Origin of the sequence: Burkholderia sp. MSMB2157WGS (genome assembly GCF_001532755.1) — a bacterium.
Taxonomy (GTDB): domain Bacteria; phylum Pseudomonadota; class Gammaproteobacteria; order Burkholderiales; family Burkholderiaceae; genus Burkholderia.
The window spans coordinates 171,402-395,714 of the sequence record NZ_LPJG01000011.1 but is presented as its reverse complement, the minus strand read 5'-3'; the positions used below and the strand labels follow the sequence as shown (position 1 = coordinate 395,714).

214 protein-coding genes, 12 tRNA genes, 1 other RNA gene, 2 pseudogenes and 1 riboswitch (2 of these 230 running past the window's edge) are annotated in these 224,313 nt (G+C 67.1%); of the genes and pseudogenes, 134 read left to right on the top strand and 95 right to left on the bottom strand.

Going from position 1 to position 224,313, the window contains the following annotated elements:
• Positions 1–161 carry the start of a thioredoxin-disulfide reductase gene (trxB, locus tag WT53_RS06525; RefSeq protein WP_034206657.1) on the bottom strand. The gene continues 802 nt to the left of window position 1, outside the view, so 161 of the gene's 963 nt are visible here — the first part of the coding sequence; it begins with the start codon at positions 159–161; the stop codon falls past the left edge of the window.
• Positions 162–583: 422 nt separating this feature from the next.
• Between trxB and WT53_RS06520 the strand changes: the two genes are divergently transcribed.
• The 3 genes from WT53_RS06520 to WT53_RS06510 all read left to right on the top strand — a co-directional run bounded on the left by WT53_RS06520 (position 584) and on the right by WT53_RS06510 (position 5,163).
• Entirely contained in the window at positions 584–2,893 is a 2,310-nt protein-coding gene (locus WT53_RS06520; protein WP_034206658.1) for a DNA translocase FtsK, read from the top strand.
• A gap of 37 nt (positions 2,894–2,930) precedes the next feature.
• Entirely contained in the window at positions 2,931–3,620 is a 690-nt protein-coding gene (gene lolA / locus WT53_RS06515) for an outer membrane lipoprotein chaperone LolA (protein WP_034206659.1), read from the top strand.
• Between the two features lie 232 nt (positions 3,621–3,852).
• Positions 3,853–5,163, top strand: coding sequence for a replication-associated recombination protein A (locus WT53_RS06510; RefSeq protein ID WP_060258878.1), 1,311 nt, complete (start codon positions 3,853–3,855; stop codon positions 5,161–5,163).
• 43 nt (positions 5,164–5,206) lie between these two features.
• Here WT53_RS06510 and WT53_RS06505 read toward each other — a convergent pair whose 3' ends face one another.
• Positions 5,207–5,479, bottom strand: coding sequence for a DUF2164 domain-containing protein (locus WT53_RS06505; protein WP_059499917.1), 273 nt, complete (start codon positions 5,477–5,479; stop codon positions 5,207–5,209).
• A 248-nt stretch (positions 5,480–5,727) separates the two neighbouring features.
• On the opposite strand from WT53_RS06505, the gene serS reads away from it, so the two are divergent.
• The 3 genes from serS to WT53_RS06490 all read left to right on the top strand — a co-directional run bounded on the left by serS (position 5,728) and on the right by WT53_RS06490 (position 9,060).
• Positions 5,728–7,029: a serine--tRNA ligase gene (gene serS, locus WT53_RS06500; protein ID WP_034206662.1), complete on the top strand. Its 1,302-nt coding sequence runs from the start codon at positions 5,728–5,730 to the stop codon at positions 7,027–7,029.
• Between the two features lie 117 nt (positions 7,030–7,146).
• Positions 7,147–7,237: transfer RNA gene (locus WT53_RS06495), tRNA-Ser, on the top strand.
• A 287-nt stretch (positions 7,238–7,524) separates the two neighbouring features.
• On the top strand, positions 7,525–9,060 hold the full coding sequence (locus WT53_RS06490; RefSeq protein WP_060258875.1) for a methyl-accepting chemotaxis protein: 1,536 nt from the start codon (positions 7,525–7,527) through the stop codon (positions 9,058–9,060).
• Positions 9,061–9,126: 66 nt separating this feature from the next.
• Here the strand turns inward: WT53_RS06490 and WT53_RS06485 are convergent, their stop codons facing one another.
• A complete protein-coding gene (locus tag WT53_RS06485) occupies positions 9,127–10,287 on the bottom strand; it encodes an alkane 1-monooxygenase (protein ID WP_060258872.1) in 1,161 nt (386 codons plus the stop codon).
• A gap of 545 nt (positions 10,288–10,832) precedes the next feature.
• Here WT53_RS06485 and WT53_RS06480 point away from each other — a divergent pair.
• The 5 genes from WT53_RS06480 to WT53_RS06460 all read left to right on the top strand — a co-directional run bounded on the left by WT53_RS06480 (position 10,833) and on the right by WT53_RS06460 (position 14,115).
• The gene (locus tag WT53_RS06480; protein WP_257127820.1) at positions 10,833–11,456 is read left to right on the top strand and encodes a GNAT family N-acetyltransferase; all 624 of its coding nucleotides are present in this window, start codon (positions 10,833–10,835) and stop codon (positions 11,454–11,456) included.
• A 169-nt stretch (positions 11,457–11,625) separates the two neighbouring features.
• On the top strand, positions 11,626–12,411 hold the full coding sequence (gene minC, locus WT53_RS06475; RefSeq protein WP_059499921.1) for a septum site-determining protein MinC: 786 nt from the start codon (positions 11,626–11,628) through the stop codon (positions 12,409–12,411).
• A gap of 59 nt (positions 12,412–12,470) precedes the next feature.
• On the top strand, positions 12,471–13,286 hold the full coding sequence (gene minD, locus WT53_RS06470) for a septum site-determining protein MinD (protein ID WP_006476635.1): 816 nt from the start codon (positions 12,471–12,473) through the stop codon (positions 13,284–13,286).
• 12 nt (positions 13,287–13,298) lie between these two features.
• Positions 13,299–13,553 carry a cell division topological specificity factor MinE gene (gene minE, locus WT53_RS06465; RefSeq protein WP_006476634.1) on the top strand — a complete coding sequence of 85 codons (255 nt, stop codon included), beginning with the start codon at positions 13,299–13,301 and terminating at the stop codon, positions 13,551–13,553.
• Positions 13,554–13,713: 160 nt separating this feature from the next.
• The gene (locus WT53_RS06460; protein ID WP_034206667.1) at positions 13,714–14,115 is read left to right on the top strand and encodes a YXWGXW repeat-containing protein; all 402 of its coding nucleotides are present in this window, start codon (positions 13,714–13,716) and stop codon (positions 14,113–14,115) included.
• Positions 14,116–14,231: 116 nt separating this feature from the next.
• On the opposite strand, the gene WT53_RS06455 is transcribed toward WT53_RS06460, so the two are convergent.
• The gene (locus tag WT53_RS06455; RefSeq protein WP_034206668.1) at positions 14,232–15,788 is read right to left on the bottom strand and encodes a chloride channel protein; all 1,557 of its coding nucleotides are present in this window, start codon (positions 15,786–15,788) and stop codon (positions 14,232–14,234) included.
• A 191-nt stretch (positions 15,789–15,979) separates the two neighbouring features.
• On the opposite strand from WT53_RS06455, the gene waaC reads away from it, so the two are divergent.
• Positions 15,980–16,978 carry a lipopolysaccharide heptosyltransferase I gene (gene waaC / locus WT53_RS06450; protein WP_059779805.1) on the top strand — a complete coding sequence of 333 codons (999 nt, stop codon included), beginning with the start codon at positions 15,980–15,982 and terminating at the stop codon, positions 16,976–16,978.
• A 19-nt stretch (positions 16,979–16,997) separates the two neighbouring features.
• Here the strand turns inward: waaC and WT53_RS06445 are convergent, their stop codons facing one another.
• From WT53_RS06445 to rph, 9 genes are all read right to left on the bottom strand, one after another.
• Complete coding sequence (locus tag WT53_RS06445) at positions 16,998–17,177, bottom strand: hypothetical protein (protein ID WP_034206669.1); 180 nt, start codon at positions 17,175–17,177, stop codon at positions 16,998–17,000.
• A 103-nt stretch (positions 17,178–17,280) separates the two neighbouring features.
• Positions 17,281–18,591 carry an MFS transporter gene (locus WT53_RS06440; protein ID WP_060258870.1) on the bottom strand — a complete coding sequence of 437 codons (1,311 nt, stop codon included), beginning with the start codon at positions 18,589–18,591 and terminating at the stop codon, positions 17,281–17,283.
• 302 nt (positions 18,592–18,893) lie between these two features.
• Complete coding sequence (locus tag WT53_RS06435) at positions 18,894–19,385, bottom strand: energy transducer TonB (protein WP_034206671.1); 492 nt, start codon at positions 19,383–19,385, stop codon at positions 18,894–18,896.
• A 299-nt stretch (positions 19,386–19,684) separates the two neighbouring features.
• Positions 19,685–19,978 carry a hypothetical protein gene (locus WT53_RS06430; protein ID WP_059779808.1) on the bottom strand — a complete coding sequence of 98 codons (294 nt, stop codon included), beginning with the start codon at positions 19,976–19,978 and terminating at the stop codon, positions 19,685–19,687.
• Between the two features lie 346 nt (positions 19,979–20,324).
• The gene (locus tag WT53_RS06425) at positions 20,325–20,717 is read right to left on the bottom strand and encodes a hypothetical protein (RefSeq protein ID WP_060258867.1); all 393 of its coding nucleotides are present in this window, start codon (positions 20,715–20,717) and stop codon (positions 20,325–20,327) included.
• A gap of 141 nt (positions 20,718–20,858) precedes the next feature.
• A tRNA-Ser gene (locus WT53_RS06420) sits at positions 20,859–20,946 on the bottom strand.
• Between the two features lie 44 nt (positions 20,947–20,990).
• The gene (hemW, locus tag WT53_RS06415; RefSeq protein WP_034206674.1) at positions 20,991–22,205 is read right to left on the bottom strand and encodes a radical SAM family heme chaperone HemW; all 1,215 of its coding nucleotides are present in this window, start codon (positions 22,203–22,205) and stop codon (positions 20,991–20,993) included.
• 34 nt (positions 22,206–22,239) lie between these two features.
• Positions 22,240–22,866 carry an RdgB/HAM1 family non-canonical purine NTP pyrophosphatase gene (gene rdgB / locus WT53_RS06410; RefSeq protein ID WP_034206675.1) on the bottom strand — a complete coding sequence of 209 codons (627 nt, stop codon included), beginning with the start codon at positions 22,864–22,866 and terminating at the stop codon, positions 22,240–22,242.
• The gene (gene rph, locus WT53_RS06405) at positions 22,859–23,599 is read right to left on the bottom strand and encodes a ribonuclease PH (protein ID WP_034206676.1); all 741 of its coding nucleotides are present in this window, start codon (positions 23,597–23,599) and stop codon (positions 22,859–22,861) included. Before rph ends, rdgB begins: the two co-directional genes overlap by 8 nt.
• Before the next feature lie 171 nt (positions 23,600–23,770).
• On the opposite strand from rph, the gene WT53_RS06400 reads away from it, so the two are divergent.
• The 4 genes from WT53_RS06400 to WT53_RS06385 all read left to right on the top strand — a co-directional run bounded on the left by WT53_RS06400 (position 23,771) and on the right by WT53_RS06385 (position 28,077).
• Positions 23,771–24,694, top strand: coding sequence for a YicC/YloC family endoribonuclease (locus tag WT53_RS06400; protein ID WP_034206677.1), 924 nt, complete (start codon positions 23,771–23,773; stop codon positions 24,692–24,694).
• Between the two features lie 7 nt (positions 24,695–24,701).
• Positions 24,702–25,385, top strand: coding sequence for a guanylate kinase (gmk, locus tag WT53_RS06395; RefSeq protein ID WP_034206678.1), 684 nt, complete (start codon positions 24,702–24,704; stop codon positions 25,383–25,385).
• Positions 25,386–25,443: 58 nt separating this feature from the next.
• Entirely contained in the window at positions 25,444–25,647 is a 204-nt protein-coding gene (gene rpoZ / locus WT53_RS06390; protein ID WP_006025620.1) for a DNA-directed RNA polymerase subunit omega, read from the top strand.
• A 63-nt stretch (positions 25,648–25,710) separates the two neighbouring features.
• On the top strand, positions 25,711–28,077 hold the full coding sequence (locus tag WT53_RS06385; protein WP_034206679.1) for a bifunctional (p)ppGpp synthetase/guanosine-3',5'-bis(diphosphate) 3'-pyrophosphohydrolase: 2,367 nt from the start codon (positions 25,711–25,713) through the stop codon (positions 28,075–28,077).
• A gap of 185 nt (positions 28,078–28,262) precedes the next feature.
• Here the strand turns inward: WT53_RS06385 and WT53_RS06380 are convergent.
• The 3 genes from WT53_RS06380 to WT53_RS06370 form a co-directional block, all read right to left on the bottom strand.
• Positions 28,263–28,339 (bottom strand) — tRNA-Arg (locus WT53_RS06380).
• Between the two features lie 61 nt (positions 28,340–28,400).
• Positions 28,401–28,477 (bottom strand) — tRNA-Arg (locus tag WT53_RS06375).
• A 66-nt stretch (positions 28,478–28,543) separates the two neighbouring features.
• A tRNA-Arg gene (locus WT53_RS06370) sits at positions 28,544–28,620 on the bottom strand.
• Between the two features lie 129 nt (positions 28,621–28,749).
• Between WT53_RS06370 and greB the strand changes: the two genes are divergently transcribed.
• Positions 28,750–29,316, top strand: a complete 567-nt coding sequence (gene greB, locus WT53_RS06365) for a transcription elongation factor GreB (RefSeq protein WP_034206680.1) — start codon at positions 28,750–28,752, stop codon at positions 29,314–29,316.
• A gap of 103 nt (positions 29,317–29,419) precedes the next feature.
• On the opposite strand, the gene WT53_RS06360 is transcribed toward greB, so the two are convergent.
• Entirely contained in the window at positions 29,420–30,571 is a 1,152-nt protein-coding gene (locus WT53_RS06360; RefSeq protein WP_034206681.1) for a porin, read from the bottom strand.
• 500 nt (positions 30,572–31,071) lie between these two features.
• Complete coding sequence (locus tag WT53_RS06355; RefSeq protein WP_034206682.1) at positions 31,072–31,338, bottom strand: hypothetical protein; 267 nt, start codon at positions 31,336–31,338, stop codon at positions 31,072–31,074.
• A gap of 393 nt (positions 31,339–31,731) precedes the next feature.
• On the opposite strand from WT53_RS06355, the gene WT53_RS06350 reads away from it, so the two are divergent.
• Together WT53_RS06350 and WT53_RS06345 are read left to right on the top strand one after the other, a co-directional pair.
• The gene (locus WT53_RS06350; protein ID WP_027783827.1) at positions 31,732–31,935 is read left to right on the top strand and encodes a cold-shock protein; all 204 of its coding nucleotides are present in this window, start codon (positions 31,732–31,734) and stop codon (positions 31,933–31,935) included.
• Between the two features lie 140 nt (positions 31,936–32,075).
• Complete coding sequence (locus tag WT53_RS06345; RefSeq protein ID WP_034206683.1) at positions 32,076–33,203, top strand: exonuclease domain-containing protein; 1,128 nt, start codon at positions 32,076–32,078, stop codon at positions 33,201–33,203.
• 101 nt (positions 33,204–33,304) lie between these two features.
• Here WT53_RS06345 and WT53_RS06340 read toward each other — a convergent pair whose 3' ends face one another.
• Complete coding sequence (locus WT53_RS06340) at positions 33,305–33,898, bottom strand: chorismate mutase (RefSeq protein ID WP_034206684.1); 594 nt, start codon at positions 33,896–33,898, stop codon at positions 33,305–33,307.
• A gap of 223 nt (positions 33,899–34,121) precedes the next feature.
• Entirely contained in the window at positions 34,122–34,226 is a 105-nt protein-coding gene (locus tag WT53_RS33800; RefSeq protein ID WP_162499609.1) for a chorismate mutase, read from the bottom strand.
• A 240-nt stretch (positions 34,227–34,466) separates the two neighbouring features.
• Here WT53_RS33800 and WT53_RS06335 point away from each other — a divergent pair, with 240 nt between their 5' ends.
• The 4 genes and pseudogenes from WT53_RS06335 to WT53_RS34395 all read left to right on the top strand — a co-directional run.
• Complete coding sequence (locus WT53_RS06335; protein WP_034206685.1) at positions 34,467–34,856, top strand: DUF2946 domain-containing protein; 390 nt, start codon at positions 34,467–34,469, stop codon at positions 34,854–34,856.
• Positions 34,857–34,984: 128 nt separating this feature from the next.
• Positions 34,985–37,348, top strand: a complete 2,364-nt coding sequence (locus tag WT53_RS06330) for a TonB-dependent receptor (RefSeq protein ID WP_034206686.1) — start codon at positions 34,985–34,987, stop codon at positions 37,346–37,348.
• A pseudogene (locus WT53_RS34045) lies at positions 37,336–37,730 on the top strand (exo-alpha-sialidase); the annotation flags it as partial. The gene WT53_RS06330 and the pseudogene WT53_RS34045, both read left to right, overlap by 13 nt.
• Positions 37,713–37,840 (top strand): annotated as a pseudogene (locus WT53_RS34395) (TlpA family protein disulfide reductase); the annotation flags it as partial. The pseudogenes WT53_RS34045 and WT53_RS34395, both read left to right, overlap by 18 nt.
• A 79-nt stretch (positions 37,841–37,919) precedes the next feature.
• On the opposite strand, the gene WT53_RS06320 reads toward WT53_RS34395, so the two are convergent.
• Positions 37,920–38,174, bottom strand: a complete 255-nt coding sequence (locus tag WT53_RS06320) for a GlsB/YeaQ/YmgE family stress response membrane protein (RefSeq protein WP_006476609.1) — start codon at positions 38,172–38,174, stop codon at positions 37,920–37,922.
• Between the two features lie 452 nt (positions 38,175–38,626).
• Between WT53_RS06320 and WT53_RS06315 the strand changes: the two genes are divergently transcribed.
• Positions 38,627–38,878: a hypothetical protein gene (locus tag WT53_RS06315; RefSeq protein ID WP_034206688.1), complete on the top strand. Its 252-nt coding sequence runs from the start codon at positions 38,627–38,629 to the stop codon at positions 38,876–38,878.
• Between the two features lie 148 nt (positions 38,879–39,026).
• Here the strand turns inward: WT53_RS06315 and WT53_RS06310 are convergent.
• The 3 genes from WT53_RS06310 to pepN all read right to left on the bottom strand — a co-directional run bounded on the left by WT53_RS06310 (position 39,027) and on the right by pepN (position 43,299).
• Positions 39,027–39,102, bottom strand: a tRNA-Thr gene (locus WT53_RS06310).
• A gap of 206 nt (positions 39,103–39,308) precedes the next feature.
• Complete coding sequence (locus tag WT53_RS06305) at positions 39,309–40,322, bottom strand: class 1 fructose-bisphosphatase (RefSeq protein WP_006485729.1); 1,014 nt, start codon at positions 40,320–40,322, stop codon at positions 39,309–39,311.
• Between the two features lie 283 nt (positions 40,323–40,605).
• A complete protein-coding gene (gene pepN / locus WT53_RS06300) occupies positions 40,606–43,299 on the bottom strand; it encodes an aminopeptidase N (protein WP_034206689.1) in 2,694 nt (897 codons plus the stop codon).
• A gap of 185 nt (positions 43,300–43,484) precedes the next feature.
• On the opposite strand from pepN, the gene WT53_RS06295 reads away from it, so the two are divergent.
• The gene (locus tag WT53_RS06295; RefSeq protein WP_034206690.1) at positions 43,485–44,192 is read left to right on the top strand and encodes a DUF4136 domain-containing protein; all 708 of its coding nucleotides are present in this window, start codon (positions 43,485–43,487) and stop codon (positions 44,190–44,192) included.
• 54 nt (positions 44,193–44,246) lie between these two features.
• Here WT53_RS06295 and WT53_RS06290 read toward each other — a convergent pair whose 3' ends face one another.
• The 8 genes from WT53_RS06290 to WT53_RS06255 form a co-directional block, all read right to left on the bottom strand.
• Positions 44,247–44,819: a TMEM165/GDT1 family protein gene (locus WT53_RS06290; protein WP_034206691.1), complete on the bottom strand. Its 573-nt coding sequence runs from the start codon at positions 44,817–44,819 to the stop codon at positions 44,247–44,249.
• 78 nt (positions 44,820–44,897) lie between these two features.
• A riboswitch (yybP-ykoY riboswitch) is annotated at positions 44,898–45,035 on the bottom strand.
• 113 nt (positions 45,036–45,148) lie between these two features.
• A complete protein-coding gene (guaD, locus tag WT53_RS06285) occupies positions 45,149–46,468 on the bottom strand; it encodes a guanine deaminase (RefSeq protein WP_034206692.1) in 1,320 nt (439 codons plus the stop codon).
• Entirely contained in the window at positions 46,465–46,827 is a 363-nt protein-coding gene (locus WT53_RS06280) for a hypothetical protein (protein WP_034206693.1), read from the bottom strand. Before WT53_RS06280 ends, guaD begins: the two co-directional genes overlap by 4 nt.
• Before the next feature lie 26 nt (positions 46,828–46,853).
• Positions 46,854–47,879 (bottom strand): adenosine deaminase, encoded by a 1,026-nt coding sequence (locus WT53_RS06275; protein ID WP_034206694.1) that lies wholly within the window; start codon positions 47,877–47,879, stop codon positions 46,854–46,856.
• 18 nt (positions 47,880–47,897) lie between these two features.
• Positions 47,898–48,902, bottom strand: a complete 1,005-nt coding sequence (gene xdhC, locus WT53_RS06270; protein ID WP_034206695.1) for a xanthine dehydrogenase accessory protein XdhC — start codon at positions 48,900–48,902, stop codon at positions 47,898–47,900.
• Positions 48,903–49,527: 625 nt separating this feature from the next.
• Complete coding sequence (locus tag WT53_RS06265; RefSeq protein ID WP_034206696.1) at positions 49,528–50,040, bottom strand: disulfide bond formation protein B; 513 nt, start codon at positions 50,038–50,040, stop codon at positions 49,528–49,530.
• Between the two features lie 158 nt (positions 50,041–50,198).
• Entirely contained in the window at positions 50,199–51,575 is a 1,377-nt protein-coding gene (locus WT53_RS06260) for an amidase (protein WP_034206697.1), read from the bottom strand.
• Positions 51,576–51,581: 6 nt separating this feature from the next.
• Positions 51,582–52,262, bottom strand: a complete 681-nt coding sequence (locus WT53_RS06255) for a GntR family transcriptional regulator (protein ID WP_034206698.1) — start codon at positions 52,260–52,262, stop codon at positions 51,582–51,584.
• A gap of 271 nt (positions 52,263–52,533) precedes the next feature.
• Between WT53_RS06255 and WT53_RS06250 the strand changes: the two genes are divergently transcribed.
• On the top strand, positions 52,534–53,724 hold the full coding sequence (locus WT53_RS06250; RefSeq protein ID WP_034206699.1) for a gamma-glutamyl-gamma-aminobutyrate hydrolase family protein: 1,191 nt from the start codon (positions 52,534–52,536) through the stop codon (positions 53,722–53,724).
• A 115-nt stretch (positions 53,725–53,839) separates the two neighbouring features.
• Complete coding sequence (locus WT53_RS06245) at positions 53,840–54,538, top strand: DUF2968 domain-containing protein (RefSeq protein ID WP_034206700.1); 699 nt, start codon at positions 53,840–53,842, stop codon at positions 54,536–54,538.
• Positions 54,539–54,616: 78 nt separating this feature from the next.
• Here WT53_RS06245 and WT53_RS06240 read toward each other — a convergent pair whose 3' ends face one another.
• Positions 54,617–55,561, bottom strand: coding sequence for a hypothetical protein (locus tag WT53_RS06240; protein ID WP_179948994.1), 945 nt, complete (start codon positions 55,559–55,561; stop codon positions 54,617–54,619).
• A gap of 352 nt (positions 55,562–55,913) precedes the next feature.
• On the opposite strand from WT53_RS06240, the gene WT53_RS06235 reads away from it, so the two are divergent.
• Positions 55,914–57,209: an MFS transporter gene (locus WT53_RS06235; protein ID WP_034206702.1), complete on the top strand. Its 1,296-nt coding sequence runs from the start codon at positions 55,914–55,916 to the stop codon at positions 57,207–57,209.
• 97 nt (positions 57,210–57,306) lie between these two features.
• Here the strand turns inward: WT53_RS06235 and WT53_RS06230 are convergent, their stop codons facing one another.
• The gene (locus tag WT53_RS06230; RefSeq protein WP_034206703.1) at positions 57,307–59,214 is read right to left on the bottom strand and encodes a tetratricopeptide repeat protein; all 1,908 of its coding nucleotides are present in this window, start codon (positions 59,212–59,214) and stop codon (positions 57,307–57,309) included.
• Between the two features lie 58 nt (positions 59,215–59,272).
• Between WT53_RS06230 and WT53_RS06225 the strand changes: the two genes are divergently transcribed.
• Entirely contained in the window at positions 59,273–60,919 is a 1,647-nt protein-coding gene (locus WT53_RS06225) for an FAD-dependent monooxygenase (RefSeq protein ID WP_034206704.1), read from the top strand.
• Positions 60,920–60,927: 8 nt separating this feature from the next.
• On the opposite strand, the gene WT53_RS06220 is transcribed toward WT53_RS06225, so the two are convergent.
• The 4 genes from WT53_RS06220 to WT53_RS06205 are packed head-to-tail and all read right to left on the bottom strand — an operon-like array spanning position 60,928 to position 66,230.
• Positions 60,928–61,179: a formate dehydrogenase subunit delta gene (locus WT53_RS06220; protein ID WP_034206705.1), complete on the bottom strand. Its 252-nt coding sequence runs from the start codon at positions 61,177–61,179 to the stop codon at positions 60,928–60,930.
• A gap of 7 nt (positions 61,180–61,186) precedes the next feature.
• Positions 61,187–64,138, bottom strand: coding sequence for a formate dehydrogenase subunit alpha (gene fdhF, locus WT53_RS06215; RefSeq protein ID WP_034206706.1), 2,952 nt, complete (start codon positions 64,136–64,138; stop codon positions 61,187–61,189).
• A gap of 17 nt (positions 64,139–64,155) precedes the next feature.
• Positions 64,156–65,733 carry an NADH-quinone oxidoreductase subunit NuoF gene (locus WT53_RS06210; RefSeq protein ID WP_034206707.1) on the bottom strand — a complete coding sequence of 526 codons (1,578 nt, stop codon included), beginning with the start codon at positions 65,731–65,733 and terminating at the stop codon, positions 64,156–64,158.
• Complete coding sequence (locus WT53_RS06205) at positions 65,730–66,230, bottom strand: NAD(P)H-dependent oxidoreductase subunit E (RefSeq protein WP_034206708.1); 501 nt, start codon at positions 66,228–66,230, stop codon at positions 65,730–65,732. Before WT53_RS06205 ends, WT53_RS06210 begins: the two co-directional genes overlap by 4 nt.
• A 130-nt stretch (positions 66,231–66,360) precedes the next feature.
• Here WT53_RS06205 and WT53_RS06200 point away from each other — a divergent pair, with 130 nt between their 5' ends.
• From WT53_RS06200 to WT53_RS06190, 3 genes are all read left to right on the top strand, one after another.
• Positions 66,361–67,467 carry a substrate-binding domain-containing protein gene (locus tag WT53_RS06200; RefSeq protein WP_034206709.1) on the top strand — a complete coding sequence of 369 codons (1,107 nt, stop codon included), beginning with the start codon at positions 66,361–66,363 and terminating at the stop codon, positions 67,465–67,467.
• 101 nt (positions 67,468–67,568) lie between these two features.
• On the top strand, positions 67,569–67,838 hold the full coding sequence (locus WT53_RS06195) for a hypothetical protein (RefSeq protein WP_034206710.1): 270 nt from the start codon (positions 67,569–67,571) through the stop codon (positions 67,836–67,838).
• Positions 67,839–68,199: 361 nt separating this feature from the next.
• Entirely contained in the window at positions 68,200–68,553 is a 354-nt protein-coding gene (locus tag WT53_RS06190; protein WP_034206711.1) for a DUF4148 domain-containing protein, read from the top strand.
• 273 nt (positions 68,554–68,826) lie between these two features.
• On the opposite strand, the gene ssrA is transcribed toward WT53_RS06190, so the two are convergent.
• The 4 genes from ssrA to ompA form a co-directional block, all read right to left on the bottom strand.
• Positions 68,827–69,196: a transfer-messenger RNA gene (ssrA, locus tag WT53_RS06185) on the bottom strand.
• A gap of 17 nt (positions 69,197–69,213) precedes the next feature.
• Positions 69,214–69,927: a phosphoglycolate phosphatase gene (gene gph / locus WT53_RS06180; protein ID WP_034206712.1), complete on the bottom strand. Its 714-nt coding sequence runs from the start codon at positions 69,925–69,927 to the stop codon at positions 69,214–69,216.
• 13 nt (positions 69,928–69,940) lie between these two features.
• Entirely contained in the window at positions 69,941–70,639 is a 699-nt protein-coding gene (gene ubiG / locus WT53_RS06175; RefSeq protein ID WP_059501696.1) for a bifunctional 2-polyprenyl-6-hydroxyphenol methylase/3-demethylubiquinol 3-O-methyltransferase UbiG, read from the bottom strand.
• A gap of 152 nt (positions 70,640–70,791) precedes the next feature.
• Positions 70,792–71,460, bottom strand: a complete 669-nt coding sequence (gene ompA / locus WT53_RS06170) for an outer membrane protein OmpA (protein ID WP_006400736.1) — start codon at positions 71,458–71,460, stop codon at positions 70,792–70,794.
• 544 nt (positions 71,461–72,004) lie between these two features.
• Between ompA and gyrA the strand changes: the two genes are divergently transcribed.
• The 16 genes from gyrA to cysM all read left to right on the top strand — a co-directional run bounded on the left by gyrA (position 72,005) and on the right by cysM (position 89,730).
• A complete protein-coding gene (gene gyrA / locus WT53_RS06165; RefSeq protein ID WP_034206713.1) occupies positions 72,005–74,608 on the top strand; it encodes a DNA gyrase subunit A in 2,604 nt (867 codons plus the stop codon).
• Between the two features lie 83 nt (positions 74,609–74,691).
• Positions 74,692–75,291 (top strand): DUF2059 domain-containing protein, encoded by a 600-nt coding sequence (locus WT53_RS06160; RefSeq protein WP_006486966.1) that lies wholly within the window; start codon positions 74,692–74,694, stop codon positions 75,289–75,291.
• A 155-nt stretch (positions 75,292–75,446) separates the two neighbouring features.
• Positions 75,447–76,529, top strand: a complete 1,083-nt coding sequence (gene serC / locus WT53_RS06155) for a 3-phosphoserine/phosphohydroxythreonine transaminase (RefSeq protein ID WP_034206714.1) — start codon at positions 75,447–75,449, stop codon at positions 76,527–76,529.
• A gap of 33 nt (positions 76,530–76,562) precedes the next feature.
• A complete protein-coding gene (pheA, locus tag WT53_RS06150; RefSeq protein ID WP_034206715.1) occupies positions 76,563–77,645 on the top strand; it encodes a prephenate dehydratase in 1,083 nt (360 codons plus the stop codon).
• Between the two features lie 176 nt (positions 77,646–77,821).
• Positions 77,822–78,748 (top strand): prephenate dehydrogenase/arogenate dehydrogenase family protein, encoded by a 927-nt coding sequence (locus tag WT53_RS06145; RefSeq protein WP_034206716.1) that lies wholly within the window; start codon positions 77,822–77,824, stop codon positions 78,746–78,748.
• Positions 78,749–78,761: 13 nt separating this feature from the next.
• Positions 78,762–80,066 carry a 3-phosphoshikimate 1-carboxyvinyltransferase gene (gene aroA / locus WT53_RS06140; RefSeq protein WP_034206717.1) on the top strand — a complete coding sequence of 435 codons (1,305 nt, stop codon included), beginning with the start codon at positions 78,762–78,764 and terminating at the stop codon, positions 80,064–80,066.
• A gap of 13 nt (positions 80,067–80,079) precedes the next feature.
• Positions 80,080–80,766: a (d)CMP kinase gene (cmk, locus tag WT53_RS06135; RefSeq protein WP_006476573.1), complete on the top strand. Its 687-nt coding sequence runs from the start codon at positions 80,080–80,082 to the stop codon at positions 80,764–80,766.
• A 142-nt stretch (positions 80,767–80,908) separates the two neighbouring features.
• Positions 80,909–82,621, top strand: a complete 1,713-nt coding sequence (rpsA, locus tag WT53_RS06130) for a 30S ribosomal protein S1 (RefSeq protein WP_011544885.1) — start codon at positions 80,909–80,911, stop codon at positions 82,619–82,621.
• A 22-nt stretch (positions 82,622–82,643) separates the two neighbouring features.
• On the top strand, positions 82,644–82,967 hold the full coding sequence (locus WT53_RS06125) for an integration host factor subunit beta (protein ID WP_006486894.1): 324 nt from the start codon (positions 82,644–82,646) through the stop codon (positions 82,965–82,967).
• Between the two features lie 206 nt (positions 82,968–83,173).
• Entirely contained in the window at positions 83,174–83,467 is a 294-nt protein-coding gene (locus WT53_RS06120; protein ID WP_012328123.1) for a lipopolysaccharide assembly protein LapA domain-containing protein, read from the top strand.
• A gap of 53 nt (positions 83,468–83,520) precedes the next feature.
• The gene (gene lapB, locus WT53_RS06115) at positions 83,521–84,693 is read left to right on the top strand and encodes a lipopolysaccharide assembly protein LapB (protein ID WP_034206718.1); all 1,173 of its coding nucleotides are present in this window, start codon (positions 83,521–83,523) and stop codon (positions 84,691–84,693) included.
• 90 nt (positions 84,694–84,783) lie between these two features.
• A complete protein-coding gene (locus WT53_RS06110) occupies positions 84,784–86,184 on the top strand; it encodes a UDP-glucose/GDP-mannose dehydrogenase family protein (protein WP_034206719.1) in 1,401 nt (466 codons plus the stop codon).
• A gap of 7 nt (positions 86,185–86,191) precedes the next feature.
• Positions 86,192–87,142: a D-glycero-beta-D-manno-heptose-7-phosphate kinase gene (rfaE1, locus tag WT53_RS06105; protein ID WP_052100257.1), complete on the top strand. Its 951-nt coding sequence runs from the start codon at positions 86,192–86,194 to the stop codon at positions 87,140–87,142.
• Between the two features lie 63 nt (positions 87,143–87,205).
• Complete coding sequence (gene rfaD, locus WT53_RS06100) at positions 87,206–88,198, top strand: ADP-glyceromanno-heptose 6-epimerase (RefSeq protein WP_006496538.1); 993 nt, start codon at positions 87,206–87,208, stop codon at positions 88,196–88,198.
• 74 nt (positions 88,199–88,272) lie between these two features.
• Positions 88,273–88,614, top strand: coding sequence for a helix-hairpin-helix domain-containing protein (locus tag WT53_RS06095; protein ID WP_059824240.1), 342 nt, complete (start codon positions 88,273–88,275; stop codon positions 88,612–88,614).
• A gap of 213 nt (positions 88,615–88,827) precedes the next feature.
• Complete coding sequence (gene cysM / locus WT53_RS06090; protein WP_034206721.1) at positions 88,828–89,730, top strand: cysteine synthase CysM; 903 nt, start codon at positions 88,828–88,830, stop codon at positions 89,728–89,730.
• Between the two features lie 74 nt (positions 89,731–89,804).
• Here the strand turns inward: cysM and mltB are convergent, their stop codons facing one another.
• On the bottom strand, positions 89,805–91,022 hold the full coding sequence (gene mltB / locus WT53_RS06085; RefSeq protein ID WP_060258864.1) for a lytic murein transglycosylase B: 1,218 nt from the start codon (positions 91,020–91,022) through the stop codon (positions 89,805–89,807).
• A gap of 169 nt (positions 91,023–91,191) precedes the next feature.
• On the opposite strand from mltB, the gene WT53_RS06080 reads away from it, so the two are divergent.
• Positions 91,192–92,115 carry a histone deacetylase family protein gene (locus tag WT53_RS06080; RefSeq protein ID WP_034206723.1) on the top strand — a complete coding sequence of 308 codons (924 nt, stop codon included), beginning with the start codon at positions 91,192–91,194 and terminating at the stop codon, positions 92,113–92,115.
• Between the two features lie 30 nt (positions 92,116–92,145).
• Here the strand turns inward: WT53_RS06080 and WT53_RS06075 are convergent, their stop codons facing one another.
• The gene (locus WT53_RS06075; RefSeq protein ID WP_034206724.1) at positions 92,146–93,066 is read right to left on the bottom strand and encodes an alpha/beta hydrolase; all 921 of its coding nucleotides are present in this window, start codon (positions 93,064–93,066) and stop codon (positions 92,146–92,148) included.
• 218 nt (positions 93,067–93,284) lie between these two features.
• On the opposite strand from WT53_RS06075, the gene WT53_RS06070 reads away from it, so the two are divergent.
• The 5 genes from WT53_RS06070 (at position 93,285) to WT53_RS06050 (ending at position 97,714) form a co-directional block, all read left to right on the top strand.
• A complete protein-coding gene (locus tag WT53_RS06070) occupies positions 93,285–94,319 on the top strand; it encodes a methionine ABC transporter ATP-binding protein (protein WP_034206725.1) in 1,035 nt (344 codons plus the stop codon).
• Entirely contained in the window at positions 94,309–94,962 is a 654-nt protein-coding gene (locus WT53_RS06065) for a methionine ABC transporter permease (protein ID WP_006486982.1), read from the top strand. The genes WT53_RS06070 and WT53_RS06065 overlap by 11 nt, the downstream gene beginning before the upstream one ends.
• 29 nt (positions 94,963–94,991) lie before the next feature.
• The gene (locus WT53_RS06060; RefSeq protein WP_034206726.1) at positions 94,992–95,786 is read left to right on the top strand and encodes a MetQ/NlpA family ABC transporter substrate-binding protein; all 795 of its coding nucleotides are present in this window, start codon (positions 94,992–94,994) and stop codon (positions 95,784–95,786) included.
• 227 nt (positions 95,787–96,013) lie between these two features.
• Positions 96,014–96,763: an electron transfer flavoprotein subunit beta/FixA family protein gene (locus tag WT53_RS06055; protein ID WP_034206727.1), complete on the top strand. Its 750-nt coding sequence runs from the start codon at positions 96,014–96,016 to the stop codon at positions 96,761–96,763.
• Positions 96,764–96,778: 15 nt separating this feature from the next.
• The gene (locus tag WT53_RS06050; protein WP_060258860.1) at positions 96,779–97,714 is read left to right on the top strand and encodes an electron transfer flavoprotein subunit alpha/FixB family protein; all 936 of its coding nucleotides are present in this window, start codon (positions 96,779–96,781) and stop codon (positions 97,712–97,714) included.
• Positions 97,715–98,045: 331 nt separating this feature from the next.
• Here the strand turns inward: WT53_RS06050 and WT53_RS06045 are convergent, their stop codons facing one another.
• Positions 98,046–99,332 carry a D-amino acid dehydrogenase gene (locus WT53_RS06045; RefSeq protein WP_034206729.1) on the bottom strand — a complete coding sequence of 429 codons (1,287 nt, stop codon included), beginning with the start codon at positions 99,330–99,332 and terminating at the stop codon, positions 98,046–98,048.
• 145 nt (positions 99,333–99,477) lie between these two features.
• Here WT53_RS06045 and WT53_RS06040 point away from each other — a divergent pair, with 145 nt between their 5' ends.
• Both WT53_RS06040 and WT53_RS06035 read left to right on the top strand, forming a co-directional pair.
• A complete protein-coding gene (locus WT53_RS06040) occupies positions 99,478–99,966 on the top strand; it encodes an Lrp/AsnC ligand binding domain-containing protein (RefSeq protein ID WP_012492860.1) in 489 nt (162 codons plus the stop codon).
• A 90-nt stretch (positions 99,967–100,056) separates the two neighbouring features.
• A complete protein-coding gene (locus WT53_RS06035; protein ID WP_060258856.1) occupies positions 100,057–101,235 on the top strand; it encodes a PA0069 family radical SAM protein in 1,179 nt (392 codons plus the stop codon).
• Between the two features lie 51 nt (positions 101,236–101,286).
• On the opposite strand, the gene WT53_RS06030 is transcribed toward WT53_RS06035, so the two are convergent.
• Both WT53_RS06030 and WT53_RS06025 read right to left on the bottom strand, forming a co-directional pair.
• Positions 101,287–101,754 (bottom strand): NINE protein, encoded by a 468-nt coding sequence (locus WT53_RS06030; RefSeq protein ID WP_060258851.1) that lies wholly within the window; start codon positions 101,752–101,754, stop codon positions 101,287–101,289.
• A 111-nt stretch (positions 101,755–101,865) separates the two neighbouring features.
• Positions 101,866–103,002: a sorbosone dehydrogenase family protein gene (locus tag WT53_RS06025; RefSeq protein ID WP_060259188.1), complete on the bottom strand. Its 1,137-nt coding sequence runs from the start codon at positions 103,000–103,002 to the stop codon at positions 101,866–101,868.
• A gap of 152 nt (positions 103,003–103,154) precedes the next feature.
• Between WT53_RS06025 and rpsP the strand changes: the two genes are divergently transcribed.
• The 6 genes from rpsP (at position 103,155) to WT53_RS05995 (ending at position 107,284) form a co-directional block, all read left to right on the top strand.
• Positions 103,155–103,409 carry a 30S ribosomal protein S16 gene (gene rpsP, locus WT53_RS06020; protein ID WP_006476550.1) on the top strand — a complete coding sequence of 85 codons (255 nt, stop codon included), beginning with the start codon at positions 103,155–103,157 and terminating at the stop codon, positions 103,407–103,409.
• Between the two features lie 42 nt (positions 103,410–103,451).
• Complete coding sequence (rimM, locus tag WT53_RS06015; RefSeq protein WP_060258847.1) at positions 103,452–104,129, top strand: ribosome maturation factor RimM; 678 nt, start codon at positions 103,452–103,454, stop codon at positions 104,127–104,129.
• Position 104,130: 1 nt separating this feature from the next.
• Entirely contained in the window at positions 104,131–104,925 is a 795-nt protein-coding gene (gene trmD, locus WT53_RS06010; protein ID WP_060258843.1) for a tRNA (guanosine(37)-N1)-methyltransferase TrmD, read from the top strand.
• 132 nt (positions 104,926–105,057) lie between these two features.
• Positions 105,058–105,450, top strand: a complete 393-nt coding sequence (gene rplS, locus WT53_RS06005) for a 50S ribosomal protein L19 (RefSeq protein WP_006486838.1) — start codon at positions 105,058–105,060, stop codon at positions 105,448–105,450.
• Between the two features lie 87 nt (positions 105,451–105,537).
• Entirely contained in the window at positions 105,538–106,224 is a 687-nt protein-coding gene (locus tag WT53_RS06000) for a CoA pyrophosphatase (RefSeq protein ID WP_034206734.1), read from the top strand.
• 121 nt (positions 106,225–106,345) lie between these two features.
• The gene (locus tag WT53_RS05995; RefSeq protein ID WP_034206735.1) at positions 106,346–107,284 is read left to right on the top strand and encodes a CobD/CbiB family protein; all 939 of its coding nucleotides are present in this window, start codon (positions 106,346–106,348) and stop codon (positions 107,282–107,284) included.
• Positions 107,285–107,361: 77 nt separating this feature from the next.
• Here WT53_RS05995 and WT53_RS05990 read toward each other — a convergent pair whose 3' ends face one another.
• From WT53_RS05990 to WT53_RS05980, 3 genes are all read right to left on the bottom strand, one after another.
• Positions 107,362–107,679 carry a hypothetical protein gene (locus WT53_RS05990; protein WP_060258840.1) on the bottom strand — a complete coding sequence of 106 codons (318 nt, stop codon included), beginning with the start codon at positions 107,677–107,679 and terminating at the stop codon, positions 107,362–107,364.
• 64 nt (positions 107,680–107,743) lie between these two features.
• Positions 107,744–108,685, bottom strand: a complete 942-nt coding sequence (rsgA, locus tag WT53_RS05985; protein ID WP_034206736.1) for a ribosome small subunit-dependent GTPase A — start codon at positions 108,683–108,685, stop codon at positions 107,744–107,746.
• The gene (locus WT53_RS05980) at positions 108,682–109,941 is read right to left on the bottom strand and encodes a M48 family metallopeptidase (RefSeq protein WP_059836756.1); all 1,260 of its coding nucleotides are present in this window, start codon (positions 109,939–109,941) and stop codon (positions 108,682–108,684) included. Before WT53_RS05980 ends, rsgA begins: the two co-directional genes overlap by 4 nt.
• 125 nt (positions 109,942–110,066) lie before the next feature.
• On the opposite strand from WT53_RS05980, the gene orn reads away from it, so the two are divergent.
• The gene (orn, locus tag WT53_RS05975; RefSeq protein ID WP_059501648.1) at positions 110,067–110,687 is read left to right on the top strand and encodes an oligoribonuclease; all 621 of its coding nucleotides are present in this window, start codon (positions 110,067–110,069) and stop codon (positions 110,685–110,687) included.
• A gap of 34 nt (positions 110,688–110,721) precedes the next feature.
• On the opposite strand, the gene mog is transcribed toward orn, so the two are convergent.
• Positions 110,722–111,330: a molybdopterin adenylyltransferase gene (mog, locus tag WT53_RS05970; RefSeq protein ID WP_080747797.1), complete on the bottom strand. Its 609-nt coding sequence runs from the start codon at positions 111,328–111,330 to the stop codon at positions 110,722–110,724.
• Positions 111,314–111,916 carry a ribosome biogenesis factor YjgA gene (gene yjgA / locus WT53_RS05965; protein ID WP_306453922.1) on the bottom strand — a complete coding sequence of 201 codons (603 nt, stop codon included), beginning with the start codon at positions 111,914–111,916 and terminating at the stop codon, positions 111,314–111,316. The genes mog and yjgA overlap by 17 nt, the downstream gene beginning before the upstream one ends.
• Before the next feature lie 127 nt (positions 111,917–112,043).
• Between yjgA and pmbA the strand changes: the two genes are divergently transcribed.
• On the top strand, positions 112,044–113,414 hold the full coding sequence (pmbA, locus tag WT53_RS05960; protein WP_034206740.1) for a metalloprotease PmbA: 1,371 nt from the start codon (positions 112,044–112,046) through the stop codon (positions 113,412–113,414).
• Between the two features lie 85 nt (positions 113,415–113,499).
• Here pmbA and WT53_RS05955 read toward each other — a convergent pair whose 3' ends face one another.
• Entirely contained in the window at positions 113,500–114,000 is a 501-nt protein-coding gene (locus tag WT53_RS05955) for a dihydrofolate reductase (RefSeq protein ID WP_034206741.1), read from the bottom strand.
• Between the two features lie 262 nt (positions 114,001–114,262).
• Complete coding sequence (locus WT53_RS05950) at positions 114,263–114,481, bottom strand: hypothetical protein (RefSeq protein WP_373557155.1); 219 nt, start codon at positions 114,479–114,481, stop codon at positions 114,263–114,265.
• A gap of 609 nt (positions 114,482–115,090) precedes the next feature.
• Between WT53_RS05950 and WT53_RS05945 the strand changes: the two genes are divergently transcribed.
• Complete coding sequence (locus WT53_RS05945) at positions 115,091–116,488, top strand: sigma-54 dependent transcriptional regulator (protein WP_034206743.1); 1,398 nt, start codon at positions 115,091–115,093, stop codon at positions 116,486–116,488.
• Between the two features lie 42 nt (positions 116,489–116,530).
• A complete protein-coding gene (locus WT53_RS05940) occupies positions 116,531–117,502 on the top strand; it encodes a thymidylate synthase (protein WP_034206744.1) in 972 nt (323 codons plus the stop codon).
• Positions 117,503–117,601: 99 nt separating this feature from the next.
• Here WT53_RS05940 and WT53_RS05935 read toward each other — a convergent pair whose 3' ends face one another.
• A complete protein-coding gene (locus tag WT53_RS05935) occupies positions 117,602–120,124 on the bottom strand; it encodes a DUF6600 domain-containing protein (RefSeq protein WP_034207857.1) in 2,523 nt (840 codons plus the stop codon).
• Between the two features lie 162 nt (positions 120,125–120,286).
• Positions 120,287–120,994 carry a helix-turn-helix transcriptional regulator gene (locus WT53_RS05930; RefSeq protein WP_034206745.1) on the bottom strand — a complete coding sequence of 236 codons (708 nt, stop codon included), beginning with the start codon at positions 120,992–120,994 and terminating at the stop codon, positions 120,287–120,289.
• 187 nt (positions 120,995–121,181) lie between these two features.
• On the opposite strand from WT53_RS05930, the gene WT53_RS33795 reads away from it, so the two are divergent.
• Together WT53_RS33795 and WT53_RS05925 are read left to right on the top strand one after the other, a co-directional pair.
• On the top strand, positions 121,182–121,322 hold the full coding sequence (locus WT53_RS33795; protein WP_179948993.1) for a hypothetical protein: 141 nt from the start codon (positions 121,182–121,184) through the stop codon (positions 121,320–121,322).
• 129 nt (positions 121,323–121,451) lie between these two features.
• Positions 121,452–121,964 (top strand): acyl-CoA thioesterase, encoded by a 513-nt coding sequence (locus WT53_RS05925; protein WP_023475851.1) that lies wholly within the window; start codon positions 121,452–121,454, stop codon positions 121,962–121,964.
• Between the two features lie 46 nt (positions 121,965–122,010).
• Here WT53_RS05925 and fumC read toward each other — a convergent pair whose 3' ends face one another.
• The 3 genes from fumC to WT53_RS05910 form a co-directional block, all read right to left on the bottom strand.
• Complete coding sequence (gene fumC / locus WT53_RS05920) at positions 122,011–123,405, bottom strand: class II fumarate hydratase (RefSeq protein ID WP_034206746.1); 1,395 nt, start codon at positions 123,403–123,405, stop codon at positions 122,011–122,013.
• Between the two features lie 152 nt (positions 123,406–123,557).
• On the bottom strand, positions 123,558–124,946 hold the full coding sequence (norM, locus tag WT53_RS05915; protein WP_034206747.1) for a multidrug efflux MATE transporter NorM: 1,389 nt from the start codon (positions 124,944–124,946) through the stop codon (positions 123,558–123,560).
• Between the two features lie 136 nt (positions 124,947–125,082).
• Complete coding sequence (locus WT53_RS05910) at positions 125,083–125,301, bottom strand: RNA-binding S4 domain-containing protein (RefSeq protein ID WP_027783904.1); 219 nt, start codon at positions 125,299–125,301, stop codon at positions 125,083–125,085.
• Between the two features lie 266 nt (positions 125,302–125,567).
• On the opposite strand from WT53_RS05910, the gene WT53_RS05905 reads away from it, so the two are divergent.
• Positions 125,568–125,969: a hypothetical protein gene (locus WT53_RS05905; protein WP_034206748.1), complete on the top strand. Its 402-nt coding sequence runs from the start codon at positions 125,568–125,570 to the stop codon at positions 125,967–125,969.
• Positions 125,970–126,096: 127 nt separating this feature from the next.
• On the opposite strand, the gene WT53_RS05900 is transcribed toward WT53_RS05905, so the two are convergent.
• The 8 genes from WT53_RS05900 to fdxA form a co-directional block, all read right to left on the bottom strand.
• The gene (locus WT53_RS05900; protein ID WP_034206749.1) at positions 126,097–126,873 is read right to left on the bottom strand and encodes a DUF4088 family protein; all 777 of its coding nucleotides are present in this window, start codon (positions 126,871–126,873) and stop codon (positions 126,097–126,099) included.
• Positions 126,874–127,035: 162 nt separating this feature from the next.
• A complete protein-coding gene (locus tag WT53_RS05895) occupies positions 127,036–127,374 on the bottom strand; it encodes an AzlD domain-containing protein (protein ID WP_034206750.1) in 339 nt (112 codons plus the stop codon).
• Complete coding sequence (locus WT53_RS05890) at positions 127,371–128,138, bottom strand: AzlC family ABC transporter permease (protein WP_034206751.1); 768 nt, start codon at positions 128,136–128,138, stop codon at positions 127,371–127,373. The genes WT53_RS05895 and WT53_RS05890 overlap by 4 nt, the downstream gene beginning before the upstream one ends.
• Before the next feature lie 126 nt (positions 128,139–128,264).
• Positions 128,265–129,194 (bottom strand): AraC family transcriptional regulator, encoded by a 930-nt coding sequence (locus WT53_RS05885; RefSeq protein ID WP_034206752.1) that lies wholly within the window; start codon positions 129,192–129,194, stop codon positions 128,265–128,267.
• Between the two features lie 61 nt (positions 129,195–129,255).
• Positions 129,256–129,741 carry a CreA family protein gene (locus WT53_RS05880; protein WP_034206753.1) on the bottom strand — a complete coding sequence of 162 codons (486 nt, stop codon included), beginning with the start codon at positions 129,739–129,741 and terminating at the stop codon, positions 129,256–129,258.
• Between the two features lie 127 nt (positions 129,742–129,868).
• Positions 129,869–129,944: transfer RNA gene (locus WT53_RS05875), tRNA-Asn, on the bottom strand.
• Between the two features lie 71 nt (positions 129,945–130,015).
• Positions 130,016–130,091, bottom strand: a tRNA-Asn gene (locus WT53_RS05870).
• 104 nt (positions 130,092–130,195) lie between these two features.
• On the bottom strand, positions 130,196–130,519 hold the full coding sequence (gene fdxA / locus WT53_RS05865; RefSeq protein WP_009688972.1) for a ferredoxin FdxA: 324 nt from the start codon (positions 130,517–130,519) through the stop codon (positions 130,196–130,198).
• Between the two features lie 290 nt (positions 130,520–130,809).
• Here fdxA and pncB point away from each other — a divergent pair, with 290 nt between their 5' ends.
• From pncB to rmuC, 5 genes are all read left to right on the top strand, one after another.
• Positions 130,810–132,009: a nicotinate phosphoribosyltransferase gene (pncB, locus tag WT53_RS05860; RefSeq protein ID WP_034206754.1), complete on the top strand. Its 1,200-nt coding sequence runs from the start codon at positions 130,810–130,812 to the stop codon at positions 132,007–132,009.
• A gap of 86 nt (positions 132,010–132,095) precedes the next feature.
• A complete protein-coding gene (locus WT53_RS05855) occupies positions 132,096–132,758 on the top strand; it encodes a lactate utilization protein C (protein ID WP_034206755.1) in 663 nt (220 codons plus the stop codon).
• A 44-nt stretch (positions 132,759–132,802) separates the two neighbouring features.
• Positions 132,803–134,233 carry a sodium:proton antiporter gene (locus WT53_RS05850; protein ID WP_034206756.1) on the top strand — a complete coding sequence of 477 codons (1,431 nt, stop codon included), beginning with the start codon at positions 132,803–132,805 and terminating at the stop codon, positions 134,231–134,233.
• Between the two features lie 79 nt (positions 134,234–134,312).
• Positions 134,313–135,302 (top strand): D-glycerate dehydrogenase, encoded by a 990-nt coding sequence (locus WT53_RS05845; protein ID WP_034207858.1) that lies wholly within the window; start codon positions 134,313–134,315, stop codon positions 135,300–135,302.
• Positions 135,299–136,777 (top strand): DNA recombination protein RmuC, encoded by a 1,479-nt coding sequence (gene rmuC / locus WT53_RS05840; protein WP_034206757.1) that lies wholly within the window; start codon positions 135,299–135,301, stop codon positions 136,775–136,777. Before WT53_RS05845 ends, rmuC begins: the two co-directional genes overlap by 4 nt.
• Before the next feature lie 90 nt (positions 136,778–136,867).
• On the opposite strand, the gene WT53_RS05835 is transcribed toward rmuC, so the two are convergent.
• The 6 genes from WT53_RS05835 to WT53_RS05810 all read right to left on the bottom strand — a co-directional run bounded on the left by WT53_RS05835 (position 136,868) and on the right by WT53_RS05810 (position 144,107).
• Positions 136,868–137,353 carry a GNAT family N-acetyltransferase gene (locus WT53_RS05835; RefSeq protein WP_034206758.1) on the bottom strand — a complete coding sequence of 162 codons (486 nt, stop codon included), beginning with the start codon at positions 137,351–137,353 and terminating at the stop codon, positions 136,868–136,870.
• Positions 137,350–137,625 (bottom strand): hypothetical protein, encoded by a 276-nt coding sequence (locus WT53_RS05830; RefSeq protein WP_006476519.1) that lies wholly within the window; start codon positions 137,623–137,625, stop codon positions 137,350–137,352. The genes WT53_RS05835 and WT53_RS05830 overlap by 4 nt, the downstream gene beginning before the upstream one ends.
• Positions 137,626–137,662: 37 nt before the next feature.
• Positions 137,663–138,961, bottom strand: coding sequence for a gephyrin-like molybdotransferase Glp (glp, locus tag WT53_RS05825; RefSeq protein WP_034206759.1), 1,299 nt, complete (start codon positions 138,959–138,961; stop codon positions 137,663–137,665).
• A gap of 110 nt (positions 138,962–139,071) precedes the next feature.
• The gene (gene mobA, locus WT53_RS05820; RefSeq protein ID WP_034206760.1) at positions 139,072–139,692 is read right to left on the bottom strand and encodes a molybdenum cofactor guanylyltransferase MobA; all 621 of its coding nucleotides are present in this window, start codon (positions 139,690–139,692) and stop codon (positions 139,072–139,074) included.
• Positions 139,693–139,720: 28 nt separating this feature from the next.
• Positions 139,721–140,833: a GTP 3',8-cyclase MoaA gene (gene moaA, locus WT53_RS05815; RefSeq protein ID WP_034206761.1), complete on the bottom strand. Its 1,113-nt coding sequence runs from the start codon at positions 140,831–140,833 to the stop codon at positions 139,721–139,723.
• A 130-nt stretch (positions 140,834–140,963) separates the two neighbouring features.
• Positions 140,964–144,107, bottom strand: a complete 3,144-nt coding sequence (locus WT53_RS05810) for an Rne/Rng family ribonuclease (RefSeq protein WP_034206762.1) — start codon at positions 144,105–144,107, stop codon at positions 140,964–140,966.
• 720 nt (positions 144,108–144,827) lie between these two features.
• On the opposite strand from WT53_RS05810, the gene WT53_RS05805 reads away from it, so the two are divergent.
• Genes WT53_RS05805 through WT53_RS05790 form a run of 4 tightly spaced genes read left to right on the top strand, consistent with a single transcriptional unit; the run spans position 144,828 to position 147,900 of the window.
• A complete protein-coding gene (locus tag WT53_RS05805; RefSeq protein WP_034206763.1) occupies positions 144,828–145,832 on the top strand; it encodes an RluA family pseudouridine synthase in 1,005 nt (334 codons plus the stop codon).
• A gap of 5 nt (positions 145,833–145,837) precedes the next feature.
• Positions 145,838–146,497 carry an HAD-IA family hydrolase gene (locus WT53_RS05800; RefSeq protein ID WP_034206764.1) on the top strand — a complete coding sequence of 220 codons (660 nt, stop codon included), beginning with the start codon at positions 145,838–145,840 and terminating at the stop codon, positions 146,495–146,497.
• On the top strand, positions 146,494–146,895 hold the full coding sequence (locus WT53_RS05795) for a Rieske 2Fe-2S domain-containing protein (RefSeq protein ID WP_034206765.1): 402 nt from the start codon (positions 146,494–146,496) through the stop codon (positions 146,893–146,895). Before WT53_RS05800 ends, WT53_RS05795 begins: the two co-directional genes overlap by 4 nt.
• A gap of 12 nt (positions 146,896–146,907) precedes the next feature.
• Positions 146,908–147,900 carry a S49 family peptidase gene (locus tag WT53_RS05790; protein ID WP_059779750.1) on the top strand — a complete coding sequence of 331 codons (993 nt, stop codon included), beginning with the start codon at positions 146,908–146,910 and terminating at the stop codon, positions 147,898–147,900.
• A gap of 90 nt (positions 147,901–147,990) precedes the next feature.
• On the opposite strand, the gene WT53_RS05785 is transcribed toward WT53_RS05790, so the two are convergent.
• Positions 147,991–148,713 (bottom strand): SAM-dependent methyltransferase, encoded by a 723-nt coding sequence (locus WT53_RS05785; protein ID WP_034206767.1) that lies wholly within the window; start codon positions 148,711–148,713, stop codon positions 147,991–147,993.
• Positions 148,710–149,342 (bottom strand): Maf-like protein, encoded by a 633-nt coding sequence (locus tag WT53_RS05780; protein ID WP_034206768.1) that lies wholly within the window; start codon positions 149,340–149,342, stop codon positions 148,710–148,712. The genes WT53_RS05785 and WT53_RS05780 overlap by 4 nt, the downstream gene beginning before the upstream one ends.
• Positions 149,343–149,574: 232 nt before the next feature.
• On the opposite strand from WT53_RS05780, the gene WT53_RS05775 reads away from it, so the two are divergent.
• The 22 genes from WT53_RS05775 to nagZ all read left to right on the top strand — a co-directional run bounded on the left by WT53_RS05775 (position 149,575) and on the right by nagZ (position 169,370).
• Entirely contained in the window at positions 149,575–150,210 is a 636-nt protein-coding gene (locus WT53_RS05775; protein ID WP_034206769.1) for a DUF177 domain-containing protein, read from the top strand.
• A 97-nt stretch (positions 150,211–150,307) separates the two neighbouring features.
• Positions 150,308–150,487, top strand: coding sequence for a 50S ribosomal protein L32 (gene rpmF, locus WT53_RS05770; RefSeq protein ID WP_006051932.1), 180 nt, complete (start codon positions 150,308–150,310; stop codon positions 150,485–150,487).
• A gap of 129 nt (positions 150,488–150,616) precedes the next feature.
• The gene (plsX, locus tag WT53_RS05765) at positions 150,617–151,723 is read left to right on the top strand and encodes a phosphate acyltransferase PlsX (RefSeq protein WP_034206770.1); all 1,107 of its coding nucleotides are present in this window, start codon (positions 150,617–150,619) and stop codon (positions 151,721–151,723) included.
• Positions 151,724–152,713 (top strand): beta-ketoacyl-ACP synthase III, encoded by a 990-nt coding sequence (locus WT53_RS05760; protein ID WP_034206771.1) that lies wholly within the window; start codon positions 151,724–151,726, stop codon positions 152,711–152,713.
• A gap of 82 nt (positions 152,714–152,795) precedes the next feature.
• Complete coding sequence (gene fabD, locus WT53_RS05755; protein ID WP_034206772.1) at positions 152,796–153,728, top strand: ACP S-malonyltransferase; 933 nt, start codon at positions 152,796–152,798, stop codon at positions 153,726–153,728.
• 36 nt (positions 153,729–153,764) lie between these two features.
• Entirely contained in the window at positions 153,765–154,514 is a 750-nt protein-coding gene (fabG, locus tag WT53_RS05750) for a 3-oxoacyl-ACP reductase FabG (RefSeq protein ID WP_034206773.1), read from the top strand.
• A 144-nt stretch (positions 154,515–154,658) separates the two neighbouring features.
• The gene (gene acpP, locus WT53_RS05745; RefSeq protein WP_004197638.1) at positions 154,659–154,898 is read left to right on the top strand and encodes an acyl carrier protein; all 240 of its coding nucleotides are present in this window, start codon (positions 154,659–154,661) and stop codon (positions 154,896–154,898) included.
• Positions 154,899–155,062: 164 nt separating this feature from the next.
• Positions 155,063–156,295 carry a beta-ketoacyl-ACP synthase II gene (gene fabF, locus WT53_RS05740; RefSeq protein ID WP_034206774.1) on the top strand — a complete coding sequence of 411 codons (1,233 nt, stop codon included), beginning with the start codon at positions 155,063–155,065 and terminating at the stop codon, positions 156,293–156,295.
• Positions 156,296–156,305: 10 nt separating this feature from the next.
• On the top strand, positions 156,306–156,770 hold the full coding sequence (locus WT53_RS05735; RefSeq protein WP_034206775.1) for a protein YgfX: 465 nt from the start codon (positions 156,306–156,308) through the stop codon (positions 156,768–156,770).
• A gap of 91 nt (positions 156,771–156,861) precedes the next feature.
• Positions 156,862–157,461, top strand: coding sequence for an RNA polymerase sigma factor RpoE (gene rpoE / locus WT53_RS05730; RefSeq protein ID WP_006490873.1), 600 nt, complete (start codon positions 156,862–156,864; stop codon positions 157,459–157,461).
• Positions 157,462–157,547: 86 nt separating this feature from the next.
• The gene (locus WT53_RS05725) at positions 157,548–158,165 is read left to right on the top strand and encodes a sigma-E factor negative regulatory protein (protein WP_034206776.1); all 618 of its coding nucleotides are present in this window, start codon (positions 157,548–157,550) and stop codon (positions 158,163–158,165) included.
• Between the two features lie 5 nt (positions 158,166–158,170).
• Positions 158,171–159,223 (top strand): MucB/RseB C-terminal domain-containing protein, encoded by a 1,053-nt coding sequence (locus tag WT53_RS05720; RefSeq protein WP_034206777.1) that lies wholly within the window; start codon positions 158,171–158,173, stop codon positions 159,221–159,223.
• Between the two features lie 16 nt (positions 159,224–159,239).
• On the top strand, positions 159,240–160,736 hold the full coding sequence (locus tag WT53_RS05715; RefSeq protein WP_034206778.1) for a DegQ family serine endoprotease: 1,497 nt from the start codon (positions 159,240–159,242) through the stop codon (positions 160,734–160,736).
• Between the two features lie 7 nt (positions 160,737–160,743).
• Positions 160,744–160,980 carry a glutaredoxin family protein gene (locus tag WT53_RS05710; protein ID WP_011544941.1) on the top strand — a complete coding sequence of 79 codons (237 nt, stop codon included), beginning with the start codon at positions 160,744–160,746 and terminating at the stop codon, positions 160,978–160,980.
• A 196-nt stretch (positions 160,981–161,176) separates the two neighbouring features.
• Positions 161,177–162,970: a translation elongation factor 4 gene (lepA, locus tag WT53_RS05705; RefSeq protein ID WP_059501585.1), complete on the top strand. Its 1,794-nt coding sequence runs from the start codon at positions 161,177–161,179 to the stop codon at positions 162,968–162,970.
• A gap of 15 nt (positions 162,971–162,985) precedes the next feature.
• Positions 162,986–163,879 (top strand): signal peptidase I, encoded by an 894-nt coding sequence (gene lepB / locus WT53_RS05700; protein ID WP_034206780.1) that lies wholly within the window; start codon positions 162,986–162,988, stop codon positions 163,877–163,879.
• Between the two features lie 154 nt (positions 163,880–164,033).
• Positions 164,034–165,254: a ribonuclease III gene (gene rnc / locus WT53_RS05695; RefSeq protein ID WP_060258835.1), complete on the top strand. Its 1,221-nt coding sequence runs from the start codon at positions 164,034–164,036 to the stop codon at positions 165,252–165,254.
• Between the two features lie 60 nt (positions 165,255–165,314).
• Complete coding sequence (gene era, locus WT53_RS05690) at positions 165,315–166,214, top strand: GTPase Era (protein WP_034206782.1); 900 nt, start codon at positions 165,315–165,317, stop codon at positions 166,212–166,214.
• Entirely contained in the window at positions 166,201–167,037 is an 837-nt protein-coding gene (gene recO, locus WT53_RS05685) for a DNA repair protein RecO (protein ID WP_060258832.1), read from the top strand. Before era ends, recO begins: the two co-directional genes overlap by 14 nt.
• Positions 167,034–167,810: a pyridoxine 5'-phosphate synthase gene (gene pdxJ, locus WT53_RS05680; RefSeq protein ID WP_034206784.1), complete on the top strand. Its 777-nt coding sequence runs from the start codon at positions 167,034–167,036 to the stop codon at positions 167,808–167,810. The genes recO and pdxJ overlap by 4 nt, the downstream gene beginning before the upstream one ends.
• A gap of 80 nt (positions 167,811–167,890) precedes the next feature.
• On the top strand, positions 167,891–168,325 hold the full coding sequence (gene acpS, locus WT53_RS05675; RefSeq protein ID WP_034206785.1) for a holo-ACP synthase: 435 nt from the start codon (positions 167,891–167,893) through the stop codon (positions 168,323–168,325).
• 16 nt (positions 168,326–168,341) lie between these two features.
• Positions 168,342–169,370 (top strand): beta-N-acetylhexosaminidase, encoded by a 1,029-nt coding sequence (nagZ, locus tag WT53_RS05670; protein ID WP_034206786.1) that lies wholly within the window; start codon positions 168,342–168,344, stop codon positions 169,368–169,370.
• Positions 169,371–169,547: 177 nt separating this feature from the next.
• Here the strand turns inward: nagZ and WT53_RS05665 are convergent, their stop codons facing one another.
• From WT53_RS05665 to earP, 3 genes are all read right to left on the bottom strand, one after another.
• Positions 169,548–170,933, bottom strand: coding sequence for a sigma-54 dependent transcriptional regulator (locus tag WT53_RS05665; RefSeq protein ID WP_034206787.1), 1,386 nt, complete (start codon positions 170,931–170,933; stop codon positions 169,548–169,550).
• Between the two features lie 267 nt (positions 170,934–171,200).
• Positions 171,201–171,758: an elongation factor P gene (gene efp, locus WT53_RS05660; RefSeq protein ID WP_034206788.1), complete on the bottom strand. Its 558-nt coding sequence runs from the start codon at positions 171,756–171,758 to the stop codon at positions 171,201–171,203.
• Positions 171,759–171,894: 136 nt separating this feature from the next.
• The gene (earP, locus tag WT53_RS05655; RefSeq protein WP_060258829.1) at positions 171,895–173,091 is read right to left on the bottom strand and encodes an elongation factor P maturation arginine rhamnosyltransferase EarP; all 1,197 of its coding nucleotides are present in this window, start codon (positions 173,089–173,091) and stop codon (positions 171,895–171,897) included.
• Positions 173,092–173,167: 76 nt separating this feature from the next.
• Between earP and uvrC the strand changes: the two genes are divergently transcribed.
• The 6 genes from uvrC (at position 173,168) to WT53_RS05625 (ending at position 176,524) form a co-directional block, all read left to right on the top strand.
• The gene (gene uvrC, locus WT53_RS05650) at positions 173,168–175,201 is read left to right on the top strand and encodes an excinuclease ABC subunit UvrC (protein WP_060258825.1); all 2,034 of its coding nucleotides are present in this window, start codon (positions 173,168–173,170) and stop codon (positions 175,199–175,201) included.
• A gap of 91 nt (positions 175,202–175,292) precedes the next feature.
• Complete coding sequence (pgsA, locus tag WT53_RS05645; RefSeq protein WP_060258822.1) at positions 175,293–175,880, top strand: CDP-diacylglycerol--glycerol-3-phosphate 3-phosphatidyltransferase; 588 nt, start codon at positions 175,293–175,295, stop codon at positions 175,878–175,880.
• Positions 175,881–176,019: 139 nt separating this feature from the next.
• Positions 176,020–176,095, top strand: a tRNA-Gly gene (locus tag WT53_RS05640).
• Between the two features lie 53 nt (positions 176,096–176,148).
• Positions 176,149–176,224, top strand: a tRNA-Gly gene (locus WT53_RS05635).
• A 51-nt stretch (positions 176,225–176,275) separates the two neighbouring features.
• Positions 176,276–176,351, top strand: a tRNA-Gly gene (locus WT53_RS05630).
• Positions 176,352–176,450: 99 nt separating this feature from the next.
• Positions 176,451–176,524: transfer RNA gene (locus tag WT53_RS05625), tRNA-Cys, on the top strand.
• 50 nt (positions 176,525–176,574) lie between these two features.
• On the opposite strand, the gene WT53_RS31915 is transcribed toward WT53_RS05625, so the two are convergent.
• The gene (locus WT53_RS31915; protein WP_082727466.1) at positions 176,575–177,195 is read right to left on the bottom strand and encodes an NADPH-dependent F420 reductase; all 621 of its coding nucleotides are present in this window, start codon (positions 177,193–177,195) and stop codon (positions 176,575–176,577) included.
• A gap of 112 nt (positions 177,196–177,307) precedes the next feature.
• Between WT53_RS31915 and WT53_RS05615 the strand changes: the two genes are divergently transcribed.
• Positions 177,308–178,234 carry a LysR family transcriptional regulator gene (locus WT53_RS05615; protein WP_060258816.1) on the top strand — a complete coding sequence of 309 codons (927 nt, stop codon included), beginning with the start codon at positions 177,308–177,310 and terminating at the stop codon, positions 178,232–178,234.
• Positions 178,235–178,480: 246 nt separating this feature from the next.
• Here the strand turns inward: WT53_RS05615 and WT53_RS05610 are convergent, their stop codons facing one another.
• Both WT53_RS05610 and WT53_RS05605 read right to left on the bottom strand, forming a co-directional pair.
• Entirely contained in the window at positions 178,481–179,029 is a 549-nt protein-coding gene (locus WT53_RS05610; protein WP_034206794.1) for a GNAT family N-acetyltransferase, read from the bottom strand.
• Positions 179,030–179,079: 50 nt separating this feature from the next.
• Positions 179,080–179,697, bottom strand: a complete 618-nt coding sequence (locus tag WT53_RS05605; protein ID WP_034206795.1) for a helix-turn-helix domain-containing protein — start codon at positions 179,695–179,697, stop codon at positions 179,080–179,082.
• Between the two features lie 148 nt (positions 179,698–179,845).
• Between WT53_RS05605 and WT53_RS05600 the strand changes: the two genes are divergently transcribed.
• Both WT53_RS05600 and map read left to right on the top strand, forming a co-directional pair.
• Entirely contained in the window at positions 179,846–180,082 is a 237-nt protein-coding gene (locus tag WT53_RS05600; RefSeq protein WP_034206796.1) for a ParD-like family protein, read from the top strand.
• Positions 180,082–180,888 (top strand): type I methionyl aminopeptidase, encoded by an 807-nt coding sequence (gene map, locus WT53_RS05595; protein ID WP_059782121.1) that lies wholly within the window; start codon positions 180,082–180,084, stop codon positions 180,886–180,888. Before WT53_RS05600 ends, map begins: the two co-directional genes overlap by 1 nt.
• 103 nt (positions 180,889–180,991) lie before the next feature.
• On the opposite strand, the gene WT53_RS05590 is transcribed toward map, so the two are convergent.
• Positions 180,992–181,495, bottom strand: coding sequence for a GAF domain-containing protein (locus WT53_RS05590; RefSeq protein ID WP_034206798.1), 504 nt, complete (start codon positions 181,493–181,495; stop codon positions 180,992–180,994).
• Between the two features lie 103 nt (positions 181,496–181,598).
• Positions 181,599–182,516 carry a LysR family transcriptional regulator gene (locus WT53_RS05585; RefSeq protein WP_034206799.1) on the bottom strand — a complete coding sequence of 306 codons (918 nt, stop codon included), beginning with the start codon at positions 182,514–182,516 and terminating at the stop codon, positions 181,599–181,601.
• Positions 182,517–182,627: 111 nt separating this feature from the next.
• Here WT53_RS05585 and WT53_RS05580 point away from each other — a divergent pair, with 111 nt between their 5' ends.
• Complete coding sequence (locus WT53_RS05580; protein ID WP_059824191.1) at positions 182,628–183,494, top strand: pirin family protein; 867 nt, start codon at positions 182,628–182,630, stop codon at positions 183,492–183,494.
• Positions 183,495–183,629: 135 nt separating this feature from the next.
• Positions 183,630–184,121, top strand: a complete 492-nt coding sequence (locus tag WT53_RS05575; protein WP_060258813.1) for a GNAT family N-acetyltransferase — start codon at positions 183,630–183,632, stop codon at positions 184,119–184,121.
• A gap of 22 nt (positions 184,122–184,143) precedes the next feature.
• Here the strand turns inward: WT53_RS05575 and WT53_RS05570 are convergent, their stop codons facing one another.
• From WT53_RS05570 to WT53_RS05560, 3 genes are read right to left on the bottom strand one after another with little or no spacing between them, the layout of a single operon-like run.
• Positions 184,144–185,013 carry a cytochrome c oxidase assembly protein gene (locus WT53_RS05570; RefSeq protein ID WP_060258809.1) on the bottom strand — a complete coding sequence of 290 codons (870 nt, stop codon included), beginning with the start codon at positions 185,011–185,013 and terminating at the stop codon, positions 184,144–184,146.
• Between the two features lie 10 nt (positions 185,014–185,023).
• Positions 185,024–185,470 (bottom strand): copper chaperone PCu(A)C, encoded by a 447-nt coding sequence (locus tag WT53_RS05565; RefSeq protein WP_059824185.1) that lies wholly within the window; start codon positions 185,468–185,470, stop codon positions 185,024–185,026.
• A gap of 8 nt (positions 185,471–185,478) precedes the next feature.
• Complete coding sequence (locus WT53_RS05560; protein WP_059824183.1) at positions 185,479–186,114, bottom strand: SCO family protein; 636 nt, start codon at positions 186,112–186,114, stop codon at positions 185,479–185,481.
• 465 nt (positions 186,115–186,579) lie between these two features.
• Between WT53_RS05560 and otsB the strand changes: the two genes are divergently transcribed.
• Together otsB and otsA are read left to right on the top strand one after the other, a co-directional pair.
• A complete protein-coding gene (otsB, locus tag WT53_RS05555) occupies positions 186,580–187,332 on the top strand; it encodes a trehalose-phosphatase (protein WP_034206805.1) in 753 nt (250 codons plus the stop codon).
• Complete coding sequence (gene otsA, locus WT53_RS05550; protein ID WP_034206806.1) at positions 187,329–188,714, top strand: alpha,alpha-trehalose-phosphate synthase (UDP-forming); 1,386 nt, start codon at positions 187,329–187,331, stop codon at positions 188,712–188,714. Before otsB ends, otsA begins: the two co-directional genes overlap by 4 nt.
• Positions 188,715–188,798: 84 nt before the next feature.
• Here the strand turns inward: otsA and WT53_RS05545 are convergent, their stop codons facing one another.
• Complete coding sequence (locus tag WT53_RS05545) at positions 188,799–190,631, bottom strand: ABC transporter ATP-binding protein (RefSeq protein WP_034206807.1); 1,833 nt, start codon at positions 190,629–190,631, stop codon at positions 188,799–188,801.
• Between the two features lie 567 nt (positions 190,632–191,198).
• Here WT53_RS05545 and WT53_RS05540 point away from each other — a divergent pair.
• The 3 genes from WT53_RS05540 (at position 191,199) to WT53_RS05530 (ending at position 193,793) form a co-directional block, all read left to right on the top strand.
• Complete coding sequence (locus WT53_RS05540) at positions 191,199–192,263, top strand: glycosyltransferase family 4 protein (RefSeq protein WP_034186533.1); 1,065 nt, start codon at positions 191,199–191,201, stop codon at positions 192,261–192,263.
• A gap of 225 nt (positions 192,264–192,488) precedes the next feature.
• Positions 192,489–193,289, top strand: coding sequence for a hypothetical protein (locus tag WT53_RS05535; RefSeq protein ID WP_059782136.1), 801 nt, complete (start codon positions 192,489–192,491; stop codon positions 193,287–193,289).
• Between the two features lie 39 nt (positions 193,290–193,328).
• Positions 193,329–193,793, top strand: coding sequence for a DUF2214 family protein (locus WT53_RS05530; protein ID WP_060258806.1), 465 nt, complete (start codon positions 193,329–193,331; stop codon positions 193,791–193,793).
• Positions 193,794–194,016: 223 nt separating this feature from the next.
• On the opposite strand, the gene gudD is transcribed toward WT53_RS05530, so the two are convergent.
• Complete coding sequence (gudD, locus tag WT53_RS05525) at positions 194,017–195,369, bottom strand: glucarate dehydratase (protein ID WP_034206810.1); 1,353 nt, start codon at positions 195,367–195,369, stop codon at positions 194,017–194,019.
• Between the two features lie 355 nt (positions 195,370–195,724).
• Here gudD and WT53_RS05520 point away from each other — a divergent pair, with 355 nt between their 5' ends.
• A complete protein-coding gene (locus WT53_RS05520; RefSeq protein WP_034206811.1) occupies positions 195,725–196,474 on the top strand; it encodes a FadR/GntR family transcriptional regulator in 750 nt (249 codons plus the stop codon).
• 136 nt (positions 196,475–196,610) lie between these two features.
• Here WT53_RS05520 and WT53_RS05515 read toward each other — a convergent pair whose 3' ends face one another.
• The 3 genes from WT53_RS05515 to pdxY all read right to left on the bottom strand — a co-directional run bounded on the left by WT53_RS05515 (position 196,611) and on the right by pdxY (position 201,490).
• Positions 196,611–197,759 (bottom strand): branched-chain amino acid ABC transporter substrate-binding protein, encoded by a 1,149-nt coding sequence (locus WT53_RS05515; RefSeq protein WP_034206812.1) that lies wholly within the window; start codon positions 197,757–197,759, stop codon positions 196,611–196,613.
• A 370-nt stretch (positions 197,760–198,129) separates the two neighbouring features.
• On the bottom strand, positions 198,130–200,274 hold the full coding sequence (locus WT53_RS05510; protein WP_060258801.1) for a phosphocholine-specific phospholipase C: 2,145 nt from the start codon (positions 200,272–200,274) through the stop codon (positions 198,130–198,132).
• Between the two features lie 355 nt (positions 200,275–200,629).
• On the bottom strand, positions 200,630–201,490 hold the full coding sequence (gene pdxY, locus WT53_RS05505) for a pyridoxal kinase PdxY (RefSeq protein WP_034206814.1): 861 nt from the start codon (positions 201,488–201,490) through the stop codon (positions 200,630–200,632).
• A gap of 183 nt (positions 201,491–201,673) precedes the next feature.
• Here pdxY and WT53_RS05500 point away from each other — a divergent pair, with 183 nt between their 5' ends.
• Positions 201,674–202,735, top strand: a complete 1,062-nt coding sequence (locus WT53_RS05500; protein WP_060258797.1) for an alpha/beta fold hydrolase — start codon at positions 201,674–201,676, stop codon at positions 202,733–202,735.
• Between the two features lie 36 nt (positions 202,736–202,771).
• On the opposite strand, the gene WT53_RS05495 is transcribed toward WT53_RS05500, so the two are convergent.
• Positions 202,772–203,770 carry an LLM class flavin-dependent oxidoreductase gene (locus tag WT53_RS05495; protein ID WP_034206816.1) on the bottom strand — a complete coding sequence of 333 codons (999 nt, stop codon included), beginning with the start codon at positions 203,768–203,770 and terminating at the stop codon, positions 202,772–202,774.
• Between the two features lie 636 nt (positions 203,771–204,406).
• Between WT53_RS05495 and hpnI the strand changes: the two genes are divergently transcribed.
• From hpnI to WT53_RS05470, 5 genes are all read left to right on the top strand, one after another.
• Entirely contained in the window at positions 204,407–205,582 is a 1,176-nt protein-coding gene (gene hpnI / locus WT53_RS05490) for a bacteriohopanetetrol glucosamine biosynthesis glycosyltransferase HpnI (RefSeq protein ID WP_034206817.1), read from the top strand.
• Between the two features lie 132 nt (positions 205,583–205,714).
• Entirely contained in the window at positions 205,715–207,157 is a 1,443-nt protein-coding gene (gene hpnJ / locus WT53_RS05485; protein WP_306453921.1) for a hopanoid biosynthesis associated radical SAM protein HpnJ, read from the top strand.
• A gap of 3 nt (positions 207,158–207,160) precedes the next feature.
• Complete coding sequence (gene hpnK / locus WT53_RS05480) at positions 207,161–208,045, top strand: hopanoid biosynthesis-associated protein HpnK (protein ID WP_060258794.1); 885 nt, start codon at positions 207,161–207,163, stop codon at positions 208,043–208,045.
• Entirely contained in the window at positions 208,042–209,091 is a 1,050-nt protein-coding gene (locus tag WT53_RS05475) for a lysylphosphatidylglycerol synthase domain-containing protein (RefSeq protein ID WP_034206820.1), read from the top strand. Before hpnK ends, WT53_RS05475 begins: the two co-directional genes overlap by 4 nt.
• A gap of 88 nt (positions 209,092–209,179) precedes the next feature.
• Positions 209,180–209,734 carry a hypothetical protein gene (locus WT53_RS05470; RefSeq protein WP_006488732.1) on the top strand — a complete coding sequence of 185 codons (555 nt, stop codon included), beginning with the start codon at positions 209,180–209,182 and terminating at the stop codon, positions 209,732–209,734.
• A 3-nt stretch (positions 209,735–209,737) separates the two neighbouring features.
• Here WT53_RS05470 and WT53_RS05465 read toward each other — a convergent pair whose 3' ends face one another.
• Together WT53_RS05465 and WT53_RS34040 are read right to left on the bottom strand one after the other, a co-directional pair.
• The gene (locus WT53_RS05465) at positions 209,738–210,034 is read right to left on the bottom strand and encodes a BrnA antitoxin family protein (protein ID WP_059782517.1); all 297 of its coding nucleotides are present in this window, start codon (positions 210,032–210,034) and stop codon (positions 209,738–209,740) included.
• The gene (locus WT53_RS34040) at positions 210,018–210,629 is read right to left on the bottom strand and encodes a BrnT family toxin (protein ID WP_257127817.1); all 612 of its coding nucleotides are present in this window, start codon (positions 210,627–210,629) and stop codon (positions 210,018–210,020) included. The genes WT53_RS05465 and WT53_RS34040 overlap by 17 nt, the downstream gene beginning before the upstream one ends.
• Before the next feature lie 82 nt (positions 210,630–210,711).
• Between WT53_RS34040 and WT53_RS05460 the strand changes: the two genes are divergently transcribed.
• The 11 genes from WT53_RS05460 (at position 210,712) to WT53_RS05410 (ending at position 223,368) form a co-directional block, all read left to right on the top strand.
• Complete coding sequence (locus WT53_RS05460; RefSeq protein WP_006488734.1) at positions 210,712–211,401, top strand: ABC transporter permease; 690 nt, start codon at positions 210,712–210,714, stop codon at positions 211,399–211,401.
• Complete coding sequence (locus WT53_RS05455; protein ID WP_034206823.1) at positions 211,398–212,111, top strand: ABC transporter permease; 714 nt, start codon at positions 211,398–211,400, stop codon at positions 212,109–212,111. The genes WT53_RS05460 and WT53_RS05455 overlap by 4 nt, the downstream gene beginning before the upstream one ends.
• Positions 212,112–212,131: 20 nt before the next feature.
• Positions 212,132–212,932, top strand: coding sequence for an ABC transporter ATP-binding protein (locus tag WT53_RS05450; protein ID WP_034206824.1), 801 nt, complete (start codon positions 212,132–212,134; stop codon positions 212,930–212,932).
• A 22-nt stretch (positions 212,933–212,954) separates the two neighbouring features.
• The gene (locus WT53_RS05445; RefSeq protein WP_059782519.1) at positions 212,955–213,995 is read left to right on the top strand and encodes a GlxA family transcriptional regulator; all 1,041 of its coding nucleotides are present in this window, start codon (positions 212,955–212,957) and stop codon (positions 213,993–213,995) included.
• A 1,004-nt stretch (positions 213,996–214,999) separates the two neighbouring features.
• On the top strand, positions 215,000–216,232 hold the full coding sequence (locus WT53_RS05440) for an aspartate aminotransferase family protein (protein ID WP_060258791.1): 1,233 nt from the start codon (positions 215,000–215,002) through the stop codon (positions 216,230–216,232).
• A 30-nt stretch (positions 216,233–216,262) separates the two neighbouring features.
• Positions 216,263–217,315, top strand: a complete 1,053-nt coding sequence (aruF, locus tag WT53_RS05435) for an arginine/ornithine succinyltransferase subunit alpha (protein WP_034206826.1) — start codon at positions 216,263–216,265, stop codon at positions 217,313–217,315.
• A complete protein-coding gene (astA, locus tag WT53_RS05430) occupies positions 217,312–218,343 on the top strand; it encodes an arginine N-succinyltransferase (protein ID WP_034206827.1) in 1,032 nt (343 codons plus the stop codon). Before aruF ends, astA begins: the two co-directional genes overlap by 4 nt.
• A 7-nt stretch (positions 218,344–218,350) precedes the next feature.
• Entirely contained in the window at positions 218,351–219,814 is a 1,464-nt protein-coding gene (gene astD / locus WT53_RS05425; protein WP_034206828.1) for a succinylglutamate-semialdehyde dehydrogenase, read from the top strand.
• 14 nt (positions 219,815–219,828) lie between these two features.
• Positions 219,829–221,169 (top strand): N-succinylarginine dihydrolase, encoded by a 1,341-nt coding sequence (astB, locus tag WT53_RS05420; RefSeq protein ID WP_060258788.1) that lies wholly within the window; start codon positions 219,829–219,831, stop codon positions 221,167–221,169.
• Between the two features lie 7 nt (positions 221,170–221,176).
• Positions 221,177–222,220: a succinylglutamate desuccinylase gene (gene astE / locus WT53_RS05415; protein ID WP_060258785.1), complete on the top strand. Its 1,044-nt coding sequence runs from the start codon at positions 221,177–221,179 to the stop codon at positions 222,218–222,220.
• Positions 222,221–222,573: 353 nt separating this feature from the next.
• Positions 222,574–223,368: an ABC transporter substrate-binding protein gene (locus WT53_RS05410; RefSeq protein WP_006490898.1), complete on the top strand. Its 795-nt coding sequence runs from the start codon at positions 222,574–222,576 to the stop codon at positions 223,366–223,368.
• Between the two features lie 90 nt (positions 223,369–223,458).
• On the opposite strand, the gene WT53_RS05405 is transcribed toward WT53_RS05410, so the two are convergent.
• Positions 223,459–224,313: the 3' portion of an HDOD domain-containing protein gene (locus WT53_RS05405; protein WP_059782528.1), read on the bottom strand. Its footprint extends 672 nt past the window's final position; only the last 855 of its 1,527 coding nucleotides appear in the window; the start codon falls outside the window, past its right edge — the gene reads right to left on this strand; its stop codon occupies positions 223,459–223,461.

Genomic DNA, 224,313 nt, shown 5'->3' with positions numbered 1-224,313 from the left:
GGCCAGTTTTCGACGTCGGTCGTGGTCATCAGCTGACCGCCCTGCGCGATGCCGGTGATCAGCACCGGCGACAGGTTGGCGCGTGCCGCGTAGACGGCGGCCGTGTAGCCGGCGGGGCCGGAACCGAGAATCAGGACTTTGGCGTGTTTGGGCGTGGACATGTGCGAATCCGTAAAAGGCGGCCGCGGCGGGCGGGGTAGGGCTCGCCGGACGGTCTGGGTTGACCGGGATGCCGTCATAGATGGGTATCAGACGCGCATTATAAAGGCCCCGTTGCTGCGCTGCCGAACGAGAGTTTCAATCGCGACGATAGTGTCTCGCGGGCGGCCGGCGGCGCGGCAAGCAGGTGGGGCGTCAGCGACGACCGGCACCGCCGCATCGGGCGGTGCATTGTCGCAGTCGAGCGCGAGTGACTGGGCGGCTCATGTCGCGCTCGCCCGCGCGGTGTCCCGGTATCCGCTCGATGCGTGATCCCGGCCCTCTTATGTAACCGTCATTTACACTTGGCGGCGCGGTGCAGCGTTTACAATAAGCGCGATCGAACGACAGGCGGGCGCACGGCCCGTCCTCTTTATACGGATTCATGGCAAAAGCTCCTTATTCCGCCCAGGCACAGGCGTTGCCGCACCGGATGTCGAAGCTCCTCACGGAGATCCGCTGGATTCTCCAGGTCGCGCTCTGCGCCTTTCTGGTGATGGCCCTGCTGAGCTACAGCCGGCGCGATCCAAGCTGGACGCACGCCGCCCAGGTCGATCACATCTCGAACTGGGCCGGCCGCGTCGGCGCGTGGACGGCCGACATCATCCTGCTGCTGTTCGGCCTGTCGGCCTACTGGCTGATCGTGCCGCTCGGGCGGCGCATCGCCGTCAACTACCGCCGCATCACGCGCCACGACGCGATTCCCGACGAACCGGAGCGGCCGATCGGCTGGCTGACCGAAATCTTTGCGTTCGTGCTGGTCGTGCTCGCCTGCGACGGCATCGAGGCGCTGCGCATGTGGTCGCTGAAGGTGCAGTTGCCGCGTGCGCCGGGCGGCGTCGTCGGCGAGGCCGTCGCGGGTGCGATGTCGCATGCGTTCGGCTTCACGGGCGGCACGCTGTTGCTGCTGATCGCGCTCGCGATCGGCCTGTCGCTGTATTTCCGCTTCTCGTGGCTGTCGGTCGCCGAGCGGGTCGGCGGCGCGATCCTGTCCGCGGTCAACGTCGCGAAGCTGCGCCGCGAGGCCGAGCGCGACCGCAAGCTCGGCGAGGCCGCGGCGGTGCGGCGCGAAGGCAAGGTCGAGGAGGAGCGCGTGCGCATCGAGGATCACGAGCCCGTGACGATCGTGCCGCCGGTCGTCACGCCCGCGAAGTCCGAGCGCGTCGAGCGCGAGCGCCAGGTGCCGCTGTTCACCGACCTGCCGGGCGATTCGACGCTGCCGCCGGTGTCGCTGCTCGATCCCGCGCCGAAGACGCAGGAAGCGATTTCCGCCGATACGCTCGAGTTCACGTCGCGCCTGATCGAGAAGAAGCTGAAGGACTTCGGCGTCGAGGCGAGCGTCGTCGCCGCGTATCCGGGCCCGGTCGTCACGCGCTACGAGATCGAACCGGCCACCGGCGTGAAGGGCAGCCAGATCGTCAACCTCGCGAAGGATCTCGCGCGTTCGCTGTCGCTCGTGTCGATCCGCGTGGTCGAGACGATCCCCGGCAAGAACTACATGGCGCTCGAGCTGCCGAATCAGCGCCGCCAGACGGTGCACCTGTCCGAGATCATCGGCTCCGAGGTGTATGCGGCCGCGGCGTCGGCGCTGACGCTGAGCCTCGGCAAGGACATCGGCGGCAAGCCGGTGTGCGCGGATCTCGCGAAGATGCCGCATCTGCTGGTGGCCGGTACGACCGGTTCGGGCAAGTCGGTCGGGATCAACGCGATGATCCTGTCGCTGCTGTACAAGGCCACCGCCGAGCAGGTGCGCCTGATCCTGATCGATCCGAAGATGCTCGAAATGAGCGTCTACGAAGGCATTCCGCACCTGCTGTGTCCGGTCGTCACCGACATGCGCCAGGCCGGCCATGCGCTGAACTGGACGGTCGCGGAGATGGAGCGCCGCTACAAGCTGATGAGCAAGCTCGGCGTGCGCAACCTCGCCGGCTACAACAACAAGATCGACGACGCGGCGAAGCGCGAGGAGAAGATCCCGAACCCGTTCAGCCTGACGCCGGACGATCCCGAGCCGCTCGGCCGGCTGCCGAACATCGTCGTCGTGATCGACGAGCTGGCCGACCTGATGATGGTCGTCGGAAAGAAGGTCGAGGAGCTGATCGCGCGGATCGCGCAGAAGGCGCGTGCGGCCGGCATCCACCTGATCCTCGCGACGCAGCGGCCGTCGGTCGACGTGATCACCGGCCTGATCAAGGCGAACGTGCCGACGCGGATCGCGTTCCAGGTGTCGTCGAAGATCGACTCGCGCACGATTCTCGACCAGATGGGCGCCGAATCGCTGCTCGGGATGGGCGACATGCTGTACCTGCCGCCCGGTACCGGGCTGCCCGTGCGCGTGCACGGCGCGTTCGTCGCCGACGACGAAGTGCACCGCGTCGTCGAGAAGCTCAAGGAGCAGGGCGAGCCGAACTACGTCGAGGGTCTGCTCGAAGGCGGCACCGCCGACGGCGACGAGGGCTCGGCCGGCGCGGGAACCGGCGAAGGCGGCGGCGAGTCTGATCCGCTGTACGACCAGGCGGTCGAGATCGTCATCAAGAACCGCCGCGCGTCGATCTCGCTCGTGCAGCGTCATCTGCGGATCGGCTACAACCGCGCGGCGCGGTTGCTCGAGCAGATGGAACAGTCGGGGCTCGTGTCGGCGATGTCGTCGAGCGGCAACCGCGAAATTCTTGTGCCGGCGCGCGATGCGGAATGAGTCCGCGGCGCCGGCCACCCAGGGAGAAAACCGCAATATGCAGCAACATTCGTTCGCCATGTCTCTTCGTTCGACGCGGCGCTGGCTCGGTGCGGCGCTCGCCGGCGCCTCGCTGATGCTCGCGGCGACGCACGCGTTCGCGGGCGGCACCGAGCAACTGAAGGCCTTCGTGTCGCAGGTGCGTTCGGCCAAGGGCGATTTCACGCAGCAGATCGTCAAGGCGCCGGCCAAGGGCGCGAGCGCCGCGCAGGCCGCGCCGAAGCCCACCGACAATTCGAGCGGCACGTTCGTGTTCTCGCGTCCGGGCAAATTCATCTGGACGTATCAGAAGCCGTACCAGCAGGTGCTGCAGGCCGACGGCGACAAGCTGTACGTGTACGACCGCGACCTGAACCAGGTCACCGAGCGCAAGCTGAACGGCGCGCTGGGCGCGAGCCCGGCCGCGATCCTGTTCGGCAGCAACGATCTCGACAAGAACTACACGCTGCGCGACGCCGGCGAGAAGGGCGGCATCGAGTGGCTCGAGATGCTGCCGAAGGCGCAGGACACGCAGTTCCAGCGGATCGGCATCGGCTTCCGCAACGGCACGCTCGCCGCGATGGAGTTGCACGACGTGTTCGGCAACGTGACGCTGCTGACCTTCACGAACATCCAGACGAACCCGCCGCTGAAGGGCGATACATTCAAGTTCGTCGTGCCGAAGGGCGCGGACGTGATCAACGGCTGACGTTCGTTGCGTCGTTTTCCCGACACGGGCCTGCCGGCGACGGCAGGCCCGTGTTGTTTTCAGGCGCGGTTACCGGGCGCGGCGCATGGCGTCCGTACTCTGTGCGGGTACGGAGTACCGGCGCCAGGCGCCATCACTGCCCACCACGCGCGGCGGCATGGTCGCGCGGCTGTCATAATGTCAGGTCCGGCGGCCGGTTCGGCCGCCATCGTTTGATCTGGAGCGAGGGTTCATGTCCGACCTGTTTCAAGTCGAGCCGCGCCGGCCGCTCGCCGAGGCGCTGCGGCCGAAAACGCTCGCCGAGGTGATCGGCCAGACGCATTTGCTGGGCGAAGGCAAGCCGCTGCGGCTCGCGTTCGAATCGGGCAAGCCGCATTCGATGATCCTGTGGGGGCCGCCCGGCGTCGGCAAGACGACGCTCGCGCGGCTCACCGCGCTCGCGTTCGACTGCGAGTTCATCGCGCTGTCCGCGGTGCTCGGCGGCGTGAAGGACATCCGCGAGTCGATGGAGCAGGCGAAGGACACGCTGAACCGCACCGGGCGCCACACGATCCTGTTCGTCGACGAGATCCACCGTTTCAACAAGGGGCAGCAGGATGCGCTGCTGCCGTTCGTCGAGTCGGGCCTCGTGACCTTCATCGGCGCGACGACCGAAAACCCGAGTTTCGAGGTCAATTCGGCGTTGCTGTCGCGTGCGCAGGTGTACGTGCTGAAGTCGCTGAACGACGACGAGATGCGCCAGTTGCTGAAGCGGGCGCAGGACATCGCGCTCGACGGCCTCGCGTTCGACGACAAGGCGATCGATACGCTGGTCGGCTACGCGGACGGCGACGCGCGCCGCTTCCTGAACCTGCTCGAACAGGCGCAGACGGCGGCGGCGTCGGCCGGGGTGGCGACGATCGATGCGGATTTCGTCGGCAGCGCGATGACGCTGAACGCACGGCGCTTCGACAAGGGCGGCGACAACTTCTACGACCAGATTTCGGCGCTGCACAAGTCGGTGCGCGGCTCGAGCCCGGACGGCGCGCTGTACTGGTTCTGCCGGATGCTCGACGGCGGCGCGGATCCGAAGTATCTCGCGCGGCGCATCGTGCGGATGGCATGGGAAGACATCGGCCTGGCCGATCCGCGTGCGTTGCAGGTGGCGAACGACGCCGCCGAAACCTACGAGCGGCTCGGCTCGCCGGAAGGCGAGCTCGCGCTCGGGCAGGCCGTGATCTATCTCGCGTGCGCGGCGAAGAGCAACGCCGGCTACAACGCGTTCAACCAGGCGATGGCGTTCGTGAAGCAGGACAAGTCGCGCGAGGTGCCCGTGCACCTGCGCAACGCGCCGACCAAGCTGATGAAGGAGCTCGGCTACGGTCACGCGTATCGTTACGCGCACGATGAGCCGAACGCGTATGCGGCCGGCGAAAGCTATCTGCCGGAAGGGATGCGCGAGCCGCGCTGGTATCAACCGGTGCCGCGCGGGCTCGAATCGAAGATCGCCGACAAGCTTGCATGGCTGCGCGAGCTCGATCGCGAGGCCGGCAAGAAGGACTGACGGCGCCGCGCGGGCCGCTCCGGCCTGCGCCGCCGCGGAGGCGTCAGCGCTTGTTGCGGCCCGGCGGCTGTTTCTTCCAGTATTCGAACGGCTCTTCGTGGCATTCGATGTCGAGTTCGGCGACCCGCGCATGCAGGCGTTCCTGCGCGTCGGCGATCGCGAGGTTGTAGATCGCCGGCGCGATTTCCTGGACGAAGAAATGCAGCAGCGCGCCGGCCTGGATGTTGCCGATCGGCTCGTCCATGTTTTCTGTGAAATAACGTTGCAGCGACGCGATCGCGCGGTCGCGTAAATCCTTGTCGAGTTCGATGGTCATCGGATTCCTTGGGGCTGTGACGCGGAGCCGGTGCTTCGCCTGATTCGGTTGCCATGCGCCGGCGCGGGCGTGTCGCGATCCGTCATCGCGAGGCGCGCGGCCATTCGCCGGCCGCCGGTGCGGCGGACCGCCAATGCGATACTGCCATGGCCGTCCATTTTGCGGCATCGTCCGTCCGGCCAATGCCGTGGCGGCCGCGGGGTGCGTTAGAATTCCCGTCTTACACAACGATTTTTCCAAGTCCTCCCATGCTCGACATCCAGTTGCTGCGCAAAGACCTCGACGGCGTCGCCAAGCGCCTCGCCGATCGCGGCTACACCCTCGACGTCGCCGCGTTCTCTGCCCTCGAGGCGGAACGCCGCGCGATCCAGACCCACACCGAAGAGCTTCAGGCGCGCCGCAACAGCCTGTCGAAGCAGATCGGCGCGATGAAGGGGAAGGGCGAGGACACGTCGGCCGTGATGGCCGAGGTCGGCGGGATCGGCGACGACATGAAGGCGTCGGAAGCCAAGCTCGGCGAGATCCAGGCGCGCCTGTCCGACCTGATGCTCGGCATGCCGAACGTCGCGCACGAAAGCGTGCCGGTCGGCAAGGACGAAGCCGACAACGTCGAGGTGCGCCGCTGGGGTACGCCGCGCCAGTTCGACTTCGAGGTGAAGGATCACGTCGACGTCGGCACGCCGCTCGGTCTCGATTTCGAGACCGGCGCGAAGCTCGCCGGCGCGCGCTTCACGATGCTGCGCGGCCCGATCGCGCGCCTGCACCGCGCGCTCGCGCAGTTCATGATCGACACGCACACGCAGCAGCACGGCTATACCGAAACGTATACGCCGTACATCGTGAATCCCGAGATCCTGTACGGCACGGGCCAGTTGCCGAAGTTCGCGGACGACATGTTCCGCGTCGAGAAGGGCGGCGCGGAAAACACGGTCACGCAATACCTGATCTCCACGTCCGAGATTTCGCTGACGAACACCGTGCGCGAGTCGATCGTCGACGCATCCGCGCTGCCGATCAAGCTCACCGCGCATTCCCCGTGCTTCCGCTCGGAAGCCGGTTCGTACGGCCGCGACACGCGCGGGATGATCCGTCAGCACCAGTTCGACAAGGTCGAGATGGTGCAGGTCGTCGCGCCGGAAACGTCGTACGCGGCGCTCGACGAGATGGTCGGCCACGCGGAAGCGATCCTGCAGAAGCTCGGCCTGCCGTACCGCGTGATCACGCTGTGCACGGGCGACATGGGCTTTTCGGCCGCGAAGACGTTCGACCTCGAGGTGTGGCTGCCCGCGCAGAACACCTATCGCGAGATCTCGAGCTGCTCGAATACCGAGGCGTTCCAGGCGCGCCGGATGCAGGCGCGGTTCCGCAACGCGCAAGGCAAGCCGGAGCTCGTGCACACGCTGAACGGTTCGGGCCTGGCGGTCGGCCGCACGCTCGTCGCGGTGCTGGAGAACTACCAGAACGCGGACGGCTCGGTCACGGTGCCGGAAGTGCTGCGTCCGTACATGGGCGGTATGGAGCGCATCGACGCGCCGGCACAGGCGTCGTAACGCGGGCCTTCCGAAGCCCCGCAAAAAAATTTGCAGAAGGGGCTTGTCAGCCAAGAAAAGATCGTTTTATAATCTTTTCTTTCGCGGAAACGACCAACCGCGAAATGCAGTAAGGAAGGAGAGGTGGCAGAGTGGTCGAATGTACCTGACTCGAAATCAGGCGTACGGTTTCCCCGTACCGTGGGTTCGAATCCCACCCTCTCCGCCAAAATACGAAGCCCCTTGATCCGGAAGGATCAAGGGGTTTTTCGTTTTTGGTCTCCGGTGCAATGTGTAGCTCGTCATCGTGCGCCGCTGGATGACGCCGCGGGACAGTCGCGCCACGGCATCGTACGCGCCACGGCATCGTACGCGCCGTTCGAGCTGACCGGCCCGCGCGGTACCCGACCTTCACCGCTTTCCTCAGCTTTAAACCTTCGATGTCCGCGCCGTTAACACGGTACCGCGGCCGGCACCCATGCCGCCCGCCATCGTTCCACGTCGACTCAAGGTTCCATGAAGCTGAGCTACAAGATTCCTCTCGCATTTGCGGTCGCGCTGTCACTGATGTTCTGTGGCGCGCTATATGGCATCCACATCCTCAACCGGTCGATCGATACGTTTGCCGAAGACGTGCAGACGAACGTCGGCAACGAACGGCTCGTGTCGGCCTCGCTCGTGCAGTTCAAGCTGCAGGTGCAGGAATGGAAGGACACGCTGTTGCGCGGCAAGCAGCCCGAGAAGCTCGATCGCTACTGGCAGGCATTCCAGACGCGCGAACGCGCGGTCGATTCGCTCGCCGCACAGCTCGTCCGGCGGTTGCCGGCCGGCGAGAGCCGCTCGCTCGTCGAGCAGTTCATGCGCGAGCACGCGACGATGGGTGACGGCTACCGGCGTGGCTTCGACGCGTTCAAGGCTGCCGGTTTCGAGCCGTCGGCCGGTGATGCCGCCGTCGCGGGCGTCGACCGTGAGCCCGCTGCGCTGCTGGAGCGGGCGGCACAGACGATCGCCGCGGAGAGTGCCGCCGTGTCGGCGAAGGCGAGCCGCGACGCGCAGCGGGCGACCGCCGTGAGCCTCGTGCTGATGCTGATTGTGCTCGGCGTCGCGATGGTCGGGGCGTTCCTGTTCAGTCGCGCGATCCTGCGCCCGCTCGATCGCGCAGTGGCGTGTGCCCAGGCCGTCGCCGGCGGCGACCTGACCCGCGACGTCGACGCGAGCGGCCGAGACGAGATCGCCCATCTGCTGCGGGCATTGCAGACGATGCAGACCAGCCTGTCTCGCGTCGTGCTCGAAGTGCGCACGCATGCCGAGGCCGTCGCAACCGCGAGCGCGCAGATCGCCTCCGGCAATCACGACCTGTCGTCGCGGACCGAATCGCAGGCCGCGTCGCTCGAGGAGACAGCCGCGAGCATGGCGCAGTTGACCGGCATCGTGCGTCAGTCGGCCGAGCACGCGCAACATGCGGCGCAACTGGCGCACGATGCATCGAACATCGCGTCGACCGGCGGCGGCGTGATGACGGACGCCGTCCACACGATGAACGGCATTGCCGATAGCGCGACGAAAGTCGGTGAAATCATCGCGGTGATCGACGGCATCGCCTTCCAGACCAACATCCTTGCGCTGAACGCCGCGGTCGAAGCCGCGCGCGCCGGCGAGCAGGGGCGCGGCTTCGCCGTCGTCGCGGCGGAGGTGCGCACGCTCGCGCAGCGTAGCGCGTCGGCCGCGAAGGAGATCAAGGGGCTCATCGAACAATCGACTCGGCGGGTCGACGAGGGTGCCGTGCTGATCGGCCGTGCGGGAGAATCGATTCACGAGATCGTGGACGCAGTGCAGCGCGTCACGACGATCGTCGGAGAAATCTCGTCCGCGTCGCAAGAGCAGAGCGGCGGCATCGATCAGGTGAACGTCGCGGTCACGCAGATGGACGAGGCGACCCAGCGCAACGCGGCGCTCGTCGAGCAGGCCGCGGCCGCGACTCACGCACTGGCCGAGCAGGCGAGCGCACTGCGGCACGCGGTGGCCGTGTTCAGGCTGCCGGAGATGGCGTGACGGCAGGGCGCTCGCGCCGGCCGCGGCGCGCCATGCGCGCCGCCTTTCGCCGGCCCTCGCCGAGCATCACGCCGCCGCCGGATACTGCGCCAGCACCCTGTCGCGGATCGACGGCTTGATGTTCGAGTGCGCCATGTCGCCGCGATAGTGCGCGACCACGCGCGGGTTCATCACGCGATACCAGAGCGGCGGTACGTACGCGAGCAGGATCATCGTCGCGTAGCCGGCCGGCAACTGCGGCGCATCGTCGAAGTGGCGCAGCGCCTGGTACGAGCGCGTCGGATTCGCGTGATGGTCGGCGTGTCGCTGCAACTGGTACAGGAACAGGTTCGTGACGACGTGATTGCTGTTCCACGAATGCTGCGGCGTGCAGCGTTCGTAGCGGCCGCTCGGCAGTTTGCGACGACCGAGCCCGTAGTGTTCGACGTAGTTCACGACTTCGAGCAGCGACGCGCCGTAGACGGCCTGGATCACGAGGAACGGGATCGCGATCTTGCCGGCCATCGCGATCGCGATGCCCCACACGACCGCGGTCATCGCCCACGCGTGCAGCACTTCGTTGCGCCAGGTCCACGGCGAATGCCCGAGCCGTTCGAGGCGGGCCTTTTCGAGCCGCCACGCGGAGCGGATGCTGCCGGTCACCGTGCGCGGCAGGAATGCCCAGAACGACTCGCCGTAGCGCGCGCTCGCCGGATCCTCGGCCGTCGCGACGCGCACGTGATGGCCGCGATTGTGCTCGACGTAGAAGTGGCCGTAAGCAACCGGCGCGAGCGTGATCTTCGCGAGCCAGCGTTCGAAGCGGTCGGTCTTGTGTCCGAGCTCGTGCGCGGTATTGATCGAGATGCCCGTCGCGGCGCCGAGCGACAGCGCGAAGCCGACGTAGTCGTACCACGCGAGCGCATGCGTGCCGACGATCCGCACGCACATGAAGAACGCGACGTATTCGACGAAAGTCGCGAGATAGACGATGTACCGGTAATAGCGCTCGCGTTCGAGATGGGGCACGACGACTTCGGGCGGATTGTCGCGATCGTCGCCGATCAGCGTGTCGAGGATCGGGATCACGCCGAACGCGAACAGCGGGCCGAACCACCAGAACACATGAAGGCCCGTCGACAGCGCGAGCTGCGCGGCGAGGATCGGCAGCGTGATCGTCAACGCGCCGAGCAGCCACAGGTAACGCTTGCCATCCGACCAGCCCGAAGCCGGTCCGTCGGTCATTGCCATTGTCTCCCTCCAGTCGGCCGGCCCGCGGGCGGCCGCAACATCGTTCGAATCCTCGTGGGCCGCGACGCGCGCGGCAGCCGCCGGATCGCCGTCCGGTTCTGCCTGTTATACGACCGGTGCGCGCGCTTGCCAAACTCCGACGCTAGGCGTGTCGCTCCAAACGACGGGGTGCGTGCGACGTGCGCCGGGGAGGGCCCGACGCGCGCTGATTGAAACATGCCGACGACGGCGGATCGGCCCGCGGCGGCGATGTGTTCGTCGGATGAATGACTCCGCGGGCGGCACGCACCGGCCGGTACGACGCGGTTACAACAAATGTTGCGTTGCAATACGGAAGTCGGCGAAGGAGGGGCGCAGCGGGCTTTTCGTTCGCTTATATTACGTAGCATTACGGTCGCGGCAATGCGACCCAACGCGGCTCGCAACCGGACGACCGCGCGTCGCAAGGAGAACGACGCGAAGCGTCGGATCGCGAGATCGCACGCGCCATCGGCCGGCTTGCGCCGATGCTGCACCTGCACACCGAGCGGCGCATATTGCCGCGGATGACGTCTGCCGCCTTTCGATCCGCGCCGCCATTTGAAAATTACGATTTGACTCATGCCCCGCTTTCGGTTGAAGCTACTAGCTTGCTGTCCGAAGGGGGCTGTGCCTGCATGAGTTCGACCTTGACCGTTCGTCGTATCGCTGCCGATCAGGGCGGTGTGTATCGCGAACTCCGCGCCGCGTCGCTGCGTGAGCCCTACGCACCCGGCGAAGCGCCGGAGGCCGAATTGCTGACCGTCGAAACGGACGAGGCGTCGGCGATTGCCGCGCAGCGCGCCGTGTCCGACGAGTCGACGACTTTCCTGCTGTACACCGAAGGCCATCCGGCCGGCATGATCGGCGCGTATTTCGACAACACCCCCGAGCGGCGCGCGTTCGTCAGCGAATTGTGGGTCGCGCATGCGGTGCGTCACCTGCGCGGCGGCGTGCTGCTGCTGGAGACGGCCACCGCATGGCTCGCCGAGCGCGGCGCCACCGACGTCTACGCGTGGATCGCCGATGCGAACCGCAACGCGATCCGCTTCTACGAGCGTGCCGGCTTCGGCAACACCGGCGAACACGCGCCGATCGCACGGATGCCCGGCGCGATGAAATCGCTGTTCGTGTCGCAGGTGAAGCACTGACGCGACCTCAAAAAGGCCACCGCGTGGCGCGATGACAGCCCGGTCGCCCACCGGCCCGCCCGCTGGCCGGTGGCGCGTCCGCCCGGCTCGCCGCCACGCCTCGTCCCAAAAATAATGGCCGCACGCGTGGACGCCTGTAAAATACGCAAAAAATTTTTGCAGAGTGTCCATGTCGCTTAAAAAATCGCCATTCTTCGAGCTGCGCAGCGGATCGGTCGATACGTTGCTGTTCACCGTGAAGACGACCGATCTCGATGCGTTGCGTACCGAACTGGTCAAGCGCTTCGAAGCGACTCCCGAGTTTTTCGCCGACGATGTCGTCGCGATCGACGTCCGCCGCCTGGCTGACGGCGAACGCGTCGCGCTCGCGGACATCCGGCAGATGCTGAACGACGTGCGGATGCGTCCGGTGGGCGTCGTCGCACTGGCAACGCAGGGCTGGGCGGGGGAAGCCGGCCTGCCGTTGCTGGAGGCGCGCGATCGCCGCGCGCCGGCCGCGAAACCTGCCGACGAAGCGGAACCGGCGGCCGTGCCAGCCGCCGAGACCGCCGCCGCTGCGGCAACCGCAGCGGCGCCCGAACAGTCGTCGGAGCCCGCGCCGACGCTCTCGCAGGCCGGCGGCCAGACGCTGGTGATCGACCGGCCGCTGCGTTCGGGGCAGCAGATTTACGCGAAAGGAGACCTCGTGGTGCTCGCGCCGGTCAGTCACGGCGCGGAAATCATCGCGGAAGGCAATATCCACATCTACGCGCCGTTGCGCGGCCGCGCGCTCGCGGGCGTGCACGGCAATCACGACGCGCGCATTTTCTGCACGTGTCTCGAACCGGAACTGATTTCGATCGCGGGTATCTATCGAACGACCGAGAACCCGCTGCCCGCCGACGTACTGGGCAAATCGGTGCAGATCCGGCTCGAAGAGGAAAAATTGATGATCGAACCGCTGCGCCTGACGTGATTCACGCGGTGCGCTCCGGATCGATCGGCTCTCATTGACGAACACAGGGTATTGGGTAAATGGCAAAAATCATCGTGGTGACCTCGGGCAAGGGCGGCGTGGGCAAGACGACGACGAGCGCGAGCTTCGCGTCGGGCCTCGCGCTGCGCGGCCACAAGACGGCCGTGATCGACTTCGACGTCGGCCTGCGCAACCTCGATCTCATCATGGGCTGCGAGCGTCGCGTCGTGTACGACCTCGTGAACGTGATCCAGGGCGAAGCGAACCTGAACCAGGCGCTGATCAAGGACAAGAAGTGCGAGAACCTGTTCATCCTGCCGGCGTCGCAGACGCGCGACAAGGATGCGCTGACGCGCGACGGCGTCGAGAAGGTGCTGAACGACCTCGTCGCGATGGACTTCGAATACATCGTCTGCGATTCGCCGGCCGGTATCGAGGCGGGCGCGCTGCACGCGATGTACTTCGCGGACGAAGCGCTGATCGTCACGAACCCGGAAGTGTCGTCGGTACGCGACTCGGATCGCATTCTCGGCATCCTGTCGTCGAAGACGAAGCGCGCGACCGAAGGCAAGGAGCCGATCAAGGAGCACCTGCTGATCACGCGTTACAGCCCGAAGCGCGTGAGCGAGGGCGAGATGCTGTCGCTCGAGGACATCAGCGAGATCCTGCGCATCAAGCTGATCGGCGTGGTGCCCGAGTCGGAGGCCGTGCTGCACGCATCGAACCAGGGTCTGCCGGCCGTGCACATCGACGGCACCGACGTCGCGGAAGCGTACAAGGACGTCGTCGCGCGCTTTCTCGGCGAGGACAAGCCGCTGCGCTTCACCGATTACCAGAAGCCGGGCCTGCTGCAGCGCCTCTTCGGCAGCAAGTAACGGAGGCCGCCCATGTCCATCCTTTCGTTTCTCCTCGGCGAGAAGAAGAAGTCCGCATCGGTCGCGAAGGAGCGCCTGCAGCTCATCATCGCGCACGAGCGGGTCGGCGGCCGGCCGCCGGCCGATTACCTGCCGGCGCTGCAGAAAGAGCTCGTCGCGGTCATCTCGAAGTACGTTCATATTTCCGACGATGACATTCGCGTGAGCCTCGAGCGCCAGGACGATCTCGAAGTCCTCGAAGTGAAGATCGAGATCCCGCAAGCCTGACGCTTGCGCGTGTCCTTCCGCACGGCGGCGCCCGCCGCCGTGCGCGTCTTACGCCCTGTTGCACTTTCGGGCACGCCGTAACACGGCGCCTGTCGGCCGCAATCGACCCTCCCGCATTGAACGAATACGCTCGCGTCACTTGTTCAACCCGGAGGTTGTGATGGCCGTTTCTACCGTTTCACGTCGTATCGTTTCGCTCGCGCTGTTCGCCGCGGGCCTGTCAGCCGTCGTCGCACCGCTTGCCGCGCATGCGGACGAGATTCTCGTCGGTGCGCCCGTGCTCGCGCCGCAGGGGCGCATGGTCATCGCGGAGCCGGTCGCCGTGCGCACCGAGGAAGTCGTCGTCGTCGCGCCGAATGCGCCGCCGCCCGTGCGCTACGAGGTCGTACCGGCCACGCGCGTGGGCTACGTGTGGGAGCGCGGGCACTGGCACTGGGATCATGGCCGCTACGTATGGATCGGCGGCCACTGGGAAGCCGAGCGCGTGGGCATGCAATGGGTGCCGGGGCATTGGGACCAGCGCGGCCCGAACTGGTTCTGGACGCGCGGCCACTGGGCTTGACGGAGGCGCTCGATGAAAAGAACCGCAATCGCCATCGTGCTCGTCGCGATCACGCTGGCCGGATGCATCGTCGTGCCGGCGCGGCCGGTCTACTACCGGCCGGCGCCCGTCGTGATCTACTGAGCGTCGCGCGGGCCGTGCCGCTGCGCCGAACCGTTTGCGTCGGTCGCAGCCGGCCCGTCATCGTGCGGCGCCGGTGCATGCGCAGCCCTGTCGGCTGCTGCTGCGGTGGCCGGCTCGTTGCCGCCTTCGTCGCGCAGCGTGTCGAGCGGATCGGCGGGGGCGGCGTTTGCGTCCTGGGGTTCGGTCACGTCGGTCACGTTGCTCGCAGCGGCCGCTGCAGTTGCCGCAGCCGGCGCGGCTGCCGCGACCGGCGGCGCGAGATAGCGCTGCGCGAGCGTTTCGTAGAGCGGCGGCGCGAAAAAGCGCGAGACCCGGCTCGATACCAGTGCGGTCGCCATCAGCGAAATCACCAGCGCATGACCGTTGATCATTTCCATCACGATCACGAACGACGTGATCGGCGACTGCGTGACGGCGGCCAGATAGCCGACCATCGCGAGCGCGATCAGCATCGGCAGGCTCATGTGGGTGAACACGGCATGCAGCAGATTGCCGAAGCCGGCGCCGATCGACAGCGACGGCGCGAAGATCCCGCCCGGAATGCCCGGCAGGTACGACGCGACCATCGACACCATCTTCAGGAACGGATAGAACACCGACAGCTGCTGGCTGCCGTCGAGCAGGCCGCGCGCCTCGGCGTAGCCGCTGCCGAACGTCGTGCCGCCCGATACGAGGCCCACGACGGCGATCGCGAAGCCGCACAGTGCGGCGAACGCGACCGGCCGCTCGCGATACAGGCTCAGCAGTTGCGCGGGCAGCCAGCGCCCCGTATTGAGCAGCAGCCAGCAGAACAGCCCGCCCGCGATGCCCGTCACGATCGCGGTGACCAGCACCGCGACCGCCAGCAGCTTCGGGAAATGGAGACCGGTGTCGATCGTGCCGAAATACGTGTAGTTGCCGTTCAGGCCGAGCGCGACGACGCCGGCGAGGATGATCGCGGTGATCAGTACGCCGCTGGCGCGCGCGGAGAAGCTGCGGGTCAGCTCCTCGATCGCGAACACGATCCCGGCGAGCGGCGTATTGAACGCGGCCGACAGCCCGGCCGCCGCGCCGGCCAGCACCAGCTGGCGTTCGATCTGCGCGTTCGAGCGCGGGTAGAAGCGCCGCAGGTTGAACATCAGCGCCGCGCCGACCTGCACCGTCGGCCCTTCGCGGCCGATCGTGAAGCCGCCGAGGATGCCGAGGAGCGAGATCAGCACCTTGCCGAACAGGATGCGCAGCGTCAGCAGCCGGGCGCCGAATGCGCTCGGGCGCGCATGCAGCGTCGCGATCACCTGCGGGATGCCGCTGCCCTCGGCGCCGCGGAAGAAACGGCGCGTGATCCATACCGACATCGCGGCGATCGCCGGCGTCAGCAGCAGCGGCAGCCAGACGGCGTGATCGCGCATCGTGCGGAAAGTCTCGTAGCCCCAGTCGATCAACCGGGCGTACAGTACGGCGGCGAGGCCGACGACGATCGCGCCGAGCCAGAAAACACCGTATTGACGCCAGATTCGCAGCGAGCGGCGGGTGAGGGCGGGGAACAGCGAGGGAAGGGCGGGGCGCGGCATTGGCTCGGGCCGGGGGCAAAGAGTGAATTATAAAAAGAACCCGATGCCAGCGGGGGCGACAAACGCCTGCGAGGCGCGACAAAAATTCACAAAGGAGATGCAATTTGTTGCAAATGTAATGCGGGCGTAATGTTTGCGCACAGAAACCGTCGTTAGCATGCCGAATGGCCAGTCAGGAATTCCCGTACATCGTGAAACGCATCCTCATCGTGAAAGTGACGTCGCTCGGTGACGTCGTCCAGACGCTGCCCGTCGTCGCCGACCTGCATCGCGCCTTCCCCGGCGTGACGGTCGACTGGGCCGTGGACGAATCGTGCGCGGAGGTCGTGCGTTGGCATCCGGGCGTGAGCGCCGTGCTGTGCGCGCCGCTGCGCCGCTTCAAGAAAATGCGCAACGTCGCCGACCTGAAGGCGATCTCCGCTTCGATCGGTGCGTTGCGTGCGCATCGGTACGACGCCGCCATCGATCTGCACGGCGTCTACAAGAGCGCGATCATTTCGTCGCTGGCGCGTGCCGCGCGCCGCGTCGGCTACCAGACGCAGGATCTCGGCGAAACGGGCGCGCGCTTCGCGTATTCGCACCGTTTCGGTCCGCGGCCGGACTGCGATGCATGGCACGGGATGCGCGTGAGTGCCGGCGAAGCGCTCGGCTATGTGCCCGAAGGGCCTGCCACGTACGGCATCGTCGCACCGCAGGATGCGAGCCTGCCGGCCGCCGTGACCGACGGCGGGCCGTTCATGTTGCTGTTCCATGCAACGTCCAATCCCGACAAGAAATGGCCGGCCGAGCATTGGGCCGCCCTTGCCGCGCAGATGATGGCGCGCGGCGTGCGCGTGCTGTTGCCGTGGGGATCGGCGGCCGAGCACGACGATGCGCGGGATATCGCCGCCCGTGCGCCGGGTGCGATCGTGTTACCGGCGATGACGGTGCGCGAGCTCGGCGCGGCGCTTGGCCGGGCTGCGCTCGTGGTGGGGGTCGATACGGGGTTCGTGCACATGGCGCATGCCCTGCAGCGGCCGACCGTGATGATTTTCGTCGCGACGTCGCGTCACCATTGCGGCATCGGCGGCGCGCCGAATGCGCTGTCGATCGGCGAGCCGGGCGCGATGCCGACCGTCGGCGAGGCGCTGGACGCGATCGATACGGTGTGCCCGGCCTACGGCGCGTTGCGCGCGCGGCTGTCCGCCTGACGCGGCGCGGCGGCCGCGATCAGGCCAGCAACATCTCGACCGTGACGACGGCGGCAATGGCTGCCAGATTCGCCAGCAGCGCCTCGAACACGAGGCCGCGCCAGGTCTTCGGCCGGAACCTCAGCGCGAGCAGCAGCGCGCCACCCAGCGCGAGTGCGAGGATCAGGATCAGATCGGCATTGGCGAGGCGGATGTTCATGGCGGCGGCTCCTGTCGGGGCGGGATCACCGGGCGCGTAACGCCGCGCCCAGGATCGAGTATAGAGCGCGCTCGCCGCCTACAACCCGGGTCGCCCCGGAGGGTCAGACGAGCGACGCGTCTCGCGTTTCGCGCATCAGCAGTACGCCGATCAGGCTGATCGCCGCCGCCACCGACACGTAACCGCCGACCCACGACAGCCCGCCATGCGCAGCCAGCAGTTGCGCGATATACGGTGCGATCGACGCACCGAGAATCCCGCCGAGGTTGTACGCGACGCCCGCGCCCGTATAGCGGACGTTGGTCGGGAACAATTCCGGCAGCAGCGCGCCCATCGGGGCGAACGTCACGCCCATCAGGAACAGCTCGATCGTCAGGAACAGCGCGACGAGCGGCATCGAGCCGCTGCCGAGCAGCGGCGCCATCGCGAATCCCGACAGCAGCGCCGCGATCGCGCCGACGACCAGCACCGGCTTGCGCCCGAACCGGTCCGACGCCCATGCGGACAGCGGCGTCGCGAGGCCCATGAAGACGACCGCGAAGCAGAGCAGGCCGAGGAAGCTCTGGCGCGGAATGTGCAGCGTCGACACGCCGTACGACAGCGAGAACACCGTCGAGATGTAGAACAGCGTGTAGCAGACGACCATCGCGAGCGCGCCGAGCAGCGTCGGCTGCCAGTGCTGCGTGACGAGCGTCGCGACCGGCACGCGCACCCGCTCGTTGCGGTCGAGTGCGGCCTGGAACGCGGGCGTTTCGGCGATCTTGAGTCGCACGTACAGGCCGAGCGCGACGAGCACCGCGCTGACGAGGAACGGGATGCGCCAGCCCCAACTGCGGAACTGCGCGTCGGACAACGACAGCGCGAGCGCGAAGAACAGCCCGTTCGACATCAGGAAGCCGACCGACGGCCCCAGTTGCGGGAACATCCCGAACCAGCCGCGCTTGCCCTGCGGCGCGTGCTCGGTCGCGAGCAGCGCCGCGCCGCCCCATTCGCCGCCGAGGCCGATCCCCTGGCCGAAGCGCAGTACGCACAGCAGTATCGGCGCGAGCGCGCCGATCGCGTCGTAGCCGGGCACGAAGCCGATCGCGGTGGTGGACACGCCCATCACGAGCAGCGATGCGACGAGCGTCGACTTGCGGCCGATGCGGTCGCCGAAGTGCCCGAACAGGAACGAGCCGATCGGGCGCGCGATGAACGCGATGCCGAACGTGACGAACGCGGACAGCGCCTGGGCGGTCGCCGAACCGTGCGGGAAGAAGACGGGGCCGATGACGAGCGCGGCGGCCGTCGCGTACACGTAGAAATCGTAGAACTCGATCGCGGTGCCGATGAAGCTCGCGAACACGATACGCCGGTGGCTGACGGCGCCGGCCGAACCGGTTGCGTGTGCAACGGCCGGGGGGGATGCGGACATGGATGTCTCCGTTTTGTCGTTGGGGCGGTCGGCCGGGCATGCACTCGGGCAGGCGACTGCCTGCCGGGAGCAGCCGGGCAGAGGATGATGCGGATGACGCGGTGGCGGCGTGGACGCGCGCCGTGGCGCGGACGTCACCCGCCGGTCGACGATGGAGACGGGTACGTCGCCGCCCGGTGCCGGCGTGGTCGGCTCGCTTGCCGGGTGGGGCGCGCGAACGCACGCGCGGCGTGATGGCCGCGCGAGTGCGGAAAATTATAGCCAGCGCCGCCGCTCACCCGCAATCGGGTCGCGGCGGCGCGTCAATCGATCGATTGCGCCTGCGCGGACGCGGTGCTTTGCAGCTGGAAGTGACCGTCGTCGTTGAAGAGCCAGCCTTCCATCAGTTCGAGCCGGCCGTTGCCGTCGAGCAGCCGCGACGGCGGCGCCGGCAGCGGCGCCGCGCGGCGCAGCGACGCGAGCGCGAGCGCTTCCGCTTCGCTGTCGCCGTTGCTGCGATAGACGGATGCATTGACGACGCGGCCGCTGCCGTCGACGGTGAAGGCCACGACGACGAGCGAACGCAGCATGGCTTGCGGTGTGCCGTGCAGCATCCCGGACGGATTGCGTTCGGCGACACGATGGGCGACTTCGACGCGATACTGGTCGAGGCTGCCGCTGCGTGTGACCGACGGAATCGTCAGGACCGAGCGTAGCGACGAAGGCGGCGTGATCGTGCACGCGGCAAGCAGGGCGACGGCGGCCAGCGCGGCAACACGCAGCCGGGCGACGCGCGGACGGAGAAGGGGGCGCATGAGGTGATGGCCAGGAGGGACGATAAAAAAATGATAGGCGCACCGACGCGAGGCGATATGGGGAGAAACGCATAGCGCGCGGGAGCGGGCGCGGCGATCGCTGATGATGGCGGCCGGGCGCCGCGTCGTGCAGCGTGTGTCCCGATGTGACGCGACATGTGACAGCGTCCGTGGGGGGCGCACGTTGCGAGGTCGCAAGCCGCGGCATGCCGCGATCGTCCGGCCGGGCGGCGCGATTGACCTATGCGGCAACCTCGGCCGTCCGTCCGCGCGATCGCAGGCGATGCGGGCCGGCCGCGTCAGAAGCCGTGCGTCACGAGCGACAGTACCGACAGGTCGGGGTGCGTGCCGTCGATGATGCTCTTGCCGACGTGCACGGCTTCGTGGGCGGCCTCGTCGAGGCTCGCGAAGCTTTCCTCGCCGTCCGCGTGGAACGGCACCGCATGGCCGGGCAGCGCGGGATTCGCGCCCGGATGACACACGTAGCCGGTGTAGGTATAGCGCGTGTCGCTACCGGGCATCGCGGCCGGCACGACATGGATCTCGAAGCCTTCGTAATCGACGTGGTCCGTCGCGGTCGACAGGTCGGTCATGGCGATCTCCGTGTGCCGCACGCAAGGGTGGCGCGTGCGGCATCGAATACGCGGCGGCGTTCGTGTCGCCGTGTTGAACGAATTCTAGGCGATGGCGGGGCGGGTCGGGAGGCGTGCGGCGGTGTGCGGCGCGCTCCGGCCGGGCACACATACCACGCCGATTCGGCGCCGACGATCGGGCGCCGATTCCATTGGCGAGCGACGGAAACGGGGATTGTCGTATTGATCGCGTGCGGCGCGTTCGTGTCCGGCGCCGCCGCCCCGGCTTGCCAGCCAGGTGCCGCGCAGGGCGCGGCACAAACGCGCGTTCCGACTCGATCGACAGGCGTGTCGCACCGCGACATCGCTACTTGCAGCGCGCGTCCTTGCGTTGCACGACGACGATCACCGGATACTTCTGGCCGTGATCGAGCTCCACGCGCGCGACGACGGTCAGCGTCGCGGGATCGGAATCGTCGTACACGCTGACCTGTTCGTTGCGGAGGTAGGTCACGCCGGTGCAGTTCGACGTGCGTCCGTCGTCGCCCACCTTGCACTGAAGCTCGTTGTCTTTCAGGTAGTTGTACGGCGACGGGCTGGCGAGATATTCGCTCAGGCCGCGCGGCGAACCGCCGACGCCGGTTACGTACGCCATCGCGCACGACGCCTGCGCGTCGCTGCCGGCGGCGGTGTCGGCCGCCGCATGCGTGCTGACGGTGGCCAGCACCGCGACGAGCGACGAGACGAGGAAGGGCTTCATGACGTGGATTTCCCGTTTCGCGAATCGGAGCGCGGGATTGTAACGGCATCCGGCGGGACGCGTCGAAACGTGCGGCGCGCACGTGTGCGGCCAAACAAAAACCCCGTCATTCCGGGAATGGACGGGGTTGGGCGAACTTCCTGGCGGAAGCGGTGAGATTCGAACTCACGGACAGTTTCCCGTCGCTGGTTTTCAAGACCAGTGCCTTAAACCGCTCGGCCACGCTTCCACACGAGGCGGCATTGTAACCGAAATGCCGCCGCGTTCATTCGATCAGTCGTCGCGCAGGAACAATTCCTGCAGGTCGTTGAGGAAACGCTGGCCGAGCGGCGTCGGCGCGATCCGGGTGAAATCGCGCGTGATCAGTCCGCGCCGCTCCGCTTCCTTCAGCGCCGGCTCGATCGTGCTCATCGGTAGGCCCGTGCGTTCCGCGAAGCTGTGCACGGGGAAGCCCTCGACGAGCCGCAACGTGTTCAGCATGAATTCGAACGGTAGATCGCGCGCGCCGACTTCACGCTCTTCCTGCACGGCCGTGCCGGCCTTCGCCTGCTCGATGAAGGTCGCCGGATGCTTGTAGCGCGCCTGCCGCAGGATCCGGTTCGGGAACGACAGCTTCGTATGGGCGCCCGCACCGATCCCGAGATAGTCGCCGAAGCGCCAGTAATTCAGGTTGTGCTTGCACTGATGATTCGGCTTCGCGTACGCGGACACTTCGTAGCGTCCGTAGCCGGCTTCGGCCGTGCGCGCATGAATCCATTCCTGCATGTCGGCCGACGCGTCGTCGTCGGGGACGACCGGCGGGAACTTCGCGAACAGCGTATTCGGCTCGAGCGTCAGGTGATACAGCGACAGGTGCGGCGGCGCGAACGACAGCGCGGTCTCGATGTCGGTGCGGCATTCGTCGAGCGTCTGGTTCGGCAGCGCGAACATCAGGTCGAGGTTGAAGTTGTCGAAGTTCTGCGCGGCGATCTCGACGGCCGCGCGTGCCTGCGCGGTGTCGTGAATCCGGCCGAGCGCCTTCAGGTGTGCCTCGTTGAAGCTCTGGATGCCGACTGACAGGCGGTTCACGCCGCTTGCGCGGAACTGCGCGAACTTCGCGGCTTCGAACGTGCCCGGATTCGCCTCGAGCGTGATCTCGGCATCGGCGTCGAGCGGCAGCAGCGCACGCACGTCGGACAGCATCCGGTCGAGGCCGGCCGCCGACAGCAGGCTCGGCGTGCCGCCGCCGATGAACACGGTATGCACCTGCCGCCCCCACACGAGCGGCAGCGCCTGCTCGAGGTCGGCACGCAGTGCGTCGAGATAGTCGGCTTCCGGAAACCGCTCGCCTTTCCATTCGTGCGAGTTGAAATCGCAGTACGGGCACTTGCGCACGCACCACGGGAAATGCACGTACAGCGCGAGCGGCGGCAGCGACGTGAGGCGCACCTGGCCGGGCGACGTGAAGGTCGCGACGACGCGTGCGCCGGTTTGCGCGGCCTGGCTCATGCCACCTCCCGCGGCGAAGCGATATCGGGTACGGTCATGCTTCCTCCGCGAGCCGCGCGAGCAGTGCCTTCAGCGCCAGCGCGCGATGGCTGTGCGTGTTCTTCACGGCCGGCTCGAGTTCGGCGGCCGTCGCGCCGAGCGACGGCAGGTAGAAATACGGGTCGTAGCCGAATCCGTGTTCGCCGCGCGGCGTATCGACGATCTCGCCGGCCCAGCGCCCTTCGGCGAACAGCGGTTCCGGATCGTCCGCATGGCGCACGAGCGCGAGCACGCAGCAGTAGTAGGCGCGCCGGTCGTCGACGCCGCGCAACTGCTCGACGAGATACGCATTGTTCGCCGCGTCGCCCTTGGCGCGGCCCGCGCGCTGCGCGTAGCGCGCCGAATAGACGCCCGGCGCGCCGCGCAGCACGCGCACGCACAGGCCGGAATCGTCGGCTATCGCCGGCAGCCCGGTGAGCCGCGATGCGTGGCGCGCCTTGGTCAGCGCGTTCTCGATGAACGTGCCGAACGGCTCTTCCGCCTCCGGCACCGCGAGGTCGCCCTGCGGGACGATCTCGATGCCGACCGTCGCGAACAGCGCGGTGAATTCGCGCAGCTTGCCCGGGTTGTTCGATGCGAGCACGATGCGCGACAGCGGCGCGAGGGTGAGGTCGTCAGGCATGGCTCACGCCCAGGACATCTTTCTGCAGCCGTACGAGCTCGGCGATCCCGCCCTGAGCGAGGTCCAGCAGCGCGTTCATCTCGGCGCGCGAGAACGGCACGCCTTCGGCCGTGCCCTGCACTTCGACGAAGCCGCCCGCGCCCGTCATCACGACGTTCATGTCGGTGTCGCAGCGCGAATCCTCTGCGTAGTCGAGATCGAGCACGGGCGCACCTTCGTACACGCCGACCGAGATCGCGGCGACATGGTCGGTGAGCGGTGAGCGCGCGAGCTTGCCGGCCGCGATCAGCGTCGACACGGCGTCGTGCGCGGCGACGAACGCGCCGGTGATGCTGGCCGTGCGCGTGCCGCCGTCGGCCTGGATCACGTCGCAGTCGATGTGGATCGTGCGCGGGCCGAGCGCCTCGAGATCGAACACCGCGCGCAGCGCGCGGCCGATCAGGCGCTGAATTTCCTGCGTCCGGCCCGTCTGCTTGCCGCGGGCGGCTTCGCGGTCGCTGCGCGTGTGGGTCGCGCGCGGCAGCATCCCGTATTCGGCGGTCAGCCAGCCTTGCCCGCGCTCGCGCAGGAACTCGGGCACGCGCTCGGCGACGCTTGCGGTGCAGAGCACCTTGGTGTCGCCGAATTCGACCAGCACGGAGCCTTCGGCGTGTTTCGTGTAGTGGCGCGTGAGGGCGACCTTGCGCAGTTCGTCGGCGCGGCGGCCGCTCGGGCGGGAAACGGAAGACGTCATGGGAAATCGCGGAAGGGGAGGAAACCCCGATTTTAGCGCCGAACGGCGGGCGTGCCCGGCGGGATGGTCCGCAAAAATGGGATAATGCGCGCTTCCCGCCCCGCGCCTTGCGATGCGCCGGGCGCCTCGATGTATCCCCGCCCGCGAGGGCATCAGACGGCGAGACGAACCATGATCTACAGCATGACGGGCTACGCGAGCGCGACGCGCGAACTCGCGACGGCCACCGGCAACGGCGGCACCAGCGTGTCGGTCGAACTGCGCACCGTGAACTCGCGCTTCCTCGATCTCAATTTCCGGATGCCGGACGACGTGCGCGCGTGCGAACCCGCGCTGCGCGAAATGCTGATGAACAAGCTGTCGCGCGGCAAGGTCGACGTGCGCATCAACCTGCAGCGCGGCGAGCAGGGCATTGGCGCGGGCGCGCTGAATCAGTCGGCGCTCGGCCAGCTTGCCGAGCTCGAGCGCGCGGTGCTCGATTCGTTCCCGGGCGTCGGCCGCCTGCGCGCGGGCGAAATCCTGCGCTGGCCCGGCGTGCTCGCCGAGAGCGGGGTGTCGGCCGACGCGATCCGCGACGCGGTGCTCGCATGCGGCAAGGAGGCGATCGGCGAGCTCGTCGTCGTGCGTTCGCGCGAAGGCGCGCAACTGGCGACGATGCTGCTGTCGAACGTTACCGAGATGGAGGCGATCGTCGCGCGCATCACGCCGCTCGTGCCGGAGCTGATCGCGAAGCACCAGCAGAAGATCGTCGAGCGGCTGCAGGAAGCGCTTGGCCTCGCGGCGCCCGAAGGCGGCTCGACGGTCGTCACGCGCGAGGAAGCCGCGGAGCGCATCCGTCAGGAAGTGACGATGTACGGGATCCGGATCGACATCGCGGAAGAGCTGTCGCGGCTCACCGCGCACCTGAACGAAACGCGTCACGTGATCGAGAAGGGCGGCCGGGTCGGCAAGCGTCTCGACTTCATGATGCAGGAACTGAATCGTGAAGCGAACACGCTCGGCTCGAAGGCGGCGGCGAAGGAACTCGCCGACGCGTCGATGGCGCTGAAGCTGCTGATCGAGCAGATGCGCGAGCAAGTGCAAAACCTGGAGTAAAAGCAACATGACCGAATCCCATCGCGACGGCCACGCGTCGCATTCGCTGCACGGCGGCGTCTATCCCGGTAACCTGTTCATGGTGGTCGCACCGTCGGGCGCCGGCAAGTCGACGCTCGTGAATGCGCTGCTGTCGAAGGACAGCGAAATCTGCCTGTCGATCTCGTACACCACGCGCAAGCCGCGCCCGGGCGAGCAGGACGGCCAGCACTACCACTTCACGACCGTCGAGGACTTCCGCGCGCGTCACGCGGCGCACGAATTCCTCGAGAGCGCGGAAGTGCACGGCAACTACTACGGCACGTCGCGCGTCTGGATCGAAGAGCAGATGAGGAACGGCCACGACGTGCTGCTCGAAATCGACTGGCAGGGTGCGTTGCAGGTGAAGAAGCAGTTCCGCAACGCGGTCGGCATCTTCATCCTGCCGCCGTCGCTCGATGCCCTCGAGGAGCGCCTGAAGAAGCGCGGCCAGGACGAACCGAACGTGATCACGCGACGGCTGCTGGCCGCCGGCAGCGAGATCGCGCACGCGTCGGAAGCGGAATACGTGGTGATCAACGAGAATTTCGAGCGTGCGCTTGCGGAACTCGAATGCATCGTCGCGGCGACGCGCCTGCGTTTTGCTTCGCAGTACGCGCGACACGCGGAGCTGTTCATCGAGCTCGGCATCCATCTGCCCCACGCGGAATGACGCGGGGCACGAGGGACATAAGGTAGAATAAGGACTATATTCAGAAGGAATTACCAACATGGCTCGCATTACCGTCGAAGACTGCCTGAAGCAAATCCCGAATCGCTTCGAACTGGCGCTCGCCGCCACCTATCGCGCGCGGCAGCTCGCGCAAGGCCATACGCCGAAAATCGAAAGCCGCGACAAGCCGACCGTCGTCGCGCTGCGCGAAATCGCCGCCGGCCAGGTCGGCGTCGAGATGCTGAAGAAGGTGCCGGTGTAACGCGCATCCGGCCCGTTCCAGCCATGTAGTCCCCGCGCGCAACGACTCGACCTGGAGGCGAATATGAGCACCACCCCATCGTCCGCCTCCGCGGATCCGACCACCGAAGCCCCGGCCCAGTCGCCTGCGCGCCAGTACATCGACGCGGTCCTCGAACAGTCCTTCCGGCATCTGTTCGGGCCGACCGCCACACCGGAGCAGCCGCGCAAGCACGGCGTCGTTTCGATCGCGAAACTGACGGCCATGCTTGCCGAATATCTCGCTCCGGACGAAATCAAAGAGGTCAAGGCGGCGTTCCACTTCAGCGACGAAGCCCACCTCGGTCAATATCGCCAGAGCGGCGAGCCCTATATCACCCATCCCGTCGCCGTCGCGGAAATCTGCGCCGGCTGGAAGCTCGACGCGCAGGCCGTGATGGCCGCGTTGCTGCACGACGTGATGGAAGACCAGGGCGTGACCAAGAACGAGCTGGCCGAGCGGTTCGGCCCGAAGGTCGCCGAACTGGTCGACGGCCTGTCGAAGCTCGACAAGATGGAATTCCGCAGCCGCGAGGAAGCGCAGGCGGAAAACTTCCGCAAGATGCTGCTCGCGATGGCGCGCGACGTGCGCGTCATTCTCGTCAAGCTCGCCGATCGCCTGCACAACATGCGCACGCTCGGCGCGGTGCCGATGGAAAAGCGCCGTCGCGTTGCGCGCGAAACGCTCGATATCTACGCGCCGATCGCGCACCGGCTCGGGTTGAACAACACGTATCGCGAGCTGCAGGACATGAGCTTCGCGAACTTCAACCCGCATCGCTACGCGACGCTCGAGAAGGCCGTGAAGGCCGCGCGCGGCAACCGCCGCGAAGTGATCAGCAAGATCCTCGAGGCCGCGCAGCGCGCGATGGCCGACGCGAAGATCGACGCCGAGATCACCGGCCGCGAGAAGACCATCTACAGCGTCTACCGCAAGATGCGCGACAAGCAGCTGTCGTTCTCGCAGGTGCTCGACGTGTACGGCTTCCGGGTCGTCGTCGACAGCCCGCTCGACTGCTACACGTGTATCGGCGCGCTGCACGCGCTGTACAAGCCCGTGCCCGGCAAGTTCAAGGATTACATCGCGATCCCGAAGATCAACGGCTATCAGTCGCTGCACACGACGCTCGTCGGCCCGTTCGGCGCGCCGATCGAGTTCCAGGTGCGCACGCGCAAGATGCACGAGATCGCCGAGGCGGGGGTCGCTGCGCACTGGCTGTACAAGAACGGCAGCGCGGATCTCAGTGATGTCCAGAAGCGCGCGCATCAGTGGCTGAAGTCGCTGCTCGACATCCAGAGCGAAGCCGGCGATTCGAGCGAATTCCTCGAGCACGTGAAGATCGACCTGTTCCCCGACGCGGTCTACGTGTTCACGCCGAAGTCGAAGATCATGGCGCTGCCGCGCGGCGCGACGGCGCTCGATTTCGCGTATTCGATCCACAGCGATCTCGGCAACCAGTGCGTGGCCGTGAAGATCAACAATGAACTGCTGCCGCTGCGCACCGAATTGAAGAGCGGCGACATCGTCGAGGTGATCACCGCGCCGTATTCGAAGCCGAACCCCGCGTGGCTCGGCTTCGTGCGTACCGGCAAGGCGCGCTCGGCGATTCGCCACTACCTGAAGACGATGCGCCTGAACGAGTCCGTGCAACTGGGCGAGCGGCTCGTCGACCAGAGCCTGAAGGTCTATGGTCTCGCGCTGGCCGACGTCGAGCCGGAAGTGTGGGAGAAGCTCGTGCAGTGGACGGGCAACAAGAGTCGCCAGGAAATCTTCGCGGACATCGGCCTCGGCCGTCGCGTCGCCGCGGTGATGGCCAAGCGCATCGAGGTGCTGATGAGCGGCCGCGACGCGGACGACGATCTCCCGAAGTCCGAGCGGCATCCCGCGCATCACGCGCCGCCGGTCGTGATCACCGGCACCGAAGGGATGTCCGTGCAGTTGTCCGCCTGCTGCCGGCCGATCCCCGGCGACGCGATCATGGGTTACATCGGCATCGGTCTGGGCATGGCGATTCATACGACGGATTGCCGTGTCGCGCAGCGCATCCATCGCCGCGATCCGGGGCGCTGGATCGACGTCGAATGGGCGCCGCAGCCGGGCCGCCTGTTCGATGTCGCGGTGAAGGCGCTCGTGAAGAACACGAAGGGCATCTTCGCGCGCGTCGCGGCGGATATCACGTCGGCCGACGCGAACATCGTCCATATCGCGATGGACGAGGATCTGACGCACGAATCGACGGTGCTGCGCTTCGTGATCCAGGTCAGCGACCGCGTGCATCTCGCGAACGTGATGCGGCGCGTGAGAACCAATCCGGACGTGATGCGGATCATGCGCGAGCGTTCGACCGACGACGGCGCGCACGCGCGCCATGACGGCGGCATGCGCATCGAGCGCGAGCGGCAGGATTACTGACGCAGGCGCCCCCTGGTGGCGGGCGAATTCGACGATCGACGGACGGCGGCCTATGGCCGCCGTTTTCATTGGAGCTTGCTGAAACGCGGCCGACGTTGCCGGTGGCGTCCGGACTGATGGCGCGAGCGAGGGGGAGGTGGGCGCAAAAAGAAAAAGGGCTTTCCCGGAGGAAAGCCCTTTTAAGGTGGCGCGGCTGGCAGGATTCGAACCCACGACCCCTTGGTTCGTAGCCAAGTACTCTATCCAACTGAGCTACAGCCGCACGCAAAACGGTACTGCTTCAACTGTCGGAGCCTTCTGCGATGGGAAGGCCCCCAAAAAAGTGGCGCGGCTGGCAGGATTCGAACCCACGACCCCTTGGTTCGTAGCCAAGTACTCTATCCAACTGAGCTACAGCCGCACGCAAAAACAAACTTCTACTGCTTCGAACTGAAAGGGCCTTCGGTTCGGAAGGCCCTCGAAAAAGTGGCGCGGCTGGCAGGATTCGAACCCACGACCCCTTGGTTCGTAGCCAAGTACTCTATCCAACTGAGCTACAGCCGCACGCAGAAGCGGAAGTATAGCAGAGTCATATAAAAAGGGAAGCCTTATTCGCGAATAAGGTGGCATGGCCTTGGTCGACCGCCCTTCGTGTACCCTTGGGGGATCAGTCATCCACGTTGAATCTGCATCATGAACAAGGCGTTTGTCAAAGAATCGGACGGTGACGACGACGATCTCGACCAGGCTCAACCCGCGATTCCGGCGGGCGCGAAGAACTACATCACGCCGGCCGGCCACAAGCGGCTGCGCGACGAGCTGCTGAACCTGATCGACGTCGAGCGTCCCGAGGTCGTGCGGCTCGTATCGTGGGCCGCGTCGAACGGCGACCGGTCGGAAAACGGCGACTACATCTACGGCAAGCGGCGGCTTCGCGAGATCGACCGCCGGATCCGCTTCCTGACGAAGCGGCTCGATCTCGCCGAAGTCGTCGACGCGAGCCGGCAGGAGAACGTCGATCAGGTGTTCTTCGGCGCGACGGTCGATTACGAGACGCCGGACGGCGAGGATCACACGGTGACGATCGTCGGGATCGACGAGGTCGATCTCGATCGCGGCTGCGTCAGCTGGATTTCGCCGGTCGCACGCGCGCTGATCAAGGCGAGGATCGGCGATACCGTCACGCTGATGACGCCGGCCGGCCCGCAGCCGATCGATATCCTCGATGTGCGTTACCCGGCCGCGGACAGCGGGACGTGAACCCCGTGGCCGGCCCTTCGCCGGGCAGTCCGGCCATCGGCGAGACCTCTTCGCGAAAAAAAAGCGCCTCGCGAGGCGCTTTTTTGTGCCGAAGCCGCTCCGGTCAGAAACGGTGACGCAGGCCGGCAGTCACCGCGATCTGCTTGTTGGTCGACGAAGCGCCGCCGAGACCATTGACATAGGCGCCGAGGCCCAGGCCGTCCGTGCTGACTCGCTGATACACGCCTTGCACATACACGTCGGTTCGCTTGGACAGCGCATAGTCGGTCTGCAGGTTGAATTGATTCCAGCCCGGATGGCGGCCGTCCAGGAAGCCGGCGGTGTACGTGTACGACCCGGCCAGCGACAAGGCCGGCGTGAGCGCGTAGCGGGCGTTGACTTCGTAGTTGTTGAAGCGGGCGAACGTGCCGTCGAGGGCCAGACCGTTCGACACGCCCGACGCACCCGCCGAGATGCCGAGCGCCCGGTTCACGCGCGATTGCGTGAATACGAAGCCGGCCGTGGCCGGGCCGAACGTGTAGTTCAGGCCGCCGCCGAACACGCGCTGACGCTTGCCGACGAACGTGTTGTCGCCTGCCACCGCGCCGGCGCTGTTGGTGACCGCAGCCGACGTGAGGCCCGAGATGTCGTTGTTCAGCTGCAGGTAGCCGGCGCCGATATTGAAGCCGGCGTAGGAATACGACACGCCCGCGCTGTATGCGCGATTGTTCGAGAACTGGCTGCTGTTCGAGAAGCCGTACAACGCGCCGAACTTCAAGCCGCCGAAATTGACGCTCGTATATTTGACCGAGTTATTGATCCGGAACGAATTGTTCAGGTTGTCGTTATCGAACGGGTGGGCAAACTGGGTGCCGCCGAATTGCGTGCCGGTCAGCGACAGCGGCCCGATGTAGTCGACGACGCTATCGTACTGGCGACCGAGGGTGACGGAGCCGAACTGGTCTTGCGACAGGCCGACGAACGCCTGGCGGCCGAATTCGCGGCCATTCTGGCCGAGCGTGCCGTTGGCGATGTTGAAGCCGTTTTCCAGCACGAAGATCGCTTTCAGGCCTCCGCCGAGATCTTCCGTGCCGCGCAGGCCCCAGCGGCTGCCGTTGATCTGGCCGCTGCGTTCCGACCATGAGCTGTGCCCGCCCTGATTGTTCGTGTAGGTGATGCCAGCATCGATCAGGCCGTACAGCGTCACGCTGCTTTGAGCATGGGCTGCGGTAACGAACACGCCCGACAACGCGGTGACGATCAGGGTTTTTTTCATGGATATGTCTCCAAACACGATGATGTCGATCGAACCTGCGGTGGACTGGCGGTGGTTTGCTTGACGCTGTAGCCGGTCCGGCAGAACGGCGGTGCGCTTATCAGAAAGCCGTCTGCAGTGTACGGAGTGTGCGGAGCAGGGGTGTCTTACGCTTTAAGAAATAATATATTTTGGAATACGCAAAAATCGGAAAAACCGCGCAAACGGTTGCCCAGCAAGGGTTTGTGGCGGTGCAGCGAAGAGAAATAACGATCAGGACTGCCGAGGGGGCGTTGCGTGATTGCGACAGATGGGCAGTGGAGGGCGGGGGCCGCTATAGCGCGATTATTGACACATCGGCAATAGAGGTTTGTGTGGAGCATGGATAATGAAAGGTAGTTCTCTCGCTATACTGCGATCTCTGCTTTCCGAAGCAGACTTTTTCGTTGACGGAAAAGATCTCCAAACCTTTGTCGGCGCGACTTCCCAGTCGCGCTTTTTTTTGCCCGCTGCCCGGCGCGCTACGGCGTGTACGAGCGGCGCTTGCGCTTGCCCGCAGGCGCGGCGTCTTCTGCCTCGATCGGCGGCGGCGTGTAGGTCCAGTCTTCCATCACGTAGTGACGGGCATCCAGAGGCGATGCGAGCAGGTTCTGCCAGTGATCGCCGTGCCACGTCGTATCGAATTCGGTATCGCACGGCGCTTCGCGCGCGGACTCGGCCAGGGCGCGGGACTTGCGACGTACGCGCCCGAGCCGGCTCGCGAAGCGCATGATTCCGTCCAACCACATGACCCTCTCCTTCCTTTCGGCGTTGATTCAGGATCGCAACGTCACCGGATTTCCGCAACCCGGAAAAAACCCGAGGATTTTACCGAATCGATTTGTCCCCGGTAGGAATTTCACGCTCCGGATTAATGACGATCCGGTCCCGGTAATATTGACAGGTTCTTGATGCGCATCAATTAATTAAAGGCGATGGTGTACCGATTCCAGTGGTATTAGCGTCTTTTGGAGAAAGCGTTCGCTAAAAATTTTCTTGACGCGCCCGGATCGTCCAATTTATAAAGTCAGCACTCCGTCCTCGGGCGGAGCGCTGGTACGGGTGCTGGCGCGATGTTTCGGGATTTCGGGAAACGGCTATAAAAATAGCTTTTTTGATCTTATCGAGTGGGGAACGAAGACATGGATACCGGTATCGTGAAATGGTTTAACGATGCTAAAGGTTTTGGCTTTATTACGTCGGACAATGGCGGTGAAGATTTGTTTGCGCACTTTTCCGAAATCCGGATGGACGGCTTCAAGACGCTGAAGGAAAACCAGCGTGTTTCGTTCGAGGTCAAAGTCGGGCCGAAAGGCAAGCAGGCGGCGAATATCCAGGCGGTCTGACGCGCCTCGCATTGCCGATCACGTCCGGCCCCCGCATCGCGGGGGCTTTTTGTTTTCCGGGGACGGAACGAGCCGTCCGGGCTGGCCGCGAGTACGCATGCCGGTGCATACTCATGGAAGCATCGTTTCCCTGCCTTTTCATGTCCGATTCCCGTCCGTCCGATCCCGCCAGCGAGCAGCCGCTCGTCTTCGTCGACCTTGAAACCACCGGCGGTTCGCCCGCCGACCACCGGATCACCGAAGTCGGCGTGGTCGAAATCGGACCGCTCGGCGTGTCGACGTGGACGAGCCTCGTCAATCCGGGGCAGGCGATTCCGCCCTTCATCCAGCAACTGACGGGCATCTCGGACGCGATGGTGCGCGATGCGCCGACGTTCGCGTCGCTCGCGCCGGCGCTGTTCGAGCGGCTCGACGGCAAGCTGTTCGTCGCGCACAACGCGAGCTTCGACCGCGGTTTCCTGCGCGCCGAGTTCGAGCGTGCCGGCCTGGCGTTCAATCCCGATGTGCTGTGCACGGTTCGGCTGTCGCGCGCGCTGTTTCCGCGCGAATCGCGGCACGGGCTCGATGCGTTGATCGAGCGGCATGGGCTCGTTCCGGCCGCGCGCCACCGGGCGCTGGCCGATGCCGACCTGCTCTGGCAGTTCTGGCGCCAACTGCACGACATCGTGCCGCTCGAGCGGCTGCGCGACCAGATCGCGCGGACGACACGCCACTTCCGTCTGGGCGGCGACCTGACCGAGGCCTGGCTGGATACCGCGCCGGCAGGGTGCGGCGCGTATGCGCTCTTCGGCGAGCGTGACGAAGCGCTGTATGTCGGCCGCAGTGTGCGCGTACGGCAGCGGCTGCGCGCGCTGTTGACCGGCGAGCGCCGCTCGTCGAAGGAAATGCGGCTGGCGCAGCAGGTGCGCCGCGTCGAATGGCGCGAGACCGGCAACGAGCTGGGGGCGATGCTTGCCGAAGCGCAATGGATCGCCCGCTTGCGTCCGTCGTACAACCGGCGCCCGGCGGCCGACGGCGCTCGCGGGGGCGGTGCGCCCTGGCCGTTCGAAGGCGCGGTCGCGTTCGAGGCGAGCGGCGAGCGCCGCCTGTTTCATGTGATCGACGGCTGGTGCTATCTCGGTTCGGCGGAATCGCTCGATGCAGCCGCACGGCTTGTGGCCGACGCGGCGGGCGGCGCGTTCGAACCCTTCACCCATCGCCTGCTGCAGACGCATCTCGCGCGCGGCCTGCAAATGATTCCGCTCATGGCGCTGACGCCGGCGGACTGAGTGCCCGACAGCTGCACGGTCTAGTCTGGCTACGTTCAGACTTTACCGCGCTGGTCGGGCTTGAACATACAAGCGCCACGGCGCGATCCGCGCCCGCCGCGTCAGCCGATCGCGCTGGCTCCGCCGGCAGCGCAGACATGCGACAGCGCGGTATCGAGTGCCTGCGTCTGCGTGGAATCGTAGCGCGTGAGCGTCTTCCAGTTTGCGATGCTGCGCGCGAGCCGCGCCTGGCAGTCGGGCGCATCGCGCAGCGGGGCGACCTGCGCGAGACCGGCGAGCATTTTCTGCGTCAGCCGATCGAGTGCCGGGCGCGTGCTGGTCGCGAGATCGGGCGGCGTGCCTTCCGGCGGCCGCGTCGTGCGCCAGGTCGCGAACAGTGCGTTCTGCACGTCCTTGCTTGCGGCGATCTGATCCTCGAAGAACGTGCGGGCGAATGCGGGATCGACGCCGGCCTGTACGGCGCGTTTTTCGACTGCGGTGAGCAATGCCGCTTCGCGCGGCCCGTCCTCGATGGCCTTGTGATTCGCCCATTTCCATCGCGCGACCGGTTCGGCGAGCGCGAGGCGCTGCGACGCGAGCGCCACGACGTTGGTGAGGGCGGTGTCGTCGCCGTCGGCGTGAGCGATGTGAGGAGACGAAAAGAGGGCGACGCCGAGCACGGCGACAGCGAGGCTGGCACGAATGGCTTGCTTCATCGGAGCGATCGGGAGGGCCGGGCGGGCCGGACGTGGAAAACCAGAAGGATAGACGAAGACAGTCGCGCGGCGCAGCGTCGCGACAGCAGAATCAGCGGGCGAGCCGATCCGGCACCGTCAGGCTGTTGCGGCCCGGGTGCGAGGCGAATTGCGCGCGAAGCGCACGAATGAACCGCACGATAGCGATGATCGACACGTGGCGGTTACAGAACCGAACTGACGTTCACTTCGGCGCGTACAGCTTGTGCTGCTCGTCGAAGAACGCCCGAACGTGCTCGGGCAATTCGGCGAGAAATTCCACGCCGACGGGTTCCGGATCCGGGCTCATCACTTGCTCGGGCGGTGGCATGCGAGTTGGTCTTTCGTCCATGATCGTTTCTCCAGCAGGTGCAATGATTATCAACCTCGCGCTCGGATTTATGCCAGCGGCGAATCGTTAGATTTTGTCTCTGTTGTATTAACGGCACATGCGTTCCGGCGCGCGCTGCGATCCCCGGTATTGCACGCTGCACGATCGGCAACAATCGGGCTGCTTGTTATACTTGCGCGCACTTTTTCCTGGACCGCGATGAGACGAACGACGCGATGGATCGGCCTCGTATGGCTGGCGCTGGTACTGAACGTACTGTCGCCCGTCGTCGGCTACGCGCGTCTCGCGTCGAGCGGCTCCGGCGCGCTCACGCTCGAGTTGTGCAGTGCAGCGGGCGCGCGTCAGGTCGTGCTCGCGCAAGCGGGCGACGACCGCGACACGGCGTCGTTCGACCATGCCGGCGTCCCGCATTGCGTGTACTGCCCCGGCTTCGCGGCGAACGTCGCGCTGGGTACGAGCCTGCCCGCGATGCCGGGCTTCGTGCGCACGTTCGCGTATCGGGTAGCCGCGCCGATCGTTCCCGATGTGCCCCGCAAGGGCATCCGTCTCGCGCAGCCGCGCGCCCCGCCTGAAAACGTTCCGGTCTGATTGATGTCGTCCGCGCGCCCCGGTGGCGCGCGAGCCGCCCGCGACCCTGGTCCGCGTGTCGCGCCGTTCGTGCGCGGCTCGCGCGCTCGTATCCGGCGGCGTCCGATCACGTTTTCAGGAACTCACTCATGTCGTCTACTCTTGCCGCGCGGCCGTCGCGCGGCCGGCTCGCGCTTGCATGCGCGGCCGCTTTCGCATGGCCGGCCGCTCACGCGGCTTCGATGGATGATGGACGCGCCGAGGCCGCCCGCAGCGGTGGCGTCGGTCGCCCCGCCGCCGCCGCACCGGTTGCCTCGGGCGTCGCTGCGTCGGCTGCACCGGCCGGCGATACGCTGACCGCCGTCAGCGTGACCGCGCAACGCCAACCGGTCGACCCGGATACGCCGGCCGTCGTCACGTCGATCACGCGCGAGCAGGTCGATGCGCACACCAACGTCACCACCGAGGACGCGCTGAAGTACGCACCGAACCTGATGGTCCGCAAGCGCTACATCGGCGACCGCAACAGCGTATTCGCAGGCCGGGACTTCAACGAATTGCAGAGCGCGCGCGGGCTCGTCTATGCCGACGGCGTGCTGCTGTCGAACCTGCTCGGGTCGAGCTATGCGTACCCGCCGCGCTGGTCGCTGATTCCGCCCGACGACATCGCGCGCGTCGACGTGCTCTATGGCCCTTTTTCCGCGCTGTATCCGGGCAATGCGATCGGCTCGACCGTGCTGCTCACCACGCGCCGCCCGGAACGGCTCGAGGCGTCGCTGTCGACGCAGTTCTTTACGCAGCGCTACCACGACGGCTACGGGTTCGCGGACAGCTTCGGCGGCAATCACCAGACCGCGCGAATCGCGAACCGCGTCGGCCGGTTCTGGTTCGCGCTGTCGCTCGACCGGCTGGAGAACGACGGCCAGCCGATGCAGTATGCGAGCCCCAATTCGGCCTACAACCCGAAACTCGGCGCCGCCGTGCCCGTGACGGGCGCCGTGACCGACATCGGACCCAACGGCAAGCCGCGGGCGATCGTCGGCGCACAGACGATCGAGCGGACCGAGCAGCTCAACGAGACGGTCCGGATGGGCTATGCGTTCACCGATCATGTCGATGCGACGCTGACGCTCGGGCATTGGGAGAACCATTACCGGCAGCACGGCGAGACCTTCCTGCGCGATGCGGCCGGCAATCCGGTCTACGGCGGCAACGTGTCGATCGGCGGCCGGAACATGACCGTCGCGCCGAACGCTTTCGCGCCGCAGCGCGGCGACCAGGAGAACTGGCTGTATGCGCTCGGGCTGAACGGCCGGCTCGATTCCGGCTGGCGGCTGTCGGGCGTCGTGTCCGCGTACGACGTCTCGCGCGACGTACTGCGCGCGGCGTCGACCGTGCAGGGCGGCGCGGGTACGCTATTCCAGGGCGACGGCACCGGCTGGCGCACGCTCGACCTGAAGGCGGAGGCGCCCGAAGTGAAGGGGCATGCGTTCACGTTCGGCTATCACTACGACAACTACTTCCTGCGCAACGTCACGTACAACACGGCCGACTGGCTGGCCGGACCGACCACGTCGCTCGCGAGCGTCTATCGCGGCGACACGCGCGCGCAGGCGCTGTTCGGGCAGGACGCGTGGCGCTTCGCGCCGGGCTGGCTGGCGACGCTCGGGCTGCGCTACGAGCGCTGGGATGCATACGGCGGCGCGCTCGGCAATGCGAGCGGCACGCTCGGCTATGCGGACCGCAGCGCGAATGCGCTGTCGCCGAAAGTCGCGCTGCAGTGGGACGCGACCGAGGCCTGGCGCTTCCGGCTGTCGTTCGCGACGGGCACGCGATTCCCGACGGTCGGCGAACTGTTCCAGGGCACGATTTCGAACAACGCGATCGTCAACAACAACCCGAACCTGCGGCCGGAAAAGGCGATCGACTGGGATTTCACCGCCGAGCGCGACGTGGGCGTCGGCGTCGTGCGCGCCAGCGTGTTCCAGAGCGACCTGCGCGATTCGATCTACAGCCAGACGACGGTGTCGGGCGCCACGACCGTCACGAACATCTCCAACGTCGACCGCGTACGCGTACGCGGTGTCGAACTCGCGTTCAGCGGCGAGAACGTCGGGCTGCGCGGATTCAACGTCGATGCGAACGTGTCGGCGAGCAACGCGCAAATTCTCGCCGATGCCGCGAACCCGGCCTACGTCGGTTCGCGTTTCCCGCGCATTCCGCGCATGCGCGCGAATCTGCTCGCGTCGTATCGCTTCGACGAGCACTGGCTCGCGAGCGTCGGCGTGCGCTATTCGGGCCGCCAGTTCAACACGCTCGACAACAGCGACGTGAATCCGGACGTCTACGGCGGTACGAGTTCGTTCACCGTCGTCGATCTGAAGGCGCGCTACCGCTTGGATCGTCACTGGAGCGCGTCGGCCGGCATCGACAACCTGACGGACCGCCGCTACTACACGTTCCACCCGTATCCGGGCCGCACTTTCTATGGAGAACTGAAATGGTCGCTGTGAAATCGTTCGCGGCAGACCGTGCGCCGCGGTTCGCGGACCTGTCGTCGCCCGCCGGCGCGCACGATGCGCGCGGTGGGCCGAGGCCGCCGAGACGCTCGTCGCGCATATGAGCATCGGGCTGCGTCCGCGCCGGAAGCAGTCGCTCGCGACCGGCGCCGCGTTCGACGCGCGGCGCCCGCTGTGGGTTGCTTGGGTCGGCGGCGCGCATGTCGTCGACCCTGGCGACGATGCGGGCCGCACGCTGTCCGTGCCCGTCACCGTCTACGCGGTGCCGGAGCGGATCTGCACGCGCGTCGACAATCGCCCGAGGCTCGCGACGAGCCCGGCCGGGCGCGCGGTATGCGTGTCGTGGTCGATGCCGTTCGATGCGGGATGGAGAGGGGAGATGTCACGCACCGTATGGATCGGGCGCGAAGGCGTACGCGCGAAGCGCGCAGCGGATGGCTGATGGCTGACGTGCTCGACGGCTGGTTGCCGTACGCGAAGCGCCGACCAAGCCGGCGGCGCGCGGCGAACCGGCCGCGCGCCGGCCCGATGCGAAAACGCGCCCGAAGGCGCGTGGAGAGAAACGTCAGGCCGCTCGCCTGAATAGCCGGATCACGAACAGCAGGATCACCGCGCCGATGACCGCGACGATCACCGAGCCGATGAAGCCGCTGCCGATGCTGATGCCGAGCAGTCCGGCAAGCCAGCCGCCGATCACCGCGCCGACGATGCCGACGATGATGTCGACGATCAGCCCGAAGCCGCCGCCCTTCACGAGCAAACCGGCAAGCCAGCCGGCGATCGCGCCGATGATGAGCCACATAATCAAGCCATGAGTCATGGTGGTCCTCTCCTTGGAGTTGAGTCGAAATGACCGCGCGTCGGCTGCCGCACGCCGAAAAGCCGATTGAAAGCGACTGCGACCGCCGCGCCGCCCACGCAATGTAACGCGATAGACGGGTCAGGATCGTTAAGTAATGTTATGCACCCTTAAGCAGATTTGCCAGGGGATTTGTCTGCGTACGGCACGATCCGTGCGCGCCCCAGGTTTGACGAAATGAATTTGTAAGAATTGGCCACCGCTGGTGTCTATCGGCTGCGTCGGCGATCAGTGCGTGACGGTCGCGCGTCGTCGATCGCCTCGATCGAAAGCAGTGCAAAACGGGTGAGGCAGCACGGTGCGTCGCATCGCCGATCCAGGGCGTCGTGTGGCGCGGATCGGTGTAGGGCGGCCGTATCCGATGTCCGTCATCGTTCGGTATCCTGAAGGACAGGCTTCGGTCACGGTATGCGATGGAGCGGGAGATCGACCGTGGCGACCATGTCGTCGGTGCGTGCGTCGTGCCAGCGGCCGAGCCCGGGATGGACGGCGCCGGCGCGTGCGCCGTGGAGGTCGTCGATCTGGCCATCGTCGCCATGCAGGCCGTGCGCTGCGCACCGCGTGCGATGCGATCGCGGGTAGCCGTCGCGTGCGTGGAAACGTCGTGCCGATGTGTCGGCGAGGTTGCGCGGAGAACGGCTGGTGCGACGATCGGCGACGAGTGAAGCAACGTGCGCGGCGGTTGCCGAACGCGCATGCGATCGCGTGCGGCGCGATCGGCGATCGGGCGGTGCGTCGTCGAACGGCTTCGGGATTTCGGCGCCGGAAAAGAGAAAAGGCCTGACAAGCGATGCTTGTCAGGCCTTTATGTCTTGGTGCCGGAGATAGGAGTCGAACCTACGACCTTCGCATTACGAATGCGCTGCTCTACCAACTGAGCTACACCGGCAGCAGAGAAATGAAATTATATGGTGAAATCCGCGATCTTGGCAATAGGTTTTGCGAAATTTTTTCAGCTTGCTGCGGCTGCTTCGCGAAACCCTCGATCCGGCGGACTTTCCGCTTTCACTTCACTGCGACGCGACCCGTTAGGGCCACATCGCGAAGGCGCGATTGTACTGATGTCTCGCGCCTCCGTCCAGTGCTGCAGTGCAATTATTTTGCTTCGTCGTGATAGCCGGTCACGCGCTCGACTTCGTTCTTCGAGCCCAGGAACACGGGCACGCGCTGGTGCAGGCCGGTCGGTTGCACTTCCATGATGCGCTGCGTGCCGGTCGTCGCGGCGCCGCCCGCCTGTTCGACGATGAACGACATCGGGTTCGCTTCGTACATCAGGCGCAGCTTGCCCGGACGATCGGGCGTGCGCTTGTCGGCCGGATACATGAAGATGCCGCCGCGATTCAGGATCCGGTGCACGTCGGCCACCATCGACGCGATCCAGCGCATGTTGAAGTTGTCGCCGCGCGGGCCGTCCTTGCCGGCGTTCAGTTCGTCGACGTAGCGCTTGACCGGGTCGTACCAGTGGCGGGCGTTCGATGCGTTGATCGCGTATTCGCGCGTGTCGGCCGGGATCTGCATGTTGCTCTGCGTGAGCACCCACGAGCCGACTTCGCGATCGAGCGTGAAGCAGTTCACGCCGTTGCCGGTCGTCAGCACGAACACCGTCTGCGGGCCGTAGACGGCGTAGCCGGCCGCGACCTGCTGCGTGCCGGGCTGCAGGAACGATTCTTCGGTCGCCTGCTTGCCGTCCGGGCAGCGCAGCACCGAGAAGATCGTGCCGATCGACACGTTCACGTCGATGTTCGACGAGCCGTCGAGCGGATCGAACACGAGCAGGTATTCGCCGCGCGGGTAGTTCGCCGGGATCGGGAAGAACGTTTCCATTTCTTCCGACGCCATCGCGGCGAGGTTGCCGCCCCATTCGTTCGCGTCGAGCAGGATTTCGTTCGACAGGATGTCGAGCTTCTTCTGCACTTCGCCCTGGACGTTCTCGCTGCCGGCGGTGCCGAGCGCCTCGCCGAGCGCGCCCTTCGACACGTTGTAGCTGATCGCCTTGCACGCGCGGGCGACGACTTCGATCAGCAGGCGCAGGTCGGCGGGGAGGTTGTTGGTCTCACGTTGCTGTTCGATCAGGAACTTCGACAGCGTGGTGCGGCGGGCAATGGACATGACAGACTCCGAAAGGCCAAAGAATCCTTGAATGGCCGCAATTTTACCCGTCGCGCCTCCGGTGCCGCCGGCTTTTTTCGTCCGGTTACATGGCCGGCCGCCGGGTCGGGGCGGAGTCGGGCGGCGGTGACGGGCGGGGCGCGCATCGCGACGCAGGTGCGCCGCGCGGTCCGACCCCGCGCGTGCGGGTGATTTCAGGACGGGTCACGCGCAATAAAAAAGCCGGCGCCGCGTCAGCGGGCGCCGGCTCGATCGCTCGGACGCGACAGGGCGATCGCGCGACTTATGCGAGCGCTTTCTCGACGATCTCGCGCACGTCACGCGATTTCGCGCCGGCGGCGACCTGTTCGAGCGCTTCGCGCATCCGGTCGCGCAGCGTCGGCGTGAAGCGGCGCCACAGTTCGAGCGAGCGCGCGAGGCGCGCCGCGACCTGCGGGTTGATCGCATCGAGCGCGAGCACCTGTTCGGCCCAGAACGCGTAGCCCGAACCGTCCGCCGCATGGAATTGCGCGGGGTTGGCCGCGCAGAAGCTGAAGATCAGCGAACGCGCGCGGTTCGGATTCTTCAGGTTGAACGCGGGGTGCGCGAGCAGCTTGCGCACCTTCGCGAGCGTCGGCTGCGCGGGCGTGCCGCGTTGCGCCGCCTGCATCGCGAACCACTTGTCGATCACGAGCGCTTCCTTCTCGAAGCGACGGTAAAAGTCGTCGAGCGCGTGCTCGGCCGGCTCGTTCGCGCCCGCGGCGGCCGCGGACAGCAACGCGCCGAGCGCAGCCGCGCGATCGGTCATGTTGTTCGCCGCGTCGTACTGGGCCGTGGCGAGGCGCACGGCATCGGCCGGATCGTCGAGTTCGGCGAGATACGCGAGCGCGAGGTTCTTCAGTGCGCGGCGGCCCGAGGCTTCCGGCGTCGGCTCGTAGGCGCCAGGCGTCTGGTGCCGTTCGTACGCGGCGAGCCAGTCGGCGCGCAGCGCGCTCGCGAGCTGGCGGCGCACGAACTGGCGCGCGCGATGCACGGCGGCCGGGTCGGCCTCGGCCATCTGGTCCGCGAGATAGGTTTCCGACGGCAGCGTCAGCGCGAGTTCGCGGAACGCCGGCGACAGGCTTTCATCGGTCAGCACGCGGCGGAACGCGGCGACGAAGTTCTCGCTGAGCGCGAGCGGCGCATCGGCGGCGGCACGCGCGGCGAGCGTCAGCAGCGCGCGCGTCGCGAGGCGCTGGCCGGCCTCCCAGCGGTTGAACGGATCGCTGTCGTGCGCGAGCAGGAACGCGAGATCGTCGTCGCTGTAGTCGTACTCGACGATCACCGGCGACGAGAAGTTGCGCAGCAGCGACGGCAGCGGCGCTTCCGGCACGTCGATGAACGTGAAGGTCTGCTCGGTATCTGTGAATTCGAGCACGCGCGTCGTGCCCGACGCGGCGGCTTCACCGTCCAGACGCAGCGGCAGGTCGCGGCCGTCGCGGCCGATCAGCCCGACGGCGAACGGGATCAGCAGCGGCCCCTGCTGCGTTTCGCGCGCGGCCGGCGACGCGTCGCCGTAGCCTTGCGCGAGGGTGATCGTATAGCGGCGCGCGGCCGCGTCGTACGCGGTGCGCACCGACACGCGCGGCGTGCCGGCCTGGCTGTACCAGCGCTCGAATTGCGCGAGGTCGCGCCCGTTCGCGTCGGCCATCGCGAGGCGGAAGTCGTCGCAGGTCACCGCGTGGCCGTCGTGGCGCTTGAAGTAGAGATCCATCCCCTTGCGGAAGCCGTCGCGGCCGAACAGCGTCTGGTACATCCGCACGACTTCCGAGCCTTTCTCGTAGACCGTCATCGTGTAGAAGTTGTTGATCTCGACGTAGCTTTCCGGGCGCACCGGGTGCGCCATCGGGCCGGCATCCTCGGCGAACTGGAGTTGACGCAGCACGCGTACGTCCTCGATGCGCTTCACCGCGCGGGCCGCCGATTCGACGTCGTCGCCCGCGGCCATGTCGGCCGAGAACTCCTGGTCGCGGAACACCGTCAGGCCTTCCTTCAGGCTCAACTGGAACCAGTCGCGGCAGGTCACGCGGTTGCCGGTCCAGTTGTGGAAATACTCGTGGCCGACCACCGACTCGATGTTCGCGAAATCGGTGTCGGTCGCGGTCTCGGGGTTCGCCAGTACGTACTTCGTGTTGAAGATGTTGAGCCCCTTGTTTTCCATCGCGCCCATGTTGAAATCGCCGACCGCGACGATCATGAAGCGGTCGAGATCGAGCTCGAGGCCGAAGCGCTTTTCGTCCCAGCGGATCGAGTGGATCAGCGAGTCCATCGCGTGACGCGTCTTGTCGAGATCGGCCGGTTCGACCCATACCTGCAGCAGCTTTTCCTTGCCGGAGCCGGTCGTGATCGTTTCCTCGATCGCGACGAGCTTGCCCGCGACCAGCGCGAACAGGTAGCTCGGCTTGCGGAACGGGTCTTCCCATTTCGCGAAGTGGCGGCCGTCGGGCAGGTCGCCCGAATCGACGAGGTTGCCGTTCGACAGCAGCACCGGGTACGCGGCCTTGTCGGCACGCAGCGTGACGGTGTACGACGCCATCACGTCGGGGCGGTCGAGGAAGTAGGTGATGCGGCGAAAGCCTTCGGCTTCGCACTGCGTGAAGAAGTTGCCGCTCGACACGTAAAGGCCCGACAGCGTCGTATTCTGATCGGGGGCGCACGCGCTTTCGAGCGTCAGCTCGAACGCGTCGGGCACGTTCTCGACGGTCAGGCCGTGTTCGTGCGCGCGCACCGCGCCGTGCGGTGCGCCATCCAGCCGCGCGCCGAGGAATTCGAGCGCCTCGCCCATCAGTTCCAGGTGGGGCGCGGGCGCGGCGTCCGGATTGCGGCGCACGCGCATCGTGTTCCTGACGATCGTGCGGGCCGGCGCGAGATCGAACTCGAGTGCAACGGAATCGATGAGGAAGGCCGGCGGCGTGTAGTCGGCGCGGCGGATCACGGTGGAGGAGGCGTTGTCGGACATGGTCGTCGAGATCGGTGGAGTGGGGGGCGGCCCGTCGCGCGGGCCAGGCGAACCGGGCCATTGTACAAAGGCTGGCGGCTGCGTGTCGGGCGAACTTTTTACCGATCCCGGGAGTCCGCGTATTATCGGCATCCCGTACGCTTCGCGCGGTGCGACGAACGGGTGACGGATCGACGAGGATCATCATGAAACGCGAATGGATTTTCCGCAGTGCGGGCTGGGCGGCGGCGCTGTGCGTCGCACTGCTGACCGGCTGCACCAGCTACGTGACCACCCAGGTCACGGCCTTCTCCGATTGGAGCGGCAGCGACGCGACGCGCACCTATGCGTTCACGCGCACGGACGCGCAGAAGAACAGCATCGAGCAGTCGACCTACGAGCCGATCGTCGCGAACGAGCTGTCCGCGTATGCGTTCCGGCAGGTGCCGCAGTCGCAGGCGCGCTATCTCGTCGGGCTGACCTATGCGGTCGGCAGCGATCTCGTGACGGTGCCGCAGCCGGTCTACTACGACCCGTGGTTCGCGCCCGGGCCGTACTGGCGGCGCGGGCCGTGGAATCCTTGGGGCCCGTGGGGTCCCTGGGGGCCAATGCCGGCCGGTTACGTCGCGCAGACGTACCAGGTGTTCGACTACGTGCTCGGCATCCGCATCACCGAGCGCGCGACGGGCAAGGAGGTCTACAACGTGTCCGCACGCACGACCGGCGACAACGGCACGCTGCTGTACGCGATGCCGTTCCTTGCGCGCAGTGCGCTCGCCGATTTCCCGTTGTCGAACGGGGCGGTACGCTCGGTCCGGCTGCCGGTCGACAAGCGCGGCGGGCCGGCGGCACCGGCTGCCAACGAGCGCGCGGTGCCGGCCGCGCCGCCGGCGGGCGCGACCGTCGCGAAGTAACCCCGCATCCATCGTGGCGCGGCCGGCCGGCCGCGCCGGCTACCTGCCTTTCCGTCAGATCCCGATACCCAGCAGCGCCAGCGCGCCGAGCACGACGAACAGCACGGCCGCGATGCCGTGCACGAGCTTCGTCGGCAGACGGTGCGCGAAGCGGTCGCCGAGCAGGATCGCCGGCACGTTCGCGAGCATCATCCCGAACGTCGTGCCGGCCACGACGCCGATGTAATCCTGGAAGCGCGCGGCCAGCGCAACGGTCGCGATCTGCGTCTTGTCGCCCATTTCCGCGAGGAAGAACGCGACGAGCGTCGCGCCGAACACGCCGAGCCGCGAGCGGGTCGCATTGGCTTCGTTCTCGTCGAGCTTGTCCGGCACGAGAATCCACAGCCCCATCGCGATGAACGAGAACGCGAGCGCCCAACGCATGATCGACGGCGTGACGAGTACGCCCAGCCATTCGCCGAGCGCGCCGGCGAACCCGTGATTCACGAGCGTCGCGACGAGCACGCCGAGAATGATCGGTATCGGCTTGCGATAGCGCGCGGCCAGAACGAGGGAAAGTAGTTGGGTCTTGTCGCCGATTTCAGCGAGGGCGACGGCGCCGGTGGAGATCAGGAAGGCTTGAGACACGAATGGGGTTCCACGGGCCGTTGTTGTGCGTGCGAGCGACGATCCACCGCGCGCCGGGCCCTGATGCGGCGCACTGTGAACCATCGGTCTCGCCAGGCCAACGTGGCTGCGCCCGCCATGGCCGAACGGCCAAGTCTGTTGACGGACGCCTCCGTCACGATGCGCGCCGGTGGCGCGGGACATCGAGCGGAGCGGCTACTCCCCAATGAGCGGCGAATTCTAGCACGGCGCATTGCACGCGGGAAAGCGGGCCGGCCGCCGTGCATTCGATTGCCGGCATGCACGGCGGCGAAGCGGCCGCGCTGCCGGCACGGCGTGCCCGCCGGGCGTTACGCGGCGGCGGGGCGACGAGCGGCACCGCGCTCGTGCACGAGTTCGCCGGCCGCATAAGTGCGGTATACCGCGCGGTCGTCGCCGAGCAGCGCGAACGCGAACAGCAGTTCCTCGAGCGACTCCGCGCGCTTCGTGCGGCGCGCGAGCAGCGGCGTCGCCTGCGGGTCGAGCACGACGAAGTCGGCTTCGGTGCGCGGTGCGAGCGTGCCGACCGTGTCCGCGAGGTCGAGCGCCTGTGCGGCGCCGGCCGTCGCGAGCCAGAACATCCGCGTGGCGGTCAGGTGATGGCCCGACAACCGCGCGACCTTGTGCGCCTCGTTCATCGTCTGCAGCATCGAGAACGACGTGCCGCCGCCGACGTCGGTCGCGAGCGTGACGGGCACGTCGTATTCGCCGGCCTTGTCGAAATCGAACAGCCCGCTGCCGAGGAAGAAGTTCGACGTCGGACAGTGCGCGACGACGGTGCGCGTCTCGGCCATCCGGCGGCGATCCTCGTCGTCGAGGTGGATGCAATGGCCGTACACCGCGCGCGGACGCAGCAGCCCGTAGCGGTCGTAGATGTCGAGATAGCTGCGGTGGCCGGGGAACAGCTCGGCCGCCCATTTCACCTCGTCGACGTTTTCCGCGACGTGGCTTTGCACGAACACGTCCGGATGGCGGCGCGCGAGTTCGCCGCACGCCTCGAGCTGCGCCTCGGTCGACGTCGGCGCGAAGCGCGGCGTGAGCGCGTACATCTGGCGGCCCTTGCCGTGCCAGCGGCCGATCAGCTCGGCGCTGTCGTCATAGCCGGATTGCGCGGTGTCGCGCAGGAATTCGGGGCAGTTGCGGTCCATCAGCACCTTGCCCGCGATCATCCGCAGGTCGCGTGCGTCGCTCGCCGCGAACAGCGCATCGGCCGACTGCTTGTGCACCGTGCAGTAGACGAGCGCGCTCGTCGTGCCGCACGCGAGCAGTTCGTCGACGAAGAAGTCGGCGACTTCGCGTGCATGCTCGGGGTCGCCGAACTGGCGCTCGGTCGGGAACGTGTACTGGTCGAGCCACGGCAACAGGCCCGGGGCCGGCGACGCGATCATGTCCGTCTGCGGATAGTGGATGTGCGTGTCGATGAAGCCGGGCACGATCAGCTTGTCGCGCAGGTCGTGGACCACCGCGTCGCGCGCGAGCGTCGCGGCGAGCCGTGCATACGGGCCGGCCGCGACGACCTTGCCGGCGTCGACGATCAGGAGCCCGTCGGTCTCGTAATTCGCGGCCTGGCTCGATTGCGCCGGGTCGCCGTTGAAGGTCAGCAGTTGAGAACGGAAAGCGGTTTGCGTCATGACGAAGGGTCCTGCATCAAGGTAAGGCGAACAGAAGAAAGCGATCGACGCCACATGGCGGCGGGACGGTGCTTCGCGAGCGGCGGCGGCGCGCGACGTGCGGCACGGCCGGCGGCGACGGCGTGGGCGGACGTGGCGGCCGAAGCCGCCAGCGAGTGGTTGCCCGCACACCTCGCGGCCGTTGCGTCCGCAACCGGTGCGCCCGCAACCGGTACGACGGCGAACGGCACGGCAAGCCGCGACGGCCGGTGCGTGCGGGCGACGACGCGCCGCGCGGTCGCTCCGCATGCACGCAGCCAGTCGGCGCGGCGCCAGGCCGAACCGGTGATCGCGAAGCCGATGCCGTTGTCGTGTTTCATCCGTCAGCGTTCCTCGATGCGGGTCGTCACGCGGCGTTCCAGTAAGCGTCGAGGCGCGCGTACAGTGCGTCGCGCTGCGCCGGCTCGATGAACGACGCCTCGAAGCCGTTGCGGATCACCGCATGGACTTCGGCATCCGTGAGTTGCAGCCCTTCGGCCGTCGCGAAGTAGTTTTCATTGACGTAGCCGCCGAAATAGGCCGGATCGTCGGAATTGATCGTCACCGCCACGCCACGGTCGAGCAAGGCCTTCAGCGTGTGCTTCGCCATGTCGTCGAACACGCACAGCTTCAGGTTCGACAGCGGGCAGACGGTGAGCGCCGTGCGCGTCTTCGCGAGCCGTTCGACGAGCGCCGCATCCTCGATGCTGCGCACGCCGTGGTCGATCCGGTCGACCTTCAGCACGTCGAGCGCTTCGTAGATATACGCGGGCGGACCTTCCTCGCCGGCGTGCGCGACCAGCTTCAGCCCGAGCGCACGCGCCTTCTCGAACACGCGTGCGAACTTCGTCGGCGGATGGCCGAGCTCCGACGAATCGAGGCCCACGCCGATCAGGCGATGACGATAGCGTTCGAACAGCGGCAATGCGGATTCGAACGTCGCGAGCGCATCTTCTTCGGACAGGTGGCGCAGGAAGCACAGGATCAGTTTGCTCGACAGCCCGCGTCGTTCGGCATCGGCGAGTGCGCGCTCGATGCCCGCGACGACCGTCTCGATCGGCACGCCACGCTCGGTGTGCGTCTGCGGGTCGAAGAACAGTTCGGTGTGGACGACGTTGTCGGCGAGCGCGCGTTCGCAGTACGCGGCCGTCATGTCGTAGAAATCCTGCTCGGTGAGCAGCACGCTCGCGCCGGCGTAGTAGATGTCGAGGAACGATTGCAGGTCGGTGAACGCGTACGCGGCGCGCAGCGCATCGATCGAATCGTAGGCGAGCTTCACGCCGTTGCGCTGCGCGAGCGCGAAGATCAGCTCGGGCTCGAGCGAGCCTTCGATATGGATGTGCAGCTCCGCTTTCGGTGCGCGGGCAATCTTGTCCTTGAATGTCGGGGTCATGGCGTCGTTCTTGGTCGGTCAGTAGGATGGGGAAGCCTGCGCGGACGCATTCGCCTCGACGGCCTGCAGCAATTGCGCGGCCACCGAGATCGCGATCACTTCGGGCGCCTTGTCGACGATGCCTTCGACGCCGATCGGGCAGTGCATCCGCGCGAGCTGGGCGGGGTCGATGCCGATCGCGGCGAGGCGATGATCGAACTGCACGCGTTTCGTGTGCGAGCCGGTCATCCCGAAGTATGCATAGTCGCCGCGTCGCAGGATGCGCTCGGCCAGCGCGAAATCGAGTGCGTGGTCGTGCGTCATCACGACGAAGTAGGACTGCGGCGGCGCTGCGTCGACCGCGTCCGCCGGGGAAGCGGCCGCATCGATCGCGAGGTTGCCGATGCCGGCGAGCGCGTCGGCCGGCGGGAATGCCGCATCGGGCCGGTCGATCCAGCGCACGTGGCACGGCAGCGTCGCCAGCACCTTCACGAGCGCGCTGCCGATGTGCCCCGCGCCGAACAGCATGACGGGGAACGCGTACGGGGCGATCGTTTCGGTCATCAGCGATACGCCGCCGGTTTCCCACAGCAGGCAGTCGGCGCGCGCGGCTTCCGATTCGGGCTCGCTCAACAGCGGCGCGCCCGGCGAGGGGCCGAATGATACGCTACGGACGGTCGCGGCGCCGGCCGCGACACGCTTCGCGAGCGACATGATCCAGCCGAGATCGCCGACGTCGAGCCGCTCGAACGCGAGCACCACGGCGCCGCCGCAGCACTGGCCGAGGCTCGGGCCGAGCGCGAGCCGCTCGAGCCGGCGGGCGTGCGGCACGTGCGCGCCGTCCTTCAGCAGGTGCCGCGCGATCTCGATCGCCTTCCATTCCAGATGACCGCCGCCGATCGTATGGCGTGCCGTGTCGCGCGTGACGAGCATCTTGGTGCCGGCCTCGCGCGGCGCGGAGCCGTCGGTGTGCGCGACCGTCACGAGCACGGCCGCTTCGCCGTGCGCGAGCAGTTGCTGCAGATCGCCGAGCCAGGCTTCCATCAGCACGCTCCGTTCGGGACGACGCGGCACGACACGCGGCGCCGGCTGGCGGGCGCGGCGGCAACGAGGACGGACGGGAGCGGGGCGGGCCGGCTGCACGGCCGATGCGGCGCGGCGGCCGGGGACCGACGGCGTGCGCGAACGGCGCCGCCGGACGCGCGGACGCCATGAGGGTGACGGATGCGGATGGTTTGCGTTGTCATGATGAATCCAGTCGACATTGCGGATCGGGCGCGCGTTACGCAGGCAGCGGTGAGACCGCCTGGCCTCGCGCACGTAGATCGCCATCCAGTCCCGAAGATAGCACCGCCACGCGCCGGGAACATGGGCGGGCGGTGATCCGGGCTATCAGGCGGCGATCATGTCGATCATAGGCGCGCTGCGCGGGATCGGGGCGCCGACGCATGCGCATCGGGCGGAAACGCCCGCGCGGCGGGCGGGAGCGCGGCGATCGCGCGACGCACGCCGGCCCGGCGATCCGGGCGGCGGCGGGGTAGGTGTTTACACGCGCCGACCGGGCAGGGCCGGCGCAGGCGCTCGCCGCGACCGGGTGGCGGCTCGTCGGCGCCGCGCGGCCCATTCGGCCGGGCCGCGCCGGCCATGGGCCGGCAAAACGGCCGGCCGGTCAGCTCGCGAGCTTGCGGCGATGGCGCCAGAGGCTCGCGACGACCGCGATCAGGATCGCGGCGAAGCCGATCAGCGCCCAGCCGGGCAGCAGGATGCCGAAGATCGGCGGGTAGACGGTCTCGCACAGCCCGGCGACCTTGAACATGCCGGGGAACCACTGCGCGGGCGGCAGGCTGTCGACGATCGGCTGCAGCGTGTCGAAGCCGCAGCTGAAGCCCGGATTCATCTGGATCGACAGGTGCCGCGCGGCCGTGGCGACGCCGCCGGCCGCGGCGATCGCGATCAGCAGTTCGAGCACCCAGACGCCGCGCCAGTTGCGGATTCCCGCAGCCAGGAACGCGAAGATCCCGATTGCGCAGAAGAAGTAGCGCTGGATGATGCACAGCGGGCACGGGTCTTCGTTCTTCACGTACTGCAGGTACAGCGCGCCGGCCAACAGGGCGATGCACACCCATCCGAGCAGCATCAGCAGGCGGCGTTCGCGGCGTAGTGCAAGCGTGTAGTCGTTCATGTCGGCGGGGTTCCTCGTCGGTCGGTCCGGAAAACAATCGCGCGATTTTAGCGCGAACGGTCTGGCACGAAACTGACGGCGCGCGTGCGGCACCCTGCCGCACTGCGCGCGGGCCGCCGGCGATCGGCTCGCCATCGGCTGGCCACCGGCCGGCGCGGTCAGCGGATCGTGTTCAGCACGGCCTCGACCGACTGGCCGATCGCGAGCAGCGCGTCGTCGCGATGCGGCGCCGCCGCGAGCATCAGGCCGACCGGCGCGGCGTCGCGCGGATGGCACGGCAGCGACAGCCCGCACGCATCGAGGAAGTTGAATGCGCTGGGGTTGCGCAGGATCAGCGCGTTGGTGCGGGTGAACGCGTCGTCGTCCGTTTCGAGTTCGGCGATGCGCGGCGGCACGACCGGCACCGTCGGCGCGACGAGCGCATCGAAGCGCGACCAGACCGTGTGCGCGGCTTCGTCGAGCATCGCGGCGCGCGCGGCGAGCAGGTCCAGATAGTCGGCGGCCGTCGCGGGCTCGCCCTTCAGGATTCGCGTCAGCACGCGCGGGTCGTACCGGTCGCGATGGGTGGCGAGCAGCGGGCGATGCCATGCGTACGCTTCGATCGGCGAGAAGCCGAAACGGTTGATCTCCGGCAACCGGTCGAGCGCGGGGAAGCGCACTTCGGCGACGATCGCGCCGGCGGCTTCGAGATGCTTGAGCGCGGTGTCGAGCGCGGCCGCGACATCGGCATCGACGCCGTCCGTCACGTAGTTCGTCAGCACGCCGAGCCGCACGCCCTCGAGCGGCCGGGCCGCCGGCACGTGCGGCTCGAGCCCCGCGAGCATCCGGTCGACGAGTGCGCAGCACGCGACCGTCAGGCCGATCGGGCCGAACGAGTCGAGCGTCGTCGACAGCGGCACGCCGCCTTGCGTCGGGATCCGGCTCGCGGTCGGCTTGAAGCCCGTCAGCCCGCACAGCGCGGCCGGAATGCGGATCGAGCCGCCGGTGTCGGTGCCGAGCGCGACCGCAGCCATCCCGTCGGCGACCGATGCGGCCGCACCGGACGACGAGCCGCCCGAAATCCGTGCATCGCCCGGCACGTCGCGGCGGTACGGCGAGCGCGGGGTGCCGAAGTGCGGATTCAGCCCGAGCCCCGAGAACGCGAACTCGCTCATGTTGGTGCGGCCGACCAGCACCGCGCCCGCACGCTTGAGCCGCGCGACGGCGACCGCGTCGGTGCGCGCGGCCGGCGCGCCGTCGAGTACGCGCGAACCCGCGCGCGTGACCTGGCCCGCGACGTCGAACAGATCCTTGACCGACACGGGAATGCCCGCGAGCGGCGACAGCACGGTACCCGCGGCGCGCAGCCGGTCGTGTGCGTCGGCGGCCGCGCGGGCGTTGTCCGCGTCGACTTCGGTGAAGACGACGGCGCCCTGGCCCGACGGATCGGCGATCCGGTCGAGCGCGGTGTCGACGAGCGCGCGGCTCGTGGTCCGGCCGGCGGCGAGGTCGGCGGCGAGCTGGGCGAGCGGGGGGAAGGGCGTGAAAGTGGTCATGGCGGCTCAGGGGCGAAGATGTTGAAGAAGCGTGGAGCGAAACGAATCGATATGGCTTTCGACGGCCGCGCGTGCGCCGGCGGCGTCGCGCGCGGACAGCCGATCGAACAGCGCGCGGTGCTCGTGCTGGACGTCGGCGAGATGGTGCGGTTCGGACAGCGTGACGAACCAGAAGCGCAGCGAACGATCGTGCAGCGCGCGCAGGATTTCGGCGAGCACCGCGTTGCGCGCGGCCGTGGCGATCGTCTGATGAAACGCGCGGTCGAGCGCCATCATGCCCTCGACGTCGTGGGTGTCGACGCAGGCCTGCCCGTCGTCGAGCAACGCGGCCAGGCGCGCGAGATCGTCGGGCGTCGCATGGCGCGCGGCGAGTTCGGCGCAGTGCGCTTCGTTGATGCGCCGCACGTCGATCACCGCGACGATGTCGTCGAGCGACAGCGGCTGCACCATCAAGCCCTTGCGCGGCATCACGGACAGCAACCCTTCGAGCACGAGCCGATGCACGGCCTGGTGCACCGGTGTGCGGCCGATCCCCGTGCGGGCGACGAGGTCGGCTTCGTTGAGCGCGGCGCCCGGCTTCAGGCGCATCGTGATGATGTCCCGCTGAATCAGCGCGTACGCGCGCTCGGCGAGGCTGGCCGGCGACGCGGCGGCGCGGTCGCGGGCGACGTCGGTGAGGGTGCTCATACGGGGTGCGGCGCCAGGGCCGGAAGGGGCGCGATCATGGCGCGGATGGCTCGGGAAGCATGGACGATCTCTGGATATTATTGTGATATATCAGTGATGTCCAGCATGGTCGATACGAGGCGGGCGCGTGACCGAGCCGTTCTGCCGCGCGACTTGCCGACGACTTGCAACAATATCGACAGGATGTTGCAGGTTTGCCGCGCGATCGTGCACTGAAGCATAATGAATCCTCGTCTATCCCTACGCGCGAGCGACGCATCAGACCATCGTCATGAGCGAAAACACGCCTTCTCCGGCCGGTCTGCCCGGCACCTCTTCCGCTTCTTCCGATTCCCCCCGTCCCGATCCGGCGAAAACGCCCGCTGCGCCGGCCACGCAGGCCGCCGCGGAGAACGTCGCCGACGACGGCGCGTCGCCCGTCACGGCCGCCTCCGAGCCGGGTGCGCCCGGCGCGGCGGGCGCACCCGGTGATGGCGCCGCCACGGCCGCGCCGCCGAGGCCCGGCTCGCCGCCGCCCGGATTCGGCGCCCCGCCCGATTTCGACACGCCTCGGCCGCCGCCCGCGAACGCGCAGAATGCGCCGCCGGCCTACCTGAAGCAGAGCGACACGCCGTGGTCGGTGTTCGGCCGGATCGTCGCGGCCCGCGCGCGACGGCTGTTCGACCGCGCCGGTCAGCGCATCACGCAGCGCACGCTGCGCATCGGCGTGTCGGCGCGGATCTTCCATCCGGAGCCCGGCGCGAAGGGGTTGCGCGGCAAGACGCTGCAGTATCTCGAGGAATCGATCGCCCACTGGGTGATGTCGCGCGACGTGCTCGTGTTCATGATTCCGACCGTCGGCCATCAAGGCATGATCCATCCGAGCAACATCCGCCTGCGCGATTACGCGAAGCATCTCGACGGCCTGCTGCTGCAAGGCGGCGCCGACGTGTCGCCGCAGACCTACGCGGCGTCGGATGCGCGCCCCGAATGGCCGGGCGATCGCGTGCGCGACATGTACGAGCTCGAACTGCTGCACGAATTCGTCGAATCCGGCAAACCCGTGCTCGGCGTGTGTCGCGGCTGCCAGCTCATCAACGTCGCGTTCGGCGGCTCGCTGTACCAGGACATCGCCACCGACGTGCCGACCGCGAACGCGCACGTGAGCGAGCATTACGACCAGCATCGTCACGCGATCCGCTTCCCCGACTCGTCGACGCTCGCGAGCATGTTCCCGGGGCGCAGCGAAGCGATCGTCAACTCGATACACCACCAGGCGATCCGCGATCTCGGCCGCGACCTGAACATCGAGGCCGTGTCGGCCGGCGACGGGATCATCGAAGGCATTCGCCATCGGCGTTCGCCGTTCGTCGTCGGCGTGCAGTGGCATCCGGAGTTCCATCGCGCGGGCGGCTCGGAACTGCTCGACTGCACGCCGCTGCTCGATGCGTTCCTGCGCGCGGCGCGCGAAACGCGTCTGTAGTACGCGGTATTTTTCGTGTCGCACGACGGCCGGCCGCATTCCGATAAATTCGAGATGCGGCCGTTTGGTTTTGAACGATAATCGCGAGTTCCGATTCGTTCGCCGGAGTCCGACGTTGGCTTTCCGAAACTTCTCCCCAGCACGATGCGCGACGTGGATCGTTGCGCTGATTGCCTGCGCACAAGCGGGCACGGCCTGGTCCGCCGATGCGACCGCACCCGTCGCCGGTACGCGTCCGGCGGTCACGAGCCTGAGCGGCGGCGCGCAGCCGTCGGCATCGGCCGCGGCCGCGACGGACGCCGCTGCGCAAGGCAACGTCGCCGAACTGACGCAGATGCTGCACGACGGCCGGATCGTCGAGATGCGCACGACGTACAACGGCAGCTACGGCGCGAGCCTGATGTTCGATCCGCGCGAGATGACGTACTACGTCGCGCTGTTCCAGGACAAGAACCTGTGGCGCGTGATCCGTTCGCAGGAAAAGAATCGCGCGGAGATGGTGTACGCGAACTTCGTCCAGCAGACGGTGCAGCTCGCCGATATCGAGATCCGCCGGACCGAGCTGCAGGCGCAGAAGGCCTTTCTCGAACGCGTGATCGCGCTGCAGGCGAATCGTGCGCAACAGTTGCAGGCCGACTTGAGCGTCGCACGCAGCCAGCAGGCCGAAGTCGCGCAGCGGCAGAAGTCGGCGCAGGAGCAGGCACAAGCGCTGCAGGTCGAGAAGCGGGCTGCGCAACTGCAGTTGCGCGATCTGCAGGAGCAGGTGCGGCAACTCGAGAAGCAGACCGAGACGGGGCTGCCCGCGCACAAGTAACGATTCGTCGAACGGACGGAGCGAGACGAGCAAAAACCCGGCGAAGCGATCTTCGCCGGGTTTTTTATTGCGCGGGCGTCAGTGCGCGAACACGTCCGGCGCGTCGGTCACGCGACGGTGCGACCGTTGCGCCGTCCAGTCGAAACCGGCCGCGGGCGGCGGCGCCGGGCGCGCCGGCTGCGTGGCGCGCAGCGCGTTCGTCATGGCGATCAACGTGACCGGATCGTCGAGCGAGTCGCGGGTATCGGGTGTGCCTGCCAGGTGCGGCGGCGGAGCGAGCCGATCGCGTGTGCCGGTGTGGGTCGCGCTGCGCTGGATCGACGGATGTGCGGCGAGCCGCGGCACGACCGGTGTGCGGGGCGGGGCTTCCGTTGCGTGTTGGCGGGTTGCCCGACGTGGTGAGGCGGGGCGGACGTGCCGCGCGTCGGCCGTCGCTTGCGGATGAAGCGGCGCCGGGCGAAGTGCGATGCGATGCGTGGCTGGCGGCGATCCGATCATGTTCGCGACAGGCGTTGCCACGTTGCGCTGCGGCAGCACATGCGTCGACGTACCCGGTTGCGCCGCAGCGGCGTGAATCGTGCCGGCCGATGTCGCGACGAGATCGGCCGGACTGCCGGCTGCTTGCGTCGCGTACGCAGGACCGACCCTCGCAGGTGCGTCGTACGCACCGATCAGCCAAGCGATGATGCCGAGTGCGCCGATGCTCCAGCAGACGGCGTACATCGCGCGCCGGTCGTGAGGGGGGCGCATGCGGCGAGCGGTTGCCGCGGCCGGCGTGACGTTCTCCCCGACCGGAGCCGGCAGCGACACCACCGCGGGCAGCGGTTGCCATTGGCACGCGCGGTGTGGCCGGTCGACATCGATGCAGGACGTCGTCAGTGTCGCGAGGCAGGTGCTGCCGGGCCGTGTGCCGGGCGCGCCGGAGAATCGCCATTCGCGGCCGAACGGCGGGGCGTGATCGAGCGGGGTGGCGCGCGGGCGGGCGAGCGCGCCTTCGACCGGGACGAGAGGCGATGGGGTCATGACGGGAGCACGCCGTGCGACACGGGCGAGCGTGCCGGCGCGGCGCGGAAATGTCGTCGCAAATCCTGACATTGTGGTCGGCAGGCGAATGCAGATCGATCGGATCGATCTGATTCTCGTGCCCGTTTGGGGGCGACGTGTACGAGATGGATACCGCGACGGTCATGACAGGGCGCCACAAGGCAAATGTCGGCTTGGCGTGGCATGATTCACGAATCATGCCGGCGGCGCGCCGTTACGCGCCGCGCCGCCGGCGGGCAGCGATGCCCGTGCGCGCCGGCCCGGCCCGGCGCGTCGTGCATCGTCGGATTCATGCGGTGCGGTATGCGCCGTCCGAGCTGAGCGAGAAAACATGTCCACTGCATCCCCTGCCATCGCGCAGGAATCCAAAGTCCGCACCGTCTTCCGGGTCGTCAGCGGCAACTTCCTGGAAATGTACGACTTCATGGTCTACGGGTATTACGCGTCGGCCATCGCGAAAACGTACTTTCCGAGCGGCAACGCCTTCGCGTCGCTGATGCTGTCGCTGTCGGTATTCGGCGCGGGCTTCCTGATGCGGCCGGTCGGTGCGATCGTGCTCGGCGCGTATATCGACCATCACGGCCGCCGCAAGGGGCTGATCCTGACGCTCGGGCTGATGGCGATCGGCACGCTCACGGTGGCCGCGATACCGGGATACGCGACGATCGGCGTGCTGGCGCCGGTGCTCGTGCTGTTCGGCCGGTTGTTGCAAGGTTTCTCGGCGGGCGTCGAACTCGGCGGCGTGTCGGTCTACCTGTCGGAGATCGCGACGAAGGGCCACAAAGGGTTCTACACGTCGTGGCAGTCGGGTAGCCAGCAGGTGGCCGTGGTGTTCGCCGCGTTCGTCGGCGTCGTGCTGAACCGCGCGCTGCCGGTCGAGGAAATGACCGCGTGGGGCTGGCGCATTCCGTTCCTCATCGGCTGCCTGATCGTGCCGTTCCTGTTCCTGATCCGCCGTTCGCTGAAGGAGACCGACGAATTTCTTGCAAAGCGTCACCGCCCGACGATGGGCGAGATCATGCGCTCGATGCTCGACAACTGGGGTGTCGTGGTGGCCGGCATGGGGATGGTGATCATGACGACGGTGTCGTTCTACATGATTACCGCCTACACGCCGACCTTCGGCAAGGAAGTGCTGCACCTGTCGTCGCTCGACGCGCTCGTCGTGACCGTCTGCGTCGGGATCTCGAACCTCGTGTGGCTGCCGCTGTCCGGGGCGCTGTCCGACCGCATCGGCCGCCGCCCCGTGCTGATCGCGTTCACCGTGCTGACGCTGCTGTCGGCTTACCCGGCCGTGCTGTGGCTCGTCGGCGATCCGTCGTTCCTGCGGCTGCTCGCGGTCGAGCTGTGGCTGTCGTTCCTGTACGCGTCGTACAACGGGGCGATGGTCGTCGCGCTGACCGAAGTAATGCCGGCCGACGTGCGTACGGCCGGCTTCTCGCTCGCGTACAGCCTGGCAACGACGATCGGCGGCTTCACGCCGGCGATCTCGACGCTGCTGATCCACCAGACGGGCAACAAAGCGGCGCCGGGGCTGTGGTTGAGCGTGGCCGCGATCTGCGGCTTGATCGCGACGCTCGTGCTCTATCGCACCGCCGATGCGCGCAACCAGTACAAGTCGGCCTGACGGCGGCCGGTCCATCGCGTGGCGTCGGCCGCGCATCGCATCGCATCGCATCGCATCGAAAAAAGGGAGCGCCATGCGCTCCCTTTCTCGTTGGCGGTCATGCCTCGCGCAGCATGTCGGCCACCGTGGCCGCCACGTCGAGCCATGCGCCCGGCGCAGGCTGGCGGGCGATCCTGGCCTGCGGATACCACGGGCAGTCGTTTCCGGTGAACCAGCGCCAGTCGGGCGCGAACGGCAGCATGACCCACAGCGGCTTGCCGAGCGCGCCCGCGAGGTGCGCAACGGCCGTGTCGATCGTGACGACGCCGTCGAGCCGCTCGATCAGCGCGGCCGTATCGGCAAAGTCGTTCAGCCGGCCGTCGAGGCGATGCACGCGCGGATGCGCGTCGACGCGCACCCGTTCGTCGTCGTCCAGCGCGGGCTGCAGCACGATCCAGTCGATGTCCGGCAGCGCGAGCAACGGCGCGAGTGCGTCGAACGGCATCGAGCGGTTTTCCTGCGCCTGCCGGCGCCCCGACCATGCCAGGCCGAACTTGCGCTTCGACTGCCCGCCGAGCGACCCGCGAAAGCGCCGCCGGGCACCGTCGGGCGCATCGAGATAGCGCGAGCCGACGATGTCTTCCGGCTGAAGCCCGAGCAGGAACGGCAGGCTCATCAGCGTGCAGCCGACGTCCGCGGCAGGCGGCTTCGCGGCGCCTTGCGCGACGAGCGTCACGCGCCAGCGCGACGCGGCCGGCGTCAGTAGCGCGACGAGTTCCGGCTGGACTTCGAGCACGACGCGCGCGCAGCGTGCGCGGGCCAGCGGCACGAAGCGGACGAACTGCAGCGTGTCGCCGAACCCCTGTTCCGCGCGGATCAGCAACGTGCGCGACGCAATCGGCTCGCCCTGCCAGCGCGGCAGCGCGCCGAGCGACGTCGCGCCGGGCGTCTCGTGGCGCGCTTCGTAGGCGGGCAGGCCGCGCGTGAAGTCGCGAAGCGTCAGCAGCGTGACCGCGCGATGCAGCCGCGCGAGCGTGAGATCGGGCGCGACGCGCAGCGCCTGGTCGAACGCGCGCAGCGCCATCTCGTGCGCGCCGAGCGCGTGATGCGCGTTGCCGAGATTCAGCCATGCGAGCCCGAACGACGGATCGAGCCCGACGGCGCGTTCGTAGTAGGGCAGCGCGTCGCGGTGGCGCGCCTGCGCGCAGAGTGCGTTCGCGAGCCCGAACAGCGCGAGCGGAAACGGCGGGTGCAGCGCGAGCGCGGCTTCGAAGGCCGCCGCCGCCTCGGCATGCCGGCCCACCGCGTCGAGTGTGTTGCCGAGATTGAAATGCGCGGCGACGAACCGCGGCTGCGCGGCGATCGCGGCCTGGAAGTGCGCGATCGCCTCGTCGGCGCGCCCCATCGCGCTCAGTGCCATCCCGAGGTTGTTGTGCGCGCCTGCATGCCCGGGCCGGAGCTCGAGCGCGCGACCGAACGCGGCGAGCGCGTCGTCGTGGCGGCCGAGCGCGTTCAGCGCGTTGCCGAGATTGTTGTGGATCGATGCGTCGTCGGGCGTGAGCTGCAGCGCGCGGCCGAAGGCGTCGATCGCATCGTCGTGACGCTGCACCGCCGCATAGGCGTTGCCGAGGTTGTAGTGCGCGAGCGGAAACTCGGGCGCGAGCGTCAGCGCGTTGCGAAAGCGGTCGATCGCTTCGTCGAGCCGGCCGAGCGCTTTCAGCGCGTTGCCGAGATTGAGCTGCAGCGCGGCATCGTCCGGACGCAGCGCGACGGCGCGGCCGACGAGATCGGCGGCCTCGGCGTGCTGGCCCTGCTGGTGCCGCAGCACGCCGAACAGGTGCAGCGCGTCGGCGTCGGCGGGGTTGGAGGCGAGCGCGTTGCGATAGCCGTGCTCGGCCTCGGCGAGGCGACCCGCGCGGTGCGCGGCGTACGCCCGGTCGAATGCGGAATCCATGACGCGAAAACTGGCGGAAAGCGCGTATTTTCCCACACCGCGCGGCGGGGGCGCGTATCGGCCGGTCGGCATATGGCCCCGTGACGCGGAGCGGCGTAGACTTGCAGAGTCGCGTGTCATCGAGGGTCTCATGGCTGACACACTGTCCGATATCCCGCCCGTGCTGATCGTCGGCGCGGGGCCGACCGGCCTTGCCGCGGCGATGAGCCTCGCGCGGGCCCGCGTGCCGGTGCGCATCATCGATCGTCTCGTCGCGCCGGCGCCGTTTTCGCGTGCGATCGGCATCCAGGCGCGCACGCTCGAGCTGCTGGAGCAGCATCGTGCGGTCGAACCGTTTCTCGCGCTCGGCCATCGCGCGCATGCGGCCGAGCTGCATGCCGACGGCCGCGTGATCGCACGGCTCGATTTCGATCCGCTGCAAACGCGCTATCCGTATCTGATGTTTCTCGACCAGAGCATCACCGAGCGGCTGCTCGCCGAACACCTGGCCACGATGGGCGTGACCGTCGAACGCGGGACGACGCTGACCGCATGCGACGCGGGCGGCACGTCGCTCGACGTGACGCTGCGCCGCGCCGACGGCCGCGACGAGTCGTTCACCCCGTCATACCTGATTGCCGCCGACGGCGCGCACAGCACGGTCAGGCATCTCCTCGGCCTCGGCTTTGCCGGGCATGCGTTCGAGCAGACTTTCCTGCTTGCCGATTTCGCGGCGATACCCGACTGGCCGGACGAGGAGATCCATCTGTTCACGACGCCCGCAGGCATCGCGGGCCTGTTTCCGATGGGAGGCGGCCGTTACCGGCTCGTGGCGGACCGACCGCCCGGCGGCGGTGCGTCGCCCGACGCACCGGCTCCGTCGCTCGCGGAATGCGACGCGATCATCCGCGCGCGCGTCGGCGCGTCGATCTCGCCAAGCGATCTCGCGTGGTCGTCCTATTTCCACCTGCACAGCCGGATGGTCGACCGGCTGCGTCATGGCCGCGTGTTCTTCGCGGGCGACGCCGCGCACGTCCACAGCCCGGCCGGCGCGCAGGGCATGAACACCGGCATCCAGGAGGCGTTCAACCTCGGCTGGAAGCTCGCGCGCGTCCTCGGCGCAGGCGCGCCCGAGCGGTTGCTCGACACGTATCACGCGGAGCGCCATCCGATCGAGCGCGACGTGTTGCGGCAGACCGGTTTCGTCACCCAGGTGGTCGAAGCCGAGCGCGGGGCGATGAAGCTGCTGCGCGATCATGTCGTGCCGCTGCTGGCGTCGTTCGGGCCGATGCGCGACGCGCTCAGGCGCACGGTGAGCGAGCTCGGCGTGCAGTACCGGAAGAGTCCGCTCACGCTCGAGCGGGTGCTCGACGGCGGTCCGCGCGCGGGCGAGCGCGCGCCCGATGCGCTCGTGCACGTGCTGGACGGGCCGCTCGGTCGGGCGCCCGGCACGGCGCGGCTATACGATCTTCACGATCCGGCGAGTTTCACGCTGTTGCTGCTCGAAGAGCCGGTGAATACCGACGCTGGCGAAGTGCCGCCGATCCCGGCCGATGCGCAGGTGCTCGTGCAGGGGCTCGCGCGGATCATGCCGGAAGCGGTGCGTGTGTGGCGCGTCGCCGATGCCGAAGGCGACGGCACGGCGGGGCTCGCGCAGGAATACGGCCGCTCGCGGCCGTCGTTCTATCTGCTGCGGCCCGACGGCTATGTCGCCGCGCGGGGGCGCACGGCGACCGACGCCAACGCGTTGCTGCGCCACTGCGAGAGCTGGTTCGCGGGCCTGTCGGTGTCCGCGTAGCCGGGCGGTCAGGCGGGTGCCGCGGCAGGGACGAGCGACGCGCGATGCGCGGCGACCGCATCGCGCACGATCGGCATCGCGCGTTGCCCGGCTTCGTTCGACGGATCGTCCAGCGCGGCGAGCAACGCGCGTCGCATCCGCGGCTCCCAGAAGCGCCGGATATGCTCGGCGATCCCGGTCAGCGCTTCGTCGCGATCGGGCATCGATTCGAAGAACGCGCCGATCTGGTTGGCCATGTCGATCAGGTGGTCGTTGTCCATTGCGGCCTCACTTGCCCGTCGTCACGGCGGCTGGTGCGGCGGCGCGGCGCTCGAGCAGGTCGAGCTGCTCCGAGTTGAAGCGCGCATACGCGCGCTGCCAGTCGGACGGCTGCGCCACCGGCATCACCTGCACGGCAGTCACCTTGTATTCGGGGCAGTTCGTCGCCCAGTCGGAGCTGTCCGTCGTGATCACGTTCGCGCCCGATTCGGGGAAGTGGAACGTGGTGTACACGACGCCCGGCTGCATGCGCTCCGTCACGAGCGCGCGCAGCACCGTCTGCCCCGCGCGCGATTCGATGCCGACCCAGTCGCCGGTGCGGATCCCGCGATCCTCCGCGTCGTGCGGATGGATCTCGAGGCGATCCTCTTCGTGCCACCGCACGTTTTCGGTCCGGCGCGTCTGCGCGCCGACGTTGTATTGCGACAGGATGCGGCCCGTCGTCAGGATCAGCGGATAGCGCTGCGTGACCTTCTCCGGCGTCGGAATGAACTTGGTGATCACGAACCGGCCCTTGCCGCGCACGAACGTGTCGATGTGCATGGTCGGCGTGCCTTCCGGCGCGTGTTCGTTGCACGGCCACTGGATGCTGCCGAGCGCGTCGAGCTTGTCGTACGACACGCCCGAGAAGGTCGGCGTGAGCCGTGCGATCTCGTCCATGATTTCCGACGGATGCGTGTAGTGCATGTCGTAGCCGAGCGCCTGCGACAGCAGCAGCGTGACTTCCCAGTCCGCGTAGCCCGCGAGCGGCGGCATCACCTTGCGCACGCGCGAGATCCGGCGTTCCGCGTTCGTGAACGTGCCGTCCTTCTCGAGGAACGTCGAGCCCGGCAGCAGCACGTGCGCGTATTTCGCGGTTTCGTTCAGGAAGATGTCCTGCACGACGATGCATTCCATCGCCGACAGCGCGGCCGCGACATGCTGCGTGTTCGGGTCCGACTGGACGATGTCCTCGCCCTGGCAGTAAAGCCCCTTGAAGCTGCCGTCGAGTGCCGCATCGAACATGTTCGGGATGCGCAATCCGGGCTCCGGCTGCAGCGTGGCTGCCCACGCCTGCTCGAACTGCGTGCGCACGACTGCGTCGCCGATGTGGCGGTAGCCGGGCAGTTCGTGCGGGAACGAGCCCATGTCGCACGAACCCTGCACGTTGTTCTGGCCGCGAAGCGGATTGACGCCGACGCCTTCGCGGCCGACGTTGCCGGTCGCCATCGCGAGGTTCGCGATGCCCATCACCGTCGTCGAGCCCTGCGCGTGTTCGGTCACGCCCAGCCCGTAATAGATCGCGGCGTTGCCGCCCGTTGCGTACAGGCGCGCGGCCGCGCGTACCAGCTCGGCCGGCACGCCCGTCACGTCCGCTGTCGCCTCGGGCGAATTGTCGGCCTGCGCGACGAAGTCGCGCCATTGCTCGAACGCGCGCGTCTCGCAGCGCTCGGCGACGAACGCGTCGGCCACCAGCCCTTCGGTGACGATCACGTGCGCCAGTGCATTGACGATCGCGACGTTGGTGCCCGGACGCAACTGCAGGTGATGCGTGGCCTTCACGTGCGGGCCGTCGACCACGTCGATGCGGCGCGGGTCGATCACGATCAGCTTCGCGCCTTCGCGCACGCGCCGCTTCAGCCGCGAGCCGAACACCGGGTGGCCGTCGGTCGGGTTCGCGCCCATCACGACGATCACATCGGCCTGGCCGACCGATGCGAACGTCTGCGTGCCGGCCGATTCGCCGAGCGTCGCCTTGAGGCCATAGCCGGTCGGCGAGTGGCACACGCGTGCGCAGGTATCGACGTTGTTGTTGCCGAATGCGGCGCGCACGAGCTTCTGCACGAGATAGGTTTCCTCGTTCGTGCAGCGCGACGACGTGATGCCGCCGATCGAATCGCGGCCGTACTTCTGCTGCAGCTTGCGGAATTGCGTCGCCGCGTAGGTGAGGGCTTCGTCCCAGCTCACTTCGCGCCACGGGTCGGTGATCTTCTCGCGGATCATCGGCTTCGTGATGCGGTCCTTGTGCGTCGCATAGCCCCACGCGAAGCGTCCCTTCACGCATGCGTGGCCTTCGTTCGCGAGACCGTTCTTGTGCGGCGTCATGCGCACGACCTGCGTGCCTTTCATCTCGGCCTTGAACGAGCAGCCGACGCCGCAGTACGCGCAGGTCGTGATCACCGAGTGCTCGGCCTGCCCGAGCAGCACGACGGATTTTTCCTGCAGCGTGGCCGTCGGGCAGGCGGCCACGCACGCGCCGCACGACACGCATTCCGACGCCATGAACGATTCGCTTTCGCCCGCGGCGACGCGCGATTCGAAGCCGCGCGCGGCGATCGTCAGCGCGAACGTGCCCTGCGTTTCCTCGCACGCGCGCACGCAGCGATTGCAGACGATGCATTTCGACGGATCGTACGTGAAGTACGGGTTCGATTCGTCCTTCGCGTCCTTCAGGTGATTCGCGCCGTCGAAGCCGTAGCGCACTTCGCGCAGGCCGACCACGCCCGCCATGTCCTGCAGCTCGCAGTCGCCGTTGGCCGGGCAGGTGAGGCAGTCGAGCGGGTGGTCGGAAATGTACAGCTCCATCACGTTGCGGCGCAGCGACTGCAGCCGGTCCGACTGCGTGCGCACCTTCATGCCGGCTTCGGCGGGCGTCGTGCACGACGCCGGATAGCCGCGCCGGCCCTCGATCTCGACGAGGCACAGCCGGCACGAGCCGAACGGCTCGAGCGAATCGGTCGCGCAGAGCTTCGGGACGTTGATGCCGGCTTCGATCGCCGCGCGCATCACCGACGTGCCGGCCGGCACCGTGACCGGCTGGCCATCGATTTCGAGCGTGACGTCGGTGTCGGCATGCCGTTGCGGCGTGCCGTAGTCGGTATCGTCCAACGGATCGCGGGCGCGCGCCTGTGCGGCGCTCTTGCACGCGCATTGGCCCGAGCCGCAGCCGCCTTGGCGGACGTTGTTCGTGTCGAGGGACATGCAGGGCTCCTTCTGGGTCAGGCCGCAGCCTTGACCGGGCCCGACGCGGCATCCTTGCCGGCAGCGAGCCCGAAATCTTCGGGGAAATGGTCGAGCGCGGACAGCACCGGGTACGGCGTCATGCCGCCCATCGCGCACAGCGAGCCGGCGAGCATCGTGTCGCACAGGTCGCGCAACAGCGTGACCTGCCGCTCCGACGTATCGCCGTCGCGAATCCGCGCGATCGTCTCGACGCCGCGCGTCGAGCCGATCCGGCACGGCGTGCACTTGCCGCATGATTCGATCGCGCAGAATTTCATCGCGTATTCGGCCAGCTCGGCGAGATTCGACGTGTCGTCGTGCAGCACGATGCCGCCGTGGCCGACCACCGCGCCGATCGCCGTGTACGCCTCGTAGTCGAGCGGCACGTCCCACTGGTGGTCGGGCAGGTAGGTGCCGAGCGGGCCGCCGACCTGTGCGGCGCGTGCCGGCCGGCCGCTGGCCGTGCCGCCGCCGAAGTCGAACAGCAGTTCGCGCAGCGTGACGCCGAAGGCGAGCTCGACGAGGCCGCCGTGACGGATGTTGCCTGCCAGCTGGAACGGCAGCGTGCCGCGCGAGCGGCCCATCCCGTAGTCGCGATAGAACGCGGCGCCGCGCGCGAAGATCACCGGCGCCGACGCGAGCGTGATCACGTTGTTGATCACGGTCGGCTGGCCGAACAGGCCCGCGAGCGCGGGCAGCGGCGGCTTCGCGCGCACGACGCCGCGCTTGCCCTCGAGCGATTCGAGCAGTGCCGTTTCCTCGCCGCATACGTACGAGCCCGCGCCTTTCGCGACGTGCAGCTCGAACGCGTGCGCGGAGCCGAGCACGTGCTCGCCGAGCCAGCCGGCTTCGCGCGCGCGGACGATCGCGGCTTCGAGCGTGGCGATCGCGTGCGGGTATTCGCTGCGCACGTAGATGTAGCCGACCGTCGCGCCGGTGGCGACGCCCGCGATGATCATCCCTTCGATCAGGCAGTACGGATCGCATTCCATCAGCAGGCGGTCGGAGAACGTGCCCGAATCGCCTTCGTCCGCGTTGCAGACGATGTATTTCTGCGTGGCGCGTGCTTGCCGCACGGTACGCCACTTGATGCCGGCCGGGAACGCCGCGCCGCCGCGGCCGCGCAGCCCCGACTCGATCAGCGTGTCGCATGCGGCGTCGCCGTCGAGCGCCAGTGCGTTCTTCAGGCCGGCGAGGCCGTCGTGTTGCAGGTAGTCGTCGATCGACAGCGGATCGGTCAGACCGATGCGCGCGAACGTGAGCCGCTGCTGGCGCGCCAGATAGGGCAGCGCGTCGACGAGGCCGACGCCGCTCGGATGCGTGCCGCCGTCGAGCCAGTCGGCGTCGAACAGGGCCGGCACGTCGGCGGCCGACAGGTTCGCATAGCCGACGCGGCCCGCGGCCGTCCCGACTTCGACGAGCGGTTCGAGCCACAGCAGCCCGCGCGAACCGTTGCGGATCACCTCGATCGCGACGCCGCGCCGTTCGGCTTCGGCCACGATCGCGGCGGCGAGCGCGTCGGCGCCGAGTGCCAGCGCGGACGAATCGCGCGGAACGTAGATGCGGGTCGTCATGCGGCCTCCGGCGTGCGGGCGACCGCGTCGGCCAGCAGCGCGTCGAACTTCTCCGGCGTGACCTTGGCGTGGAGCACCCCGTTGATCGTCATCGATGGCGATTGCGCGCACAGCCCGAGGCAGTAGACCGATTCGAGCGCGACGTCGTCACGCGTGTGCGCTGCGGCGGCATCGCCGTGCGCGGCATCGAACCGGCAGCCGGTGCGGGCTTCCGCATGGGCGGCGAGCGTTTCGCAGCCCATGCTGCGGCACGCTTCGGCGCGGCACATCTGGATCGTCACGCGGGCGGGCGGCGTGGTGCGGAAGTGGTGGTAGTAGGTCAGGACGCCGTGTACTTCCGCGCGCGACAGGTTCAGCGCCTTGGCGAGCGGCGCGACGCAGCCCGGCGGCACGTAGCCCGCGTCGTCCTGGATCGCGTGCAGGATCGCGACGAGCGAACGGCCGGCGCGCGCATGGCGCTCGACGAGCGCGTCGGGCGCAGGGGAATTCGGGGACATCGTTATGCTCCTCCAAAGTCTCATATGCGCTCGCAATTCATATATGGCGCAGCGGGACTTCGTTCTGATTGATTTTGACCAACGATAAGCGGAAGATTTCGCGGTCGCAATAGGAAATCGGAGTGCATAATTGATTCGGATCGAATGCGACGCGTATCTGACCGTACGCGACACGGAAGGCCGTTCGGCCAGTCTGTCCGACGTCGCTCCGTTGCTGGAACTCGTGGCCGAGACGGGCAGCATCGCGCAGGCCGCGCAAGCCAAGGGGCTGTCGTACCGGCACGCGTGGGGCATGCTGCGCGCGCTGGAATCGTGCATCGGCGGGGAATTGATCGAAACCGCGCGCGGCAAGGGTTCGACGTTGTCGGCGCTCGGGCAGGCGGTCGTCGATGCGCAGCGTCTGGCGCGCAGCCGCCTCGACGGGAACCTGCGCACGCTGGCGGCCGAGGTGGCCAGCGACCTGAACCGGCGGCTCGCGCAGCGTGACGGCGCCGTGCGCATTCATGCGTCGCACGGTTACGCGGTCGCGACGCTCGTTTCCGCGCTCGTCGAGGCGCAGGCGGCCGTCGACATCAAATATCGCGAAAGCGTCGAGGCCGTGCAGGCGCTCGCGCGCGGCGAATGCGACCTCGCGGGCTTCCATTTGCCGCGCGGCGCGTTTCGCGCGCAGTGCGCGCAAATCTACCGGCCCTGGCTCGACGACACGCGCCACGTGCTGATCCATCTGACGCGCCGACAGCAAGGGCTGTTCGTCCCGCGCGGCAACCCGAAGCAGGTGCGCGGGCTCGCGGATCTGGCACGCGACGACATCCGCTTCGTCAACCGCCAGCCGGGATCGGGCACGCGCATGTTGCTGGATCTCGCGTTGCGCGCGATCGGCATCGATCCGGAGCGCATCGACGGCTATGCGTCGGCCGAACTCACGCATTCTGCGATCGCGGCGTTCGTCGCGAGCGGAATGGCCGATCTCGGGTTCGGCGTCGAGCCGGCCGCCCGTCATTTCGGGCTCGACTTCATCCCGGTCGTCGACGAGGACTATTACTTCGCATGCGAACGCGCACGGCTCGATGGGCGGCCGCTCGCCGATGTGCTGGCACTGCTGCGTGACGCACGCTTCGTCGAGCGCGTCGCGCATCTGGACGGCTACGATCCGGCCGCGTGCGGCGCGCTGGAGCGCATCGCGACCGGGTTGGCCGGCCGCGACGACGCGAGCGGCCCGGACGGCAATGCCCGGTAACGAAGACGCGATCGAGCCGCGCTGCAGCAGTGGGGGAATTGCGCTACGCTTGCCGCTTGATCAACGTTCCAACAAGCACGCCGTTCAGGCGTCATCCCGCCATGAAATTTTCCGTTCCCCTTGCCGCGGCAGCGTTGACCGCGGGGCTGCTGGTCGTCGCTTCGCCGTTTGCGTTCGCGCAGAATTCCCCGGGGGTGCCCGGCGGCATCCTGAGCGATCAGTTCCGCCTGAACGAGCATCCGCAGATGCCGTTCGCCGCGTCGGCGCCGTCGCAGAAATACCAGACCGGCAAGAAGTCGGCATTGCGCCGCAAGGGTGACCTGGGCGACCCGAACGGCTGCAACCTGAAGTGCCCGATGGATACCCGGTAACGAGCAGCCGGCGTGTCTGCGCCCGAGCGGGCGCGCCTGTCTTCTGTGCAGCAGTTCGCTCGCTCGACCGACAGACGGCGGCAGAGGTTCCGCCCGATTCCGCTCTTCCATTCGAGCCCCGCGAAGCCTGCCGCTTCGCGGGGCTCGCGCTTTTGCGGTCCTTCATGCAATGCGGGGCGGACGAAATGGCCGTTCGCCCGCATTGCGGTTCCGACAGGAATCTAGGGTTAACCCGTAAATCAGGAAGGGTGTCTTCCTGAAACCTGCCTTATTCTTAAGCATCCACCTACATAAACTTCGGTTTGTCGGCGCTGATCAAGGTGTTCACCGCCGAATCAGACAAATCTGGAGGTAGGTCATCATGAAGTCGCTCGTTCAAGCCGTTGTCGTTGCTGCTGCTCTCGTTGCTCCGGTCGCTTCGTTCGCCCAGTCGGGTTCGACGATCACCCGGGCGCAGGTGCGCGCCGAACTGGTTCAACTCCAGCAGGCCGGTTACAACTCAGCCCGCGGCGAAGATCCGCACTATCCGGAAGCGATCCAGGCCGCCACGGCCCGTATCGCGGAGCAGCAGCGCAGCGCGCTCGCACAAGCTCGAGGTGCCGACGCCAGCGGCTACGGTGCGCAGGCACAGGGCGCATCGGCGTCGGGTTCGCGCGCAATGGGCGTGCGCCCGGCCAGCGCGGAAGAAATGAAGTCGCTGTATCGCGGCAGTTAAGCCGTGTATCGCCCGGTAGGGGTGGTTACGGGCGGGTACCGGCGCGGCGTCGCGCCCGACGCCGATCATCGGGCCGGTCATCGCCCGGCGCAGCCGATGATGGGGCACGCGCGGCAGAACATCCGTCACCTCCTGCCGCCGGACATCGGCGGCATTCCGCCCGGCCCATCGGGGGCTGGGCGCTTTTTCGGAAGGCGTCGGACGTGCGTTTCGCCGGCAACAAAAAACCCCGCAGACTTGCGTCATGCGGGGTCGTGCGACGAGCGCGGAATTTGGTGGAGGCGGCGGGAATCGAACCCGCGTCCAGAAGCGCTCCACGACTAGTTCTACATGTTTAGTCCAGTCTTTTGATTTAACCGTAGCGACGCGGACGAACACGCTGCACTACGGCGATTCGCTAGGTTTTCGACCCTGGCGTCGCGACGCCGACAGGGCTTAACTGACGTAAATGACCTCTGGCGGTATTGCTACCGGTCTTGCGACACTAGCCCGTCAGTGAACTAGGCAGAGGACGGCGGCCCTTAGGCTGCCAGTGCGAACGTATCGTCGTTTGCAGTTACGATTTTCCCATTGATTAACGAGGTGACGGGTCCTCGACATGCCCTAGCCGCTTCACAACCCCTGTCGAAACCAGGTCGCCCCCGCGGATAAGATCGAACATTATAGCCCAACATCGCGCAGCAGGTCCCGCAGTTCCTGCGTCGTGTCGACGAGGTGCCGGGCCTGCCAGTCGACCGGTGCGACGCCGTCGCCGCAATAGCCGTACGCGGCTGCCACGGTGGCCATGCCGGCGGCGCTGCCGGCCTGAATGTCGCGCAGGTCGTCGCCGACGTAGACGATGCGCGCAGGCGCGAGCGCCAACTGGTCGGCCGCATGCAGCAACGGGGCCGGATGCGGCTTCGAGTGCGGCGTTGTGTCGCCCCCGACGACGCACGCGGCGCGCGGCGCGAGACCGAGCAGCTCGACGAGCGGTGCCGTAAGCCGCATCGCCTTGTTCGTGACGATGCCCCAGCGCACGCCGCGCGCATCGAGTTCGTCGAGCACGTCGCCGATGCCGGGGAACAGCGTCGTATGCACGCAGAGATCGGCCGCGTAGTTGGCCAGGAACTCGTCGCGCATCGCTTCGTAGCCGGGCGTGTGCGGATCGATGCCGAACGCGCCGCCGAGCAGGCCGCGCGCGCCGGCCGAGGCCAGCGGCCGCAGCACGTCGAGCGACGTTTCGGGCAGGCCGCGCTCGCGTTGCATCTTGTTGACGGCTGCCGCGAGATCGGGCGCCGTGTCGGCGAGCGTGCCGTCCAGATCGAACAGGACTGCATCGCAGTGCAGCAGGCGCGGTTCGTCTGCGATCCGCGCGGTCGAAAGGGGAGTCGTCATGCCGGTCAAAAGATCATGCGCCGCGTCGGCATGCGACGAGGTAGTTGATGTCGGTGTCGTTCGACAGCGCGAAGCGCTTGCCGATCGGGTGATACGTGATGCCCTTGATCTCGACGATGTGCAGATCCGTCGCGCGCACGAAGCCGGCCAGTTCCGACGGGCGGATGAAGCGCGCGTAATCGTGCGTGCCCTTCGGCAGCATTTGTGCGATGTATTCCGCGCCGATCACCGCGAACAGGTAAGACTTCAGATTGCGGTTCAGCGTCGAGAAGAACACCCAGCCGCCCGGTTTCACGAGCGTCGCGCACGCGGCCACGATATCGCCGGGTGACGGCACGTGCTCGAGCATCTCCATGCACGTGACGACGTCGTAGGTGCCCGGTTCGCGCGCGGCGATCGCTTCGGCTGCGATCGCCTCGTAATCGACCGAAATGCCGCTTTCGAGGCTGTGCAGGTCGGCAACGCCGAGCGCTTCGGTCGACAGGTCGATGCCTTTCACCTGGGCGCCGAGCCCGGCCATCGATTCGGACAGGATGCCGCCGCCGCAGCCAATGTCGAGCGCGCGCTTGCCGGCCAGATGCGCATGCGCGTCGATCCAGCCGAGCCGCACCGGGTTCAGGTCGTGCAACGGCTTGAATTCGGCATTCGGATCCCACCATCGGTGAGCGAGGTCGCTGAATTTCTGGAGTTCGTGCGGATCGGCGTTGGTCATGTCGGCAAACGGGCTACGAGAGGAGGGCGATGCTTCGGTGCGTCAGCCCCGAGTATATAAGCGGGCGGACGACGAGGCCAGCGAGCGTCTGGACGGGCGTCAATGAAAAAGCCCCGCCGGAGCGGGGCTTTGAAGCAGTCGAAAACCGCGGCTTACTGCGCCGGAACGGTCGTCTTCTGCACTTCTTGCGTACCGACCACTTCGACTTCCACGCGGCGGTCCGGTGCAAGGCAGGCGATGAGTTGCTTGCGGTTCTTCTGGTTGCAGCCGGTCGTGACCGGGTTGCGCTTGCCCTTGCCTTCCGTGTAGATCTTGTTGGCCGGCACACCCTTGCTGACCAGGTACGACTTCACGGCTTGCGCACGGCGCAGCGACAGACGGTCGTTGTACTTGTCCGAACCGATGCGGTCCGTGTAGCCCGTTGCGACGACCACTTCCGTGTTCATGCCCTGGATCTTCGATGCCAGTTCGTCCAGCTTCTGCTTGCCCAGCGGCTTGAGCGTTGCCTTGTCGAAGTCGAACAGTGCGTCAGCTTGATACGTGATCTTCTGGCTCGTGATGGCCGGAGCGACCGGAGCGACCGGCGGCTGCGGTGCCTGGGCGACCAGTGCGCCGTCGCACTTCGCGTTGGCGGTGGCCGGCGTCCAGAACGCATCGCGCCAGCAGAGCTCGTTCGTGCCGTTCATCCACACCCATTCGCCCGTGCCGTTCACCCAGTTGTCATTGACGGCTTGACGCGACGCCGGCACCGACTGTGCCGAAGCGGATGCAGCCATAACTGCGGTAGCTGCAATGAACGCGAGCTTTGAAAGTTTATTCATATTTCTCCTCTCGAAATTGAGATTACCGCAGGTTTACTGCGAGCCTGTTGACGGTGACAAGTCATACATTGCTCGAAGTATAACATTGGTGCGGCACAAAAAACGCGGCACCGCTCTGTGTAGACTTCGAGCAGCGTCTAACTTTCAGTGCGTTGGCATTTTGCCATATCGTTCCCTTCCTACGAAAAAAAATCCTCCCCACCCCAAGATCGCTTCAACTTTGTGGTGCATGCGCAACACCGGCCTGCCGTAACTTTTAGAGATTGTCAAGAGCGTGGCCGGGAAATCGCACGAATGCATGCCGTCGTTTACTCGCGCGCGTGAAACACGGCGGATGCGATCGCGTGCGGCGTCTCGAGCGTCGCGCGCGATGTCGGCCGATCGATTTCGGCCGATTCGCCGTCGCCGCGATTTTTGCTGTTTACATATAGAGGGGAAGCGGATTGGCGGCTGATGGGCGCATGTTAGAATCTCGCGTTGCGTTGCGCATGCAGCGCCCACGCGAAAGGCGTTCGCCGTCTTCGCTCCGAAACGATACGGATACATGGATCAATTCGCCAAAGAGACCCTGCCCACCTCCCTCGAGGAGGAAATGCGCCGTTCGTATCTCGATTACGCGATGAGCGTGATCGTCGGACGTGCCCTTCCGGATGTCCGCGATGGCCTGAAGCCCGTGCACCGGCGCGTATTGTTCGCGATGCACGAACTGAACAACGACTGGAACCGCGCGTACAAGAAATCGGCGCGTATCGTCGGTGACGTGATCGGTAAATATCACCCTCACGGCGATACCGCGGTCTACGACACGATCGTGCGGATGGCGCAGGACTTCTCGCTGCGCTACATGCTGATCGACGGGCAGGGCAACTTCGGCTCGATCGACGGCGACAATGCCGCGGCGATGCGTTACACCGAAATTCGCATGGCGAAGATCGGTCACGAGCTGCTCGCCGACATCGACAAGGAAACGGTCGATTTCGAGCCGAACTACGACGGCAACGAAACGCAGCCGTCGGTCCTGCCGTCGCGCATCCCGAACCTGCTGATCAACGGCTCGTCGGGCATCGCGGTCGGCATGGCGACCAACATTCCGCCGCACAACCTGAACGAAGTCGTCGACGCGTGCCAGCATCTGCTCGGCAACCCGGAGGCGACGATCGACGAGCTGATCGAGATCATCCCGGCGCCGGATTTCCCGACGGCCGGCATCATCTACGGCGTCGCCGGCGTGCGCGACGGCTACCGCACCGGGCGCGGCCGCGTCGTGATGCGCGCGGCCACGCACTTCGAGGAGATCGACCGCGGCCAGCGGATGGCGATCATCGTCGACGAGCTGCCGTACCAGGTGAACAAGCGCTCGCTGCTCGAGCGGATCGCCGAGCTCGTCAATGAGAAGAAGCTCGAGGGCATTTCCGACATCCGCGACGAGTCCGACAAGAGCGGCATGCGCGTCGTGATCGAGCTCAAGCGCGGCGAAGTGCCGGAAGTGGTGCTGAACAACCTGTACAAGGCGACGCAGCTTCAGGACACGTTCGGCATGAACATGGTCGCGCTCGTCGACGGCCAGCCGAAGCTGCTGAACCTGAAGGAAATCCTGCAGTGCTTCCTGTCGCATCGACGCGAAGTGCTGACGCGCCGCACGATCTACGAACTGCGCAAGGCCCGCGAGCGCGGCCACGTGCTCGAAGGTCTCGCGGTCGCGCTCGCGAACATCGACGAGTTCATCGCGATCATCAAGGCCGCGCCGACGCCGCCGATCGCGAAGCAGGAACTGATGGCGAAACCGTGGGATTCGTCGCTCGTGCGCGAGATGCTGACGCGCGCCGAGAGAGAGAACGCGGCGGCCGGCGGCCGTTCCGCGTATCGTCCGGAAGGCCTGAACCCGGCGTTCGGGATGCAGGCCGACGGGCTGTACCGTCTGTCCGACACGCAGGCGCAGGAAATCCTGCAGATGCGTCTGCAGCGCCTGACCGGCCTCGAGCAGGACAAGATCATCGGCGAGTACCGCGAAGTGATGGCGCAGATCGCCGACCTGCTGGACATCCTCGCGCGCCCCGAGCGGATCACGACGATGATCGGCGAGGAGCTGACCTCGGTGAAGGCCGAATTCGGCGACGCGCGCCGCTCGAAGATCGAGCTGAACGCGACCGAGCTGAACACCGAGGATCTGATCACGCCGCAGGACATGGTCGTCACGATGTCGCATGCGGGCTACGTGAAGTCGCAGCCGCTGTCCGAGTACCGCGCGCAGAAGCGCGGCGGTCGCGGCAAGCAGGCGACGCAGATGAAGGAAGACGACTGGATCGAGACGCTTTTCATCGCGAACACGCACGACTACATCCTGTGCTTCTCGAACCGCGGCCGCGTGTACTGGGTCAAGGTCTATGAAGTGCCGCAGGGCTCGCGCAACTCGCGCGGCCGCCCGATCGTCAACATGTTCCCGCTGCAGGAAGGCGAGAAGATCAACGTCGTGCTGCCGGTCAAGGAATTCTCGGCCGACAAGTTCATCTTCATGGCGACGTCGCTCGGCACCGTGAAGAAGACGCCGCTCGAAGCATTCAGCCGCCCGATGAAGAAGGGCATCATCGCGGTCGGCCTCGACGATGGCGACTACCTGATCGGTGCGTCGATCACCGACGGCGCGCACGACGTGATGCTGTTCTCGGATTCCGGCAAGGCAGTGCGTTTCGACGAGAACGACGTGCGTCCGATGGGGCGCGAGGCGCGCGGCGTGCGCGGCATGCAGCTCGAGGACGGGCAGCAGGTCATCGCGATGCTGGTCGCGGGCAGCGAGGAGCAGACGGTGCTCACCGCAACCGAAAACGGCTACGGCAAGCGCACGCCGATCACCGAGTACACGCGTCACGGTCGCGGCACGAAGGGCATGATCGCGATCCAGACGTCCGAGCGCAACGGCAAGGTCGTGGCCGCCACGCTCGTCGACGCCGAGGATCAGATCATGCTGATCACGACGGCCGGCGTGTTGATTCGCACCCGTGTTTCCGAGATACGCGAGATGGGACGCGCCACGCAAGGTGTTACACTCATCAGTCTCGATGAGGGTACCAAGCTCTCTGGCCTGCAGCAGATCGCGGAGGCCGAAGAGGGAGAGGGCGAGGCCGACGAGGCGTCGGACGGCGAAGCCTGAAGAACGGATGAGACTCTGGCCGCCGCGGGCGAAATGCGCCGCGGCCGGCGAGCAACCATTCATATTTCCAAAAGGGAGTGATGATGCAAAAGCAATTCAAGCAACTGGTTCTGCTGGCTGCACTGGTGCCGACGTTCGCGATGGCGCAGGCGCTGTCGAATTCCGCACCGGCTGCTCCGGCGGCAGCTGCGCCGATCGACGCCGACAAGAAGGCAGCGATCAAGGATCTGCTCGACGCGATCGACGCGCCGAAGCTCGTGTCGGCAATCGGCAACAGCGCCGAAATGCAGGCCAAGCAACTCGTGCCGGCGATCCTGTCGGACGCGCTGTCGGAAAACAAGACGCTGAACGACAAGCAGAAGCAGGCTGCCGTTCCGACGCTGCAGAAGAACGCGGTGCCGAAGCTGGTCGACGGCGCAGGCAAGGTGTTCGGCACGCAACAGTTCCAGAGCGACGCGATGTCGGCTCAGTACGACGCGTACGCGAAGTACTACAGCACGTCGGAGATCAAGGATCTGACGACGTTCTACAAGAGCCCGACGGGCCGCAAGTTCATCCAGGTTCAGGATCAGGTCGGTCGCGACGTGGTCAACGGCCTGATGCAGAAGTACATGCCGCAAGCGATCCAGGCAACGCGTACGCAGGCTGACAAGGAAGTCGCAGCAGTCAAGCCGGGCAAGTAAGCTGTCCGGGCACGCCCCCGGCCGTTCGGCCGGGTTTGGCGGGAGCCTGACGACAGTGCGATAATGGCCGTTTGCGCGCGAGCGCAAGCGGCCATTTCTTTTCTGGCGCGTTCTGCCGGCGGCAAGCCGGTCGCGTCCCTCCCGAGGTTTTCACGATGCGCGTCTTTAATTTCTCCGCCGGCCCCGCAGCGATGCCCGAGGAAGTACTGCGGCAGGCCGCCGACGAAATGCTCGACTGGCACGGCAGCGGCATGAGCGTGATGGAGATGAGCCATCGCGGCAAGGAGTTCATGTCGATCCACGAGGCCGCGCTGCGCGACCTGCGCGACCTGCTCGGCGTGCCGGCGAGCCACCGGATCCTGTTCCTGCAGGGCGGCGGCATCGCGGAAAACGCGATCGTGCCGATGAACCTGCTCGGCTCGCGCAAGACGGCCGACTTCGTCGTGACGGGTTCGTGGTCGCAGAAATCGTTCGGCGAGGCGAAGAAGTTCTGCACGCCGCATCTGGCTGCGACCGGCAAGACGGAGGGCGGTTTCACGCGTGCGCCCGCGCGCGCCGAATGGCAGCTGTCGGACGATCCCGCCTACGTGCATCTGTGCACCAACGAGACGATCGACGGCGTCGAGACGTTCGAGATCCCCGATCTCGGCGACGTGCCGCTGGTCGCGGATGTCTCGTCGCACATCCTGTCTCGCCCGATGGACGTCGCGAAGTACGGCGTGCTGTTCGGCGGGGCGCAGAAGAACATCGGGATGGCCGGCGTGACGGTCGTGATCGTGCGCGAGGATCTGCTCGATCGCGCGCTGTCTATCTGCCCGTCCGCATTCGAATGGAAGACCATCGCCGCGAACAACTCGCTGTACAACACGCCGCCCACCTACGCGATCTACATCGCGGGCCTCGTGTTCCAGTGGCTGAAGCGGCAGGGCGGGCTCGAAGCGATCGAGGCCCGCAATATCGAAAAATCGAAGCTGCTCTACGACACGATCGACGCGAGCAGTTTCTATCTGAACAAGGTCGAGCCGGCAGCACGTTCGCGGATGAACGTGCCATTTTTCCTGGCCGACGAAACGCGCAACGAAGACTTCCTCGCCGGCGCAAAGGCGCGCGGGCTGCTGCAGCTGAAGGGCCACAAGTCCGTCGGCGGCATGCGGGCGTCGATCTACAACGCGGTGCCGCTCGAGGGCGTGAAGGCGCTCGTCGAGTACATGAAGGACTTCGAGCAGCGCGGCGCCTGACGGCGGCGCTGTTCAAACAGCACGGCAAAACGCATGGACGACGAACTGAATTCCCGCCTGAAACCGCTGCGCGACCGCATCGACGCGATCGACGCGCAGCTGATCGCGCTCCTGAACCAGCGCGCCGCGGTGGCGCTGGAGGTGGGCGAGGTCAAGAAGCATTTCAACGCGCCGGTGTTCCGGCCGGAGCGCGAGCTGCAGGTGATCGCGCGGCTGCAGGACATGAGTGCCGGGCCGCTCGCGAGCGAGCACATCAGCGCCATCTGGCGCGAGATCATGGCGGCGAGCCGCGCGCTCGAGCAGACGATCCACGTCGCGTTCCTCGGGCCGGTCGGCACGTACAGCGAGCAGGCGATGCTCGAGTATTTCGGCCAGTCGATCGAAGGGCTGCCGTGCCCGTCGATCGACGAGGTGTTCCGCTCGGTCGAGGCCGGGGCGTCCGCGTTCGGCATCGCACCGGTCGAGAATTCGACCGAAGGCGCGGTATCGCGCACGCTCGACCTGCTGTTGCAGACCCAACTGGTGATCAGCGGCGAGCTCGCGCTGCCGATCCATCACAACCTGCTCACGCAGAGCGGCACGCTCGACGGCGTGAAGCGTGTCTGCGCGCATGCGCAGGCGCTCGCGCAATGCCAGCAGTGGCTCGCGGCGAATGCGCCGCAGCTCGAGCGGCAGGCCGTGGCGAGCAACGCGGAGGCCGCGCGTCTCGCCGCGGCCGATCCGACCGTCGCCGCGATCGCGGGCGATCGTGCGGCCGCGCATTACGGCCTGCAGATCGCGTTCTCGCTGATCCAGGACGATCCGCACAACCGCACGCGTTTTGTGATCGTCGGCAAGCAGCCGGCCGGCCAGAGCGGTCACGACCAGACGTCGCTGATCGTGTCGGTGAAGAACGAGCCGGGCGCCGTGTTCAAGCTGCTCGAGCCGCTCGCGCGGCACGGCGTGTCGATGACGCGCTTCGAGTCGCGTCCGGCGCGCGTGGGCACGTGGGAGTACTACTTCTACATCGACATCGAAGGGCATCGCGACGATGCGGCGGTGGCGGCCGCGCTGGCGGAACTCGGCCAAAAGGCCGCGTTCCTGAAGATACTCGGTTCGTATCCGCGCGCACGCTGACGCGGCGGCGCGTCGCCTGCGGTGCGCGAAGAAGCGGGCAGGGCAGGCCGATCGGCGCTGCCGAAGGCGGGAGCGGGCGGTATCCGGCGCAGGTTGCGCCGGGTGCGGGCCCGTTGCCCGGAATCTGGAATTCCGCGTGCGGGGCGTCGTCCCGCATGCGTAACTTGGCTCTTGTCGTGTCAGGCTTTGCATTCAACAAACTGGTCATCTTCGGCGTCGGCCTGATCGGCGGATCGCTGGCTCGCGCGCTGCGCGAGCGCGCGCCGGGCGGTGCGGGCGAGATCGTCGGCGTGGGCCGTTCGCGTGCGTCGGTCGAGCGCGCGCTGTCGCTCGGCGTGATCGACCGCGCGGCGGCGCTCGACGACGACGCGCAGGTGCGCGACGCCCTTGCCGGCGCCGATCTCGTCCTGCTGGCCGCGCCCGTCGCACAGACGGGCCCGTTGCTCGCGCGCATTGCGCCGTGGCTCGACGGCGCGACGATCGTCACCGATGCGGGCAGCACCAAGTCCGATGTCGTTGCGGCTGCGCGCGACGCGCTCGGCGTGCGGATCGTGCAGTTCGTGCCGGGGCATCCGATCGCCGGGCGCGAGTCGAGCGGCGTCGAGGCTGCGTTGCCGGACCTCTACGTCGGCCGCAACGTCGTACTGTGCCCGCTGCCGGAGAACGCGCCCGAAGCGGTGGCCCGGATCGACGCGATGTGGCGCGCGACCGGCGCCGACGTGCGCACGATGACCACCGAACAGCACGATCGCGTATTCGCGTCGATCAGCCATCTGCCGCACGTGCTGTCGTTCGCGCTCGTCGAGCAGATTCTCGGCGAGGCCGACGCGGAACTGAAATTCTCGTACGCGGCCGGCGGTTTTCGAGATTTCACGCGCATCGCGGCGTCGAACCCGGAAATGTGGCGCGACGTGTGCGTCGCGAACCGCGCGGCGCTGCTCGACGAACTCGACGGCTACACGCGCGTGCTCACGCGGTTGCGCGCGGCGATCGACGCCGGCGACGGCGCGGCGCTCGAAGCCGTATTCACGCGCTCGCGCGCCGCGCGCAAGGCATGGCAGGAACGCGGCGGCGCGCCCGCTGCCGAACCGGTCAAGAAATAACAGGACGATTCCCATGGACTACCTCGATCTCGGCCCGTACTCCAGTGCATCGGGCACCGTGCGCCTGCCCGGCTCGAAGAGCATTTCGAACCGCGTGTTGCTGCTCGCGGCGCTCGCCGAAGGCGAAACGACGATCACCAACCTGCTCGACTCCGACGACACGCGCGTGATGCTCGACGCACTCGGCAAGCTCGGCGTGAAGCTCGCGCGCGACGGCGACACCTGTGTCGTCGCCGGCACGCGCGGCGCGTTTACCGCGAAGACGGCCGACCTGTTCCTCGGCAACGCGGGCACGGCCGTGCGGCCGCTGACCGCCGCGCTCGCGGTGAACGGCGGCGACTACCGGGTGCACGGCGTGCCCCGCATGCACGAGCGGCCGATCGGCGATCTCGTCGACGGCTTGCGCCAGATCGGCGCGCAGATCGACTACGAGCTGAACGAAGGCTACCCGCCGCTGCGGATCAAGCCCGCGACGATCTCGGTCGATGCGCCGATCCGCGTGCGCGGCGACGTGTCGAGCCAGTTCCTCACCGCGCTCCTGATGACGCTGCCGCTCGTGAAGGCGAAGGACGGCCGGACCGTCGTCGAAGTCGACGGCGAGCTGATCTCGAAGCCGTACATCGACATCACGATCCGGCTGATGGCGCGCTTCGGCGTGAGCGTCGAGCGCGACGGCTGGCAGCGCTTCGTCGTGCCGGCCGGCGTGCGCTACCGCTCGCCGGGGCGGATCATGGTCGAGGGCGACGCGTCGTCCGCGTCGTACTTCCTCGCGGCCGGCGCGCTGGGCGGTGGCCCGCTGCGGGTCGAGGGCGTGGGGCGGGCAAGCATCCAGGGCGACGTCGGCTTCGCGAATGCGCTGATGCAGATGGGCGCGAACGTGACGATGGGCGACGACTGGATCGACGTGCGCGGCATCGGCCACGATCACGGCAAGCTCGAGCCGATCGACATGGACTTCAACCTGATTCCCGACGCGGCGATGACCATCGCGATCGCGGCGCTGTTCGCGAACGGCACGAGCACGCTGCGCAACATCGCGAGCTGGCGCGTGAAGGAGACCGACCGCATCGCCGCGATGGCGACCGAGCTGCGCAAGGTCGGCGCGATCGTCGAGGAAGGCCTCGACTATCTCGTCGTCACGCCGCCGGAAAAGCTCACGCCGAACGCGGCGATCGATACGTACGACGATCACCGGATGGCGATGTGCTTCTCGCTCGTCAGCCTGGGCGGCGTGCCCGTGCGGATCAACGATCCGAAGTGCGTCGGCAAGACGTTCCCCGACTATTTCGACCGCTTCGCCGCGCTCGCCAAAGCCTGATCCGACTGTTCCGATGAAATCGACCCGACCCTTTCACCCGACTCCCGTCATCACGATCGACGGCCCGACCGCCTCCGGCAAGGGCACCGTCGCGGCGCTCGTCGCCGCGCACCTCGGCTTCCACCTGCTCGACAGCGGCGCGCTGTACCGGCTGGCGGCGCTCGCGAGCGTGCGCTACGGAATCGCAGCGGAAGACATCGACGCGCTGGTGAAGCTGATCGACGATCTGCACATCACGTTCCGTGAAGGTTGCGCGCAGCTCGACGGCGTCGACGTGTCGAACGACATCCGTGCCGAAGCGGTCGGCAACCGCGCGTCGGCCATTGCCGTGCACGGCCCCGTGCGCACCGCGCTCGTCGCGCGCCAGCGGGCGTTTCGCAAGACGCCGGGCCTCGTGGCGGACGGGCGCGACATGGGCACGGTGATCTTCCCCGACGCCGTGCTGAAGGTGTTCCTGACGGCCAGCGCCGAGGCGCGCGCGACCAGACGGCATAAGCAATTGATGCAAAAAGGTTTTTCTGCTAACATAGATGACTTGCTCCGGGATCTTCGTGAACGTGACGCGCGCGACAGCAATCGCGCGGCCGCGCCGCTGAAGCCTGCGGCAGATGCCAAGTTGCTCGATACGTCGGCACTTTCGGTCGATGAAGCCGTCGATCAGGTGCTGCAGTGGTACCGGGCGCTCGGCCAGCCAGCCTGAGAAGGCTGGGCGGCAGTAGGTGCTCCGCGCGTGAGTGCGGAGCGTGTTTCGAACCCTTAACCCCGTGTGGTCTTCGATCTGGCCCTTTCAGCCTGCCATTCCGGCCGGCGTGGCACAGCGAGCCATGCACAATCAGATTTTTATGTCCGACCTGCAAACCTCCACCCCGAATACCGAATCCTTTGCGGCTCTGTTCGAAGAGTCGCTGACCCGCCAAGACATGCGCGCCGGCGAAGTGATTTCCGCCGAAGTCGTGCGCGTCGACCACAACTTCGTGGTCGTCAATGCAGGCCTGAAGTCCGAGGCTTACATTCCGATCGAGGAATTCCTGAACGATCAGGGCGAGGTTGAGGTGCAGTCGGGCGATTTCGTGTCCGTCGCGATCGACGCACTCGAAAACGGCTACGGCGACACGATCCTGTCGCGCGACAAGGCGAAGCGCCTCGCATCGTGGCTGTCGCTGGAAAAGGCCCTCGACAACAACGAACTCGTCACCGGCACGATCACCGGCAAGGTGAAGGGCGGCATGACCGTGATGGTCAACGGCATCCGCGCGTTCCTGCCGGGTTCGCTGGTCGACACGCGTCCGGTCAAGGACACGACCCCGTACGAAGGCAAGACGCTCGAGTTCCGCGTGATCAAGCTCGATCGCAAGCGCAACAACGTCGTGCTGTCGCGTCGTGCAGTGATCGAAGCAACGCAAGGCGAAGAGCGCGCGAAGCTGCTCGAGACGCTGAAGGAAGGCGCGATCGTCAACGGCGTGGTCAAGAACATCACCGATTACGGCGCGTTCGTCGACCTCGGCGGCATCGACGGCCTGCTGCACATCACCGACATCGCATGGCGTCGTGTGCGTCACCCGAGCGAAGTCCTGTCGGTTGGCCAGGAAGTCACCGCGAAGATCCTCAAGTTCGACCAAGAGAAGAACCGCGTCTCGCTGGGCATCAAGCAACTGGGCGACGATCCGTGGGAAGGCATCTCGCGCCGTTACCCGTCGGGCACGCGTCTGTTCGGCAAGGTCACGAACATCACCGACTACGGCGCATTCGTCGAAGTGGAATCGGGCATCGAAGGCCTCGTCCACGTGTCGGAAATGGACTGGACCAACAAGAACGTTGCGCCGTCGAAGGTTGTCCAGCTGGGCGACGAAGTCGAAGTCATGGTCCTCGAGATCGACGAAGACCGTCGTCGTATCAGCCTCGGCATGAAGCAGTGCAAGCCGAATCCGTGGGACGACTTCAGCCGCAACTTCAAGAAGGGCGACAAGATCACGGGCGCAATCAAGTCGATCACCGACTTCGGCGTGTTCATCGGTCTGCCGGGCGGCATCGACGGCCTGGTCCACCTGTCGGACCTGTCGTGGAGCGAAGCCGGCGAAGAAGCCGTTCGCAAGTACAAGAAGGGCGACGAAGTCGAAGCGATCGTGCTCGGCATCGACGTCGAGAAGGAGCGCATTTCGCTCGGCATCAAGCAGCTCGAAGGCGATCCGTTCAGCAACTACGTTGCAATGAACGACAAGGGCTCGATCGTCGACGGCGTCGTGAAGACGGTCGATGCGAAGGGTGCGGTCGTCACGCTGACGGGCGACATCGAAGGCTACCTGCGTGCGTCGGAAATCTCGCAGGATCGCGTCGAAGACGCACGCAACGTGCTGAAGGAAGGCGACAAGGTCAACGCGATGGTGATCAACATCGATCGCAAGTCGCGCGGCATCAACCTGTCGATCAAGGCGAAGGATTCGGCCGAACAACAGGAAGCGATCCGCGGCCTGCAGTCGGACTCCAGCGCTGCTGCGACCGGTACGACCAACCTCGGCGCGCTGCTGAAGGCGAAGCTCGACGGCCAAAACCAGTAAGCCTTACGAGGTCTGCTGAAGTATGACCAAATCCGAGTTGGTCGCGCAGCTGGCATCGCGATTTCCGCAACTTGTCCTCAAGGATGCGGATTTCGCGGTGAAAACGATGCTCGATGCGATGTCCGACGCCCTGGCGAAAGGGCATCGCATTGAAATTCGGGGTTTCGGCAGCTTTGGCCTCAATCGTCGCCCGGCGCGCGTCGGACGCAACCCGAAGTCGGGGGAGAAAGTGCAGGTGCCCGAGAAGTTCGTGCCGCACTTCAAGCCTGGCAAGGAATTGCGTGAACGCGTCGACGGCCGCGCCGGTGAACCGCTGAAGGCTGACGATCCGGACGACGAGCGTTGAACGTCGTTCGGTGTGCCCGGAACCTGTCCGGCGAAGGCTGAAAAGAAAGCGCCCCTTGGGGGCGCTTTTTTCATTTCCGGCCCCGCGCGCAACGCCGCGCACAGGATGTGCGCAGCCGCGGAAACGCTTCCTTTACAATACGGGTCGATTCGGTGCGACGAAGGGGAGTCGCGCGCCGCGGCAAACCTCAACAAAGAGAGGGCTTCATGAAGTTTATCGTCTGGCTGATCCGGGTATTGGTGTTCGTCCTGCTGCTGGTGCTTGCGCTGGCCAATACGCAAACCGCGACGCTGAATTTCGTTGCCGGCTACGCATGGCAAGCGCCGCTGATCCTGATCGGCCTGGCATTCTTCGCCGTGGGGCTGCTGGCCGGCCTGCTGTCCGCGCTGCCTTCGATCTTCCGCCTGCGTCTCGAGAACGGGCGTTTGAAGCGCGATCTGCGTGCGGCGCGCGAAACGCCTGCCGTCATCGACCAGCCGCCGATGCCGCCCGTCATTTAACACGGACGCCGCGCGATCATCGCGCGGTTTTCGTCTCTGCTTCGATATTTCGCATGGATCTGGATTTCTGGTGGTTGCTCGCGATTCCGGTCGCGTTCGCGCTCGGTTGGGCGGCGTCACGCTATGACCTGAAGAATCTCCTGTCGGAGAGCGCCAACCTGCCGCGTTCGTATTTTCGCGGCCTGAATTTTCTGTTGAACGAACAACCCGACAAGGCGATCGATGCGTTCATCGAGGTTGCCAAGCTCGATCCCGAAACGGTCGAGCTGCACTTCGCGCTCGGCAACCTGTTTCGCCGTCGCGGCGAGACCGACCGCGCGATCCGCGTGCACCAGAACCTGCTGAGCCGCACCGACCTGCCGGTCAACGAACGTGACCACGCGCTGTACGAACTGGGCCAGGATTTCCTGAAGGCCGGCCTGCTGGATCGCGCGGAAGAGGCGTTCCACAAGCTCGCCGACGGCGACTACGCGCTCGGCGCGCAGCGGGCGCTGCTGACGATCTACGAGATCGAGAAGGACTGGAACAAGTCGATCGATACGGCGAAACGCATCGAGTCGATGAGCGACAAGCCGCTCGGCGTCGAAATCGCGCAGTTTCACTGCGAACTCGCGCAGGACGCGCTGCAGCGCAAGAATGCCGCCGCGGCGGCCGAACAGTTGCGCCTTGCGCTGAGCGTGAATCCGCAGAACGTGCGTGCGACGGTCCTGTCCGGCGACGCGGCGGAAGCGGCGGGCGATCACGCGGGCGCGATCGAGCACTGGAAGCGCGTCGAAGCGCAGAACCCTGCGTATCTGCCGCTCGTGGCCGACAAGCTGATGAAGGCATACGTCGCGCTCGGCAAGAACGCCGAAGGCGCCGAGTTGCTGATGGGGTACGTCGATCGTTATCCGTCGAACGACCTGCTCGACATCGCCTATCAGCATATCGCCGGGCTGCGCGGCCAGGATGCGGCACACACGCTTGCGCGGACGCAGATGGAAAAGTCGCCGAACCTGTCGGGGATGCTGCACCTGCTCGATGCGCAGATCGCGGCGGCCGAGGAGCCGCGTCGTAAGGAACTTGAAATGATGCGTGCGCTGATCAAGCAGCGCACGAAAAATCTGCCACGGTATACGTGCCAGAATTGCGGTTTCCGGGCGCGGCTCTTCTATTGGCAGTGCCCCGGATGCAGCGGCTGGGAAACCTATGCGCCGCGCCGCGTCGAACCTGCGATGCCGGGCTGATCCCGGCACGCGGAGCCAACGCGCTGCGGTTGCCGCCGGGCTCGCCCCGGCGGCCAAGTTAGTCAATTACCGGGAAGTACCGGAACATCTATGAAAATCACCATCATCGGCACCGGCTATGTCGGCCTCGTCACGGGCGCCTGCCTCGCGGAGATCGGTCACGACGTTTTCTGTCTCGACGTCGATCCGCGCAAGATCGATATCCTGAACAACGGCGGGATGCCGATTCACGAACCGGGGCTGCTGGACATCATCGCGCGCAACCGCACGGCGGGGCGTTTGCGCTTCTCGACCGACATCGAGGCGAGCGTCGCGCATGGCGAGATCCAGTTCATCGCGGTCGGCACGCCGCCCGACGAGGACGGCTCGGCCGACCTGCAATACGTGCTCGAGGCCGCGCGCAACATCGGCCGCCACATGACGGGCTTCAAGGTGATCGTCGACAAGTCGACGGTGCCGGTCGGCACCGCGCGGCGCGTGCGCGGGGTGGTCGACGAGGCGTTGGCCGCACGCGGGCTCGCGGGCAGCGTCGCGCATCGCTTCTCGGTCGTGTCGAACCCGGAATTCCTGAAGGAAGGCGCCGCGGTCGAAGACTTCATGCGCCCGGACCGGATCATCATCGGCGTCGACGACGACGACACCGGCACGATCGCGCGCGAGAAGATGAAGAAGCTCTACGCGCCGTTCAACCGCAATCACGAGCGCACGATCTACATGGACGTGCGTTCGGCCGAATTCGCGAAGTATGCGGCGAACGCGATGCTTGCGACGCGCATCTCGTTCATGAACGAGATGTCGAATCTCGCCGACAAGGTCGGCGCCGACATCGAGGCCGTGCGCCGCGGGATCGGCTCCGATCCGCGCATCGGCTATCACTTCCTGTACGCGGGCGTCGGCTACGGCGGCTCGTGCTTTCCGAAGGACGTGCAGGCGCTGATCCGCACCGCCGGCGAGAACGGCCAGCCGCTGCGCATCCTGGAGGCCGTCGAGGCCGCCAACCATGCACAGAAGGACGTGCTGATCGGCAAGATCGAGCAGCGCTTCGGCGCCGACCTGGCGGGGCGCGAATTCGCGGTCTGGGGTCTGGCGTTCAAACCGAACACCGACGACATGCGCGAGGCGCCGAGCCGCCGCCTGATCGCCGCGCTGCTCGAACGCGGTGCGACCGTGCGCGCCTACGATCCGGTCGCCGTCGACGAAGCGCGGCGCGTGTTCGCGCTGGATTTCGGCGACGATGCGCACATGCTGGCGCGACTGCATCTCGTCGACACGCAGGATGCCGCGGTCACGGGCGCGGACGCACTCGTGATCGTGACCGAATGGAAGGAATTCCGCAGCCCCGATTTCACGCGCCTGAAGGCCGAACTGAAGGCGCCGGTGATCTTCGACGGGCGCAACCTGTACGAGCCGGACGCGATGGCCGAACTGGGCATCGATTACTACGCGATCGGCCGGCCGTATGTCGATCCCCAGTCGTTCCCCCGTGGCTGAACGTACGATGAATACTCTTCGCGAAGTCGTTCCGGTGCCGCGCGAGCAACTCGCGCGCTCGCGTGTGCTCGTCGTCGGCGACGTGATGCTCGACCGTTACTGGTTCGGCAACGTCGATCGCATTTCGCCCGAAGCGCCGGTGCCGGTGGTGCACGTGCAGCGTCAGGAGGAGCGGCTCGGCGGTGCGGCCAACGTTGCGCGCAATGCCGTGACGCTCGGCGGCCAGGCCGGGCTGTTGTGCGTCGTCGGTTGCGACGAGCCCGGCGAGCGGATCGTCGAGCTGCTCGGCAGCAGCGGCGTGACGCCGCATCTCGAGCGCGATCCGGCCTTGCCGACCACGATCAAGCTGCGCGTGCTCGCGCGTCAGCAGCAGTTGCTGCGCGTCGACTTCGAGGCGATGCCGACGCACGAGGTGCTGCTCGCGGGGCTCGCGCGCTTCGATGCGCTGTTGCCGCAGCACGACGTCGTGCTGATGTCGGATTACGCGAAAGGCGGCCTGACGCACGTCACGACGATGATCGAGAAGGCGCGTGCGGCCGGCAAGGCGGTTCTGGTCGACCCGAAGGGCGACGACTGGGAACGCTATCGCGGCGCATCGCTGATCACGCCGAATCGCGCGGAACTGCGCGAGGTGGTCGGGCAGTGGAAATCGGAAGACGACCTGCGCGCGCGCGTCGCGAATCTGCGTGCGGCGCTCGGCATCGACGCGTTGTTGCTCACGCGCTCGGAAGAGGGCATGACGCTCTTTTCCGCGGGCGGCGAACTGCATGCGCCGGCGCTCGCGCGTGAAGTGTTCGACGTGTCGGGCGCGGGCGACACCGTGATCGCGACGGTCGCGACGATGCTCGGCGCCGGTGTGCCGCTCGTCGACGCCGTGGTGCTCGCGAATCGCGCGGCCGGCATCGTGGTCGGCAAGCTCGGCACGGCCACGGTGGACTACGACGAACTGTTTCACTGAGTGCATTCGGCGGCGCGACGAGCGCGCCGCACGAGTGGCTCGCACTTTTCAGGCAGGACGATCATGACCCTCATCGTTACCGGCGCAGCCGGTTTCATCGGCGCGAACATCGTCAAGGCGCTCAACGAGCGCGGCGAGACGCGCATCATCGCGGTCGACAACCTGACGCGCGCGGACAAGTTCCGCAATCTCGTCGACTGCGAGATCGACGACTATCTCGACAAGACCGAATTCGTCGAACGCTTCGCGCGCGGCGATTTCGGCAAGGTGCGCGCGGTATTTCATGAAGGTGCCTGTTCGGACACGATGGAAACCGACGGCCGCTACATGATGGACAACAACTTCCGCTACAGCCGCGCGGTGCTCGATACCTGCCTCGCGCAGGGCACGCAGTTCCTGTATGCATCGTCGGCCGCGATTTACGGCGGCTCGACGCGTTTCGTCGAGGAACGCGACGTCGAGGCGCCGTTGAACGTATACGGCTATTCGAAGTTCCTGTTCGACCAGGTGATCCGTCGCGTGCTGCCGAGCGCGAAGAGCCAGATCGCGGGCTTCCGCTATTTCAACGTGTACGGCCCGCGCGAGACGCACAAGGGGCGCATGGCGTCGGTCGCGTTCCACAACTTCAACCAGTTCCGCGCGGAAGGCAAGGTGAAGTTGTTCGGCGAGTACAACGGTTATGCGCCGGGCGAGCAGACGCGCGATTTCGTGTCCGTCGAGGACGTAACCAAGGTGAACCTGTTCTTCTTCGATCATCCGGAGAAGTCGGGCATCTTCAATCTCGGCACCGGCCGCGCGCAACCGTTCAACGATATCGCGTCGACGGTCGTGAACACGCTGCGCGCACTCGACAACCAGCCGCCGCTCACGCTCGCGCAGCAGGTCGAGCAGGGCTTGATCGAATACGTGCCGTTCCCCGATGCGCTGCGCGGCAAGTACCAGTGCTTCACGCAGGCCGACCAGACGAAGCTGCGCGCGGCCGGCTACGACGCACCGTTCCTGACCGTGCAGGAAGGCGTCGACCGCTACGTCCGTTGGCTATCCGGCCAGGTTTAAACCGACGCGTTGCGTCGATAGACTGGGTCTCACGGTCGGCAGCCGCCGGCCGTTTTTCTTCGGAGATCCAGCACATGATCAGGAAATGGTTTGCCGCGGCGGTCATGCTCGGCGCAGTGGCGTCGGCCTGGGCGGCCGTCGACGTCAACACCGCGAACGAGGATGCGCTCGTCGGTATCAAGGGCATCGGTCCGGCGCGGGCGAAGGCGATTCTCGACGAGCGCGGCGCACGCGGCCCGTTCAGGAATGCAGACGATCTCGCCGCGCGCGTGAAGGGCATGGGCGGGCATACCGTCGAGCGGCTTCAGCAGGAAGGGTTGACGATCGGTGCGGCGGCGGGCGCGGCGCCGTCAGCCGCAGGCAAGCCGGCGGCGGCGAAACCTGCCGCTGCACCGGCTCGCACCGCGCAGAAATAACGGGTCGCACCTACCCGACCAAGGGCTCCTTCAGTCGCCGTCGTTGCGACGGCTTCCCGCGGCATGCCGCGGGTTTTTTTGCATGGAGCGGCATGCGCGGCGATCGCGACCGCGCGGCGTGCGTATTCCATCGTCGCAATGGGGTTGCCGACGCGCGTGCCGGCGCTGGTTTACAATCGATCGGTTGATCGGCCTCGCACTCACGGTATATCCATGGCTTACAAAACTATCGAAGACACGATCGGCAATACGCCGCTCGTGCAACTGGTCCGCCTGCCGGACGACGAGATTCGCGCCCGCAACAACGTGGTGCTCGCGAAGCTCGAGGGCAACAATCCGGCCGGTTCCGTGAAGGATCGTCCGGCGCTGTCGATGATCGGCAAGGCCGAGGCGCGCGGGCGCATCAAGCCGGGCGATACGCTGATCGAGGCGACGAGCGGCAACACGGGCATCGCGCTCGCGATGGCCGCGGCGATCCGCGGCTACAAGATGGTGCTGATCATGCCGGAGGATCTGTCGGTCGAGCGCCGCCAGAGCATGGCGGCTTATGGCGCCGAAATCATCCTGACGCCGGTGAAGGGCGGGATGGAACTGGCGCGCGACCTCGCGGAGCAGATGCAGCGCGAAGGCAAGGGCGTGATCCTCGACCAGTTCGGCAACCCCGACAATCCCGTCGCGCACTACGAAGGCACGGGGCCGGAGATCTGGCGCGATACCGAGGGGCGCATCACGCACTTCGTGTCCGCCATGGGCACGACGGGCACGATCATGGGCACGTCGCGCTACCTGAAGGAACAGAATCCGGCGATCGAGATCATCGGTGCGCAGCCGGAAGACGGCTCGCGTATTCCGGGTATTCGCAAGTGGCCGGAAGCGTACATGCCGACCATTTTCGATCGCAGCCGCGTCGACCGCGTCGAGAGCGTGAGTCAGGCTGCGTCGGAAACGATGACGCGCCGGCTCGCGGCGGTCGAAGGTATCTTCGCGGGCATTTCGTCGGGCGGCGCATGCGAAGTCGCGTTGCGCATCGCGCGCCAGGTCGAGAACGCGACGATCGTGTTCATCGTCTGCGATCGTGGCGACCGCTACCTGTCCACGGGCGTGTTTCCCGCCTGAGCGAGAGGGGGCGCGGCCCGCGCATCGATAAAAAACGCCGCTTCTGCGGCGTTTTTTCTTTGGGCGACCGGTGCTTACTGCGACTGCGTCGCGGCAGCGGCGGGTTGCAGCGCGCCGCTCGCTTCCATCTGCGCTTTCACGGCCTCGCCGAGCTGGTACACGGTGAGCGCGTAGAAGAAACTCCGGTTGTAGCGCGTCAGCACATAGAAGTTCTTCAGGCCGAGCATGTATTCGGTCGCGCGACCCGGCGTCGGCAAGTCGACCACGGTGACCGGCGTGCCGGCTTCGGTCGTGATGTTGACCGTCGGCTCGTTCAACGTCATGCCCGCGCGCAGCAGTTGCGACAGCGCCCAGTGCGGTTCGGGCTGGCCGTCGGCGGCGGCCTGGGCGATGCCCAGGCTGCCTGTATCGGGCGTGATCTGCCAGACCACCGGACGGTCCGTTTCCCAGCCGTGCTGCTTCAGGTAGTTCGCGACGCTGCCGATCGCATCGACAGGACTGCTGCGCAGATCGACGTGACCCGTGCCGTCGAAGTCGACCGCATATTCGCGGATGCTGCTCGGCAGGAACTGCGGAATCCCGATCGCGCCGGTGTACGAGCCGAGCACGGTGGTGGGGTCGAGCTGGTTGTCGCGGGTCCAGACCAGGAAGTCTTCGAGGTTCTTGCGGAACGTGGCCTGGCGGCTGTCGCGGTTCGGCGTGTCCGGGTAGTCGAACGTGAGCGTCGTCAGCGCGTCGAGCACGCGGAAATTGCCCATGTAGCGGCCATAGATGGTCTCGACGCCGATGATGCCGACGATCACCTCGGGCGGCACGCCGAACTGCTCGGACGCGCGCTGAAGCGTGGCCTGGTTCGCTTTCCAGAACTTCACGCCCGCGTTGATGCGGATCGGCTCGATGAAGCGCGAGCGATAGACGCGCCAGTTCTTGACCGTCGGCGACGGGGCCGGCTTCACGAGCTTGACGGCCGTCGCCGAGTAGCTGATGCGCGAAAACAGCGCATGCAGGCTTGCCGAATCGAAACCGTTGCGGCTCACCATCTCGTCGATGAACGCGTCGACCTTCGCATTGTTCGCGTAACGCTGTGGAACGATTTCCTCTTCGAAGGTCTGGCCTTGCGGCGTCTCCTGCTGCGGCTGGGCTTGGGCGACGAGCGTGCCGGCGGGCTTCGCCGGCTGCGTCTGCGCGACGGCAGACGCGGTGCCGAGGGCCGCGGCGAGGGCAGCGGCGACGAGCGGAACGCGAACCCGGAACAGCGCGGAAAGAAGGGCGGCAGGCTTGCTGGAATTCATGTCGAAGCGGGCGGACAGGGCGATTGTGTTCGGCGCAGTATACCCGACGCATCCGGCGCACCGGGCCGAAGCTGGCCCCCGTTGTGGTAAGTTAGCGGCGAATTCGCGGCAGACGATGGACATCATTGATGGAGACCTGCGACGCACCGTGCGCCGCGGATGACAGCTTATGGCAACCGCTTTCTATACGCACCCCGACTGCATGCTGCACGAGATGGGGGAATGGCATCCGGAATGTCCGGCCCGCCTGTCGGCGATCCAGGATCAACTGATTGCGAGCCGCATCGACGACCTGATCGTGCACGAAACCGCGCCGTTCGCGAGCGAGGTCGCGCTGGGCCGGGTGCATACGCAGGCGCACATCGACTACATCCGGAGCATGACGCCGGTCGACGGTTACGTCGAGATCGATCCCGACACGCTGATGAATCGCGACACGTGGCGCGCGGCACTGCGCGCGGCCGGCGCCGCGATCGCGGCGACCGACGCGGTGATCGAAGGCCGCTATGCGAATGCGTTCTGCGGCGTCCGCCCGCCCGGCCACCATGCGGAGCCCGCGCGCGCGATGGGCTTCTGCTTCTTCAACAACGTCGCGATCGCCGCACGGCACGCACTCGACGTACACGGCATCGAGCGCGTCGCGATCGTCGATTTCGACGTGCATCACGGCAACGGAACCGAGGCGGCGTTCGCGAACGACGAGCGCGTGCTGATGTGCAGTTTCTTCCAGCATCCGCTGTATCCGTTCTCGGGCGTCGATCATCAGGCGCCGAACATGGTCAACCTGCCGATGCCCGCACGCAGCAACGGGATGGCGATCCGCGAAGCCGTCGACATGTTCTGGCTGCCGCGCCTCGACGCGTTCAAGCCGCAGATGCTGTTCGTGTCGGCCGGCTTCGATGCGCATCGCGAGGACGATATCGGCAATCTCGGCCTCGTCGAAGCCGACTTCGAATGGCTGACCGCGCGGATCGTCGACGTGGCGCGCCGGCATGCGCAGGGCCGTATCGTCAGTTGCCTCGAGGGCGGCTACAACCTGTCCGCGCTCGGGCGCAGTGTCGTCGCGCACCTGCGCGTGCTGGCCGGGATCTGATTCGCGATTGACTGGCCGGGCCGGGCGCGTTCAGCGCGCCGGCACGCGCGCATGAATCCACGCGATCAGCGCGTCGATCACGCGGTCGCGTTCGAGATCGTTCATCGTTTCGTGGAAGCCGCCTTCGTACAGCGTCAGCGTACGATCGGGCGAACCGACGTGCGCGCCGAACGCCCGGCTGCCGTCGGGCTCGGTCAGCTTGTCCTCCGTGCCGTGATAGACGAGCACCGGCACGCGCAGCGCGCCGCGGCCGCGCTCGATGCGCGCCATCGCATCGAGGATCTCCGCGCCGGTGCGGGCGGGCACGGCGCCGTGATGCACGAGCGGGTCGGCGCGATTGGCGGCGACGACGGCCGGATCGCGCGACAGCAGGGCCGCATCGATCCTGATCGCGGGGAAAGTAGGCCATGCACGGCTGATGAGGCGGCTGAGCGCAAGCATCCAGCGCGGCACGTCGCGCCCCGGCGCAAGCGCCGGACTCGACAGCACGAGGCCGGCCACCGCGTGGCCGCGAGCCGGTGCACGTTCGATCGCGTAGAGCGCCGCGATCGCGCCGCCCATGCTGTGCCCCATCAGGAACAGCGGCGCATCGCCGCGCGCGGCTTCGGCGACCAGCGCATCCGCGTCGTTCAGGTAGCCGTCGAAACGCTCGACCCACACGCGTTTGCCGGGCGACTGGCCATGCCCGCGCAGATCGATCGCAAGCACGTCGATGCCGGCTGCGTTCAGCCGGCCGGCGAGCGCGGCATAGCGGCCCGCGTGTTCGGCGAGGCCGTGCACGAGCGCGATCGTCGCGCGCGGCGGCCCGCTGCCGTCGCCGGCCGGCCAGCGGTACGACGCCAGTTCGAACCCGTCCGCGGTACGCAGCCGGCCCATGTGCGGCGCGGGCGCCGAAGGCGCCGATCCGGCAATGGCGGCGGGTGCGGCGGCCGGCGTGGTGGTGGCGCTCATCTGGCGTGTCTCCGGTTCGTTGGCGAGTGAGTTCCCGATCATAGTCGCGGCCTCCCGGCGTGGGCGAAGCAGCGCTCCTCTAATTTCGTCTGGTTATGAAAAGATCGAAATCGATTATTAAGGGGAATGAGGGGTTTGCGGTAAAATCGCCGGCTATTCCCGATGCATCGGCGGCCGACTGGCGGGCCAACTCGCCGGCCGGCCGCCGTTTTGTTTACATGATCGAATTACGCAATCTTTCGCAGCGTTTCCCCGGCCCGGGCGGCTGGGTCGAAGCGTTGCGCAACGTCAACCTGACGATCCCGCAAGGCGAGGTGTTCGGCATCATCGGCCGAAGCGGCGCCGGCAAGAGCACGCTCGTGCGCACCATCAACCTGCTCACGCGGCCGACCGAAGGCAATGTCGTCGTCGGCGGGCGCGACCTGATGCTGCTGTCGGCCAGCGCGCTGCGCGAGGCGCGCCGCGAGATCGGCATGATCTTCCAGCACTTCAACCTGCTGTCGTCGCGCACGGTGTTCGACAACGTTGCGCTGCCGCTCGAACTGGCCGGCGCGAGCCGTGCCGACATCGAGGCCGCCGTATTGCCGCTGCTCGACCTGGTCGGGCTGTCCGCGCAGAAGGATCGCTATCCGGCGCAGATCAGCGGCGGCCAGAAGCAGCGCGTCGGCATCGCCCGCGCGCTGGCGAGCCAGCCGAAGGTGCTGCTGTCGGACGAGGCGACGTCCGCGCTCGATCCCGAAACCACGCGTTCGATCCTCGATCTGCTGAAGCGCATCAACCGCGAACTCGGGCTGACGATCGTGCTGATCACGCACCAGATGGAAGTGATCAAGCAGGTCTGCGATCGCGTCGCGGTGCTCGACGCGGGGCGCGTGGTCGAAGAGGGCCGCGTGATCGACGTGTTCCTGCAGCCGCATCACGAAGTCACGCGCGCGCTGATCGGCGACGTGATCGCGCAGGAACTGCCGCCCGCGCTGAAGGCGCGCGTGGCCGAGCGGCTGAAGACGGGCAGCGGCCATCTGCTGCGGCTCGCGTTCACGGGCTCGGGTGTCGACCAGCCGATCCTGTCGGAGACGATCCGCCGGTACGAACTCGATTTCAACATCCTGCACGGCCAGATCGACGAGATCCAGGGGCAGGCATTCGGTTCGCTCGCGGTGCTCGCCGGCGGCGAGCCGGGCAAGGTCGGGCAGGCGCTCGCGTTCCTGCGCGAACAAGGTGTGGTGGTAGAGGAGCTTTCGTATGTTGAGTGAGATGTTCGATATGTTCGTGCAGTCGTTCTGGGAGACGCTGATCATGGTCGGCATCTCCGGGGCGGTTGGCGCGCTCGTCGGCCTGCCGCTCGGCGTGCTGCTCTACCTGACCGATCGCCAGGGCGTGTTGCAGAACCTCGCGGTGAATCGCGTGCTCGGCGGCATCGTGAACGCGGTCCGCTCGACGCCGTTCATCATTCTGCTGGTCGCGGTGATTCCGTTCACGCGGCTCGTCACCGGTTCGTCGATCGGCACGGCCGCGGCGGTCGTGCCGCTGACGCTCGCGGCCGCGCCGTTCATCGCGCGTCTCGTCGAAACGGCGCTGCGCGAGGTCGATCGCGGGTTGATCGAGGCCGCGCAGTCGATGGGCGCGACCACGTCGCAGATCGTATTCAAGGTGCTGTTGCCCGAATCGCTGCCGGGCGTCGTCGCGGGCCTGACGATCACGTTCGTGTCGCTCGTCGGCTATTCGGCGATGGCGGGTGCGATCGGCGGCGGCGGGCTCGGCGATCTCGGGATCCGCTACGGGTACCAGCGCTATCTGCCGGAAGTGATGTGGACGGTCGTCGCGATCCTGATCGTGTTCGTGCAGATCGTGCAATCGTTCGGCGACTGGCTGGTGCGCCGGCTGAGCCACAAATAAGACCAAACCGATCCGACAGGAAAGACACGATGCAACGACGCTTCATGCTGAAATTCGCGGCGGCGCTGGGCGCGGCCGCGCTGTTCGCGGGCGCGCATGCGCAGGCCGAAACCATCAAGGTGGGGGTGACGGGCGGTCCGCACGCGCAGATCATGGAAGTGGTGAAGAAGGTCGCGGCGAAGGACGGCCTGGAGATCCGCATCGTCGAGTTCTCCGATTACGTGCAGCCGAACGCGGCGCTCGCGTCGGGCGACCTCGACGCGAACAGCTACCAGCACGATCCGTATCTGCAGGCGCAGGTGAAGGATCGCGGCTACAAGCTGCTCAAGGTCGCGGACACCGTCACGTTCCCGATGGGCATCTATTCGAAGCGCGTGAAGTCGCTGGCCGAACTGAAGCCGGGCGCGCGCGTCGCGGTTCCGAACGATCCGACCAACGGCGGCCGCGCGCTGCTGTTGCTGCAGAAGCAGGGGCTGTTGAAGCTGCGCGCGGATGCAGGGCTGAAGGCGACGCCGCTCGATATCGTCGACAATCCGCGCAAGCTGAAGATCGTCGAGCTCGACGCGGCGCAGATTCCGCGCTCGCTCGGCGACGTCGACGCGGCCGCGATCAATACCAACTACGCGATGGAAGCGGGGTTGAAACCGAAGCAGGACGCGATCGCGATCGAGGGCCCGAACGGCCCGTACGCGAACATTCTCGCGATCCGCGAGGCGGACCGGAACAAGCCGTGGGTCGCCAAGCTGATTGCGGCGTACCACTCGGCCGACGTGAAGCAGTTCATCGAAGGCAAGTTCGGCGGCGCGGTCGTTGCCGCCTGGTAACCGATGGAGCGCGGACGCCCGGCGGGATTAGAGTCGATGATCGAAAACCCGGGCTTTGCGTCCGGGTTTTTTCTCTTTTAAAATAGAACGACCGTTCGCTATCATTGGCGCGTCGCCAAGAAGCGGTATCCTCGACAACCATGATGGTTGGGTCCGCCTGGCCGCGCAGTCATGAGGTCGCGCTATAAAATGGCCTCTGGTCGTATTCGTAACTTTGGAGCGTGTGCATGAAAATCCTGGTGCCAGTGAAAAGAGTGGTCGACTACAACGTGAAGGTCCGCGTGAAGTCGGACAACACGGGTGTCGACATCGCGAACGTGAAGATGTCGATGAACCCGTTCGACGAAATCGCCGTTGAAGAAGCCGTGCGCCTGAAGGAAGCGGGCGTCGCGACCGAAGTGATCGCGGTGTCGGTGGGCGTCGCGCAAGCGCAGGAAACGCTGCGCACGGCGCTGGCGATCGGCGCGGATCGCGCGATCCTCGTCGAGTCGAACGACAGCGTCGAGCCGTTGGCCGTTGCGAAGATCCTCAAGGCGCTGGTCGACAAGGAACAGCCGCAACTGGTGATCCTCGGCAAGCAGGCGATCGACGACGATTCGAACCAGACCGGCCAGATGCTGGCCGCGCTGGCAGGTCTGCCGCAAGCGACGTTCGCATCGAAGGTGACGATCGCCGACGGCAAGGCAACCGTTGCGCGTGAAGTCGACGGCGGCGCGGAAACGCTGTCGCTGACGCTGCCGGCGGTCGTGACGACCGACCTGCGCCTGAACGAGCCGCGCTACGTGACGCTGCCGAACATCATGAAGGCGAAGAAGAAGCCGCTCGAAACGGTGAAACCGGAAGACCTCGGCGTGGACGTCGCGCCGCGTCTGAAGACGCTGAAGGTGGTCGAGCCGCCGAAGCGCGCGGCCGGCGTGAAGGTGCCGGACGTGAAGACGCTGGTCGAGAAGCTGAAGACCGAAGCCAAGGTGCTGTAAAGGGAGCGGAAAGAAATGACGATTCTGGTAATTGCAGAACACGACAACGCGTCGATCAAGGCCGCGACGCTGAACACGGTGGCGGCGGCGGCAAAGATCGGCGGCGACATTCACGTGCTGGTCGCGGGTCACAACGCGCAAGCGGCTGCCGACGCGGCCGCGAAGATCGCGGGTGTGTCGAAGGTGCTGCTGGCCGACGCGCCGCAACTGGCCGAAGGCCTGGCGGAAAACGTCGAGACGACCGCGCTGAACATCGCGAAGGACTACTCGCACATCCTCGCGCCGGCGACGGCCTACGGCAAGAACGTCGCGCCGCGTATCGCCGCGAAGCTCGACGTCGCGCAGATCTCGGACATCACGGCAGTCGATTCGGCCGACACGTTCGAGCGCCCGATCTACGCCGGTAACGCGATCGCGACGGTGCAATCGAGCGACCCGATCAAGGTCATCACGGTGCGTGCGACCGGTTTCGATCCGGTTGCAGCGGAAGGCGGCAGCGCAGCGGTCGAGAAGATCGAAGCGGCAGCCGGCGCCGGCAAGTCGCAATTCGTCAGCCGTGAAGTGACGAAGCTGGACCGTCCGGAGCTGACCAGCGCGAGCATCATCGTGTCGGGCGGCCGCGGTCTGGGCAGCGGCGAGAACTACACGAAGGTGCTGGAGCCGCTGGCGGACAAGCTGTCGGCCGCACTCGGCGCATCGCGCGCGGCAGTCGACGCCGGCTACGTGCCGAACGACTACCAGGTCGGCCAGACCGGCAAGATCGTCGCGCCGCAGCTGTACATCGCGGTCGGCATCTCGGGCGCGATCCAGCATCTGGCCGGGATGAAGGATTCGAAGGTGATCGTCGCGATCAACAAGGATCCCGAAGCGCCGATCTTCAGCGTGGCCGACTACGGCCTCGTTGGCGACCTGTTCGCGCTCGTGCCGGAACTCGTGAGCGAGCTCGGCTGACGCGGCGTGACGCTTCAGCGGTAAGCACACGGGAAGAGGGGCGCGACGAGCGCCCCTTTTTTGTTGTGTCGTCGTGGAAGAGGCGCGAGCGTCGCTCGGCGGGAAGAATCCGGATCGTACCGTGTCGTGCGGAACGTATCCTCGCGCACGCACGACGGGTAGCGTCGATTCGAGCGCCGTGCGACGGCGGCATGCGCAGGTCGATTGAAGCGTCGTGCCGAATCGACACTCGCGGTCGCGGTTGCGCTCGCAGCCGCCGAAACGAGAAAGGCGCCCTCGGGCGCCTTTCTCGCTGATGCAACGGGCCCGCATCGCTGTGGGCCGTTCCGATTTACGCGTATGCCGGGCGCGTCTGGCCGGGCACGTCCTTCAGGTAACGATGCACCGACAGGTCGTCGGCCTGGATCGCGGGCATCTTGCCGGAGATCAGGTCCGCGAGCAGTTGGCCCGAGCCGCACGACATCGTCCAGCCGAGCGTGCCGTGGCCGGTGTTCAGGAACAGGTTCGACACCGGCGTGCGGCCGACGATCGGCGTGCCGTCCGGCGTCATCGGGCGCAGGCCCGTCCAGAACGTGGCCTTCGACGTGTCGCCGCCACCCGGGAACAGGTCGTTCACGCACATCTCGAGCGTTTCGCGACGTGCCGCGCGCAGCGTCTTGTCGAAGCCGACGATTTCCGCCATGCCGCCGACGCGGATGCGCTGGTCGAAGCGCGTGATCGCGATCTTGTAGGTCTCGTCGAGCACGGTCGACACGGGCGCGGCGGCTTCGTTGACGATCGGCGCGGTGATCGAATAGCCCTTGAGCGGATAGACGGGAATCTTCATCAGGTTCGAGATGAAGCGCGTCGAATACGAGCCGAGCGCGACGACGTACGCGTCGGCACGCACCGTCTCGCTGCCGCACTGCACGCCGGCGATCTTGCCGCCCGCGATCGCGAGCGCATCGATCGGCGTGTTGTAGCGGAACTTGACGCCGAGCGATTCGGCGAGCGCGGCGAGGCGCGTCGTGAACAGCTGGCAATCGCCCGTTTCGTCGCCCGGCAGGCGCAGGCCGCCCGTCAGCTTGTGCGAGACGGCGGCGAGCGCCGGTTCGGCTTTTTTCAGTTCGGCCGGCGACAGCAGTTCGAACGGCACGTTCGCTTCCTGCAGCACGGCGATGTCCTTCGCCGCGCCGTCGAGCTGCTGCTGCGTGCGGAACAGTTGCAGCGTGCCGCCCGTGCGGCCTTCGTACTGGATGCCGGTGTCGGCCCGCAGCGCCTGCAGGCAGTCGCGGCTGTATTCGGCGAGACGGACCATGCGCCCCTTGTTGACCGCATAGCGCTCGGCCGTGCAGTTGCGCAGCATCTGATACATCCACTGGAGCTGGAAGCGCGTGCCGTCGAGGCGGATCGCGAGCGGCGCGTGCTTTTCGAACATCCACTTGACGGCCTTCAGCGGCACGCCGGGCGCGGCCCACGGCGCGGCATAGCCGGGCGAGATCTGGCCTGCGTTCGCGAAGCTCGTCTCCAGCGCCGGGCCGGCTTCCCGGTCGATCACAGTGACTTCATGGCCGGCGCGCGCAAGGTAATACGCGCTTGCCACGCCCACTACACCGCTGCCCAGAATGACGACTCGCATAGCTGCTCCAGATGGAAGGGACCAGATTGAGGCCGGGCGCACCTGCGGCTCCGTGTAACCTCTAGCTGATCTAGTTTTTTGAGCTATGGTATTGTCGAATGCGCAGTTTTTGTTATCGTATTTTTTCGGTTTTCAGCATAAACAAATGAGAACGCAACGTCAGCCCGTACGCTCGCTCGACAAGCTCGACCGGCGCATTCTGAAACTGCTCCAGGACGACGGCCGGATGGCGATGAAAGATCTCGCGGAACAGGTCGGACTGACCGTCACGCCGTGCATCGAGCGCGTGCGACGCATGGAGCGCGACGGCGTGATCACCGGTTATCACGCGCGGGTCGACCCGGGTCAGCTGGGCGCCGCGCTGCTGGTGTTCGTCGAGATCACGCTCGGCCACAAGGGCGGCAACATGTTCGAGCAATTCCGCCGGGAAGTGATGAAGATCGACGAGGTGCTCGAATGCCATCTCGTTTCCGGCGATTTCGACTACCTGATCAAGGCGCGGATCGGCGAGATGGCCGACTACCGGAAACTGCTCGGCGACATCCTGCTGCAGTTGCCCGGCGCCGTGCAGTCGAAGAGCTACGTCGTGATGGAAGAAATCAAGGAAACGCTGACGATCGCCGTCGGCGAGTGACGCGCCGACGGCCCGTTGTCGGGCCCTTTATCCCGTCCTTGGCATGCTGCGCCCAATACTGTATAAATGTACAGTATTGGGCGCAGGCAAATGGGTGGGCACATGGACGATCGGTCCGACAACGAATTTCCGGTAGCGCCGCCCGTGCCCCGCAAGGGGCGCGGTGCGGTCGACAACCTCCAGGGGCGGTACGAAATCGCGCAGCGCGAAGCGGTGGACGACGGCTGGACGCACGAGTCCGACGACGCCGATTTCCCCGCGCCGCTGCGCACGCAGGTATTCGAGGAGCGGGCGAAGAGCATCCTGACGCACAATCAGTCGCCCGATATTCCGTTCAGCGTGTCGCTCAATCCGTATCGCGGCTGTGAGCACGGTTGTATCTACTGCTTCGCGCGGCCAACGCACAGCTACCTCGGGCTGTCGCCGGGGCTCGATTTCGAAAGCCGCATCTACGCGAAGGTGAACGCGGCCGAACTGCTCGAGCGCGAGATTTCGCGCAAGCGCTACGTGCCGGAGCCGATCGCGCTCGGCGTCAACACCGACGCGTACCAGCCCGTCGAGCGCGACCTGCGCATTACGCGCAGCGTGATCCAGGTGATGCACGATCGCGGGCTGCCGTTCGCGGCGATCACGAAATCGTCGCTGATCGAGCGCGATCTCGACCTGCTCGCACCGATGGCCGAACGCGGGCAGGTGATGGCGGCGGTCACGATCACGACGCTCGATGCCGAGCTCGCGCGCACGCTGGAGCCGCGTGCGGCCACGCCGGCGCGGCGGCTGCGCACGATTCGCGCGCTGCGAGATGCGGGCGTGCCGGTCGGCGTGAGCATTGCCCCGGTGATTCCGTTCGTGACCGAGCCCGACATGGAGCGCGTGCTGGAGGCCTGCGCGGAAGCCGGCGCGACGCATGCGAGCTACATCATCCTGAGGTTGCCGTGGGAGGTTGCGCCGTTGTTCAAGCAATGGCTTGCCGCGCATTTTCCCGATCGTGCGGAGCGCGTGATGAACCGCGTGCGCGACATGCGCGGCGGCAAGGATTACGACTCGGATTTCTCGAAACGGATGAAGGGCGAGGGGATCTGGGCCGACCTGTTGCGGCAGCGCTTCCGCCAGGCCGTCAAGCGGCTCGGGTTGAACGAACGCACGAACGGTATCCTCGATCTGTCGCGGTTCAGCGGTGCACCTGCCGCCGTGGTGCCGGCGCCGCGTGTCGCGGTGCGCGCAGCCGGCGCGAAGCCGCGCGACGACATGCAGTTGAACCTGTTCTGACCGGCGAGCCATGCAGTCGCCGGTGTGCCGTATCGACCGTATCGGTCGTGCTTACTGCGAAATCTGCTTGGCTGCTTCGACCTGCGATTCGAAGTAGGTCTGGAACGACAGCGCGAGCGCGGTCATCAACAGGAACGCGCCGATCAGCAGCGAGAAGATCACGACGAAGATCACGGTCCAGCCCGACCGGCTGTGCTTGCCGGTGTCCGCGTTGAATTGCGCATCCCATTTTTCGTCGGGGCGCAGCCCGTAGACGAGTGCGGCAAGAAACGCCGCCAGCAGCGAGATTGCGCCGGGTGCCGCGAGCCACCAGCCGAGGCCGGCGCTTCGCTGCGTTGCTGCGAGCAGGAGGAAACCCGGGACGCCGACGATCGTCGCGAGCAGGTGAGCCCAGCCGTACACATCGCGAAAGCCGTACAGATAGAAGCGGTGCGCGCCGAGCGAGCCGAGCAGGAACGCGAGGGCGGCGGTGAGCGTCTTGGAGCGGAAGCGGCGGGGCGAAGCGGTGCTGCTGGACATGGATGGCGGCGTATTGTCGTTGGCATGGGCGGGGCCGGCAGGCCGGCGCGGACGCGCGGCCCGGCACGCATTCTACGATGCCCGGTCGGGCCCGGTCACGCGTCGCCTGCGTCAAGGTGCCGCATAGGTCACGCGGTAGATCGCGCCGGCGTAATCGTCGCTGACGAGCAGCGAGCCGTCCGGTAGCGGCAATACATCGGCCGGGCGTCCCCATACGGTGCCGTCAGGCCGCAGCCAGCCCGTGATGAACGGTGTCTGGCGCGCGTGGCTGCCGTCCGCCGATGCGACCACGCGCATCACGCGGTAGCCGACCTTCGTGCTGCGGTTCCATGAGCCGTGCTCGGCAATGAAAACATTATTTCGATACGACGCCGGAAACATCGCCCCGGTATAGAAGCGCATCCCGAGCGCCGCGACGTGCGCGCCGAGTTTCAGGACGGGCGGCACATAACGGCGGCAGACGTCGACGCCGCCGAATTCGGGGTCGGGCGTATCGCCGCCGTGACAGTATGGAAAGCCGAAGTCGAGGCCGGTGCGCGGCGCACGGTTCAGCTTGTCGTCGGGTACGTCGTCGCCCATCATGTCGCGCCCGTTGTCGGTGAACCACAGCTCGCCCGAGTCAGGGTGCCATGCAAAGCCGACCGTATTGCGTATGCCGCGAGCCACCACTTCACGCCCGCTGCCGTCGGCGTTCATCCGCGCGATGATCGCGTAGCGGTCGTGATCGGCGAGGCAGACGTTGCACGGCGCGCCGACGGGCACGTACAGCTTGCCGTCGGGGCCGAACGCGATGAATTTCCAGCCGTGATGATGGTCGCTCGGCAGCGCGTCGGTCACGACGACGGGCGCGGGCGGTCGGGCGAGCCGGTCGTCGATACGATCGAGGCGCAGGATGCGCGAGACGGCGGATATATAGAGGGCGCCGTCGCGATAGGCGACGCCGACGGGCAGGTCGAGCCCGGACGCGATGACGTAGTGTGCGCTGATCCGGCCCTCGTGCATCGCGAACGCATGGACGTGGCCGTCTCGCGTGCCGACATACAGAATGCCGCGCGGCGACCACGCCATTTCGCGCGCGGCCGGTACGGCGTCGGTCAGCACGCTCACATGGAAGCCGGGCGGCACGACGAGTTCGTTCACCGGCAGCGCGGCAAACGCCGGTGCGGACGCGACGCAGGCAAGGCCGGCAAGCAGCGCCGCCAATTGGCGCTGCACGCGGCGCATCGGGGTGGCGCGAAGGGGCGGCATGACGGTCGGGAGCATCCTCGATACGACGATTGTAGGCCCGGCTGGCGGGCCGTCCGCGGATTTTTACGCGTAAGTGTTTGTTGTACCTCTGGTTTCCGGCTATAATCGCGTGTTTCAGTAGTTTCGAACCCGGTTTTCCCGAAGGACATCATATGGTTATCATCCGTCTGGCTCGTGGCGGCTCGAAGAAGCGCCCGTTCTACAACATCGTCGCTACCGATTCGCGCAACCGTCGTGACGGCCGCTTCATCGAGCGCGTCGGCTTCTACAACCCGGTCGCCACGAAGGGCGAATCGCTGCGTATCGCTCAGGATCGCCTGACGTACTGGCAAGGCGTTGGCGCGCAACTGTCGCCGACCGTCCAGCGTCTCGTGAAGGAAGCGCAAAAGGCGCAACCGGCTGCCTAACGTGGCACGGTGTGCCGGTCGTGCCGGCTGTGAGGTGCATTGATGGCGGGTCACGATTCCGGTAATGCAAGGCGCGGGCGTGCGTCATTCGGCGCATTCGTCCGCAAGCCGGTCGAGCGCGACACGGTCGCGAACGCCGGTCAGGCTGCCGAACAGGGCGGCCCCGAAGCGACGCAAGCCTGGCCCGACGATGCCGTCGAGGTCGGGGCGGTAGTCGACGCCTACGGCCTGAAGGGCTGGGTCAAGGTGGCGACGCATGCCGATGCCGGTCGCGGTGGCGACGCGCTGCTCAGCGCGCGTCGCTGGTGGCTGGAACGCGGTGCGGAGCGGCTTTCCGTCCGCATCATGCAGTCGAAGACGCACAGCGACACTGTCGTTGCGCAACCCGCGGGTGTCGGCGACCGCGATGCTGCGCTGTCCATGCGCGGCTTTCGCGTGTTCGTGCGCCGGGAAGATTTCCCGGCACTGGCCGCGGACGAATTCTATTGGGTCGACCTGATCGGCCTCGATGTCGTCAACGAGCAATCGGTGGCGCTCGGGAAGGTGAGCGGGATGATCGACAACGGCGTGCATTCGATCATGCGCGTCGAGTATCCGGCAACCGGCAAAGACGGTCGGCCGACCACCGACGAGCGGTTGATTCCGTTCGTCGGCGTCTACGTCAAAACGGTGGATCAGGCGGCGCGTCGCATCGTCGTCGACTGGGAAGCCGATTACTGAAATGAACCAGGTTACCGAGAGCGCGGTGCAGTTCGACGTCGTCACGCTCTTTCCCGAGATGTTCCGCGCACTGACCGACTGGGGAATCACCAGCCGGGCCGTCAAGCAGGGGCGCTTCGGGCTGCGCACCTGGAACCCGCGTGATTTCACGACGGACAACTACCGCACGGTCGACGATCGTCCGTACGGCGGCGGTCCGGGCATGGTGATGCTGGCCAGGCCGCTCGAAGCCGCGATCGACGCCGCGAAAGCGGCGCAGGCGGCGCAGGGCATCGCGAGCACGCGTGTCGTGATGATGTCGCCGCAAGGCGCGCCGCTCACGCATGATCGTGCGGTGCGGATGGCGCAGGAGCCCGGCGTCGTCGTGCTGTGCGGTCGCTACGAAGCGATCGATCAGCGCCTGCTCGACCGTTGCGTCGACGAGGAAATCAGCCTCGGCGATTTCGTGCTGTCGGGCGGCGAACTGCCGGCGATGGCGATGATGGATGCGGTCGTGCGGCTGCTGCCCGGCGTGCTGAACGATTCGCTGTCGGCCGTACAGGACAGCTTCGCCGACGGTCTGCTCGATTGCCCGCACTACACGCGCCCCGAGGAATACGCCGGCGTGCGCGTGCCGGACGTGCTGCTCGGCGGGCATCATGCCGAGATCGAGCGGTGGCGGCGCCAGGAAGCATTGAGGAATACGTTGCGGAAGCGGCCGGACCTGATCGTCCGGGCGCGCCGCGAGAAGTTGTTGAGCCGCGCCGACGAGGCATGGCTCGCGAACCTCGCACGCGAAGCGAAGGACGCCTCCTGAGGCGGCTGCGCGAGCGGGAATTGGCGGTGCCGTACATGCGTGTGCGGCGCCTGATGTGAATCCATCCTCTATCGGGGCCAAGCCTGGAAGCAGGCGGGTTGAACGCCGACACGATGGCATAAGGAGTCAGTAATGAATCTGATCGCAAAACTTGAGCAGGAAGAAATCGAGCGCGCGCTCGCCGGCAAGACGATCCCCGATTTCGCCCCGGGCGACACGGTGATCGTGAACGTGAACGTGGTTGAAGGTAACCGCAAGCGCGTTCAGGCTTACGAAGGCGTCGTGATCGCGATTCGCAATCGTGGTCTGAACTCGAACTTCATCGTCCGCAAGATCTCGTCGGGCGAAGGCGTCGAGCGTACGTTCCAGACGTACTCGCCGCTGCTGGCAAGCATCGTCGTGAAGCGTCGCGGCGATGTGCGTCGTGCGAAGCTGTACTACCTGCGCGAGCGTTCGGGCAAGTCGGCTCGTATCAAGGAAAAGCTGGTGTCGAAGGATCGCGCCGCAGCAGCTTCCCAAGAGTAAGAGCTGTAAGGAAAAAGCACCCAACCGGGTGCTTTTTTCATTCTGGCGCGACAATATGCTCGATACGACACGAACCCGAGAGCCCCATTGAATCGCCGCCCCATCATCGATCCCGAAGTATTGCCGGTCGAAGGCACCGGCGCCGGCCTGCCTGTCATCGATTCCAGGCTGATGACGCCGCCCGGCCTGCGCGAACGGTTCGCGCGCACGCTCGAATGGAGCGTCGAACCCGGCGAGGCGAGGCTGCAGGAAGGCGTCGATCCGCGTAGCGCGGCCGTCCTCATGCCGCTCGTCGTCCGCGAGTCGGGCCTCACCGTACTGCTGACGCAGCGCGCCGATCACCTGAACGACCACGCCGGACAGATCAGCTTTCCCGGCGGCCGTCGCGAGCCGTTCGACCGCGACGCGACCGCCACCGCGTTGCGCGAGGCGAAGGAGGAGATCGGGCTGGCCGCCGAACGCGTCGAGATTCTCGGTGCGCTGCCCGACTACCTGACCGGCACGGGGTTCTGCGTGACGCCGGTGGTCGGCCTCGTGCATCCGCCGTTCACCGTGCAGGCCGACACGTTCGAAGTTGCCGAGATTTTCGAGGTGCCGCTCGCGTTCGTGATGAACCCCGCGAACCATCAGGTGCGCGTGTTCCGATGGGAGGGCGGCGAGCGTCGTTTTTTTGCCATGCCCTATCCGAATGGCAAACCGGACGGCCATTACTTCATCTGGGGTGCAACTGCCGCCATGTTTCGCAATTTGTATCGCTTCTTGGCCGCCGGATAGGCGGGCGCGCCGGCCGGCGCGCGCGACCGGCTGCCCGGCGACCGCGCCGCGCAGCCATGCGCGACTGACGCTGTGCTATCGTTATGCAAAAAATGACATAACTCCGAAGACGGCGCCACGCATGACTTTCTTTTCGGTTCTCCTCGCCCTCATCATCGAACAGGTCCGCGCGTTGTCGCCGAGCAATCCGGTGTTCGCGCTGTTCCAGTTTCATGCGGAAACCGTCGCGCATGGCCTCGACGCCGGCAAGCAGAAGCACGGAATCCTCGCCTGGCTCGCGGTCGTGCTGCCGTGGGTACTGGTCGTCGCGCTGATCTATTTCCTGCTGTACAAGGTGAGCTTCGTGCTCGCGTTTCTGTGGAACGTCGCCGTCGTGTATTTCACGCTCGGCTTCCGCCAGTTCAGCCACTACTTCACCGATATCCATCTCGCGCTCAACAACGACGACGTGCCGCGCGCGCGAGAAATCCTGCACGAGTGGACGGGTATCGACACGGTCGACATGCCGGTCGGCGAAATCGTCCGTCATACGCTGATCCACGCGGTCGTCGCGTCGCATCGCCACGTCTTCGGCGTGTTCTTCTGGTACGTGCTGCCGCTCGGTCCGGCAGGCGCCGTGCTGTACCGGATTTCCGAATACCTCGCGCGCAGCTGGTCGACGCCGGGCGACGACCGCACGGCTGCCTTCTCGACGTTCGCGCAGCGCGCGTTCTTCGTGATCGACTGGATTCCGTCCCGGCTGACGGCGCTCGGCTTCGCGATCGTCGGCAATTTCGAGGATGCGATCTACGCGTGGCGCAACCATACGCGCCAGTGGCCCGACCCGAACGACGGCGTGCTGCTGGCCGCCGGCAGCGGGGCGCTCGGCGCGCGTCTCGCCGGGCCGCTCGCGGAGCCGTCGAGCCTCGATGCGCTGGCGGTCGGCGACAGCGGTCCGTTGACGGTCGGTGACGATTGCACGCCGCGCACGCTGCAGTCGGCGGTCGGCCTCGTGTGGCGCGCGGTGATCCTGTGGATGATCCTGTTGCTGATGCTGACGCTGGCGGTCTGGGTATCGTGACGCGCTAGCCCGGCGCCCGACGAAATGAACAGGCCGGCTTGATGCCGGCCTTTTCGCTGTGGGTCGGCGCAGTGCGTTCAGTCGTCGCGCGGATCGCGCACGGCGCCGCATTGCCAGCACGCGGTGAATTGCGCTTCGAGCGCTTCGCCGCACTGCCGGCAGCGCCAGGGTGCGGCACCGGCCGACGGGCCGTGCGATGCGGCATCGAGGAGCCGGCGGGCGAGCGCGTCGTCGCGTTCGTCGTCGAGCCACAGTTCGGGCGTGCACGCATCGGCGGGCAGGCCGCCGAGCGCGCCGGTCGCGTAGCAGTTGTGCAGTTCGCAACCGATGCCGACCACCTGGAGCACGTTGGCCCAATGCTGCGCGGTCGCGAGGTCGGGTGCCTTGAAACGCATCGCCGCTCCTGTCGATGAAGGCCGGCCCGTCTGGCGCCGGCCGGCCGTCGCACACGTCGCGCGATCAGCGGACGATCTGGCTCGCCTCGTGCACGAGCTGCGCGTACAGCGCATGCCGGGACGGCGCGATGCGGCCGTCGGCGACGGCTTCGAGGATCGCGCAGCCCGGCTCGTGCAGATGATGACAATTATAGAAACGGCAGTCCGCGAGCAGCGGCCGGAATTCCGGAAACGCACGCTCGAGGCGGCCTTCGGTCAGGTGGTAGAGGCCGAATTCCTGGAAGCCCGGCGAATCGATCAGCGCACCGCCGCCTTCCAGCGGGTACAGGCGCGTGAACGTCGTCGTGTGACGGCCGCTGTTGAGCGCGGCCGAAATCTCGCGGGTCGCGGCTTCGGCGTCGGGCACGAGCAGGTTCACGAGCGTCGACTTGCCCATCCCCGACTGGCCGAGCAGGATCGTCGAATGGCCGGCGAGGTGCGGCATCAGTTGCGCGCGCGCGTCGTCCGGCGCGCCTTTCACCGACAGCTCGAGCACGTCGTAGCCGAGCGCGCGGTACGGCGCGAGGCGTTCGCGCGCGACCGGCAGCGCGGCCTCCACGTCGATCTTGTTCAGCACGACGAGCGGCTTCAACTCGTTCGCTTCGGCGGCGATCAGCGCGCGGCCGAGCAGATCCTCGCTGAAATAGGGCTCGGTCGCGAGCACGATCAGCAGTTGGTCGAGGTTCGCCGCGAACAGCTTCGACTTGAACTGGTCGGAGCGGTACAGCAGGTTACGCCGTTCGCCGATCTCCACGATCACGCCCTGGTCGGCCGACGCGAGTTCGTACGCGACGCGGTCGCCGACCGCGACGTCGCTCTTCTTGCCGCGCGGGAAGCATTGCAGCATCGGGCCGCCGTCGTCGGGGGCGACGATGTAGTGGCGGCCGTGCGCCGCGATCACGCGGCCTTCGGCCCGTTGCGCGCCCGATGCGCGCGGGGCCGGCTTGCGGGAGGTCGGCCGGCTCATGCGTGCTGCAGCAGGCGGTCGATCCGCTGCGACGCAGGCGGATGCGAGTAGTAGAAGGCCGTGTAGACGGGGTCGGGCGTCAGCGTCGACGCGTTGTCTTCATAGAGTTTCACGAGCGCGCTGACGAGATCCTGCGCGTCGGTCTGGCTGGCCGCGAACGCGTCGGCCTCGAATTCGTGCTTGCGCGACGTGAGGCTGCTGAACGGCGTCGCGAAGAACAGGAAGACCGGAATCGCGAGGAAGAACAGGACGAGCGCGGCGCCCGCGTTGCTGGTGTCGAGCGACGGCGTGACGCCGAGCCCCGTATAGAACCACGTGCGTTGGGCGAGCCAGCCGAGCAGCGCGAGCAGCACGAGGCTCAGCACGAACGACACGAGCATCCGCTTCATCACGTGGCGGCGCTTGAAGTGGCCGAGCTCGTGCGCGAGCACGGCTTCGATCTCCTGGCCGGACAGGCGCGCGAGCAGCGTATCGAAGAACACGATCCGCTTGGATGCGCCGAAGCCCGTGAAATACGCGTTACCGTGTGCGGAGCGGCGGCTGCCGTCCATGACGAACAGGCCCTTCGCCGCGAAGCCGCAGCGCTTCATCAGCGACTCGATGCGCGCGCGCAGCGCGTCGTCCTTCAGCGGTTCGAACTTGTTGAAGAGCGGTGCGATGAAGGTCGGGTAGATCAGCAGCACGAGCATCTGGAACGCGACCCACACGATCCAGGTCCACAGCCACCACAGGCTGCCGGCCTGGTTCATCAGCCACAGCACGACGAACAGCAGCGGCAGGCCGAGCACGGCGCCGAGCAGCGAATTCTTCAGCATGTCGGTGAAGAACAGCCGCTTCGTCATCCGGTTGAAGCCGAAACGCTGCTCGATCCCGAACTGGCGGTAATACTCGAACGGGACGTCGATCACGCTCATGATCACGAGCACCGCGGCGACCAGCGCGACCTGCTGCCCGTAGCCGCGGCCGAGCCAGCCGGTCAGCAGCGTGTCGAGCGCGCCGACGCCGCCGAGCAGCGTGAGGCCGACCAGCACGGCCGCGCTGACGACGATCTCGAGCATCGTGAGCCGGGTGCGCTCGACCGTGTAGTCGGCCGCGCGCTGGTGGGCGGTCAGCGGGATGGTGGCGCTGAATTGCGCGGGCACGCCGTTGCGGTGCGCGGCGACGAAGCGGATCTGCCGCGACGCGAGCCACAGCTTGGTGACGACCATCGCGAGTACGGCGATCGCGAACAGCAGGGTGAACGAAAAGGGTGACATCGAAGGCGCCAAAGGGTTCTATGCGAGAATTATATGTTCTTGCGGACCGGCCCCGCTGATGCGATGCCGCCCGCCCGGGCGGCGCCGCGTCGGCGCGCCCGGTCCGCCATTTTCCAGGATGAATCATGACCGATACCGCCGCTTCCGCCAGCCAGCCCGCGCTCGTGCGCAACGAGTTGAACCTCGTCTGGCTCGACATGGAGATGACGGGCCTCGACCCGGAAAACGACCGCATCATCGAGATCGCGGTCGTCGTGACCAATTCCACGCTCGACGTTGCCGTCGAGGGCCCGGTGTTCGCGATTCACCAGAGCGACGAGACGCTCGCGAAGATGGACGACTGGAACAAGTCGACGCATGGCCGTTCGGGGCTGATCGACCGCGTGCGCGCATCGACCGTGACCGAGGCGGAAGCCGCCGCGCAACTGCAGGCGTTCCTCGCGCAGTACGTGTCGCCGGGCAAGTCGCCGATGTGCGGCAACTCGATTTGCCAGGACCGCCGCTTCATGGCGCGCTGGATGCCGGAATTCGAGCGGTTCTTCCACTACCGCAACCTCGACGTCAGCACGCTCAAGGAGCTGTGCCGCCGCTGGCAGCCGGCCATCTACAAGGGTTTCCAGAAGCGGGCGATGCACACCGCGCTCGCCGACATCCACGAGTCGATCGACGAGCTGAAGTACTATCGCGAGCATTTCCTGATTCCGGCCGCATCGGCGCCGGCAGGCGATTCCGTGCCGGCCGCCTGAGCGGGCCGGCACGCGCGCGGCGCTCGAGCCACGTTCAGCGCCGCGCGCTTTTCGGCCGGAACGCCGCGACCACCGCGGCGTCGGTCTCGATATACGGGCCGCCGATCAGGTCGATGCAGTAGGGCACCGCGGCGAAGATGCCGGGCACGGTCGATTTGCCGTCGGCATCGCGCAGCCCTTCCAGCGTCTCGCGGATCGACTTCGGCTGGCCGGGCAGGTTGATGATCAGCGCCGCATGGTCGGCCGTTTCGCGGATCACCGCGACCTGCCGCGACAGGATCGCGGTCGGCACGAAATTCAGGCTGATCTGCCGCATCTGTTCGCCGAATCCCGGCATTTCCTTCGTCGCCACGGCCAGCGTGGCTTCCGGCGTCACGTCGCGGCGCGCGGGACCGGTGCCGCCCGTCGTCAGCACGAGGTCGCAGCCGGCGACGTCGACCAGTTCGGTCAGCGTGGCCGAGATCGTCGGCGCGTCGTCCTGGATCAGGCGTGTTTGCGCGCGCCACGGCGAGACGAGCGCACCGGCGAGCCATTCCTGCAGCGCCGGAATGCCCTTGTCCTCGTAGACGCCCGTACTCGCGCGGTCGCTGATCGACACGAGGCCGACCACGAGCTCGTCCGGATGGTTACGCGTCGTCGTCATGGTCGTCTCCGGCGTCGTCGCCCGCTTCGTCATCGCCGCCGGGCGTCCCGCTCGCGGTCTTGATCCATTGGAACAGCTCGCGGAAATAGCGCGGCGGCTTGCCTTGCTGGGCTTCCTTGCGCGCGTTGCGGATCAGCGTGCGGCCTTCCTGGATGTCGGCGTCGGGGTGCTGGCGCAGGAATTCGGTCAGCGCGTCGTCGCTCGCGAGCAGTTGCTCGCGCGTGCGCTCGATCCAGTGCAGGCGGGCCGTCGCGGCCTTGTTCACGCCGCGTTGCGCGTCGAGCGCGGTGCGCAGCGCGGCCGTTTCGTCGTCGGTCAGCGAGCGCATCACGCGGCCGACGTACTGGAGCTGGCGGCGCTTGCCTTCGTGATCGGTGATCCGGCGGGCCTCGCGCACGGCGTCCGCGAGATCTTCGGGCATCGGCATGCGCTTGAGCGCGTCCTTCGGCAGGTCGACGAGTGCCTGGCCGAGTTCCTGCAGCGCGTGCATTTCGCGCTTCAACTGGGATTTGCTGGGGCGATCGTAGCCATTGTCGTCGTCCTCGACGGCATGTTCGATCGGCTGGATTCGGGTTTTGCGTGTCATGGGCCGCATTGTATCGCGGCGCGGATACCCCAAGCTTGTCTGTGTCCGGCCCCGGACCTTGCTATGATCGCGGGATACGCAACATTTTGACCATGCGGGCGCCCGCCCGCCACCGGATACCAAGACGATGGCAGCCAATCTCGACGTACAAGCGCGCTATTTCCCGCACACGCAGGACCAGCTCAAGGAAATCGCATCGGACATCCTTCGCCATGCGAAGGCGCTCGGCGCGACGGACGCCGCGACCGAAATCTCCGAGGGCGACGGCCTGTCGGTGTCGGTGCGCCGCGGCGAGGTCGAAACGATCGAGCACAACCGCGACAAGATGGTCGGCGTCACCGTGTTCATCGGCAAGAAACGCGGCAACGCGAGCACGTCGGACTTCTCGCCGGCCGCGATCAAGGATACCGTCGCCGCCGCCTACAACATCGCGCGCTTCACGGCCGAGGACGAAGCGGCCGGTCTCGCCGAAGCCGAGCTGCTCGAAACCGACCCGCAGGACCTCGATCTGTACCACCCGTGGGCGCTGACGGCCGACGACGCGGTCGAGCTTGCCCGCCGCGCGGAAGACGCCGCGTTTGCGGTCAGCCCGCAAATTCGCAATTCTGAAGGCGCGAGCGTGTCGGCGCAGCATTCTCAGTTCGTGCTTGCGACGTCGCGCGGCTTTCTCGCCGGCTATCCGTACTCGCGCCACTACATCGCATGCGCGCCGATCGCGGGCAGCGGCCGCCACATGCAGCGCGACGACTGGTATTCGTCGAAGCGCAGCGCGATCGATCTCGCCGCGCCCGAGGCGGTGGGCCGTTACGCGGCCGAGCGTGCGCTCGCGCGGATGGGCGCGCGCCGTCTGGACACGCGCAAGGTGCCCGTGCTGTTCGAAGCGCCGCTCGCGGCCGGCCTGCTCGGCGCATTCGTACAGGCAGTGAGCGGCGGCGCGCTGTATCGCAAGACGTCGTTCCTCGTCGACAGCCTCGGCAAGCCGGTGTTCGCACCGCACATCCAGATCGTCGAGGATCCGCACGTGCCGCGCGCGATGGGCAGCGCGCCGTTCGACGAGGAAGGCGTGCGCACGCGTGCGCGCAGCGTCGTGAAGGACGGTGTCGTCGAAGGCTATTTCCTGTCGACCTATTCGGCACGCAAGCTCGGCACGCAAACCACCGGCAACGCGGGCGGCTCGCACAATCTCGCGCTGCGCAGCACGAACACGCAGGCGGGCGACGACTTCGACGCGATGCTGAAGAAGCTCGGCACGGGGCTGCTGCTGACCGAGTTGATGGGGCAGGGCGTGAACTACGTGACGGGCGACTATTCGCGCGGCGCGGCGGGTTTCTGGGTGGAGAACGGCGTGATCCAGTATCCGGTCGAGGAAATCACCGTTGCCAGCACGCTGCAGGAGATGTTCCGTCATATCGTCGCGATCGGTGCGGATTCGATCGTGCGCGGGACGAAGGAAACCGGCTCGGTGCTGATCGAGCAGATGACGATCGCAGGGCAGTAAGCCGCACGCGGCGCAGGCCGCCGGAAAACGAAAGCCCGACCGGCGCGAAGCCGGTCGGGCTTTTTTCATCGTGCGGAAGAATACGTCAGCCGCGCTTGCGTTCGTAGACGACGAACGCATAGCCGAACGTGTTCGGCGCGGCAGCCTGATGCGCGTCGCGCGAGATTTCCTGCCAGTGCGCGGCGTCGGGCGCCGGGAACGACGCGTCGCCGTCGAAGTCGGCGTCGATCTCGGTGACGACCAGTCTGTCGGCGAGCGTGAGACCTTCCGCGTAGAGTTGCGCACCGCCGATCAGGAAGACCTCCGACGCGCCGTCGCGCGCGGCGAGCGCCAGTGCGTCGGCGAGCGACGTGACCGTATCGCAGCCGTCGAAACGGCGCGTGGCGTCGCGCGTGACGACGATATTGCGGCGGCCGGGCAGCGGCCGGCCGATCGATTCGTGGGTCTTGCGGCCCATCACGATCGGCGCGCCCATCGTCGTGCGCTTGAAGAACGCGAGATCCTCGGGAAGTTTCCAGGGCAACTGGTTGTCGCGGCCGATGATGCCGTTGCGGGCACGCGCGACGATCAGGGTCAACGTCGTCATGAAGGTCGGAAAAGAGGGGAACGGGGCCGATTTTACCGGAACGACGGCGTGCGCCGGATTCCGCACGCCCGCACGGCGACCGGCGTTTCCGGCGCCGTCCGTCGCGACGGCCCGTCCGAATAAAAAGAGTGCCCGCCGGGGGACGGAGCACCAAAACGTTTTACGTCGCGAGATCGGCGAGGCCGGGTCCGCTCGACGGCATCCCGTTCGACCGGCTCGTCGGTTAAATACGTTATCCTGATTAATTGAAGGGGCGCATGCATCAGGGATGCGTATTGCCCCGCGCATTGCCTTCCATCGCATGCCGGACGTCGCCCGGTTGCGGCGCCGGCAGCGGCATCGGCAACAGGGGCGGCGGCGGGATCTCGTCCCACAGCGTCACGGCGGCGTTGGCGGCCGGCAGCGGTTGCGGGGCCGACACGGTCAGGATGCCGAACCCGTTGCCGTGCTGCGTGCTCGGCGTGTTCCCGGCAAGCTGCATGGCGCGATCCGGTTGCATGCCTTCGTCCGCGCATGCCGGAGCAGAGGGCCCGGCGGCCGAGAGCGCGAGCGCCATCGACACGAAAGAAAGTAAAAAAGTTTTTCGCATGGCGGATGTCTCCGATCGTGTACGTATTCAGCGAAATACATGCCACCGTACCGGGGCCATTGCCGCCATTGCGACTCGCGCTCGAGCGTTGCGAATGGTGGCCGAAAACGCCTGAAAATGTTTCAGGCGTGAAACGATGGGGCTCGGGAATACTGCTGATTCAATCGACACGCTTCAAGGATGAAAATCGGCGCGTGTGTCGATGACGAAACCCTTGCTGCACATGTGCTATGTGCAGATGATTGATCTGCATCGACCGCTGAGCGATTCGGCCGTGTCGCCATCGGCACCGAAACGGATTTGTCGTATTCGGTGCCTATAACCAGATCGTCTTGATCAAAAAAATACTGGACGCGAGACAAGCGCCATCATGCGAGGCTGTGTCGTTGCCACGCATCGGCATGGCGAATCGAGCCACCTCTGGCTGACCCGATTCGATCCTTTTGCACGCAATCCGACGTGTGCGGCAATCGTTGGACGGTTGATGAACGGGGTGAGCATATGGGAGCCGATCAGCGGCACGTGGTCTACTATTCGCGCGAACCGAACGACGCGTTGCGCGGCCATTTCGACGAATGCGGCTGGCGCGTCGACCTGGCCGAGACCGTGCGCGATGTGCGGCGCGTCGTGCAGCACGGCGTGGCAACCGCCGGCCTGCTCGATTTCTCGCCGGGCTTCAAGCCGTCGGACCTGCGCGAACTCGAATCCTGCCTGAGCATCCAGCATATCGGCTGGATCGCGGCGACGCGGCGCGGCCAGTTGCAGGACGCGACGCTGCGCCATCTCATTCGCGACTATTGCTTCGACTACGTGACGATGCCGTACGAAACGGCGCGGATCGTCGAGACCGTCGGTCATGCGCACGGCATGGTCGCACTGACCGATCCCGTTTCGCCGCCCGTCGGCGCAGGACGCAGCGAAGGCGAGATGGTCGGCACCTGCGATGCGATGCTCGGGCTCTTCAGGACGATCCGCCGCGTCGCGGCGACCGACGCGCCGGTGTTCATCTCCGGCGAGTCGGGCACGGGCAAGGAGCTGACGGCGGTCGCGATTCACGAGCGTTCGTCGCGCGCCCAGGCGCCGTTCATCGCGATCAATTGCGGTGCGATACCGTCGACGCTGCTGCAGGCCGAACTGTTCGGCTATGAGCGCGGCGCGTTCACCGGCGCGAACCAGCGCAAGATCGGCCGCGTCGAGGCCGCCAACGGCGGCACGCTGTTTCTCGACGAGATCGGCGATCTGCCGCTCGAAAGCCAGGCGAGCCTGTTGCGCTTCCTGCAGGAAGGCAAGATCGAGCGGCTCGGCGCGCACGTGTCGATGCCGGTCGACGTGCGCGTGATCTGCGCGACGCACGTGAACATGGAAGCGGCGCTGCGCGAAGGGCGCTTTCGCGAGGACCTGTTTCACCGGCTGTGCGTGCTGAAGATCGAGGAGCCGCCGCTGCGCGCGCGCGGCAAGGACATCGAGGTGCTCGCGCGCCACATGCTCGAGCGCTTCAAGGGCGATGCGCATCGCCGCCTGCGCGGCTTTTCCCCGGATGCGGTCGCGTCGCTGTACGGCTATTCGTGGCCCGGCAACGTGCGCGAGCTGATCAATCGCGTGCGCCGCGCGATCGTGATGTCCGAAGGCCGGATGATCACCGCCGCCGATCTCGAGCTGAACGACTATGCGACGCTCGCGCCGGTGTCGCTGCTGGAGGCGCGCGAGGCGGCCGAACGGCAGGCGATCGAGCAGGCGCTGCTGCGCCATCGCGGCCGTTTTGCGGATGCCGCGCGCGAGCTCGGCGTGTCGCGCGTCACGCTCTACCGGCTGATGTGCGCGCACGGCATGCGCGATCGCGGCGACACGCTGGCAGGGTTTTCGGCGCCGTTGCCGGAGCTTCCGCGCCACGCTTGCTAAAATCGGCGGGTACGGCCGCCTCTCGCGGCCGAAGGAACCCGCATGAAACAGTATCTCGATCTCGTTCGTACCATTCTCGATACCGGCACCTGGCAGGAGAACCGCACGGGGATCCGCACCATCAGCATGCCGGGCGCGATGCTGCGCTTCGATCTGCAGCAAGGCTTTCCGGCCGTGACGACCAAGAAGCTCGCGTTCAAGTCGGCGATCGGCGAGCTGGTCGGCTTCCTGCGTGCGTCGCGCAGCGCGGCCGATTTCCGCGCGCTCGGCTGCAAGGTGTGGGATGCGAACGCGAACGAGAACGCGCAGTGGCTCGCGAACCCGTATCGCCAGGGCGTCGACGATCTCGGCGACGTATACGGCGTGCAATGGCGCCAGTGGCCTGGCTACAAGGTGCTCGATGCGGGCGCCGACGCGCAGATCGCCGACGCGACGCGCCGCGGCTTCCGGATCGTCACGCGTTTCGACGAGGATGGCGCGCCGAAGGTGCTGCTGTACAAGGCGATCGACCAGTTGCGTCAATGCCTGGACACGATCATGGAGAATCCGTCCGATCGTCGCATCCTGTTTCACGCGTGGAATCCGGCCGTGCTCGACCAGATCGCGCTGCCCGCGTGCCATCTGCTGTACCAGTTCCTGCCGAACGCGACGAAGCGCGAGATCTCGCTGTGCCTGTACATCCGCAGCAACGACGTCGGTCTCGGCACGCCGTTCAACCTGACGGAAGGGGCCGCGCTGCTGTCGCTCGTGGGCCGGCTGACGGGCTACACGCCGCGCTGGTTCACGTATTTCATCGGCGACGCCCACATCTACGAGAACCAGCTCGACATGCTGCAGCAGCAGCTCACGCGCGAGCCGTACGAAAGCCCGCGGCTCGAGATTGCCGAGCGCGTGCCCGAGTACGCGAAAACGGGCGTGTATGCGCCCGAATGGCTGGAGCAGGTCGAGCCGTCCGATTTCTCGCTCGTCGGCTATCGCCACCACGAGCCGCTGACCGCGCCGATGGCGGTCTGATCGCGCGGGCGAGGCCGCACGGTTTCGTCGATCCGTACCTTGCAAAAAAGGCTCGACCGGTATTGGCCGGTCGAGCCTTTTGTTTCATCTTTGCTGCCCTTACTGGCGATGCCGCTCCTCGTGGCCGCCCTGCGGCGGCGGATTGGCCGCATGCGGCGCCTCGACGTGCGGCGCCGGCTGCGGCCGCGGTTCCATCCGGGGAGCGGGCATCGACGGGCGCGGTTCCATGCGGGGCGCCGGCTGCGGACGCGGCATGTCGTGCACCGCGGGCGCCGGCGGACGGTACTCGTTCACGCGCGGCGGCGCGACCTCGCGATGCGGCGCCGGTTGAGCGAAGTCCGGGCGTGGTTGCGGCGCGGGGGCGGCCCGTTCCGGTTGCGGCTGAGGTTGTGCATGCCGGGCCGGCGTCTGGAAGTCGGGGTGCGGACGCGGTTGCTGAATTTGCGCGGTATTGTCGACCCGCGGTTGCGGCAGCGCGCGCGGCGCTTCGTTGCGGCCGCCGGGCTGTACGCCTTGCGGCGTCGGCACGCCGTCCGGATGCGGCACCGCTGCGCTGCGCACGGGCGGCAGCGCATTCTGTCCTGCCGCGTGCAGTGCGGTCGGCGAGTCGGGACGTTGACGCGCCATCGGCGTGTGCGGCTGCATCCACACGGGCGACGGCGCGTTGGCCGCGTGTGCGTTGCCGGTCGCGGCCGGAACGTCGTTCGCGCCCGGCGGATGCGGGACGCCGTTGCCGGGCGCGAACGCCTGATGCGGCGTCGGGTTGCCGGGTGCCGGCGGCGTGCCGCCGTTGGCGAAACGCGGTGCGTTGGGGCTTTCGCCGTTCGGCGGCCGCGCGACATTCGACATGCCCGGCGTCGGCGCGCCTGGCCGCGCGGCCTGCTCGCCGGCCGGCTGGCCTTCGCGCGACGCGTGGGCCGGCTGCACGACGGGTCCGTGCGGATTCACGAGCTGCACGTTGCGCATCGCCCATGCGCCGCCGCCCGGCGACTGGCCCGGAACGCGGACCGGCCGAGCCGTATAGTCGGCCGGCACGTTCGTCTTCACGACGGGCGCGCCGGCGCCCGGTACGCGCCCGCCTTGCTGCGCGAGGTGGGCGGCGGCCTGGTCGCGATAGGCGGCGGGCACGGCCGGATTGCGTGTCGCGACGTACGGGTGCTGCGCGATCGCCGCCGGCGGGCGGTAGCTGGCATTGCGCAGCCCGCCGGTGAAGCTCTGGCGCACCGGCGCGATGCCGGGCGTGCCCGGCGTGACGTGCGCGTTGCGCCATTGCTGCGGATCGACGTGCTGCGAGAAGTGCGCGACCGGCTGGCCGTGGACGAACGCGGTGGCCGGCACGGCCGTGATCGCGTGCGGCGCACGGAAGTTCACATACGTCTTGTTGATGTTGGTGATATTGGTGATGTTCGTCACGTTCACGGTCTTGTTCACGTTGACGTTGTTCACCACGATGTTGCGGTTGACGCGGTCGTAGTAGTGCGGGCTCCAGCCGCCCCAGCCCGGATGCCACGGTTCGCCGGGGCCGAGCGCGAACCATGCGCAGCCGGCCGCGGCGACGCCGCCGACCGTCAGCGCGACGCTCCAGTCGGAACCGCCGCCCCCGCCGCCCACGAACGCGACGAGCGCCGGCGCATAGACGGGCGGCTGGTCGACGACCATCGGGCCGGGCACCCATGCCCAGCTGTCGTCCACGTACGCCCAGCGGCCGTAGTGATACGGCGCGAAGCCCCACGGCGCGTCGTCGACCCAGGTCCAGCCCCACGGCGCCTGCCAGATCCAATGGCCGTCGTGATACGGCGCCCAATCGGCCGGCGTGTCGTTCGGCACCCATACCGCGCCGTAATTCGGGGTTTCGCGCCACGTGCCGTTCGCGTCGAGATCCTGGTAGCCGGGGATGTCGCGGGACACGTAGCGGGCCGACACCGAGCGCGCTTCGGCCGCGTCGCGGCTGGCAGCCCACTGGTCGAGCGCGTCGGGGGCCGGCGCGGCCGATTGCTGCGCGACCTGCAGATCGGTGCCAGTGAACACCACCTGCTGCCCCGGCGACAGCGGATACTGGCCGTTGCTGCCGTAGACGGTCGCGCTCCCGCTGCGTACCGTCACCGTCGTGCTCGAGCCGTTCGGCGCGACATCGACACGATAGTCGCCGGGGCCGGCGATGCCGAGCGCGAGGTTCGGCGTGTCGATTTCGTACGATCCGCCGGCCGGCAAATCGCGCACGTGCGTCGACACGGTGCCGAGCCCCACCTTCAATTGCGTCGTCGTGTCGTCGAGGTTCAGCACCGACAGGCTCGTCGATTGGCCGAGCCGCACCGCGGTCGAGCCGATGTGCAGCTCCGAGCGCGCGCCGGCATCGTTCCAGAGCTGATCGCCGGTCGTCAGCGGCCGGTTCACCGCCGCATACGACCACGTATCGGTGCCGGCCGGTTCGGTCGTCACGGCGCCCGACAGGTAATTGAGCCGCGCGACGCGGCCGGGCGGATCGCCGCCCGGTTGCCGTGCCGCGGCCAGGTTCGGCGGCGCATCGGCCGATTGGGCGAAGGCGGGCGGCAGCGCCGCCAGCGCGACGAACGCGAGCAGCGTGTAGCGGGCGGTGCGCTTGAGCGTGAAGAGGGAGGCCATGGTGAGCGTCATCGTTGTGATCGCGGCGCGTCGATTCGTGCCGTCCAGTTCACAATATCCGCTCGGCCTGTTTCAAGGCACGGTGTTTTGTAAGTCGAATGGCACGCGATGTAACAAAACCTGTCCATCGCGCGCCGTTGTCGTGCAGCTGCAATGCCGGCGTCAAGCGGACGTAAGCCACGCGTCGAAAACCTGCTGTCCGGGCACCGTGACGCGCAGCACGCGCGGTCGGTCGGCGCGCTCGATCCAGCCGTGCGCGCAGAAGCTTTCGAGCAGCGCCGCGCCGAGTGCGCCGCCGAGATGCGAACGCCGCTCGCTCCAGTCGAGGCAGCCGCACGCGAAGCGGCGCCGGCGCGTGCGTTGCTGCGCGACGTCGATGCCCCATTGCGCGAGCGCCTGCGTGCCGAGTTCGGTGGCCTCGATCGCGTCGCCGTTCGCGAGCAGCCAGCGGCGCGCGGTGAGGCCGTCGAAGATGCGTACCGCGAGCTCGCCGGCCATGTGGTCGTAGCAGGTGCGTGCGTAGCGCAGTTCGGCCGGGACCGTGCGCGACGGCGGCGGAACCGGGCGATGCGGCGCGGCCGCGCGGGCGACGTTCGCCAGCGCTTCGAGCGAGGCCGCGATGTCGGCCGACGCAATGCGGTAGTAACGATGCCGGCCGCGCACGTCGAGGGCCAGCAGGCCGCCCTCGGTCAGGCGCGCGAGGTGCGCGCTGGCCGCGGACGGCGACAGCCCCGCGATCATCGTCAGTTCGCCGGCAGGGCGCGCGCTGCCGTCCATCAGCACCCATAGCATCGCGGCGCGGCCGGGATCGGCGATCAGCGCGCCGATGCGGCTCAGGCCCGGAAAATGGTGGTCGTCTTGATCGGTCATCGTCGTGTCTCGTCGAGCGGGATGAGGGCAGTGTAGTCCGGATGCGCATTCGATGTTTCGCTCTCGGATGAAATGTCGGATACAGCGCGCCGCCCCCTGCGCGGACCGAACCGCAGCCCGTTGCAGGGCACGCGTAGAATGGCCGGACGCGGCGGCAGCGGGCCGCCGCCTGAGACGCGATGCAACGATGAAGACGATTTTCTGTGTGTTGGCGGCGGCGCTCGTGTGCGCCGCCTGTGCACCCGGCGGCGCGGGCGCGACCGGCGAGCGCGGCGGCAGTATCGAGATGTACGGAACGATCGACCAGGGCGTCACGGTACGCCGTTGAGCGGCGCCGGTCCGGCGCGAGCCGGCATGGCCGCCGCAGCCCCGCCACGCGGGGCTTGCCGCGCCGTATTGCCGCAGTGCAACGTATAATGGCCCGATGACGGCGCCCCTGCCGCCTGGAGCCAGAACAATGCCTCAACCGTCCCCCGTGCCGGCTGCCCTCGACCGCACCGAAACCGTATTCCGCTTCCTTGCCGAGCCTTCGTCCGTGAACTTCGGCGGCAAGGTGCACGGCGGCGCGCTGATGAAGTGGATCGACGAGGTCGCGTATGCGTGCGCGGCCGTCTGGTCGAGCCGCTATTGCGTGACGGTCAGCGTCGGCAACATCCGTTTCCAGCGTCCGATCCTGGTCGGCAATCTGGTCGAGCTGAAGGCGCGCGTCGTCGCGACGGGCCGTACCAGCATGCACATTCATGTGTCGGTGCACGCCGGCGATCCGAAGGGCGGCGTGCTGCGTCAGACGACCGATTGCCTCGTCGTGTTCGTCGCGGTCGACGAGAACGGCAACCCGGTGCCGGTGCCGCCGTTCGTGCCCGAAACCGACGAGCAACGGGTGCTGGCGAAATACGCGGCCGACGTGCGGGCCGCGCTCGACAAGATCGTCGAGATGAAGCCGGAAGAAGTCGCGAAGGGCACCGTCTGAGTGCCGCGGGCGCCGCGCGTCGTGCGCCGCGCCCGCCGTCCTGCCGTTACCGCGTGCCGATCATCTGCTCGGGGCGCACCCACGCATCGAATTCCGCCTCGGTCAGGTAGCCGAGCGCGAGCGCGGCCGCCTTCAGCGTCGTGCCTTCCTTGTGCGCCTTCTTCGCGATCTGCGCGGACTTGTCGTAGCCGATGTGCGGATTGAGTGCCGTCACGAGCATCAGCGATTCGTTCAGCAACAGATCGATCCGCGCGCGGTTCGGCTCGATGCCTACCGCACAGTGATCGTTGAAGCTCTGCGCGCCGTCGGCGAGGAGGCGCACCGACTGCAGTACATTGTGCGCGATCATCGGCCGGAACACGTTCAATTCGAAATTGCCGCTCGCGCCGCCGACGTTGACTGCGACGTCGTTGCCGAACACCTGGCAGCACAGCATCGTCACGGCTTCCGACTGCGTCGGGTTCACCTTGCCCGGCATGATCGAGCTGCCCGGCTCGTTTTCCGGAATCGACAGCTCGCCGAGCCCGCAGCGCGGCCCGCTCGCGAGCCAGCGCACGTCGTTCGCGATCTTCATCAGGCTGGCCGCCACCGTCTTCAGCGCGCCGTGCGCGAAGACCAGCGCGTCGGCGGCGGCCATCACCTCGAACTTGCTCGGCGCGGTCACGAACGGCAGCTTCGTCAGCCGGCCGATCTCGTCCGCCACGCGCACCGCGAACTCCGGATGCGCGTTCAGCCCCGTGCCGACCGCGGTGCCGCCGAGCGCGAGCTCGTACAGGTGCGGCAACGCCGATTCGACGTGACGGATGCCGTGGTCGAGCTGCGCGACATAGCCGGAGAACTCCTGGCCGAGCGTGAGCGGCGTGGCGTCCTGCAGGTGCGTGCGGCCGATCTTCACGATGTCGGCGAACGCCTTCGACTTCGCGTCGAGCGTCGCGCGCAGCGTGCGCAGTGCCGGCAGCAGGTGATTGACGATCGCATACGCGGCCGCGACGTGCATCGCGGTCGGGAACACGTCGTTCGACGACTGGCCGCGGTTCACGTCGTCGTTCGGATGCACCTTGCGCGCTTCGCCGCGCTCGCCGCCCATCAGCTCGCTCGCGCGGTTCGCGATCACCTCGTTGAGGTTCATGTTGGTCTGCGTGCCGGAGCCCGTCTGCCACACCGCGAGCGGGAACTCGCGCGGATGCTTGCCGGCGATGATCTCGTCGGCGGCTTCGATGATCGCGCGCGCCTTGTCGTCGGCGAGCACGCCGAGCGACTGGTTGACGGCCGCCGCGGCGCGCTTGACGATCGCGAGCGCGTGGATCAGCTCGGGCGACTGCTTCTCCGTCGAGATCCGGAAATTCTGCAGCGAGCGCTCGGTCTGCGCGCCCCAGAGCCGGTCGGCCGGCACGGCGATCTCGCCGAACGTGTCGCGTTCCATCCGAACTGCTTCGTTCATGATGCACTCCTCCAGGAAAGGGGAAAGGCCGCGCGCCGTCGCGCGGCGTCAGACGTAATCGGACGTATCGTGAGGCAGACGCGCCGCTCGTGCGGCGTCTCGATGGCTATCGACAAGCATAGCGCCGGCCGCGATTTCGCGTCGTGTCGCGCCTAGCGCACCGTCGCGATGAGCGAGGTGGTCTTGCGGTGAAAGCGCCATGCCATCAGCGCGGCGACACTCGCGAGCCCGGCCGCGAGCCCCCACCACAGGCCGCGCGCGCCCAGGCCCGCGTGGAATGCGAACCAGTAGCCGGTCGGGAAGCCGATGCCCCAGTAGCCGAAGGTCGCGGCGAGCATCGGGATGCGCGTGTCCTTCAGGCCGCGCAGCGCACCCGACGCGACGGTCTGCATGCCGTCGACGATCTGGAACACCGCGGCGATGCCGAGCAGCGACGCGGCGAGCGACACCGTGGCCGCGTTGGCCGGGTCGTCGAGGTGCAGGTACAGGCCGACGATCGTATGCGGCGCGACGATCATCACGAGGCCCGACAGCGACATGAAGCCGACGCCGAGCGCGAGCGCGACGAAGCCCGCGTGCCGCGCGGCGACGGGCGAGCCCGCGCCGATCCAGTAGCCGACGCGAACATTGGCCGCCTGGCCGATCGCGAGCGGCACCATGAACGACACCGATGCGACGTTCAGCGCGATCTGGTGCGCGGCGAGCGACGTCGCGCCCAGCACGCCGACCGTGAGGCCGGTGGCGAGGAACAGCGTCGATTCGACCCCGTACGTGATCGCGACCGGCCAGCCGATGCCGATCAACTCGCCCATCACGGGCAGCTTCGGGCGCGCCGCGGTCACGAAATGGCGGAAGCGCTGCCGGCCGTGCAGCAGCCAGATCAGCGCGAGCGCGGTGAGCCAGATCGTGATCGTCGTCGCGACGGCCGAACCGAGAAAGCCGAGGCGCGGCAGCCCGAATGCGCCGTGGATCAGCCCGTAGTTCAGCACGCCGTTGACGCCGACGCCGCCGATCGACACCCACAGGAGCCGCCGCGCGGCGCCGATCGCCGGCAGGAACGCGCGCATCAGCCCGACGCCGATCAGGCTGCCGAGCGCCGCGAAGCGCAGGATGCCCGTGTATTCGCCGACGTGATGCGCGAGCAGCGGCGGCTCGTGGAACATCAGCAGGATCGGTTCGGCAAGCGACAGCGCGACGATGGCCGGAATCGCGAGCAGCACGGACAGCGCGAAGCCCGTCCAGTAGATGTGCGGCACGCGATCCTCGGCCTGGGCGCCGCGCGCATGCGCGACGCTCACGCTGACCGACGACAGCACGCCTTGCAGGATCGTCACGATGACGAAGAAGAAGTTCGCGCCGAGCCCGCCCGCCGCGAGCGAATCGGGGCCGAGCGAACCGAGCAGCACCGTGTCGGTGACGCTCATCGCCATCTGGGAAAGTTGCGCGATCGCGAGCGGCGCGGCGAGGCGCGCGGTATCGGCGGCATGACTGGACAGGGACGGCGGCGCGGCGGCCGTCCTCGTAAGACCGGAATGCGACATGGAATGGGCGCTCGCGCGGGTGCGGGCCCGCGCTATATGTATTTATTTTGAGAGACGGCTAGCTTACGGCTTTATTCGTACCGTGTCGAACGCGCGCGCCGATGGCCATGTCGCGGGCAGGGGAACCCCGCGAGCGCTAGGCCTCGCGTACCGCGATGCGCGTGTCGCCGAGCAGCACGACCTGGCCCGCGCGGATCTTGCAGGTCTTGCGAAGCTCGATCGCGCCGTCCACTTTCACGGCGCCGGACGCGACGATCAGCTTCGCGGTGCCGCCGCTGTCCGCGAGACCGGTGATCTTGAGAAGGTTGTGCAGCTCGACGTATTCGCCGGTCAGCGTGAAATCCAGATTGGGCATGACGAGGAAGGGGCGCGACGCGCGGGAGGAAACGCTCCGCATCATACGGCACCGCGCGCCCGCACGCGAGCGCGGGCGGCCGCCGGCGGATGTAAAGGACTGTGAGCGATTCGTCAGCAAATGAAACGGTGGGTAACAGTCTGAGAGATTCGCGAACCGGCCGTGCGGGCGGCCGGTCTTCTGTCGTACCTGCTGCGTGTTGCGGCGGGGACGCGACGGACCGCATCGCTGCGGTCCGGACGCACAACTTCTTGAGGAGAATTGCCATGTCCAAGATTCGTACGATGCTGATCGGTGCCGCGCTGACGGCGTTCGCCACTTCGGCCGCATTCGCCCAGACGGGCACGACGGCGCAAGGCGCAGCCGGCGCCGGCGTGCAGGCGCAGACGCCGGCGGCTGGTGTCGGTGCGGGCGCGCAGGGCGGCGCCGGCGCGAACGTGTCGGGCAATGCGACGGGCGGTGCGACCGATGCGGTCGGCGCGGCGGCCGATGGCGCGAAGGATACGACGTCGTCGGCCGTTCATTCGGCCAAGAAGCACACGAAGCATGCGGCGAAGTCGGCCAAGGGCCATGCGGGCTCGGCCAAGGCGAAGGCCGACGAGGCGACCGAAGGCGGCGCATCGGTCGGCGCGCAGGGCGGTGCATCGGCGCAGGGCGCCACGCAGTAAGCGTGTCCGACGCCGTCGCGACGCGCGCCTGGAAGGCGCGTCGCGACGGCAATCGTCAGGCGGCCCGGTTCGCTTCGCGCGACCGGGCCGTTTTCGTGGGGGGATGCGTTGCGCGGGACGAGCGCGGTCAGGGCCGGCGCTGGCCTTGCCCCTGTCCCTGGGCCGGCCGTGCGACGGCCGGCGTGAACACGCTGCGAAGCCAGGCGGCCAGGCGCGCGAAGACGTCGTACGGTTCCTCGACGAAGATCTCCGGCTTCAGCAGCCGCAGGTATTCCATGATCTGCTGCGCTTCCTGCTTCTGGAACGAGCCGTGCGCGAGCCCGAGCCGCAGCAGCCCGCGCAGTTCGCCGAGCTTGTCGCGCGCGGTGCTGCCGACGCTCATCTCGCACGCGAGCTTGGCCTCGTAGATCCGCTGCCGCAGCGATTCCGCGAGCCGCCACGCAGGTGTCTGCATGTTTTCCTCGAGCGTCTGGATGTCCTGCGCCGCGCTCTTGATCTGCGACGCGAGCGGGTCGATCAGCGACGCGTCGCCCTGCGCTTCGGCGACGATCGCCTTCGCCCAGTCGCGGCATGCCTTCGCGAGTTCGTCGGGGGTCCATTCGGAGCGTGACGCGAAGCCGAAGCCGAATTCGCTTGCCTGCCGCATCAGGATCGCGACGACGTCCGGAAATTCCTTGTCGAGCGTGCGCTTGGCCCACGCGTACTGGCCGCCCTGCAGCATCCGCTGCACGGCGTGCTCGGTCAGCGGCACCATGTTGTCGAGCAGCTTGGCGCGCAGGAAATCCTCGAACGACGGCGTCGCGAATTGCGGGTCGAGTTTCAGCGACACGCGGACGAACGCATCGTAGTCCTTGCGCAGGGACTCGAGCGTGTCGTCCTTGAGGGAAAGGGTGATCTGGCCCATGAATCGTCTCGATGGCGGCCCGCGCAAGCCGGCGCCGGCGCGGCGCACCGGGAACGGGGCACGGCGTCGATCGACCGATGCGCGCCGGGGCCGGTGGCGGGTCTTCCTCTCCTATATCGGCGCACCGGGCGGAAACTTGAGCGCGCGCGACGCAGCCCGCGCTCAGGCGGGCGGCCAGTGCGGCAGTACGACCCCTTGCCACAGGAAGAACACCGCGAGCCCGGCGGCGATCGTCACGAGCGGGCGGCGGGTCGCGGCCGATACGAGCACGGCCGCGAGCGCGCCGACGAGCTGCGGGTTTCGCCAGGTCAGCTCGGCCGTGCCGCCGTGCGGCGAGACGGTCATCGGGACGATGATCGCGGTCAGCACGGTGACCGGCACGAAGCCGAGCGCGGTCCGCACGAGCGGCGGGAACGCCAGCCGCTCGCCGAACAGGAACAGCGTCGAGCGGATCGCATACGTGATGACGGCCATCCCGAGGATCAGCAGCGCGTAACTCACGATGCCGCCTCCGGGCGGGAGCCGGCGCGCGTGCGATCGTGCAGCAGCGTGAGCGCGACGCCGACTGCGACGCCGGCGGCGACCGCGCCGAGCAGCCCGAGCTTGTACGGCCAGCCCTGCCAGAAGTACGCGAGCGTGCCGGCCGTGGCGGCCGCCGAGAAGTAGCGCAGCGTGCCGAGCTGCGGGACGACGATCGCGATGAAGGTCGCCGCCATCGCGAAATCGAGGCCGAGCGACTGCAGGCCCGGGAATGCGGTGCCGAAGCCGATGCCCGCGAGCGTCCAGACCTGCCAGTTCAGGTACATCGCGAGCCCGGAGCCGAAAAAGTAGTGGGGGCCGATCGTACCGGGCGGGTAGTGCCGGTAGTGTCCGTAGGCGACCGCGAACACCTCGTCGGTCATCAACGCGCCGAGCGTCGCGCGCCAGCGCAGCGGCAGGTGGGCGACATAGGGCGCGAGCGTCGCGCTGTACAGCAGGTGGCGCAGGTTCACGATCAGCGTCGTGGCGAGCACGACGGCGAAACTCGCGCTGCCGGCGATCAGGCCGAGCGCGATGAACTGCGCGGAGCCCGCGAACACCGCGAGCGACATCAGCGCGCCGTGCCAGGCGGCGAGCGGGCCGCCGCCGACGAGCGTGCCGAAAATCACGCCGAACGGTGCTGCGCCGATCATCATCGGAATCGTGTCGCGTGCGCCGTCGAGCCATTCGTTGAGCGGGCGGCGCGGGGGCGATGCGGGTGTCTCGTTCAAGTAGCGCTCCTCCATGAGGGGGAGGATAGCGGGCCGGTGGCGAGCCGGCTTGTATGTTCTTGCGCCCGCCGAAGCGGCGCCGGTTCGCGTGTCGGCCGGCGCGGGGCGCGGGCGCGGCCGACGACTGCGGGAAGCCGCGCGTCAGCTTGCCTGCCAGCGCCCGGGCGGCACGCCGAACATCCGTTTGAAATGCCGCGTGAAGTGGCTCTGGTCGACGAAGCCGCTGGCCGCCGCGACATCGGCGACGGGGATGCCCGCGCGCAGCGGCGCCAGCGCACGCTGCAGCCGCAACTGGTTGCGCCATGCATGCGGCGGCATGCCGACCGTGCGGGTGAACAGGCGCGCCGCGTGAAACGGCGACAGGCCGGCCGCCTGCGCGACATCGTCGAGCGTCACCGCGCCCGTCAGATCAGCGGCGAGCCGCTCGCGCATCGCGTCGACGCGCGGTTCGTCGGCCGCGAGCGGCGCCGGCTGCGGCCGCACGTCGGCGTGGCGCGCGATCAGCGTCGACAGCGCGTCGAGCATCGCGGTTTCGGCGGCGAGCGGATCGTAGATGCGCGGCGCGCCGGTGGCGGGACCGCCGGCCACCGGATCGCCGGCCGCCGGAGCGTCGGCCGGCTGCCCGGACGCATGCGACGACAGCGCGCGCTCGCTGCCGGCTTCCAGCATCCGGTGCGCGAGCGTGAGCCGGGCTGCGAGATCGGCGTCGCGGATCACGTCGGGCGCAAACCACGGCGCATCCTGCGGGCGGCCCGCGATCGAACCGGCGAGGTCGCGGATGAATTCGACTGGCATGTAGCTGACGCGATAGCACCAGCCCTCGTCGGTGGCACGCGACCCCGTATGGACTTCGCCGGGATTGATCACGGGCACGGTGCCCGTTTCGGCGACATGGCCGGTGCCGCGATAGGTGAAGCGTTCCGCGCCTTCGAGAATCACGGGGATCGTGTACGCGTCGTGCCAGTGAGGCGCGAACGCGTGATCGCGATAGGTGGCCGTGAGGAGATCCGCGTCCGGCACGAGCGGCGTGCGCCAGTAGCGTGCGGAATCGGGAAGGCGGGTGGCGGACATGATCGGGCGCGGGAGCGGTCGAACCGACAGTGTATCGCCCGCGCGCCCGGCCGGCGCGGGCTTACTTGACCGGAATCGTCGTGCCGGCCGGCATCGGCACCGCGGTGACGGCGTTCTTCGGGCTGCCGCTGACGATGCGGTCGCTGTAGGTCAGGTAGACGATCGTGTTGCGTTTCTTGTCGACCACGCGCACGACGTGCAGCGTCTTGAAGATGAACGACATGCGTTCGCTGAACACGTCGGTCTGCTGCTTGAGCGGTTCCTTGAAGCTGATCGGGCCGACCTGCCGGCACGCGATCGATGCCTCGCTCGGATCCTCGGCCACGCCGAGCGTGCCCTTGATCCCGCCGGTGCGGGCGCGCGACACGTAGCAGGTCACGCCGTTCACGACCGGATCGTCATAGGCCTCGACGACCACGCGATCGGAGCCCGTGACGCGGAAATGGGTATTGACGCTGCCGACTTCCTCCGCCTGCGCGAACGGCGCTGCAGCGAATGCGGAGAGCAGGAGGGCGACGGGGGCGGAGCGCAGGAGGCGATGCTTCATCGACGGAACCGGATGCGAATGCGGGACAGAGACTCTAGCATGCGCATGACCGGGCCACGACAAGCAGAAGGGCGGAACGGCGGCCGAAAAAACAAAAGGCCCGTCGAATGACGGGCCTTTCGCTATTTGGCTCCCCGACCTGGGCTCGAACCAGGGACCTACGGATTAACAGTCCGGCGCTCTACCGACTGAGCTATCGGGGAATAAATCGGTACATCTGCGTGTTGCTCGTTCAACAAAAAACCCGTCCACTTTCAACGGGCCTTTGCGTTTTTGGCTCCCCGACCTGGGCTCGAACCAGGGACCTACGGATTAACAGTCCGGCGCTCTACCGACTGAGCTATCGGGGAACAAACAACAACAGCAGAGAAACGAGATTGTATGGAGTGTTCGCTAACCTGTCAATACTTTGGAGCCGCAGCGAATAAAATTTTTTGCAGTCGCCGCCGTGCGATCAGCGCTCGAGCAGGTGCAGCTTGTCCTGCACGTCCTTCCACTCGTCCGCGTCGGCGGGCGCCGGCTTGGTCTTCGTGATCGACGGCCAGTTCTTCGCCAGCTCCGCGTTCAACGCGGTGAACTGCTGCTGGTCGCCCGGAACGTCTTCTTCGGCATAGATCGCATTGGTCGGGCATTCGGCGACGCACACGGCGCAGTCGATGCACTCGTCCGGATCGATGGCGAGAAAGTTGGGACCTTCACGGAAGCAATCCACCGGGCACACATCCACGCAATCCGTGTATTTGCACTTGATGCAGCCTTCGGTCACAACGTGAGTCATTAAAACGCTCCTGCTTGGCGGTATATATGGGGTGGCGTTTGCGCCAAAAGCGGCATTGTAACTGAAGCGCAAAACCCGCATCGCGTGGTCGGCTATCCGGCTTATATCGTTTCGTGATTAGTTTATGGGCGGCGCAACGCGGACACAACCGCGCGCCGCGCACGAGCGTGATGCGGCACGGCGGAGGGCGGTTTCGCGATGGTCCGGCACGCATTCGGGTAACATGACCGACAGACCGGGCGGCGCGCGGTGCGTCGGGGCCCGGTCACGATATTGGCGCTGCCGTCATCATGATCATCACTTCGCTGCTCGACACGGATCTCTACAAGTTCACGATGATGCAGGTCGTTCTGCATCACTTTCCCGCTGCCAACGTCGAATACCGTTTCCGGTGCCGCACGCCCGGCGTCGATCTCGTGCCGTACATCGACGAGATTCGCGACGAGGTGCGCGGCCTGTGCTCGCTGCGCTTTTCCGACGTCGAACTCGACTATCTGCGGCGGATGCGCTTCATCAAGAGCGACTTCGTCGACTTCCTCGCGCTGTTCCACCTGAACGAGAAGTACATCTCGATCACGCCTTCGCCGAAGGGCAACGGCGAGATCGACATCGTGATCGAGGGGCCCTGGCTGCATACGATCCTGTTCGAGATCCCGGTGCTGGCGATCGTCAACGAAGTCTATTTCCGCAACACGCAGCGCGAGCCCGACTATCGCGAAGGCCGCGAACGGCTGCGCGAGAAGATCAAGTTGCTCGGCGCGAAGCCCGAATTCGCCGACTGCAAGATCGCCGACTACGGCACGCGCCGACGCTTCTCGAAGGTCTGGCACGAGGAAGTCGCGCTCACGCTGCGCGACGGGCTCGGCCCGCAGTTCGCGGGCACGAGCAACGTGCTGTACGCGATGAAGCACGGCATCACGCCGCTCGGCACGATGGCGCACGAATACCTGCAGGCGTGCCAGGCGCTCGGCCCGAGATTGCGCGATTCGCAGATCTACGGCTTCGAGATGTGGGCGAAGGAGTATCGCGGCGACCTCGGGATCGCGCTGTCGGACGTCTACGGCATGGACGCGTTCCTGAACGACTTCGACATGTACTTTTGCAAGCTGTTCGACGGCGCGCGCCACGATTCGGGCGATCCGTTCGACTGGGGCGAGCGGATGCTGCGCCATTACGAGGCGAACCGGTGCGACCCGCGCACCAAGGTGCTCGTGTTCTCGGACGCGCTCGACATTCCGAAGGTCATGCAGCTGTACGAACGGTTCCGCGGCCGCTGCAAGCTTGCGTTCGGCGTCGGCACCAACCTCACCAACGATCTCGGTTACGTGCCGCTGCAGATCGTGATCAAGATGGTTCGCTGCAACGGCCAGCCGGTCGCGAAGCTGTCGGATTCGCCGGGCAAGAGCATGTGCGACGACAAGGCGTATCTCGCGTACCTGCGCCAGGTGTTCGGCATCGCGCAGCCGGTCGAGGAAGACGCGTCGAAGTAGGCGCCGGCCGTTCGGCCGAAGGTGTGTCGCAGCAGGGGTGGCCGGTATAATCCGACGTATTGCACGCAACGTCACGAGGACCGTTCATGGACACTTCCGCTGCCCGTCGCCAGATCCTCGCGCGCATCCGCGCGGCGCAGGGGCGCGCGGCCGAACCCGATGCAGCGGAGCGCGACGGCGTCGCCGACTACCTTGCCCGTCATCCGCAAGGCCCGCGCCCGCCGGCGCCGGCCGACCTCGTCGCCGCTTTCGTCGACGAAGCGCAGCGCCTGTCGACCACGGTCGACGAAGTCGCGACGCTGGCCGACGTGCCTGCCGCCGCCGCCCGCTATCTTGCCGCTCACGGCCTGCCGGCGCAGGCCATCGCGTGGCGCACGCTGGCCGATCTCGACTGGGCCGCCGCCGGCCTGTCGGTCGAATGCCGCAAGCCGCGCGACGGCGATCTCGTCGGCCTGACCGGCTGCTTTTGCGCGACCGCCGAAACGGGGTCGCTGGTATTGCTGTCCGGCCCCGACACTTACGCATCGGCCGGTCTGCTACCGGAAACCCACATCGCGATCGTGCCGGCGTCGCGCATCGTCGCCGGTCATGAAGACGCGTTCGCGCTGATTCGCGCGGAGCGCGGCGAACTGCCGCGCGCGGTCAATTTCGTGTCGGGCCCGTCGCGCACCGGCGACATCGAGCAAACGATCATTCTGGGTGCACACGGTCCGTACCGCGTGCACGCGATCGTCGTACGGGGCGCATGACGCGCCCGCTGCCTTCACCCTTATTTCGAACAAGGAAGTTCCGCATGAAACGACATGCCGCCTGGGCGGGCATGGCGTCGGGAATCGCGCTTGGCGCCGCTCCCGCGCTCGCATCGGCCGCCACGCTCGACGGTTCCACGCTGTCGGCGCTCTGGGGTATCCCGTTCGCCGGGATCCTGCTGTCCATCGCGCTGTTCCCGCTCGTCGCCCCCGTGTTCTGGCATCACCACTTCGGCAAGATCGCCGCCGGCTGGGCGATCGTGTTCCTCGCGCCGTTCGCGGTCGCGTTCGGCGTCGGCACCGCGTTCGGCACGCTCGTGCACGCGCTGCTCGAGGAATACATTCCGTTCATCGTGCTGCTCACCGCGCTCTATACGGTCGCGGGCGGCATCTGCGTGAACGGCAACCTGCATGGGTCGCCGAAACTGAATACCGCGATCCTCGCGCTCGGCACGCTGCTCGCGAGCGTGATGGGCACGACGGGCGCCGCGATGCTGCTGATCCGGCCGCTGCTGCGCGCCAACGACAACCGCAAGCATGTCGTGCACGTCGTGATCTTCTTCATCTTCCTCGTCGCGAACGCGGGCGGCTCGCTGTCGCCGCTCGGCGATCCGCCGCTGTTCCTCGGCTTCCTGAACGGCGTGAGCTTCTTCTGGACGACCACGCATCTCGCGCTGCCGATGCTGTTCATCTGCGCCGTGCTGCTGACGCTGTTCTTCGCGCTCGATACGTACTTCTACCGGAAGGGCGGCGAGGAGCGGCCGGCCGCGCTCGATCCGACGCCCGACGGCGCGGCGCTGTCGATCGACGGCAAGATCAACTTCGTGCTGCTGGCGGCCGTGATCGCGCTCGTGCTGATGAGCGGCGTGTGGAAGCCGGGCGTCTCGTTCGACGTGTGGGGCACGCACGTCGCGCTGCAGAATCTCGTGCGCGACGTCGCGCTCGTGGTGGTGACGCTCGCGTCGCTCGCGCTGACGCCGCGTTCCGCGCGCGAGGGCAACGCGTTCAACTGGGCGCCGATCGAGGAAGTCGCGAAGCTGTTCGCCGGCATCTTCGTGACGATCGCGCCGGTGATCGTGATCCTGCGCGCGGGGGCGGACGGCGCGTTCGCGCAGATCGTCCATCTCGTCACGGGGCCCGACGGCAAGCCGATCGATGCGATGTACTTCTGGGCGACCGGCATCCTGTCGTCGTTCCTCGACAATGCGCCGACCTATCTCGTGTTCTTCAACCTCGCGGGCGGCGATGCGCAGACGCTGATGACGACCGGCGCATCGACGCTCGCCGCGATTTCCGCCGGCGCGGTGTTCATGGGCGCGAACAGCTATATCGGCAATGCGCCGAACTTCATGGTGAAGGCGATCGCCGAATCGCGCGGCGTGAAGATGCCGAGCTTCTTTGCGTACCTCGGCTGGGCGCTCGTCGTGCTGATACCGGTATTCCTGCTCACGTCGTGGCTTTTCTTCCCGGCGTAAGCTGACGATTTTCAACCCCGAGCGGGCGGTCCCGGCGGCGCGCGGCGCTACGACCCGTCCGCGGCATGCGGAGATGGCGATGCAGAAGATCCTGGTCGCGCGTCCGATCTTTCCGGACGTGATCGAACGGCTCAAGCAGTATTTCGAAGTCGACTGGAACGACGGCGACGCGCTCGCGCCCGACGCGCTCGCCGCGCGTCTGGCCGACAAGGACGGCGCGCTGACGGCCGGCGACCCGGTCGGCGCGGCCACGCTCGCGGCCGCGCCGCGCCTGCGCGTCGTGGCGAACATGGCGGTCGGCTACAACAACTTCGACATGGCCGCGTTCAACGCGGCGAACGTGCTCGGTACCAATACGCCCGACGTGCTGAACGAGTCGACCGCCGATTTCGGCTGGGCGCTGATGATGGCCGCCGCGCGTCGGATCGCCGAATCCGAACACTGGCTGCGCGCCGGTCACTGGCGGAAGTGGGCGTACGACGGCTTCCTCGGCACCGATATCTACGGCTCGACGCTCGGCGTCATCGGGATGGGCCGCATCGGCCAGGCGCTCGCGCGGCGCGCGCGCGGCTTCGGGATGCAGGTGATTTATCACAACCGCTCGCGGGTCGCGCCCGAGATCGAAGCCGAGCTCGATGCCGAATACGTGTCGAAGGATGCGCTGCTCGCGCGCGCCGATCACGTCGTGCTCGTGCTGCCGTACACGAAGGAGAACCATCACACGATCGGCGCGGTCGAGCTCGCGAAGATGAAACCCACGGCGACGCTGACCAACATCGCGCGCGGCGGGATCGTCGACGATGCGGCGCTGGCCGCCGCGCTGCGGGACGGGACGATCGCCGCGGCCGGCCTCGACGTGTACGAAGGCGAGCCGAGCGTGCATCCGGCGCTGCTCGAAGTGCCGAACGTCGTGCTGACGCCGCATATCGCGAGCGCGACCGAAAAGACGCGCCGCGCGATGGCGAATCTCGCTGCCGACAACCTGATCGCCGCGCTCGGCGAGGGGCCGCGTGCGGGGCGGCCGCCGAATCCGATCAACCCTGACGTGATCGGGAAGCCGCGCGCATGACGATGACGTTGTTGCTGGCGGCGGTCGTCGTGCTGGCCGTCGCGCTCGCCGTGGCGATCGTCGCGCTCGTGCGCGGCGGCGGCCGCCACGACGACGTGGCCGTGCTCGGCGACCAGATCGAGGATGCCGCGCATGCGCAGGCGCGCGCGGTCGAGCGGCTCGAACGCGAATTGCGCGGCGAGATCGTCGACAATGCGCGCGGGTCGCGTACCGAGCTGGCCGGCAGCTTCGCCCAGTTGCAGCAGACGCTCGCCGCGCAACTGACGAGCGTGGCGACCGTGCAGAACAGCCAGATCGAGGGGTTCGCGCAGCAGCTCGGCAAGCTCGTCGCCGGCAATGCGCAGCAGTTCGACGCGATGCGCGAGAGCGTGCAGCGCCAGGCCCAGCAGGCGCGCGAGGAACAGACGGGCGCGCTGCGGCTGTTCGGCGACACGCTGAACCGGCAGCTCACGCAACTGACGGAGGCGAACGATCGTCGGATCGGCGAAGTGCGTGCGACGCTCGAACAGCGGCTGAAGGAAATCGAGACGAACAACGCGGCGAAGCTCGAGGAGATGCGCCGCACCGTCGACGAGAAGCTGCACGCGACGCTCGAGCAGCGGCTCGGCGAATCGTTCAAGCTCGTGTCGGACCGGCTCGAACAGGTGCATCGCGGGCTCGGCGAGATGCAGACGCTCGCGGCCGGCGTCGGCGACCTGAAAAAGGTGCTGACCAACGTGAAGACGCGCGGCACCTGGGGCGAAGTGCAGCTCGAGGCGCTGCTGGAACAGATGCTGACGCCCGACCAGTACGCGAAGAACGTCGCGACGGTGCCGAAGAGTACCGAGCGCGTCGAATTCGCGATCCGGCTGCCGGGCCGCGCTGCCGGCACGCGCGACGCGCCGCCGGTGTGGCTGCCGATCGACGCGAAATTCCCGCGCGAAGACTACGAGCGGTTGATCGACGCGCAGGAGCGCGCCGATGCGGTGGCGGTCGAGGAGGCGGCCCGTGCGCTCGAGGCGCGGGTGCGGATGGAAGCGCGCACGATCGCCGAGAAGTACGTCGCGCCGCCGCACACGACCGATTTCGCGCTGCTGTTCCTGCCGACCGAGGGGCTGTATGCGGAGATCCTGCGCCGCCCGGGGCTGACCGACCTGCTGCAGCGCGACTATCGGGTGACGGTCGCCGGGCCGACCACGCTCACCGCGCTGTTGAACAGCCTGCAGATGGGGTTCCGCACGCTCGCGATCGAGCAGCGCTCGAGCGAGGTGTGGCAGGTGCTCGGCGCGGTCAAGACGGAGTTCGGCAAGTTCGGCGACGTGCTCGCGCGCACGAAGGCGCAGCTCGAAACGGTCACGCGCTCGATCGAGTCTGCCGAGCAGCGCACGCGCGTGATGAGCCGCAAGCTCAAGCAGGTCGAGGCGCTGCCGGGCGATGCGGCGGCCGGTCTGCTCGGCGCGGAAGGGGCCGAAGGCGCCGACGCGGACGACGCGTGACGCGCGTTGGCGGCAACTGCCGGACGAACAAAACGGGCGCCGCGGCGCCCGTTTTCGTTGGCAGCGGTCGCCGGCGCGGCCGGCTCGCGCTCAGTGCGCGGCGAGCGTGTCCAGCGCGTCGCCCGTCACGCGCACGATGCGCCACTCCGGCAGCACGGTCGCGCCCATCTTCTCGTAGAAATCGATCGCCGGTTGGTTCCAGTCGAGGACCGACCATTCGAAGCGCGCGCAACGACGCTCGACGGCGAGTGCCGCGAGATGACGCAGCATCGCGGTGCCCAGGCCCGTGCCGCGCTGCGACGGCTGCACGTACAGATCCTCGAGATACAGCCCGCGGCGGCCGAGGAACGTCGAATAGTTGTGGAAGAACAGCGCATACGCGACGATCGCGCCGTCCTGCTCGGCCACCCGTGCCTCGGCGGCAGGGTGCTCGCCGAACAGCGCATCGGCGAGATCGGCTTCGGTCGCGACGAACAGATGCGTGAGCTTCTCGAACTCGGCCAGCTCGCGCATCAGCGCGAGGATCGCGCCGACGTCGCGCGGGTCGGCCGCGCGGATCAGCGGCGTGCCGCTCACGCTTCCTCCGGCGGATCGGACAGCACGATCTCGATGCCGCCGAAGCGCGACGCGACCCAGTTGTACGCATGGCATGCGATCCACAGCAGCACGAAACCGAGGATCGCGTTCAGCAGCAGCGCGCTCAGGATCGTGCTCAACTCGACCATCCCGTAACGGATATACGCGACGAGAATGCCGAGCAGCACGATCGGCACGCTGAACGTCAGGTAGACGAGGATCAGCGCCTTTGCGGTCTGCCCCGCGGCGATCGACGAGATTTGTTTCTTCATGTGCGGATTGCCCCCGTAGTGATATACCGATTGGAATTCAGATCAGGCCGTCGAGCGGCAGGATGTCGACCGGGGCGCCCGCGTCGATTGCCGCGGTATCGTGGCCCAGGACGATGAAACAGTTGGCGGCCGCGAGACCGCTCAGCGACGCGGCGCTTTGCGATCCGGTCGGCGCGACGTGCCATTGGCCGTCGGCGGCGCGCGTCGCGATGCCGCGCAGGTATTCGGTGCGGCCGGGACGCGTTTTCAAGGGCTGCGTACTGAGCGCCGTGTACATCGCCGGCGGCGGCGTCTGCGCACCGGCCAGCGTCAGCAGTGCGGGGCGCACGATCGCGTAAAACGTCACGGCGGAGGCGACCGGATTGCCGGGCAGCCCGAAGAACAGCGCGTGGCCGGCGCTGTCGCCCGCGCGTGCGAGCGTGCCGCACGCGAGCGGCCGGCCGGGCCGCAGCGCGAGACTCGCGAACGTCACGTCGCCGAGCCGCGCCATCACGTCGCGCGTGAAGTCGGCTTCGCCGACCGACACGCCGCCCGACGTGATGACCGCATCGGCCTGCGCGGCGAGGGCGTCGCGCAATGCGGCTTCGAGCGCGGCCGGGTCGTCCCGGACGATCCCGAGATCGATCGTGTCCACGTGCAGCCGTGCGAGCATCGCGATCAGCATCCCGCGATTGCTGTCGTACAGCGCGCCGCGGCCGAGCGGTTCGCCGGGCTCGCGCAGCTCGTCGCCGGTCGAGAACACGGCGACGCGCACGCGCCGGCGCACCGTGACGTCGGTGACCCCGAACGACGCGAGCAGGCCCAGATCCGATGGCCGCAGGATACGGCCCGCGGCGAGCGCGCAGGCGCCGCGCGCGAGATCCTCGCCGGCCTTGCGGCAGTTCGCGCCGCGCGCAACGTCGTGCGCGGCGAAGCGGATCGTGTCGCCATCGACGCGTACGCGTTCCTGCGGAATCACCGTGTCGCATCCGGCCGGCATCGGCGCGCCGGTCATGATGCGCACGCATGCATGGGCCGCCACGGCGCCGTCGAACGGATGGCCGGCGAACGCGGTGCCGGCGACCGTCATCGCGACCTCGCTCTGCGCCGACGCGAATGCTGCGCTGCTGCTGTCGAACGCATAGCCGTCCATTGCCGAGTTGTCGTACGCGGGAATGTCGAACGGCGCGCTCACGTCGGCCGCGAGCACGCGGTCGAGCGCGTCGCGCAGCGTCACCGTGTCGTACGCGTCGACCGGCGCCGCGAAGCGGCACGCGAGCGCCTGCGCGTCGGCGAGCGACAGCGGGGCATCGGGGCCGGGTGCGGTTCGGGAAGCGGGCGAGGATTGCGTGATCATCAGTCGGACTGCGCCGCGAGGCGTATCGGGTTCGTGGCCGGTGGCGCGAGGAGGGTGCCGGGGCGCGGGTTTCGCGTGTGGCGGGCGCCGGGCGGGAACGGCACGGGCCGTCAGCGGCGGGCCAGCGCGGCGAGTTCCTGCCAGGAGTTGGCATTGTAAAACGCACGCTCGTCGCGAAACTCGACTTCGACCGTCTTGTGGCGTGCGTACCACGCACGCACCTTGCGGTCGCCGGCCGCGAGCCGGGCGGCCAGGTCGTCGGCCAGCGACGTGCGCAGCAGCGCGAACGTCGGTTGCGGCGAGCGCATCTGCCGCGCGTCGACGGTAATCGCCATCGCGATGTCGGCCTGCTGCGCGTCGAGCGTCGCATGCAGCCGTGCGACGAGGTCGACGGGCAGATAGGGCGTATCGCATGGCGAGCACGCGAGCAGCGGCGCGCGCGCCGCGCGCATGCCGGCAAGCAGGCCCGCGAGCGGCCCGGGGAAGTCGGGCGTTTCGTCGGCGACGATGCGCGCGTCGAACGGCGCACCGAGTTCGGCATAGCGATCGGCATGGCGATTCGCGCTGATCAGCGTCTCGTCGACCTGCGGCGACAGCCGGCGCAGCACGTGCAGCGCGAGCGGCGTACCGTCGAGCAATTGCAGGCCCTTGTCGACGCCGTCCATGCGGGTGGCCCGCCCGCCTGCGAGCAGCAGGCCGGCGATCGACGGGGCGGACGCGGGAGCGGACATCGTGCACGGGCGGAAAGAGCGGCGGGCGTCAGCCGCCGATATACGACATTTCGACGCGCTTGCCGGCGCCCTCGGGCGCGGCGTCGGACGATGCGCTGCCGCGCAGCTGCGAATAGCGGTCGGTGCGCGCCTGCCAGATGCGGGCGATCGCGGTCGCGATCTCGGCATCGCTTGCGCCGCCGCGCACGAGCGCACGCAGGTCGTGGCCCGCCGACGCGAACAGGCACAGGTACAACTTGCCTTCGGTCGACAGTCGCGCGCGCGTGCAGTCGCCGCAGAAGGCCTGCGTAACGCTGGAGATCACGCCGATCTCGCCGCTGCCGTCCGCATAGCCCCAGCGCTGCGCGGTTTCGGCCGCCGTGTGCGGCTCGAGCGGCACGAGCGGAAAGTGTTCGGCGATACGCGCGACGACGTCCGCCGACGGCAGCACCTCGGTCATGTTCCAGCCGTTCGACGTGCCGACGTCCATGTATTCGATGAAACGCAGGATCACGCCGGTGCCGCGGAAGCGCTCGGCCATCGGCAGGATCTCGCCGTCGTTGGTGCCGCGCTTCACGACCATGTTGACCTTGACCGGCGCGAGGCCCGCGGCCTGCGCGGCGAAGATGCCGTCGAGCACGTCGGCGCTCGCGAACTCGGCATCGTTCATGCGCTTGAACAGCGCATCGTCGAGCGCATCGAGGCTGACCGTGACGCGCGTGAGCCCGGCGTCCTTCAGCGCGCGCGCCTTGCGCGCGAGCAGCGAGCCGTTGGTCGTCAGCGTCAGGTCGAGCGGGCGGCCGGCGTGCGTCGTCAGACGCGCGAGCCGCTCGATCAGGAATTCGAGGTTCTTGCGCAGCAGCGGCTCGCCGCCCGTGATGCGGATCTTCTCGACGCCGTGTGCGACGAAGAGCCGCGCCACGCGCTCGATTTCCTCGTGCGTGAGCAGCGCGCTGTGCGGCAGGAACGGGTAGTCCTTGTCGAAGACGGCGCGCGGCATGCAGTACACGCAGCGGAAATTGCAGCGATCCGTCACCGAAATGCGCAGGTCGCGCAGCGGCCTGGTGAACGTGTCGGCCAGCGTGCCGTCGGGGGCATGCGCGACGCCGGAGACGTCCGGCATCCCGCTGACGTCGGCGAGGGGAATGATGCGTCGGGACATGTTGGAAGAAGTACGGACCAGACTGCTATTTTAGCCGCAACCGGCCGGCGGGTCCGGGGGCGGAAACCCGCAGCGCGGGCATGAAAAAGCCCGCCGGAGGCGGGCTTTTCCTGGTCGTGCGATGCGCCGTTCAGTGGTGCGTCGTCGTTTCGACCTGCTGCATCGGGGCCGTATCGACCGGCGGCAGCACCTTGCGCTCGCGCGGCACGCGGGCCGGGCGCGGGAGTCGCGACGCGGCTTCCTGCGCGGCCGCGAACTTGTCGGCGTCCGTGTTCACCCAGACGAGACCGGCCTGCTCCAGCACGGCATCCAGGCTCGTCGAAGCGGGCGCGGCTGCCGGTTGGGCGGGGGCGGGAGCCGGTGTCGGGGCGGGTGCCGGTGCAGCGACGGCCTCTGCCGGTGCTGCCTCGACCGGTGCCTCGACCGCCACCGGAGCGGCTTCGATCGCGACGGCCGGTGCGGCGGGCTCGACGGGTGCGGCTTGCGGCGCCTCGACAGCGGCCGGAGCGGCTGCCGGCACTTCGAACGCATCGGTCGGCGACACCGCGACCGGCGCCGGGCCTGCTTCCGCCGCCGCCGGTGCGACCGGTGCCGGTTCGGCTGCCTGGACGGCGACGACGGGCTCGGCCGGTGCCGCTTCGGCTGCCGGTGCCGGCTGCGGTTCGACGGCGGCCGGAGCGGCATGCTGCTCGGCGACGGCTTCCACTGCGACCGCACCTGCCACGGCCGCGACGACTGCCGGTGCGGCCGTGTGGGCCGGCTCGGCTGCGACCGGTGCATTCGGTGTCACGGCTTGCGCGGCGACTTCGCCTTCGGCGCCTTGCTCGGCCTGGTCGACTGCGCCATCTTCCTCGCGCTCGCGACGACCGCCGCGGCGGCCGCGACGGCGACGGCGGCGTTCTTCGCCGTCACGTGCGCCGGCTTCCGCATCGGCTGCCGGTTCCGCGCCGGGCAGGGCTTCTGCAACGGCCTTGTCGGTTTCCGGTTCCGGATGGTTTTCGCCGCGGGTGACGGTTTCGAGCGTGGCCGCATGCTGGGTCGGCTTGCGGCGTTCGCCGCGCTCGCGACGCTCGCCGCGTTCCTGGCGCTCGCCGCGGCCGGCTGCTTCGACGCCTTCCGGCTGTTCGACACGCTCGCGTGGTTCGCGGTTTTCGCGCGGTTCGCGCGGCTCACGGCCTTCGCGCGGCTCACGGCCTTCGCGCGGCTCGCGACCTTCGCGCGGACCACGGCCCTCGCGACCCTCGCGGTTTTCGCGACCTTCGCGGTTTTCCCGGCCTTCGCGCAGTTCACGACCCTCGCGCGGCTCACGGCCTTCACGCGGTTCGCGCACTTCCTTGCCTTCGCGTTCCTGGCGTTGCGGCTGGCCACGGCCTGCTGCTGCCTGGTCGCGGCCGCCCTGCGCCTGCTGGGCGCCGCCGCGACGGTTGCGGTTGCGATCGCCGCCGCGCTGCTCGGTCTTTTCGGTGCGCTCGCGCGCCGGACGGGCTGCCTGCTCCTTCGCCGGTGCCGGTGCGACCGGTGCGGGTGCCGGTGCCGGCGACACGCCGAACAGCCCCTTCAGCCAGCCGATGAAGCCACCGCTTGCCGCGGCGACGGGCGCCGCCGGAGCCGCAACGGGCTCGACCGGACGCTGCGGGGCCGGGCTCGGCGCCGGACGCTCGGGCGTGATGCCCTTCACCGCGGCTTCCTGCTTCGGCTTCACTTCGGCCGCACGCTTGCTGTAGCCCGTTTCCGACTCGAGCTCGCGGGCCGCTTCCTCGGCCATCTTCCAGGACGCGCGCGGATCGTCGAGGCGCGCGTCGTCGTGACGCAGGCGCTCGAGCTTGTAGTGCGGCGTATCGAGGTGCTTGTTCGGGATCAGCACGATGCCGACCTTGAAGCGCGACTCGATTTTGTTGATTTCCTGACGCTTTTCGTTCAGCAGGAAGGCGGTCACCTCGACCGGCACCTGGCAGTGGATCGCCGCGGTGTTCTCCTTCATCGCTTCTTCCTGAATGATCCGCAGGACCTGCAGCGCGGACGATTCGGTGTCGCGGATGTGGCCGGTGCCGTTGCAGCGCGGGCACGTCACGTGACTGCCTTCCGACAGCGCCGGACGCAGGCGCTGGCGCGACAGCTCCATCAGGCCGAAGCGGGAGATCTTGCCCATCTGGACGCGCGCGCGGTCGTGCTTGAGCGCGTCCTTCAGGCGTTGCTCGACTTCACGCTGGCTCTTCGCCGATTCCATGTCGATGAAATCGATCACGATCAGGCCGCCGAGGTCGCGCAGGCGCAGCTGGCGGGCGACTTCGTCGGCCGCTTCGAGGTTCGTGCGGGTGGCCGTTTCCTCGATGTCCGCGCCCTTGGTCGCGCGCGCCGAGTTCACGTCGATCGCGACGAGCGCTTCGGTGTGGTCGATCACGATCGCGCCGCCGGACGGCAGCGGGACCGTGCGCGAGTACGCGGTTTCGATTTGGTGCTCGATCTGGAAGCGGGAGAACAGCGGCACGTCGTCGTGGTAGCGCTTCACTTTCGCGACGTTGTCCGGCATCACGATGTCCATGAATGCGCGGGCCTGATCGTGGATTTCGTTCGTATCGATCAGGATTTCGCCGATATCCGGCTGGAAATAGTCGCGGATCGCGCGGATCACGAGGCTCGATTCCAGATAGATCAGCATCGGCTGGCCGGCGTTGCCGCTTTGCGACGCGGCCTCGATCGCGCGCCACAGTTGCAGCAGGTAGTTCAGGTCCCACTGCAGTTCCTCGGCGCTGCGGCCGATGCCCGCGGTACGGGCGATCATGCTCATCCCGTCCGGAATCTGCAGTTGCGCCATCGTTTCGCGCAGTTCCTGGCGCTCGTCGCCTTCGATCCGGCGCGACACGCCGCCGCCGCGCGGGTTGTTCGGCATCAGCACGAGGTAACGGCCGGCGAGCGAGATGAAGGTGGTGAGGGCCGCGCCCTTGTTGCCGCGCTCTTCCTTCTCGACCTGGACGATCAGCTCCTGGCCTTCGCGCAGCGCATCCTGAATGCGCGCGGAGCGCATGTCGATGCCGTCCTTGAAGTACTGGCGGGCGACTTCCTTGAACGGCAGGAAGCCGTGGCGGTCTTCGCCGTAGTTGACGAAGCACGCTTCGAGCGACGGCTCGATACGGGTGATGACACCTTTGTAGATATTGCCTTTGCGCTGTTCGCGCCCGGCGGTTTCGATGTCGATGTCGATGAGCTTTTGCCCATCGACGATGGCGACGCGCAGCTCCTCCTGCTGCGTCGCATTGAACAGCATGCGTTTCATGAACGGCTCCAGGCGGCTCCGCTGCCGACGCCTCGCGGTTGTCAGGCGCGAGGGCGGGAACGACGGCAGGCCGCACCTTGTTGTGTTGTCACGAGCACGCTGGAGCGGGAACGCTGGCGGGGAGAATTGCCTGAAGAGGCGCTTGGGCCCGAAAGACGGGGCCGGCGGCCATAGGGCACCTGCGAATACGGCTTCAAAGCACGGCGTTCACACACCGCACGCTGCAAAAGCGCGCTAAGCCTGTCCGGGCATTGCCACGGGCGCGCACAATGCGTCGCGCGCGCCGACGGGCGGCAGATGCTGCGGCTTGGGCCGCAGCGGGGAGTATCGAATCCAGCCCGACTTTCCCGCTTGGGGTGTACTTCCCTGGTTTGACGTCGCCAAGCCCCGCACGCTTCGCGGGGCCAAATCGGGCGCAACGCCGTAATTTTCGCAACCGGCAGCCTGCGGACGTACTTCGCGCCGCCGGGCTGCCGATCAAATTCTTTTCAACCAACTTTCCGTTACCGCGGCGCCTTGCCGACCGAATCCGCCTGTGGGCGCGATCCTTGCCGACGGGCGGCGCCGTGCGTGCAACTTGCTGCTTCTCTTTGATTAGGGGCGAGCAGCGGACCCCCGGCGCAAGTAAAATAGCAGTTTGCGCTTGCGCCTTGCCCAATTCAGCCGGGGCCGGCCGATCAGGCCACCCACAACGTCAGGCTGGGCAAAATTATATTCAGTATGAATGAGTTAGGCAAAATATCCCAGAATTCGGTCGCAAGCGGCCAGGTATCGACGATCGAGATCGACGAAAACTCGGCCGGTCAGCGGATCGACAATTTCCTGTTGCGCGTCTGTAAAGGCGTGCCGAAAAGCCATATTTACCGGATCCTCCGCAGCGGCGAAGTGCGCGTCAACAAGGGCCGGATCGATGCGCAGTACCGCCTGGCGCTCGGCGACCTCGTCCGCGTGCCGCCGGTGCGCGTGGCCGCGGCCGACCTCGCGCGCGCCGACACGCCCGTCGTGCCGCCCGCGAATTTCGACGTGCTGTACGAGGACGACGCGATGCTCGTCATCGACAAGCCGGCCGGGGTCGCGGTCCACGGCGGCAGCGGCGTCGCGTTCGGCGTGATCGAGCAGATGCGCCAGGCGCGCCCGCGTGCGAAATTCCTCGAACTGGTGCACCGGCTCGACCGCGAGACGTCCGGGATCCTGATGCTCGCGAAGAAGCGCACGGCGCTCGTGGGCCTGCACGAGCAGATTCGCGAGAACCGGATGGACAAGCGCTACTTCGCGTGCGCGCACGGCGAATGGCAGCCCGACTGGGGCCGGCGCCGCGCGGTGAAGGCGCCGCTGTTCAAGTATTCGACCCCGGAAGGGGAGCGCCGCGTGCGCGTGCAGGACGACGGGCTGCCGTCGCATACGGTGTTCAACCTCGTCGACCGCTGGTCCGACTATGTGCTCGTCGAAGCGGAACTCAAAACGGGTCGGACCCATCAGATCCGGGTGCACCTCGCGCATCTCGGTCTGCCGATCGCCGGCGACGCCAAGTATGGCGATTTCGCACTGAACAAGGCGCTGGCGCGCGCGAACGCGCAGCCGTCGCTGAAACGGATGTTCCTGCATGCGCACCGGCTGCGGCTGGCTCATCCGCTGACCGGCGAGGCGCTGCAGTTCGATGCGCCGCTGCCGGCCGAATGCCGGCGCTTTCTCGACCAACTCAGCGCATTGCGCGATACCGCCTGAACCGCATGGCCCGACAGCAATTTGACCTGATCGTCTTCGACTGGGACGGCACGCTGATGGATTCGACCGCGCACATCGCGCACAGCATCCAGGCCGCGTGCCGCGATCTCGGCTTGCCCACGCCGTCCGACGAGGCTTCCCGCTACGTGATCGGCCTTGGCCTGCGCGATGCGCTGCGAATCGCGGCGCCGACCCTCGATCCGTCCGACTACGCGCGGCTCGCCGAGCGCTACCGCTACCACTATCTGCTCGACGACCAGCGCATCGAGCTGTTCGCCGGCGTGCGCGAGCTGCTCGCCGAACTGCGCGACACGGGCTACCTGCTCGCCGTCGCGACCGGCAAGGGGCGGGTCGGGCTGAATCGCGTGCTCGACCAGTCGAAGCTGACGAGCTGGTTCGACGCGACGCGCTGCGCGGACGAGACCTTCTCGAAACCGCATCCGGCGATGCTGCACGAGTTGTCGCGGGAATTGGGGCAGGACCTGTCGCGCACCGTGATGATCGGCGACACCACGCACGACCTGCAAATGGCCGCCAGCGCCGGCGCGGCAGGCGTCGGGGTGTCGTACGGCGCGCACACGGCCGACGCGCTGGCGGCGCTCGCGCCGCGCTTCGTCGCGCCGGACGTCGGCGCGCTGGCCGCATGGCTGCGGGAGCACGCATGAGCGCGGCGCCGGACGCCGTGCGCGTGTGCGCATCGGACGCGCTGATCGACGGCGGCGCCGGCGTGCGCGTCGACGCGACGCTGCGCGGCGAGCAGGCCGTCGTGTTCTTCGTGCGCTACGACGGCCGCGCCTACGGCTACCTGAACCGCTGCGCGCATGTGCCGATGGAGCTCGACTGGGCCGAAGGGCAGTTCTTCGAGTCGTCGGGCCTCTATCTGATGTGCGCGACGCATGGCGCGATCTACGCGCCGGATACCGGCAAGTGCGTCGGCGGCCCGTGCCGCGGCGGCCGCCTGCGGCCGGTCGAGGTCGACGAGCGCGACACGCCCGACGGGCGTGCGGTATTCTGGGTGCCCGATGCCGATCTGCATCCCGCCACTCCCGCCACGACCGACTGACGACACCATTGCATGGCCGACCAACCGAATTTCCCGGATTCCTCCTCCCGTCCCGACGACCGTGACCCGGGCTGGGAGCGCGCGGCGCTCGAGCGGATCGCGCTCGCGGCCGTCAAGGAGCAGCGCGCGGCACGGCGCTGGAAGATCTTCTTCCGCTTCGCGTTTCTCGGCGTGTTCGTGCTGCTGGCGTTCGCGCTGATCGATTTCTCGAGCGATTCGAAGTTTTCGTCGAGCGGGCGGCATACGGCGCTCGTGACGATCGACGGCGAAATCGCGGCCGGCGTCAACGCGAACGCCGACGACATCAACACGGCGCTCGACGCCGCGTTCGACGACGACGGCACGGTCGGCGTCGTGCTGCGGATCAACAGCCCGGGCGGCAGCCCGGTGCAGGCCGGCATGGTCTACGACGAGATCCGGCGGTTGCGCGGCAAGTATCCCAACAAGCCGCTGTACGTCGTCGTGACCGACATGTGCGCGTCGGGCGGCTATTACATCGCGTCCGCGGCCGACAAGATCTTCGTCGACAAGGCGAGCATCGTCGGGTCGATCGGCGTGCTGATGGACGGGTTCGGCTTCACCGGGCTGATGGGCAAGCTCGGCGTCGAACGGCGCCTGCATACGTCGGGCGAAAACAAGGGCTTCTACGACCCGTTCTCGCCGGAAACGCCGAAGATGGATGCGCACGCGCAGGCGCTGCTCGATCAGGTGCATGCGCAGTTCATCAAGGCCGTGAAGGACGGCCGCGGCAAGCGGCTGCACGAGACGCCCGACATGTTCTCGGGCCTGTTCTGGACCGGCGAGAAGAGCGTCGAGCTCGGGCTCGCCGACGGCTACGGCACGACCGACACGGTCGCGCGCGACGTGCTGAAGGCGCCGGATCTGGTCGACTATACGGTGAAGGAAAGCCTGACGAATCGTGTCGCGCGCAAGTTCGGCGCGGCCGTCGGGGGCGCCGCGATGAAGGCGCTGACGGCCGGCGGCGCGTCGGTCAACCTGCGCTGACGGCCGGCGGCCGACGGCGGCAATCGGCGGGCCGCGACGGCCCGTCTTTCACTTTCATCGGTTGCCGACCGGCGAGCGCCGGTCGTGGCATCAATTCGCTAGCAGCAGGAAGATCGCGGGGCGCTTGTGCAGATTCGGCGCGGGCGCCTTTTTCCAATCCGCCACCGTGCGGCTCGCGATCGTCTCGGTCGCAAGGGTCAGATCGGTCGCCACGCAGATCTGCGTCGACGGCGCGCAGGTCGCGACCAGCGTGTCGAGCATCGCGTGATTGCGGTACGGCGTTTCGATGAAGATCTGCGTCTGGCGCGCCTTGCGCGACAGTTGCTCGAGTTCGCGCAGGCGCTTCGCGCGCGCGGCCGCATCGACCGGCAGGTAGCCGTTGAACGCGAAACTCTGGCCGTTCAGGCCCGACGCCATCAGCGCGAGCAGGATCGAACTCGGCCCGACGAGCGGCACGACCTTCACGCCGCGCTCGTGCGCGCGGCGCACCAGCAGCGCGCCGGGGTCGGCGACGGCAGGGCAGCCGGCCTCCGACACGAGTCCGGCGTCCGCGCCGGCCAGCACGGGCGCGAGCAGCCGGTCGACGGCGCCGGCCGGCGTATTCACGTTCAGCTCGCTGATCTCGATTTCCTGGATCGGGCGCGTCGTGCCGATCTTCTTCAGGAACGCGCGGGTCGTTTTCGCGTTTTCGCCGATGTAATAGCCGAGCGTGCCGGCGCGCGCCTGCACGGCCGCGGGCAGCACGGCGGCGAGCATCGATTCGTCGCCTTCGCCGAGCGTGTTGGGGACGAGATAAAGCGTGCCGGCGGTCATGCGCGGTCTCCTCGGGTGATGGCAAACAGCGGGTAGTCGGCGGCGCGCAGCATCCGCGTGAGGGCGATCAGCGGCAGGCCGACGAGCGCGGTCGGGTCGTCCGAGTCGATCGCGTCGAGCAGTGCGATGCCGAGCCCTTCGGACTTCGCGCTGCCGGCCACGTCGTACGGCGTTTCCGCGCGCAGGTAGGCGTCGAGTTCGGCTTCGGGCAGCGAACGGAAGCGCACGTGCGTGACGATGTCCTCGATCTGCGCGTCGTCCGTACGGCTGTCGTACAGGCAGAGCGCGCTGTGGAATTCGACTTCGCGGCCCTGCATCGACACGAGTTGCGCGAGCGCGCGCTCATGCGTGCCGGGCTTGCCGATCTGGTGCCCGTCGAAGGTCGCGACCTGGTCCGACCCGATCACGAGCACGCCGTCCGGCGCGTCGATCGTCGCGGCCACGGCGCGCGCCTTCGCGCCGGCGAGACGCAGCGCGGTCGCGGCCGGCGTTTCGCCGGCGAGCGGGGTTTCGTCGAGGTCGGGCGACACGACGTCGAACGGTACGCCGAGGCGCTCGAGGAGCGCGCGGCGGTAGCGGGAACTGGAGGCAAGAATCAGCCGCGGCGGGCGGCAAACGGTATCCGGCATGGTCGGTTGGATCGGTGGGTCGTCAGGTGTGGCGCGGCGTTGCGCGGACGCAAGCTTAAGTGATTGACCGCAAAAGGTAAAACAGGTATGCTTTCCCGCTTTTCGTCGGCAGGCTTTCGCTGTGGTGGCGCCTGCCGGGTCTTCGGAAGTAAAGTACGGCAATCCCTCGATGAGCCGTACGCGAGCGGTGCCAAGCCGGATCCCGCAAGTCAGCCTGTAGGCAGGAGCGCACATGAACACTTCTTCTGGCAAACCTGCGGCGGCCCTCGATCCGCATGCGGTCGACCTGTTCGAGTTCGCCCGCAGCGGGCGGCAGGCGGCCGGGGCAGTGCGCCTCTCGCAACTGCCGCGCATGTTAAACGAAGTGCCGACGGACGCGCCGGATCGCGACACGGTCTTCACGTGGCAGGCGGAAGGGTTCACGCAGAAAGAGTTGCAGGACGACGGCGCCGACGGGCAGCAGCCGTATCTGCGCCTCGCGGTGCACGGCCATGCATGGCTCACGTGCCAGCGCTGCATGACGCCGTACGACCAGGCGTTCGACGTCGACATGACGTACCGGATCGTCGCGACCGAAGAAGAAGCCGAGGAATTTCCGCTCGACGACGATGAAGCCGATGTGATCGTGGGCTCGCGCCAGTTCGATCTCGTCGACTTGATCGAAGAGGAATTGCTGCTTTCGTTGCCGCTCGTGCCCAAGCACGAGGTTTGCCCGGCAGTTCACGAAAGCCTCGTGTCGGGCGCGAGCGGTCCCGCGGAAGAGTCGGACGAGGAGTCCGACGAAGCCGGGGACGAAGGCAAACGGCCGAATCCGTTCGCAGCGCTGCAAGCGTTGAAGAAGGACGGTGACGGCACCAAGAAACACTGAGCAGTTGTGGCGCGGGAAGGCGTAGGGCTTTGGGCCAGGGTAGTTAAGCGCCGGATCGGGCTGTGTTAGAATCCGGAAAATTATTTAGGAGTTAGTCATGGCAGTCCAGCAAAACAAGAAGTCGCCGTCGAAGCGCGGCATGCATCGTTCGCACGATTTCCTGACGGCAGCGCCGCTGGCAGTCGAGCCGAGCACGGGTGAAGTGCACCTGCGTCACCACGTCAGCCCGAACGGCTACTATCGCGGCAAGAAAGTCGTCAAGACGAAGAACGACTAAGCGTCAAGTCACGCGTTGCGCGCTACGCTCGCCGTTCGCGTGACAACTGGTTCGCTTGACACTTTCCTGGCTCGACAAAAAGGCGGCATTCAACTGCCGCTTTTTTGTGCCTGAAATTCGTCGCATTCCATGACCGTAAAGCTCACAATCGATTGCATGGGAGGCGACCACGGCCCGTCCGTGACCGTTCCCGCGGCAGTCAAGTTCGTCCGCGCGCATCCCGATGCGCACCTGATGCTCGTCGGCATCGAAAGCGCGATTCGCGCTCAGCTGAAGAAGCTGAAAGCCCTCGACGATCCCGCGTTGACCATCGTGCCCGCCACCGAAGTCGTGGCGATGGACGACCCTGTCGAAGTGGCGCTGCGCAAGAAGAAGGATTCTTCGATGCGCGTCGCGCTCAACCACGTCAAGGAAGGCGCGGCGCAGGCCTGCATTTCCGCCGGCAATACCGGCGCGTTGATGGCCGTTTCCCGTTACGTACTCAAGACGCTGCCCGGCATCGAGCGGCCCGCGATCGCGTTCGCGCTGCCGAACCCGACCGGCTACACGATGATGCTGGACCTCGGCGCGAACGTCGACTGCGAACCGCAGCATCTGCTGCAGTTCGCGGAGATGGGGCACGCGCTGGTGGCCGCGCTCGAAGGCAAGGAGCGCCCGACGATCGGCCTGCTGAACATCGGCGAAGAGGTCATCAAGGGCAACGAGACGATCAAGCGCGCAGGCGAGCTGCTGCGCGCCAGCACGCTCAATTTCCGCGGCAACGTGGAAGGCAACGACATCTACAAGGGCACCGTCGACGTGATCGTCTGCGACGGCTTCGTCGGCAACGTCGCGCTGAAGACGTCCGAAGGGCTCGCGCAGATGCTGTCGGACATCATCCGCGAGGAGTTCGGCCGTTCGCTGATGTCGAAGCTGATGGCGCTGCTCGCGCTGCCCGTGCTGATGCGTTTCAAGAAGCGCGTCGACCACCGCCAGTACAACGGCGCGGCGCTGCTGGGGCTGAAGAGCCTCGTGATCAAGAGCCACGGCTCGGCCGACGCCTACGCGTTTGAGTGGGCGATCAAACGCGGGTATGATGCCGTCAAAAACGGGGTGCTGGAGCGCCTCGCGCGCGCGATGGCGGATAATTCGGCGTCGCTCGGCGACGGCGAGCACGACGCGGGCGGCGCGGGCCATGCAAGCCCTGCCGCAGGCCATCACGCCGAACCTTCCGCTGCGCAATCCTCTAAAGCATAAATGGCCCAATCGACTCTCTATTCCCGCGTGCTCGGCACGGGCAGCTTCCTGCCGCCCGACCGCGTCACGAACCAGCAGTTGACCGATCGTCTTGCGAAGGAAGGCATCGAGACGAGCGATGAATGGATCGTGGCGCGTACGGGCATCCACGCGCGCCATTTCGCCGCACCCGACGTCACGACGAGCGATCTCGCGCTCGAAGCGTCGCGTCGTGCGATCGAAGCGGCCGGTGTCGATCCGCAGTCGATCGACCTGATCATCGTCGCGACTTCGACCCCCGATTTCGTGTTCCCGAGCACCGCGTGCCTGCTGCAGAACAAGCTCGGCATCAAGAACGGCGGCGCGGCATTCGACGTGCAGGCCGTGTGCTCGGGCTTCGCGTACGCGATGGCGACGGCCGACAGCTTCATCCGCAGCGGACAGCACCGTACGGCGCTCGTGGTCGGCGCGGAGACGTTCTCGCGCATTCTCGACTTCAAGGACCGCACGACCTGCGTGCTGTTCGGCGACGGCGCGGGCGCGGTGATCCTGTCCGCATCGGAAGAGCCGGGCGTGCTGGGCAGCGCGCTGCACGCGGACGGTAGCTACTCGAACATCCTGTGCACGCCGGGCAACGTCAATCGCGGCGTGATCGACGGCAGCGCGTTCCTGCACATGGACGGGCAGGCCGTGTTCAAGCTCGCGGTCAACGTGCTGGAAAAAGTCGCGATCGAAGCGCTCGCGAAGGCGAATCTCGCGCCCGAGCAAATCGACTGGCTGATTCCGCACCAGGCCAACATCCGCATCATGACCAGCACCTGCCGCAAGCTCGGCCTGCCGCAGGAACGCATGGTCGTGACGGTCGACCAGCACGGCAACACGTCGGCCGCGTCGATCCCGCTGGCGCTCGACGCCGCGGTGCGCGACGGCCGCATCCAGCGCGGTCAGCACGTGCTGATCGAAGGCGTCGGCGGCGGCTTCACCTGGGGCGCGTCGGTCTTCCGCTTCTGATCCGCGGCGCGCGAAGCCGCGCGCGGATCCCGTCGGCGCGCCGTTCGCGTGCGCCGTCCGAATCGATTCAATTGGGGACGATATGAAATTTGCATTCGTTTTTCCGGGGCAGGGCTCTCAGGCGATCGGCATGCTCAACGCATTCGCCGATCTGGCCGTCGTGCGCGAGACGCTCCAGGAAGCGTCCGATGCGCTCGATCAGGATCTCGGCAAGCTGATCGCCGAAGGTCCGGCCGAAGAGCTGAACCTGACCACCAACACGCAGCCCGTGATGCTGACCGCAGCGTACGCGTGCTACCGCGCGTGGCAGCAGGCGGGCGGCCCGGCGCCGTCGATCGTCGCCGGCCACAGCCTCGGCGAATACACGGCGCTCGTCGCGGCCGGCGCCCTCGCGTTCAAGGACGCGGTGCCGCTCGTGCGTTTTCGCGCGCAGGCGATGCAGACGGCCGTGCCGGTCGGCCAGGGCGGCATGGCCGCGATCCTGGGCCTCGACGACGACACGGTGCGTGCGGTGTGCGCCGAAGCCGCGGAAGCGGGCGTCGTCGAAGCGGTGAACTTCAATGCGCCCGCGCAGGTCGTGATCGCAGGCAGCAAGGCCGCGGTCGAAAAGGCATGCGAAATCGCGAAGGCGAAGGGCGCGAAGCGCGCGCTGCCGCTGCCGGTGTCGGCGCCGTTCCATTCGTCGCTGCTCAAGCCGGCGTCGGATCAGTTGCGCGACTATCTCGCGAACGTCGACGTGAAGGCGCCGCAAATTCCGGTCGTCAACAACATCGACGTCGCCGTGGTCGGCGATCCGGCCGCGATCAAGGATGCGCTGGTGCGCCAGGCCGCGGGCCCGGTGCGCTGGGTCGAATGCGTGCGGCACATCGCGGGCACGGGCGTCACGCACGTGATCGAATGCGGTCCGGGCAAGGTGCTCGCCGGCCTGACGAAGCGCATCGACGGCAACCTGACGGGGGCGTCGGTGTTCGATCCGGCTTCGCTCGACGAAGCGCTCAAGCTGGTGACCGCCTGACGCGGCGCCTTTTCCCAAGCAACGGATATTCGATTCATGGACAAGACTCTCGATAAACAGGTTGCGATCGTGACCGGCGCGTCGCGCGGCATCGGCCGTTCGATCGCGCTCGAACTCGCGCGTCTGGGCGCGACGGTGATCGGCACGGCGACGAGCGAATCGGGCGCCGCCGCGATCACCGCGGCGTTCGCGGAAGCCGGTGTCGCGGGCCGCGGCGCGGTGCTGAACGTCAACGACGCGGCGGCTGCCGAAGCGCTGATCGATGCGACCGTGAAGGAATTCGGCGCGCTGAACGTGCTCGTCAACAACGCGGGCATCACGCAGGACCAGCTCGCGATGCGGATGAAGGACGAGGACTGGGACGCGGTGATCGACACCAACCTGAAGTCGGTGTTCCGTCTGTCGCGTGCGGTGCTGCGCCCGATGATGAAGGCGCGCGGCGGCCGTATCATCAACATCACGTCGGTGGTCGGCTCGGCCGGCAATCCGGGTCAGGTCAACTATGCGGCCGCGAAGGCCGGCGTCGCGGGCATGACGCGTGCGCTCGCGCGCGAAATCGGCAGCCGCGGCATCACCGTGAACTGCGTGGCGCCGGGCTTCATCGACACCGACATGACGAAGACGCTGCCGGAAGAACAGCAGGCCGCGCTCAAGACCCAGATTCCGCTCGGCCGCCTCGGCAGCCCGGAAGACATCGCCCATGCCGTCGCGTTCCTCGCCTCGCCGCAGGCCGGTTACATCACCGGCACGACGCTGCACGTGAACGGCGGCATGTACATGTCGTAACGGTTTTCGTTTACCATCCGCGCCGTATCCCGTTTTTCAGGCGGATCGGCGCTTGATCGACCATCAAGCCAACGCGCGTTTTGGCGTCAGCAAACCTGATAAAATGCGCGCACTTGTAAATCTGAACTTTCCCTCGGAGGGGTAATGGACAACATCGAACAACGTGTCAAGAAGATCGTCGCTGAACAACTGGGCGTCGCCGAAGCCGAGATCAAGAACGAAGCTTCGTTCGTGAACGACCTGGGCGCCGACTCGCTCGACACGGTCGAACTGGTGATGGCGCTCGAAGACGAGTTCGGCATGGAAATCCCGGACGAAGAAGCAGAGAAGATCACGACCGTTCAGCAAGCGATCGACTACGCTCGCGCAAACGTCAAGGCGTAAGCGCCTTTCGCGCTTGTCCGCCACGTCGCCGCGATCTTCGCGATTGACGCGCCATCCTGCCGGCTTCGCGCCGGACGGACTAACAGCCACAGGGCTCGCAGGGCTGATTCCTGTGGCCACTGTGGCTTTTGTTTTTGTCATCCAATAATGGAAAAGAGGTTACCGTGAGCCGCCGTCGTGTTGTCGTTACAGGCCTGGGGCTGATTTCGCCTGTTGGCAATAATGTTGCCGACGGCTGGGCCAATCTCGTCGCCGGCAAGTCCGGTATTGCCACCGTCACGAAGTTCGATGCGTCGAACCTCGCCTGCCATTTCGCGGGCGAAGTGAAGGGTTTCAGCGCCGAGGAGTACATCCCGGCGAAGGAAGCCCGGAACATGGATACGTTCATCCATTACGGCATCGCCGCCGGCGTCCAGGCTATCCGCGACAGCGGGCTGGAAGTGACCGAAGCCAACGCGGAACGCATCGGCGTGCTGGTCGGTTCCGGCATCGGCGGCCTGCCGATGATCGAAGATACGCACCAGACCTACGTCGATCGCGGCGCGCGCCGCATTTCGCCGTTCTTCGTGCCGGGGTCGATCATCAACATGATCTCCGGTCACCTGAGCATCATGTTCGGCCTGAAGGGCCCGAACCTCGCGGCCGTGACGGCCTGCACGACCGGCCTGCACAGCATCGGCCTCGCCGCGCGCCTGATCCAGGCCGGCGACGCGGACGTGATGGTTGCGGGCGGCGCCGAATCGACGGTGTCGCCGCTCGGCATCGGCGGTTTCGCGGCGGCGCGCGCGCTGTCCACCCGCAACGACGATCCCGCTACCGCGTCGCGGCCGTGGGACAAGGACCGCGACGGCTTCGTGCTGGGCGAGGGTTCCGGCGTGATGGTGCTCGAGGAGTACGAGGCGGCGAAGGCGCGCGGCGCGAAGATCTACGCGGAAGTCTCGGGCTTCGGCATGACGGGTGACGCGTACCACATGACCGCGCCGAACATGGACGGCCCGCGCCGCTGCATGGTCGCGGCGCTGCGCGACGCCGGCGTGAACGCCGACGAGGTCCAGTACCTGAATGCGCATGGCACGTCGACGCCGCTGGGCGACAAGAACGAGTCCGACGCGGTGAAGGCGGCCTTCGGCGAGCACGCGTACAAGATGGTGGTCAACTCGACGAAGTCGATGACGGGTCACTTGCTGGGTGGCGCGGGCGGCCTCGAATCGGTGTTCACGGTGCTGGCGCTGCACAACAACGTGTCGCCGCCGACCATCAACATCTTCAACCAGGACCCCGAGTGCGATCTCGATTACTGCGCGAACACCGCGCGTGACATGAAGATCGACGTGGCCGTGAAGAACAACTTCGGCTTCGGCGGGACCAACGGCACGCTGGTGTTCAAGCGCGTCTGAGTCGAATCGCTTGACGAGTCCATTCGATGCTCCGGCCGGGCGTCCGCAGCGCTTCGCGTTGCGGGCCTCGGCCGTGTCGTATCTCGTGCTGGCCGCGTTCGTCGCGTCGGCTGCCGCGTCGGCGTACCTGTTCTGGGCGCCGCGCGCGGGCGCTGCCGCCGGCGCGGGCGTGTCGGCGGCGACGGCGGCACTGCTGGCCGTATGGGCGGCGCGGGCCTGCGCCCGCCGGCTCCCGGCCGAGCTGCGGATCGATGCCTTCGGGGAGATTGCGGCGTTTGGCCGCACCGGGCAGTTGCTGGCCCGCGGCCGCGTGACCGGCCACGCGCACTGGAGCAGCCTGCTGCTGGTGCTGTCGGTCGGGCAGGGCGCGCGGCGGGCCCGGCCGCTGCTGATTCCGGCCGACGCGCTCGATGCCGCATCGTTCAGCGCGCTGTCGGTGCTGGCGAGGACGGCCGGGGCGGCGGGGCGGACATGACGGCAGCACGGTTACCGGCCGTAACCAGCGTCCGGCGCCGGAACGCTACAATAGCGCTCCGCGTTGCATCCCTAGTTAACGGATTTGTCAGGTGAGTGAAAAAGAAATCGATCAGGCTCTGGTCGAGCGCGTACAGAAGGGCGACAAGGCGGCGTTCGAACTCCTGGTCTCCAAATACCACCGCAAGATCATTCGGCTGATCTCGCGCCTCGTGCGGGATCCCGCCGAGGTCGAGGATGTGGCCCAGGACGCGTTCATCAAGGCGTATCGTGCGCTGCCGCAATTCCGCGGCGAATCGGCGTTCTATACGTGGTTGTACCGGATTGCCGTCAATACGGCGAAGAACTACCTTGCGACGCAAGGCCGCCGGGCGCCGACCTCGACCGAGGCCGATGCGGAGGAAGCGGAAACTTTCTCCGATGCAGACCAACTAAGGGATATCAACACGCCTGAGTCGATGTTGATGAGCAAGCAGATTGCCGAGACGGTCAACGCTGCAATGGCTCTGCTGCCCGAAGAACTGCGCCAGGCAATCACGCTGCGCGAGATCGAGGGCCTGAGCTACGAAGAGATCGCGGAAATGATGGGCTGTCCGATCGGGACGGTCCGGTCGCGGATCTTCCGCGCACGCGAAGCAATCGCTGCCAAATTGCGTCCGCTGCTCGATACGCCCGAAGGCAAGCGCTGGTAAGCGCGACGGGCGGAACGACGCGGGTCGGGGTCTAGTTACGGATAGAGTCGTGAAGTCACGACGGGGTGTGCAAGATGGGGAGCATCATGGGGTCGGTCAATACGCAATCGCAAGCGTGCTCGCGCGGCGAGCGCATTTCCGCGCTGGTCGACGGCGAAATGTTCGACGGCCCGGATCACGGGCAGTTTCTGGCTGAACTCGACCGCGCGGATCGCGCCGTATGGGCCCAGTACCACTTGATCGGCGATGCGCTGCGCTCGGACGAGCTCGCGCTGTCGCCCGCGCTGAGCGTCGCGTTCACCGCGCGCATGTCGGCTGCGCTCGAAAGCGAGCCGCACCTGCTGGCGCCGGCGGCCGCGCCGGTCGCGCGCAAGCTGCTGTCGCTGCGCCGCCGCGTCGTGCCCGCGTTCGCGGTGGCCGCCGCGGCCGCCACGCTGACGTGGATCGTCGTCCCGCAGATGCAGACGGCCGGCGCCCCGGGCGCCGTCCAGGTCGCATCGGTAGGCGCGCCGCAGACCGGCAACCTGCAGCGCGTGACGGTTGCGCAGGCATCGGCCCAGCCGGGCCTGCAGGACGTCAACATCATTCGCGACGCCAGCCTCGACCAATACCTTGAAGCGCACCAGCAATTCGCGCAGCAGCCCGTCGTCACGGGTTCGATGCCGCTGATCCGCGCTGCCGTGACCACCACGCCAGGCCAATAACCCCGATGCGGACATTGCAGTTGAATCACGCCATCTCCGGATGGAAGCGGCTGCCGGCCCTTTTGCTTTGCGCAGCCGCCCTGTTGTCCGTTCAATCCCTTCCCGCCAGCGCCCAGCAACCGGACGATCCCGTCGCGACCCGCAAGGGCGCCGCTGATTGGCTCGACCGCGTCCAGCAGGCGGCGCAGCAGCAGAGCTACGAAGGTACGTTCGTCTACCAGCGAGGCGGGTACGTGCAGTCGTCGCGCATCGCGCACGTCTCGTCCCGCGACGGCGAGTTCGAGCGGATCGAGACGCTCGACGGCAAGCCGCGCAAGCTGCTGCGGCACAACGACGAGCTGTATACGTTCGTGCCCGAGCGCAAGCTGTGCGTGGTCGAGCGCCGTCAGACGCGCGACTCGTTCCCCGCGCTGCTCGGCGCGAGCGGCGAGCACGTGATGTCCGTCTACGATGCGAAGTCGCTCGGCAAGGACCGCGTGGCCGGGATCGACGCGCAGGTCGTCGAGCTCGTGCCGAAGGATGCGTATCGTTTCACGTACAAGCTGTGGGCCGATGCGCGCACCGGGCTGTTGCTGCGTTCGCAGACGCTCGACGCGAACGATCACGTGCTCGAACAGATCGCGTTCTCGCAACTGCAGACGGGTGGCGCAAGCGGCGACAAGGCCGCGATTGCAGCCGGCATGCGCAATCTGAGCGGCTGGACGGTCGTGCGCCCGCCGGTCGCGGCGGTCGACATGGAAGCGCAGGGCTGGCAGCTTGCGCCGAGCGTCGCCGGCTTCCGGAAGATTCGTGAAGTGCGCCGGCCGATGGCCGCGCGCGATGCGGGCGATCCGCCGATCCCGGTCGATCAGGCCGTCTTCACCGACGGCCTCGCGACGATCTCGGTTTTCATCGAGCCGGCCGAAAAGAATACGCGCAAGGAAGGCGCGGGCAGCACCGGTGCGACGCACGTTCTCGTGAAGCGCCGCGGCGACTACTGGATCACCGTGCTCGGCGAAGTGCCGCCGGCTACGTTGCAGCAGTTCGCGTCTGCCATAGAATACAAGGCTTCCAAGTAACGCTACGGCTTCCGACATGATGAAACTCACGCTGCGCAAATGGCTCGCGGCGGCGGCGCTGTCTGCCTGCCTGCCGCTCGTGCCGCATACCGCGTTCGCTGTGACGGCTCCCGCTGCCAGCCTGCCCGACTTTGCCGATCTGGTCGAAAAGGTCGGCCCGGCCGTCGTGAACATCCGGACCACCGCCAACGTGCCGACGAGCGGCCCGCGCGGGATGCTCCCGCCCGGCTTCGACAACGGCGACATGTCCGAATTCTTCCGGCGCTTCTTCGGCATTCCGCTGCCGCAGGCGCCCGGTAACGGCGGCGGCAACGGCGGCAACCCGAAGAACGCGCCGGCGCCGGACAATCCGCCCGACACCGAGCAGAACCGCGGCGTCGGCTCGGGCTTCATCGTGTCGGCCGACGGTTACGTGATGACCAATGCGCACGTCGTCGACGATGCGGACACCATCTACGTGACGCTGACCGACAAGCGCGAATTCAAGGCGAAGCTGATCGGCGTCGACGACCGCACGGACGTCGCGGTCGTCAAGATCCAGGCGTCGAACCTGCCGGTCGTCGCGATCGGCGATTCGAACAAGGTGCGCGTCGGCGAATGGGTCGTCGCGATCGGTTCGCCGTTCGGCCTCGACAACACGGTCACGGCCGGCATCGTCAGCTCGAAGAGCCGCAACACGGGCGACTATCTGCCGTTCATCCAGACCGACGTCGCCGTGAACCCCGGCAACTCGGGCGGCCCGCTGATCAACATGCAGGGCGAGGTGATCGGCATCAACTCGCAGATCTACAGCCGCACCGGCGGTTTCATGGGCATTTCGTTCGCGATTCCGATCGACGAGGCGATGCGCGTGGCCGACCAGCTGAAGGCGACGGGCAAGGTCACGCGCGGCCGCATCGCAGTGGCGATCGGCGAGGTGACGAAGGACGTGGCCGACTCGATCGGGCTGCCGAAGGCCGAAGGCGCGCTCGTCAGCAGCGTCGAACCGGGCGGCCCCGCCGACAAGGCCGGCATCCAGCCGGGCGACATTATCCTGAAGTTCAACGGCCGTTCGGTCGATGCGGCGTCGGATCTGCCGCGCATGGTCGGCGACACGAAGCCTGGCACGAAGGCGACGGTCAGCGTGTGGCGCAAGGGTCAGGCGCGCGATCTGCCGATCACGATCGCCGAGACGCCGGCCGAGTCGACGGCGAAGGCCGAGCAGCGCAAGAACGCGCCGCAGAAGCCGCGCCAGACCAATTCGCTCGGCCTGACGGTCAGCGACCTGACGGCGGAGCAGATGAAGACGCTGAAGTTGAAGAACGGCGTGCAGATCGACGGCGTCGACGGCCCGGCCGCCCGTGCGGGCCTGCAGCGCGGCGACATCGTGCTGCGGGTGGGCGACACCGACATCACGAGCGCGAAGCAGTTCGCCGACGTGACCGCGCAGCTCGATCCGCAGAAGGCGGTCGCGGTGCTCGTGCGGCGTGGCGACAACACGCAGTTCGTGCCCGTGCGGCCGCGCCAGAAGTAACGCGCCGATGTTCACGCTCTACGGCCGCGGCTGGTGCCACCTGTGCGACGACATGCGCGACGCACTGGCGCCGGTGGCGGCCGAATTCGGCGTTGCGGTCGACTACATCGACATCGACACCGATGCGGCGCTCGTCGCGCGTTACGACGAGGACGTGCCCGTGCTGCTGCTGGACGGCGCGGAAGTGTGCCGCCACCGGTTCGACGACGCGCGGGTGCGCGACGCGCTGGCGTCCCGGCGCTGAGCCGGGTCCGCCGCGAGCCGGCGCCGCTTCGCACGGGGCACGATCCGGCGATCGGCCCGGCCGGGCTCCCGCGTGGCGGGGCGTCCGAAATCCCGCCCGGCGTAAGCCTTTTCGGCTAAAATAAGCCGTTTTTTCACCGACTTACAAGGCGTGCTCCGCAGTCGTGAGCGCGCCTTTTTCGCTTGATCGGCACTGAATGGATCATATTCGCAATTTCTCGATCATCGCCCACATCGACCATGGCAAGTCGACGCTCGCGGATCGCATCATCCAGGTATGCGGCGGCCTCGCCGACCGTGAAATGGAAGCGCAGGTGCTCGACTCGATGGATATCGAGCGCGAGCGCGGCATCACGATCAAGGCGCAGACTGCCGCGTTGTCCTATCGCGCACGCGACGGCAAGGTCTACAACCTGAACCTGATCGACACGCCGGGGCACGTCGACTTCTCGTACGAGGTCAGCCGTTCGCTGTCCGCGTGCGAGGGCGCGCTGCTGGTCGTCGACGCGAGTCAGGGCGTCGAGGCGCAGACGGTCGCGAACTGCTACACGGCGATCGAGCTCGGCGTCGAGGTCGTGCCCGTGCTGAACAAGATCGACCTGCCGGCCGCGAACCCCGAGAACGCGATCGAGGAGATCGAGGACGTGATCGGCATCGACGCGACCGACGCGACGCGCTGCAGCGCGAAGACGGGCCTCGGCGTCGAGGACGTGCTCGAGTCGCTGATCGCGAAGGTGCCTCCGCCGAAGGGCGATCCGGCCGCGCCGCTGCAGGCGCTGATCATCGATTCGTGGTTCGACAACTACGTCGGCGTCGTGATGCTCGTGCGCATCGTCAACGGCACGCTGCGTCCGAAGGACAAGATCAAGATGATGGCGACCGGCGCGCAGTATCCGGTCGAGCACGTCGGCGTGTTCACGCCGAAGTCGCGCAATCTCGAGTCGCTGTCGGCCGGGCAGGTGGGCTTCATCATCGCGGGCATCAAGGAACTGACGGCCGCGAAAGTCGGCGATACCGTCACGCACGCGACCAAGGCCGCTGCCGAGCCGCTGCCGGGCTTCAAGGAAGTGAAGCCGCAGGTGTTCGCGGGACTGTATCCGGTCGAGGCGAACCAGTACGACGCGCTGCGCGAATCGCTCGAGAAGCTCAAGCTGAACGACGCATCGCTGCAGTACGAGCCGGAAGTGTCGCAGGCGCTCGGTTTCGGGTTCCGTTGCGGCTTCCTCGGGCTGCTGCACATGGAAATCGTGCAGGAGCGGCTCGAGCGCGAGTTCGACATGGATCTCATCACGACCGCGCCGACGGTCGTCTACGAGGTCGTGCAGAGCGACGGCTCGACGATCATGGTCGAGAATCCGGCGAAGATGCCGGAGCCTGGCCGCATCGCCGAAGTGCGCGAGCCGATCGTCACCGTGAACCTGTACATGCCGCAGGATTACGTCGGCTCGGTGATCACGCTGTGCGAGCAGAAGCGCGGCTCGCAGATCAACATGCAGTATCACGGTCGCCAGGTGCAGCTCACGTACGAGATCCCGATGGCCGAGATCGTGCTCGACTTCTTCGATCGCCTGAAGTCGGTATCGCGCGGCTATGCGTCGATGGATTACGAGTTCAAGGAGTACCGTTCGTCGGACGTCGTGAAGGTCGACATGCTGATCAACGGCGACAAGGTCGACGCGCTGTCGATCATCGTGCACCGGTCGCAATCGCAATATCGCGGCCGCGAAGTCGCCGCGAAGATGCGCGAGATCATCCCGCGCCAGATGTACGACGTGGCGATCCAGGCCGCGATCGGCGCGCACATCGTCGCGCGCGAGAACATCAAGGCGCTCCGCAAGAACGTGCTCGCGAAGTGCTATGGCGGCGACATCACGCGCAAGAAGAAGCTGCTCGAGAAGCAGAAAGAAGGTAAGAAACGCATGAAGCAGGTGGGTTCGGTCGAGATCCCGCAGGAGGCGTTCCTCGCGATCTTGCGCGTCGAAGACAAATAACAGGACTGATCCTTTATGAATTTTGCGCTGATTCTTTTTGTGCTCGTCATCGTGACGGGCGTAGCGTGGGTGCTGGACAAGCTGGTGTTCCTGCCGCGGCGTCGCAAGGCGGCCGACTCGGCGATCGAGGAATTCGATCGCCAGCAGTCGCGCATCGACAAGCGTTTCGCGGACGAAAACGCGGCGCAGACGCGTTCGAAGCTGCGTGACGAAAAGCTGCGCCAGCCGTGGTGGCTCGAGTACACGGCGAGCTTCTTCCCGGTGATCCTGGCCGTGTTCGTCGTGCGTTCGTTCGTCGTCGAGCCGTTCAAGATTCCGTCGGGCTCGATGGTGCCGACGCTGCTCGTCGGCGACTTCATCCTCGTCAACAAGTTCGAGTACGGGCTGCGCCTGCCGGTCACGAACACGAAGATCACGCAGGGCAGCCCGCTGTCGCGCGGCGACGTCGTCGTGTTCCGCTATCCGAAGGATGAGTCGGTCGACTACATCAAGCGCGTGATCGGCCTGCCGGGCGACACGGTCGCGTATCAGGACAAGCAACTCACGATCAACGGCCAGCCGGTGCCCGAAACGCCGCTGCCCGATTTCTTCGACGACGAGCGCCAGAATTACGCGAAGCAGTTCGAGGAAACGATCGGCAACAAGAAGAACGCGATCCTCAACAACCCGGCCGTGCCGCCGTTCGTGATGGGCGCATACGACTATCCGTATCGCGACAACTGCACGTACAACAGCCGCGGCGTGATCTGCAAGGTGCCGCCCGGTCACTACTTCATGATGGGCGACAACCGCGACAACAGCGCGGACAGCCGCTACTGGGGTTTCGTGCCGGACCGGAACATCGTCGGCCGCGCGTTCTTCATCTGGATGAACTTCGGCGACCTGAAGCGCATCGGTTCCTTCAACTGACCGCATTCGATTCACACGCAATACGCGACGCACGGGCCGCGTCGCGTATTGCCGAACTACTTTAAGAACCGGCGGTAACACCGCCTCGTCACGCCTTTTCGCGTCCGGCCGTGCCGTTTCGGCCCGACCGGGCGCCCGCGTTATACTCCTGCACATGCCCCTATCCCAGTTGGAAAGCCGGCTGCGCTACGAATTTCGCAATGCGGAATTGTTGCGCCAGGCTTTGACCCATCGCAGTCACAGCGCCACGCACAACGAACGGCTCGAGTTTCTCGGCGATTCCGTTCTGAATTGCGCGGTGGCCGCCCTTTTGTTCCAGCGTTTCGGCAAGCTGGACGAAGGTGACCTGTCGCGCGTACGCGCCAACCTCGTCAAACAGCAATCGTTGTACGAAATTGCTCAGGCCCTGAATATCTCGGACGGCCTGCGGCTTGGCGAGGGCGAGCTGCGCAGCGGCGGATTCCGTCGCCCGTCGATCCTCGCGGACGCGTTCGAAGCCATCATCGGGGCCGTATTCCTCGATGGCGGCTTCGAAGCCGCCCAAGGGGTCATCAAGCGGCTCTACATCCCGATTCTCGACCACATCGATCCGCGCACGCTCGGCAAGGATGCGAAGACGCTGCTGCAGGAATACTTGCAGGGGCACAAGATCGCGCTGCCGACCTATACGGTCGTCGCGACGCATGGTGCGGCGCACAATCAGCAGTTCGAGGTCGAGTGCACGGTGCCGAAGCTGGACGTGAAGGTATCGGGTTCCGGCGCGAGCCGGCGTGCGGCCGAGCAGGCCGCCGCGAAGAAGGCGCTCGACGAAGTGATGGCGGCCGCGCCGATGCTGGCCGCGAAGCCGAAGCGCTCGAAAAACGCACGCGGGTCCAAGCATGTCGAACCCGAGATCGTGCCGGGCGTGAAGGGCGTGCAGGAAGCGCTCGACCTGCGCTCGCCGGAGCGGAAGGAACGTGCGGCGGCGCGCGAGGCCAGGGCGGCCGGCGCGGCGCCGGCTGCAACCGCTGCGGCGACGGGCGAGCCGGCCGTCGCGCCGATGGCGGCGATTCGCGCGGCGCATGTCGAGCCGGCCACGGACAAGGGCGAGCGGGCGGCGAAGCCGGCGACCGACAAGGTTGCCGACAAACCGGCCGAGCGGCCCGACAAGGCCGCGGAAAAACCCGCCGAGGCCGCGTCGCGTGCAGCCGACAAGCCGGCCGGCCACGCAGCCGATTCGGCATCGCCGTCGGCCGACAAGCCTTCCGCGAGTGCCGACGCCGCTGCGCGCACGCCGGCGCGCGCACGCGATGCCGCGACGCCCGACGCCGATGCGCCGCCCGGCGGCGCGAGCCTTGCTGCCGCGCAGGCGCGCGTGGCCGATGCCGGCCACTGAATTGCCCATCGATCGTGCCGCGCGCCGCGCGGCCGTTTCCGAACCTGTCCCCCAAACGATATGAACACTCCCGCTCCTACCGGTTTCCGTTGCGGCATGATCGCGATCGTGGGCCGCCCGAACGTCGGCAAATCGACGTTGATGAACGCACTCGTCGGCCAGAAGATCAGCATCACGTCGCGCAAGGCGCAGACGACCCGTCACCGCATCACCGGCATCAACACGTTCGACGACGCGCAATTCGTGTTCGTCGACACGCCCGGCTTCCAGACCCGTCACAGCACCGCGCTGAACCGTTCGCTGAACCGCGCGGTCACGTCGACGCTGACGTCGGTCGACGTGATCCTGTTCGTGATCGAGGCCGGCCGCTTCGGGCCCGACGACCAGAAGGTGCTCGACCTGATCCCGCCGGGCATGCCGACGCTGTTGATCGCGAACAAGATCGACCGCGTGAACGACAAGGCGTCGCTGTTCCCGTTCATGCAGAAAGTGAGCGAACTGCGCGAATTCACCGAGCTCGTGCCGCTGTCGGCGCAGCGGCCGGAAGACATCAAGCGCCTGCTGGACACGATCAAGCCGTACCTGCCGGAAGGCGAGCCGATCTACGGCGAGGACGAACTGACCGACCGCAGCTCGCGCTTTCTCGCGGCCGAAATCCTGCGCGAGAAGGTATTCCGCTGGACCGGCGACGAACTGCCGTACACGAGCACCGTACTGATCGACAAGTTCGAGGAGGAGGGCCGCCTGAAGCGCATCTTCGCGACGATCCTCGTCGAGCGCGATTCGCACAAGGCGATGGTGATCGGCAAGAAGGGCGAGAAGCTCAAGCAGATCAGCACCGAGGCGCGGATGGACATGGAGAAGCTGTTCGACGGCCCCGTCTACCTCGAAACCTTCGTGAAGGTGAAGAGCGGTTGGGCCGACAACGAGGCGGGGCTGCGTGCCTATGGGTACGAATGACGCGCTGACGTCGACCGAAGACGCGGTAGCCGCCGGCGCGAACGACGCGCCGTTGCCGGCACCGCCCGAACCGCCGCGCAAGGTGCGGCGCGCGGCGTCTCGCACGTCCGATTTCCGCGTCGCCGAGCAGCCGGCGTACGTGCTGCACAGCTATCCGTATCGGGAAACGAGCCTGATCGTCGACGTGCTGACGCGCGACCACGGCCGGCTCGCGCTCGTCGCAAAGGGCGCGAAACGCCCGCACTCGGCGTTGCGCGGCGTATTGCAGACGTTCCAGCCGCTGCTGCTGTCGTGGTCCGGCAAATCCGAGGTGCGCACGCTGACGGGCGCCGAGTGGGTCGGCGGGATGCTGCCGCTAAGCGGCGACGGGCTGTTGTGCGGTTTCTACGCGAACGAGCTGCTCGTGAAATTCTGCGCGCGCGAGGATCCCCAGCCGCCGCTGTTCAATCATTACGTGCTGACCCTCACGCGCCTCGCGCACGGCGAGCCCGCGGTGCAGGTGCTGCGCTCGTTCGAGCGTGTGCTGCTGCGCGAGACCGGGTATGCGATGGCGCTGAACCGCACGGTCGCGCGCCGCGCGGTCGAGCCCGAGCGCCGCTACGTGTTCGATCCCGAGCGCGGCGTGCGCAATGCGGACGACGACGTGCCGTCGCACTGGCCGGTCATCACCGGACAGACGTTGCTCGACATGGAGCAGGACGATTACCATCGAGCCCAGACGGTTGCGCAGAGCAAGACGCTGATGCGCTTCCTGCTGAACACCTATCTCGGCGGCACGCCGCTCGCCACGCGTCAGATCCTGATCGACCTGCAAAACCTATGAGCTTCTTCCTGACAACGCCCACCGCCATCGACCTCGGCGTGAACATCGACCACGTCGCGACGCTGCGCAATGCGCGCGGCACGCGCTATCCCGATCCGATCCGCGCGGCGCTCGCCGCCGAAGAGGCGGGCGCGGACGCGATCACGCTGCACCTGCGCGAGGATCGTCGTCACATCGTCGACGCCGACGTGCGCGAGCTGCGCCCGCTGCTGAAGACGCGGATGAACCTCGAATGCGCGGTGACGGCCGAGATGCTCGACATCGCGTGCGAAGTGCGTCCGCACGATGCGTGCCTCGTACCGGAGAAGCGCGCGGAACTGACGACCGAAGGCGGTCTCGATGTCGCCGGCCACTTCGAGGCCGTGCGCGCGGCGTGCAAGCAACTCGCCGACGTCGGCGTGCGCGTGTCGCTGTTCATCGACCCGGACGACACGCAGATCCGCGCCGCGCACGAAGCGGGCGCGCCGGTGATCGAGCTGCATACGGGCCGCTACGCCGAAGCGCACGACCAGGCGGAGCAGCAGCGCGAATACGAGCGTATCGTCGCGGGCGTGCAGGCCGGCGCGCAGCTCGGACTGAAGGTCAATGCGGGCCACGGGCTGCACTACACGAACGTGCAGCAGATTGCCGCGATCGACGGCATCGTCGAGCTCAACATCGGTCACGCGATCGTCGCGCACGCGATCTTCGCAGGCTGGGACAACGCGGTGCGCGAGATGAAGGCGATCATGGTCGCCGCACGCGTCGCCGCGCTGCACGGCGGCGCGCGCTGAGATGCGAGGCCGCCGCGCCCCGCACGCCGTTTGCGACGCACTTGACCCGGCCGCGCCGGGCTGCCCCGGCGGAGACTGACATGGCGATCTACGGCATCGGTACCGACATCGCGCAGGTGAGCCGCGTCGCAGCCGTGCTCGAACGCACGGGCGGCCGGTTTGCCGAGAAGGTGCTCGGCCCCGACGAGCTGCGCGTGTTCCACGCGCGGCGCGCCCGCTCCGAGGCGCGCGGCATCGCGTTTCTCGCGACGCGCTTCTCCGCGAAGGAAGCGTTCTCGAAGGCGATCGGACTCGGCATGCACTGGCCGATGACGTGGCGCGCACTGCAGACGCTCAACCATCCAAGCGGCGAGCCGTACGTGGTCGCTTCGGGCGAGCTGGCCGACTGGCTGGCCGCTCGCGGCATCACGGCGCGCGTGACGGTCAGCGACGAACGCGACTACGCGGTGTCGTTCGTGATCGCCGAAACGGACGCCGCGCCTGCCCCCGGACCTGTTTCCCGAACCCCCTCCTGACGGAATTCCCGATTCGATGAAAACGACTCCCGGCCCGGTCATGCTCGACGTCGTCGGCACGACCCTGTCGCGCGACGATGCGCGGCGCCTCGCGCATCCGAATACCGGCGGCGTGATCCTGTTCGCGCGGCACTTCCAGAATCGTGCACAACTGACCGCGCTGACCGATTCGATTCGCGCGGTGCGCGAAGACATCCTGATCGCCGTCGATCACGAAGGCGGGCGCGTGCAGCGGTTCCGCACCGACGGCTTCACGGTGCTGCCCGCGATGCGCCGCCTCGGCGAACTGTGGGATCGCGACGTACTGCTCGCGACGAAGGTCGCGACCGCCGTCGGCTACATCCTGGCTGCCGAATTGCGTGCGTGCGGGATCGACATGAGCTTCACGCCGGTGCTCGATCTCGACTACGGGCACTCGAAGGTGATCGGCGATCGTGCGTTCCATCGCGATCCGCGCGTCGTCACGCTGCTCGCGAAGAGCCTGAACCACGGGCTGTCGCTCGCCGGCATGGCGAACTGCGGCAAGCATTTCCCCGGGCACGGCTTCGCGGAGGCCGATTCGCACGTCGCGCTGCCGACCGACGACCGCACGCTCGATGCGATCCTCGAGCAGGACGTCGCGCCGTACGACTGGCTCGGGCTGTCGCTGTCGGCGGTGATTCCGGCGCATGTGATCTACACGCAGGTCGACAAGCGGCCGGCCGGGTTTTCGCGCGTATGGTTGCAGGACATCCTGCGCGGAAAGCTCGGCTTCACGGGCGCGATCTTCAGCGACGACCTGTCGATGGAGGCGGCGCGCGAAGGCGGCACGCTCACGCAGGCAGCCGACGCCGCGCTCGCCGCCGGTTGCGACATGGTGCTCGTCTGCAACCAGCCGGACGCGGCCGAAGTCGTGCTGAACGGATTGAAGGCGCGGGCCTCGGCCGAGTCGGTGCGGCGCATCAAGCGGATGCGTGCGCGCGGCAAGGCGCTCAAGTGGGAGAAGCTGGTCGCGCAGCCCGAGTATCGGCAGGCGCAGGCGCTGTTGAGCAGCGCGCTGGCGTAAGCGGGCACGGATGGCGCGCGTCGCGCCGTTTGGGTCGCCTCAAACAGAAAGCCGCGCAATAGCGCGGCTTTTTTTACGGGTCGAGACCGCTTGATCGGGGCAGTCGCCGGGACGAGCTCGGACGTGGACGCAACTAACGATCGGATCCCGTCAGCGCCCGCATTCAGAGCCGCCCGCTCAGTTCACCTTCATCCGCTGCAGCTTGTTGTACAGCGTCTTCGGGCTGATGCCGAGCAGCGTAGCCGCGCGGTGGCGCGTACCGCCGACCGCGTCGAGCGTCGCGCGGATCAGCAGATCCTCGACGTCGGACAGCGGCGTGCCGACCTTGATCTGCACACTGCTGCCGTTCAGCGCGGCGCCGGCGGAGAAACTGGCTTCGCCCGCGCGCAGCGTCTCGATGAAGTCGCCCGACGCGTCGTACGCGAAGCGCACGCGTTCCTGCAACTCGCGCACGTTACCCGGCCATTCGTAGGACAGGCATTCGCGCACGAAGCCCGGCGCCGCCCGCTTGTCGGTCGTGCTGCGGCCGGTTGCGCGCGCTTCGCGGTTCAGTTCGTCGATCTGCGCGTCCGCGATCGCGAGCGCGTCGCCGTCGCGCTCGCGCAGCGGCGGCATCGTGATCGACGCCGCGTCGAGGCGCAGCCACAGATCCTCGCGCAGCGTGCCGTTCGCCACCGCTTCGCGCGCCGGGCGGCGCGTGGCCGCGATCAGCCGGAAATCGCTGGTGATCGGGCTCGTGCCGCCGATCCGCATGAAGTTCTGCGAATCGAGCGCGTGCAGCAGCGCTTCCTGCAGCACGAGCGGCAGCGCGGTGATTTCGTCGAGGAACAGCGTGCCGCCGCCGGCCTGCTCGAACAGCCCCGATTCGCGACGCTCGGCGCCGTCGAATGCGCCGCGTTCATGGCCGAACAGCACGCTGTCGAGCGACGCGCCGTGCCGGCCGGCCTGCGCGAGCATGCGGCAGTCGAACGACACGAACGGCCCTTTGCGGCGCCGGCTCAGTTCGTGCAGCGTGCGCGCCGCCAGTTTCTTGCCGGTGCCGGCTTCGCCCGAGAACAGCACGGCTGTTTCGGTGCGGGCGTTGTGCTCGATCATGTCGTACACGTGCTGCATCGCGTCGCTGCGGCCCACCAGCGCGCCGAAGCGGCCGAGCTGGCGCAGCGACGCGCGCAGCGACTGCACTTCGTCGATCAGTTCGTACGGGCGGGGGATCCGCGCGAGCAGGCTGCGCAGGCGCGGAATGTTGATCGGCTTCAGCAGGTAGTCCCAGATGCCGTGGCGCAGGCCCTCGATGGCGCTCTCGACCGTCGCGTTGCCCGTCAGCACGATCACCGGCAGCGAGCCGTTCGGCTGTTGCTGCGGCAGGTGCTGGAGCAGGTCGAACCCGCTGCCGTCCGGCAGGTTCAGGTCGACGAGCACGACGTCGGGAATCGAGCGGCCGAGCGCCGTGCGCGCTTCGGCGAGCGACGTGGCCGTGTCGACCGAGAAGCCGTCTGCGGCGAGCAGTGCGGTGAGGCCTGACAGGCTGTTGGGATCGTCTTCGACAATCAGGGCGTGTGGCATGGTGGACGCGAGTCGAGTCAAGAGAGGCGGGCTGTCGGCCAGCGGGCCGCAGCCGCATGTCGGATTAAAGATTGATTTTATGCCCCGCCGAACGCGTCACGCGCATTATTTCTCCGGCGCTATAAAACAGTTACCGATGATACAAATTGAATATCTTTACCGGTGGCTTTTGTGCTCTTTATGGCTCTCGCTCGTGGTAGCTGTTGGCGCCAGACAAACAAAAAGCGCCCCGAAGGGCGCTTTGTTCGATGCGGGTATCGCGGACGATTACGCGCGGCTGCGGTATTCGTTCGTGCGCGTATCGATTTCGATCTTGTCGCCGGTGTTGCAGAACAGCGGCACTTGCAGTTCGAAGCCGGTCGCCAGCTTCGCGTTCTTCAGCACCTTGCCCGACGACGTGTCGCCCTTGACGGCCGGTTCCGTGTAGGTGATTTCGCGAACGAGGATCGTCGGCAGTTCGACCGAGATCGCCTTCTCGTTGTAGAACACGACTTCGCAAGCCATGCCGTCTTCGAGGTAGTTCAGCGCTTCGCCCATCATTTCCGCTTCGACTTCGTACTGGTTGTAGTCGGCGTCCATGAACACGTACATCGGGTCGGCGAAGTACGAGTACGTCACTTCCTTGCGATCGAGCACGACGACGTCGAACTTGTCGTCGGCCTTGTAGACCGATTCCTGGCCTGCGTTCGTCAGCAGGTTCTTCATCTTCATCTTGACGACGGCGGCGTTACGGCCCGACTTGTTGTATTCCGTCTTGGCGATGACCCATGCGTCGCTGCCGATCTGCACGACGTTGCCTACGCGGAGTTCCTGTGCGGTCTTCATAAAAAACTGTCCTGATCCAATCGAATAAATAGGTGCCTGAGCGTTGCACAACGGGTGAGGCGCCAAGCAGATGCGTTCCGGAGGGCCCCCAAAGCTCAAACGCGAGCGCTTGCATGGTCAGCCGTCGGATAACCGCTTATTTTAACTGAGATTTTGCGTATTCCGCCAGCTTTCCGGCGAGATCGCCGACGGCCGCGAGCGCGTCGGCCCAGCGGGCTGCATTGGCCTCCAGTGCGGCGCGGTGCTGCCATAAATCGGCCCAGTCGGGTGTGCCAGCGCCGTTCCAGGCATGCCAGAACCGCTCGAGCGCCGCGCGCGGCGCATCGGCGAGACCGGCCGACAGGTGCGCGAGCGCGGCGTCGAGCTTCGGCAGGTGCACGTCGTCGGCCTGCGGGTAGATGTGCCACGCAAACGGCTTGCGCGCCCACTGTGCGCGGACGAACGAATCCTCGCCGCGCACGAAATTGAAATCGGCGACCCACAGCAGCGGGTCGTAGTCGGCCTGCGGAACGAATGCGAGACCGTGGGCGCTCAGGTTGCCGCTGCGCGCCCGTGCGCCTGCCGCGAATGATTCGACCCCAAAAAAACGCGCGACGGCGGGCGACAGACGCCCGACCGGCACGAGCGCGACAACCGGTGACGGGCCGTCGCGCCATTGCGCGAGCAGCGCGTCGACGGCCGGGTTTTCGTAGGCGAACAGGCTGACGACCGTCGTGCCGGGTGGCGGCGGCGGCGTGCCGCCGGTCGCGCGCTGCCACCACGCGGCGCGCGCGGCCGGATCGGTGTCGAAGGCCGTGCGGCGCGCGTCGAGGTCGTGCTCCTTCGGCACGCCGCCCGTGCCGGCCGACAGGCCCGGGAAGAAGAACGTCTTCAGCAGCGGGTAGCGCGGATGCGGCGATGGCCGCAAGTGGAAATCGGCGACCCAGTCCTCGGCGCTCAGGTATTCGAGGTTGATCCACACGGGGCGCCGCGCGCGCCGCGCCATCGCCGCGAGATACGCGCCGGGCAGCTCGCACGCGAACGCCTCGATCACGACGTCGGCGATGTCCAGCGCGTCGCCGACTTCCGCATGCCAGTGCTCGATCACGATCGTGTCGACCGTCTGCCGCGTCGCGTCGGGATCGACCTGCGGCAGCAGGCGTGCGAACGTGTGCAGGTCGTCGACGAACAGGCGAACCTGCCAGCCGTGCTCGTGCGCGAGCTGGCGCGCGACGCGCCAGCACACGCCGATGTCGCCGAAATTGTCGATCACCGTGCAGAAGAGGTCGCAGGCGATCGGTTCGCCCGGCGCGAGCGGCACGGCGGAGAGGGGGGCAGCGGGGGGGCGTGGCATCGAAGCGGGCCGGTGAATGCTCTAAACTGGCGATTCTAATAGACCCGTTCCGCGTTACAAGGCGCCCGGCTCACGCATGACATCCCCAGAAGCCTCCGATACCCCGTTCGAACCGAAGAAGATCCTTGCGCAGTTGCCGCACATGCCGGGTGTCTATCGCTATTACGACACGGCGGGCGCCGTCCTCTACGTCGGCAAGGCGCGCGACCTGAAAAAGCGCGTGTCGAGCTATTTCACGAAGACGCAACTGTCGCCGCGCATCGCGATGATGGTCACGCGCATCGCGCGCATCGAAACCACCGTCACGCGCTCGGAAGCCGAAGCGCTGCTGCTCGAGAACAACCTGATCAAGGCGCTCGCGCCGCGTTACAACATCCTGTTTCGCGACGACAAGTCGTATCCGTACCTGAAGCTCACCGCGCATCGCTTTCCGCGGATGGCCTACTACCGCGGCTCGGTCGACAAGCAGAACCAGTATTTCGGGCCGTTCCCGAGCGCGTGGGCCGTGCGCGAGAGCATCCAGATCCTGCAGCGCGTGTTCCAGTTGCGCACCTGCGAGGATTCGGTCTTCAACAACCGCACGCGGCCGTGCCTGCTGCACCAGATCGGGCGCTGCACGGCGCCGTGCGTCGGCGCGATCTCCGACGAGGATTACGCGGTCGACGTATCGAACGCCGCGCGGTTCCTGCTCGGCAGGCAGTCCGAAGTGATGAAGGAGCTCGAGCAGAAGATGCACGCGTTCGCGGCCGAGCTGAAATTCGAGCAGGCGGCGGCCGTGCGCAATCAGATGAGTTCGCTCGCGACGGTGCTGCACCAGCAGGCGATCGAGGTCGGCAGCGACAGCGACGTCGACGTCCTGGCCGTCGTCGCGCAGGGCGGACGCGTGTGCGTGAATCTCGCGATGGTCCGCGGCGGCCGGCACCTCGGGGACAAAGCGTATTTCCCGACACACGTCGAAAGTGCGCTGACGCTCGCCGAAGGCGGTCTCGGCGACGAGGCCGAGCCGGCGGAGGCGGTCGATGCGACGCTCGACACGCTGCCCGACCAGCCCCCGGAAGAGGCCGGCGGCGCGCGTGGCACGACGGCGGCATCGGTCGAGGCCGAGGTGCTCGATGCGTTCATCGCGCAGCACTATCTCGGCAATCGCGTGCCGCCCGTGCTCGTCGTCAGTCATGCGCCCGCGAGTCGCGACCTGCTGGAGCTGCTGTCCGAGCAGGCTGGCCACAAGGTGTCGCTGGTGCGGCAGCCGCAGGGGCAGCGGCGCGCGTGGCTGTCGATGGCCGAGCAGAATGCGCGGCTCGCGCTCGCTCGGCTGCTGTCCGAGCAGGGCTCGCAGCAGGCGCGCACGCGTGCGCTGGCCGACACGCTCAGCTACGACAGCGACGATCTCGCGACGCTGCGGATCGAATGCTTCGACATCAGCCATACGATGGGCGAGGCGACGCAGGCGTCGTGCGTCGTCTATCACCATCACAAGATGCAATCGAGCGAATATCGCCGCTACAACATCACGGGCATCACGCCGGGCGACGATTACGCGGCGATGCGGCAGGTGCTCACGCGCCGCTACGAGAAGATGGTGGAACAGGCCGCACAGGCCGCGGCCGCCGACGAAGCAACCGGCATCGACGGCGAGTCGACGCGCCAGGCCGAGGCGTCGAGCTTGCTGCCGAACATCGTGCTGATCGACGGCGGCAAGGGCCAGGTCGAGATCGCGCGACAGGTGTTCACCGAGCTCGGCCTCGACACGTCGATGCTGGTCGGCGTCGCGAAAGGCGAGGGGCGCAAGGTCGGCCTCGAGACGCTGGTGTTCGCGGACGGTCGCGCGCCGCTCGAACTCGGCAAGGAGAGCGCCGCGCTGATGCTCGTCGCGCAGATCCGCGACGAGGCGCACCGTTTCGCGATCACCGGCATGCGGGCGAAGCGGGCGAAGGCGCGCCAGACGTCGCGGCTCGAGGAGCTCGAGGGCGTTGGCGCGAAACGCCGGCAGCGGCTGCTCGCGCGTTTTGGCGGATTGCGCGGCGTGGTGGCCGCGAGTGTCGAGGAGCTGGCGAGCGTCGAAGGCATTTCGCACGCGCTCGCCGAGCAGATCTACAAGCAGCTTCACTGACGCGGCCGTGCGGCCGGCGGCATTTGCCAGCATTCTTGTGGCAGGCCGGTCGACACGGCACAATTGCGAATCCTTTACTGTCCCGTATGCCATGCCGTTCAATTTCCCGATTTTCCTGACGTGGGTACGGATCGTGCTGATTCCGCTCGTCGTCGGCGTGTTCTATCTGCCGGACACGATGATGGACGGCGCGCACCGCAATCTCGCGGCGGCAGCGATCTTCATCCTCGCCGCGCTGACCGACTGGTTCGACGGCTTCCTCGCCCGCAAATGGAACCAGACGTCATCGTTCGGCGCGTTTCTCGACCCGGTGGCGGACAAGCTGATGGTGACGGCCGCGCTGTTGATCCTCGTGCAGATTTCGCGGGTCGACGCGGCGATCGCGCTCGTGATCGTCGGTCGCGAGATCGCGATTTCGGCGCTGCGCGAATGGATGGCGCAGATCGGCGCGTCGAAGAGCGTCGCTGTGAATCAGCTCGGCAAGTTCAAGACCGCATGCCAGATGGTCGCGATTCCGATGCTGCTGTTCTACGGGCCGTTGCCGCTCGGCATCGTGACGATCGATACGCGCGTGTGGGGCGAGTGGCTGATGTATCTCGCCGCGGTGCTGACCATCTGGTCGATGCTGTACTACATGAAGCTCGCATGGCCGCAGATTCGCGAGCGCGGCGGCGCGTAAGCCGCGCGGCATGGGCCGGCGGTTTTTGTAAAAAGGGCTGGAAAAGCCCTTGACACACGAATGTGCCTTCGACATAATCTCGCTTCTCCGCTGCACGACGAAGTAAGTGTGTGACGGGGAAGCAGCAGCGTAGCAATACGCGGGAGTAGCTCAGTTGGTAGAGCGCAACCTTGCCAAGGTTGAGGTCGCGAGTTCGAGACTCGTCTCCCGCTCCAGATTTTTTCTGGCAGCGTGTAGTACGGCAAAGCGCTGCAGATGCAGGACACATGCGGGAGTAGCTCAGTTGGTAGAGCGCAACCTTGCCAAGGTTGAGGTCGCGAGTTCGAGACTCGTCTCCCGCTCCAGATTTTTCTGGCAGCGTGTAGTACGGCGAAGCGCTGCAGATGCAGGACAATGCGGGAGTAGCTCAGTTGGTAGAGCGCAACCTTGCCAAGGTTGAGGTCGCGAGTTCGAGACTCGTCTCCCGCTCCAGGTAACGGGGAAGCCACGCTTCCCTTTTTATTTGATGGACTTCCAGTCCTCGAATGAAAATCTGTCGCTTGCCTCACGGCATCCGGACAGTCCGCTTTTGGCGCGATAGCAAAGCGGTTATGCAGCGGCCTGCAAAGCCGTTTAGGCCGGTTCGACTCCGGCTCGCGCCTCCAGAAAAAGCCCCGCTTCGGCGGGGCTTTTCTTTTTCTGCATCGCTTTGTCGTTACTGATCCAGCTGGGTGAGGTTAATCACCGCGAGCGGCCCACCCGGAAACTGGATAAGCCGACCTTCGTCCACACCGCCGAGATCGATCGGCGCGAAACCGAGGCGAACGATCAGATCGCTGACGGATTTCTTTGCATCGGCATCTTGTCCGGCCAGGAACAGCACGCGTCGACCACCGTCAACCTTGGGGCCAGAGGCCAGCGGCCCGGCACTCAAATGATTGAACGCCTTCACAACCCTTGCTCCCGGCGCCCACTGCGCGACCAGTTCGCTGGAAGCACGACCGCCAAAATCGATAGCATGGAACGACGGTACGTTGTCGGCACCGATTCGTACTTCTACCGCATTGTTTGCGTCGACTAGAACACGGGCGTTCCACGGACCGAGATCCTTCAAGGCCGTGGCCACCTGATCCCAAGGCACCGCGAGAAACACGATGTCAGCGCGTGCAGCCTCTTTTACGCTCACGGCTCGAATATAGGGGCCGAGTTCATCGGACAGTGCTTGTAGTGATTGCGGTCCACGGCTGTTGGCAATGGACGCCGAGATGCCACTACGGGCGAGATTGCGCGCGATGGCCGAGCCAATGGCACCGGCCCCAATGATTGCGATACTCATACTGGTTCCCTCTGGTTGAAAGTCATTTCGTAGAGGGACTTTATGCTCGTTGAGCCTTTACAGGTAGTTGAATGCAAGTAGAATCAGTTTCAATCAATATTTGAAGCTACTCATGGAAAGTCTTGCCAACCTGGAATGCTTCGTCCGGAGCGCCGAGTCAGGAAGCTTTTCGGCGGCTGCACGCAGGCTCGCGCTTACGCCTGCAGCGGTCAGCCGCAACGTTGCGCATCTTGAGCGCAACCTGGGCGTCCAATTGTTTCAACGTAGCACGCGCGGCCTGACGCCCACCGAAGCGGGCGACCGCTTCCTGCTGTCGGTGCGGAGCGGTCTCGACAGTATCCAAGGTGCGATTGCGGATCTCATGGTCAATGCCGCCAAACCGTCGGGCGTTCTGAAATTGAGCGTTCCAGCGGGTTTCGGAATGGACTATCTGTTACCGCTGATGCCTGCTTTCCTGGAACGCTATCCTGACGTGAGGCCGGATTGGTTTTTCGATAACCGGCCGGCCGATCTCATCGGGGAAGGATTCGACGTGGCAATTGGGGGCGGCTTCGAGCTACCTGCCGGGATGGTGGCTCGCGAGTTGGGCCGGATTCATTTGATCGCGGTGGCATCACCGGCATTCATGGTCGGTAAACTTCCCCCGAAAGATCCCGCTGATCTCGCGAGACTGGGAAGCGTGACGATGCGTTCGCCTCTGAACAGTCGTCAGCGCGCGTGGGTTATGCGCAACTCGGCCGGCACCGAGATGGCCGTAGCAGAAAAGCCCGTGATGCTGGTCAATGACCCTGATGCGGTTTGTCGGTCGGCGCTACTGGGTATTGGCGTCGGTGTGGTTTCGCTGCTACATGCAGCGCCACACCTCGCCAGCGGCGCCCTGGTGCGAGTGCTGGAAGATTGGTATGTCGATGCTGGGCCATTGTCGTTGTATTTTTCGAACCAAAAGCTCTTGCCAGCCAAAACACGCGCGTTCGTGGACTTCATCGCCGAGTCATTTCGGGCGCAGAAGTTGCCGAGGATTGAGCGCAATCGGAAGTAGCGCCGAAGATGGTGGAGCCGCCAGCCGCCATGCAAAGACCCGCATTCAGAAAGCCGCTACCTTGGCGGTTAAGCCGTATAAGTAATCGAAGTAAAGACACGTACGACGGCTTGCAAACCGTTCAGGCCGGTTCGATCCCGCCCGCGCCTCCAGGCAGAGCGAGATAATGCCTCGCTACGGCGAGGCTCTTCTTTTTTGCGTCGCTTTGAACAATCGCACACGATGCATGCGACGGCCGCCCATCAATCACCCGTCCACCGGCTGCACCGGCGTCTCGAGCTTCAACTGATAGAACGCCGCATCGAGCCAGCGGCCGAACTTGAATCCCGCCTCGGCGATCGTGCCCGCGTGCACGAATCCCAGTTTCGTATGCAGTGCGATGCTTCCGGCATTGGTCGCGTCGATGCAGCCGACCAGCACGTGCACCTGCGCTTCGCGTGCACGCCGCACCACTTCGCGCAGCAGCAGTTCGCCGAGCCCGCGGCCGCGCTGATCGTTGCGCACGTACACGCTGTGTTCGACCGTGTACTTGAAGGCCGGGAACGCGCGGAACGTCCCCCAGCTCGCGAAGCCGAGCAGCGTGCCCGCGGCGTCGACGGCGCCGAAGACCGGAAAACCGCCCGCGCGCTTCGTCGCGAACCACGCGACCATTGCTTCCGGCGGCCGCGGCCGGTAGTCGTACAGTGCGGTCGAGTTCACGATCGCGTCGTTCAGGATTTCGAGAATGGCCGCTGCGTGTTCGGCCTCGCTGCAATCGATCAGGCGCACGTCGTCGCGCTGTGACGGGGAGTTCATACGGATTCCTTCCTGTTGGCTCTAAATCGGTTGCGCACTCGACGCGCGCATCACGCGCTCCGCACGGCGGCGGATGCGTCGCAGATCGCGACGACATAGCGCGCGGCATGCGACGACGGATTGCTGAAGATCAGCGGCCGGTCGAGCCGCATGGCCAGGCAGTCGCCTTCGCGAAGTTCGTGAAGCGCATCGCCCAACGTGACGTCGACGCGGCCGCTGATGATCCACACCTGCTGATGCAGCGCGCTTTCGCGCCCGCCGCTGTCGTACGCGACGCGCGCGCCGGGCGGGAAGTCGACCTCGACGAGCTGGATCGGCGACGGCCAGCCGGCCGGCGACAGGTTGCGCCGCACATAGCCGGACGCCGGGTCGCGCCATTCAGCCTGCTGCGCGCGGCGGGCCAGCGGCTGCGCGGGCGCGTCGTCCCGGTCGCCGCCGAACAGCCCGGCGAGCGACACGCCGAGGCCGGCCGCGAGCTTGTCGAGCACGACGGCCGTCGGGCTGGCCGACGCGCGTTCGATGAGCGAGATCATCGAACGGCTGACACCGGAACGCGCGGCCAGCGCATCGAGCGTGTAGCCTCGAACGGCGCGCAGATCGCGCACGCGCCGGGCAATGCGCTCGTTGATACCGGCGTCGTCGGCCGTGGGAATCGCTGATTCTTTCATGATGGATTTATTTTCCAGCAAGATGGAATTCGATGTCAACGGCATTCCCCGACGCGGATTGAAGAAGGGGACGGAACCGAACGGCTTGCTCGGTCATCAGGCGCAGCGTAATATACGAAATGGCTACGTTTCGTTTAATTGGGGATATATGGGCATCATCAAGATTTCCGAGCACATGCATGAGCGGCTGCGCTCGACGAGCACGGCACTGAGCCGTTCGATCAACGCGCAGGCCGAACACTGGCTGCGCGTCGGAATGCTGGCGGAGCTCAATCCGTCGCTGTCCTACGGCGACATCTGCAAGATGTTGATCGAGGCAGAGGCGCGTGGCGGCGACGTGGGGCCGGCGGAACCGGTCGCGCAGCATATCGAGCAGGTGGCGTAATGGCGAAACGCGAAATCCCGATCCGCGGCGCCGCGGAAATCGCCAAGTCGCGCGAAGCCGCGAGGCTCGCGTCGCAGGTGCTGACGATGATCACCGAGCACGTGAAGCCGGGCGTCACCACCGACGAGCTGGATGCGCGCTGCCGCGAATACATCGTCGACGAATTGGGCGCGATTCCCGCGAACATCGGCTACCACGGCTATCCGAAGACGCTGTGCACGTCGGTCAACCACGTGGTCTGTCACGGCATTCCGACGTCGCGGCCGATGCGCGACGGCGACATCGTGAACCTCGACATCGCGGTGATCAAGGACGGCTGGTTCGGCGATACGAGCCGCATGTATTTCGTCGGCGAACCGAACGCGCTCGCGCGGCGGCTCGTCGCGGCGACCTACGAGGCGATGCACGCCGGCATCCGCGCGGTGCGCCCCGGTGCGACGCTCGGTGACGTCGGCTATGCGATTCAGCAGGTCGCCCATCGCGAAGGGTTCAGCGTGGTGCGCGAATATTGCGGGCATGGCATCGGCGACGTCTATCACGACGAACCGCAGGTGCTGCATTACGGTCGCCCGGGCACCGGTCTGCCGTTGCGGCCGGGGATGATCTTCACGATCGAGCCGATGTTGAACGCGGGCAAGCGCGATACGCAGGTGCTGGCCGACGGCTGGACGGTCGTCACGAAGGACCATTCGCTGTCCGCGCAATGGGAGCACATGGTCGTGGTGACGGAAACGGGCGTCGAGGTGCTGACCGAGGACGCGAAGCCGCAGGCGTTCGCCGCGCTTTCCGGCACGCACGCGGCCTGACGGCGACCGTGCGCCGCATACGGCGGCGCGGCGTTGCAATGAAACGGGCTCCTTCGCGGAGCCCGTTTCGCTTGCCGCGGCCAGCGCCGCGGCGCCGCCGAGTTTAACCGCGCGCCTTCTGCCACGCGTGTTCGACGAACACGCGGCACAGCGCTTCCATGCCCCGGCGGTCTTCGTCGTCGAAGCGCGCGGCGACCGGGCTGTCGACGTCCCATACGCCGATCAGCGTGCCGTCGCCGGCCACCAGCGGCACGACGATTTCCGATTCCGACGCCGCATCGCAAGCGATATGGCCGGGGAAGTCGTGCACGTCGCGCACGACCTGCGTCTCGCGCGTCTGCGCGGCGGTGCCGCACACACCCTTGCCGAGCGCGATCCGCACGCACGCGGGCTTGCCCTGGAACGGGCCGACCACGAGTTCGGTGCCGTCGAAGAAGTAGAAGCCCGCCCAGTTCAGGCGATCGAGCGAGTGATAGACGAGCGCGGAGAAATTCGCCGCGTTCGCGATCAGGTCGCGTTCGGATTCGACGAGCGCGCGCGCCTGCTCGACGAGCGTCGCGTATTGGTCGGCCTTGGAGGCGGTAGGGTCGTTGGACAGCGTGAACATGGCGGGAAAGCGATAGAGGTTGTGAAAGCGCGCACTGCGCGTACCGCAGTCTACGGCACGCGCGCGCGGTCTGCAGCGCAGGGGCGTGGGCGATGCGGCGCGTTCAGTCCGGTTCGAGTTCGGCGAACCGCTCGGCCAGAAAGTCGAGCAGCGCCCGTACCGCGGGCAGCAGCCCGCGGCGCGACGCGAACACCGCGTGCACGATTTCGCGGCGGGGTGCCCAGTCCGGTAGCACCGTGACCAGTTCACCGCGCGACACCTCGTCGCGTACCATCATCGTCGGCAACTGCACGACGCCGACGCCTGCGGCGGCCGCCGCGCGCAGCGCGAGCATCCCGCCCGTCACGAAGCGCGGCTGGTGATGGATTTCCGCGTGCGCGCCGTCGGGCCCGCGCAGCCGCCACACGTGCGTGGACTGCGGCACGCCGTGATCGAGGCTCGGCAGCCGCGCGAGATCGGCGGGAACGACCGGTACGCCATGCTCGCGCAGCAGCGCGGGGCTCGCGACGAGACACTGGCCGCGCTCGGCGAGCACGCGCAGCGCGAGATCGCTGTCCTCGAGCGGCGGCGGACGCACGCGGATCGCGACGTCGATTCCTTCGCCGACCACGTCGACGCGCCGATTCGTGGCTTCCAGGTGGATCTCGACGCGCGGGCACGCGGCCATGAACGCGGCGATCATCGTGCCGACCAGCGAATCGAGCAGCACGATCGGGCAACTGACGCGCACGATGCCGCGCGGCTCCTCGTGCAGCAGCGCAATCGCCTCGTCGGCGGCATCGGCCTCGACGAGCATCGCGCGGCAATGCGCGTAATAGGTCTGGCCGACGTCGGTGACCGTGAAGCGGCGCGTCGAACGCTGGATCAGCCGCATCCCGAGCCGCGCCTCGAGCAGCGCGATGCGGCGGCTCAGCTTCGATTTCGGCATGTCCAGTGCGCGCCCGGCCGGCGCGAAGCCGCCGTGTTCGACGACCTGCACGAAGTAGTAGAGATCGTTGAGATCCCGCGCTTTATCGTTCATGAAATGGAACGCTGAGTGCGATTTTGGCAGTCTACCGGATCGATCGTTCCATCTCTATATTGTCATCCATGGATGCGAAACACGGGTTTCGCCGCAATACGGAGAAGGGCAATGAAGAAGATCCAGGGTGTGTACAGTGCGCCGCGCGGTCATTGGGTCGGCGACGGTTTCCCGGTGCGTTCGATGTTCAGCTACCAGTCTCATGGCACGCACCTGAGCCCGTTCCTGCTGCTCGATTACGCGGGCCCGGCGACGTTCGAACCGACGAGCACGCCGCGCGGTGTCGGCCAGCATCCGCACCGCGGTTTCGAAACGGTGACGATCGTCTATGACGGCGAAGTCGCGCACCGCGACTCGACCGGCGCGGGCGGCACGATCGGCCCGGGCGACGTGCAGTGGATGACGGCCGCGAGCGGGATCCTGCACGAGGAATTCCACTCGGAGGCGTTCACGAAGCGGGGCGGCCCGCTCGAGATGGTGCAGCTGTGGGTGAACCTGCCCGCCGCGGACAAGATGGGCGCGCCCGGCTACCAGACGCTGCTGAACGCCGATATCCCGGTGGTCGAGTTGCCGGACGGCGCGGGGCGGGCGCGGATCATCGCCGGTGAGCTCGACGGGCGGCGCGGCCCGGCCCGCACGCACACGCCGATCGACGTGTGGGACGTGCGGCTCGTCGCAGGCGGCCATGCGCGGTTTCCGGTCGCCGAAGGGCGTACGCTCGCGGTGGTCGTGCTGAGCGGCACCGTGCAGGTGAACGGCGAGACGGTGGCCCGCGAAGCGCAGTTCGTGCAACTGGGCCGCGACGGCAGCGACGTCGAGATCGAAGCGAACGGCGACGCGAAGCTGCTGATCCTGAGCGGCGAGCCGATCGACGAGCCGGTTGTCGGCTACGGTCCGTTCGTGATGAACTCGCAAGCGGAGATTCGTACCGCGATCGAGGATTTCAACAGCGGCCGCTTCGGCCAGATGCCGGCATGACGGCATGACGAGCAGGCCCCGCGCGATGCGGGGCCTTTTTTTCGCACGCGGGCAGGCGGTCGCGCGCGATGCGCGCTTCGAGGCATAATCGACGGTTGCCGCGCGCCGGTCGGCGCGCCCGACTCAGGACCGCACATGAACGCATCCGCACCCGCCGCATCCCCGAGCACCGCCGATCTCGACTGGCGCTGGAAATCCTTCGACGCGCTGACGGCGCGCGAAATCTATTCGATCCTCGAAGCGCGCAGCGCCGTATTCGTCGTCGAACAGAACTGCGTGTATCGCGACATCGACGATGCGGACCAGGCCGCGTGGCACCTGGCGGCCTTCGATCCGGCCGGCCGTCTGGCCGGCTATCTGCGCGTGCTGCTGCCGGACACGCAGCACACCGACGTGCGCATCGGCCGCGTGCTGACGACCGCCGCGTTTCGCGGCGCCGGGCTCGGCAACGGGCTGCTGTCGCGCGCGCTCGAGCATATCCGCGCGCAGTGGCCGGATACGCCGGTGAGCCTGCATGCACAGGCTCACTTGCAGCGTTTCTACGGCGCATTCGGCTTCACGCCGAGTTCGGACGTGCACGACGAGGACGGCATTCCGCACGTCTGGATGAGCAGCGCGCGCGCGTGACGCGCGCCGCGCTGCGCGGCAATCAGTGCGCGCCGCGTGGGACGGTCGGTTCGTCCGTGCGCCGCGCGGCCCGTTCGCCGATCAGGCGACCGCGCGCGGACAGCCGTAGCCAGTGCCGCAGCGCGATCAGCGCGCCGATCACGCTCATCATCGAGCCGGGAATCCACAGCAGCAGGCCCCCGATCTGCTGGTCGCGCAGCGGGCTCAGCCACGTGAACGCGCGGCCGCAGATCGAATAGATCGGATACAGCTCGTGCGGCGTGAAGAAGATCAGCGCGCCGAGCGCGATCTGCGGCGGGATCGCCGCGACGACGATCAGGATCCGGCGGCCCGGCGACAGCCGCGCGGGCGGCGCGGGACGCGGATCGACGACGAGCCACCAGAACAGCAGCCCGTCGATCACCATGCTCCAGTTCATCACGCGATAGAGACGCCAGTCGAGCATCGCGATGAAGTGGATCGGCGACAGCAGCCAGAAATAGATCAGCCCGACGAACAGCACGACCGCGACGACCGGATGGAATACCACGTCGAGCGTCGCGCGCACCGGCGCCCACGCGAGCGCGGGGCGCACGAAGCGCTGCCGCCAGCGAAACGGAATGCCTGCGCGGATTGCCGCACCCGGATAGGACAGCGCGATGAAGAACGGCCCGAGGTGATGCAGCACGAGGTGCTGCGCGCGGTGCATGAAGAATTCGTGCTCGAAGAAGTAGTCGAGCCGCGTATGCAGCGCGATGTAGAGCGCCGTCAGCCCGAACCAGAACGAGAACTGCCGCAGCGGCGACACCTTCGCTTTCTTCACGCCGCGTGCGAACAGCACGGCGGCCGCCAGCACCGCGATGACCACGGTCGGCGACGGTTCCCACGGATCGAGCCAGTACAGGAGGTTCATCGCGCGTGTATCACTTCGCCCGGGCCGGCGACTTCACGGCGAACGGCGCATCGACCGTTTCGCCGTCGGAGAACTTCAGGCGCAGGTGCACGGTGTCGCCCGGCTTGATCGCGTGCTTCGGCTCCTCGAGCATGAAGTGATAGCCGCCCGGCGCGATGTCGACCTTGCCGCGCGCGGGGATCGTCAGCTTGTCGACCATCTCCATCTTCTGCGTCGAGCCGTTCGATACCGTCTGGTGCAGCATCGCCATCCCGTAGTCGGGGCTGTCGACGTCGACGAGGTCGATCGGCTTGTCGCCGGCGTTCACGAGCGTCACGTAGCCGCCCGCGGGCAGCTTGTTCGGCAGCCAGCGCACCCAGGCATTCTGCGCGCTGATCGCGCCGGCGGCATAGGCGTGGGCGCCGGCGCACAGCGCGGCGAGGAGGGCGAACGTCTTGAGGGTCGTTTTCGTGTTCATCGCGGAATTCAGGTCGTGGAGGCAGGGTCGATGATCCGGCGCACATCGGCGGCGATGGCGTCGGGCGAATCGCGATCGGTCGCGAGCAGGCGCGCGCGACCGGTCGCGTCGAAGATGTAGACGGCCGAGCTGTGCGTCACTTCGTAGCCGCCGGACGGATCGCGCTTCTCCATCTGGTACGCGACGCGATAGCGCTTCGCGAGCGATTCGATCTGGCCGTCGGTGCCGGTGAGGCCGCGCGCGTGCGCGGCGTCGAACGCGGCGACATAGGACTGCATCGCCTGCGGCGTGTCGCGCGCGGGATCGACCGAGACGAACAGGATGCGCACGTGGTCCGCCTGCGGGCCGAGCTTCGCCAGCACTTCCATCAGCCGCGCCAGGGTTTCGGGGCAGACATCGGGGCAGTGCGTGTAGCCGAAGTAGACGAGCGCGACGCGGCCGCGGAACGCATCGGCATCGACGGGATGGCCGTCGCCGCCCGTCAGCTCGAACGACAGGTCGGGCAGGTGGCCGGTGACGTTGGTCAGGTTCCAGCGCGGCTCGTCGTGCGTGCACGCGGCGAGCGCCAGGGCGGCGGCGAGGACCGCGGCCGTGCGGATGAGGCGGGAGAGGCGCCGGCGCGGCGCGGGACAGGCAGACGGCATCTCAGGGACTGTTTCCATATGGAACGCGCAACCCCAAATTAAAAAATATTCTACGGGATTGTCCGAAACTGCCCGTATGGCGGCGTCGCGCGTCGCTTGTTTGGCTCGGCCAAACGGCGCTCCTCACTCGTTGCCCTACGAGCAGTTTCGGACATTCGCATGTGCGTTCCATACGGAAACGGTCCCCAAGCTCGATCGGACTCAACGAGTAGCCGGCCGGCACGGTGCCATGCGTCGCGCGGCAGGCGGTTGCGACTGTAGCGCAATTCGCGCGCCTGCGTCCTTTCGAAACCCGTACGGCACGGGCGAGCGGGGCAATATGTCGCAGTTGACGCGGCGGCCTGCGTGGTGTCCGCGCAGCTCCGGTTTCGCCCATCTGGACGCGCAGGCGCGGTAAGATGCGCACAACTCCATTCGCGCAGCGGCGGCCGGCATGTGCCGGCTGCCCCTCAGACTATCGAATCGATGCAATCCGTTCCGGCTTCCCTGTCCCTGACCGATACCGCGTTCTTCTTCGACTTCGACGGCACGCTCGTCGAACTGGCGCCGACGCCCGACAGCATTCGCGTTCCGCCGTCGCTGCTGACGCTGCTCGACGAATTGTCGCGCCGCTCGCACGGCGCGGTCGCGATCGTGTCCGGGCGCGGCATCGACAACCTCGACACGTTCCTGAAGATGCCCGGCCTGCCGATCGCCGGCCTGCACGGCGCGGAGCGCCGCGATGCGAACGGCGACACGCAGCGCATCGGCTTCAACGACGAGCGCCTGCTGCGCATCGAGCGCGAGCTCGCGGACGTCGTCGACCGCCATCCGGGCATGCTGCTCGAGATCAAGGGCGCGGCCGTCGCGCTGCATTTTCGCAATGCGCCCGAGCGCGAGGCGGTGGCGCGCGAAGCGGCCGAGCGCCTCGTCGCCGACTATGCGGATGCGTACGTGCTGCAACCCGGCAAGATGGTGTTCGAGATCAAGCCGAAGGGCGTCGACAAGGGTCGCGCGCTGGCCGCGTTCCTCGACGAGCCGCCCTTTGCGGGCCGCGTGCCGCTGTTCGCGGGCGACGATCTGACCGACGAGAAGGGCTTCGCGGTGGTCAACGCGCGCGGCGGCCTGTCGATCAAGGTCGGTGCGGGCGAGACGTCCGCGCGCATGCGGCTCGATTCGGTCGACGCATTGCATGAGCAGATCGCATGCTGGCTCGGCGCGGGGCAGCCGCACGCATGAGCCGGCTCATCATCGTTTCAAACCGCGTCGCGCCGATTTCGGAAGGCGAACCGGCGGCGGGCGGCCTCGCGATCGGCGTCTACGACGCGCTGAAGGAAACCGGCGGCATGTGGTTCGGCTGGAGCGGCGAAGTGGTCGCATCCGGCGCACCGCAGCCGCAAATCCGCATCGAGGAGCGCGGGCCCGTGACGTTCGCGACGGTCGGGCTGTCGCGCCGCGATTACGACCAGTATTACCGCGGGTTCTCCAACGCGACGCTGTGGCCCGCGTTCCATTACCGCGCGGACCTGATCCAGTACGATCGCCACGAGTTCGACGGCTATCGCCGCGTCAACGTCTGGCTCGCGCAGCAGCTCGTGCCGCTGCTGCAGGACGACGACGTGATCTGGGTGCACGACTATCACCTGATTCCGTTCGCGCGCGCGTTGCGCGACGCCGGCGTGAAGAACCGTATCGGCTTCTTCCTGCACATCCCGTTTCCGGCCGCGCAGGTGCTCGTCAACGTGCCGCCGCACCGCGAGCTCGTCGAGTCGCTGTGCGCGTTCGATCTGCTGGGCTTCCAGACCGAGCCCGATCTGCGCGCGTTCTGCGACTACGTCGAGTTCGAGGCGGACGGCGAAGTCGAGCACGACGGGCACACGGTGCGCGTACGCGCGTTCGGCCAGACGCTGCGCGCGGCCGCCTATCCGATCGGCGTCTATCCGGACGAGATCGCGTCGCTCGCGCAGGCGGGCGAGCACGGCAAGGCGGTGCGCACGCTCGCGACGTCGCTGCGTGGGCGGCAACTGATCATGAGCGTCGACCGGCTCGATTATTCGAAGGGGCTCGTCGAACGATTCCGTGCGTTCGAGAAGCTGCTCGAGCACCAGGCGTCGATCCGCAACCGCGTGTCGTTCCTGCAGATCGCGCCGTCGACGCGTGCGGACCTGCGTGCGTACCAGGACATCCGCCTGCAGCTGGAAGCGGAGTCGGGGCGTATCAACGGGCGCTACGCGGAGCTCGACTGGGCGCCGATCCTCTACATTCACCGTCAGTACGACCGTCAGGTGCTGGCCGCGCTGTACCGGCTCGCGCGCGTGGGTTTCGTGACGCCGCTGCGCGACGGGATGAACCTCGTCGCGAAGGAATACGTGTCCGCGCAGAATCCGGACGATCCGGGCGTGCTGGTGCTGTCGCGCTTCGCGGGCGCCGCGCGCGAGCTCACGGGCGCGCTGATCGTCAATCCGATCGATATCGACGGAATGGCCGATGCGCTGTCGCAGGCGCTGACGATGCCGCTCGCCGAGCGGCGCGCGCGCTATGCGGACATGATCGCGCAGCTTCGCGAGAACAACGTGTCGGTGTGGCGGGACAATTTCCTGCGCGATCTGCAGCAGGTCTGATCCGTTCCGTTGCTGCCGGCGCAATTGAAAAAGCCGCCGTGCGAGAAGCACGGCGGCTTTTTTCGTCGGCGCGATGCCGGCGCGTCAGGCCACGCGTTCGCCGGTCGGCGTGTTGCCGTCGGGGGCCGCATGATGGCGGCCATGCTGCTTCGCGAGCAGGTCGCGATACAGGCCGGGGCGGCTGCGCAGCACGTCGGGCGGGCCGTCGTCGATCACCTTGCCGTTGTTCATCACGATGATGCGGTCGAAGTTGCGCAGCGTCGACAGGCGGTGCGCGATCGCGATCACCGTGCGGCCGACCATCAGGCGGTCGAGCGCGCTCTGGATCGCTTCCTCGGACGCACTGTCGAGCGCCGACGTCGCTTCGTCGAGCAGCAGGATCGGCGCATCCTTCAGGATCGCGCGCGCGATCGCGATGCGCTGGCGCTGGCCGCCCGACAACTTGACGCCGCGGTCGCCGACGATCGTGTCATAGCCTTCCGGCATCGCTTCGATGAACTCCGCGCAGCGCGCGTCGCGCGCGGCGGCGAGCACTTCGTCGCGGGTCGCGTCGGGGCGGCCGTACGCGATGTTGTCGTAGATCGTCCGGTGCAGCAGCGAGATGTCCTGCGGCACCAGCGCGATCGCGTGGCGCAGGCTGTCCTGCGTGATGCCCTTCACGTCCTGGCCATCGACCTTCACCGCGCCGTCCTGCGTGTCGTAGAAGCGTTGCAGCAGCGCGAGCACGGTCGACTTGCCCGCGCCCGACTTGCCGATCAGGCCGACGCGCTGGCCCGGCTCGATATGAAGGTCGAAGTGGTCGAGGATCGCGCGGCGGTGCGGGTACGCGAACGTCACGCGCTCGAAGTCGACGCGACCGCCCTTGGCCGACAGCGGCTGCGCGTCCGAGCGGTCCGGCATGCCGTGCGGTTCGAGCAGCGTCTTCACGGCTTCGGACAGGCGGGCGACGTGCTGGGTGACGTCGACGAGCGCGACCGCGAGATCGCGCGTGCCGTGCAGGATCGTGAAGCCGAGCGAGCTGACGAGCACGATGTCGCCCGACGTCGCGCGGCCTTGATCCCACAGCCACAGCGCCCAGCCGAGCAGGCCGGCGGACAGCATCGCGGTGATCACCGCATGCAGCAGCCGCAGCTTTTCGAGATAGAGCAGGCTCTGCTGGCGCGCATCCATCTCGGCCTTCACCGTCGCGCTGAAGCGCTTCTGTTCGCGCAGCGTCATCCCGAACGCGCGCACGAGGCCCATGTTGCCGATCACGTCGACGAGCTCGCCGTCGACCGCCGCGGCCTTCGCCGCGAACGCATGGTGGCGCGCGGAGCCGCGGCCGGCGAGCTTGAACAGGATGACGGACAGCACGGCCGAGCAGCCGAGCAGGCCGGCCGCCATCAGCGGATTGACGACGATGATCATCAGGATCGCGCCCATCACCGCGATGCACGGGGGCAGCACGTTCCACGCCATCGTGTTCTCCGACGTGTAAACCGCGTTCGACGTGGCCGTGATGCGGCTGGCGAGCGTGCCCGGCTGCTTCTCCGAGTAATACGTCGGCGAATGGCCGATCAGATACTGGAACAGGTCGCGCCGCAGGTCGCCCGTGACCGCGACGAACGTGTGCGCGGCGACCCAGCCGCCGACGCGCCACAGCAGGTTGTCGGCCGCGATCAGCCCGACGAGCAGCGCGAACGCGCTCCACAGCGGGCCCGGGTGATGGCGTCCGGTCGCCAGCACGTCGATCAGGTGCTTGATCGCATATTGCGAGCCGAGCGCGCAGCCGACGGCGGCCAACACGCTGCAGAGCACGACCAGGTGCGCGACGGGGTGGAGGCGGATGTAGCGGAACAGGAACGCGATCGGCCGGTGCGCGTAGCTCGACAGCTTCGCGTTGTGGGCGTTGCGCTGGGCGGGGGTGAGAGATTCCAAAATATGCGTGCGGTGATTCGGTGAGTGAGCGAGGCGGCTGGGTCGCAGGCCGGCGTTCGCCCGGACTGAATAATCCGGCATTGTAAACAACGCCGCGCGTCGCGCTGCGCGAATCTTGCCTTGGCCAGGGGCTCGCGCTCGATTTTGAGATAAAATCCGGCATCCCGTCCTGCGTCGTATGCCGGAATCGCGCTGCCGGCAGCTGCGGGTTAACAAGGATCGCCAAAACGGCCTTCCACTCTAGAACGGACGCCCGAGTCCGCGGGTTGCAAAGTGTTGCGCCTTTGTAACAAAGTAAAGTGTTTGAAATGTCGTGCGCCGTATCGGGATTAACCCTAGATAATCGGCTCCGGGTTCGATTCCAGGTTTTTTTACGAACCCCTGTCAACGGGTCTTCGTTTCAAACGTTCTATGCCTGTCGCGTCGCCGACGCTCCTTGAGCAGCGCGGGTTTCGACGCTCCCGGCAGGCCGATTCGTCCGATGTTCGGGCGACGTGCAGCCAGCCCGGACCGCCGGCAGGTTGCCGACCCATACCTGGTTTTTTGCCGAATTTTTAGGAGTTACGCATGCGAATCGCCCAAATCGCTCCGTTGCACGAAGCGGTGCCCCCGAAACTGTACGGTGGCACCGAGCGAGTGGTGTCCTACCTCACCGAAGCACTCGTCGAGATGGGGCATGACGTCACGCTCTTCGCGAGCGGCGATTCGCAAACGTCCGCGAAGCTCGAAGCGTGCTGGCCGCAGGCGCTGCGCCTCGATCCGACGATCCGCGACGTGATGGCCCCGCACATGCTGCTCCTCGAGCAGGTGCGCCGCCGCGCGGAAGAGTTCGATGTCCTGCACTGCCACATCGACTATTACCCGTTCTCGCTGTTCTCGCGCCAGCCGGTCCCGCATCTGACGACGATGCACGGCCGTCTCGACCTGCCGGAACTGCAGCCGATCTTCAATGCGTTCAGCGACGTGCCGGTCGTGTCGATCTCCGACAACCAGCGCATTCCGCTGCCGCAGGCGAACTGGCTGTCGACCGTCTACCACGGCCTGCCGGAAAACCTGCTGACGCCGATCCCGAACGTGAAGCCGAGCTACCTCGCGTTCCTCGGCCGCATCTCGCCGGAGAAGCGCGTCGACACGGCGATCCGCATCGCCGAGCAGGCCGGCCTGCCGATCAAGATCGCCGCGAAGCTCGACAAGGCCGACCGCGCGTACTACGAAGAGAAGATCAAGCCGCTGTTCGCGCTGCCGCACGTCGAGTACATCGGCGAAATCAGCGAGGCGGAGAAGACCGAATTCCTCGGTAACGCGCATGCGCTGCTGTTCCCGATCGACTGGCCGGAGCCCTTCGGCCTGGTGATGATCGAGGCGATGGCCTGCGGCACGCCGGTGATCGCGTTCAAGCGCGGCTCGGTGCCGGAAGTGATCGACAACGGCGTGTCGGGCTTCGTCGTCGAAGACGAGCTGTCGGCCGTCGCCGCGCTCAAGCGTCTCGACACGCTGCCGCGCGAGAAGGTTCGCGCCGCGTTCGAAGCCCGTTTCTCGTCGAAGGTGATGGCGCAGAATTACGTGAAGGGCTACGAGGAACTGCTGCGCCAGAAGCGCCGCACGGTGCTTCGCGAAGTCAACGCAAGCTGATTGCGGGCCGCCGCCGCGCGGCCGTCACGACGCCCCGTCCGGGTTTTCCGGCGGGGCGTTGTCACATCTGCGGCGCGGATCTGTTGTATTCTCGCCGCGCCCGGCGCCGCGAACGGCCCCCGAAGCGGCCCGCCACGCCATCCGGCCATCTGTCCAGACGGTAATGTCCCTATAATGGCCGTGCCGTGAAATCCGGCCGGTACGAATATCCAGAGGAGAGCAGTCTTGGCGAGAACGAAAACCACGCGCGCAGCGCCGGCCCCCGGCGCCGGTGTGATCTTCGCGTTGCGCGCGATCGGTCTCGTGCTGCTCGCGCGCTGGCTGTTCTCGATGTCCCAGATGGGCTATCGCTCGTCGCTGTCGGCGATGGTGTCGTCGCCGTGGGCATTCGTCTACCTGATCCTGATCTTCCTGCTGCTCGCGTTGCCCGGCGCCGCCGCACGGGCCGAGCGCCCGTTCCATCCGCTGCCGCAGTGGCTGCGCCAGGCGCTGCGCGCGTTCGCGCTGATCGGTCTCCTGTTCGCCGTATGGTCGATCGGTGCATTCACGTGGGCGGCCGGCTGGCGCCGCGCGCTGCATGCGGTGACGGCGACCAACGGCTGGCTCGTCGCCGCGCCGGCGCTGTACGCGGCGATCGTCTGGATCTGCCGGCCCCGGCCGCTGTGGCGGACCAACGTGGCCGCGCGCCGCTTCGCGGTCGGCCGGTATGCGATTTCGCTCGACGTGCTGACGCGTACCGCGATCGTCTGGATGGAAAGTCGCAAGGTCGGCCAGTACGACGCGCGCGAGCTGTCGGTGCGCTGGCCCGGCCACGCGGCGCTCGCCGCGGGCGAGCAGGGCGCGCAGCCGGCGGTCGTGCCGCCGCGCCGCGGCAGCCTGTTCAATCGGCCGAAGGTCGAGTTGCTGTGGGATTCGCCGGCGGCGGTCGGTCACAACCGGCAGACCGTGATGCGCACGCCGCTCGCGACAGAAGGCGACCGCGTCGCGGTGCTCGCGCTCGACGCGGCGCTCAAGCAGATCGTCTGACAGGGCTCGCGCACCGGGCGCGGGCGACAAGGAGGCGCGATGATCGTCCATTGGTTGCTGGCCGCCATTCACCTGAGTGCGTTCGGCGTCGCGTTTGCCGCGATCGCGGGGCGCAACCGCGCGTTGCGCCGGCTCGTCGCTTCGGCGCAGGCGGCCGATTTGACCGGCGTGTTCAAGGCCGATGCGGTCTGGGGGCTGTCCGCGCTCGTGCTGATCGCGACGGGCCTTGCACGCGCGTTCGGCGGTTTCGAGAAAGGGACCGCTTACTACCTGCACGAACCGCTCTTTCACCTGAAGATGACCGCGCTCGTGCTGATCCTTCTGCTCGAGATCGCGCCGATGCTGGGACTGATCCGCTGGCGTGTCGCCGCGCGGCGGCAGCAGATGCCCGATATCGGCCGTGCGCGCACTTATGTGCGGATCGGCCACTGGCAGGCGGTGCTGGTGATCGTCATCGTGTTCGCCGCGTCGGGGATGGCGCGGGGGATAGGGGCGCCCGGCTAGGGACGCCCGGCTAGGGACGCCCGGTTAGGGCCACCCGACTAGGGGCGCCCCGGGATTGGTCAGCCGGGTGAAGCCACGCAAGTCCGGCATGGCGACAACCATCCGGATCCCGTCCCACTCGCGAGGCGTTTCGAGCCCGGCGCCAGCCGGACCGGCCGCGCACGGCGTCGTGCCCGCCGATTCCCGTCCGACCGGGCGGTACCGCCGCCCGGCTCGCCCATGCTCAGCGCACGAGGCAGGGGCGCTTGTTGTTGAACGTCCAGCCCGGGATCAGATACTGCATCGCCGCCGCGTCGTCGCGGGCGCCGAGGCCGTGCTGCTTGTACAGCTCGTGCGCGCGCGCGACCGCATCCATGTCGATGTCGACGCCGAGCCCCGGCCGTTTCGGCACTTCCACCAGCCCGTTCTCGATCTTCAGCGGCTCGCGCGTCAGCCGTTCGCCGTCCTGCCAGATCCAGTGCGTATCGATCGCGGTGACCTGGCCCGGCGCCGCGGCCGCGACGTGCGTGAACATCGCGAGCGACACGTCGAAGTGGTTGTTCGAATGCGACCCCCACGTGAGGCCCCAGTCGCGGCACATCTGCGCGACCCGCACCGACCCCTGCATCGTCCAGAAGTGCGGATCGGCGAGCGGGATGTCGACGGCGTGCAACTGCACCGCATGGCCCATCTGCCGCCAGTCGGTCGCGATCATGTTGGTTGCCGTAGGCAGCCCCGTCGCGCGGCGGAATTCGGCCATCACCTCGCGGCCCGAGTAACCGTTCTCCGCGCCGCAAGGATCTTCCGCATACGCGAGCACGTGATGCTGGTCGCGGCACAGCCGCACGGCCTCGTCGAGCGACCATGCGCCGTTCGGATCGAGCGTCACGCGCGCGTCGGGGAAGCGCTCGGCGAGCGCCGTCACGGCTTCGATCTCGCGTGCCCCCTCGAATACGCCGCCCTTCAGCTTGAAGTCGTTGAAGCCGTAGCGCGCGTGCGCGGCTTCGGCGAGTCGCACGACGGCTTCGGGCGTCAGCGCGGCTTCGTCGCGCACGCGCGTCCAGTCGTCGGTTGCGCCGCGGCCGTCGCGGTAGGGCAGCGCGGTCTTCGTGCGATCGCCGATGTAGAACAGGTAGCCGAGCATTTCGACGCGCTCGCGCTGCTGGCCTTCGCCGAGCAGCGCGGCGACCGGCACGCCCAGATGCTGGCCGAGCAGGTCGAGCAGCGCGGCTTCGAGCGCGGTGACCGCGTGGATCGTCGTGCGCAGGTCGAAGGTCTGCAGCCCGCGGCCGCTCGCGTCGCGGTCGGCGAAGGTGCGCCGCACGTCGTTGAGCACCGCATGATGGTTGCCGATCGATTGGCCGACGACCAGTGCGCGCGCGTCGTCGAGCGTGCGGCGGATGCTTTCGCCGCCGGGCACTTCGCCGACGCCCGTGCGGCCCGCGCTGTCCTTCAGGATCACGAGGTTGCGAGTGAAGAACGGGCCGTGCGCGCCGCTCAGGTTGAGCAGCATGCTGTCGTGGCCGGCGACCGGAATCGCTTGCAGGTCGACGATGCGCGGCGTGTCGTGGGAGGGCGAGGCAGTGACGGCGTTCATGGGCGGCGATGGCGAAAGAGTGGGCGATGCCGTGCGGCAAAAGCTTTGCCGCGCGCGGCGGGAGGTGCGATCATTCGACAACCGACGTGCGCGGCGCGCAAGCCCGCACGTCGACGCAACCCCGGAACGGGGTGAGAGCGACAGCCGGCCAGTGCGCGCAGAACGCGAACGCGGGTCGATCGTCGCGCACGGGACCGGGCGTGCCGAACAGCCGACCTGAGTCGACAGGAGATCCGTGCGCCGATCATCAGTCGTCGGATGACTTGTGACGCAGTATAATGAATCATCGGCTTTCGCTCAAACCCCGCGTAAACCCTCGGCTCACATTACGATCATTCAAAAAGGAACCGGCCACATGTCCGTGCCTACGCTTCCCGCAGCGCCGCGCCGTCGCGCACGCAGCCTCGCACAAGATGTCGTCGACGCGCTGACCGCGCAGATCGAAAACGGCACGCTGCGTCCCGGCGACAAGCTGCCGACCGAAACCGAAGTCATGGCGGCACAGGGCGTGAGCCGCACGGTCGTGCGCGAGGCGATCTCGCGGATGCAGGCGAGCGGCCTCGTCGAGACGCGCCACGGCATCGGCAGCTTCGTGCTGGAGCCGTCGCGCCGCCAGACGCTCGGCATCGATCCCGCGACGATCACGACGCTGCGCGACGTGCTCGCGGTGCTGGAGTTGCGCATCAGCCTCGAAAGCGAGTGCGCGAGCCTCGCCGCGCAGCGCGCGAACGATACCGACCTCGCCGCGCTGCGGCGCGCGCTCGACGCGATCGCGACGGGCGCGGGCAGCGGCCGCGACACCGCGCAACTCGATTTCCAGTTCCACCTGCAGATCGCCCAGTCCACCGGCAACCGCTATTTCGTCGACATCATGACGCAGCTCGGCACGTCGATCATCCCGCGCACGCGCGTGAATTCGGCGCGCTTTGCCGGCGACGACCTCGAGCGCTACGTCGGCCGGCTGAACCACGAGCACGAGGACATCTACGAGGCGATCGCGCGCCACGACCCGGAAGCCGCCCGCGCCGCGATGCGCACGCACCTGACGAATAGCCGCGAGCGGTTGCGCCGCGCGCACGAGGCAGCCGAGGCCGAGGCCGGCTGACCTGGCATCGCGGGGCTCGCGTGGAGCGGGCCCGGCCGCGACGCCATAACATCAGTCGTCATACGAGATCGGCGTCGCCGCCTCGATCTCTTCGCGGCCGCGCGGCGTTTCCGCCGCCGGCCGCTTCCTTCGCCGCTCAGCCTCCCTTCGTCACGATCGTTTTCCACGCGCCGTTCTTCACCTGGTACAGCGTCGACATCCCGCTCTTCAGCGAGCCGTCGTTCGAGAACGAGATACGGCCGGTCACGCCTTCGAAGTCGATCTTCTTGAGCGCCGGGCGATAGGCCTTCGGGTCGGTCGAACCGGCCGCCTGCATCGCCTTGATCGCCGCCCACGCGGCGTCGTAGCCGAACTGCGCGTACGACAGCACGTCGACGCCGAAGCGCTTCTTGAAGCGCGCCTCGAAATCCTTCCCCTGCGGCAGCTCGTCGAGCGGCCGGCCATATTCCCACGCCATCGCGCCTTCGGCGGCCGACCCCGCGATCTTGATGAATTCGTTGTCCTTCACGCCGCCGCCGCCGACGAACTGCGCGTTCAGCCCGAGTTGCCGCATCTGCTTGATGAAGTTCGCGGCGAGCGAATCGAGGCCGCCGAAGAAGATCAGGTCGGGATTCTTGGCCTTCAGGCTCGTGATCTGCGCGCGGAAATCGACCGCCTGGTTGCTGGTGAACTCGCGGCCGATGAGGTTGCCGCCCGCGGCTTTCACCGCCTTCTCGAATTCGTCGGCCTCGCCTTGGCCGAACGCCGTGCGGTCGTCGATGATCGCGATGCGCTTCGCCTTCGTCACGTCGACCGCGTACTTGCCCGCGTTGCCGGCATTCTGGCCGTCGGTCGCGATCACCATGAACATGTTCGCGAGCCCGCGCGACGTGAGCGTCGGATTGGTCGCGGCCGGGTCGATCACCGGAATGCCGGCCTTGTCGTAGACCACCGACGCCGGGATCGTCGTCCCCGAGTTGAAGTGACCGACCACGACCGACACGTTCTGGTCGACCAGCGCCTGCGCGGCCTGCACGCCGATGCGTGGGTCGGCCTGGTCGTCCTGCACGACGAGATTGAAACGGGCAGGCTTGCCGGCGATCTGCACCTTCTGCGCGACCGCATCGTCGAGCGCGAGTTGTACGCCGTTTTGCAAATCCTTGCCGTAGCCGGCGTTCACGCCCGTGAGCGGCGCGGCGAAGCCGACTTTCACGTCGGTTGCGTCGGCAGCCTGGGCGGCCTGTTGCGAGAGGAGGGCAAGCGCGGATGCAATCGACACCGACAGCAGGGAATGACGGAATTTCATGTTGTTCCTCTTGTTCGACACCTGCGAGTGGGTACCGCACGCGTTCGGGCGGGCCGGCGCGTGCGACGGGCGGGCGGTTCGACCGCTTCTCGGAATCGGGCGGGGAGGTCGGCATCGCGATTCTCGGAAACATCTCCCGTCAGGCTCCGCGAAGAGCCCCGATTGCCTCGATATATAGGTCGCCGATATGCACGGGTCTTGGAAATTTGCCGCGCATTCGATGCGGATTTGCGCATAGCTTCCGCGCGTGCGCAGGCGGCCGGTATCGGGAATTTCCCGTCGCGAACGGAACGGGTGGGGAGGAAGGGGGGGCGGAGCGGGGCAACGCAGCGGCGCGGCCCGCCCGGGGCCGCGCCGCGTAGGGCCGACGTCAGTCGGACAGGGCGTCCGATGCGGCCTCGGCGTCGTCGTGCGACGCGCTCGTGCGGATCAGCGGGTCGCTGGTGCTCGGGCGGCCCGTTTCGACGTGACCCGCGAAGCGGCGCAGGAAGCCGAGCAGCCGGCCGTCGCTGACGGTCAGGTCGTACCAGCCGTGGCTGCCGCGCAGGTCCCAGTAATCGTCGACGTGCGCGCCCGGCGCGAGGTCGAACGTGCGCGCGTGGCCGTGGCCGTACGCGTTCGTGACCTTGAGCCGCACGGCCTTGTGGCCGCGGTTCATCAGGCGCAGCGTGATGTTGCCGTTCGCGACGTCGTAGCCGTAGATCACTTCGGGGTTCACGTTCGCGCTGCCGACACCGGTCGCGAACGGGCCGCGGAAATGGCAGTAGAAGCCGTTCGGGCCGTACACGTCGAGGTCGTACAGGCCGAGCGACGCGGCGGCGCTCCACGTGTCGGCGACGCGCTTGCCGGCTTCGACCGTGTACGCCCACGGGCCGTCGACGCGATTGCGCGACTGGACCTGGAACGCCGCGCCTGCCCGGCCCGTGTTCGCGAAGGTCAGCCGGAACTGGCCGTTCGCGGCTTCGACGCGACCGTGCACGAACAGCTCGTACGGTAGCGCACGCGCCGGACGCAGCCCGGCCTCCTGTTTCGGCAGCTTCTGCAGCACCGGCGGCACCGGGATGTAGTCGGGATGGCGCGCGCGGTCGGGTGGCGCGTAGCCGCTCGTGTCGGGCAGCGTCGGCCAGGCGGCGTCCGCGGTCGCGAAGTCGAACGCCGACGTCAGGTCGCCGCACACCGCGCGACGCCACGGCGACACGTTGGCGGCCGTGACCGGATATTGCGCGCCGAACCGCGCCTCGATGAATTGCAGCAGCGACGTGTGATCGAAGGTCTGCGAGCAGACCCAGCCGCCCTTGGTCCACGGCGACACGACCAGCATCGGCACGCGCGGCCCCAGGCCGTACGGGCCGGCCATGTGCGATGCGTCGCCGGCGTACACCTCGTTGGTCGTCGCGACCGTCGACAGCCCGTTGTCGCGCGACTGCGGCGCGAACGGCGGGGGCACGTGATCGAAGAAGCCGTCGTTTTCGTCGTACGTGATGAAGAGCGCGGTCTTGCTCCACACGTCGGGATTCGACACGAGCACCTTCAGCACCTGCTCGATGTACCACGCGCCGTAGTTGGCGGGCCAGTTCGGATGCTCGGAATACGCTTCCGGCGCGCAGATCCACGACACCTGCGGCAGCGTGCCGTTCTTCACGTCCTGCTGCAGCACGTCGAACAGCGTGCCGCCGGCGCTGACGTTGGTGCCGGTGCGCGCCTTGTCGTACAGCGGCGTGCCGGGCAGCGCGGTGCGGTACTGGTTGAAGTAGAGCAGCGAGTTGTCGCCGTAGTTGCCGATGTACGGGTTTTGCGTCCAGCCCCACGAGCCGTTCGTGTCGAGCCCGGTGCCGATGTCCTGGTAGATCTTCCACGACACGCCGGCCTGTTCGAGCACTTCCGGATAGGTCGTCCAGCCGTAGCCCTTTTCGTCGTTGCCGAGCACCGGGCCGCCGCCCGTGCCGTCGTTGCCGACGTAACCCGTCCACATGTAGTAGCGGTTCGGGTCGGTCGAGCTCGGGATCGCGCAGTGGTACGCGTCGCAGATCGTGAACGCGTCGGCGAGCTGGTAGTGGAACGGGATGTCGTCGCGCTTCAGGTACGCCATCGTCGTGGTGCCCTTGTTCGGCACCCACTGGTCGTAGCGGCCCTTGTTCCAGGCCGCGTGCATGTCCTGCCAGCCGTGCGGCAGGTCCTGCAGGAACTGCAGGCCGAGCTTGTCGGCGCCCGGGTGGAACGGCAGCAGTTCGGCCGGGCCGACCGGCTGGTGAAACACCGACTTGCCGTTCGCGAGGCGCAGCGGGCGCGGGTCGCCGAAGCCGCGGACACCGCGCATCGTGCCGAAGTAGTGGTCGAACGAACGGTTCTCCTGCATCAGGATCACGATGTGTTCGATATCGCGGATCGTGCCGGTGCGGCGGTTCGCGGGAATCGCGAGCGCATCTCGGATCACGGGCGGGAACAGGTTCAGCGCGGCGGCGCCGGCAGTGCCGGCGGCGACGCGCAGGAAGTCACGACGGTTCGATCGGGTCATGGTCGTTATCGTGCGGAAAAGGGGGAGCCGATTGGCGGGACCTGCGGGAACGGCACGCGCCGGAGCGCAGGATGCGGCTGCGCCGGTTCGTGCCGCCGCGAGCATAGCGAGGAATCGGTGTCATTCATGTGAAGTCCGGAAACGTTTGCACGCGTGGATCGGATTGCCGTCGGCTGCGCGCCGCGGTACGAACGGCGAAGAAGCGGCGACGGGCGAGGCGGGTGAGGCGGTGAGGCGGGTGAGGCAGGTGAGGCGGGTGGCGCGTGGCACGCCGGAGGAGCGGGGAGCGGCGGGATGGCTGCGGGGACGGCAGAGGACGCAGAGCGGCGGCGGCGAGGAACGCGATGCGCACGCGTCAGGCGTCGGTCACCCACGCGCCGAACCATTCGCTCGGCCGTGCGATTTCGTCCTGCGCGGCGACGAGTTCGAGCTCGTAGCGACGGGCGTCGTAGGTGGCCTTCACGACCGCATGCACGGCCGCGAGCGTGTGCTCGAACGCGGCGCGCACCGAGTCGCCGCGCAGCCGGCACGCGACGAAGATCGCGCTGGTCAGGTCGCCGACGCCGACCGGATGGCGCGGAAACGCATACAGCGGCCGCTGGCCGATCCACGCTTCGGTTTCGGTGACGGCGAGCATGTTGAAACGGTCGGCCGGGCTGTTGCGGTCGTGCAGGTGCTTGACGAGGATGATCTTCGGGCCGCGGCGGATCAGCGCGCGGCACGCGTCGACGGCTTCGGCGACGGTCTCGATGCGCCGCCCGGCGAGCTTCTGCAGTTCGGAGTGGTTCGGCGACATGCCGTCCGCGAGCGCGGGCATCTCCTGGACGATGAATTCCTCGACGCCGGGCTCGGGCCGGATGCCGCCCGTCTGGCCCATCGCCGGATCGCAGAAGTACCACGCGTTCGGATTCATCGCCTTCACCGAGCGCACGATCTCGACGGCCGCGCGCGCCTGCGGCGGCGAGCCGAGAAAGCCGGACAGCACCGCGTCGCAACGCTTGAGCGCGCCGATGGCGGCGACGCCGTCGACGAGCTGTTCCATCTTCGCGGCATCGATCGCGCTGCCGGCCCAGTGGCCGTACTGCATGTGATTCGACAACTGGACGGTGTTGAGCGGCCAGACGTTGATGCCGAGACGCTGCATCGGGAACACGGCCGCACTGTTGCCGGCATGGCCGTAGATGACGTGCGACTGAATGCTGAGGACGTTTTTCATGGGAATTCGCCTGCACGCGTTTCAGGGTCACGTCACACGATACCCGAGTTCGTCGTACGCGCGGAAGTCGCGCGGCCCGGAGTGTTGCGCGTCGTCGTCACGCGACCGCGTAGAATCGCGGGGCGCGACGCAGCAAGGCTGCAGCCCGACTGCCCGCGCGTGTCTCCAATCACCGTGATCGCCATGCTTTCGATTTGCAAGATGTTGTCCGTCGCGCGCGCCGCCGTGCTCGGCGCGAGCGCCGCCGCCGCGTGCGCGATGCCCGTTGCGACCGTCGCCGCGACGACCGCCGTCAACGACGGGCCCGCGTACGGCCCGCGCCTCGAAGGGTTCGCGTATCCGGCGCCCGTGCACGCATACGCGTTCGTGTCGCAGCGCGAAACCCTCGAGATGGCGTACCTCGACGTGCAGCCCGCGCACCCGAACGGCCGCACCGTCGTGCTGCTGCACGGCAAGAACTTTTGCGCGGCGACCTGGGAGGACACGATCGGCGTGCTGAGCCGCGCCGGCTACCGCGTGATCGCGCCGGACCAGATCGGTTTCTGCAAGTCGTCGAAGCCCGAGCGCTACCAGTACAGCTTCCAGCAACTCGCGCGCAACACGCACGCGCTGCTCGAATCGGTCGGCGTGAAGTCGGCGACGATCATGGGCCACTCGACGGGCGGGATGCTCGCGATCCGCTACGCGCTGATGTATCCGAAGGCGACCGACCAGCTCGTGCTCGTGAACCCGATCGGCCTCGAGGACTGGAAGGCGCTCGGCGTGCCGCCGCTGTCGGTCGACTACTGGTATGCGCGCGAACAGAAGACCACGGCCGACGGCATCCGCCGCTACGAGCAGAGCACGTACTACGCGGGCAAGTGGTCGCCGTCGTACGAGCGCTGGGTGCAGATGCTCGCCGGGATGTATCGCGGCCCCGGCCGCGACGCGGTCGCGTGGAACTCCGCGCTGATCTACGACATGATCCTCACGCAGCCGGTGGTCTACGAATTCGGCGCGATCCGCGTGCCGACGCTGTTGATGATCGGCGACAAGGACACGACCGCGATCGGCAAGGACGTCGCACCGCCCGACGTGCACGCGAAGCTCGGCCGCTATCCGGAACTCGCGAAGCGCACGCAGGCCGCGATTCCCGGCGCGCAGCTCGTCGAATTCCCGGCGCTCGGACACGCGCCGCAGATCCAGGACCCGGACGCGTTCCACAAGGCGCTGCTCGACGGGCTGGACGCCGTGCACCCGCAGTGATGCGGGGCAGGCGGCCGGCCGCGCCCGGTCGGGCCGTCAGCTGGCCTCGTTCGCGAGCTCGTCGCGGATCTGCGCGGTCAGCTCGAACGAGCGCAGCCGCGCGGCATGATCGTAGATCTGCGCGGTGACGATCAGCTCGTCGGCCCCCGTCTGCGCGATACGGTCGCGCAGCTTGTCGCGCACCGTGTCGCGCGAGCCGACCGCCGCGAACGACAGCGAATGCGCGACGGTCGCGAGTTCGAGTTCGCTCGCCTCGAGCACGTCGACGGGCGGCGGCAGCTTGCCCGGCGTGCCGCGCCGCAGGTTGATGAACTGCTGCTGCAACGACGTGAACAGGCGCCGCGCCTCGTCGTCGGTGTCGGCCGCGAACACGTTGACGCCGACCATCGCATGCGGCTTCGGCCATGCGGCCGACGGCCGGTACTGCGCGCGATAGATCTCGAGCGCCCGCATCAAATAGTCCGGCGCGAAGTGCGACGCGAACGCGAACGGCAGCCCGAGCATCGCCGCGAGCTGCGCGCTGAACAGGCTCGACCCGAGCAGCCACACCGGAACGTCGAGCCCGGCGCCCGGCACCGCCCGCACGCGCTGGCCGGGTACCGGCTCCGCGAAGTAGCGCTGCAACTCCGCGACGTCGTCCGGGAACGAGTCTGCGCTGCCGACCAGGTCGCGGCGCAGCGCGCGCGACGTGGTCTGGTCGGTGCCGGGCGCGCGGCCGAGGCCGAGGTCGATGCGCCCCGGATACAGCGACGCGAGCGTGCCGAACTGCTCGGCGATCACGAGCGGTGCATGGTTCGGCAGCATGATGCCGCCCGAGCCGACCCGGATCGTCTGCGTGGCGCCCGCGACGTGGCCGATCACGACGGCGGTGGCCGCGCTCGCGATCCCCGGCATGTTGTGATGCTCGGCCAGCCAGTAGCGCCGATAGCCCCAGCGCTCCGCGTGCTGCGCGAGGTCGACGGTGTTACGGAACGCTTGCGAGGCGTCGGCGCCGGCCGGAATGGGGGCGAGATCGAGTACGGAAAACGGTGTCATCGGAAGACCTTCGAAACGGGGGGCGTGGTGATGCGATTACGCAACAGACGCCAAGGATTTTGCCAAAGGGTTCCGGAACGTGCTGGCAGCGCGCGGATACCCATGCGCCTTACAGGGGCGCAGGGTTGCTCGCGACGATCGTTGCAAAAATCGAACCAATCGCCGATTAATTACCAAACTTTACGGCGATTGGAAGTGATACCGCATCGACATACAAATTTGCACGAAACGTTTGATTTTCAAGACTGCAATACGCCTGCAAAGTGCTTACGCTAATGTGAACGTGGCCGGGCCGATCCGGTTCGTCGACCGCTCAGCTTTGCCGGAATTGCACTAGTCCGTTTCTCGTAGCGCCGAGCGCGGGGCAGCGCGGACTGCTAAAATCCGGCGCCTGCCCATGTTGTGCCGATGGAGCCATTCGAGTCTTCCCGCATGCCGTCCTGGCGCTGCGCGGGGATACGCCACGCGAAGCCGGGCATGGCCGAACCCGAACAACGGGTCGTGCCTCCCCATTACAGACGCTGCTGGAACAAGGAGTCGGGTCGTGCCCGCGTTCGTCGTTGTCGGAAAACCGCATCACGCTCAATCGCGCTCGCGCGCTTGCCATGGCGCCCAGGTCGTCGGGAGGCGTCGCGCATGACGCCCACCGTCACGCTGCTCGACTGGCTCCTGATCGCGTTCACGCTGGCCGCGGCCGGCTATGCGCTCGTCGCGGCCTTCGCGCCGCGGCCGCGCATGCCGCGCACGGCGGTGCGCGACGGCTTCGAGCCGGTCAGCGTGCTCAAGCCGCTGTGCGGCGCCGAGCCGCACCTGTACGAAAACCTCGCGACTTTCTGCGTGCAGCGCCATCCGCGCTATGAGGTGCTGTTCGGCGTCGCATCGTCCGCCGATCCGGCGATCGCCATCGTCGAGCGGCTGCGCGCCGATCATCCGGAGTGCGACATCACGCTCGTGATCGACGCGCGCGTGCATGGCAAGAACCTGAAGGTCAGCAACCTGATCAATCTCGCCGAGCGCGCGAAATACGGCCGCATCGTGATCGCGGACAGCGACATCGCGGTCGAGCCCGACTATCTGGAGCGCGTGACGGCGCCGCTCGCCGACGCGTCGGTCGGGGTCGTCACGTGCCTGTATCATGCGCGCAGCGTCGGCGGCTTCTGGACGCGGATCGGCGCCCAGTTCGTCGACGCCTGGTTCGCGCCGTCGGTGCGGATCACGCATCTCGGCCGTTCGAGCCGCTTTGGCTTCGGCGCGACGCTCGCGCTCACGCGCGACACGCTCGACCGGATCGGCGGTCTCGTCGCGCTGAAGGACGAGCTGGCCGACGATTTCTGGCTGGCCGAGCTGCCGCGCCGCCTCGGGCGGCGCACCGTGCTGTCGGAGGTCGAGGTCGCGACCGACGTGATCGAACCGTCGTTCGGGCCGCTATGGCACCGCGAGACGCGCTGGCTGCGCACGATTCGTTCGCTGAACCCGGCCGGCTTCGCGTTCCTGTTCATTACGTTTACCGTGCCGTGGCTCGCGATCGGCGCGGCGCTCGCATTGCGCCTCGACGGCACCGTCGCCGGCTGGCTGGCGGGCGGAGCGGCCGCGGTCGGCGCATTCGGGCGGCTCGTGCTGCATGCGCGCGGCGAGGACGGCTGGCGCGCGTTCTGGCGCGACCTGCCGCTCGTCGCGGTGCGCGATACGCTGCTCGCGCTCGAGTGGCTCGCGGCCGTGTTCGGCACGCACGTCGTGTGGCGCGGCGCGAGGATGACGGTCGTCGGCGGCGAACGCGCGGCGGCGGCCGTGGAAGCAGTGGACGGCCGCTAGGGCCGTCGATCGAACCGGCCCGCGGGCCGAGACGCGTCGCACGGCGAAGCCGCGCGGCGCGACATGACGGAGAGGCGGGCGCCCGCATGGCGGCCCGCGATTTTTGACTGAATCGTTGCAACGAAACGAACTATGCAGGCTACCGGAGCATTCATGAAAACGCTGTTCTTGCAGGCCCCTTCGTATGACGGCTTCGACGGCGGAGCCGGCTCGCGCTATCAGGCGAAGCGCGAAATCCGTTCCTTCTGGTATCCGACCTGGCTCGCGCAGCCGGCCGCGCTCGTGCCGGGCAGCCGCGTCGTCGACGCGCCGGCCGACGGCCTGTCGGTCGAGGAGACGCTGAAGATCGCCAACGACTACGATCTCGTGATCATCCACACGAGCACGCCGTCGTTCCCGACCGACGCGATGTTCGCGCAGGATCTCAAGAAGATGAAGCCGTCGATGCTGGTCGGCATGGTCGGCGCGAAAGTGATGGTCGATCCGCACAACTCGCTCACGGCGAGCGACGCCATCGACTTCGTGTGCCGCGAGGAGTTCGACTACACCTGCAAGGAACTCGCCGAAGGCAAGCCGTTCGCCGAGATCAAGGGCTTGAGCTGGCGCGCGAAGGACGGTTCGATCGAGCACAACGAAGCGCGTCCGATCCTCGAGAACATGGACGAACTGCCGTTCGTCGCGCCCGTCTACAAGCGCGACCTGAAGATCGACAACTACTTCATCGGCTATCTGAACTATCCGTACGTGTCGATCTACACGGGCCGCGGCTGCAAGTCGCGCTGCACGTTCTGCCTGTGGCCGCAGACGGTCAGCGGCCATCGCTACCGCACGCGCTCGGTCGAGAACGTGCTCGCGGAAGCGAAGTGGATCCGCGACAACATGCCGGAAGTGAAGGAACTGATGTTCGACGACGACACCTTCACCGACGACCTGCCGCGCGCGGAAGCCATCGCGATCGGTCTGGGCAAGCTCGGCATGACCTGGTCGTGCAACGCGAAGGCGAACGTGCCGTACAAGTCGCTGAAGGTGATGAAGGAAAACGGCCTGCGCCTGCTGCTGGTCGGCTTCGAATCGGGCGACGACCAGATCCTCGTGAACATCAAGAAGGGCGTGCGCACCGATTTCGCGCGCCGCTTCAGCGCGGACTGCAAGAAGCTCGGCATCAAGATCCACGGCACCTTCATCCTCGGCCTGCCGGGCGAGACGCAGGAGACCATCAAGAAGACGATCGAGTACGCGAAGGAAATCAACCCGCACACGATCCAGGTCTCGCTCGCCGCGCCGTATCCGGGCACGACGCTCTACAAGCAGGCCGTGGAAAACGGCTGGATGGAAGAGAACAAGACCATCAACCTGGTGAGCAAGGAAGGCGTGCAACTCGCGGCGATCGGCTATGCGCATCTGTCGCGCGACGAGATCTATCACCATCTCGAGCAGTTCTATCGCGAGTTCTACTTCCGTCCGTCGAAGATCTGGGAGATCGTGCGCGAGATGCTGACGAGCTGGGACATGATGAAGCGTCGCCTGCGCGAAGGCGTCGAGTTCTTCCGCTTCCTGCGCGCGCACGAGGCCTGATTCGTGACGACGCAGCGGGCGGCGCGGGCGCTGATCTTCACCGCGGACGACTTCGGGCTGCATCCGCGCGTCAACGCGGCGGTCGAGCGTGCGCATCGCGACGGCGTGCTGAATGCCGCGAGCCTGATGGTCGGCGCGAGCGCCGCGCAGGATGCGATCGAACGCGCGCGGCGGCTGCCGTCGCTCGCGGTCGGGCTGCATCTGGTGCTCGCGGACGGCCCCGCCACGCTGCCCGCGCGTGACATTCCCGCACTCGTCGGCCCCGACGGGCGATTCGGCGATGCGATGGCGAAGGACGGCTGTCGCTTCTTCTTCCTGCCGCACGTTCGCGCGCAACTGCGCCGGGAAATCCGCGCGCAGTTCGATGCGTTCGCGGCGAGCGGCCTGCCGCTCGACCACGTGAACGCGCACAAGCATTTCCACCTGCATCCGACCGTGCTGTCGATGATCGTCGAGATCGGCCGCGACTACGGGCTGCGCGCGGTGCGGCTGCCTTACGAAACCGGCGCGCCCGCGTGGCTCAAGCCGTGGATCGCGCTGGTGCGCGCGCGGCTCGATCGAGCGGGGCTCGCGCACAACGACTACGTGGTCGGCATCGAGCATACGGGCGCGATGGACGAGGCCGTGCTGCTCGACGCGCTCGCGAAGCTGCCGCCGGGCGTCGGCGAGATCTACTGCCATCCGGCCGAAGCCGGCGACGGCCCGATCACGCCGACGATGGCCGGCTACCGTCCGGCCGACGAACTGGATGCGCTGCTGTCGCCGCGCGTCGCGGCCGCGCTGAAAGCGGCGGGCGTCGCGACCGGCGGTTTCGCCGCCGTGTTCGGCGAGCCCGCGGCACGGCGCGGCGCGCACGCGTCGCGCGCACCGGGAGCCCAGCCGTCATGAGCAAGTGGATCAAGTGGCTCGGCTGGCCGATCGGCATCGGCATCCTGCTCGCGCTGGGGCTGCACGAAGGCGTCGGCGACGTGTCGCAGATGCTCGCGCGCGCCGGCTACGCGCTGCTGTGGCTGGTACCGTTCCACGCGCTGCCGCTGCTGCTCGACGCGTTCGCGTGGCATCTGCTGCTCGACCGGCGCAGCTCGCTGCCGTTCCTGTGGTGGATCGCGACCGTGCGCGAGGCCGTGAACCGGCTGCTGCCCGTGGTCGGGATCGGCGGTGAGATCGTCGGCATCCGGCTCGCGCGCTGGCAAGTGCCCGACGCGAGCCGTGTGACCGCGTCGGTGATCGTCGAGGTGCTCGTGACGATCGTCGTGCAGTATGCGTTCGCGGCGCTCGGCCTCGTGCTGCTGCTCGCGACGACCGACAACATGGGCGGCGGCACGATCGGCCTTGCGCTGTTGCTGACGCTGCCGTTGCCGGTGCTCGGCGTGGTGCTGATGCGGCGCGGCGGTATTTTCCACGCGATCGAGCGTTTCGCGGGCCGCCTGCTCGGCGATTCGCACCGGCTGCTGCAGGGCGTCGACGGCCGTCGCCTCGACGCCGACATCGATTCGCTGATGTCGCGCACGGGCCTGCTGTTCAGCGCCTTCTTCTGGCAACTGGCCGGCTACGTGCTCGGCGCGCTCGAGATCTACTGGGCGCTCGCACTGCTCGGCCACCCGGTGTCGATCGGCGGGGCGATCGCGATCGAGGCGATGACGCAGGCAGTGCGACATGCGGCATTCATGGTGCCGGGCGGGCTCGGCGTGCAGGAAGCGACCGTCGTGCTGCTCGCGCAGATGTTCGGCGTCGACCGCGAGACGGCGCTGTCGCTCGCGGTGGTCAAGCGCGGCCGCGAGGTGCTGTTCGGTTGCCTCGCGCTCGGCTCGTGGCAGCTTGCCGAGCTGGTGCGCACGCGCCGCCGTTTGGGCGCGCCGCCGGCCGTGCCGCGCACGGCGCCGCCGGCGAATCGGGCGTCCGAAACCCGGACCGAAACCGAAACGACGCATTGAACGCGAGACGGGCCGCACGACCCGTCTCGCGCTTTTGGCGCGGTGCGGGTATCCTTGCCGCGTGTTTTCTCCACGCGCATGTCTTCCGATGATTTTCCGTTTCCGGCTGCTTTCCGTGACGATGCTGGCCGCCGCGCTGGCGCTAACCGGTTGCGACGACCAAGGCCATCTCGACGTGCAACGTATCAGAGACTTCTTCAACGCGATCAAACCCGCGCCGCTGCTGCTGAAGGGGCTGAAGGTCGGCGAGTCGACCGAGGCCGACGTGCGCGGCACGATGGGCAAGCCCGAGACCGAGCGCACGTTCACCGACGGCTCGAAGCGTCTCGAATATCCGCGTGGCCCGATGGGCAACCAGACCTGGTTCGTCGACCTCGATGCGAACGGGCGCTACACGGGCGCGACGCAGGTGCTGACCGCCGAGAATTTCGCGAAAGTGCGCCCGGGAATGGACGAGGACGAGGTGCGACGCCTGCTCGGCAAGCCCGGCGACATCGCGCAATATCCGCTGAAGCCCGAGACGGTCTGGAGCTGGCGCTGGCTCGAGGACGGCGTCAACACCGATGCGTTCTTCAACGTCCATTTCGGCCCGGACGGGCTCGTCTATACGACGTCGCGCTCCGACATCCTGAAAGGGCGGTGACGTTTACGCGCGGCGCTTCTTCAGCCAGTCGCGCAGCGCGTCGTTCATGCGCGTCTGCCAGCCGGGGCCGTCCGCCCGAAACGCGGCGAGGATGTCGGCGTCGTAGCGGATGCTGACCTGTTCCTTCGGGTGCTCGAGCTTCGGGCGCCCGAACTTCTTCGCGACGACCTCGACGAATGGCTCCATCGCATCGATTTCGTCGTCGCCGAGTTCATGGGCGTCCGGATCGGCGGCGATGCCGCGCGCGATCGCCGCTTCTTCCTCGGGCGTGTTGCGGATGAATTTAACCGCCTTCTTCATATCGACTCATCTCTCGGTTGTTGGCTTTTCGCAGGCTGACGACACGCAGCGTGCGGCCGCGCGGGACGACGATCGCCGTATAAAGGCGCGCGCCGATCGGCACCAGACAGATCCAGCGCGTCTCGCCGTAATTCCTGCGGGTATCCACCCATGTGCGCGCTGCTTCCCACTGGGCGAATTCGGCCATTCGCAACGAGACGCCGTGTTTCAGTCGGTTCGACAGATCCTTGGCCTCGTCGAAAACGAATGGAATTTCGACTAATTGTGGATGCAAAAACATGAGATGGCAATGAGTTTTTGTAGATGCAAAAAGCGGGCGCCGCCGTGGATGGCAGCGAATCGGCGCCGCTCGCGTCGCGGGCAGGACCGAGCGATTGTGCGGCGCGTGTCCGGACATGCCCATTCGGCCCGATGGCCAGTGCGGCGCTATATCGAAAAAGCGACCGGAAAATTGCAAAAAACCCGCTTCCCGACGCGTCATGAGACTGTCAGGAAGCGGGTTTTTCCCTTTTGAAACAGCGGCGTAAGTCGTGCGCACAAATGGTGGGACGAATTGCTGCGATGCAGCAACCGCGCGCACGGTGATTTGAGGCAATCAATTTCGCTTGCGACTATCCGCGTCAGCCCGGCGCGGGACAGGCATACGCGTCGGCATTCATTCAATTCTGGAGACGCGCGTGTTCCTATACGGCTTTGGTCCTGTCCTCTGGGCCGGCACCGTGCAGACCATCGAGCTGTCGGTGCTGTCGCTCGCCACTGCGGTGGCATTGGGACTGATCGGCGCGGTGGCGAAGCTGTCGCACAACCGGGTGCTGCGAGCGATCGCGACCGGTTATACGACGCTGATCCGCTCGGTGCCCGATCTTGTGCTGATGCTGCTGCTGTTCTACAGCATCCAGATCTGGCTGAACCAGTTCACCGACCTCGTCGGCTGGAACCAGATCGACATCGATCCGTTCGTGGCCGGCGTGCTGACGCTCGGCTTCATCTACGGCGCGTACTTCACCGAGACGTTTCGAGGCGCGTTCCTGTCGGTGCCGCGCGGCCAGCTCGAAGCCGGTGCGGCTTACGGGATGAGCGGCGCGCGCGTGTTCGCGCGGATCATGTTTCCGCAGATGATGCGCTTTGCGCTGCCGGGCATCGGCAACAACTGGCAGGTGCTCGTGAAGGCGACCGCGCTGGTGTCGATCATCGGTCTCGCGGACGTCGTGAAGGCCGCGCAGGACGCCGGCAAGAGCACGTTCAACATGTTCTTCTTCATTCTCGTCGCGGCGCTGATCTATCTCGCGATCACGACCGTCTCCAACCTCGTGCTGATCCAGCTCGAGAAGCGTTATTCCATGGGCGTGCGGCACGCAGAACTATGATCGAGATCCTCCAGGAATTCGGCAAGGCGTTCCTTTTCTGGGACGGCCAGCGCCTGTCCGGCCTCGCGGTGACGCTGTGGCTGCTCGTCGCATCGATTTCGCTCGGCTTCGTGTGCGCGGTGCCGCTGGCGGTCGCGCGCGTGTCGAGGAACAAGTGGGTGTCGATGCCCGTGCGCTTCTACACGTACGTGTTCCGCGGCACGCCGCTCTACGTGCAGTTGCTGCTGATGTACACGGGCATGTACAGCCTCGAGTTCGTGCGTTCGCACTCGCTGCTCGACGCGTTCTTCCGCAGCGGCTTCAACTGCGCGATCCTCGCGTTCGCGCTGAACACCTGCGCATACACCACCGAGATCTTCGCCGGGGCGATCCGTGCAATCCCGCACGGCGAAGTTGAGGCGGCGCGCGCGTACGGGATGACGCCGTTCACGATGTACCGCCGCGTGATCCTGCCGTCGGCGCTGCGCCGCGCGCTGCCGCTGTACAGCAACGAGGTGATCCTGATGCTGCACGCGACGACCGTCGCGTTCACGGCGACCGTGCCCGACATCCTGAAGGTCGCGCGCGACGCCAATTCCGCGACCTACATGGCGTTCCAGTCGTTCGGAATCGCCGCGCTGATCTATCTTGCGGTATCGTTCGCACTCGTCGCGGCGTTTCGCCGCGCGGAGCGCCACTGGCTCGCGTATCTCGCGGCCGCCCGTCATTGAATTCACTCGAGGAGAGCCAGTTGGCCGAGATCACTCAAACGAGCGCGTCCGCTTCCGTGAAGCTTGCCGCGGTCGACATTCACAAGCGCTACGGCGACAACGAGGTGCTCAAGGGCGTGTCGCTGGACGCGAAGGCCGGCGACGTCATCAGCATCATCGGCGCGAGCGGCTCGGGCAAGAGCACGTTCCTGCGCTGCATCAATTTTCTCGAGCGGCCGAATGCGGGGCAGATCGTCGTCGACGGCGAGGCCGTGCGCACGAAGGCCGACAAGACCGGCGCGCTGGAGGTGGCCGATCACAAGCAACTGCAGCGCATCCGCACGAAGCTCGCGATGGTGTTCCAGCACTTCAACTTGTGGGCGCACATGAACGTGCTCGAGAACGTGATGGAAGCGCCGGTGCACGTGCTGGGCATTTCGAAGAAGGAAGCCGAGGAGCGTGCGCGCGAGTACCTGGAGAAGGTCGGCCTGCCGCCGCGCGTCGAGAAGCAGTATCCGTCGCATCTGTCCGGCGGCCAGCAGCAGCGCGTGGCGATCGCGCGTGCGCTGGCGATGCATCCGGACGTGATGCTGTTCGACGAGCCGACTTCCGCGCTCGATCCGGAACTGGTCGGCGAAGTGCTGAAGGTGATGCAGAAGCTGGCCGAGGAGGGCCGCACGATGATCGTCGTCACGCACGAGATGGGCTTCGCACGCAACGTGTCGAACCACGTGATGTTCCTGCATCAGGGGCGGACCGAGGAAGAGGGCGATCCGAAGGAAGTGCTGGTGCGCCCGCAGAGCGAGCGGCTCAAGCAGTTCCTGTCGGGCAGCCTCAAGTAACGCGACAGGGCAGGTTTCAACCGTGGTACCGGTGTCCCGTCCCGCAGGCGCCACCCGCACGACGCAGGTGGCGATCGTTGCATTGCCGCCCGTGTCGATGTCGGGTGTGGGTCCGATCGTCGATGCGTTGAATCTGGCGAACGAGATCGACGGGCGGCTTTTGTACCGCTGGCAGGTGTGTTCGTGGGACGGGCGGCCGGTGCCGCTCGCCGGCGGCGCGCAATGGCATGCCGATGCGGCGTTCAACGACGCGATCGCGTGCGACTGGTTGATCGTCGTATCGGAGCGGTTTCAGCAGTTTGCCGATTACCGGCTGTTTCTCGCGAGTCTCGCCCGGGTCGGGCAGCGCACGCCGGTCGTGACCGGCATTCACCACGGCGTGTGGTGGCTCGCGATGGCGGGGCAGCTTTCCGGGTATCGCGTGAGCGTGAACTGGGAGACGTACCAGCAGTTCGCCGAACAGTTCGAGCGGTCGATCGTCACGCAGCAGATCTTCGAGATCGATCGCGACCGGGCGACCTGTGCCGGCGGGCAAGCGACCGTCGACTTCATGCTGGCGATGATCGGCCGGGAACACGGGGCGGACCTCGCGGAGCGGATTGCCGATGCGCTGGGCGTCGGGGCGCTGCGCAGCGGCGAGGAGCGGCAGCGGATTCCTTTTGTGACTGCGCCGGGCGAACGGCATCCTCGGTTGAACGACGCGTTGCTGTTGATGGAGGCCAATGTCGAGGATCCGTTGACGACCGATGAGATCGCCGGGTTGGTCGGCGTGTCGCGCCGACAGCTCGAGCGGCTCTTTCGGCAGTATCTCGGGGCGATGCCCTCCAAGTATTACCTCAATCTTCGGTTGCTCAAGGCACGGACGCAGTTGCAGCGGACCAGCAAGTCGGTGGTGCAGGTGAGTCTCGCCTGTGGGTTCTCTTCTGCTGCGCATTTTTCCAATGCCTATCGGGAAAGGTTCGGCGTCACGCCGCGGGAAGATCGGCGAGCCTGGCTCGAGAAGCAGACCGGGGGCGGTAGCGAACCTCGCGGTGGGGCGCTCGTCGAGCGCGGGAAAGATTAGCGGTTTTTTGGGCCTTTTTTGCGTTTTCGGATTTGGGGCGGCCCGCCCAGCGGCGGCGTGAAGCACCTGTGATCGTGTCGGTCTATTAGCGTCGCCCCTGCGCGGGGCGGCGGTTACTTTTCTTTGTCTTGCCAAAGAAAAGTAACCAAAAGAAAGGCGCTCGATATCGCATGACCTCCCGGTGCCATAGCCATCGGAGTGGTCCGCACAAAAGTGTCCGCGCCAGTCACGAACCCGAAGTGGTTCGAGCAATGGTTCTGACACCACTCACTACCCCACGGAGCGGTATACCATCCGCTAGCTCCATCCTCGCTACGCTCGGCTGCAAGGTACTTCAGGGCATGCCGGTGCGTTCGCGCTCCTCCAGGAACTGTCAGTGCCAGCCCTCTTTCTGCTCTCGGCATTTATATGGGCAGGTCGTTCGACGATCGGCGTTCTCCGATAGGCATGTATGCGCCCCCCTTTCTCGCGAGGCTTTCCTGCGTATCGAAAATACAGTGGGTGCCTGGTGAGGACGGGCAATGCCGGCATGGTGGGGATGGACCTGTCGGCCGAGCGAAGCGAGGACGGAGCTAGCGGATGGTATACCGCTCTGTTGGGTAGTGAGTGGTGTCAGAACCATTGCTCGAACCACTCCGTTGTCCTGACTGGCGCGGACACTTAGATGGTGGCCACTCTGATGGCCATGGCACCGGGAGGTCATGCGATGTCGGGCGCCTTTCTTTTGGTTACTTTTCTTTGGCAAGACAAAGAAAAGTGACCGCCGCCCCGCGCAGGGGCGACGCTAATAGACCGACGCGATCGCAGGTGCTTCACGACCAACCCGAGCGGACCCCCACAAGCTCCGAAAAATACGAACCAAGCCACGCCCCCCGCCCGAGAGGGCAAAATGACGCGCACTATCTGCTTCCGATAGAACCCGTCGCAATTCCGCAAGACGCTTGCGCCACCCTTACCTAAACTTGAACCTGTTGAACCCTCTTACGAAACCGAAAGGAACGACCATGACGACCTCGACCGTGACCCGCCAGACATTCGACGAAGTGATGGTGCCGGTATTTTCCCCCGCCCCGTTCGTGCCGGATCGCGCAGAGGGCTCCCGCGTGTGGGACACGGCTGGCCGCGAATACATCGATTTCGCGTGCGGCATCGCGGTGACGTCGCTCGGCCACGGCCACCCGGAACTGCTGAAGGTGCTCGACGAACAAAGCCGCAAGCTCTGGCACATCGGCAACGGCTACACGAACGAGCCGGTGCTGCGCCTCGCGAAGCGCCTCGAATCGCTGACCTTCGCCGATCGCGCGTTCTTCGCGAACTCGGGCGCGGAAGCGAACGAAGCCGCACTGAAGCTCGCGCGCCGCGTCGCGTTCGATCGCCACGGCGCCGACAAATTCGAAATCATCTCGTTCGTGCAGTCGTTCCACGGCCGCACGTTCTTCACCGTCAGCGTCGGCGGCCAGCCGAAGTACTCGGAAGGCTTCGGCCCGGTCCCGGCCGGCATCAAGCACCTGCCGTACAACGACATCGAAGCCGCGAAGGCCGCGATCGGCCCGCAAACCTGCGCCGTGATCGTCGAGCCGGTGCAGGGCGAGGGCGGCGTGATCCCGGCCGATCCGGCGTTCCTGAAGGCGCTGCGCGAAGCATGCGACGCCAACGACGCACTGCTGATCTTCGACGAAGTGCAAACGGGCGTGGGCCGCACGGGCCAGTTCTACGCTTACATGGACACGGGCGTCACGCCGGACATCCTCACGACCGCGAAAGCGCTCGGCAACGGCTTCCCGATCGGCGCGATGCTGACGACGAACGAACTGGCCGCGCACTTCAAGGTCGGCGTGCACGGCACGACGTACGGCGGCAACCCGCTCGCGTCGGCGATCGCGGACAAGGTCGTCGAACTGATCGGCGATCCGGCCCTGCTCGAAGGCGTGCGCGAACGCAGCGTGCGCCTGAAGGGCGCGCTCGAACGCATCAACGCGCGTTTCGGCATCTTCAAGGACGTCCGCGGCAAGGGCCTGCTGGTCGGCGCGGAACTCACCGCCGCATTCGACGGCCGCGCGAAGGACTTCGTCACCGCCGCCGCCGAGAACGGCCTGATCATGCTGATCGCCGGCCCGAACGTGCTGCGCTTCGTGCCGTCGCTGGTGATCCCGTTCGACCTGCTCGACGAAGGCACCAAGCGCTTCGAGAAGGCGGTCGAACACGTGCTCACCGCACAGGAAGCCACCGCGCGCTGAGCGGCGCGCCCATCGCAGACAGGAACGACGATGCTATTTGTTCGCCCCGGCAAACTCACGGATCTCGATGCGCTCGCGCACATGGCGCGCACCGCGCAGCCGGTCCTGCACTCGCTGCCGCACGACCGCGCGGCGCTCGAAGCGCGCGTGGCGCTCTCCGAGGATTCGTTTCGCGCGGACGTCGACTTCGCCGGCGAGGAGTTCTATCTGTTCGTGCTCGAGGATTCGTCGACGGGCAAGCTGCTCGGCACGGCGAGCATCGTGGCCGCGGCCGGCTACTCGGAACCGTTCTACGCGTTCCGCAACGACGCACTGATCCACGCGTCGCGCGAGCTGCACGTGAACCGCAAGATCCACGCGCTCACGATGTCGCACGAGCTGACCGGCAAGAGCCGGCTCGCGGGCTTTTACGTCGATCCGTCGCTGCGCGGCGACGCGGCCGCGCACCTGATCTCGCGCGCCCGGATGATGTACATCGCCGCGAACCGGCGCCGCTTCACGCCGGAAGTCTTCACGCTGCTGCTCGGCGTGAGCGACGGCACCGGCGCATCGCCGTTCTGGGAAGCGGTGGGCCGCAAGTTCTTCGGCCGCGATTTCACCGACGTCGACATCGCATCGGGCGGCCGCAGCCGCACGTTCATCGCGGAAGTGATGCCGGCCTATCCGCTCTACGTGCCGCTGCTGCCGGAAGCCGCGCAGCGCGTGCTCGGCGAGCCGAACGAAACGGCGTTGCTCGCGTACGACATCCATCTCGAGGAAGGCTTCGAGCCCGACCGCTTCGTCGACATCTTCGACGCCGGCCCGGTGTTGACCGCGCAGGTCGACCGCACCGCGTGCGTGAAGCATGGCTCGGAGCGCGTCGTGCGCGAGGCCGCGCATCAGCAGGGCGACGTCGCGTACATGGTGTCGACGGGCAGCGGCGAATCGTTCCGCTGCGTGCTGGCCGACCTGCCGGGCGACGCGCACGATGCGCCGCTGGCCGGCGACGTGCGCGCGGCGCTCGATGTGAAGGAAGGCGATGTGGTGCGCTGCGTGCCGCTGCATCGCCGCAGCGATGAAGATTTGACGGGAGACGCAGCATGATCGTCGTTCGGGTCGTACAAACGGGCGACGTCGACGCGCTCGTGTCGCTCGCGCAGGAAACCGGGCCGGGCCTGACCACGTTCAAGCCCGACCGCGACGCGCTCGCCGCGCGCATCGAGCGTTCGCGCCGCACGCTCGAAGGCCGGGCCGCACCGGGTGAGGCCGGCTACTTCTTCGTGATGGAAGACTCGAAGACGGGCGACATCGCAGGCGTGTGCGGAATCGAAACACAGGTCGGCCTCGAGCAGCCGTTCTACAACTATCGCGTGAGCACGGTCGTGCACGCGAGCCAGGAGCTCGGCGTGTGGACGCGGATGTCCGCGCTGAACATCTCGCACGACCTGACGGGCTACGCGGAAGTGTGCTCGCTGTTCCTGAGCCCGCGCTATCGCACGGGCGGCGTCGGCGGCCTGCTGTCGCGTTCGCGCTTCATGTTCATCGCGCAATTCCGCGACCGCTTTCCGGAGCGCATCTGCGCGGAACTGCGCGGCCACTTCGACGAGGACGGCACGTCGCCGTTCTGGCGCGCGGTCGGTTCGCACTTCTACCAGATCGATTTCAACGCGGCCGACTACCTCAGCTCGCACGGCCGCAAGTCGTTCCTCGCGGAACTGATGCCGCGCTACCCGGTGTACGTCGACCTGCTGCCGCAGGACGCGCAGGACGCGGTCGGCCTCACGCATCGCGACACGCTGCCGGCCCGCAAGATGCTCGAAGCGGAAGGGCTGCGTTACCAGAATCACGTCGACATCTTCGATGCGGGCCCCGTGCTCGAATGCCACGTCAACGACCTGCGCACGGTGCGCGAGAGCGTCGTCGTACCGGTCGCGATCGGCGTGCCCGATGCACGTGACGACGCGCCGAAGTCGCTCGTGTCGAACACGTCGCTCAACGATTTCCGCGTCGGCGTCGCGCCGGGCGTGGTCGCGAACGGCTCGTTCGTGCTGTCGGCCGACGATGCCGCCGCGCTCGACGTGAAGGCCGGCGACCCGGTCCGCGTGCTGCCGCTCAAAGTCAAACAGGGATAAACGAATCATGACGGAACTCTTCATCGACGGCGCCTGGACCGCAGGCTCGGGCCCCGTCTTCGCTTCGCGCAACCCGGGTACCGACGCTGTCGCGTGGCAGGGCGAAAGTGCGTCGGCGGCGGACGTCGACCGTGCGGTCGCGAGCGCGCGCCGTGCGTTCGCCGGCTGGTCGGCGCTCGACTTCGAAGCGCGCTGCGAGATCGTCCAGCGCTTCGCCGCGTTGCTCACCGAACGCAAGGAAGCGATCGCGACCGCGATCGGCCGCGAGACGGGCAAGCCGCTGTGGGAAGCGCGCACCGAAGTCGCGTCGATGGCGGCGAAGGTCGGCATCTCGATCCAGGCGTATCGGGAGCGCACCGGCGAGAAGCGCCAGGACATGGCCGACGGCGTCGCGGTGCTGCGTCACCGGCCGCACGGCGTCGTCGCGGTGTTCGGCCCGTACAACTTCCCCGGCCACTTGCCGAACGGTCATATCGTGCCGGCGCTGATCGCCGGCAACACGGTCGTGTTCAAGCCGTCCGAACTCGCACCAGGCGTTGCGCGCGCAACGGTCGAGGTATGGAAGGAAGCCGGGCTGCCGGCCGGCGTGCTGAACCTCGTGCAGGGCGAGAAGGATACCGGCATCGCGCTCGCGAACCATCGGCAGATCGACGGGCTGTTCTTCACCGGCAGCTCGGATACCGGCACGCTGCTGCACAAGCAGTTCGGCGGCCGTCCGGAAATCGTGCTCGCGCTTGAGATGGGCGGCAACAACCCGCTCGTGATCGGCGAAGTCGAGGACATCGACGCGGCCGTGCACCATACGATCCAGTCGGCGTTCCTGTCGGCCGGCCAGCGCTGCACGTGCGCGCGCCGCATCTTCGTGCCGCAGGGCGCGTTCGGCGATCGCTTCCTCGCGCGCTTCGCCGACGTCACGTCGAAGATCACCGCCGACGTGTTCGACGCCGATCCGCAGCCGTTCATGGGCGCGGTGATCTCGGCACGCGCGGCCGCGAAGCTGGTCGACGCGCAGGCGCGCCTGGTCGAGCAGGGCGCGAAGCCGATCGTCGCGATGACGCAGCGCGATCCGCGCCTCGGCTTCGTGAACGCCGCGATCGTCGACGTAACGGGCGTCGCGAACCTGCCCGACGAAGAACATTTCGGCCCGCTCGCGCAGATCGTCCGCTATGCGACGTTCGACGACGCGATCGAGCGCGCGAACGACACGGCGTTCGGCCTGTCCGCGGGCCTGCTGGCCGACGACGCGAAGGTGTGGGAGCACTTCCGCCGCACGATCCGCGCCGGGATCGTCAACTGGAACCGGCCGACCAACGGCGCGTCGTCCGCCGCGCCGTTCGGCGGCACGGGCCGCTCGGGCAACCATCGCCCGAGCGCGTACTACGCGGCCGATTACTGCGCGTATCCGATGGCGTCGGTGGAAAGCACGCAACTGACTTTGCCCGCGAGCCTGTCGCCGGGCCTGCATTTCTGATCGAGGGAACGACGATGAACGCACAAGAAGCCAATTTCGACGGGCTCGTCGGCCCGACCCACAACTATGCCGGGCTGTCGTTCGGCAACGTGGCGTCGCTGAACAACGAGAAGTCGGCCGCGAACCCGAAGGCCGCCGCGAAGCAAGGGCTGCGCAAGATGAAGCAGCTCGCGGATCTCGGCTTCGCGCAAGGCGTGCTGCCGCCGCAGGAGCGGCCGTCGCTGCGCCTGCTGCGCGAGCTCGGCTTCTCGGGCAAGGACGCCGACGTGATCGCGAAGGCCGCGAAACAGGCGCCCGAGCTGCTCGCCGCGGCGAGCTCGGCGTCGGCGATGTGGACCGCGAACGCGGCCACCGTCAGCCCGTCGGCGGATACGAGCGACGGCCGCGTGCACTTCACGCCGGCGAACCTGTGCAGCAAGCTGCATCGAGCGATCGAACACGAAGCGACGCGCCGCACGCTGTCGACGCTGTTCGCGGACCCCGCGCACTTCGCGGTGCATGAAGCGCTGACGGGCACGCCGGCGCTCGGCGACGAAGGCGCGGCGAACCACACGCGCTTTTGCGCCGAATACGGCAAGCCCGGCATCGAGTTCTTCGTGTACGGCCGCGCCGAATACCGCCGCGGCCCGGAGCCGAAGCGCTTCCCGGCACGCCAGACCTTCGAGGCGAGCCGCGCGGTCGCGCATCGTCACGGGCTCGCCGAGGAAGCGACGGTCTACGCGCAGCAGGATCCGGACGTGATCGATGCGGGCGTGTTCCACAACGACGTGATTTCGGTCGGCAACCGCGATACGCTGTTCACGCACGAGCGCGCGTTCGTCAACAAGCAGGCGATTTACGACACGTTGACCGCCGCGCTCGACGCGCGCGGTGCGCGCCTGAACGTGATCGAGGTGCCGGACGCGGCCGTGAGCGTGAACGACGCGGTGACGTCGTACCTGTTCAACAGCCAGTTGCTGTCGCGCGCGGATGGGACGCAGGTGCTCGTCGTGCCGCAGGAATGCCGCGAGAACGCGAGGGTCGCCGCCTATCTCGACCAGCTCGCGGCCGGCAACGGCCCGATTCGCGACGTGCTCGTGTTCGACCTGCGCGAAAGCATGAAGAACGGCGGCGGCCCCGCGTGCCTGCGCCTGCGCGTCGTGCTGACCGAAGCGGAGCGCGCGGCCGTCACGTCGAACGTGTGGATCAACGATACGCTGTTCGCGTCGCTCGACGCGTGGATCGACAAGCACTATCGCGATCGCCTCGCACCGGAAGACCTCGCGGATCCGGCGCTGCTCGCCGAGTCGCGCACGGCGCTCGACGAGCTCACGCAGATCCTGCGCGTCGGGTCGCTGTATGACTTCCAGCGCTGAGGCACGGATGCCGGCCGTCGCGCTACTCGACGATTTTCTCGCTTTCACGCTGGCCGGCGAGGCGCCGGCCGACCAGGGCGGCGTCTGCGCGGGCGGCGCGGTGCGCTGGCAATGGCTCGGCGACGGGCTGCTCGCGTTCGAACCGGCCGCGGCCGGCGCCGCGGCGCGCGCGAGCGTGCTCGTGTCGGCCGGCGTGCACGGCGACGAGACCGCGCCGATCGAACTGCTGTCGCTGCTGGTGCGCGATCTGGCGTCGGGCGCGCTGCCGCTCGCGTGCCGACTGCTCGTCGTGCTCGGCAACGTGCCGGCGATGCGCGCGGGCCAACGCTATTTCGACGACGACCTGAACCGGCTGTTCGGCGGTCGTCACGCGCAGGCGCCCGCGAGCCGCGAAGCGCCGCGCGCCGCGCAACTCGAAGCGGCGGCTTCCGCATTCTTCGCGGCGGCGCCGGCGGCCGGCGCACGCTGGCACATCGACATGCACACGGCGATTCGCGCATCGGTGTTCGAGCAATTCGCGCTGCTGCCGTACACGGGCACGCCGCCCACGCGCGCGATGGTCGAATGGCTCGGCGACGCCCGCATCGCGGCCGTGCTGCTGCATACGGCGAAAGGCAACACGTATTCGCATTTCACGGCCGAGCATTGCGGCGCGCTCGCGTGCACGCTGGAACTCGGCAAGGTGCGGCCGTTCGGCCAGAACGACCTGACGCGCTTCGCGCCGGCCGACCGCGCGGTGCGCAAGCTCGTGTCGGCGGGGGCGACGGACGTCGATGCCGTGGGCGGCCATCCGTCGCTGCCGCGCGTCTTCACGGTGATCGATCAGATCACGAAGCAGAGCGACGCGCTCGAGCTGTTCGTCGCGGCCGACGTCGCAAACTTCACCGCGTTCCCGCGCGGCACCGTGCTCGCGCAGGACGGCGACTATCGCTACACGGTGCAGCACGACGAGGAGCGCATCGTGTTCCCGAACCCGACCGTGAAGCCGGGGTTGCGCGCGGGCCTGCTGGTCGTCGATACGACGCGCGACACGCTGGCCGCACTCGTCTGATCGATGCGCGATCGGGCGGGCTGCTGCGCCTCGCGGCCCGCGCATCGTTCGCGATCCATTCATTTTTGCGATGACGTCCGCACGTCGTGCCCACGGCGTGGGCGCCGCGCTTGCGTATTTGCGACACCGTCTTGCAAGTTCGACAGGTCGCGTGGCGGCCGCCGGGCACGCAGCGCGGCATCGCGTATCGGCGGCCGCTTTGCCATATCGGGCCGCACGGATTGGTACAATCGCGGCCTTGCGACTGTTGCGTCGCATCACGGCGCGGCGTCGGCATTGCCGGGGTCATCCGACCCTGCGATGATGCATGCGCCCGTCGTTCCGGAACATTCGAGTATCGAGGAGAACACCTGATGAAGTTGGATTGGCGTAAAGTGGCCGCGCATGCGGTGGTGGCGGCATCGGCCGTGGCGGCAGGCAGCGCGTTTGCCGCGGATCTGAAGGAGATCCGGTTCGGCGTCGAGGCCTCGTACGCACCGTTCGAATACAAGACGCCCGACGGCAAGCTGACCGGCTTCGACATCGATATCGGCAACGCGGTGTGCGCGAAGCTGAAGACGAAGTGCGTGTGGGTCGAGAACGACTTCGACGGCCTGATCCCGGCGCTGCAGGCGCGCAAGTTCGACGCGATCAACTCGGACATGACGATCACCGACCAGCGCAAGCACGCGATCGCGTTCACCGACCCGATCTACACGATTCCGAACCAGCTGATCGCGAAGCAGGGCAGCGGCCTGCTGCCGACCCCGCAATCGCTGAAGGGCAAGCGCGTCGGCGTGCTGCAGGGCACGATCCAGGAAGCGTACGCGAAGAAGAAGTGGGCGCCGGCCGGCGTCGAAGTCGTGCCGTACCAGACGCAGGATCTGGCGTACGCCGATCTGAAGTCGGGCCGTCTCGACGCGACCTTCCAGGATTCGGAAGCCGGCTCGAAGGGCTTCCTGACGAAGCCGCAAGGCCAGGGCTTCGCGTTCGCGGGCGGCACGGTCAGCGACACCGAAATCCTCGGCTCGGGCGTCGGCTTCGGCCTGCGCAAGAACGACGCGGCGCTGAAGACCGCGCTCGATCAGGCGCTGAAGGAACTGAAGGCCGACGGCACGATCGACAACCTCGCGAAGAAGTACTTCAGCGTGCCCGTCACGCTCAAGTAAGCGTTTCGTTCGATCGCACGATGGTAAAAAACCGGCCGCCGATGCGGCCGGTTTGCTTTGGTGGAGCGCAAGCGGCGGTGGGGCGGAGCGTCAGCCGGGCGGCGCGGGAAAGAACCGCCCGAGCTCGCGCGCGAGTTCGTTGAGCACGGCCATCTCCTGCTGCGAGATCTTGCGCGCGGGCTGCACGCCGGCCCAGTCGCCGTACAGCAGCGCGACGCTCGTTGCGCCGACGCGCACGGGCAGCAGCACGAACGCGCGCGTGTCGTCGAACGCGTCGAGATACCACGCGGGCAGGCGCTTCATCATCTTCGGCTCCTGCGCCTGCTCGATGAAGATCCCGACCGAGTTCGAGATCGCGAGATGAAACACGTCCGGCTCGAAGCGCTCGTCGAAGCGCAGCCGGTCGAGCGCCGTATCGACGCCGGGGCCGAAACCCAGACGCGCGGCGAACGTGCCGTCGTCGTGACGCACGAACATCACGGTGCGCGTGAAGGCGAGGCCGGCCAGCAGGCTTTCCGACGCGAGCGCGAGCACCGGCGTCAGCACGTGCTCGGACGGCAGCGCGCGCAGGTCCGCGAGGCCGGCTTCGAGGCATGCCTCGGGCTCGGCCTGCGCGCGCGCGATCGCATCGGCGTTCGCGCGCAGTTCGACGATCTCGCGCATCACGGTGTCGCTCGCTTCCTCGCGTGCGAGGCGCTCGGCGATCTCGACGAGCGCCGCGGGTTCCATGCCGAGTGTCGGGCTGCAGTGCAGCGCGAGCGCCGCGACGCGCGCGTCGCGCTGCGGGCCGGCCGGCAGCGCGAGCGCACCGGCGACGTCGGTCGAGCAGCGGCTCACCGCGCGCAGCCAGCGGATGCGATCGGCCGGGCCGCGATCGGCCGGGCCGTCGTCGGCGGCGACCGCCGGGCAGCAGCCGACGCCGTCATCGTCGAACGCGTCGGCACA

What these genes read in the sequence shown, in the direction of transcription:
- WT53_RS06520 (WP_034206658.1), top strand. Translation starts at nt 584, where the DNA reads ATGGCAAAAGCTCCTTATTCCGCCCAGGCACAGGCGTTGCCGCACCGG.
- lolA (WP_034206659.1), top strand. Translation starts at nt 2,931, where the DNA reads ATGCAGCAACATTCGTTCGCCATGTCTCTTCGTTCGACGCGGCGCTGG.
- WT53_RS06510 (WP_060258878.1), top strand. Translation starts at nt 3,853, where the DNA reads ATGTCCGACCTGTTTCAAGTCGAGCCGCGCCGGCCGCTCGCCGAGGCG.
- WT53_RS06505 (WP_059499917.1), bottom strand. Translation starts at nt 5,479, where the DNA reads ATGACCATCGAACTCGACAAGGATTTACGCGACCGCGCGATCGCGTCG.
- serS (WP_034206662.1), top strand. Translation starts at nt 5,728, where the DNA reads ATGCTCGACATCCAGTTGCTGCGCAAAGACCTCGACGGCGTCGCCAAG.
- WT53_RS06490 (WP_060258875.1), top strand. Translation starts at nt 7,525, where the DNA reads ATGAAGCTGAGCTACAAGATTCCTCTCGCATTTGCGGTCGCGCTGTCA.
- WT53_RS06485 (WP_060258872.1), bottom strand. Translation starts at nt 10,287, where the DNA reads ATGGCAATGACCGACGGACCGGCTTCGGGCTGGTCGGATGGCAAGCGT.
- WT53_RS06480 (WP_257127820.1), top strand. Translation starts at nt 10,833, where the DNA reads ATGACGTCTGCCGCCTTTCGATCCGCGCCGCCATTTGAAAATTACGAT.
- minC (WP_059499921.1), top strand. Translation starts at nt 11,626, where the DNA reads ATGTCGCTTAAAAAATCGCCATTCTTCGAGCTGCGCAGCGGATCGGTC.
- minD (WP_006476635.1), top strand. Translation starts at nt 12,471, where the DNA reads ATGGCAAAAATCATCGTGGTGACCTCGGGCAAGGGCGGCGTGGGCAAG.
- minE (WP_006476634.1), top strand. Translation starts at nt 13,299, where the DNA reads ATGTCCATCCTTTCGTTTCTCCTCGGCGAGAAGAAGAAGTCCGCATCG.
- WT53_RS06460 (WP_034206667.1), top strand. Translation starts at nt 13,714, where the DNA reads ATGGCCGTTTCTACCGTTTCACGTCGTATCGTTTCGCTCGCGCTGTTC.
- WT53_RS06455 (WP_034206668.1), bottom strand. Translation starts at nt 15,788, where the DNA reads ATGCCGCGCCCCGCCCTTCCCTCGCTGTTCCCCGCCCTCACCCGCCGC.
- WT53_RS06445 (WP_034206669.1), bottom strand. Translation starts at nt 17,177, where the DNA reads ATGAACATCCGCCTCGCCAATGCCGATCTGATCCTGATCCTCGCACTC.
- WT53_RS06440 (WP_060258870.1), bottom strand. Translation starts at nt 18,591, where the DNA reads ATGTCCGCATCCCCCCCGGCCGTTGCACACGCAACCGGTTCGGCCGGC.
- WT53_RS06435 (WP_034206671.1), bottom strand. Translation starts at nt 19,385, where the DNA reads ATGCGCCCCCTTCTCCGTCCGCGCGTCGCCCGGCTGCGTGTTGCCGCG.
- WT53_RS06430 (WP_059779808.1), bottom strand. Translation starts at nt 19,978, where the DNA reads ATGACCGACCTGTCGACCGCGACGGACCACGTCGATTACGAAGGCTTC.
- WT53_RS06425 (WP_060258867.1), bottom strand. Translation starts at nt 20,717, where the DNA reads ATGAAGCCCTTCCTCGTCTCGTCGCTCGTCGCGGTGCTGGCCACCGTC.
- hemW (WP_034206674.1), bottom strand. Translation starts at nt 22,205, where the DNA reads ATGAGCCAGGCCGCGCAAACCGGCGCACGCGTCGTCGCGACCTTCACG.
- rdgB (WP_034206675.1), bottom strand. Translation starts at nt 22,866, where the DNA reads ATGCCTGACGACCTCACCCTCGCGCCGCTGTCGCGCATCGTGCTCGCA.
- rph (WP_034206676.1), bottom strand. Translation starts at nt 23,599, where the DNA reads ATGACGTCTTCCGTTTCCCGCCCGAGCGGCCGCCGCGCCGACGAACTG.
- WT53_RS06400 (WP_034206677.1), top strand. Translation starts at nt 23,771, where the DNA reads ATGATCTACAGCATGACGGGCTACGCGAGCGCGACGCGCGAACTCGCG.
- gmk (WP_034206678.1), top strand. Translation starts at nt 24,702, where the DNA reads ATGACCGAATCCCATCGCGACGGCCACGCGTCGCATTCGCTGCACGGC.
- rpoZ (WP_006025620.1), top strand. Translation starts at nt 25,444, where the DNA reads ATGGCTCGCATTACCGTCGAAGACTGCCTGAAGCAAATCCCGAATCGC.
- WT53_RS06385 (WP_034206679.1), top strand. Translation starts at nt 25,711, where the DNA reads ATGAGCACCACCCCATCGTCCGCCTCCGCGGATCCGACCACCGAAGCC.
- greB (WP_034206680.1), top strand. Translation starts at nt 28,750, where the DNA reads ATGAACAAGGCGTTTGTCAAAGAATCGGACGGTGACGACGACGATCTC.
- WT53_RS06360 (WP_034206681.1), bottom strand. Translation starts at nt 30,571, where the DNA reads ATGAAAAAAACCCTGATCGTCACCGCGTTGTCGGGCGTGTTCGTTACC.
- WT53_RS06355 (WP_034206682.1), bottom strand. Translation starts at nt 31,338, where the DNA reads ATGTGGTTGGACGGAATCATGCGCTTCGCGAGCCGGCTCGGGCGCGTA.
- WT53_RS06350 (WP_027783827.1), top strand. Translation starts at nt 31,732, where the DNA reads ATGGATACCGGTATCGTGAAATGGTTTAACGATGCTAAAGGTTTTGGC.
- WT53_RS06345 (WP_034206683.1), top strand. Translation starts at nt 32,076, where the DNA reads ATGTCCGATTCCCGTCCGTCCGATCCCGCCAGCGAGCAGCCGCTCGTC.
- WT53_RS06340 (WP_034206684.1), bottom strand. Translation starts at nt 33,898, where the DNA reads ATGAAGCAAGCCATTCGTGCCAGCCTCGCTGTCGCCGTGCTCGGCGTC.
- WT53_RS33800 (WP_162499609.1), bottom strand. Translation starts at nt 34,226, where the DNA reads ATGAGCCCGGATCCGGAACCCGTCGGCGTGGAATTTCTCGCCGAATTG.
- WT53_RS06335 (WP_034206685.1), top strand. Translation starts at nt 34,467, where the DNA reads ATGAGACGAACGACGCGATGGATCGGCCTCGTATGGCTGGCGCTGGTA.
- WT53_RS06330 (WP_034206686.1), top strand. Translation starts at nt 34,985, where the DNA reads ATGTCGTCTACTCTTGCCGCGCGGCCGTCGCGCGGCCGGCTCGCGCTT.
- WT53_RS06320 (WP_006476609.1), bottom strand. Translation starts at nt 38,174, where the DNA reads ATGACTCATGGCTTGATTATGTGGCTCATCATCGGCGCGATCGCCGGC.
- WT53_RS06315 (WP_034206688.1), top strand. Translation starts at nt 38,627, where the DNA reads ATGGAGCGGGAGATCGACCGTGGCGACCATGTCGTCGGTGCGTGCGTC.
- WT53_RS06305 (WP_006485729.1), bottom strand. Translation starts at nt 40,322, where the DNA reads ATGTCCATTGCCCGCCGCACCACGCTGTCGAAGTTCCTGATCGAACAG.
- pepN (WP_034206689.1), bottom strand. Translation starts at nt 43,299, where the DNA reads ATGTCCGACAACGCCTCCTCCACCGTGATCCGCCGCGCCGACTACACG.
- WT53_RS06295 (WP_034206690.1), top strand. Translation starts at nt 43,485, where the DNA reads ATGAAACGCGAATGGATTTTCCGCAGTGCGGGCTGGGCGGCGGCGCTG.
- guaD (WP_034206692.1), bottom strand. Translation starts at nt 46,468, where the DNA reads ATGACGCAAACCGCTTTCCGTTCTCAACTGCTGACCTTCAACGGCGAC.
- WT53_RS06280 (WP_034206693.1), bottom strand. Translation starts at nt 46,827, where the DNA reads ATGAAACACGACAACGGCATCGGCTTCGCGATCACCGGTTCGGCCTGG.
- WT53_RS06275 (WP_034206694.1), bottom strand. Translation starts at nt 47,879, where the DNA reads ATGACCCCGACATTCAAGGACAAGATTGCCCGCGCACCGAAAGCGGAG.
- xdhC (WP_034206695.1), bottom strand. Translation starts at nt 48,902, where the DNA reads ATGGAAGCCTGGCTCGGCGATCTGCAGCAACTGCTCGCGCACGGCGAA.
- WT53_RS06265 (WP_034206696.1), bottom strand. Translation starts at nt 50,040, where the DNA reads ATGAACGACTACACGCTTGCACTACGCCGCGAACGCCGCCTGCTGATG.
- WT53_RS06260 (WP_034206697.1), bottom strand. Translation starts at nt 51,575, where the DNA reads ATGACCACTTTCACGCCCTTCCCCCCGCTCGCCCAGCTCGCCGCCGAC.
- WT53_RS06255 (WP_034206698.1), bottom strand. Translation starts at nt 52,262, where the DNA reads ATGAGCACCCTCACCGACGTCGCCCGCGACCGCGCCGCCGCGTCGCCG.
- WT53_RS06250 (WP_034206699.1), top strand. Translation starts at nt 52,534, where the DNA reads ATGAGCGAAAACACGCCTTCTCCGGCCGGTCTGCCCGGCACCTCTTCC.
- WT53_RS06240 (WP_179948994.1), bottom strand. Translation starts at nt 55,561, where the DNA reads ATGACCCCATCGCCTCTCGTCCCGGTCGAAGGCGCGCTCGCCCGCCCG.
- WT53_RS06235 (WP_034206702.1), top strand. Translation starts at nt 55,914, where the DNA reads ATGTCCACTGCATCCCCTGCCATCGCGCAGGAATCCAAAGTCCGCACC.
- WT53_RS06230 (WP_034206703.1), bottom strand. Translation starts at nt 59,214, where the DNA reads ATGCCGACCGGCCGATACGCGCCCCCGCCGCGCGGTGTGGGAAAATAC.
- WT53_RS06225 (WP_034206704.1), top strand. Translation starts at nt 59,273, where the DNA reads ATGGCTGACACACTGTCCGATATCCCGCCCGTGCTGATCGTCGGCGCG.
- WT53_RS06220 (WP_034206705.1), bottom strand. Translation starts at nt 61,179, where the DNA reads ATGGACAACGACCACCTGATCGACATGGCCAACCAGATCGGCGCGTTC.
- fdhF (WP_034206706.1), bottom strand. Translation starts at nt 64,138, where the DNA reads ATGTCCCTCGACACGAACAACGTCCGCCAAGGCGGCTGCGGCTCGGGC.
- WT53_RS06210 (WP_034206707.1), bottom strand. Translation starts at nt 65,733, where the DNA reads ATGACGACCCGCATCTACGTTCCGCGCGATTCGTCCGCGCTGGCACTC.
- WT53_RS06205 (WP_034206708.1), bottom strand. Translation starts at nt 66,230, where the DNA reads ATGTCCCCGAATTCCCCTGCGCCCGACGCGCTCGTCGAGCGCCATGCG.
- WT53_RS06195 (WP_034206710.1), top strand. Translation starts at nt 67,569, where the DNA reads ATGAAATTTTCCGTTCCCCTTGCCGCGGCAGCGTTGACCGCGGGGCTG.
- WT53_RS06190 (WP_034206711.1), top strand. Translation starts at nt 68,200, where the DNA reads ATGAAGTCGCTCGTTCAAGCCGTTGTCGTTGCTGCTGCTCTCGTTGCT.
- gph (WP_034206712.1), bottom strand. Translation starts at nt 69,927, where the DNA reads ATGACGACTCCCCTTTCGACCGCGCGGATCGCAGACGAACCGCGCCTG.
- ubiG (WP_059501696.1), bottom strand. Translation starts at nt 70,639, where the DNA reads ATGACCAACGCCGATCCGCACGAACTCCAGAAATTCAGCGACCTCGCT.
- ompA (WP_006400736.1), bottom strand. Translation starts at nt 71,460, where the DNA reads ATGAATAAACTTTCAAAGCTCGCGTTCATTGCAGCTACCGCAGTTATG.
- gyrA (WP_034206713.1), top strand. Translation starts at nt 72,005, where the DNA reads ATGGATCAATTCGCCAAAGAGACCCTGCCCACCTCCCTCGAGGAGGAA.
- WT53_RS06160 (WP_006486966.1), top strand. Translation starts at nt 74,692, where the DNA reads ATGCAAAAGCAATTCAAGCAACTGGTTCTGCTGGCTGCACTGGTGCCG.
- serC (WP_034206714.1), top strand. Translation starts at nt 75,447, where the DNA reads ATGCGCGTCTTTAATTTCTCCGCCGGCCCCGCAGCGATGCCCGAGGAA.
- pheA (WP_034206715.1), top strand. Translation starts at nt 76,563, where the DNA reads ATGGACGACGAACTGAATTCCCGCCTGAAACCGCTGCGCGACCGCATC.
- aroA (WP_034206717.1), top strand. Translation starts at nt 78,762, where the DNA reads ATGGACTACCTCGATCTCGGCCCGTACTCCAGTGCATCGGGCACCGTG.
- cmk (WP_006476573.1), top strand. Translation starts at nt 80,080, where the DNA reads ATGAAATCGACCCGACCCTTTCACCCGACTCCCGTCATCACGATCGAC.
- rpsA (WP_011544885.1), top strand. Translation starts at nt 80,909, where the DNA reads ATGTCCGACCTGCAAACCTCCACCCCGAATACCGAATCCTTTGCGGCT.
- WT53_RS06125 (WP_006486894.1), top strand. Translation starts at nt 82,644, where the DNA reads ATGACCAAATCCGAGTTGGTCGCGCAGCTGGCATCGCGATTTCCGCAA.
- WT53_RS06120 (WP_012328123.1), top strand. Translation starts at nt 83,174, where the DNA reads ATGAAGTTTATCGTCTGGCTGATCCGGGTATTGGTGTTCGTCCTGCTG.
- lapB (WP_034206718.1), top strand. Translation starts at nt 83,521, where the DNA reads ATGGATCTGGATTTCTGGTGGTTGCTCGCGATTCCGGTCGCGTTCGCG.
- WT53_RS06110 (WP_034206719.1), top strand. Translation starts at nt 84,784, where the DNA reads ATGAAAATCACCATCATCGGCACCGGCTATGTCGGCCTCGTCACGGGC.
- rfaE1 (WP_052100257.1), top strand. Translation starts at nt 86,192, where the DNA reads ATGAATACTCTTCGCGAAGTCGTTCCGGTGCCGCGCGAGCAACTCGCG.
- rfaD (WP_006496538.1), top strand. Translation starts at nt 87,206, where the DNA reads ATGACCCTCATCGTTACCGGCGCAGCCGGTTTCATCGGCGCGAACATC.
- WT53_RS06095 (WP_059824240.1), top strand. Translation starts at nt 88,273, where the DNA reads ATGATCAGGAAATGGTTTGCCGCGGCGGTCATGCTCGGCGCAGTGGCG.
- cysM (WP_034206721.1), top strand. Translation starts at nt 88,828, where the DNA reads ATGGCTTACAAAACTATCGAAGACACGATCGGCAATACGCCGCTCGTG.
- mltB (WP_060258864.1), bottom strand. Translation starts at nt 91,022, where the DNA reads ATGAATTCCAGCAAGCCTGCCGCCCTTCTTTCCGCGCTGTTCCGGGTT.
- WT53_RS06080 (WP_034206723.1), top strand. Translation starts at nt 91,192, where the DNA reads ATGGCAACCGCTTTCTATACGCACCCCGACTGCATGCTGCACGAGATG.
- WT53_RS06075 (WP_034206724.1), bottom strand. Translation starts at nt 93,066, where the DNA reads ATGAGCGCCACCACCACGCCGGCCGCCGCACCCGCCGCCATTGCCGGA.
- WT53_RS06070 (WP_034206725.1), top strand. Translation starts at nt 93,285, where the DNA reads ATGATCGAATTACGCAATCTTTCGCAGCGTTTCCCCGGCCCGGGCGGC.
- WT53_RS06065 (WP_006486982.1), top strand. Translation starts at nt 94,309, where the DNA reads ATGTTGAGTGAGATGTTCGATATGTTCGTGCAGTCGTTCTGGGAGACG.
- WT53_RS06060 (WP_034206726.1), top strand. Translation starts at nt 94,992, where the DNA reads ATGCAACGACGCTTCATGCTGAAATTCGCGGCGGCGCTGGGCGCGGCC.
- WT53_RS06055 (WP_034206727.1), top strand. Translation starts at nt 96,014, where the DNA reads ATGAAAATCCTGGTGCCAGTGAAAAGAGTGGTCGACTACAACGTGAAG.
- WT53_RS06050 (WP_060258860.1), top strand. Translation starts at nt 96,779, where the DNA reads ATGACGATTCTGGTAATTGCAGAACACGACAACGCGTCGATCAAGGCC.
- WT53_RS06045 (WP_034206729.1), bottom strand. Translation starts at nt 99,332, where the DNA reads ATGCGAGTCGTCATTCTGGGCAGCGGTGTAGTGGGCGTGGCAAGCGCG.
- WT53_RS06040 (WP_012492860.1), top strand. Translation starts at nt 99,478, where the DNA reads ATGAGAACGCAACGTCAGCCCGTACGCTCGCTCGACAAGCTCGACCGG.
- WT53_RS06035 (WP_060258856.1), top strand. Translation starts at nt 100,057, where the DNA reads ATGGGTGGGCACATGGACGATCGGTCCGACAACGAATTTCCGGTAGCG.
- WT53_RS06030 (WP_060258851.1), bottom strand. Translation starts at nt 101,754, where the DNA reads ATGTCCAGCAGCACCGCTTCGCCCCGCCGCTTCCGCTCCAAGACGCTC.
- WT53_RS06025 (WP_060259188.1), bottom strand. Translation starts at nt 103,002, where the DNA reads ATGCCGCCCCTTCGCGCCACCCCGATGCGCCGCGTGCAGCGCCAATTG.
- rpsP (WP_006476550.1), top strand. Translation starts at nt 103,155, where the DNA reads ATGGTTATCATCCGTCTGGCTCGTGGCGGCTCGAAGAAGCGCCCGTTC.
- rimM (WP_060258847.1), top strand. Translation starts at nt 103,452, where the DNA reads ATGGCGGGTCACGATTCCGGTAATGCAAGGCGCGGGCGTGCGTCATTC.
- trmD (WP_060258843.1), top strand. Translation starts at nt 104,131, where the DNA reads ATGAACCAGGTTACCGAGAGCGCGGTGCAGTTCGACGTCGTCACGCTC.
- rplS (WP_006486838.1), top strand. Translation starts at nt 105,058, where the DNA reads ATGAATCTGATCGCAAAACTTGAGCAGGAAGAAATCGAGCGCGCGCTC.
- WT53_RS05995 (WP_034206735.1), top strand. Translation starts at nt 106,346, where the DNA reads ATGACTTTCTTTTCGGTTCTCCTCGCCCTCATCATCGAACAGGTCCGC.
- WT53_RS05990 (WP_060258840.1), bottom strand. Translation starts at nt 107,679, where the DNA reads ATGCGTTTCAAGGCACCCGACCTCGCGACCGCGCAGCATTGGGCCAAC.
- rsgA (WP_034206736.1), bottom strand. Translation starts at nt 108,685, where the DNA reads ATGAGCCGGCCGACCTCCCGCAAGCCGGCCCCGCGCGCATCGGGCGCG.
- WT53_RS05980 (WP_059836756.1), bottom strand. Translation starts at nt 109,941, where the DNA reads ATGTCACCCTTTTCGTTCACCCTGCTGTTCGCGATCGCCGTACTCGCG.
- orn (WP_059501648.1), top strand. Translation starts at nt 110,067, where the DNA reads ATGACCGATACCGCCGCTTCCGCCAGCCAGCCCGCGCTCGTGCGCAAC.
- mog (WP_080747797.1), bottom strand. Translation starts at nt 111,330, where the DNA reads ATGACGACGACGCGTAACCATCCGGACGAGCTCGTGGTCGGCCTCGTG.
- yjgA (WP_306453922.1), bottom strand. Translation starts at nt 111,916, where the DNA reads ATGACACGCAAAACCCGAATCCAGCCGATCGAACATGCCGTCGAGGAC.
- pmbA (WP_034206740.1), top strand. Translation starts at nt 112,044, where the DNA reads ATGGCAGCCAATCTCGACGTACAAGCGCGCTATTTCCCGCACACGCAG.
- WT53_RS05955 (WP_034206741.1), bottom strand. Translation starts at nt 114,000, where the DNA reads ATGACGACGTTGACCCTGATCGTCGCGCGTGCCCGCAACGGCATCATC.
- WT53_RS05950 (WP_373557155.1), bottom strand. Translation starts at nt 114,481, where the DNA reads ATGCAGCTTGCCGGGAACACGCCGAGCACGCAGCACGGCAACGGGTTC.
- WT53_RS05945 (WP_034206743.1), top strand. Translation starts at nt 115,091, where the DNA reads ATGGGAGCCGATCAGCGGCACGTGGTCTACTATTCGCGCGAACCGAAC.
- WT53_RS05940 (WP_034206744.1), top strand. Translation starts at nt 116,531, where the DNA reads ATGAAACAGTATCTCGATCTCGTTCGTACCATTCTCGATACCGGCACC.
- WT53_RS05935 (WP_034207857.1), bottom strand. Translation starts at nt 120,124, where the DNA reads ATGGCCTCCCTCTTCACGCTCAAGCGCACCGCCCGCTACACGCTGCTC.
- WT53_RS05930 (WP_034206745.1), bottom strand. Translation starts at nt 120,994, where the DNA reads ATGACCGATCAAGACGACCACCATTTTCCGGGCCTGAGCCGCATCGGC.
- WT53_RS33795 (WP_179948993.1), top strand. Translation starts at nt 121,182, where the DNA reads ATGAAGACGATTTTCTGTGTGTTGGCGGCGGCGCTCGTGTGCGCCGCC.
- WT53_RS05925 (WP_023475851.1), top strand. Translation starts at nt 121,452, where the DNA reads ATGCCTCAACCGTCCCCCGTGCCGGCTGCCCTCGACCGCACCGAAACC.
- fumC (WP_034206746.1), bottom strand. Translation starts at nt 123,405, where the DNA reads ATGAACGAAGCAGTTCGGATGGAACGCGACACGTTCGGCGAGATCGCC.
- norM (WP_034206747.1), bottom strand. Translation starts at nt 124,946, where the DNA reads ATGTCGCATTCCGGTCTTACGAGGACGGCCGCCGCGCCGCCGTCCCTG.
- WT53_RS05910 (WP_027783904.1), bottom strand. Translation starts at nt 125,301, where the DNA reads ATGCCCAATCTGGATTTCACGCTGACCGGCGAATACGTCGAGCTGCAC.
- WT53_RS05905 (WP_034206748.1), top strand. Translation starts at nt 125,568, where the DNA reads ATGTCCAAGATTCGTACGATGCTGATCGGTGCCGCGCTGACGGCGTTC.
- WT53_RS05900 (WP_034206749.1), bottom strand. Translation starts at nt 126,873, where the DNA reads ATGGGCCAGATCACCCTTTCCCTCAAGGACGACACGCTCGAGTCCCTG.
- WT53_RS05890 (WP_034206751.1), bottom strand. Translation starts at nt 128,138, where the DNA reads ATGGAGGAGCGCTACTTGAACGAGACACCCGCATCGCCCCCGCGCCGC.
- WT53_RS05885 (WP_034206752.1), bottom strand. Translation starts at nt 129,194, where the DNA reads ATGTCCGCCACCCGCCTTCCCGATTCCGCACGCTACTGGCGCACGCCG.
- WT53_RS05880 (WP_034206753.1), bottom strand. Translation starts at nt 129,741, where the DNA reads ATGAAGCATCGCCTCCTGCGCTCCGCCCCCGTCGCCCTCCTGCTCTCC.
- fdxA (WP_009688972.1), bottom strand. Translation starts at nt 130,519, where the DNA reads ATGACTCACGTTGTGACCGAAGGCTGCATCAAGTGCAAATACACGGAT.
- pncB (WP_034206754.1), top strand. Translation starts at nt 130,810, where the DNA reads ATGATCATCACTTCGCTGCTCGACACGGATCTCTACAAGTTCACGATG.
- WT53_RS05855 (WP_034206755.1), top strand. Translation starts at nt 132,096, where the DNA reads ATGGACACTTCCGCTGCCCGTCGCCAGATCCTCGCGCGCATCCGCGCG.
- WT53_RS05850 (WP_034206756.1), top strand. Translation starts at nt 132,803, where the DNA reads ATGAAACGACATGCCGCCTGGGCGGGCATGGCGTCGGGAATCGCGCTT.
- WT53_RS05845 (WP_034207858.1), top strand. Translation starts at nt 134,313, where the DNA reads ATGCAGAAGATCCTGGTCGCGCGTCCGATCTTTCCGGACGTGATCGAA.
- rmuC (WP_034206757.1), top strand. Translation starts at nt 135,299, where the DNA reads ATGACGATGACGTTGTTGCTGGCGGCGGTCGTCGTGCTGGCCGTCGCG.
- WT53_RS05830 (WP_006476519.1), bottom strand. Translation starts at nt 137,625, where the DNA reads ATGAAGAAACAAATCTCGTCGATCGCCGCGGGGCAGACCGCAAAGGCG.
- glp (WP_034206759.1), bottom strand. Translation starts at nt 138,961, where the DNA reads ATGATCACGCAATCCTCGCCCGCTTCCCGAACCGCACCCGGCCCCGAT.
- mobA (WP_034206760.1), bottom strand. Translation starts at nt 139,692, where the DNA reads ATGTCCGCTCCCGCGTCCGCCCCGTCGATCGCCGGCCTGCTGCTCGCA.
- moaA (WP_034206761.1), bottom strand. Translation starts at nt 140,833, where the DNA reads ATGTCCCGACGCATCATTCCCCTCGCCGACGTCAGCGGGATGCCGGAC.
- WT53_RS05810 (WP_034206762.1), bottom strand. Translation starts at nt 144,107, where the DNA reads ATGAAACGCATGCTGTTCAATGCGACGCAGCAGGAGGAGCTGCGCGTC.
- WT53_RS05805 (WP_034206763.1), top strand. Translation starts at nt 144,828, where the DNA reads ATGAATGAGTTAGGCAAAATATCCCAGAATTCGGTCGCAAGCGGCCAG.
- WT53_RS05800 (WP_034206764.1), top strand. Translation starts at nt 145,838, where the DNA reads ATGGCCCGACAGCAATTTGACCTGATCGTCTTCGACTGGGACGGCACG.
- WT53_RS05795 (WP_034206765.1), top strand. Translation starts at nt 146,494, where the DNA reads ATGAGCGCGGCGCCGGACGCCGTGCGCGTGTGCGCATCGGACGCGCTG.
- WT53_RS05790 (WP_059779750.1), top strand. Translation starts at nt 146,908, where the DNA reads ATGGCCGACCAACCGAATTTCCCGGATTCCTCCTCCCGTCCCGACGAC.
- WT53_RS05785 (WP_034206767.1), bottom strand. Translation starts at nt 148,713, where the DNA reads ATGACCGCCGGCACGCTTTATCTCGTCCCCAACACGCTCGGCGAAGGC.
- WT53_RS05780 (WP_034206768.1), bottom strand. Translation starts at nt 149,342, where the DNA reads ATGCCGGATACCGTTTGCCGCCCGCCGCGGCTGATTCTTGCCTCCAGT.
- WT53_RS05775 (WP_034206769.1), top strand. Translation starts at nt 149,575, where the DNA reads ATGAACACTTCTTCTGGCAAACCTGCGGCGGCCCTCGATCCGCATGCG.
- rpmF (WP_006051932.1), top strand. Translation starts at nt 150,308, where the DNA reads ATGGCAGTCCAGCAAAACAAGAAGTCGCCGTCGAAGCGCGGCATGCAT.
- plsX (WP_034206770.1), top strand. Translation starts at nt 150,617, where the DNA reads ATGACCGTAAAGCTCACAATCGATTGCATGGGAGGCGACCACGGCCCG.
- WT53_RS05760 (WP_034206771.1), top strand. Translation starts at nt 151,724, where the DNA reads ATGGCCCAATCGACTCTCTATTCCCGCGTGCTCGGCACGGGCAGCTTC.
- fabD (WP_034206772.1), top strand. Translation starts at nt 152,796, where the DNA reads ATGAAATTTGCATTCGTTTTTCCGGGGCAGGGCTCTCAGGCGATCGGC.
- fabG (WP_034206773.1), top strand. Translation starts at nt 153,765, where the DNA reads ATGGACAAGACTCTCGATAAACAGGTTGCGATCGTGACCGGCGCGTCG.
- acpP (WP_004197638.1), top strand. Translation starts at nt 154,659, where the DNA reads ATGGACAACATCGAACAACGTGTCAAGAAGATCGTCGCTGAACAACTG.
- WT53_RS05725 (WP_034206776.1), top strand. Translation starts at nt 157,548, where the DNA reads ATGGGGTCGGTCAATACGCAATCGCAAGCGTGCTCGCGCGGCGAGCGC.
- WT53_RS05720 (WP_034206777.1), top strand. Translation starts at nt 158,171, where the DNA reads ATGCGGACATTGCAGTTGAATCACGCCATCTCCGGATGGAAGCGGCTG.
- WT53_RS05715 (WP_034206778.1), top strand. Translation starts at nt 159,240, where the DNA reads ATGATGAAACTCACGCTGCGCAAATGGCTCGCGGCGGCGGCGCTGTCT.
- WT53_RS05710 (WP_011544941.1), top strand. Translation starts at nt 160,744, where the DNA reads ATGTTCACGCTCTACGGCCGCGGCTGGTGCCACCTGTGCGACGACATG.
- lepA (WP_059501585.1), top strand. Translation starts at nt 161,177, where the DNA reads ATGGATCATATTCGCAATTTCTCGATCATCGCCCACATCGACCATGGC.
- lepB (WP_034206780.1), top strand. Translation starts at nt 162,986, where the DNA reads ATGAATTTTGCGCTGATTCTTTTTGTGCTCGTCATCGTGACGGGCGTA.
- rnc (WP_060258835.1), top strand. Translation starts at nt 164,034, where the DNA reads ATGCCCCTATCCCAGTTGGAAAGCCGGCTGCGCTACGAATTTCGCAAT.
- era (WP_034206782.1), top strand. Translation starts at nt 165,315, where the DNA reads ATGAACACTCCCGCTCCTACCGGTTTCCGTTGCGGCATGATCGCGATC.
- recO (WP_060258832.1), top strand. Translation starts at nt 166,201, where the DNA reads ATGGGTACGAATGACGCGCTGACGTCGACCGAAGACGCGGTAGCCGCC.
- pdxJ (WP_034206784.1), top strand. Translation starts at nt 167,034, where the DNA reads ATGAGCTTCTTCCTGACAACGCCCACCGCCATCGACCTCGGCGTGAAC.
- acpS (WP_034206785.1), top strand. Translation starts at nt 167,891, where the DNA reads ATGGCGATCTACGGCATCGGTACCGACATCGCGCAGGTGAGCCGCGTC.
- nagZ (WP_034206786.1), top strand. Translation starts at nt 168,342, where the DNA reads ATGAAAACGACTCCCGGCCCGGTCATGCTCGACGTCGTCGGCACGACC.
- WT53_RS05665 (WP_034206787.1), bottom strand. Translation starts at nt 170,933, where the DNA reads ATGCCACACGCCCTGATTGTCGAAGACGATCCCAACAGCCTGTCAGGC.
- efp (WP_034206788.1), bottom strand. Translation starts at nt 171,758, where the DNA reads ATGAAGACCGCACAGGAACTCCGCGTAGGCAACGTCGTGCAGATCGGC.
- earP (WP_060258829.1), bottom strand. Translation starts at nt 173,091, where the DNA reads ATGCCACGCCCCCCCGCTGCCCCCCTCTCCGCCGTGCCGCTCGCGCCG.
- uvrC (WP_060258825.1), top strand. Translation starts at nt 173,168, where the DNA reads ATGACATCCCCAGAAGCCTCCGATACCCCGTTCGAACCGAAGAAGATC.
- pgsA (WP_060258822.1), top strand. Translation starts at nt 175,293, where the DNA reads ATGCCGTTCAATTTCCCGATTTTCCTGACGTGGGTACGGATCGTGCTG.
- WT53_RS31915 (WP_082727466.1), bottom strand. Translation starts at nt 177,195, where the DNA reads ATGAGTATCGCAATCATTGGGGCCGGTGCCATTGGCTCGGCCATCGCG.
- WT53_RS05615 (WP_060258816.1), top strand. Translation starts at nt 177,308, where the DNA reads ATGGAAAGTCTTGCCAACCTGGAATGCTTCGTCCGGAGCGCCGAGTCA.
- WT53_RS05610 (WP_034206794.1), bottom strand. Translation starts at nt 179,029, where the DNA reads ATGAACTCCCCGTCACAGCGCGACGACGTGCGCCTGATCGATTGCAGC.
- WT53_RS05605 (WP_034206795.1), bottom strand. Translation starts at nt 179,697, where the DNA reads ATGAAAGAATCAGCGATTCCCACGGCCGACGACGCCGGTATCAACGAG.
- WT53_RS05600 (WP_034206796.1), top strand. Translation starts at nt 179,846, where the DNA reads ATGGGCATCATCAAGATTTCCGAGCACATGCATGAGCGGCTGCGCTCG.
- map (WP_059782121.1), top strand. Translation starts at nt 180,082, where the DNA reads ATGGCGAAACGCGAAATCCCGATCCGCGGCGCCGCGGAAATCGCCAAG.
- WT53_RS05590 (WP_034206798.1), bottom strand. Translation starts at nt 181,495, where the DNA reads ATGTTCACGCTGTCCAACGACCCTACCGCCTCCAAGGCCGACCAATAC.
- WT53_RS05585 (WP_034206799.1), bottom strand. Translation starts at nt 182,516, where the DNA reads ATGAACGATAAAGCGCGGGATCTCAACGATCTCTACTACTTCGTGCAG.
- WT53_RS05580 (WP_059824191.1), top strand. Translation starts at nt 182,628, where the DNA reads ATGAAGAAGATCCAGGGTGTGTACAGTGCGCCGCGCGGTCATTGGGTC.
- WT53_RS05575 (WP_060258813.1), top strand. Translation starts at nt 183,630, where the DNA reads ATGAACGCATCCGCACCCGCCGCATCCCCGAGCACCGCCGATCTCGAC.
- WT53_RS05570 (WP_060258809.1), bottom strand. Translation starts at nt 185,013, where the DNA reads ATGAACCTCCTGTACTGGCTCGATCCGTGGGAACCGTCGCCGACCGTG.
- WT53_RS05565 (WP_059824185.1), bottom strand. Translation starts at nt 185,470, where the DNA reads ATGAACACGAAAACGACCCTCAAGACGTTCGCCCTCCTCGCCGCGCTG.
- WT53_RS05560 (WP_059824183.1), bottom strand. Translation starts at nt 186,114, where the DNA reads ATGCCGTCTGCCTGTCCCGCGCCGCGCCGGCGCCTCTCCCGCCTCATC.
- otsB (WP_034206805.1), top strand. Translation starts at nt 186,580, where the DNA reads ATGCAATCCGTTCCGGCTTCCCTGTCCCTGACCGATACCGCGTTCTTC.
- otsA (WP_034206806.1), top strand. Translation starts at nt 187,329, where the DNA reads ATGAGCCGGCTCATCATCGTTTCAAACCGCGTCGCGCCGATTTCGGAA.
- WT53_RS05540 (WP_034186533.1), top strand. Translation starts at nt 191,199, where the DNA reads ATGCGAATCGCCCAAATCGCTCCGTTGCACGAAGCGGTGCCCCCGAAA.
- WT53_RS05530 (WP_060258806.1), top strand. Translation starts at nt 193,329, where the DNA reads ATGATCGTCCATTGGTTGCTGGCCGCCATTCACCTGAGTGCGTTCGGC.
- gudD (WP_034206810.1), bottom strand. Translation starts at nt 195,369, where the DNA reads ATGAACGCCGTCACTGCCTCGCCCTCCCACGACACGCCGCGCATCGTC.
- WT53_RS05520 (WP_034206811.1), top strand. Translation starts at nt 195,725, where the DNA reads ATGTCCGTGCCTACGCTTCCCGCAGCGCCGCGCCGTCGCGCACGCAGC.
- WT53_RS05515 (WP_034206812.1), bottom strand. Translation starts at nt 197,759, where the DNA reads ATGAAATTCCGTCATTCCCTGCTGTCGGTGTCGATTGCATCCGCGCTT.
- WT53_RS05510 (WP_060258801.1), bottom strand. Translation starts at nt 200,274, where the DNA reads ATGACCCGATCGAACCGTCGTGACTTCCTGCGCGTCGCCGCCGGCACT.
- pdxY (WP_034206814.1), bottom strand. Translation starts at nt 201,490, where the DNA reads ATGAAAAACGTCCTCAGCATTCAGTCGCACGTCATCTACGGCCATGCC.
- WT53_RS05500 (WP_060258797.1), top strand. Translation starts at nt 201,674, where the DNA reads ATGCTTTCGATTTGCAAGATGTTGTCCGTCGCGCGCGCCGCCGTGCTC.
- WT53_RS05495 (WP_034206816.1), bottom strand. Translation starts at nt 203,770, where the DNA reads ATGACACCGTTTTCCGTACTCGATCTCGCCCCCATTCCGGCCGGCGCC.
- hpnI (WP_034206817.1), top strand. Translation starts at nt 204,407, where the DNA reads ATGACGCCCACCGTCACGCTGCTCGACTGGCTCCTGATCGCGTTCACG.
- hpnJ (WP_306453921.1), top strand. Translation starts at nt 205,715, where the DNA reads ATGCAGGCTACCGGAGCATTCATGAAAACGCTGTTCTTGCAGGCCCCT.
- WT53_RS05475 (WP_034206820.1), top strand. Translation starts at nt 208,042, where the DNA reads ATGAGCAAGTGGATCAAGTGGCTCGGCTGGCCGATCGGCATCGGCATC.
- WT53_RS05470 (WP_006488732.1), top strand. Translation starts at nt 209,180, where the DNA reads ATGATTTTCCGTTTCCGGCTGCTTTCCGTGACGATGCTGGCCGCCGCG.
- WT53_RS05465 (WP_059782517.1), bottom strand. Translation starts at nt 210,034, where the DNA reads ATGAAGAAGGCGGTTAAATTCATCCGCAACACGCCCGAGGAAGAAGCG.
- WT53_RS05455 (WP_034206823.1), top strand. Translation starts at nt 211,398, where the DNA reads ATGATCGAGATCCTCCAGGAATTCGGCAAGGCGTTCCTTTTCTGGGAC.
- WT53_RS05440 (WP_060258791.1), top strand. Translation starts at nt 215,000, where the DNA reads ATGACGACCTCGACCGTGACCCGCCAGACATTCGACGAAGTGATGGTG.
- aruF (WP_034206826.1), top strand. Translation starts at nt 216,263, where the DNA reads ATGCTATTTGTTCGCCCCGGCAAACTCACGGATCTCGATGCGCTCGCG.
- astA (WP_034206827.1), top strand. Translation starts at nt 217,312, where the DNA reads ATGATCGTCGTTCGGGTCGTACAAACGGGCGACGTCGACGCGCTCGTG.
- astD (WP_034206828.1), top strand. Translation starts at nt 218,351, where the DNA reads ATGACGGAACTCTTCATCGACGGCGCCTGGACCGCAGGCTCGGGCCCC.
- astB (WP_060258788.1), top strand. Translation starts at nt 219,829, where the DNA reads ATGAACGCACAAGAAGCCAATTTCGACGGGCTCGTCGGCCCGACCCAC.
- astE (WP_060258785.1), top strand. Translation starts at nt 221,177, where the DNA reads ATGCCGGCCGTCGCGCTACTCGACGATTTTCTCGCTTTCACGCTGGCC.
- WT53_RS05410 (WP_006490898.1), top strand. Translation starts at nt 222,574, where the DNA reads ATGAAGTTGGATTGGCGTAAAGTGGCCGCGCATGCGGTGGTGGCGGCA.